213 protein-coding genes, 4 tRNA genes and 2 pseudogenes (2 of these 219 cut by a window edge) are annotated in these 228,689 nt (G+C 69.2%); 76 read left to right on the top strand and 143 right to left on the bottom strand.

Annotated elements, in window-relative coordinates:
- Positions 1–1,112: the 5' portion of a VWA domain-containing protein gene (locus ACIA5H_RS17980; protein WP_397076827.1), read on the bottom strand. The gene continues 511 nt to the left of window position 1, outside the view; the window shows 1,112 of its 1,623 coding nt (coding positions 1–1,112); its start codon is at positions 1,110–1,112; its stop codon lies beyond the left edge, outside the window.
- Between the two features lie 524 nt (positions 1,113–1,636).
- On the opposite strand from ACIA5H_RS17980, the pseudogene ACIA5H_RS17975 reads away from it, so the two are divergent.
- Positions 1,637–3,170 (top strand): annotated as a pseudogene (locus ACIA5H_RS17975) (acyl-CoA synthetase).
- A gap of 12 nt (positions 3,171–3,182) precedes the next feature.
- Here ACIA5H_RS17975 and ACIA5H_RS17970 read toward each other — a convergent pair.
- Together ACIA5H_RS17970 and ACIA5H_RS17965 are read right to left on the bottom strand one after the other, a co-directional pair.
- A complete protein-coding gene (locus ACIA5H_RS17970; RefSeq protein WP_397076826.1) occupies positions 3,183–4,124 on the bottom strand; it encodes an alpha/beta fold hydrolase in 942 nt (313 codons plus the stop codon).
- A 182-nt stretch (positions 4,125–4,306) separates the two neighbouring features.
- Positions 4,307–5,167, bottom strand: a complete 861-nt coding sequence (locus ACIA5H_RS17965) for a TetR family transcriptional regulator (protein WP_397076825.1) — start codon at positions 5,165–5,167, stop codon at positions 4,307–4,309.
- 157 nt (positions 5,168–5,324) lie between these two features.
- On the opposite strand from ACIA5H_RS17965, the gene ACIA5H_RS17960 reads away from it, so the two are divergent.
- The 3 genes from ACIA5H_RS17960 (at position 5,325) to ACIA5H_RS17950 (ending at position 9,437) form a co-directional block, all read left to right on the top strand.
- Positions 5,325–6,539 (top strand): acyl-CoA dehydrogenase family protein, encoded by a 1,215-nt coding sequence (locus ACIA5H_RS17960; RefSeq protein WP_397076884.1) that lies wholly within the window; start codon positions 5,325–5,327, stop codon positions 6,537–6,539.
- 246 nt (positions 6,540–6,785) lie between these two features.
- Positions 6,786–7,013, top strand: coding sequence for a hypothetical protein (locus tag ACIA5H_RS17955; protein ID WP_379250936.1), 228 nt, complete (start codon positions 6,786–6,788; stop codon positions 7,011–7,013).
- Positions 7,014–7,205: 192 nt separating this feature from the next.
- Complete coding sequence (locus ACIA5H_RS17950; protein ID WP_397076824.1) at positions 7,206–9,437, top strand: hypothetical protein; 2,232 nt, start codon at positions 7,206–7,208, stop codon at positions 9,435–9,437.
- Positions 9,438–9,521: 84 nt separating this feature from the next.
- Here ACIA5H_RS17950 and ACIA5H_RS17945 read toward each other — a convergent pair whose 3' ends face one another.
- Positions 9,522–9,767, bottom strand: coding sequence for a CsbD family protein (locus ACIA5H_RS17945; RefSeq protein WP_355070654.1), 246 nt, complete (start codon positions 9,765–9,767; stop codon positions 9,522–9,524).
- Between the two features lie 163 nt (positions 9,768–9,930).
- Here ACIA5H_RS17945 and ACIA5H_RS17940 point away from each other — a divergent pair, with 163 nt between their 5' ends.
- Positions 9,931–11,094 carry a hypothetical protein gene (locus ACIA5H_RS17940; RefSeq protein WP_397076823.1) on the top strand — a complete coding sequence of 388 codons (1,164 nt, stop codon included), beginning with the start codon at positions 9,931–9,933 and terminating at the stop codon, positions 11,092–11,094.
- Positions 11,095–11,259: 165 nt separating this feature from the next.
- Here ACIA5H_RS17940 and ACIA5H_RS17935 read toward each other — a convergent pair whose 3' ends face one another.
- From ACIA5H_RS17935 to ACIA5H_RS17915, 5 genes are all read right to left on the bottom strand, one after another.
- Entirely contained in the window at positions 11,260–12,483 is a 1,224-nt protein-coding gene (locus ACIA5H_RS17935; RefSeq protein WP_397076822.1) for an NADH:flavin oxidoreductase, read from the bottom strand.
- Positions 12,480–13,058, bottom strand: a complete 579-nt coding sequence (locus ACIA5H_RS17930) for a TetR/AcrR family transcriptional regulator (protein ID WP_397076821.1) — start codon at positions 13,056–13,058, stop codon at positions 12,480–12,482. Before ACIA5H_RS17930 ends, ACIA5H_RS17935 begins: the two co-directional genes overlap by 4 nt.
- A 678-nt stretch (positions 13,059–13,736) precedes the next feature.
- Positions 13,737–14,744 (bottom strand): esterase/lipase family protein, encoded by a 1,008-nt coding sequence (locus tag ACIA5H_RS17925; RefSeq protein ID WP_379250946.1) that lies wholly within the window; start codon positions 14,742–14,744, stop codon positions 13,737–13,739.
- Positions 14,745–14,804: 60 nt separating this feature from the next.
- The gene (locus ACIA5H_RS17920; protein ID WP_397076820.1) at positions 14,805–15,446 is read right to left on the bottom strand and encodes a PadR family transcriptional regulator; all 642 of its coding nucleotides are present in this window, start codon (positions 15,444–15,446) and stop codon (positions 14,805–14,807) included.
- A 102-nt stretch (positions 15,447–15,548) separates the two neighbouring features.
- A complete protein-coding gene (locus tag ACIA5H_RS17915) occupies positions 15,549–16,127 on the bottom strand; it encodes a TetR/AcrR family transcriptional regulator (protein ID WP_397076819.1) in 579 nt (192 codons plus the stop codon).
- Between the two features lie 73 nt (positions 16,128–16,200).
- Here ACIA5H_RS17915 and ACIA5H_RS17910 point away from each other — a divergent pair, with 73 nt between their 5' ends.
- Complete coding sequence (locus ACIA5H_RS17910; protein ID WP_397076818.1) at positions 16,201–17,043, top strand: SDR family oxidoreductase; 843 nt, start codon at positions 16,201–16,203, stop codon at positions 17,041–17,043.
- Between the two features lie 396 nt (positions 17,044–17,439).
- On the opposite strand, the gene ACIA5H_RS17905 is transcribed toward ACIA5H_RS17910, so the two are convergent.
- The 13 genes from ACIA5H_RS17905 to pyrR all read right to left on the bottom strand — a co-directional run bounded on the left by ACIA5H_RS17905 (position 17,440) and on the right by pyrR (position 33,305).
- A complete protein-coding gene (locus tag ACIA5H_RS17905) occupies positions 17,440–19,782 on the bottom strand; it encodes a primosomal protein N' (RefSeq protein ID WP_397076883.1) in 2,343 nt (780 codons plus the stop codon).
- 103 nt (positions 19,783–19,885) lie between these two features.
- Positions 19,886–21,097: a methionine adenosyltransferase gene (metK, locus tag ACIA5H_RS17900; RefSeq protein ID WP_379250955.1), complete on the bottom strand. Its 1,212-nt coding sequence runs from the start codon at positions 21,095–21,097 to the stop codon at positions 19,886–19,888.
- A gap of 229 nt (positions 21,098–21,326) precedes the next feature.
- The gene (gene coaBC / locus ACIA5H_RS17895) at positions 21,327–22,550 is read right to left on the bottom strand and encodes a bifunctional phosphopantothenoylcysteine decarboxylase/phosphopantothenate--cysteine ligase CoaBC (protein ID WP_397076817.1); all 1,224 of its coding nucleotides are present in this window, start codon (positions 22,548–22,550) and stop codon (positions 21,327–21,329) included.
- A 44-nt stretch (positions 22,551–22,594) separates the two neighbouring features.
- A complete protein-coding gene (rpoZ, locus tag ACIA5H_RS17890; RefSeq protein ID WP_397076816.1) occupies positions 22,595–22,870 on the bottom strand; it encodes a DNA-directed RNA polymerase subunit omega in 276 nt (91 codons plus the stop codon).
- A gap of 173 nt (positions 22,871–23,043) precedes the next feature.
- Entirely contained in the window at positions 23,044–23,628 is a 585-nt protein-coding gene (gmk, locus tag ACIA5H_RS17885) for a guanylate kinase (RefSeq protein WP_379250957.1), read from the bottom strand.
- A gap of 8 nt (positions 23,629–23,636) precedes the next feature.
- Positions 23,637–23,957 (bottom strand): integration host factor, actinobacterial type, encoded by a 321-nt coding sequence (gene mihF / locus ACIA5H_RS17880; RefSeq protein WP_028476708.1) that lies wholly within the window; start codon positions 23,955–23,957, stop codon positions 23,637–23,639.
- Positions 23,958–24,526: 569 nt separating this feature from the next.
- Entirely contained in the window at positions 24,527–25,351 is an 825-nt protein-coding gene (gene pyrF / locus ACIA5H_RS17875; RefSeq protein WP_379250959.1) for an orotidine-5'-phosphate decarboxylase, read from the bottom strand.
- A 25-nt stretch (positions 25,352–25,376) separates the two neighbouring features.
- Positions 25,377–28,685, bottom strand: coding sequence for a carbamoyl-phosphate synthase large subunit (carB, locus tag ACIA5H_RS17870; RefSeq protein ID WP_397076815.1), 3,309 nt, complete (start codon positions 28,683–28,685; stop codon positions 25,377–25,379).
- Entirely contained in the window at positions 28,685–29,797 is a 1,113-nt protein-coding gene (gene carA / locus ACIA5H_RS17865) for a glutamine-hydrolyzing carbamoyl-phosphate synthase small subunit (protein ID WP_397076814.1), read from the bottom strand. The genes carB and carA overlap by 1 nt, the downstream gene beginning before the upstream one ends.
- Positions 29,794–30,315, bottom strand: coding sequence for a transporter (locus ACIA5H_RS17860; RefSeq protein ID WP_397076813.1), 522 nt, complete (start codon positions 30,313–30,315; stop codon positions 29,794–29,796). The genes carA and ACIA5H_RS17860 overlap by 4 nt, the downstream gene beginning before the upstream one ends.
- 38 nt (positions 30,316–30,353) lie before the next feature.
- Positions 30,354–31,676, bottom strand: a complete 1,323-nt coding sequence (locus tag ACIA5H_RS17855) for a dihydroorotase (protein ID WP_397076812.1) — start codon at positions 31,674–31,676, stop codon at positions 30,354–30,356.
- Positions 31,673–32,632, bottom strand: coding sequence for an aspartate carbamoyltransferase catalytic subunit (locus tag ACIA5H_RS17850; protein ID WP_397076811.1), 960 nt, complete (start codon positions 32,630–32,632; stop codon positions 31,673–31,675). Before ACIA5H_RS17850 ends, ACIA5H_RS17855 begins: the two co-directional genes overlap by 4 nt.
- 40 nt (positions 32,633–32,672) lie before the next feature.
- Positions 32,673–33,305, bottom strand: coding sequence for a bifunctional pyr operon transcriptional regulator/uracil phosphoribosyltransferase PyrR (gene pyrR / locus ACIA5H_RS17845; RefSeq protein ID WP_379250969.1), 633 nt, complete (start codon positions 33,303–33,305; stop codon positions 32,673–32,675).
- Between the two features lie 406 nt (positions 33,306–33,711).
- Between pyrR and ACIA5H_RS17840 the strand changes: the two genes are divergently transcribed.
- Positions 33,712–34,338 carry an alpha-ketoglutarate-dependent dioxygenase AlkB gene (locus ACIA5H_RS17840; protein ID WP_379250971.1) on the top strand — a complete coding sequence of 209 codons (627 nt, stop codon included), beginning with the start codon at positions 33,712–33,714 and terminating at the stop codon, positions 34,336–34,338.
- A gap of 95 nt (positions 34,339–34,433) precedes the next feature.
- The gene (locus ACIA5H_RS17835) at positions 34,434–35,147 is read left to right on the top strand and encodes an HD domain-containing protein (protein ID WP_355070613.1); all 714 of its coding nucleotides are present in this window, start codon (positions 34,434–34,436) and stop codon (positions 35,145–35,147) included.
- 194 nt (positions 35,148–35,341) lie between these two features.
- Here the strand turns inward: ACIA5H_RS17835 and ACIA5H_RS17830 are convergent, their stop codons facing one another.
- Positions 35,342–35,917 carry a TetR/AcrR family transcriptional regulator gene (locus tag ACIA5H_RS17830; RefSeq protein ID WP_397076810.1) on the bottom strand — a complete coding sequence of 192 codons (576 nt, stop codon included), beginning with the start codon at positions 35,915–35,917 and terminating at the stop codon, positions 35,342–35,344.
- 83 nt (positions 35,918–36,000) lie between these two features.
- Here ACIA5H_RS17830 and ACIA5H_RS17825 point away from each other — a divergent pair, with 83 nt between their 5' ends.
- Positions 36,001–36,987 carry a zinc-binding alcohol dehydrogenase family protein gene (locus ACIA5H_RS17825; RefSeq protein WP_397076809.1) on the top strand — a complete coding sequence of 329 codons (987 nt, stop codon included), beginning with the start codon at positions 36,001–36,003 and terminating at the stop codon, positions 36,985–36,987.
- 35 nt (positions 36,988–37,022) lie between these two features.
- The gene (locus tag ACIA5H_RS17820; RefSeq protein WP_397076808.1) at positions 37,023–38,189 is read left to right on the top strand and encodes a serpin family protein; all 1,167 of its coding nucleotides are present in this window, start codon (positions 37,023–37,025) and stop codon (positions 38,187–38,189) included.
- 3 nt (positions 38,190–38,192) lie between these two features.
- Here ACIA5H_RS17820 and ACIA5H_RS17815 read toward each other — a convergent pair whose 3' ends face one another.
- The 4 genes from ACIA5H_RS17815 to ACIA5H_RS17800 all read right to left on the bottom strand — a co-directional run bounded on the left by ACIA5H_RS17815 (position 38,193) and on the right by ACIA5H_RS17800 (position 41,360).
- Complete coding sequence (locus ACIA5H_RS17815; protein ID WP_397076807.1) at positions 38,193–39,419, bottom strand: FAD-dependent oxidoreductase; 1,227 nt, start codon at positions 39,417–39,419, stop codon at positions 38,193–38,195.
- Between the two features lie 108 nt (positions 39,420–39,527).
- On the bottom strand, positions 39,528–40,061 hold the full coding sequence (locus ACIA5H_RS17810; RefSeq protein WP_355070604.1) for a DUF4334 domain-containing protein: 534 nt from the start codon (positions 40,059–40,061) through the stop codon (positions 39,528–39,530).
- Positions 40,062–40,150: 89 nt separating this feature from the next.
- Complete coding sequence (locus ACIA5H_RS17805) at positions 40,151–40,657, bottom strand: DMT family transporter (RefSeq protein ID WP_355070602.1); 507 nt, start codon at positions 40,655–40,657, stop codon at positions 40,151–40,153.
- A 64-nt stretch (positions 40,658–40,721) separates the two neighbouring features.
- Positions 40,722–41,360, bottom strand: a complete 639-nt coding sequence (locus tag ACIA5H_RS17800) for a DMT family transporter (protein WP_379250980.1) — start codon at positions 41,358–41,360, stop codon at positions 40,722–40,724.
- 62 nt (positions 41,361–41,422) lie between these two features.
- On the opposite strand from ACIA5H_RS17800, the gene ACIA5H_RS17795 reads away from it, so the two are divergent.
- Positions 41,423–42,676, top strand: a complete 1,254-nt coding sequence (locus tag ACIA5H_RS17795; protein WP_397076806.1) for an SLC13 family permease — start codon at positions 41,423–41,425, stop codon at positions 42,674–42,676.
- A 278-nt stretch (positions 42,677–42,954) separates the two neighbouring features.
- Here the strand turns inward: ACIA5H_RS17795 and ACIA5H_RS17790 are convergent, their stop codons facing one another.
- From ACIA5H_RS17790 to ACIA5H_RS17775, 4 genes are read right to left on the bottom strand one after another with little or no spacing between them, the layout of a single operon-like run.
- Entirely contained in the window at positions 42,955–43,218 is a 264-nt protein-coding gene (locus ACIA5H_RS17790) for a YciI family protein (RefSeq protein ID WP_397076805.1), read from the bottom strand.
- Positions 43,215–43,724: a transcription antitermination factor NusB gene (gene nusB, locus ACIA5H_RS17785; protein ID WP_364425835.1), complete on the bottom strand. Its 510-nt coding sequence runs from the start codon at positions 43,722–43,724 to the stop codon at positions 43,215–43,217. The genes ACIA5H_RS17790 and nusB overlap by 4 nt, the downstream gene beginning before the upstream one ends.
- A 34-nt stretch (positions 43,725–43,758) precedes the next feature.
- Positions 43,759–44,322 carry an elongation factor P gene (gene efp, locus ACIA5H_RS17780; protein WP_355070592.1) on the bottom strand — a complete coding sequence of 188 codons (564 nt, stop codon included), beginning with the start codon at positions 44,320–44,322 and terminating at the stop codon, positions 43,759–43,761.
- A 48-nt stretch (positions 44,323–44,370) separates the two neighbouring features.
- Positions 44,371–45,498 carry a Xaa-Pro peptidase family protein gene (locus tag ACIA5H_RS17775; RefSeq protein WP_364425838.1) on the bottom strand — a complete coding sequence of 376 codons (1,128 nt, stop codon included), beginning with the start codon at positions 45,496–45,498 and terminating at the stop codon, positions 44,371–44,373.
- Positions 45,499–45,721: 223 nt separating this feature from the next.
- Between ACIA5H_RS17775 and ACIA5H_RS17770 the strand changes: the two genes are divergently transcribed.
- The 5 genes and pseudogenes from ACIA5H_RS17770 (at position 45,722) to aroB (ending at position 50,596) form a co-directional block, all read left to right on the top strand.
- Positions 45,722–46,195, top strand: a complete 474-nt coding sequence (locus ACIA5H_RS17770) for a prepilin peptidase (protein ID WP_397076804.1) — start codon at positions 45,722–45,724, stop codon at positions 46,193–46,195.
- A 212-nt stretch (positions 46,196–46,407) separates the two neighbouring features.
- Positions 46,408–47,289 carry a universal stress protein gene (locus ACIA5H_RS17765; RefSeq protein WP_379250989.1) on the top strand — a complete coding sequence of 294 codons (882 nt, stop codon included), beginning with the start codon at positions 46,408–46,410 and terminating at the stop codon, positions 47,287–47,289.
- Positions 47,290–47,385: 96 nt separating this feature from the next.
- Entirely contained in the window at positions 47,386–48,594 is a 1,209-nt protein-coding gene (gene aroC, locus ACIA5H_RS17760; RefSeq protein ID WP_397076882.1) for a chorismate synthase, read from the top strand.
- Positions 48,591–49,109: pseudogene (locus ACIA5H_RS17755) on the top strand (shikimate kinase); the annotation flags it as partial. The gene aroC and the pseudogene ACIA5H_RS17755, both read left to right, overlap by 4 nt.
- A 365-nt stretch (positions 49,110–49,474) precedes the next feature.
- A complete protein-coding gene (gene aroB, locus ACIA5H_RS17750) occupies positions 49,475–50,596 on the top strand; it encodes a 3-dehydroquinate synthase (RefSeq protein WP_355070584.1) in 1,122 nt (373 codons plus the stop codon).
- Between the two features lie 64 nt (positions 50,597–50,660).
- Here aroB and ACIA5H_RS17745 read toward each other — a convergent pair whose 3' ends face one another.
- From ACIA5H_RS17745 to ACIA5H_RS17720, 6 genes are all read right to left on the bottom strand, one after another.
- Complete coding sequence (locus ACIA5H_RS17745; protein WP_355070582.1) at positions 50,661–51,140, bottom strand: B-4DMT family transporter; 480 nt, start codon at positions 51,138–51,140, stop codon at positions 50,661–50,663.
- 397 nt (positions 51,141–51,537) lie between these two features.
- Positions 51,538–52,356 (bottom strand): shikimate dehydrogenase, encoded by an 819-nt coding sequence (locus ACIA5H_RS17740; protein ID WP_379250993.1) that lies wholly within the window; start codon positions 52,354–52,356, stop codon positions 51,538–51,540.
- Positions 52,346–53,848 (bottom strand): endolytic transglycosylase MltG, encoded by a 1,503-nt coding sequence (gene mltG / locus ACIA5H_RS17735; protein WP_397076803.1) that lies wholly within the window; start codon positions 53,846–53,848, stop codon positions 52,346–52,348. Before mltG ends, ACIA5H_RS17740 begins: the two co-directional genes overlap by 11 nt.
- Entirely contained in the window at positions 53,845–54,408 is a 564-nt protein-coding gene (ruvX, locus tag ACIA5H_RS17730; RefSeq protein WP_379250997.1) for a Holliday junction resolvase RuvX, read from the bottom strand. The genes mltG and ruvX overlap by 4 nt, the downstream gene beginning before the upstream one ends.
- Positions 54,408–57,077, bottom strand: a complete 2,670-nt coding sequence (alaS, locus tag ACIA5H_RS17725) for an alanine--tRNA ligase (RefSeq protein ID WP_379250999.1) — start codon at positions 57,075–57,077, stop codon at positions 54,408–54,410. The genes ruvX and alaS overlap by 1 nt, the downstream gene beginning before the upstream one ends.
- Before the next feature lie 72 nt (positions 57,078–57,149).
- Positions 57,150–58,493 (bottom strand): replication-associated recombination protein A, encoded by a 1,344-nt coding sequence (locus ACIA5H_RS17720; protein ID WP_355070568.1) that lies wholly within the window; start codon positions 58,491–58,493, stop codon positions 57,150–57,152.
- Between the two features lie 123 nt (positions 58,494–58,616).
- On the opposite strand from ACIA5H_RS17720, the gene ACIA5H_RS17715 reads away from it, so the two are divergent.
- A complete protein-coding gene (locus ACIA5H_RS17715; protein WP_397076802.1) occupies positions 58,617–60,287 on the top strand; it encodes an alkaline phosphatase D family protein in 1,671 nt (556 codons plus the stop codon).
- A 51-nt stretch (positions 60,288–60,338) separates the two neighbouring features.
- Here the strand turns inward: ACIA5H_RS17715 and ACIA5H_RS17710 are convergent, their stop codons facing one another.
- Positions 60,339–61,508 (bottom strand): kinase, encoded by a 1,170-nt coding sequence (locus ACIA5H_RS17710; RefSeq protein ID WP_355070564.1) that lies wholly within the window; start codon positions 61,506–61,508, stop codon positions 60,339–60,341.
- Positions 61,509–61,698: 190 nt separating this feature from the next.
- On the opposite strand from ACIA5H_RS17710, the gene ACIA5H_RS17705 reads away from it, so the two are divergent.
- Complete coding sequence (locus ACIA5H_RS17705; RefSeq protein ID WP_397076801.1) at positions 61,699–62,670, top strand: hypothetical protein; 972 nt, start codon at positions 61,699–61,701, stop codon at positions 62,668–62,670.
- A 7-nt stretch (positions 62,671–62,677) separates the two neighbouring features.
- On the opposite strand, the gene ACIA5H_RS17700 is transcribed toward ACIA5H_RS17705, so the two are convergent.
- Both ACIA5H_RS17700 and aspS read right to left on the bottom strand, forming a co-directional pair.
- Positions 62,678–63,646, bottom strand: a complete 969-nt coding sequence (locus ACIA5H_RS17700; protein WP_397076800.1) for a DUF389 domain-containing protein — start codon at positions 63,644–63,646, stop codon at positions 62,678–62,680.
- Between the two features lie 62 nt (positions 63,647–63,708).
- Positions 63,709–65,502, bottom strand: coding sequence for an aspartate--tRNA ligase (aspS, locus tag ACIA5H_RS17695; RefSeq protein WP_379251009.1), 1,794 nt, complete (start codon positions 65,500–65,502; stop codon positions 63,709–63,711).
- Positions 65,503–65,692: 190 nt separating this feature from the next.
- Between aspS and ACIA5H_RS17690 the strand changes: the two genes are divergently transcribed.
- A complete protein-coding gene (locus ACIA5H_RS17690; protein WP_355070556.1) occupies positions 65,693–66,616 on the top strand; it encodes a neutral zinc metallopeptidase in 924 nt (307 codons plus the stop codon).
- A 117-nt stretch (positions 66,617–66,733) separates the two neighbouring features.
- Positions 66,734–67,270 carry a hypothetical protein gene (locus tag ACIA5H_RS17685; RefSeq protein WP_355070554.1) on the top strand — a complete coding sequence of 179 codons (537 nt, stop codon included), beginning with the start codon at positions 66,734–66,736 and terminating at the stop codon, positions 67,268–67,270.
- A 69-nt stretch (positions 67,271–67,339) separates the two neighbouring features.
- Here ACIA5H_RS17685 and ACIA5H_RS17680 read toward each other — a convergent pair whose 3' ends face one another.
- Positions 67,340–68,959, bottom strand: a complete 1,620-nt coding sequence (locus ACIA5H_RS17680) for a hypothetical protein (protein ID WP_397076799.1) — start codon at positions 68,957–68,959, stop codon at positions 67,340–67,342.
- Entirely contained in the window at positions 68,956–69,285 is a 330-nt protein-coding gene (locus ACIA5H_RS17675; RefSeq protein ID WP_040867626.1) for a type VII secretion target, read from the bottom strand. Before ACIA5H_RS17675 ends, ACIA5H_RS17680 begins: the two co-directional genes overlap by 4 nt.
- A gap of 210 nt (positions 69,286–69,495) precedes the next feature.
- On the opposite strand from ACIA5H_RS17675, the gene ACIA5H_RS17670 reads away from it, so the two are divergent.
- From ACIA5H_RS17670 to ACIA5H_RS17655, 4 genes are all read left to right on the top strand, one after another.
- Positions 69,496–70,500 (top strand): NAD-dependent epimerase/dehydratase family protein, encoded by a 1,005-nt coding sequence (locus ACIA5H_RS17670; protein WP_355070549.1) that lies wholly within the window; start codon positions 69,496–69,498, stop codon positions 70,498–70,500.
- A gap of 31 nt (positions 70,501–70,531) precedes the next feature.
- Positions 70,532–71,548, top strand: coding sequence for an Rv2578c family radical SAM protein (locus tag ACIA5H_RS17665; RefSeq protein ID WP_379251016.1), 1,017 nt, complete (start codon positions 70,532–70,534; stop codon positions 71,546–71,548).
- Positions 71,549–71,658: 110 nt separating this feature from the next.
- On the top strand, positions 71,659–73,647 hold the full coding sequence (locus ACIA5H_RS17660; RefSeq protein ID WP_397076798.1) for a 2-oxoacid:acceptor oxidoreductase subunit alpha: 1,989 nt from the start codon (positions 71,659–71,661) through the stop codon (positions 73,645–73,647).
- Positions 73,644–74,723, top strand: coding sequence for a 2-oxoacid:ferredoxin oxidoreductase subunit beta (locus tag ACIA5H_RS17655; RefSeq protein WP_397076797.1), 1,080 nt, complete (start codon positions 73,644–73,646; stop codon positions 74,721–74,723). Before ACIA5H_RS17660 ends, ACIA5H_RS17655 begins: the two co-directional genes overlap by 4 nt.
- A gap of 47 nt (positions 74,724–74,770) precedes the next feature.
- Here the strand turns inward: ACIA5H_RS17655 and ACIA5H_RS17650 are convergent, their stop codons facing one another.
- The 3 genes from ACIA5H_RS17650 to hisS form a co-directional block, all read right to left on the bottom strand.
- Positions 74,771–75,775, bottom strand: coding sequence for a malate dehydrogenase (locus tag ACIA5H_RS17650; protein ID WP_397076796.1), 1,005 nt, complete (start codon positions 75,773–75,775; stop codon positions 74,771–74,773).
- Between the two features lie 134 nt (positions 75,776–75,909).
- A complete protein-coding gene (locus ACIA5H_RS17645) occupies positions 75,910–76,557 on the bottom strand; it encodes a hypothetical protein (protein ID WP_356961671.1) in 648 nt (215 codons plus the stop codon).
- Between the two features lie 151 nt (positions 76,558–76,708).
- Positions 76,709–77,980, bottom strand: coding sequence for a histidine--tRNA ligase (gene hisS, locus ACIA5H_RS17640; protein WP_397076795.1), 1,272 nt, complete (start codon positions 77,978–77,980; stop codon positions 76,709–76,711).
- A gap of 139 nt (positions 77,981–78,119) precedes the next feature.
- Between hisS and ACIA5H_RS17635 the strand changes: the two genes are divergently transcribed.
- Together ACIA5H_RS17635 and ACIA5H_RS17630 are read left to right on the top strand one after the other, a co-directional pair.
- Entirely contained in the window at positions 78,120–78,998 is an 879-nt protein-coding gene (locus tag ACIA5H_RS17635; protein WP_356961670.1) for a peptidylprolyl isomerase, read from the top strand.
- A gap of 407 nt (positions 78,999–79,405) precedes the next feature.
- Positions 79,406–79,954 carry a hypothetical protein gene (locus ACIA5H_RS17630; RefSeq protein WP_355070533.1) on the top strand — a complete coding sequence of 183 codons (549 nt, stop codon included), beginning with the start codon at positions 79,406–79,408 and terminating at the stop codon, positions 79,952–79,954.
- A gap of 89 nt (positions 79,955–80,043) precedes the next feature.
- Here the strand turns inward: ACIA5H_RS17630 and ACIA5H_RS17625 are convergent, their stop codons facing one another.
- The 19 genes from ACIA5H_RS17625 to ACIA5H_RS17535 all read right to left on the bottom strand — a co-directional run bounded on the left by ACIA5H_RS17625 (position 80,044) and on the right by ACIA5H_RS17535 (position 101,210).
- Positions 80,044–80,427 carry a DUF4913 domain-containing protein gene (locus ACIA5H_RS17625; RefSeq protein WP_355070531.1) on the bottom strand — a complete coding sequence of 128 codons (384 nt, stop codon included), beginning with the start codon at positions 80,425–80,427 and terminating at the stop codon, positions 80,044–80,046.
- The gene (locus ACIA5H_RS17620) at positions 80,424–82,259 is read right to left on the bottom strand and encodes a TraM recognition domain-containing protein (protein WP_355070529.1); all 1,836 of its coding nucleotides are present in this window, start codon (positions 82,257–82,259) and stop codon (positions 80,424–80,426) included. The genes ACIA5H_RS17625 and ACIA5H_RS17620 overlap by 4 nt, the downstream gene beginning before the upstream one ends.
- Positions 82,260–82,301: 42 nt before the next feature.
- The gene (locus tag ACIA5H_RS17615; RefSeq protein WP_355070527.1) at positions 82,302–82,865 is read right to left on the bottom strand and encodes a hypothetical protein; all 564 of its coding nucleotides are present in this window, start codon (positions 82,863–82,865) and stop codon (positions 82,302–82,304) included.
- A gap of 65 nt (positions 82,866–82,930) precedes the next feature.
- Positions 82,931–84,595 carry a peptidoglycan DD-metalloendopeptidase family protein gene (locus ACIA5H_RS17610; RefSeq protein ID WP_397076794.1) on the bottom strand — a complete coding sequence of 555 codons (1,665 nt, stop codon included), beginning with the start codon at positions 84,593–84,595 and terminating at the stop codon, positions 82,931–82,933.
- A 37-nt stretch (positions 84,596–84,632) separates the two neighbouring features.
- Positions 84,633–84,941: a transposase gene (locus tag ACIA5H_RS17605; protein WP_039798972.1), complete on the bottom strand. Its 309-nt coding sequence runs from the start codon at positions 84,939–84,941 to the stop codon at positions 84,633–84,635.
- Positions 84,938–87,082, bottom strand: a complete 2,145-nt coding sequence (locus tag ACIA5H_RS17600; RefSeq protein ID WP_379251031.1) for a hypothetical protein — start codon at positions 87,080–87,082, stop codon at positions 84,938–84,940. Before ACIA5H_RS17600 ends, ACIA5H_RS17605 begins: the two co-directional genes overlap by 4 nt.
- 7 nt (positions 87,083–87,089) lie before the next feature.
- Positions 87,090–88,580 carry an SCO6880 family protein gene (locus ACIA5H_RS17595; protein WP_355070521.1) on the bottom strand — a complete coding sequence of 497 codons (1,491 nt, stop codon included), beginning with the start codon at positions 88,578–88,580 and terminating at the stop codon, positions 87,090–87,092.
- Positions 88,577–90,052, bottom strand: coding sequence for a hypothetical protein (locus tag ACIA5H_RS17590; protein WP_379251033.1), 1,476 nt, complete (start codon positions 90,050–90,052; stop codon positions 88,577–88,579). The genes ACIA5H_RS17595 and ACIA5H_RS17590 overlap by 4 nt, the downstream gene beginning before the upstream one ends.
- Complete coding sequence (locus tag ACIA5H_RS17585; protein ID WP_397076793.1) at positions 90,046–90,852, bottom strand: hypothetical protein; 807 nt, start codon at positions 90,850–90,852, stop codon at positions 90,046–90,048. Before ACIA5H_RS17585 ends, ACIA5H_RS17590 begins: the two co-directional genes overlap by 7 nt.
- A gap of 23 nt (positions 90,853–90,875) precedes the next feature.
- Positions 90,876–91,688, bottom strand: a complete 813-nt coding sequence (locus tag ACIA5H_RS17580) for a hypothetical protein (RefSeq protein WP_379251037.1) — start codon at positions 91,686–91,688, stop codon at positions 90,876–90,878.
- Positions 91,685–92,341, bottom strand: coding sequence for a hypothetical protein (locus tag ACIA5H_RS17575; RefSeq protein ID WP_379251039.1), 657 nt, complete (start codon positions 92,339–92,341; stop codon positions 91,685–91,687). Before ACIA5H_RS17575 ends, ACIA5H_RS17580 begins: the two co-directional genes overlap by 4 nt.
- Before the next feature lie 31 nt (positions 92,342–92,372).
- On the bottom strand, positions 92,373–92,648 hold the full coding sequence (locus tag ACIA5H_RS17570; RefSeq protein WP_379251041.1) for a hypothetical protein: 276 nt from the start codon (positions 92,646–92,648) through the stop codon (positions 92,373–92,375).
- A gap of 8 nt (positions 92,649–92,656) precedes the next feature.
- A complete protein-coding gene (locus tag ACIA5H_RS17565; protein WP_039799032.1) occupies positions 92,657–92,953 on the bottom strand; it encodes a hypothetical protein in 297 nt (98 codons plus the stop codon).
- A 51-nt stretch (positions 92,954–93,004) separates the two neighbouring features.
- Positions 93,005–93,667 (bottom strand): DUF6668 family protein, encoded by a 663-nt coding sequence (locus ACIA5H_RS17560; protein WP_397076792.1) that lies wholly within the window; start codon positions 93,665–93,667, stop codon positions 93,005–93,007.
- Positions 93,664–94,542: a hypothetical protein gene (locus ACIA5H_RS17555; protein ID WP_355070507.1), complete on the bottom strand. Its 879-nt coding sequence runs from the start codon at positions 94,540–94,542 to the stop codon at positions 93,664–93,666. The genes ACIA5H_RS17560 and ACIA5H_RS17555 overlap by 4 nt, the downstream gene beginning before the upstream one ends.
- Positions 94,543–94,557: 15 nt before the next feature.
- A complete protein-coding gene (locus tag ACIA5H_RS17550; RefSeq protein ID WP_397076791.1) occupies positions 94,558–95,526 on the bottom strand; it encodes a hypothetical protein in 969 nt (322 codons plus the stop codon).
- Between the two features lie 57 nt (positions 95,527–95,583).
- On the bottom strand, positions 95,584–97,182 hold the full coding sequence (locus ACIA5H_RS17545; RefSeq protein ID WP_397076790.1) for a cutinase family protein: 1,599 nt from the start codon (positions 97,180–97,182) through the stop codon (positions 95,584–95,586).
- Between the two features lie 299 nt (positions 97,183–97,481).
- Positions 97,482–99,890 carry a RelA/SpoT family protein gene (locus tag ACIA5H_RS17540; RefSeq protein WP_397076789.1) on the bottom strand — a complete coding sequence of 803 codons (2,409 nt, stop codon included), beginning with the start codon at positions 99,888–99,890 and terminating at the stop codon, positions 97,482–97,484.
- Between the two features lie 342 nt (positions 99,891–100,232).
- Positions 100,233–101,210 carry an alkaline phosphatase family protein gene (locus tag ACIA5H_RS17535; protein WP_397076788.1) on the bottom strand — a complete coding sequence of 326 codons (978 nt, stop codon included), beginning with the start codon at positions 101,208–101,210 and terminating at the stop codon, positions 100,233–100,235.
- A gap of 259 nt (positions 101,211–101,469) precedes the next feature.
- Between ACIA5H_RS17535 and ACIA5H_RS17530 the strand changes: the two genes are divergently transcribed.
- Positions 101,470–102,255 (top strand): metallophosphoesterase, encoded by a 786-nt coding sequence (locus ACIA5H_RS17530; protein ID WP_397076787.1) that lies wholly within the window; start codon positions 101,470–101,472, stop codon positions 102,253–102,255.
- A complete protein-coding gene (locus tag ACIA5H_RS17525; protein ID WP_397076786.1) occupies positions 102,252–102,584 on the top strand; it encodes a YnfA family protein in 333 nt (110 codons plus the stop codon). Before ACIA5H_RS17530 ends, ACIA5H_RS17525 begins: the two co-directional genes overlap by 4 nt.
- Positions 102,585–102,680: 96 nt before the next feature.
- On the opposite strand, the gene ACIA5H_RS17520 is transcribed toward ACIA5H_RS17525, so the two are convergent.
- From ACIA5H_RS17520 to ACIA5H_RS17505, 4 genes are all read right to left on the bottom strand, one after another.
- On the bottom strand, positions 102,681–103,307 hold the full coding sequence (locus ACIA5H_RS17520) for an NUDIX hydrolase (protein WP_397076785.1): 627 nt from the start codon (positions 103,305–103,307) through the stop codon (positions 102,681–102,683).
- Between the two features lie 78 nt (positions 103,308–103,385).
- Positions 103,386–104,639, bottom strand: a complete 1,254-nt coding sequence (locus ACIA5H_RS17515; protein ID WP_397076784.1) for an adenylosuccinate synthetase — start codon at positions 104,637–104,639, stop codon at positions 103,386–103,388.
- A 19-nt stretch (positions 104,640–104,658) separates the two neighbouring features.
- Entirely contained in the window at positions 104,659–105,606 is a 948-nt protein-coding gene (locus ACIA5H_RS17510) for a hypothetical protein (protein WP_397076783.1), read from the bottom strand.
- A gap of 165 nt (positions 105,607–105,771) precedes the next feature.
- Positions 105,772–106,281, bottom strand: coding sequence for a helix-turn-helix domain-containing protein (locus tag ACIA5H_RS17505; RefSeq protein WP_356961649.1), 510 nt, complete (start codon positions 106,279–106,281; stop codon positions 105,772–105,774).
- Between the two features lie 80 nt (positions 106,282–106,361).
- Here ACIA5H_RS17505 and ACIA5H_RS17500 point away from each other — a divergent pair, with 80 nt between their 5' ends.
- Positions 106,362–107,132 (top strand): MmcQ/YjbR family DNA-binding protein, encoded by a 771-nt coding sequence (locus tag ACIA5H_RS17500; RefSeq protein ID WP_397076782.1) that lies wholly within the window; start codon positions 106,362–106,364, stop codon positions 107,130–107,132.
- A gap of 7 nt (positions 107,133–107,139) precedes the next feature.
- Here ACIA5H_RS17500 and ACIA5H_RS17495 read toward each other — a convergent pair whose 3' ends face one another.
- The 8 genes from ACIA5H_RS17495 to ACIA5H_RS17460 all read right to left on the bottom strand — a co-directional run bounded on the left by ACIA5H_RS17495 (position 107,140) and on the right by ACIA5H_RS17460 (position 117,006).
- On the bottom strand, positions 107,140–108,729 hold the full coding sequence (locus tag ACIA5H_RS17495; RefSeq protein WP_397076781.1) for an ABC-F family ATP-binding cassette domain-containing protein: 1,590 nt from the start codon (positions 108,727–108,729) through the stop codon (positions 107,140–107,142).
- A gap of 163 nt (positions 108,730–108,892) precedes the next feature.
- Positions 108,893–109,498 carry a DUF4291 domain-containing protein gene (locus ACIA5H_RS17490; protein ID WP_355070488.1) on the bottom strand — a complete coding sequence of 202 codons (606 nt, stop codon included), beginning with the start codon at positions 109,496–109,498 and terminating at the stop codon, positions 108,893–108,895.
- Positions 109,499–109,591: 93 nt separating this feature from the next.
- Positions 109,592–110,164 (bottom strand): adenine phosphoribosyltransferase, encoded by a 573-nt coding sequence (locus ACIA5H_RS17485; RefSeq protein ID WP_355070486.1) that lies wholly within the window; start codon positions 110,162–110,164, stop codon positions 109,592–109,594.
- Between the two features lie 37 nt (positions 110,165–110,201).
- Positions 110,202–111,923, bottom strand: coding sequence for an ABC transporter substrate-binding protein (locus tag ACIA5H_RS17480; RefSeq protein ID WP_397076780.1), 1,722 nt, complete (start codon positions 111,921–111,923; stop codon positions 110,202–110,204).
- Between the two features lie 18 nt (positions 111,924–111,941).
- Positions 111,942–113,177 (bottom strand): protein translocase subunit SecF, encoded by a 1,236-nt coding sequence (secF, locus tag ACIA5H_RS17475; RefSeq protein ID WP_355070482.1) that lies wholly within the window; start codon positions 113,175–113,177, stop codon positions 111,942–111,944.
- A 5-nt stretch (positions 113,178–113,182) separates the two neighbouring features.
- Positions 113,183–114,862: a protein translocase subunit SecD gene (gene secD, locus ACIA5H_RS17470; RefSeq protein WP_355070480.1), complete on the bottom strand. Its 1,680-nt coding sequence runs from the start codon at positions 114,860–114,862 to the stop codon at positions 113,183–113,185.
- 121 nt (positions 114,863–114,983) lie between these two features.
- The gene (gene yajC, locus ACIA5H_RS17465; RefSeq protein ID WP_355070478.1) at positions 114,984–115,343 is read right to left on the bottom strand and encodes a preprotein translocase subunit YajC; all 360 of its coding nucleotides are present in this window, start codon (positions 115,341–115,343) and stop codon (positions 114,984–114,986) included.
- 172 nt (positions 115,344–115,515) lie between these two features.
- Entirely contained in the window at positions 115,516–117,006 is a 1,491-nt protein-coding gene (locus ACIA5H_RS17460) for a flavin-containing monooxygenase (protein WP_397076779.1), read from the bottom strand.
- 36 nt (positions 117,007–117,042) lie between these two features.
- Between ACIA5H_RS17460 and ACIA5H_RS17455 the strand changes: the two genes are divergently transcribed.
- Both ACIA5H_RS17455 and ACIA5H_RS17450 read left to right on the top strand, forming a co-directional pair.
- Complete coding sequence (locus ACIA5H_RS17455; protein WP_355070474.1) at positions 117,043–117,708, top strand: TetR/AcrR family transcriptional regulator; 666 nt, start codon at positions 117,043–117,045, stop codon at positions 117,706–117,708.
- 151 nt (positions 117,709–117,859) lie between these two features.
- Positions 117,860–118,423: a DivIVA domain-containing protein gene (locus ACIA5H_RS17450; protein ID WP_355070472.1), complete on the top strand. Its 564-nt coding sequence runs from the start codon at positions 117,860–117,862 to the stop codon at positions 118,421–118,423.
- Between the two features lie 36 nt (positions 118,424–118,459).
- Here ACIA5H_RS17450 and ruvB read toward each other — a convergent pair whose 3' ends face one another.
- The 5 genes from ruvB to ACIA5H_RS17425 all read right to left on the bottom strand — a co-directional run bounded on the left by ruvB (position 118,460) and on the right by ACIA5H_RS17425 (position 121,863).
- Positions 118,460–119,542, bottom strand: coding sequence for a Holliday junction branch migration DNA helicase RuvB (ruvB, locus tag ACIA5H_RS17445; RefSeq protein ID WP_355070470.1), 1,083 nt, complete (start codon positions 119,540–119,542; stop codon positions 118,460–118,462).
- Between the two features lie 6 nt (positions 119,543–119,548).
- Entirely contained in the window at positions 119,549–120,154 is a 606-nt protein-coding gene (gene ruvA / locus ACIA5H_RS17440) for a Holliday junction branch migration protein RuvA (RefSeq protein ID WP_397076778.1), read from the bottom strand.
- Positions 120,151–120,720 carry a crossover junction endodeoxyribonuclease RuvC gene (gene ruvC, locus ACIA5H_RS17435; RefSeq protein ID WP_379251073.1) on the bottom strand — a complete coding sequence of 190 codons (570 nt, stop codon included), beginning with the start codon at positions 120,718–120,720 and terminating at the stop codon, positions 120,151–120,153. The genes ruvA and ruvC overlap by 4 nt, the downstream gene beginning before the upstream one ends.
- Positions 120,721–120,770: 50 nt before the next feature.
- The gene (locus ACIA5H_RS17430) at positions 120,771–121,250 is read right to left on the bottom strand and encodes an acyl-CoA thioesterase (protein ID WP_397076777.1); all 480 of its coding nucleotides are present in this window, start codon (positions 121,248–121,250) and stop codon (positions 120,771–120,773) included.
- Positions 121,251–121,347: 97 nt separating this feature from the next.
- Positions 121,348–121,863: an O-acetyl-ADP-ribose deacetylase gene (locus ACIA5H_RS17425; RefSeq protein ID WP_355070464.1), complete on the bottom strand. Its 516-nt coding sequence runs from the start codon at positions 121,861–121,863 to the stop codon at positions 121,348–121,350.
- A 115-nt stretch (positions 121,864–121,978) separates the two neighbouring features.
- Here ACIA5H_RS17425 and ACIA5H_RS17420 point away from each other — a divergent pair, with 115 nt between their 5' ends.
- Positions 121,979–123,415, top strand: coding sequence for an alpha/beta hydrolase (locus ACIA5H_RS17420; RefSeq protein ID WP_397076776.1), 1,437 nt, complete (start codon positions 121,979–121,981; stop codon positions 123,413–123,415).
- 20 nt (positions 123,416–123,435) lie between these two features.
- On the opposite strand, the gene ACIA5H_RS17415 is transcribed toward ACIA5H_RS17420, so the two are convergent.
- Positions 123,436–124,407, bottom strand: a complete 972-nt coding sequence (locus ACIA5H_RS17415) for a GlxA family transcriptional regulator (protein WP_379251079.1) — start codon at positions 124,405–124,407, stop codon at positions 123,436–123,438.
- Positions 124,408–124,504: 97 nt separating this feature from the next.
- Here ACIA5H_RS17415 and ACIA5H_RS17410 point away from each other — a divergent pair, with 97 nt between their 5' ends.
- Both ACIA5H_RS17410 and ACIA5H_RS17405 read left to right on the top strand, forming a co-directional pair.
- Entirely contained in the window at positions 124,505–125,440 is a 936-nt protein-coding gene (locus tag ACIA5H_RS17410; protein ID WP_397076881.1) for an NADP-dependent oxidoreductase, read from the top strand.
- Positions 125,441–125,482: 42 nt separating this feature from the next.
- Positions 125,483–125,689, top strand: coding sequence for a DUF5988 family protein (locus tag ACIA5H_RS17405; RefSeq protein WP_355070461.1), 207 nt, complete (start codon positions 125,483–125,485; stop codon positions 125,687–125,689).
- A gap of 176 nt (positions 125,690–125,865) precedes the next feature.
- Here ACIA5H_RS17405 and ACIA5H_RS17400 read toward each other — a convergent pair whose 3' ends face one another.
- The 3 genes from ACIA5H_RS17400 to ACIA5H_RS17390 form a co-directional block, all read right to left on the bottom strand.
- Positions 125,866–126,618: a YebC/PmpR family DNA-binding transcriptional regulator gene (locus ACIA5H_RS17400; protein WP_355070459.1), complete on the bottom strand. Its 753-nt coding sequence runs from the start codon at positions 126,616–126,618 to the stop codon at positions 125,866–125,868.
- A 118-nt stretch (positions 126,619–126,736) separates the two neighbouring features.
- Positions 126,737–127,393: a pyridoxal 5'-phosphate synthase glutaminase subunit PdxT gene (gene pdxT / locus ACIA5H_RS17395; RefSeq protein WP_379251082.1), complete on the bottom strand. Its 657-nt coding sequence runs from the start codon at positions 127,391–127,393 to the stop codon at positions 126,737–126,739.
- Between the two features lie 75 nt (positions 127,394–127,468).
- Positions 127,469–128,290, bottom strand: coding sequence for an acyl-CoA thioesterase II (locus ACIA5H_RS17390; protein ID WP_355070457.1), 822 nt, complete (start codon positions 128,288–128,290; stop codon positions 127,469–127,471).
- Positions 128,291–128,395: 105 nt separating this feature from the next.
- Here ACIA5H_RS17390 and ACIA5H_RS17385 point away from each other — a divergent pair, with 105 nt between their 5' ends.
- The gene (locus ACIA5H_RS17385; RefSeq protein ID WP_397076775.1) at positions 128,396–129,022 is read left to right on the top strand and encodes a hypothetical protein; all 627 of its coding nucleotides are present in this window, start codon (positions 128,396–128,398) and stop codon (positions 129,020–129,022) included.
- Positions 129,023–129,133: 111 nt separating this feature from the next.
- On the opposite strand, the gene ACIA5H_RS17380 is transcribed toward ACIA5H_RS17385, so the two are convergent.
- From ACIA5H_RS17380 to ACIA5H_RS17290, 19 genes are all read right to left on the bottom strand, one after another.
- On the bottom strand, positions 129,134–129,868 hold the full coding sequence (locus ACIA5H_RS17380; RefSeq protein ID WP_356961623.1) for an SDR family oxidoreductase: 735 nt from the start codon (positions 129,866–129,868) through the stop codon (positions 129,134–129,136).
- Positions 129,869–130,045: 177 nt separating this feature from the next.
- Positions 130,046–130,540: a hypothetical protein gene (locus ACIA5H_RS17375; RefSeq protein WP_397076774.1), complete on the bottom strand. Its 495-nt coding sequence runs from the start codon at positions 130,538–130,540 to the stop codon at positions 130,046–130,048.
- A 163-nt stretch (positions 130,541–130,703) separates the two neighbouring features.
- Entirely contained in the window at positions 130,704–131,594 is an 891-nt protein-coding gene (locus ACIA5H_RS17370; protein WP_397076773.1) for a LysR family transcriptional regulator, read from the bottom strand.
- 24 nt (positions 131,595–131,618) lie between these two features.
- Positions 131,619–132,521, bottom strand: a complete 903-nt coding sequence (pdxS, locus tag ACIA5H_RS17365; RefSeq protein WP_195042546.1) for a pyridoxal 5'-phosphate synthase lyase subunit PdxS — start codon at positions 132,519–132,521, stop codon at positions 131,619–131,621.
- Positions 132,522–132,977: 456 nt separating this feature from the next.
- Complete coding sequence (locus ACIA5H_RS17360; protein ID WP_379251560.1) at positions 132,978–134,021, bottom strand: NUDIX domain-containing protein; 1,044 nt, start codon at positions 134,019–134,021, stop codon at positions 132,978–132,980.
- Complete coding sequence (locus ACIA5H_RS17355) at positions 134,021–135,145, bottom strand: glycosyltransferase family 4 protein (RefSeq protein ID WP_379251093.1); 1,125 nt, start codon at positions 135,143–135,145, stop codon at positions 134,021–134,023. Before ACIA5H_RS17355 ends, ACIA5H_RS17360 begins: the two co-directional genes overlap by 1 nt.
- Positions 135,142–136,110: a phosphatidylinositol mannoside acyltransferase gene (locus tag ACIA5H_RS17350; RefSeq protein WP_397076772.1), complete on the bottom strand. Its 969-nt coding sequence runs from the start codon at positions 136,108–136,110 to the stop codon at positions 135,142–135,144. The genes ACIA5H_RS17355 and ACIA5H_RS17350 overlap by 4 nt, the downstream gene beginning before the upstream one ends.
- Before the next feature lie 88 nt (positions 136,111–136,198).
- Entirely contained in the window at positions 136,199–136,894 is a 696-nt protein-coding gene (gene pgsA, locus ACIA5H_RS17345; RefSeq protein ID WP_379251097.1) for a phosphatidylinositol phosphate synthase, read from the bottom strand.
- Positions 136,895–136,917: 23 nt separating this feature from the next.
- Positions 136,918–137,517, bottom strand: a complete 600-nt coding sequence (locus ACIA5H_RS17340; RefSeq protein ID WP_379251099.1) for an HIT family protein — start codon at positions 137,515–137,517, stop codon at positions 136,918–136,920.
- Positions 137,514–139,577: a threonine--tRNA ligase gene (gene thrS / locus ACIA5H_RS17335; RefSeq protein WP_397076771.1), complete on the bottom strand. Its 2,064-nt coding sequence runs from the start codon at positions 139,575–139,577 to the stop codon at positions 137,514–137,516. Before thrS ends, ACIA5H_RS17340 begins: the two co-directional genes overlap by 4 nt.
- A 223-nt stretch (positions 139,578–139,800) precedes the next feature.
- The gene (locus tag ACIA5H_RS17330) at positions 139,801–140,415 is read right to left on the bottom strand and encodes a (2Fe-2S)-binding protein (protein WP_379251101.1); all 615 of its coding nucleotides are present in this window, start codon (positions 140,413–140,415) and stop codon (positions 139,801–139,803) included.
- Positions 140,416–140,417: 2 nt separating this feature from the next.
- On the bottom strand, positions 140,418–140,843 hold the full coding sequence (locus ACIA5H_RS17325; protein WP_355070436.1) for a TIGR02611 family protein: 426 nt from the start codon (positions 140,841–140,843) through the stop codon (positions 140,418–140,420).
- A 108-nt stretch (positions 140,844–140,951) separates the two neighbouring features.
- On the bottom strand, positions 140,952–143,201 hold the full coding sequence (locus ACIA5H_RS17320) for a solute carrier family 23 protein (protein ID WP_397076770.1): 2,250 nt from the start codon (positions 143,199–143,201) through the stop codon (positions 140,952–140,954).
- Between the two features lie 244 nt (positions 143,202–143,445).
- Positions 143,446–145,674 carry a SulP family inorganic anion transporter gene (locus ACIA5H_RS17315; RefSeq protein WP_397076769.1) on the bottom strand — a complete coding sequence of 743 codons (2,229 nt, stop codon included), beginning with the start codon at positions 145,672–145,674 and terminating at the stop codon, positions 143,446–143,448.
- Positions 145,675–146,111: 437 nt separating this feature from the next.
- A complete protein-coding gene (gene xerC, locus ACIA5H_RS17310) occupies positions 146,112–147,233 on the bottom strand; it encodes a tyrosine recombinase XerC (RefSeq protein WP_397076768.1) in 1,122 nt (373 codons plus the stop codon).
- Positions 147,233–147,451 (bottom strand): helix-turn-helix domain-containing protein, encoded by a 219-nt coding sequence (locus ACIA5H_RS17305; RefSeq protein ID WP_397076767.1) that lies wholly within the window; start codon positions 147,449–147,451, stop codon positions 147,233–147,235. Before ACIA5H_RS17305 ends, xerC begins: the two co-directional genes overlap by 1 nt.
- Before the next feature lie 15 nt (positions 147,452–147,466).
- Complete coding sequence (locus tag ACIA5H_RS17300) at positions 147,467–149,203, bottom strand: replication initiator (RefSeq protein WP_397076766.1); 1,737 nt, start codon at positions 149,201–149,203, stop codon at positions 147,467–147,469.
- On the bottom strand, positions 149,200–149,484 hold the full coding sequence (locus ACIA5H_RS17295) for a hypothetical protein (RefSeq protein WP_397076765.1): 285 nt from the start codon (positions 149,482–149,484) through the stop codon (positions 149,200–149,202). The genes ACIA5H_RS17300 and ACIA5H_RS17295 overlap by 4 nt, the downstream gene beginning before the upstream one ends.
- Positions 149,484–149,882, bottom strand: coding sequence for a hypothetical protein (locus tag ACIA5H_RS17290; RefSeq protein ID WP_397076764.1), 399 nt, complete (start codon positions 149,880–149,882; stop codon positions 149,484–149,486). The genes ACIA5H_RS17295 and ACIA5H_RS17290 overlap by 1 nt, the downstream gene beginning before the upstream one ends.
- Positions 149,883–150,113: 231 nt before the next feature.
- On the opposite strand from ACIA5H_RS17290, the gene ACIA5H_RS17285 reads away from it, so the two are divergent.
- Together ACIA5H_RS17285 and ACIA5H_RS17280 are read left to right on the top strand one after the other, a co-directional pair.
- A complete protein-coding gene (locus tag ACIA5H_RS17285) occupies positions 150,114–150,851 on the top strand; it encodes a GntR family transcriptional regulator (RefSeq protein ID WP_397076763.1) in 738 nt (245 codons plus the stop codon).
- 611 nt (positions 150,852–151,462) lie between these two features.
- Positions 151,463–151,627 (top strand): hypothetical protein, encoded by a 165-nt coding sequence (locus tag ACIA5H_RS17280; protein WP_397076762.1) that lies wholly within the window; start codon positions 151,463–151,465, stop codon positions 151,625–151,627.
- A 285-nt stretch (positions 151,628–151,912) separates the two neighbouring features.
- On the opposite strand, the gene ACIA5H_RS17275 is transcribed toward ACIA5H_RS17280, so the two are convergent.
- Both ACIA5H_RS17275 and ACIA5H_RS17270 read right to left on the bottom strand, forming a co-directional pair.
- The gene (locus ACIA5H_RS17275) at positions 151,913–152,422 is read right to left on the bottom strand and encodes a DUF4145 domain-containing protein (protein WP_397076761.1); all 510 of its coding nucleotides are present in this window, start codon (positions 152,420–152,422) and stop codon (positions 151,913–151,915) included.
- A gap of 306 nt (positions 152,423–152,728) precedes the next feature.
- A tRNA-Val gene (locus tag ACIA5H_RS17270) sits at positions 152,729–152,800 on the bottom strand.
- 373 nt (positions 152,801–153,173) lie between these two features.
- Between ACIA5H_RS17270 and ACIA5H_RS17265 the strand changes: the two genes are divergently transcribed.
- The 4 genes from ACIA5H_RS17265 to ACIA5H_RS17250 all read left to right on the top strand — a co-directional run bounded on the left by ACIA5H_RS17265 (position 153,174) and on the right by ACIA5H_RS17250 (position 155,096).
- Positions 153,174–153,246, top strand: a tRNA-Gly gene (locus ACIA5H_RS17265).
- Between the two features lie 43 nt (positions 153,247–153,289).
- Positions 153,290–153,360 (top strand) — tRNA-Cys (locus ACIA5H_RS17260).
- A 1-nt stretch (position 153,361) separates the two neighbouring features.
- Positions 153,362–153,436, top strand: a tRNA-Val gene (locus ACIA5H_RS17255).
- Between the two features lie 430 nt (positions 153,437–153,866).
- Positions 153,867–155,096 (top strand): sigma factor-like helix-turn-helix DNA-binding protein, encoded by a 1,230-nt coding sequence (locus tag ACIA5H_RS17250; RefSeq protein WP_379251107.1) that lies wholly within the window; start codon positions 153,867–153,869, stop codon positions 155,094–155,096.
- On the opposite strand, the gene ACIA5H_RS17245 is transcribed toward ACIA5H_RS17250, so the two are convergent.
- On the bottom strand, positions 155,062–156,006 hold the full coding sequence (locus ACIA5H_RS17245) for a hypothetical protein (protein ID WP_397076760.1): 945 nt from the start codon (positions 156,004–156,006) through the stop codon (positions 155,062–155,064). The two genes, ACIA5H_RS17250 and ACIA5H_RS17245, sit on opposite strands and share 35 nt — an antisense overlap.
- A 549-nt stretch (positions 156,007–156,555) precedes the next feature.
- Between ACIA5H_RS17245 and ACIA5H_RS17240 the strand changes: the two genes are divergently transcribed.
- Complete coding sequence (locus tag ACIA5H_RS17240; RefSeq protein WP_397076759.1) at positions 156,556–157,602, top strand: hypothetical protein; 1,047 nt, start codon at positions 156,556–156,558, stop codon at positions 157,600–157,602.
- Here the strand turns inward: ACIA5H_RS17240 and ACIA5H_RS17235 are convergent.
- The 3 genes from ACIA5H_RS17235 to ACIA5H_RS17225 form a co-directional block, all read right to left on the bottom strand.
- Positions 157,569–158,531, bottom strand: coding sequence for a LysR family transcriptional regulator (locus tag ACIA5H_RS17235; protein ID WP_379251561.1), 963 nt, complete (start codon positions 158,529–158,531; stop codon positions 157,569–157,571). The two genes, ACIA5H_RS17240 and ACIA5H_RS17235, sit on opposite strands and share 34 nt — an antisense overlap.
- Before the next feature lie 427 nt (positions 158,532–158,958).
- Complete coding sequence (locus tag ACIA5H_RS17230) at positions 158,959–160,518, bottom strand: flavin-containing monooxygenase (RefSeq protein WP_397076758.1); 1,560 nt, start codon at positions 160,516–160,518, stop codon at positions 158,959–158,961.
- Positions 160,519–160,576: 58 nt separating this feature from the next.
- The gene (locus tag ACIA5H_RS17225; RefSeq protein WP_397076757.1) at positions 160,577–161,809 is read right to left on the bottom strand and encodes a cytochrome P450; all 1,233 of its coding nucleotides are present in this window, start codon (positions 161,807–161,809) and stop codon (positions 160,577–160,579) included.
- Between the two features lie 167 nt (positions 161,810–161,976).
- Between ACIA5H_RS17225 and ACIA5H_RS17220 the strand changes: the two genes are divergently transcribed.
- The gene (locus tag ACIA5H_RS17220; RefSeq protein ID WP_379251117.1) at positions 161,977–163,203 is read left to right on the top strand and encodes an MFS transporter; all 1,227 of its coding nucleotides are present in this window, start codon (positions 161,977–161,979) and stop codon (positions 163,201–163,203) included.
- On the opposite strand, the gene ACIA5H_RS17215 is transcribed toward ACIA5H_RS17220, so the two are convergent.
- Positions 163,154–163,615, bottom strand: coding sequence for a hypothetical protein (locus tag ACIA5H_RS17215; RefSeq protein ID WP_397076756.1), 462 nt, complete (start codon positions 163,613–163,615; stop codon positions 163,154–163,156). The two genes, ACIA5H_RS17220 and ACIA5H_RS17215, sit on opposite strands and share 50 nt — an antisense overlap.
- Here ACIA5H_RS17215 and ACIA5H_RS17210 point away from each other — a divergent pair.
- Positions 163,614–164,153 (top strand): GNAT family N-acetyltransferase, encoded by a 540-nt coding sequence (locus tag ACIA5H_RS17210; RefSeq protein ID WP_355070416.1) that lies wholly within the window; start codon positions 163,614–163,616, stop codon positions 164,151–164,153. The two genes, ACIA5H_RS17215 and ACIA5H_RS17210, sit on opposite strands and share 2 nt — an antisense overlap.
- Before the next feature lie 7 nt (positions 164,154–164,160).
- On the opposite strand, the gene ACIA5H_RS17205 is transcribed toward ACIA5H_RS17210, so the two are convergent.
- The 3 genes from ACIA5H_RS17205 to zapE all read right to left on the bottom strand — a co-directional run bounded on the left by ACIA5H_RS17205 (position 164,161) and on the right by zapE (position 166,855).
- Positions 164,161–164,913 carry an alpha/beta fold hydrolase gene (locus tag ACIA5H_RS17205; protein WP_397076755.1) on the bottom strand — a complete coding sequence of 251 codons (753 nt, stop codon included), beginning with the start codon at positions 164,911–164,913 and terminating at the stop codon, positions 164,161–164,163.
- 68 nt (positions 164,914–164,981) lie between these two features.
- Positions 164,982–165,764, bottom strand: a complete 783-nt coding sequence (locus tag ACIA5H_RS17200) for a tyrosine-protein phosphatase (protein ID WP_355070412.1) — start codon at positions 165,762–165,764, stop codon at positions 164,982–164,984.
- A 74-nt stretch (positions 165,765–165,838) separates the two neighbouring features.
- Complete coding sequence (gene zapE, locus ACIA5H_RS17195; protein ID WP_397076754.1) at positions 165,839–166,855, bottom strand: cell division protein ZapE; 1,017 nt, start codon at positions 166,853–166,855, stop codon at positions 165,839–165,841.
- A gap of 17 nt (positions 166,856–166,872) precedes the next feature.
- On the opposite strand from zapE, the gene ACIA5H_RS17190 reads away from it, so the two are divergent.
- From ACIA5H_RS17190 to msrB, 4 genes are all read left to right on the top strand, one after another.
- On the top strand, positions 166,873–167,652 hold the full coding sequence (locus ACIA5H_RS17190) for a pyrimidine reductase family protein (RefSeq protein ID WP_355070408.1): 780 nt from the start codon (positions 166,873–166,875) through the stop codon (positions 167,650–167,652).
- Between the two features lie 31 nt (positions 167,653–167,683).
- Complete coding sequence (locus ACIA5H_RS17185; RefSeq protein WP_397076753.1) at positions 167,684–169,240, top strand: alpha/beta hydrolase; 1,557 nt, start codon at positions 167,684–167,686, stop codon at positions 169,238–169,240.
- 82 nt (positions 169,241–169,322) lie between these two features.
- Positions 169,323–170,657 (top strand): glycosyltransferase family 87 protein, encoded by a 1,335-nt coding sequence (locus tag ACIA5H_RS17180; RefSeq protein WP_397076752.1) that lies wholly within the window; start codon positions 169,323–169,325, stop codon positions 170,655–170,657.
- Positions 170,654–171,097, top strand: a complete 444-nt coding sequence (gene msrB / locus ACIA5H_RS17175; RefSeq protein WP_356961594.1) for a peptide-methionine (R)-S-oxide reductase MsrB — start codon at positions 170,654–170,656, stop codon at positions 171,095–171,097. Before ACIA5H_RS17180 ends, msrB begins: the two co-directional genes overlap by 4 nt.
- Before the next feature lie 97 nt (positions 171,098–171,194).
- Here the strand turns inward: msrB and hemQ are convergent, their stop codons facing one another.
- The 5 genes from hemQ to hemE all read right to left on the bottom strand — a co-directional run bounded on the left by hemQ (position 171,195) and on the right by hemE (position 176,540).
- On the bottom strand, positions 171,195–171,890 hold the full coding sequence (hemQ, locus tag ACIA5H_RS17170; RefSeq protein ID WP_355070401.1) for a hydrogen peroxide-dependent heme synthase: 696 nt from the start codon (positions 171,888–171,890) through the stop codon (positions 171,195–171,197).
- Between the two features lie 4 nt (positions 171,891–171,894).
- The gene (locus ACIA5H_RS17165) at positions 171,895–173,139 is read right to left on the bottom strand and encodes a globin domain-containing protein (RefSeq protein ID WP_397076751.1); all 1,245 of its coding nucleotides are present in this window, start codon (positions 173,137–173,139) and stop codon (positions 171,895–171,897) included.
- Entirely contained in the window at positions 173,136–173,609 is a 474-nt protein-coding gene (locus ACIA5H_RS17160) for an RrF2 family transcriptional regulator (protein ID WP_379251135.1), read from the bottom strand. Before ACIA5H_RS17160 ends, ACIA5H_RS17165 begins: the two co-directional genes overlap by 4 nt.
- Before the next feature lie 195 nt (positions 173,610–173,804).
- Positions 173,805–175,166 carry a protoporphyrinogen oxidase gene (locus ACIA5H_RS17155; RefSeq protein WP_397076750.1) on the bottom strand — a complete coding sequence of 454 codons (1,362 nt, stop codon included), beginning with the start codon at positions 175,164–175,166 and terminating at the stop codon, positions 173,805–173,807.
- Positions 175,167–175,484: 318 nt separating this feature from the next.
- The gene (gene hemE / locus ACIA5H_RS17150; protein ID WP_397076749.1) at positions 175,485–176,540 is read right to left on the bottom strand and encodes a uroporphyrinogen decarboxylase; all 1,056 of its coding nucleotides are present in this window, start codon (positions 176,538–176,540) and stop codon (positions 175,485–175,487) included.
- A 132-nt stretch (positions 176,541–176,672) separates the two neighbouring features.
- On the opposite strand from hemE, the gene ACIA5H_RS17145 reads away from it, so the two are divergent.
- Together ACIA5H_RS17145 and ACIA5H_RS17140 are read left to right on the top strand one after the other, a co-directional pair.
- Entirely contained in the window at positions 176,673–177,311 is a 639-nt protein-coding gene (locus ACIA5H_RS17145) for a DUF3000 domain-containing protein (protein ID WP_084823786.1), read from the top strand.
- Positions 177,312–177,448: 137 nt separating this feature from the next.
- Complete coding sequence (locus ACIA5H_RS17140; protein WP_397076748.1) at positions 177,449–178,687, top strand: HRDC domain-containing protein; 1,239 nt, start codon at positions 177,449–177,451, stop codon at positions 178,685–178,687.
- A gap of 34 nt (positions 178,688–178,721) precedes the next feature.
- Here ACIA5H_RS17140 and dxs read toward each other — a convergent pair whose 3' ends face one another.
- Entirely contained in the window at positions 178,722–180,617 is a 1,896-nt protein-coding gene (gene dxs / locus ACIA5H_RS17135; RefSeq protein ID WP_355070394.1) for a 1-deoxy-D-xylulose-5-phosphate synthase, read from the bottom strand.
- A gap of 193 nt (positions 180,618–180,810) precedes the next feature.
- On the opposite strand from dxs, the gene glsA reads away from it, so the two are divergent.
- Positions 180,811–182,628, top strand: coding sequence for a glutaminase A (gene glsA, locus ACIA5H_RS17130; protein ID WP_397076880.1), 1,818 nt, complete (start codon positions 180,811–180,813; stop codon positions 182,626–182,628).
- Positions 182,629–182,679: 51 nt separating this feature from the next.
- Positions 182,680–183,354, top strand: a complete 675-nt coding sequence (locus ACIA5H_RS17125) for an SIMPL domain-containing protein (RefSeq protein WP_397076747.1) — start codon at positions 182,680–182,682, stop codon at positions 183,352–183,354.
- Between the two features lie 15 nt (positions 183,355–183,369).
- On the opposite strand, the gene ACIA5H_RS17120 is transcribed toward ACIA5H_RS17125, so the two are convergent.
- Positions 183,370–183,669: a DUF1330 domain-containing protein gene (locus ACIA5H_RS17120; RefSeq protein WP_379251145.1), complete on the bottom strand. Its 300-nt coding sequence runs from the start codon at positions 183,667–183,669 to the stop codon at positions 183,370–183,372.
- A gap of 121 nt (positions 183,670–183,790) precedes the next feature.
- Between ACIA5H_RS17120 and ACIA5H_RS17115 the strand changes: the two genes are divergently transcribed.
- Entirely contained in the window at positions 183,791–184,594 is an 804-nt protein-coding gene (locus tag ACIA5H_RS17115) for an enoyl-CoA hydratase (RefSeq protein WP_397076746.1), read from the top strand.
- Between the two features lie 4 nt (positions 184,595–184,598).
- On the opposite strand, the gene ACIA5H_RS17110 is transcribed toward ACIA5H_RS17115, so the two are convergent.
- Positions 184,599–186,020, bottom strand: coding sequence for a class I SAM-dependent RNA methyltransferase (locus ACIA5H_RS17110; protein ID WP_397076745.1), 1,422 nt, complete (start codon positions 186,018–186,020; stop codon positions 184,599–184,601).
- Positions 186,021–186,039: 19 nt separating this feature from the next.
- A complete protein-coding gene (locus tag ACIA5H_RS17105; protein ID WP_364425980.1) occupies positions 186,040–188,028 on the bottom strand; it encodes an APC family permease in 1,989 nt (662 codons plus the stop codon).
- Positions 188,029–188,189: 161 nt separating this feature from the next.
- Between ACIA5H_RS17105 and ACIA5H_RS17100 the strand changes: the two genes are divergently transcribed.
- A complete protein-coding gene (locus ACIA5H_RS17100) occupies positions 188,190–188,855 on the top strand; it encodes a TrkA family potassium uptake protein (RefSeq protein ID WP_355070384.1) in 666 nt (221 codons plus the stop codon).
- A 2-nt stretch (positions 188,856–188,857) separates the two neighbouring features.
- A complete protein-coding gene (locus tag ACIA5H_RS17095) occupies positions 188,858–189,529 on the top strand; it encodes a potassium channel family protein (protein WP_379251151.1) in 672 nt (223 codons plus the stop codon).
- A 52-nt stretch (positions 189,530–189,581) separates the two neighbouring features.
- On the opposite strand, the gene ACIA5H_RS17090 is transcribed toward ACIA5H_RS17095, so the two are convergent.
- The 3 genes from ACIA5H_RS17090 to ACIA5H_RS17080 form a co-directional block, all read right to left on the bottom strand.
- A complete protein-coding gene (locus tag ACIA5H_RS17090; RefSeq protein ID WP_355070380.1) occupies positions 189,582–190,208 on the bottom strand; it encodes a sigma-70 family RNA polymerase sigma factor in 627 nt (208 codons plus the stop codon).
- Between the two features lie 159 nt (positions 190,209–190,367).
- Positions 190,368–191,069: a DUF3159 domain-containing protein gene (locus ACIA5H_RS17085; protein ID WP_379251153.1), complete on the bottom strand. Its 702-nt coding sequence runs from the start codon at positions 191,067–191,069 to the stop codon at positions 190,368–190,370.
- 3 nt (positions 191,070–191,072) lie between these two features.
- Entirely contained in the window at positions 191,073–191,450 is a 378-nt protein-coding gene (locus ACIA5H_RS17080) for an OB-fold nucleic acid binding domain-containing protein (protein ID WP_067808861.1), read from the bottom strand.
- A 132-nt stretch (positions 191,451–191,582) separates the two neighbouring features.
- Between ACIA5H_RS17080 and ACIA5H_RS17075 the strand changes: the two genes are divergently transcribed.
- Complete coding sequence (locus tag ACIA5H_RS17075; protein ID WP_397076744.1) at positions 191,583–192,278, top strand: alpha/beta hydrolase family protein; 696 nt, start codon at positions 191,583–191,585, stop codon at positions 192,276–192,278.
- Between the two features lie 10 nt (positions 192,279–192,288).
- Here the strand turns inward: ACIA5H_RS17075 and ACIA5H_RS17070 are convergent, their stop codons facing one another.
- Positions 192,289–193,158: a DUF3710 domain-containing protein gene (locus tag ACIA5H_RS17070; RefSeq protein WP_364425988.1), complete on the bottom strand. Its 870-nt coding sequence runs from the start codon at positions 193,156–193,158 to the stop codon at positions 192,289–192,291.
- Between the two features lie 5 nt (positions 193,159–193,163).
- Complete coding sequence (gene dut, locus ACIA5H_RS17065) at positions 193,164–193,664, bottom strand: dUTP diphosphatase (RefSeq protein WP_397076743.1); 501 nt, start codon at positions 193,662–193,664, stop codon at positions 193,164–193,166.
- 73 nt (positions 193,665–193,737) lie between these two features.
- Here dut and ACIA5H_RS17060 point away from each other — a divergent pair, with 73 nt between their 5' ends.
- The gene (locus ACIA5H_RS17060; RefSeq protein WP_355071029.1) at positions 193,738–194,229 is read left to right on the top strand and encodes a DUF3093 domain-containing protein; all 492 of its coding nucleotides are present in this window, start codon (positions 193,738–193,740) and stop codon (positions 194,227–194,229) included.
- Between the two features lie 24 nt (positions 194,230–194,253).
- On the opposite strand, the gene ACIA5H_RS17055 is transcribed toward ACIA5H_RS17060, so the two are convergent.
- Positions 194,254–194,556 (bottom strand): DUF4193 domain-containing protein, encoded by a 303-nt coding sequence (locus ACIA5H_RS17055; RefSeq protein WP_014351871.1) that lies wholly within the window; start codon positions 194,554–194,556, stop codon positions 194,254–194,256.
- Positions 194,557–194,932: 376 nt separating this feature from the next.
- On the opposite strand from ACIA5H_RS17055, the gene cei reads away from it, so the two are divergent.
- Complete coding sequence (gene cei / locus ACIA5H_RS17050) at positions 194,933–195,610, top strand: envelope integrity protein Cei (RefSeq protein WP_356961577.1); 678 nt, start codon at positions 194,933–194,935, stop codon at positions 195,608–195,610.
- Here the strand turns inward: cei and ACIA5H_RS17045 are convergent, their stop codons facing one another.
- Positions 195,611–196,555 carry an inositol monophosphatase family protein gene (locus ACIA5H_RS17045; RefSeq protein WP_397076742.1) on the bottom strand — a complete coding sequence of 315 codons (945 nt, stop codon included), beginning with the start codon at positions 196,553–196,555 and terminating at the stop codon, positions 195,611–195,613. It lies immediately after the preceding gene.
- 156 nt (positions 196,556–196,711) lie between these two features.
- Between ACIA5H_RS17045 and ppgK the strand changes: the two genes are divergently transcribed.
- The 3 genes from ppgK (at position 196,712) to ACIA5H_RS17030 (ending at position 199,973) form a co-directional block, all read left to right on the top strand.
- Positions 196,712–197,470: a polyphosphate--glucose phosphotransferase gene (ppgK, locus tag ACIA5H_RS17040; protein WP_397076741.1), complete on the top strand. Its 759-nt coding sequence runs from the start codon at positions 196,712–196,714 to the stop codon at positions 197,468–197,470.
- A 193-nt stretch (positions 197,471–197,663) separates the two neighbouring features.
- Positions 197,664–199,043, top strand: coding sequence for an RNA polymerase sigma factor (locus ACIA5H_RS17035; RefSeq protein WP_379251162.1), 1,380 nt, complete (start codon positions 197,664–197,666; stop codon positions 199,041–199,043).
- 165 nt (positions 199,044–199,208) lie between these two features.
- Positions 199,209–199,973: a rhomboid-like protein gene (locus ACIA5H_RS17030; protein WP_397076740.1), complete on the top strand. Its 765-nt coding sequence runs from the start codon at positions 199,209–199,211 to the stop codon at positions 199,971–199,973.
- On the opposite strand, the gene ACIA5H_RS17025 is transcribed toward ACIA5H_RS17030, so the two are convergent.
- Together ACIA5H_RS17025 and ACIA5H_RS17020 are read right to left on the bottom strand one after the other, a co-directional pair.
- Entirely contained in the window at positions 199,974–201,158 is a 1,185-nt protein-coding gene (locus tag ACIA5H_RS17025; RefSeq protein ID WP_397076739.1) for a cation:proton antiporter, read from the bottom strand.
- A 3-nt stretch (positions 201,159–201,161) separates the two neighbouring features.
- Positions 201,162–201,644 carry a cation:proton antiporter regulatory subunit gene (locus ACIA5H_RS17020; RefSeq protein WP_355070361.1) on the bottom strand — a complete coding sequence of 161 codons (483 nt, stop codon included), beginning with the start codon at positions 201,642–201,644 and terminating at the stop codon, positions 201,162–201,164.
- 111 nt (positions 201,645–201,755) lie between these two features.
- Here ACIA5H_RS17020 and ACIA5H_RS17015 point away from each other — a divergent pair, with 111 nt between their 5' ends.
- Complete coding sequence (locus ACIA5H_RS17015; RefSeq protein ID WP_397076738.1) at positions 201,756–202,931, top strand: sensor histidine kinase; 1,176 nt, start codon at positions 201,756–201,758, stop codon at positions 202,929–202,931.
- Positions 202,928–203,575 (top strand): response regulator, encoded by a 648-nt coding sequence (locus tag ACIA5H_RS17010; RefSeq protein WP_397076737.1) that lies wholly within the window; start codon positions 202,928–202,930, stop codon positions 203,573–203,575. Before ACIA5H_RS17015 ends, ACIA5H_RS17010 begins: the two co-directional genes overlap by 4 nt.
- Here ACIA5H_RS17010 and ACIA5H_RS17005 read toward each other — a convergent pair whose 3' ends face one another.
- Complete coding sequence (locus ACIA5H_RS17005) at positions 203,576–203,935, bottom strand: DUF952 domain-containing protein (RefSeq protein WP_397076736.1); 360 nt, start codon at positions 203,933–203,935, stop codon at positions 203,576–203,578.
- A 276-nt stretch (positions 203,936–204,211) separates the two neighbouring features.
- On the opposite strand from ACIA5H_RS17005, the gene ACIA5H_RS17000 reads away from it, so the two are divergent.
- Positions 204,212–204,406, top strand: a complete 195-nt coding sequence (locus tag ACIA5H_RS17000; RefSeq protein WP_036538000.1) for a hypothetical protein — start codon at positions 204,212–204,214, stop codon at positions 204,404–204,406.
- Positions 204,407–204,510: 104 nt separating this feature from the next.
- Here the strand turns inward: ACIA5H_RS17000 and ACIA5H_RS16995 are convergent, their stop codons facing one another.
- The gene (locus ACIA5H_RS16995; protein WP_397076879.1) at positions 204,511–205,218 is read right to left on the bottom strand and encodes a TetR/AcrR family transcriptional regulator; all 708 of its coding nucleotides are present in this window, start codon (positions 205,216–205,218) and stop codon (positions 204,511–204,513) included.
- A gap of 157 nt (positions 205,219–205,375) precedes the next feature.
- On the opposite strand from ACIA5H_RS16995, the gene ACIA5H_RS16990 reads away from it, so the two are divergent.
- Both ACIA5H_RS16990 and ACIA5H_RS16985 read left to right on the top strand, forming a co-directional pair.
- Positions 205,376–207,142: a DEAD/DEAH box helicase gene (locus ACIA5H_RS16990; protein ID WP_397076735.1), complete on the top strand. Its 1,767-nt coding sequence runs from the start codon at positions 205,376–205,378 to the stop codon at positions 207,140–207,142.
- Positions 207,142–207,696, top strand: a complete 555-nt coding sequence (locus ACIA5H_RS16985) for a hypothetical protein (RefSeq protein ID WP_379251174.1) — start codon at positions 207,142–207,144, stop codon at positions 207,694–207,696. Before ACIA5H_RS16990 ends, ACIA5H_RS16985 begins: the two co-directional genes overlap by 1 nt.
- A 273-nt stretch (positions 207,697–207,969) precedes the next feature.
- Here ACIA5H_RS16985 and ACIA5H_RS16980 read toward each other — a convergent pair whose 3' ends face one another.
- Entirely contained in the window at positions 207,970–208,710 is a 741-nt protein-coding gene (locus tag ACIA5H_RS16980) for an SDR family NAD(P)-dependent oxidoreductase (protein ID WP_397076734.1), read from the bottom strand.
- Between the two features lie 105 nt (positions 208,711–208,815).
- Here ACIA5H_RS16980 and ACIA5H_RS16975 point away from each other — a divergent pair, with 105 nt between their 5' ends.
- Positions 208,816–209,418, top strand: a complete 603-nt coding sequence (locus ACIA5H_RS16975; RefSeq protein WP_379251176.1) for a TetR/AcrR family transcriptional regulator — start codon at positions 208,816–208,818, stop codon at positions 209,416–209,418.
- Positions 209,419–209,424: 6 nt separating this feature from the next.
- Here ACIA5H_RS16975 and ACIA5H_RS16970 read toward each other — a convergent pair whose 3' ends face one another.
- Positions 209,425–211,179, bottom strand: a complete 1,755-nt coding sequence (locus tag ACIA5H_RS16970; protein WP_379251563.1) for a DEAD/DEAH box helicase — start codon at positions 211,177–211,179, stop codon at positions 209,425–209,427.
- A 261-nt stretch (positions 211,180–211,440) separates the two neighbouring features.
- Between ACIA5H_RS16970 and ACIA5H_RS16965 the strand changes: the two genes are divergently transcribed.
- Positions 211,441–212,514 (top strand): YihY/virulence factor BrkB family protein, encoded by a 1,074-nt coding sequence (locus tag ACIA5H_RS16965; RefSeq protein ID WP_397076878.1) that lies wholly within the window; start codon positions 211,441–211,443, stop codon positions 212,512–212,514.
- Positions 212,515–212,523: 9 nt separating this feature from the next.
- Here the strand turns inward: ACIA5H_RS16965 and ACIA5H_RS16960 are convergent, their stop codons facing one another.
- Positions 212,524–212,760, bottom strand: coding sequence for a DUF3039 domain-containing protein (locus ACIA5H_RS16960; RefSeq protein WP_039799212.1), 237 nt, complete (start codon positions 212,758–212,760; stop codon positions 212,524–212,526).
- Positions 212,761–213,009: 249 nt separating this feature from the next.
- Here ACIA5H_RS16960 and ACIA5H_RS16955 point away from each other — a divergent pair, with 249 nt between their 5' ends.
- Positions 213,010–213,363, top strand: a complete 354-nt coding sequence (locus ACIA5H_RS16955; RefSeq protein ID WP_355071024.1) for a DUF3099 domain-containing protein — start codon at positions 213,010–213,012, stop codon at positions 213,361–213,363.
- A gap of 19 nt (positions 213,364–213,382) precedes the next feature.
- On the opposite strand, the gene ACIA5H_RS16950 is transcribed toward ACIA5H_RS16955, so the two are convergent.
- A complete protein-coding gene (locus ACIA5H_RS16950) occupies positions 213,383–214,678 on the bottom strand; it encodes an MFS transporter (RefSeq protein WP_355070346.1) in 1,296 nt (431 codons plus the stop codon).
- Between the two features lie 190 nt (positions 214,679–214,868).
- Here ACIA5H_RS16950 and ACIA5H_RS16945 point away from each other — a divergent pair, with 190 nt between their 5' ends.
- The 3 genes from ACIA5H_RS16945 to ACIA5H_RS16935 all read left to right on the top strand — a co-directional run bounded on the left by ACIA5H_RS16945 (position 214,869) and on the right by ACIA5H_RS16935 (position 218,387).
- Entirely contained in the window at positions 214,869–215,612 is a 744-nt protein-coding gene (locus ACIA5H_RS16945; protein WP_355070344.1) for a VOC family protein, read from the top strand.
- A gap of 94 nt (positions 215,613–215,706) precedes the next feature.
- On the top strand, positions 215,707–217,224 hold the full coding sequence (locus ACIA5H_RS16940) for a methyltransferase (RefSeq protein ID WP_397076733.1): 1,518 nt from the start codon (positions 215,707–215,709) through the stop codon (positions 217,222–217,224).
- A gap of 194 nt (positions 217,225–217,418) precedes the next feature.
- A complete protein-coding gene (locus tag ACIA5H_RS16935; protein WP_355070340.1) occupies positions 217,419–218,387 on the top strand; it encodes a sigma-70 family RNA polymerase sigma factor in 969 nt (322 codons plus the stop codon).
- Positions 218,388–218,551: 164 nt separating this feature from the next.
- Here ACIA5H_RS16935 and ACIA5H_RS16930 read toward each other — a convergent pair whose 3' ends face one another.
- The 3 genes from ACIA5H_RS16930 to ACIA5H_RS16920 form a co-directional block, all read right to left on the bottom strand.
- Positions 218,552–218,854 carry a DUF4333 domain-containing protein gene (locus tag ACIA5H_RS16930; protein WP_379251179.1) on the bottom strand — a complete coding sequence of 101 codons (303 nt, stop codon included), beginning with the start codon at positions 218,852–218,854 and terminating at the stop codon, positions 218,552–218,554.
- 170 nt (positions 218,855–219,024) lie between these two features.
- A complete protein-coding gene (locus tag ACIA5H_RS16925; protein WP_397076732.1) occupies positions 219,025–221,697 on the bottom strand; it encodes a GNAT family N-acetyltransferase in 2,673 nt (890 codons plus the stop codon).
- A complete protein-coding gene (locus ACIA5H_RS16920) occupies positions 221,690–222,961 on the bottom strand; it encodes an acetoin utilization protein AcuC (protein ID WP_397076731.1) in 1,272 nt (423 codons plus the stop codon). Before ACIA5H_RS16920 ends, ACIA5H_RS16925 begins: the two co-directional genes overlap by 8 nt.
- Positions 222,962–223,170: 209 nt before the next feature.
- Here ACIA5H_RS16920 and ACIA5H_RS16915 point away from each other — a divergent pair, with 209 nt between their 5' ends.
- Together ACIA5H_RS16915 and galE are read left to right on the top strand one after the other, a co-directional pair.
- The gene (locus tag ACIA5H_RS16915) at positions 223,171–223,857 is read left to right on the top strand and encodes an iron dependent repressor, metal binding and dimerization domain protein (RefSeq protein WP_379251182.1); all 687 of its coding nucleotides are present in this window, start codon (positions 223,171–223,173) and stop codon (positions 223,855–223,857) included.
- A 3-nt stretch (positions 223,858–223,860) separates the two neighbouring features.
- Positions 223,861–224,841: a UDP-glucose 4-epimerase GalE gene (gene galE / locus ACIA5H_RS16910; RefSeq protein WP_379251183.1), complete on the top strand. Its 981-nt coding sequence runs from the start codon at positions 223,861–223,863 to the stop codon at positions 224,839–224,841.
- 185 nt (positions 224,842–225,026) lie between these two features.
- Here galE and ACIA5H_RS16905 read toward each other — a convergent pair whose 3' ends face one another.
- Positions 225,027–226,100, bottom strand: a complete 1,074-nt coding sequence (locus ACIA5H_RS16905) for a DUF4192 domain-containing protein (protein ID WP_397076730.1) — start codon at positions 226,098–226,100, stop codon at positions 225,027–225,029.
- A 442-nt stretch (positions 226,101–226,542) separates the two neighbouring features.
- Positions 226,543–227,241: a sensor domain-containing protein gene (locus ACIA5H_RS16900; RefSeq protein ID WP_397076729.1), complete on the bottom strand. Its 699-nt coding sequence runs from the start codon at positions 227,239–227,241 to the stop codon at positions 226,543–226,545.
- Positions 227,242–227,522: 281 nt separating this feature from the next.
- Between ACIA5H_RS16900 and ACIA5H_RS16895 the strand changes: the two genes are divergently transcribed.
- On the top strand, positions 227,523–228,467 hold the full coding sequence (locus ACIA5H_RS16895) for a PAC2 family protein (protein ID WP_355070327.1): 945 nt from the start codon (positions 227,523–227,525) through the stop codon (positions 228,465–228,467).
- Between the two features lie 69 nt (positions 228,468–228,536).
- Positions 228,537–228,689, top strand: partial view of a DUF3516 domain-containing protein gene (locus tag ACIA5H_RS16890; RefSeq protein ID WP_355070326.1) — the 5' end (the start) only. It continues 2,346 nt past the right edge of the window; 153 of the gene's 2,499 nt are visible here — the first part of the coding sequence; it begins with the start codon at positions 228,537–228,539; its stop codon lies off the right edge, out of view.

Genomic DNA, 228,689 nt, shown 5'->3' with positions numbered 1-228,689 from the left:
GAGGCATCGATGCAGTAGACCAGGTCGGTGGGAGTGCGGTAGACGGTCTGGTAGTTCTCCAGCGCGGCGTCGATGACCGGAGCGGCCGGATACGTGATCGGCTGGTCGGTGATCGTCGCGCGGATGCCCCAGGCCGGATCGAAGACCGCACGCGGTGCGCCCGGCAGCGACAGCCCGATGCTGGTGATCGGCCGCCGCCCCAACTGCACCAGCCGTTGCTGGGTATCCGCCGAAAGCAAGAAGTCTTGTAGTTCGCGGAAATTCGCGAGCTTCTCCGGATTGTCGCCGTGCGGCAGGAATCCCAGCGGAGCGTCCGAGATCGCGAGTGCGCCCTTGGGGTAGATGGCGTACAGCGGTTCCTTACCCGCCCGCACCAGTTGCTGGTTGCGCTCGATCACCAGATCCTCGTAGGTGAACATGGTCTTGCACTGCTGCGGTGTGGCCAGGCATTCGTCCATGAGCAGCCCGGTGGACGGCGGCGTCTTCCCGAAAGCCCGTGTCAGACGCGTTATCCCGGCACGAACCTGCTCCGAATCGAGTTGCGGCCGGGTCAGCGGCACACCGGGATCGTTGCCTGCGAAGTAGTTGAGGAAGCCCAGCAGCACGGTCGCGCCGGAATTGGACTGGGTCGGATTCGTCATCCACGTCGTGGTCTTCTTCGCCTCGACCGCCGCCAATATCTCCTCGACGCCCACCTCCCGCCCGGTGAATCCCAGCGCGTCCAACTCGCTACGCGGACCGGCGAATACCAGTGGCGTGCTGAACATGGGTTGCACTTGCCGCAGGCGGTGTGCGGTGTCACCCAATTGCTGGAAAAGGCTGCTGGCGAACCAGAATCCGTCGTAGGGCGCGTCGCCGGACTCCAGCAGCCGAGCTTGATCCACCGATCCCAAGCGGGTCATGGTGCAGGTCAGCTTCTGGTCCCGGCACCACGGCTGCACGACCTGCTCGAATACCGCGTCGTGCTCGGAGCCCGCCACGATGTTCAGCACCCTCGCATCGGCGTTGTACGCACGGACAGGTCCGGACTTGCGATCCTCCCCGCAACCCGAGAGCAGACCACAGAGCGTGAAAATTATTACGGCAAGCACTGATGTGCGGCGATACGGCAATTCGCCACCTTCCCCTCGATGACGCGATCGTAAACGCAGCCGACGGCGGAAACGGTGAACTACCAGTAACGTCCAGGGGAATCCTCGTCCATGCCGCGATCGCGGATCCCGAGAACCGCACCCTTCAGGGTGCATCGGCACGTCGCCTGCTCGATCCCGGCGCGGGTTCCTCGGGTGGAGCCGTGTTCGCCCGCGCAGCCGCAGCGGCGTGCGGCTCGAGCGAGGCGCGCAGGCGAGCGTGGCACATGTCCTGATCGACGGGCAGGCGGCTGCCCAGGTGTCCCTCCCGCGAGCGAGCGTGTCCGGCCGTGCGGGCAGCCCATCGCACCCGCGGCGACCGGCGCTCAGCGCGTCCGGGCGAATTCTGATGAATAGACCAGAACCGCCGTTTACTTTCAGCTATCGTCGGTGGCAGAGCAACCGCTCTGCGGGACGCCAGTGATGCCGGCACAGCCGTGGATCCGGACGTCCCGCGCAGGCCCGGGCAGTCGGACACCGACCGCTCTGTTCCACCGAGGAGCCGCATGTACCCCGGCGCACACGTCGACCGCTTCCCAGACAAACCGGCTGTTGTCGTCGCCGAGAGCGGTGAAGCGCTGACCTACCGGGAGCTCGAGGAGAACTCGGTTCGACTGGCCCGGCACCTGTACGACGCGGGGCTGCGCAAGGGCGATCACGTCGCGCTGCTGTCCGGCAACGACCCGAAGATCTACGAGGTGTACTGGGCGGCATTGCGAACCGGGCTTTACATCACCGCGGTCAACCGGCATCTGTCGCCCAGCGAGATCAGCTATATCGTCAACGACTGCGGAGCCAGGGCGCTGATCGTATCGGCCGGTCTCGCCGACGCCGCCGAGCAGATCGTCCCGGAGACTCCCGCGGTCGAGATCCGCCTGGCCTTCGGTGGCCAGGTGCCGGGATACAAGTCCTACGAGGACGCCCGGGTGGCAGCGTCTCCCGATCCCTTGCCGGACCAGCCGCGCGGTGCGGACATGCTCTATTCCTCGGGCACCACCGGACGGCCCAAGGGCATCAAACAACCCTTGCCCGACCGGCAGGTCGGTGACGCGCCCGGTGACACCTACACCGCGATCTTCGGCCCGCTCTACGGATTCGACACCGAGACCGTCTATCTCTCCCCTGCCCCGCTCTATCACGCGGCGCCGCTGCGCTTCGGCGGCGTGGTCCACGCGCTCGGCGGAACGCTGGTGATCATGGAGAAGTTCGACGCCGAACAGGCATTGGCGGCCATCGAGCGCTACCGCATGACCCACAGCCAGTGGGTGCCGACCATGTTCGTGCGGATGCTGAAGCTCGACGAGGCGGTCCGCGCCCGCTACGACGTGTCCAGCCTGCGGGTCGCCGTGCACGCGGCCGCCCCCTGCCCCGTCGACGTGAAGCGGGCGATGATCGACTGGTGGGGCCCGATCCTGTACGAGTACTACGCCTCTACCGAGGCCAACGGCGCCACCTTCATCGACAGCGAGCAGTGGTTGCGCAAGCCCGGCTCGGTCGGCACGGCCGGTCTCGGCAGCATCCGGGTGTGCGGCGACGACGGCGCTGAGCTGCCCACCGGCGCGATCGGCACCGTCTACTTCGAACGCGATGAGGCCCCCTTCGCCTATCACAACGACCCCGCTAAGACCGCCGAAGCGGTCCACCCGGACCACCCGACCTGGACCACCACCGGCGACATCGGCTACGTCGACGAGGAGGGCTACCTGTTCCTCACCGACCGCAAGGCTTTCATGATCATCTCCGGCGGCGTGAACATCTACCCGCAGGAGGTCGAGGACGCCCTCGCCCTGCACCCGAAGGTGCTCGACGTGGCGGTGATCGGCGTGCCCGACCAGGAGATGGGCGAATCGGTCAAGGCCGTAGTCCAACCGGCCCCCGGCGCCCGAGCCCGGCCCCGCCTTGGCCACGGAGCTGCGCGATTATCTGCGCGACCGCATCGCCCACTACAAGGTGCCGCGCAGTTTCGACTTCGCCGACGATCTGCCCAGGACCCCCACCGGGAAGCTGGTCAAGGGCGAACTCCGCCAGCGATACCTGTGAGGTTTCCGGCCGCTACGCGACGTCGGCGAGGTCGGCGGCCTCGCCAGCGCGCGTCATCAGGCGCGCGACGGCCTCCGCTACCAGCCCGGGCTGCTCCAGGATCACCGAGTGTCCGGCGCTCTCGACGATCACGAAGTCCGAGTACTCGACGGCGGCGGCCATCGCGACGGAATGCGACGGGGGCGTCATCAAGTCGGCGCCACCGCACAGCACCAGCGTCGGAATCCGGGACAGAAGCCCGAGAGCCTCGGTCCGGTCGTAGACCATGAGGTCGCTCAAGAAGCTCGCCATCGTGACGATCGGCGTCTCGTTGCGCATCGCGTTGGCGAGGGCGAGCACCCGCGGGCTCACCTTGCGATCACCGAATTCCGCGGTACGGACGAGCGGGGCGAACAGCTGACAGGCCAGCAGCTTCGCATGGTGCATCGCCCCCGGCGCGAGTCGAACGGCCGCCTGGAACGCGGAGACGACCGGGCTGCGCAGCAGACGGCCGAACCCGGCGTTGGCGAGACCGCCTGAGGCGGTCGCGAGAAGGGCGACTCCGACGACGCGGGTGCCGATCTCGTGCGGATTCTGACCGGCGTAGGTCAGCGCGGTCATACCACCCATCGAGTGGCCGACGAGGACGACCGGCCCGGTCGGTGCGACGACATCGAGAACTTCGCGCAGGTCCCGGCCGAGCTGGTCGATGTTGTAGGTCCGCCGGGGCGCGGCGGCCGACTCGCCGTGGCCGCGGTGGTCATAGCAGACGATCCGAGCGCCTGCGTAGCGACGCAGCAGCTCGTCGCGGACATAGGTCCAGGACTCGCTGCGCAGGCAATGTCCGTGCAGCAGGACGACGGTGAGGTCCGCGTCTCTCGGGCCGTATTCGCGAACCGCGAGCGCCGCGCCGTCCTCGGTCCACACCGTGGCACGCCGTTCCTCCGTGGCGGCGATTGTGCTGAGAGTCGACATGGGCTGCTCCGGTTCACTGGCGGTACTCGTCCTACTTTCCGCCGTATGCGCCGCCGCCATCAGGCCCCCGAGTGCTGGGCTCCGATCCCCAAGGGGTATGCCGATCACCACCAAGGTGGGACTGTTCGCCGGGGTGTTGTTCGGCCACCGGCGAAGGACGGGGCGAAGCCGCGAATATGCGGCTAACGCACCGGATCGACCCCGAGCACACCCAGGGCGAAATCCCCGTATTGCGCGGCCACTTCCTCCGGCGTCGCCGGGCCCGACTCGCGAAACCACTGGGGGATGGCGGTACACATGGTGGCTATGGCACGACCTGCCGCCCGAACCTGGGAATTGGCGATGCGGCCCTCGGCATGAGCCGCGGCGATCGCGTCGTCCAGGATGGCTTGGATATCGCGACGGGAGCGGGCGATGCGCGCACGTTCCCCCGGAGCAAGGCTGCGCATCTCGCTGGCGCCGATGAAACCGAGGTCGCGGCGGTGGGTGTGGAACAGGGCCAGTGCTTCGACGATCAGGCGCACCCGGTGGATGCTGTCGCGGCCTTCGGCGCGGGCGGCGCGCACTCGCCAGTGCAGTTCGTCCATGGTCAGATCGAGGATGCGGACCAGCAGGTCGTGCTTGTCGCGATAATGGTGGTAGAGGCCGGGAACGCTGGTACCCGCCCGCCGGGCGATGGCGCGCACGGTCGTGCCGTGGTAGCCGATCTCTACGAACGACGCGAGGGCGGCGGCCAGCACCGGGTCGACGTCCAGCGGGGCGAACTCGCGCCAGTCACCCTGCGCATCCAGCTCGGAATCGGCACGATCGGAGCTCGGGCGCGCCGCGGGAGAGGCGCCGCCGAGCAAATGAGCGACCGGCACACCCAGCACATCGGACAAGCGAGCGAGCCGGGCGATCGAGATTCCGGTCTTTCCCGTCTCCACGGCGCTGAGCGTCGCCGGACTCACCTCGAGACGGCGGGCAACTTCGCGCAGCGACAGGCCCGCGGCGCGGCGCGCGTGCCGGATCGCCTCGTGCGGCGCCACAGTCTCGTTTCGCATGTTGTTCAGTATAACTGAACAACATACATCCACTACCCGCGCCCGACACCCCCTGAATCGCATTCTTTGACACCGCCGGTGCCCAGTGGAACAGTGTTCAGACAGAGCGATCATTCGGTCCGTGGACGAGGCGCTGGATGTCGAGGAGGAATGCGCGATGCCGATCGAACTGACCTATTCCGACGAAGTTCGGGCGCTGATCGACCGCACCCGGGCGTTCGTGCGGGAGACGGTGCTGCCGATCGAAGACGAGCACCTCGGCGACATCACCGCCGCGGGCGGCGACGGACTGCGCGTCACGCTGAACAAGCTCGCGCGCGAGGCCGGGGTCTTCGCGCCGCACGCACCCGTCGAGTACGGCGGCCACGGCCTGTCGATGTCGGATCGCGCGCCGGTGTTCGAGGAGGCGGGCTACTCGCTGTTCGGCCCGACGGCGCTCAACATCGCGGCGCCGGACGAGGGCAACGTCCACATGCTCGCCCACATCGCCGACGCGGAGCAGAAGTCGCGTTACCTGGAACCGCTCGCCCGCGGCGAGGTGCGCTCGGCCTTCGCGATGACCGAGCCGGCGCCCGGAGCCGGTTCCGACCCGGCGGCGCTGGCCACCAGGGCCGTCCCCGTCGACGGCGGCTGGCGGATCAACGGCCACAAGCACTTCATCACCGGCGCCGACGGGGCCGGCTTCTTCATCGTGATGGCCCGCACGTCCGGCGAACCGGGACAGCGGGGCGGGGCGACGATGTTCCTGGCGCCCGCCGACACCCCGGGCCTGCGCGTGGGCAGGCATATCACCACGCTGGACCGCGCCATGATCGGCGGACACTGCGAAGTCTTCTTCGAGGACATGTTCGTCCCCGACGAAGCGGTGCTCGGCGCTGTCGACCGCGGCTTCGAATACGCCCAGGTGCGACTGGGTCCGGCTCGCATGACGCACGTGATGCGCTGGCTGGGAGCGGCGCGCAGAGGCCACGACATCGCCGTCGAGCGTGTCGCCCAGCGTGAAGGCTTCGGTTCCCGGATCGGCGATCTGGGCATGGCGCAGAAGATGATCGCCGACAACGAGATCGACATCGCCGCCACCCGCGCGCTGCTGGTGCGCGCCTGCTGGGAACTCGACAACGGAGAGCACGCGGGCAACGCCACCTCGATCGCGAAGACCTTCGCCGCCGAGGCGATCTTCCGCATCGTCGACCGCAGCATTCAGTTGTGCGGCGGGCTCGGTGTTTCCGACGACCTCCCGCTGGCGCGCCTCTCCCGCGAAGTACGGCCCTTCCGCATCTACGACGGGCCTTCGGAAGTGCACCGCTGGGCCATCGCCAAGCGTGCGGTCAGCGCGGCCCGCCGGGCGGTGGCCGACGGGTCTTCGCGTTGATCTACTGCGCGGATCTACGCCGGACAGGCCGTTCGTCCCCGACGAGCGGCATTTCCGGCTCGCCGGACGGAATCGGTTCCGAGCGCTGCCGGGTCGATCGGCCGCGCGTGCGATCCAGCGAGCGAGTATCCGCGTAACATGCGGACTTCGTGACTCCGCCGAGGCATCCGAGGGCGGCAGTTCGCCGGTGAAAGGGTCCGCCGCCCTGATCCGATCGAGTCCCCGGGATGATCGAAGGAGAGCCGTATGCCAGCGCAAGACCGCCGATACCTCGTCCTCCTGATTCCGGGTGACCTCGGCGACGACACCGTCCTCACGGCAATCCGTTCGGAGTTCTTCGACTGGCTGCGGAGATCCGGTGCGGAAGTCGTCGAGGACGGCGGCGCCAACCGATTGGTCATCACATCGTCGCCGGAGACAGCCGAGCGACTCACGAGGCTCGAGTACGTGCTCACCGTCGAGCCGTACGCCTAGGCGCCGGCTCGCCGGGCTGCCGCGCATCCCGATTATCGGTAGTACGAGCCCGCCCGCGATGCCCACAGGTTTGCCGCCGACCCCGCACCGGCCGCGACCGCGCTACCGACGGTCTCATCGGCTGCCGCATTCGGGCGCGGCACCGTATCCTCGGATGAATCGATCTGCACGACAACCGTATTCGAGGCAGACATGTCGCGGTCCGAGGCATCGGCGGTGGCGGCCGGAGCCTACGCGTGGTTCCGGACGGCGGTCCGGCGAATCGATCCCGAATTGTGGGAGTCGTGGTGGCAGTGGCTGGATCGGAAATTCGGCGACGACACGACGATTCTGTGGACCGAGCCGTGGCCTCACGACTACTGGGTCGCCCACGGGGTGCAACACGCCATCGAGGGGGTACCGCTCCCGCTCGCCTACCAGACCTGGTCCCACCGCGGCGCGCTCGACGACTGGCCGCTTTTCGGGGCGACGGAATGGGACCTGTTTCCACCCGGTGTGAGCCGGTCGACCAGCTCGGCCGCGCTCGATGACGTCCTCGCGCAGGCGGGTCCGCTCGAATACGATCGCGAATACAGTCTTGCCCAGCTGATTTCGTTGTCGGATGAGCTACAGCGAACGAGTACGGAGGAAGCGTCACAAGCCCGCCTGCAATCGCAGTTCATCCGCGCGTGGCTCAGCTCTATCGTCGGAAACACCTTTTCGAGCATGTTCCGGGCGCCCTCCACGGATGCGGATCTGCTGTATCACGTGACGATCCGCCGGGTCGACCAAGCGATGGGTGCTTTCGAGCAGACACACCACCTGCGAATGGATCTCGCCGAAGCGATCGAGACCTTCTACTGCGCGACGTGGCCCGACGGGCTGCCGATCAAGGTACCCACGCAACAAGGACAATCACTCGAGTGGCGAGACCACTGGTTCTGGTTGACGCGGGAGCTGGAACCGGAGCGGCTGCGGGAAGCCGTCGGCATCGTCGCGAGGTTGCTGGTCTGTCCGCCGATCATGGACGCCATCGGCTATCTGATCAGCAGGGATCGCCCGGTCAGCGCGCTGGGATTGTGCGTCCTGCGCCGCTGTGCCCTGGGACTGCGGACTCTGGCCTGGCTAGAAGCCGCCGCTACTCATCGGTGGCGGGATGTCCGGCTCGCCGACGTGGCGACCTTCGCGTTCGCCGCCATCGCCCCGTGGTGGCCACGGCCTTCCCTGGCGCTCAGCCATCGGTCCGGCGACACGAAGCCGCAACTGATGAAACTCGGTCTGTGGCGCGCCCCCGACGTGGCCATCGACGCGACGACCGTCCCCACCGGCGAGTCCAACACGGGCATGGTGTGGCGTCTGTTCGCCGCCACACCGGCGATCGCCAGGGTGCGGTCCGAGACCTACACCGCCAGCCTGTGGTGTCGACGCGAGGTCGAGTTGACCCAGTACCTGCTGGACCACTCCGATTTCCTTCGCGGACGTATCGTGGCGGACGTCTCTGTGCAGCAGACAATCTCGGTCGACCGAGCGATGTCGTCGCGCAATCTGCTACCGGATCGTTCCGAACAGAACCAGCCGTTGTTTCCCCCGTCCACTCTCGTCTTGGACGTACCGAGCTACCCGCCGTTGATCATCGGTGTACTCGCCGCGGTGTGCACATTGCGGCTGCTGCGCACCCACTACGGCGACACCGGAGTGGCCAATCGGATCGCCGACGAACTGGTCGCGGGCCGCCCCGTCGACCTACCGCCGCCGACCAACCATCCGCAGGGCTGGGATATCCACTACGCCGCCTTCGCAGTGCTCGGCCGATACAGCCGACGACACAAATCGCCGGTGCGGCTGTCACGGCGCTACCCGAGGGCCGAGGCCGCGTTGGATATGACGGAAATCGCCGAACAGGTTCCCGATCTGACGCAGGCACAGGCGGGAGGCGTCGACATACTGGCCGCTCTCGAATGGAATCGCGAGATCCGCCGGTGGTTCTCCGAGCACTGGGGCTCCCGCCGCACCGTGATCGATTGCAGGCGGTTCGATGTCAGCGGATGGAGCGATGACCCCCGCCATGCCGTCAAACGCGGCATGCTGCAATTACGTTCCGAGGCATTGACTTTCGTCATGCAAGTGGCCGGTCAGTCGGTGGACTCCTGGCCCGGGCTCGGGTACAACGATCCGCCGATTCTTACCGTCCACCTGCCCGACCAGCACAGTTGGATCGATGCTTCGTTCGCGCTGCCGACCTGGGTGGACGTCTACGCCTCGCTGCGCACGCTTCGTTTGGACCGCGCTCTGGTCGACGCGATGCGCACCGCACTCGATGACCAGTTCACTCCCTTGGCGAAGCTACCGCGGTCCAGGAAGCCCGCTGACGTGTTCGCCGCGCGGGGCGGCCCGGGCACCCCGCATCCCGATCGGCCCGTGACGGTCATCGTTCACCGCGACTGAGCGAAGCGGGCCCATGACGCCGGTCCGCCGCCGCCAGCTCTGCTGACGGCGGCGGATACCTCCGATGGACGAACCCGAGCGTGATTACCGCCCGTGCTGATGCGCGGACTGGCGGGCCTCGTCGACGTCGGCTTCGGCTCGCGCCTTCTCGGCCGCGGCTTCCTTCCCGGCCGCCTCGCGCTGCGATTCCGCCTTGTCCTGCTGCGCGCGACCTTCGTCCTTCAGGTCCTGATGACCGGTGACGGTACCGGCCGCTTCCTTCACCTTGCCCTTGGCGTCTTCGACGACGCCCTCGACGCCCTCGCGAGCACCGCTTCCATGTTCAGCCACAACAACCTCCTGGAATATCGGAACAAGCTGACATCTGGCGCATACCCGGGAGACGGGCCTCGAATCCGGAGCGACGAAGTTCGGTTCGCGCGTCACGCTCTCCCGCAGGCAGGACGGGTCAGCGCAGCGGGGTGCTCGCGCTCGGTCTTGTCGATACCGCTCGTTGTACTCCGGAATCGGCAACGGGATCGCCATCAGCGGGCCCGTGCTGGGCTCCGACGCGGGCGTGGTGGCCTGGCTCAACGCGATGATGCCCGACCTCGCGCGCGACACCTCGACCACGCTGCGCGATCGTTTCACCGACTTCGACGGGCGGGATGCGCGCCTGCGCGGCAGCTCACGCGCCCGCGTCGACCTCGGCAACTACAACGTGGTCGACGGTGACGGGATGACGAAAATCTTTGTCGCCACCGCCGCCGCCGAGATGGGCGAATCCGACCTCGCCCACGCCCTCGTCCGCTCTATGCACGACCGGTACCGGGTCGACGAACGCAACGGCGCCCGGCGCTTCGCGGGAGTCTCGACGGTGACCAACGCCCACCACACGCTCACCCGATTCAACCGGCCCGACGGCCTGCGCGATCTCATTCGCGGAACGGTGCCGCCCGAGTGGCGGACCGGACCGATTCTCGGCATCGCGCCTCATACGGATGGCCTGGTCGCCAAGGCGGTGACCGACGGCAGCGCCCTCGAACTGGCGCTACGGCCCGGCCACGGGTCCAGACGGGTGCGGCTGGGGCTGCGACGGCTGATCTCCCGCCGCACCTACCGCGTCACCGGCGCGATCGCGCCGGCCGTGTCGCCGACGAGTCCGGCGAGGGCACCATCGAAGTCGACCTCGAGATCGCGCTCAACGCGGATCGCCGATAGAAAGATCCGATCGCACGCTCGATCCAGCAGTTCCCGGCTGGCACGGGCGCCCCAGCGCGTGCCAACGTGGGCGCGCGGCCCGACCGGATGCCCACGCGATCGCCTCCGCTGCAAGCGCTTTCGACAACAGCCGCACTGTCACGAGCCCCGACGGTCACGACACCAGAGGACGATGAACCAGCACACGAAGAGCCCGTCCGCCGCGGCCCGCGACTACGTGTCCGCCTGCGCGACGCTGACCAGCCTGATCGACCTCGCCGCGCACCCCGCGACGTCGCCGCGCTTGCGGGTGGCGCTCGCCGAGTATTGCCGCCGTCACGGCACAGCCGATCCCGGATTGGCGGCGAGTTTGTCCTTCTGGAAACAGCGCCGTGCCTCCTTGACGCCCGCCGATTACGAGGCGATCCGCGCCGTCCTCTCCCGCGACGGCGCGATCCTCTACGCGTTCCACGACTGATCATCGCCGCAAGGAAGTGGGGTTCCTCCCCACTGCCCAGGTTCAATTCGCGTTTCGGTCACGTACACGCTTCTTCGGCCCCTTCTGGCACGGCGATGCCATCCGGTCAAACGGCCCGCGTTCGACTGCCCCTCGCCGACACGGTGCCGGTCGATCAGCGACCGCTTATCGCCGCGTGTCGACGCCGCCGATGCCCGACAGCGTCAGCTCGACGGGTTCGCGCGGCTGACCAGGACGGAATACGCAGCGAGTACAGGTGTAGATCGTGGGCATGCACTCGTTGCAGTGCACGCACGCCGACCGCGTCGACGCATCCGACTGGATGCGTCGCAACAGATTCGGTTCCCGCAGCAGCGCACGGCCCATGGCGACGAACTCGAAGCCCTCTGCCCGCGCGAGCCGCATGGTGTCGAGATTCGTGATGCCACCCAGCAGGATCAGCGGCATCGACAATTCCCTGCGGAAGTGCCGTGCGCGCTCGAGCAGATACGCCTCCCGGTACGGATACTCCTTCAGGAATGCCTTGCCGACCATACGGAATCCCCATCGCGCGGGCACCGGGAGAACGTCGCCGAACGATTTCCGCGGGGCGTCACCGTGGAACAGCAGCATCGGGTTGAGCAGCGAGCTGCCCGCCGTCAGTTCCAGCGCGTCCAGGCTGCCGTCGGCTTCCAGCCACGCGGCGACCTGGATCGCCTCGGGCACGGTGAGCCCGCCCCGCACTCCGTCTTCCATGTTCAGCTTCGCGGTCACCGCGAGCCTGCCGCCCACGGCTTCCCTTACCGCGGCGGCGATCTCACGCGCCAGCCGCGCCCGGTTCGCCAAGCTGCCGCCGTACCGGTCCGCACGGCGGTTCAGTTTGGGGCTCAGGAACGAGCTGACCAGATAGTTGTGTCCGAAATGGATCTCCACCGCATCGAAACCCGCCTCCTCGGCCAGCTTCGCCGCGCCGGCATGAGCGGCCACGAGCTCGCGGATCCTGTTCTCGTCCGGGCTTCGCATCATCCGCATCGACAGCGGGCTGAACATCCGGCTCGGCGCCAGCGCCGGAACTCCGTTGGAGGCCGCGTTCGCCACCGGTCCGGCATGGCCGATCTGCGCGCTCACCGCGGCGCCCGCACCGTGCACGGCTTCGGTGAGCCTCCGCAGCCCCGGCACCGCTTCCGGGCGCAGCCAAATCTGATGCCGGTCGGTCCGGCCGCCGGGAGCGACCGCGCAATAGGCCACGGTCGTCATCCCGACGCCACCGGCGGCGACCTCGCGATGGAACTCGATCAAGTCGTCGGTCACCAGCGCGTCCGGCGTGCGGCCCTCGAAGGTCGCGGCTTTTATCACCCGATTGCGCAGGGTGATCGGCCCGAGCTGGGCGGGTGCGAATACGTCGTTCATTGTTTCTCTCCTGTCGGAGCGGTCAATCCGGCCACCACGAATTCCCGGAGGGTGGCCACCGCCTCCTGCGACATCTCTCGGTGCTCCGCACTGCCGAATCGCATGATGAGGAGGTCGAACGCCAACATCCACCGGCGCCTGCTCTCGCGCTCGCTCACGCCCGGCAACAGGCTCACCCACGCATCGATCCGGAACCACGGCTGCCGCCACTCGGTCACCTGCCTGCCGAGGACGAATTGCGCCAGCAGTCTCAGATGCAACCGCCCCACCGGATCGGCGGCCAACTCGACGAACGGCTCGATCACCGCATCGACCACCTCGGCGATCGACCCGTGCCCACCGGTGACAGCGGCCAACCGGTCCGCCCACACCGGACCCAACCGCTCCTCGAGCAACGCGGCGACCAGGGCGTCCTTCGACCCGAAGTGGTAGTGCACCGCCGCCGGGTTCGCTCCTGCCTGCGCGCAGATACCGCGCACGGACACCTCGTCGTATCGGCCTTCCAGCAGCAGTCGCTCGGCGGCCGTCAGCAGACGATCGCGGGTGGTCGCGGCTTCGGAGACCGGTTTCGGCATGCGCCAAGTCAAGCACGTTTCCATCGTTGATTCAATCATTGATTGAAACTTGTCCACGCAGAAGCCGACACCGCGCCGAGCCGCGCCCTGGATGCCAGAAGTGTGGACGAAAGCCGATAGAACGCAGGGTTTCACTGCACGTCACCAGGTCGTCACACCCGGCCGCGAGCACGGCGCGAAGGTGTTACGCACGGCGGCCGAGTCGATGAGCTTCGCGTCGACCTCGCACGCGGGCAGACGTGCGTCGGCACGGCGTCGATCGAGCCAGGTCGCGGCAAGCGGTCCGGCGCTTTTGTCCGCACTTCATTCAAGCCGCTGAGCGGGCCTCGGATCAGCCGTGGCACATGATCGCCTCCGAATACGCCGATACCCGGGAGCAGTGCGAGCTGCACCGCCGCTCGTGTAGCGCAGCGTCTGGTATTCACACCGGCCGCGTCGCGGTCAGCGGACCGGATTCAGCCGCTTCGGCGTCAGCCGGTACGCGTGCCGAATGCACACGGGCGAACACAGGGCGAACTCGGCGACACGCACCGGCCACTCGGCGGTGGGCACGGCGTACGCCTCCGGCAGGCGGTCCGCTGCCTCGGCGTGCCTGTATCCGAGGTACCGGATCCGAGTCCGATCACCGTCTCCGGACCCCACAGCAGTCCGCGAACCAGGCGCCGCGGGCGGTTGCGGTCAGGAATGACCCGCGATGATGACCTCCGGGATACCGGTGCCGAGTGGGACCGGCCTGCACACCGGCGCCGGGCTGCCCGGATCCAGCAGGGTGAGCAGCAACTCCTGCACGAACGGGTCGTACACCATGTGGAAGTGCCCCGTGAGGTCGGCGGGACACAGGTCTTGCAGGGCGATGTTCCGCGCGCCGGGCCCGCGCAGCGCGATGTTCTCGAACGGCTGGATCATCTCGTCGACGTGGCTGCCGACGGTCACGTACCGCACCCCGGGCACCGTGTCGCCACCCGCGTTGAGATCGAGCATGAGCGGCGACCCCTCGGCCTGCTGCACGGCGGCGAGCGAAGTCACCTGAGCGAACGCCTGCAGAGCGCCCGGGATCGCCTCGGCGACCGGCACCAGCCCGTACATCACACCGCCGTAACTGGGCGATGCGAGGCCGACCCATTGCTCGACCTTCGGCGCACCGCCCAGTTTGTTGACGTAGTAACGAGTCACGTTCGCGCCCTGCGAGAACCCGACCAGATCGATCTTGTCCGCGTGGGTCGCCGCGAGCACTCGATCGACGAACGCACCGACCTGGTAGGCGCTGAGCACCAGATCCTCGGTGCCGTAGCTGTGCGCGCCGGGCTTGCCGCCGTAGTTCAGCGCGAACACGCAGAATCCGGCCGCGGTCAGCTGCGGCGCGATCCCCGACCAGTCGGAATAGGCTGTGGAGTCGGTCCCGTGCGCGAGCACCACCGGACGGGGATGCCGGGCGCTGGGCACGCAGCCGAAATCGTTGGTACCGCTGGGGACCGCGTTCGGATGACTCTTCTGATACCACGCGGCGGCCAGGTGGTCCGATTGCGGTGGAGCGGCGTACGTCGGCACGTCGGGCGGGCGGAAGCCGAGCGGCTCGGCCGACGCCACGCCCGGGCCGAGCGCGGCCACACCGGCCACCACGAAGGCCAGCACGGCATCACGCAAGTGTGAAACGCCCCAAGTTCCCGCTCGGATCGACTGTCGCATCTCACAATGATCCCTCTGATCGGCTCGAAATGCGCGCGGTATAGGGGTGTTTCGCGTCCCCTACTTCTCGGGGGTCTCGTCCTCGGCGAGGATGCGGTAAAGGGACTTGCGGGTCTCGGTGAGCAGCTCCGCCGCCCGCGCCGCCTGCTGCGGGGTGCCTGCCGCCGCGACCTGGGCCACCGCCCCCATCAGCTGTCCGACGAGTGCGCGCAGGTCCATCGCCTGTGCGCCGACGTCCTGTTGCACGTCCGCCCACGGATCGCCCAGCTCGTCCTGGTGCGCGGCGACGTACTCGGCGCCGGACTCGGTGAGCTTCGCGGTCTTGCGCCCGGCGACCTTCTCGATGAGGACCAGGCCCTCGTCCTCCAGTTGCGCCAGCGCGGGGTAGATCGATCCGGGGCTCGGCCGCCAGATGTCGTTGCTGCGCCCACGGATCTGCTGGATCAGTTCGTAACCGTGCATGGGCTGCTCGGCGAGCAGCAACAACACGGCGGCGCGTACGTCACCACGCCTACCCCGGCCGCCGCGTCCGCGTCCGCGTCCGAAATGCGGGCCGAAGCCGGGACCGAAGCCCGGCCCGAACTCCGGGCCGAAGCCGTGACGTCCGCCCCGGCGAAAGCGCCGCCCGTGCTCGAAGCCCTCGTGACCGGGCACCGGCCCGCGGCCACGCCGGCCGAATTCTCGGTGTTCTCGGTGTTCCATGTCAGCCTCCCAAGGCTCTCGTGTTCGAATCATGCTATCGACGATATATCGACAATGCATCGAATGCAAGGCTCGGTTTCGGCATCCGCGCCCAGCCGGAGGTCAGCTCACCAGCGAATCGATCCAGCGCGACAGCCGCGCCCCTTCGGCGACCATCAGTCCGGGATCACGAAAAGTGTTGGTGAGCAGGGAAATCCCTTGATAAGCCGCGACATAGGCGATCGCGAGCTCCTTCGCGTCCGCGCGTCCCATCGCGGCGAACTGCCGTTCAGCCCAATCCACCAGCACGCGCATCACCTCGGCGGCCGCGGCATCGAGCCCGTCCCCCCGCTTGTCCAATTCCGAGGACAAAGTGCCGAACGGGCAGCCGTAACGCACGGTCTGCTCACGATCGGCGACCCATCCCGCGATCAGGGCCTTCAGCCGCCCCGAAGGCGTCTCGTGCCGGTCGCTCGCGGCGATCACGGCATCGAGAATGCGCGCGTGCGAGCCGATCGCCGCCTCGATGAGCTGGTCTTTCGACTTGAAGTAGTAGTAGACGTTGCCGACCGGAACGTCCGCGGCACGCGCGATGTCGGCGATCGTCGTCTTCTCCACGCCCTGCTGATAGAACACCCGCACCGCGGCTTCGACCAGCCGCTCCCGCTTGCCCGATCCGGCCTTCGCCTGTGAGTCAGTCACACAACTAACTGTAGACAGCGCGGCGATGACCGGCTACCGTCTTTTTAGTCAGACAACTAACTAAGGAGTCACAATGATCGTGGTCACCGGAGCTACCGGGAATATCGGCGCGCCCCTCGTGCGGGCGCTGGCGGACGCCGGCGAGGAGGTGACAGCCGTCGCGCGGCATGCGGACCTTTCGCTGCCCGACGGAGTCCGCTCGGTTCGGGCCGATCTGGCTGAGCCGGAAAGCCTCTCCCCCGCTCTCGCGGGAGCCGACACCCTGTTTCTTCTGATTACCGGCGAGCAGTTGGTGGCGGGTCCAGAACCAGAGCAGGTGCTGAAAATCGCCGCTTCGGGAGGCGTGCGGCGCGTGGTCTTCGTGTCTTCGCAGGGCGTTGCCACTCGACCGGACGCGGCGGGATACGCCCGGCTCATCGCCTACGAACAGGCGATCAGGGACTCCGGGTTGGCCTGGACCTTCCTTCGGCCCGCCGGATTCTTCTCCAACACCTACGCGTGGGCGGACGCGGTGCGCACGCAGCGCCTGGTCGCAGCACCGTTCGGCGACGTCGGTCTTCCCTCGATCGATCCGGCCGACATCGCCGCGGTCGCAGCGGCGGCATTGCGCGACGACCGGCACGACGGACAGATCTACACCCTGACCGGGCCCGAGCTCGCTACCCCGCGCGCCCAGGCCGAAGCACTCGGCGCGGCAGTCGGCGAGCCGCTCCGATTCGTGGAATTGACTCGGGCACAGGCCCGTGCGGCGATGCTCGACTTCATGCCCGAGCAGGTGGCCGACCACACGCTGACCATCCTCGGCGAGCCGACGCCCGCCGAGCAGCGGATCAGCCCCGACGTGCCGCGTGTGCTCGGGCGCCCGGCCACGAAATACGCCGACTGGGCGGCTCGCAATCGAGCGGCCTTCGCCTGAAGCTCGGCCGAGCGCTGCGCTGTCGCGAGATGATCGCCGGTTTCGACGTTTCACCGGCCGGAAACGCCGAGGCGATCACGCTCACCCGGGTTGGGCAAGAACGAGGGCAGTCCACCCGGGTAGCGAAGCCTCCGGCAACGGGCGGCATAGACAGCCCCGGCGCGCGACGGGCTTGCCCAGTCGGCCATGAAGCGACGCGATCCGATCGCGGGTCCGTTGCGGCCGGTTCGCCGCGATATGCCGAGTGACGAGCGGACGACATCAGGTGCACCGAGCGGTCCCCCCTCCTTCCCTCGGTCCGAGTACGCCGACCTCCTCGCGACACAGCCCGGGTGCCCGGCGGCACTATCGCGGCCCCATGCCGACGAGGCAGCGGTGGACGCACTCCGGTAGCCGTCAGCCGATGTCGACCGGGTCAATTTGCACGCGCAGGGGGGCGTCCGAACGGTGCGTGCTGCGAACCGCCTGAGCCGCGCGCAGGGCACGCGCGAGCGCCGCTCCGGAGCGGCGCTCGACCCGCAGCAGCAGGCGTTCGACTTCGGCGGGCGCATCGCCGGAGGAGAACGGTTTGCGGGCGCCGTCCGGCAGCGGCACTGGTCCGAGGCGGTCGACCGTATCCGGCAGGTCCGCCGCAGAGAGCAGTTCGGCGATCGTGTCGGCGGTGCCGTCGATCGCGGCGAGACGGACGGCAGGCGGGAAGCCGACCTCGGCCCGCGCCGCGACCTCGGCCCGCGCGGCGCCCACCGGATCCCATCGGACCAACGCCTGCACGGTGGGGATGGACGGCTCGGCCACGACGATGACCTGGCCGTGCGCGCGGACCAGCGCCGCGGCGGCCATCCAGCGGCGCAGCGCGTCCTCGGCGGCACGCAGGTCGGCTCGGCCGAGCAGCGCCCAGCCGTCGAGCAACAACGCGACACCGTAACCGCCAGGAACCACCGACTCGGCGCCGACCGTAGCGACGACCACTTGCGGGCCCGGCTCCACGGTGTCGAGCACGGTGCCGCCGCCGGAAGCACGGATCGGTACGCCGGGAAACGCACGGCCGAGCTCCTCCGCCGTGCGCGCCGCTCCGATCACTACGGCGCGCAGTGCGCGCGACCCGCAGGTGGTGCAACGAAACGCGGTCTCGGTGATCCCGCACCAACGGCAAGCGGGACTCTGCGCGGCCGCGCCGGGGTCGGCGGCCGATCCGCGCGGTCCCCGAGCTTCCGGCAGCGCGAGCGGCCCGCCGCAGTGTCGGCATCGAGCAGGAGTACGGCATTTCCCGCAGGCCAGCGCGGGAATGTACCCACGACGCGGCACCTGTACCAGCACCGGCGCGCCTTCCTTCAGCGCGGCGCGGGCAGCCGCGAAGGCGACACCGGGAATTCGGACAGCACGGGCGACCGGATCGCGTTCCAGCGCGATATCGCTGTCGCCGGGGGCGCTGATGCGCGGCGTGGCCTTGCGCAGCACGGCACGATCGGCGACCAGATCGTGCGCCCAACCCAAATCGACCACCGCTTGGATCTCCGCGGTGCGCGCGAAACCCGCCGCGACGAAGGCCGCACCGGTTTCGTGCGCCCGCAACATCGCCACCTCACGCGCGTGCGGATACGGCGCACGCGGTTCGGCGTAGGTGTCGTCACCGTCGTCCCACAACGCGATCAGCCCGAGGTCCAACGCCGGTGCGAACACGGCGCTGCGCGTGCCCACCACCACTCGCGCCGAACCGCGCAGCACCGCGAGCCACCGCCGGTACCGAGCCGCTGGACCGAGACCGGCGGACAACCCGACTGCCGAGTCCCCCACCAGCCCAACGCATTCCGCGAGGACCCGGTCGAGGTCGCGTTGGTCGGGGACCATGAGGATCGCGCTGCGCCCCTGCCGCGCCACCACGGCGGCGAGCTCAGCCAGCCGTCGTGGCCAGTCCTCACCGGGCAGTGCCTGCCAGGCCGCGCGCGCCCCTTTCCGCTGGCCGAGGGCGGCGACGAACGCCGCCCCGTGGACGTACCGTTCCCAAGGCGCGAGATCTATGGCCGGAAACTCCGAATCGACGAAGGCGGTTCGGTCTTCGGCGTCGCCGCTCGCCTCCCCCGGGCCGCCCGAGTCCCCCGCGCCGGTTTGCCCGAGCTTCGGATGCGCACGTGCGGACGGCTCGGCATCGAGCTTCTCGTCGATCTCCGGCGCGGGCACATATCGGCCGGCGCCAGGGCTATCGCGCTTCGAATCCGGTTCCGCCGCAGCACCACTTTTCGGAGCCGCGCTGCTCACATCGGCCGAGTCAGCTTGCAGGTCAGAGGATTCCGGCGATGCAACGGGCAACTCTCCGGCGGACACGGAACTCGCCACGTCCGACCGCACGGGACCAATTGCGGCGGCGGGGTTTTCGTTCGCGGAATCGGCTCGGGCCGCAGCGGACTTCTTCCCGCCACCGGTTTCGGTGCGGGCGTGGCGCGGTGGTATCGCCAGACGCAGGACATCGGCACGCGTCCCCGCATATCGGGCCGCGACCTTGCCGGCCAGCTCCAGGATTTCGGGAGTCAACACGCGTTCGCCGGAGACGACGCGTTCCAGCTTGACCAGCTTTCCGCCGTGGTCACTGTGCCGCGATCGAGCCAGGAGATAGCCGTCGACCAGCCGACCGGCGAAACGGACCCGCACCCGGACCCCCGGCTGGGCGAGTTCGTCCAGCTCGGGAGGCACCAGGTAGTCGAAGTCGCGGTCGAGATGCGCGGGCGAGAGCAGCGGAAGCACCCTGGCGATCGGCAACTCCACGCCCGCGGGACCCGCGGCCGGACGGTCCGCCTCGGTGGCGGAGGTGTCCGCCGCGGGTTCGTTCACTCGGACCTGATCGAGGTCAGAGTCCGACGGCGGCGCGCAACTTGTCGGCGCGGTCGGTGTGCTCCCACGGCAGGTCCACGTCGGTGCGGCCGAAGTGGCCGTACGCGGCGGTCGGCGCGTAGATCGGACGCAGCAGGTCCAGGTCGCGGATGATGGCGCCGGGACGCAGGTCGAAGACCTCGGTGATCGCGGTGCTGATGCGCGCCGGGTCGATCTTCTCGGTGCCGAAGGTCTCGACGAACAAACCGACCGGAGCCGCCTTGCCGATCGCGTAGGCCACCTGGACCTCGACGCGGTCGGCCAGATCGGCCGCGACGACGTTCTTCGCGACCCAGCGCATGGCGTAGGCGGCGGAGCGGTCCACCTTCGACGGGTCCTTGCCCGAGAAAGCGCCGCCGCCGTGGCGGGCCATGCCGCCGTAGGTGTCGACGATGATCTTGCGGCCGGTCAGGCCCGCGTCGCCCATCGGGCCGCCCAGCACGAACTTGCCGGTGGGGTTGACCAGCAGGCGAATATCCGAGATGTCCAGGCTGGGCAGCTCGAGGTCGGCGAGCACCGCGTCGAGGACCTTCTCGCGGATGTCGGGCGCGAGCAGGTTGTCCAGGTCGATGTCGGCGGCGTGCTGGGTGGAGACGACCACCGTGTCCAAGCGGACCGGGCGATCGCCGTCGTACTCGATGGTGACCTGGGTCTTGCCGTCCGGACGCAGGTAGGGCAGCACGCCGGTCTTGCGCACCTCGGTCAAGCGGCGCGACAACCGGTGCGCGAGCGCGATCGGCAGCGGCATCAGCTCGGGGGTGTCCTTGGTGGCGTAACCGAACATCAGGCCCTGATCGCCCGCACCCTGCCGCTCGATCTCGTCGTCGGAGCCGCCGATGCGCGCCTCGTGCGAGGTGTCCACACCCTGCGCGATATCCGGCGACTGCGCGCCGATCGCGATATTCACACCGCAGGAATTTCCGTCGAATCCCTTTGCCGACGAGTCATATCCGATTTCCAGGACCTTTTCCCGGACAATTCGGGGAATATCGGCGTACGCCGACGTGGTGACCTCACCCGCGACGTGGACCTGGCCGGTCGTCACGAGGGTTTCCACCGCGACCCGGCTGCGCGGATCCTCCGCGAGCAACGCGTCGAGAATGGAATCGCTGATGGCATCACAGATTTTGTCCGGATGACCTTCGGTCACGGACTCACTGGTGAAAAGCCGGCTCCCGGACGTGCGCACAGTTCTTCCCTCTCCCTCAACGGGTTACTCGTATCGGCTTGCGACAGTAACGCGATGTCGCGACTGCGCAACCCTTATATCTCAGCCTATTCCAAATCACCGACAGGGCGGACCTCAACGCCGCGGCCATCCCGGACAGCTGAACTCCCGGTGTCGTGCCGGTGCCGAATTGACGACGGCGCCGCGAACGACGGACCGGCTGGCAATCCTGGCAGGGACGCGGCCCGGCTCAGCGCAGCAACACGCTCAGCGCGTCGAGCACACGGCTGGCCAGCAACGCCTTGGAGCCGTGATCGAGCGCCTGCTCGGTGCCGTCCGCGCCCAGCAACCAGCCGTCGTTGGTGTCCACCTCGAACGCCTTGCCCTCGCCGACCGCGTTGACCACGAGCAGGTCGCACCCCTTGCGTGCGAGCTTGGCCCGCGCGTGGGTGAGAACATCGCCGTGCTCGTCACCGGTCTCGGCGGCGAAACCGACGATCGCGGTGCCGGGCAACTGCCCGTCGCGGCGCGCCTGCACCAAGCCGGCGAGGATGTCGTCGGTCTTGGTCAGCGGAATGACGTCGGGCTCGCCTGCGCCCTTCTTGATCTTGGCGGCGGCGACGTTGGTCGGCCGGAAATCGGCGACCGCCGCGGCCATGATCACCGCGTCGGCGCCGACGGCGTGCTTGTCGACGGCGGTCTTCAGCTGTTCGGCGGTGGTGATGTGCACCAGGTCGACGGCGGCGGGCGCCGCCATCTCGATCGTGTTGCCCGCGATCAACGTCACGTGGGCGCCGCGCTGGGCCGCGACCCGCGCGAGCGCGTAGCCCTGCTTGCCGGAGCTGCGGTTGCCCAGGAAACGCACCGGATCCAGCGGCTCCCTGGTGCCGCCCGCCGTGATGACGACCCGGCGGCCCGCCAGATCCCGCGGGATCGCGTCGGCACGCTCCATGAGCAGCGACGCGAGGCCGAAGATCTCCTCGGGCTCGGGCAGTCGTCCGGGGCCGGTGTCGGCGCCGGTGAGCCGGCCCGCCGCGGGCTCCATGACGATCGCACCGCGGGCGCGCAAGGTCGCGACGTTGGCGACGGTCGCCGGATGCTCCCACATCTCGGTGTGCATCGCGGGCGCGAACAAGATCGGACATCGGGCCGTCAGCAGCGTGGCGGTGAGCAAGTCGTCGGCGCGGCCGGACGCGGCACGGGCCATCAGGTCGGCGGTCGCCGGGGCGATGACCACGAGGTCCGCCTCCTGGCCCAGCCGAACATGCGGCACCTCGGGCACGTCGGAGAACACGCCGGTGTGCACCGGGTTCCCGGACAGTGCCTCGAAGGTCGCCTTGCCGATGAACTCCAGCGCCGAGGTGGTGGGGATCACCCGGACGTCATGTCCGGTCTCGGTGAATCGCCGGACCAGAGAACACGCCTTGTAGGCGGCGATGCCTCCGGCTACACCGACGACGATCCTTGTGGTCACTACGCCTCCGGCCTAGTAGTGGTCACGGCGAACCGGGGTTCGCCTCACTCGCCTTCGGAGTGCTCGAGCAGGTCGGAGTGGATCTCGCGCAGGGCGACCGACAGCGGCTTCTCCTGCAGACCCGGCTCGACCAGCGGGCCGACGTACTCGAGGATGCCGTCGCCGAGCTGGTTGTAGTAGTCGTTGATCTGCCTGGCCCGCTTGGCCGCGTAGATGACCAGGGCGTACTTGGACGACGTGCGCTCCAGCAACTCGTCGATCGGCGGGTTGGTGAGGCCGACCGGCGTGTCGTAAGCGGGCGCGGTCTTGATGTCCGTCACTAGGAAGACTCCTGCTGTGGTCGGTCGGATGAACGAGGGGCCCTGCGAGTGCGGCGGCGTGCCGCCTCCGGGCCTGGTCACTCATGCCGGAGTGGATTGCGCATGCGCGAAGGGCCCTACGTGAATACGCAGGCTACCTCCTCCGGGCCTGATCGCTCATGCGCAGGTGGGGGTCACGAACTCGAGTTTGTGCTAACGAACAACGATACCAACTGCTCACAGGCGCTGGTCACCTCGTCGTTGACGATAACCATGTCGAACTCGTCACAGGCCGCCAGCTCGATCCTGGCCGTCTCCAAGCGACGCTCGATCACCTCGGGCGACTCGGTGCCGCGCGAGGTCAGTCGCGCCACCAACTCGTCCCAGCTCGGCGGGGCAAGGAAAACCAGAATCGCGTCGGGGATCGCCCGGCGCACCGATCGCGCGCCCTCGAGATCCACTTCGACCAGTACCGGAAGGCCCTCCGCCAGCGCGGCGCGCACCGGCCCGGCGGGGGTGCCCGAACGCTGCAACCCGCCGTGGATGTCCGCCCACTCGAGCAGTTCATCCGCCTCGATCATCGCGTCGAACTCCGCACGGGAGACGAAGTGGTAGTCGAGGCCGTCGACCTCCCCGGGCCGCGGGGCCCGGGTCGTTGCCGACACGCTGAAGACCAGGTAGGGCAGTCGTTCGCGGACACAGCGGACCACGGTGGACTTGCCCACGGCCGAGGGGCCGACCAGTACGACCAGTCGACCCTTCCGCGTGTGTTCGATCACCCTCGTCGTCAGGCGTCGAAGTCGAACCGGGCCAGCAGCGCCTTACGCTGCCGGTCGCCGAGTCCGCGCAGCCGCCGGGTGGGGGCGATCTCCAGCTCGCTCATGATCTCCGCCGCCTTGACCTTGCCCACCTTCGGCAGGGCCTCCAGCAGCGCCGACACCTTCATCTTGCCGAGGATCTCGTCGGTCTCGGCGTCGGTGAGCACCTGCTTCAGGTTGGTGCCGCCACGCTTCAAGCGCTCCTTGAGCTCCGCCCGAGCGCGGCGAGCGGCAGCCGCCTTCTCCAAAGCAGCGGCGCGCTGCTCGTCAGTCAGCTGGGGAAGGGCCACGGTTCCTCCGTCTCATCGTTCATTGCATTCAACTCCTGCCGGTAACCCGGCAGTCTCAGCGACCGTACCCACGACGTCCGCCGATTGCGAACCCACCCCCCAGGTCAGCGCATGATTCCGGATACGGACCGCACCACGGCGGCCCGGCGCCGGTGCCGCCCGCGCCATCGAGCGCATCGCGATACCGAATCAGCGAAATGTGCCGCCAGCAGGGCGTTTTCGACAAACCGAATGGTTTGCGGAAGGGTTGCGAGACGGCAGCGCATCTCTCCAGCAACCCCTCACGCGCCCTACCAGGAACTTTCTGGAAATTCTCCGCGTGTCGCGAGTTTTTTGCGCGTGTCGGGCGTCACATCCGAGCCGTTTCGGCCGCCATGACCGGCATCCGGTGCCGGATACCGGCCCTGTACGTCGGTCCAGGAGCGTTGTGCCCATCCGTGCACCGATCGGCCCCGAAATCAGCGCAGGAGCGCGCACAGGCCCCGCTAAGGGGCACGTGTGTGCGAACACCTGCACGCTCGAGGGACGGAAACGACGAAGGCCGGCGCGGATGCGCCGGCCTTTCGCGGTCATTTCTGGAGGAACGCGAACGCGTCCTGGAAACCGTGCACTCTGGCACGCAGTGCCGGAACGGTGGGCCCGTCCCTCAGCACCTCCCGCGAGACGTTCGGCACGACGGCCGGGAGCATCGCCTTCGGGACCAGCTCCCTGATGGTTTCCGGGCCGCCGCCTTGGGCGCCAACCCCTGGCATGAGGATCGGGCCGTTGAGCGCGGAGAGATCTGGTGCCTCGCTGAGCGTGGCGCCGACCACAACGCCGACCGAACCGAACTCCCCGCCCGCGTTGCGCGCCGCTGCCTCGTCGACCATGGTCTGCGCGACCGTGCGGCCGTCCGCCGCGACCGACCGCTGCACCTGCGCTCCCTCGGGGTTCGAGGTCGCCGCGAGCACGAAGACGCCGCGGTGGCCTGCCTCGGCGAGCGTCAGCGCCGGTGCCAGCGAACCGAAGCCAAGATACGGCGAGACCGTGACCGCGTCGGACCCGAGCGGGCCGTCGGCCAGCCAGGTCCGCGCGTAGGCGTCCATGGTGGACCCGATATCGCCGCGTTTGGCGTCGGCGAGCACCAAGGTTCCCGAGGCCCGCAGCACCTCGATGGTGCGCTCCAGGACCGCGATGCCGCCGGAGCCGTGGGCTTCGAAGAACGCGACCTGCGGCTTGACCAGTGCGACGAGGCCGTCGAACGCCTCCACGCAGATCTCGGCGAACCGCTCGAGTCCCTCGACGTCTTCGGTCAGTCCCCAGGACCGCAGCAGTTCCGGGTGCGGGTCGATGCCGACGCACACCGGCCCCAGTTGCCGCATCGCGTGCCGCAGGCGGTCGCCGAAGGTCTTCATCGCACCCGTTCCGTCCGGTCGCGGCTCACCCACGCAGCACCGAGTGCAGTTCCTGCAGCGACCGCACGCCGATGCCACCGTTGATGCTGGCCTCGATGCCCTGCACCGCGGCCGCCGCACCCTGCACGGTGGTGATGCACGGGATGTTCACCCCGACCGCCGCGCTGCGGATCTCGTAGCCGTCCACGCGAGGGCCGGAGTTGCCATAAGGCGTGTTGAACACCATGTCGACCTCGCCGTCGCGAATCTGCTCCACGATCGTCGGCTCGTCGTCCGGCCCCACTTCGGAGTGCTTGCGCACCTGCTCGCACGGAATCCCGTTGCGGCGCAGCATCTCCGCCGTGCCCTCGGTGGCGAGGATGCGGAAGCCGAGGTCGTGCAGGCGCTTCACCGGGAAGACCATCGCGCGCTTGTCCCGGTTGGCGATCGAGACGAACACGGTGCCCTCGGTGGGCAGCGAGCCGTAGGCGGCGGTCTGACTCTTGGCGAAGGCGGTGCCGAAATCGGCGTCGATGCCCATCACCTCGCCGGTCGACTTCATCTCCGGCGAGAGCAGCGAATCCACGCCGCTGCCGTCGGCGCGCCGGAAGCGGTGGAACGGCAGCACGGCCTCCTTGACCGCGACCGGAGCGTCCAGCGCGACGTGCCCGCCGTCGCCCTCGCTCGGCAGCATGCCCTCCTTACGGAGTTCGGCGATGGTGGCGCCCAGCATGATCCGCGCGGCGGCCTTGGCCAGCGGCACCGCGGTGGCCTTCGACACGAACGGAACCGTCCGGCTCGCGCGCGGATTGGCCTCCAGAACGTAGAGCACGTCGTCCTTGAGCGCGTACTGCACGTTGAGCAGGCCGCGGACGCCGATGCCCTTGGCGAGCGCGACGGTCGAGCGGCGCACCGACTCGATATCGCTGCGGCCCAAGGTGATCGGGGGCAGCGCGCAGGCGGAGTCACCGGAGTGGATGCCCGCCTCCTCGATGTGCTCCATCACGCCGCCGAGGTAGACCTCCTCGCCGTCGCACAGCGCGTCGACGTCGATCTCGATCGCGTCCTCCAGGAACCGGTCGACCAGCACCGGGTGCTCCGGGCTCAGCTCGGTGGCCCGGGAGATGTAGCCCTCCAAGGAGTTCTCGTCGTAGACGATCTCCATACCGCGGCCGCCGAGCACGTAGGAGGGGCGCACCAGCACCGGGTAGCCGATGTCGTTGGCGATCTTGCGCGCCTGCGCGAAGGTGGTCGCGGTGCCGTACTTCGGCGCGGGCAGACCGGCCGCGACCAGCACGTCACCGAATTCGCCTCGGTCCTCGGCCAGGTCGATCGCGGACGCGCTGGTACCGACCACCGGCACGCCCGCCGCGGTGAGCCGCTGCGCGAGGCCGAGCGGGGTCTGCCCGCCCAGCTGCACGATGACACCGGCGACGGTGCCGGACTCGCACTCGGAGTGGTAGACCTCGAGCACGTCTTCGAAAGTCAGCGGCTCGAAGTAGAGGCGATCGGCGGTGTCATAGTCGGTGGAGACGGTCTCGGGGTTGCAGTTGACCATCACCGTCTCGTATCCGGCCTTCGACAGCGTCTGCGCCGCGTGCACACACGAGTAGTCGAACTCGATGCCCTGGCCGATGCGGTTCGGCCCGGACCCGAGAATGATCACCTTCTCGCGTTCGGGCTGCGGCGCCACCTCGGACTCGGCCGCGGGATCGAGCTCGTAGGCCGAGTAGTGGTACGGGGTCTTGGCCTCGAACTCGGCGGCGCAGGTGTCGACCGTCTTGAAGACCGGGCGGACCCCGAGCCGGTGACGCAGGGCGCGCACACCGCTCTCCCCTGCCAGTTCGGGTCGCAGCGCGGCCAGCTGACGATCGGACAGGCCGTAGTGCTTGGCTCGCCGCAACAGCGGTTCGTCCAGCACGGGCGCGTCGAGGATCTCCCGGCGCAACTCGACCAGACCGGCCACCTCCGCGACGAACCACGGGTCGATGCCGGAGGCGGCGGCGACGTCCTCGATGCTCGCGCCCAGCCGCAGCGCCCGCTCCACCTGGTAGATGCGCCCTTCGGTGGGCGTGCGCAGGTCTTCGAGGATCGCTTCGACGTCGGTCCACGCGCCGTCGTCCTGGGTCCAGAAGCCCGCGGCTTTGGTCTCCAGCGAACGCAGCACCTTGCCGAGCGCCTCGGAGAAGTTGCGGCCGAGGGACATGGCCTCGCCCACGGACTTCATGGTGGTGGTCAGCGTGCCGTCGGCGCCGGGGAACTTCTCGAACGCGAACCGCGGGGCCTTGACGACCACGTAGTCGAGGGTCGGCTCGAAGCAGGCCGGGGTTTCCTTGGTGATGTCGTTGACGATCTCGTCGAGCGTGTATCCGATGGCCAGTTTGGCGGCGATCTTCGCGATCGGGAAGCCGGTCGCCTTCGACGCCAGCGCGGACGAACGCGACACGCGCGGATTCATCTCGATGACGATCAGGCGGCCGTCGCGCGGGTCCACCGCGAACTGGATGTTGCAGCCGCCGGTGTCGACGCCGACCTCGCGCAGGATGGCGATGCCGAGATCACGCAACTTCTGGTACTCGCGGTCGGTGAGCGTCATCGCCGGGGCGACGGTCATCGAGTCGCCGGTGTGCACGCCCATCGGGTCGACGTTCTCGATCGAGCAGACCACCACGACGTTGTCGCGACCGTCCCGCATCAGCTCGAGCTCGTATTCCTTCCAGCCGAGGATGGACTCCTCGATCAGGACGTTCGCGGTGGGCGAGGCGGCCAGGCCGCCGCCGGCGATGCGATCGAGGTCTTCCTCGTTGTAGGCCATGCCGGAACCGAGGCCGCCCATGGTGAAGGACGGGCGCACCACCACGGGGTAGCCGAGTTCGGCGACCGTATCGCGGACCTCGTCCATGGTGAAGCAGACCCGAGAGCGGGCGCTCTCGCCGCCCACCTTGGCCACGATGTCCTTGAACTTCTGCCGATCCTCACCGCGCTGGATGGCGTCGAAGTCGGCGCCGATGAGTTCCACGCCGTACTTCGCCAGCACTCCGCGCTCGTGCAGCGCGACCGCGGTGTTCAGCGCGGTCTGGCCACCGAGGGTGGCCAGGATGGCGTCCGGACGCTCCTTCTCGATCACCTTCTCCACGAACTCCGGCGTGATCGGCTCCACGTAGGTGGAGTCGGCGAACTCCGGATCGGTCATGATCGTCGCCGGGTTCGAGTTGACCAGCGACACCCGCAGGCCCTCGGCCCGCAGCACCCGGCACGCCTGCGTGCCGGAGTAGTCGAATTCGCACGCCTGGCCGATGACGATCGGGCCAGAACCGATCACCAGGATGTGCTCGAGATCCTTGCGGCGAGGCATCAGGCTCCTTCCATGAGACCGGCGAAACGGTCGAACAGGTACGCGGCGTCGTGGGGTCCGGCGGCGGCTTCCGGGTGGTACTGCACGGAGAAGGCGCGGCCGTCGACCAGCCGGACGCCCTCGACCGTGCCGTCGTTGGCGCAGACGTGACTCACCTCGGCCGTGCCGAAGGGGGTGTCGAACCGCTCGCCCTGCTCGCCTTCCAGCGCGAACCCGTGGTTCTGCGCGGTGATCGAGATCCGGCCGGTCTCGTGCTCCACCACCGGGATGTTGATGCCGCGGTGGCCGAACTTCATCTTGTAGGTGCCCCGGCCGAGCGCGCGGCCGAGGATCTGGTTGCCGAAGCAGATACCGAACAGCGGCAGGCCCTCGCCCAGCACGCCACGGGTCAACTCGACCGCCGCGTCGGCGGTGGCCGGGTCGCCTGGACCGTTGGACAGGAAGACCCCGTCGGGCTTCAATTCGAGGATCTGGTCCAGCGTGGTGTTCGAGGACACCACGTGCACCCGCATGCCGCGCTGCGCGAACATGCGCGGGGTGTTGGTCTTGATCCCGAGATCGACCGCGACGACCGTGCGGCGATGGTCGCCCTCCGGCTCGATCGTGTAGAGCGCGTCGGTGGTCACCTCGCCGGCGAGGTCGGCGCCCAGCATGGACGGCTGACCGTTCACTCGGTCCACCAGTTCGTCCGCGGCGGCGAGCGCGTCGCCGGAGAAGATGCCCGCCTTCATCGAACCGCGCGTGCGCAGATGACGTACCAGCGCGCGGGTGTCGATGCCCGCGATGCCGACGATCCGCTGACGTTCCAGCTCGTCCGGCAGCGTCCTGGTGGCGCGCCAGTTGGAGGCGCGCCGCGCCGGGTCGCGCACCGCGTACCCGGCGACCCAGATCTTCGTGGACTCGTCGTCCTCGTCGTTCCAGCCGGTGTTGCCGATCTGCGGCGCGGCGGCCACCACGATCTGGCGGTGGTAGGACGGGTCGGTGAGGGTCTCCTGGTACCCGGTCATCGCGGTGCAGAACACCGCCTCACCGAGCGTCTGGCCCACGGCGCCGTAGGCCTGGCCGCGGAACACCCGGCCGTCCTCCAGCACGAGTGCTGCTTCTCCTGTCATCCCTCGTCATCTCCCGTCATCGTCCCGCTCTGATCCGCCGCGGGAAGCCTGCGCCAAGCCGGGTAGACCGACTTGTCGTCGCCGCGGAAACCCGTATCGATCTCGGTTCCCGTCGGCAGCTTCCAGCGAATGACCAGCACACCATCTTCCGTCATCACTTTGCCCGCGTGCCCGCGTTCGGTGCGCACCGCGGTGATGGATTCGTCCGGAATCCAGATCAGCGTCGCGCCGTCGCGTTCGAGCAGAATCCCCTTTTCGAACCGCGTGAGTTCCGCGGTGGCCCGGAAACCCAGATCGCCGACGGTGATCCGGTCCTGCCAGCTCGGCGCGATGGTGCTGCCCAAGTACAGGCCGGTGGTCGGCTCCAATACCTGCGCACCCAGTTCCGCCGGCACGGTGGGCAGCGTGCCGATGCGCTCGGCTTGGCGCGCCGCGCGGTTGCGCCAGCCCCGGTACATCAGCCACAGGCAGGCCGCGAACAGGATCAGCAGCCCGACCACCCAGAGTGTTCTCTCCACTACGAACCTCCTCGAACGGCTGCGCCTCGGTTGCTCATCTACGCCTCCGCCCGGTCGACCAGCGCCTTGCCGTCCCTGGCGGTGACCCGGCCGCGCAGCAACGTCGCCGTCACCCGGGCCGGGAAGGTCATCGCCTCGAACGGCGTGTTGTTCGAGATGCTGGCCAGGTCCTTTCCACGCACCGTCCAGCTCGCCTCCGGGTCGACCAGCGTCAAGTTGGCCGGCTCGCCGACCTCGAGCGGTCTGCCGTGCTCGTCCAAGCCGACGATCGCGGCCGGTCGCTCGCTCATCACGCGGGCGACGCCGCGCCAGTCCAGCAGCCCGGGCTCGACCATGGTCCGCACGATGATCGACAGCGCCGTCTCCAAGCCGAGCATGCCGGGCCGCGCCGCGGCGAACTCGCAGCACTTGTCCTGCTCGGCGTGCGGCGCGTGGTCGGTGGCGACGCAATCGATGATGCCCTCGGCCAGCGCCTGCCGCAGCGCGGCGGCGTCGGACGCCTCGCGCAGCGGCGGGTTGACCTTGTTGACGGCGTCGTAGGTCTCCAACCGGGAGTCGTCCAGCAGCAGGTGGTGCGGGGTCACTTCGGCGGTGATCGAAATACCCTGGGACTTGGCCCATCTCACCAGTTCCACGGTGCCCTCGGTGGAGGCGTGGCAGATGTGCACGCGGGCGCCCGCGTCGCGCGCCAGCAAGGCGTCGCGCGCCACGATCGACTCCTCGGCCGCGCGCGGCCAGCCGGCCAGCCCCAGCCGGGCCGCGGTCGGCCCCTCGTGCGCGACGGCGCCCTTGGTCAGCCTGGGCTCCTCCGCGTGCTGCGCGATCAGCACCCCGAGCGAGTTCGCGTACTCCAGGGCCCTGCGCATGATCAACGGGTCGTAGACGCAGTGACCGTCGTCGGAGAACATGCGCACCGCCCCGACGCCCGCGGCCATGGTCCCCATCTCGGCGAGCTGCTTGCCCTCCAGGCCCACGGTGACCGCGCCGACCGGATACACGTCGACCAGTCCGACCTCACGGCCCCGCCGCCACACATGGTCGGTGACGACCACCGAGTCGGCGACCGGATTGGTGTTGGCCATCGCGAACACCGCGGTGTAGCCGCCGAGCGCGGCGGCGGCGGAACCCGTCTCGATGGTCTCGGTGTCCTCGCGGCCCGGCTCACGCAGGTGGGTGTGCAGGTCGACGAAGCCGGGCAGCAGGATCTGGCCCTGCGCGTCGATGATTTCGGCGTCGACCACGCCCAGATCGGTGCCGATCTGACGGATCTCCCCGTCGGCGACGAGCACGTCGACCGGCTCGCCTTCGCCGTACAGCAGCACGCCTTTGATCAGAACGATGACGTCGTTCCTTCTACTCATGCCACTGCCTCCTGGGTTCCGACGAGCAGGCGGAACAGCACCGCCATCCGCACGTGCACCCCGTTGGTGACCTGTTGCAGCACAGCGGCTTTCGGCGAGTCCGCGACGGAGGACGCGATTTCCATGCCGCGCAGCATCGGGCCGGGGTGCAGCACGACCGCGTGGTCTTCCAGCAGGGCCAGCCTGCGTTCGGAGAGTCCGTAGGTGATCGAGTACTCGCGGGCCGACGGGAAGAACCCGCCGTTCATCCGCTCGGCCTGCACCCGCAACATCAGCACGGCGTCGGCGCCGATCAGCTCGGCGTCCAAGTGGTGTGAGACGCGGGCGGGCCAGCTCTCCACGCCGACCGGAAGCAGCGTGCGCGGAGCGACCAGCACGACCTCCGCGCCGAGTGTGGCCAGCAGGAAGACGTTCGATCGCGCGACCCGGCTGTGCAGGATGTCACCGACTATGACCACCCGCTTGCCCTCGATGTCGCCGAGCCGCTGCCGGAGGGTCAGCGCGTCCAGCAACGCCTGGGTCGGGTGCTCGTGCGTTCCGTCGCCCGCGTTGACGACCGCCGGGCCGGAGCCGCGCCCCGACGAGACCGCCCACTCGTCCATCCAGCGCGCGATCTGGTGCGCGGCGCCGGAGGCCGGATGCCGCACGATCAGCGCGTCGGCTCCCGCGGCGTGCAGGGTGAGCGCGGTGTCGCGCAGCGACTCGCCCTTGGCGACCGAGGAGCTGCTCGCGCTCACGTTGATCACGTCCGCGCTCATCCACTTGCCCGCGACCTCGAACGAGACCCGGGTCCGGGTCGAGTTCTCGTAGAAGACCGTCATCACGGTGCGCCCGCGGAGCGTGGGCAGCTTGTGCACCTCGCGGCCGAGCAGCGCCTGTTCGAACCGCTCGGCCTCGTCGAGCAGCTCGTTCGCGGCGGCGCGATCGAGCGCGGCGACCGACAGCAGATGCCTCACGCGCCTGCCTCCTGCCGCGAGCCGGCGTGTGGCAGCTTCATCACGCCTCCTCCTGGTGCAGGTAGACGCCGTCCCGGCCGTCGTGTTCGGTCAGCAGTACCGAGATGTCCTCGGAGCGGTTGGTCGGCACGTTCTTGCCGACGTAATCGGCACGGATCGGCAGTTCCCGGTGACCGCGGTCGATGAGCACCGCCAGCTGCACCGCGCGCGGGCGGCCGAGGTCGCGCAGACCGTCGAGCGCGGAGCGGACGGTGCGGCCGGAGAACAGGACGTCGTCGACCAGTACCACGAGCGCGTCCTCGATACCGCCTTCCGGAACGGAGGTGCGCTCCAGCGGCCGGTGCGGGCGGCTGCGCAGATCGTCCCGGTAGAGGGTGATGTCGAGCGAGCCCAGAGCCGGGCGGACGCCGGAGAATTCCTCGATCTTGCCGGTGAGCCGCGCGGCCAGGGTTGTGCCCCGGGTGGGGATGCCGATCAGCACCACGCGTGGCGCGCCCGGCTCACCCGCGTCCAGCGCGGTCTTCTCGATGATCTGGTGCGCGATGCGCGCGACGGTCCGCCCGACATCCGAAGCCGACAACAGCTCTCGTCCCGCCGCCACCCATTCCGGGGTATGTCGCTGCGAAGTCTCGGCAGCGCCGGACTTGGCGGCCCGTTCTTCGGGCACGGCCATGCCGACCTCCTTCCCCGCCTCACCGGACGGTCCGTTAAAGGATGTCTTACGGCAAGCAGCGTAGCAGCGCCCCAACCCTTGATTTCACCAGGCATATCGCGCTGTGAGCGGGGCCACTGAGCGCGTAGCCGCGGCCGCTGTCGGCGGACGGCGAGAAACACACCGAGATCGCGGCTGCCAAGGAGCGCGGGACGCTCCAGCGCCGCCACCATCGCGGTCATCCCCACACCGGCCGTGGGGGCTTGCGGCGGTCTTCCGCTCATGACGACTCCCGTCGTCCGATCAGCTTGCCGACCGGCAGCTCCTCTCCTCACGCTGGTGGTGTCCCGTCGATCGCGGGGGAAGTTCGACGAATATGACCGAAAACCGCTAGCACATATGTTCGATCAGCGGTACGCTCGGCCGCATGTCCACACCGCTACAGAGATCGCTGCTCGACGGGTTCGGTGAGACCGAACTCGGGCCGCTGCGCGACGCGCGCCGTACGGTGCTCGACCACGGCGCCTGGGTGGATCTGCTGCCCGGTTGGCTTTCGGGCGCGGACGCGCTGTTCGACCGACTGGTCGACGGCGTGCCATGGAAAGCCGAACGCAGGCCGATGTACGACCGCGTGGTAGACGTGCCCCGGCTGCTGCGGTTCTACGCGGAGCACGAACCGCTGCCGGATCCGGCACTCGCCGACGCGCGCACAGCACTGAGCGAGCACTATCGGCGCGAACTCGGCGAACCGTTCCGCACCGCGGGCCTGTGCTACTACCGGGACGGGCACGACAGCGTCGCCTGGCACGGCGACACCATCGGCCGCGGCGCCACGCACGACACCATGGTCGCGATCGTGTCGATCGGGGCGCCAAGGGCGCTGCTACTCCGGCCGCGCGGCGGTGGGCCGAGCATCAAATACGTTGTCGGACATGGCGACCTGCTGGTCATGGGCGGTTCTTGCCAGCGCACCTGGGAGCACGCCGTGCCCAAGACGCGCAGGCCCACCGGTCCGCGGATCAGCATCCAGTACCGTCCACGCGGCGTCCGCTGACCCAGCTCCCACGCACCGTTTCGAGCTGAACCATCGTCGAGGTCGGAAGTGATCGTCGTCCGCCACGTGTCCCTCGCTCCGGTTAGCCTGGCATTATGAGCAATCCAGGGGCGGGGGTCTTGGCCGTGATGCCGCTGCACACGATCAGCGAGGTCTACGGCGAGGCCGGGCTGCGCGAACGATTACTGCTGGAAATCGCCGAGTTGCCGGACACGCAACGCTTGGCCGCGGCGCTCGATCTCGCGGCCGATCTGCATCGCGACGATCGGTACGGCCGCGAGCCCTATCTCAGTCATCTTCTGCGCGTGTCGATTCGGATCATCAGCCATTACGAGGTTCGTGATCCGGACGTGGTCGCGGCGGGGCTGTTGCACGACGCGGTCGAGGACCACGCCGCCGAGCTGGCCGCCGATCGTCCCGGACCCACCGTCGACGCCGCACTGGGCGCGCTCACCGATCGGTTCGGTGCGCGAGTGGCCGATCTCGTGGCCGCGGTGACCAATCCCGAGCCGGATCCGGCTCGGGACCGGCAGGCGCAGTACCGCGAGCATGTCGCGACGAATCTGGACCGGGACCCGTGGGCCCGCGTCATCAAGCTCTCCGACTTCACCGACAACGGTGTGGGCATCCTCTACGCCACCGGCCCCGCGATGGCGAGACTCGCCGCCAAGTACCGCCCGCTCACCGACGTGTACCGCGATCTGGTCACCCGGCCGGACACGCCGCTGGCCGAGCACGTCCGGCAGCACATCCTCGATCAGCTCGACCGAGCCGACGAACGGTTCGAGGCCATTCTGTCGCGGGACTGATCGCCATCCTGGCGGATCCAAAGCTCATGCGACACACCGCATCGACCGCCACGGCGCGCCTTTCGTAGCGGCGCCGTGCGGACAATGACCGCCGCCACAGACCGCACTGCACCACTGCGCGGGGCGCGGCCACACGCCGCCCCCGAATCACGGTTCGCCCCACGAGCCGGCCGATCGACGCGCCACACGAGCCGTCACGGCGCGCGTAGCACCGATTCGACCAGCTCGCGCACCGCGGCCAGCAACCGTTCCGTCTCGCCCGCGCGGACCATGCCAGGCACCAATTCGGCGCTCAGCGCGCCGAGCAGTAGCCGCCCGACCACTTCGGCGTCCAGGTCCGGACGCGCCTCGCGCAGCAACGTGGTGATGTGGTGGTCCCAGAACGCGTGGAATTCGGCGGTTCGCGGATGTGGCGGCTCGGTGCGATAGGCGACCATCAGCTCGGAATTGTTGATCACCAACCGTGCCATGGCGTCGAAGTAGGCGACCAGCCGGGCATCGGCGGGCGCACCGGGGCCGAGGGGTGGCGGGCCGCTGGTGACCGCGTCCATGAGCGCGACCGCGCTTTGCGCGACCATCTCGTGCAACAGCCCCGCCCGGCTGCCGAAGCGATGGAAGATCGTGCCCTTGCCCACTCCGGCGGCGGCCGCGACGCGGTCCATGGTGATCGCTTCGGCGCCGTGCTCGGCCAACAGGGCGAAGGTGGCGTCCACTATCGCCCGCCGGTTGCGCGCCGCGTCGGCTCGTTCCTTCGGCCGTCCGTCGCCCATCGCATCCACTTTCTAGACAAGTTGACCGACGGTCCATATCATCGGTGAGTTAATTGGACCGTCAGTCAACTTATGGAGTTCATATGCAGGCAATCGTAATGACGGCGCCGGGCAGCCCGGACGTGCTGGTCACCGCGGACGTCCCGGCGCCACGGGCAGAAGCGGACGAGGTGGTGATCCGCGCCGAGGCGATCCCGGTGCTGTTCCCCGAGACCAAGCTGCGCTCCGGCGAGTTCCCGCTCGGCGCGCCGCTGCCGCTGGTTTTCGGTTTCCAAGCCGCAGGGGTCGTCACCGAGGTCGGCGCGCAAGTCGATCCGGCGCTGATCGGACGCCGGGTCGTCGTGTCGACCCAGGGTTCCGGCGCTTACGCCGAATTCGTCGCCGCCAACGCGGATTCCGTGGTTTCCATTCCGGACGGCCTGTCCTTCGTGGACGCCGCGGCGGTGCTGATGAACGGATCGGTGGCGATTCCACTGCTGGAGACCGCCGCGCTCACCGGCATCGAAACCGTCCTGATCGAAGCCGCCGCCACGGGCATCGGCAGCGCGCTGACCCAATTGGCGAGAGAATTCGGGGCGGCTCGCGTCATCGGGACCGCAGGTGGTCCCGACAAGGTCGCCCACGCGCGCAAACTGGGAGCCGACGAGGTGATCGACCACAACGATCCGGACTGGACCACCCGGCTGCGCGGGACACTCGACGGCGCGACGGTGGACGTGGTGTTCGATTCGATCGGCGGCGCGAGTGCCGTCGGCCTGCTCGATCTCCTGACACCCCTGCGCGGCCGGATGCTGGGCTACGGATGGTTGTCCGGAGCACCCGCGCAGGTGTCGGCGAGCGACCTGCTCATGCGCGGGCTCACCTTCGTCGGTTGCGCAGGACCGGACTGGCTGAACCGAGTAGCCCAAGCGCGCACCGCCGTTCTGGCCCGCGCGGCGGCGGGCGGCCTCGACCCGCTGGTCGAGGCCGTGCTGCCGCTGGACCAGGCGAGCCGCGCGCATCGCCTGTTGGAGGAAAGGACGGTACTGGGCAAGATCGTGCTGCGCCCGGGCTCCGCCGTGTCCGGATAACGCCGCGCGGCCCCCGGCGTAGCTAGGGTGGGCTGGTGCGGACTTCTGTGGAATCCCATGTCGGCGCCGCCAACGCGCTCACCGCACGGTGGTGCGCGGCGGCGGGCGAACGAGACTTCGTGGTGTCCGGCGCCGGGGTATGGCCGCTGCTCGCCCTGCTCGCTTCCGCGGCGGACGGTCCGGCTCGGGACGAACTGACGACCGCGACCGGCTTGCCCGCGGCGGACGGGCAAGCCGCGGCGCTCCGGCTGCTGGACGACCTCGAGCGCGCGGAGGCGGTGTCGGCCGCACTCGGAGTGTGGGTGCGCCGCGACCTTCCGTTGCACGAGCCGTGGTCGCAGTCGCTTCCCGAGAGCGTGCTCGCGCGGCTGGCCGGGCAGTCCGAGCTCGACAGCTGGGCGGCCCGGCACACCGATGGGCTCATCGAACGCTTTCCCCTCACGGTCGATCCCGAGACGCTGCTGGTACTCGCCACCGCGCTGGTCGCGAAGACGAAGTGGCAGGCGCCCTTCGATGTCGGGACGCTGGCACCCGAGGACGGCCCGTGGCGGGGACATCGCGGACCCGGGTTGTCCCGCACGAGCCGCGACCTGACGAACGCCGCGATCCTGGACGCATCGGAACCGGTCACCCGCGTGGTCGTCGAAGGCGTCGCCGACCTCGACGTCCACCTTCTGCTCGGCACCGGGGCACCCGGCGCCGTGCTCGAAACGGGCCTGGCCGCGCTGTCCGGCAGTGTGCCGACCCGCTCCGACCTGCCGGTCGGCACGAAGGGACCGGGCCTGAACGTGCGTACCGAGCCGGTGGTACCCAACACTGGCCGACTGCGCGTCCAGCTACCGCCTTTCGAGGTCCGCTCCACCCACGATCTGCTCACCGCGCCGGGCTTGTTCGGCCTGACCGCCGCGACCGACTGCACCCACGGCCACTTCCCGGCGATCTCCCCGGACCCACTGTGCGTCGGCCAGGGAGCGCAGGAAGTGCTCGCCCGGTTCGGCCACGAAGGTTTCGAGGCGGCCGCCGTGACGGCCTTCGCGTTGCGCGCGGCAGCGGCCGTCCTGCGGCACGACTACGCGCCTGTCGTCTCGGTGGTCTTCGACCGGCCCTTCGGTTTCCTCGCCGTGCACCGCCCGACGGGTCTGGCGGTCGTCGCGGGTTGGATCGCCACCGCGCCTACGTCCTCCCCCGACGTGCCGGCCTGAGCGCTACCGCCGCGCGAAGTGCGGGGCGTGCTCGGGCAAGACACCGCGAGCGATCAAGAAGGTCGGCACGCTGCGAATCACGGGGACGCGCCGCAGAATACGGACCGGCAGCGGTGCACGCGGGGAACTCGCGATGTCGACTCGTCCGTCGAGGGCGGGCGCGACCGCGACGGTGTGCAGGAGTCGCTGCATTCCCTGTGTCACCACGGTCGGGAATCGGCGCCGTCGCTGCACCTTCGCCAACTCCCTGGTGCCGAGCGTCCCCGAGAGCAGCGGCGGAGCAAGGATCCTGGCCGCGGCTACGGCGTCCTGCACGGCCAGGTTGATGCCGACGCCGCCGGCCGGGGACATGGCATGGGCGGCGTCGCCCAGACACAACAGACCGTTGGTGTACCACTTGGTCAGCCGATCGAGTTTCACCTCCAGCAACTTGACCTCGTCCCAGCTGGTCAAGGCGTCGATCCGGTCGTAGAGCCAGGGAGCGGCCTCGGCCAGACTCCGCATGACGTCCCGCACCGGCCCGCGGCGGGCGGATTCGTCGGCGCCCTTGGCGATCAACGTCGCGCACTGCCAGTAGTCGCCGCGATCGAGCAGCACCGCCACCCGCCGGGCGCTGACGATCGGCAGCGCGCCCGCGGGATCGATCTCGGTGCGCGGCAAGCGGAACCACCAGACGTCCATAGGTGTCGACCACGTGCGGATCGGCAGTCCCGCGGCCGACCGCAGCAGTGAGCCGCGACCGTCGCAGGCCACCGTGAGGTCGGCTTCGATTGCGCCGGTGGCGCCGTCGACGGTCCGGTAGGCGACGCCACCTACCCGGCCGTCGATCCAGACCAGGTCGGTGGCCTCGGTGTTCAGCCGCAGCCGGAAGGTGGGTTCGTCGGCCGCGGCACGCGCGAGCAGATCCAGCAGATCCCACTGCGGCACCATGGCGATGTACTTGTGCCTGCCCGGCAGATGCGTCAGCGTGGCGAGCGTCTGCAGGCCGCCCGCGATCGGCAGTTGCACTCGATCCACCTTGCGCGCGGGCAGTTTCGCGAACTCCGCGCCGAGACCCAGTTCGTCGAGCAGATCGAGGGTGGTGGGATGCACTGTGTCGCCGCGGAAGTCACGGAGGAAGTCCTTGTGCTTCTCCAGCACCGTGACCTCTACCCCGGCCCTGGCGAGCAGGAGCCCGAGGATCATTCCAGCCGGTCCCCCACCAACCACCAGGCATGTCGTGCGCTCCATCGACTGTGTCTCCCTCGGTCACCACATCGCCGCAAGGTGTCGCCTGTTCGCGCAAATCCTAGTGTGGCGGGCGCGGCGCCGGACCCGGATCGGCGACGGCCGACCGGCTCAGCCGATATCCCGATGCAGCACGAAGAAATACGGTTCGGCCATACCACGCAAATCCATCACGCCGAGCAAGGTGTGCTCGTCGGCGCGCCGGAAATGATCGATGATCGGCAGGTGGTCGTAGACCATCGCGGCACTTGTCACACCGCGGTATTCGACCTCACGCAGACGCGCGGTGTGCTTGCGCGTGCGCAGCGCGGGACGAAGGACCGGCAGCAACTTGCGCAGGGCCCGCACACCGGGCAGCGGTACCCGCCCGGCCAACGCGACCGGGACGCGGCGCGGATCGACGGCGAACACCGCGCCGCCCGAGGTGAACAACAGCGGATGCACGCTGTCGGGGCCGTCGAACTGCTTGCCGTACCAGCCCGAAGCCACCAGCACACCGTCCATCGGATGACCGGTGTCCAGCTCCTCGCCTCGCCACCGCCCGGTCGTGACGTCCTCGACCCGCGCCGCGGGGAGTCGGTCGAACAGCGCCCACGCCTCCTGCGCGGTACGGATGTCCGTCACGGTCAGCTCGTTCGCGGCCATGTCTCCTACTCCCCTCAGCGAGGCAACGTTGCGATATATACCCTATCTGTCTCTCAGAACGCCGCTGTCGACCAGGTCCGCGCGGATGTTCAGTAGGTCGCCATGAGATAGATCCCGGCGATGATCATGACGCAGGCGACGACGCGTTTTGAGCTCACCGTGCGCCGCGGGAATCCCATCAGCCCGAAGTGGTCGATCGTGAGCGCACCGAACATCTGTCCCGCGATGATGAGGGCGTTGAACGTACCCGCGCCCACATCGGAGGCCACGGAGATCATCGCCAGGATCGCGGCCCCGCCGAGCAGGCCACCGAAGGGCGCCCAGCGGGGCATACTCCGGATGTCGGCCTTCGTCGGCCACGGCCGGTTCCTGGAAACCAGCAGCGCCACCGTGAGGAAGATCGCGAAGCCGGTGAATGCGACGGCGTAGGAGATCACGCCACACAGCCAGACGTTCTTCAATGCGAGCTTCAGCGAGTTCTGGCAACCGGCTTCTACGGAGCGCAGCGCGCCGCCGACCAGGATGAACGCGAAGATGAGTGCCATCGTGACGCGGGACAGCGCGGCACGGGGCTTTTCGGCGGTCTGAACCGTCATCGAGAATCCTCGGGAGAGTGCGAAGAGTGGATGGCTGGGACCGGCAGCGGTGGGCGTACTGCTGTCAGGTGACGCTGACCCTGGGCTCGTCGCCCGCGGGCTCATCGGCCATCAGGTATATCGCGAGCGTGATCAGCCCGCAGGCCACCAGACGCGGAACGCTGGCGGATCGTTCTTCGAATCCCATGAGTCCGAAGTGATCCATGATCACGGCGACCACCATCTCGCCGACGATCACCAGCGCGCTGAAGGTCGCCACGCCGACATGCCGGGCGACCGCGATCATCCCCATCACCGCCGCGCCGCCCAGCAGACCGCCGAACGGCGCCCACCACGGCATGTTCCGAACGTCGTCGAGCGTCGGCCACGGCGTCTTCGACGACAGCGCCAGGAAGATCGAAAAGCCGGTCAGCGCAACGGCATACGAGATCACCGCGCAGAGCCACATGTTCTTCATGTGGTTCATCAACGTGTTCTGACAGCCGGCTTCGGCCGACCGTAGGCTGCCTCCGACCAGGATGAACAGAAATACCAGTCCGATGACGAGGCTCATGGGCAATACATCCTTGGCTCGACGGCGGACGAACACCGAGATTGCCTCGGACACAACGTTTTCCACCCGAAAAATGGGATCGGTTGTGCCGGAACCGACGTCCGACCTATGTGACCCGCATAACGTACCATCGAATAACGGTACGTTCAATGGGTAAGTGAGGACTGCCGTGGCCCGTCTCGGCCGGGAAGGGACGCGAACGAAGGGCTGCCATGATGGCACTCGTGCCCGAACTGGTCGATTCCTCCACACGGAACCCACCCGCGACCACCTCCGAGCGGCGGCTCAGCGTCCTGGACCGGGTCCGGCTCGCCTTGCTGGCGGCCGGTCTGCTGTGCGTGCTCACCGGGCTCCTGCCCCGCGACGAGGCCGCCGCGAACATGCGCCGCATCGGCCCGTTACTGCTGTTTCTCGCAAGCGTGATCGTGCTGGCCGAGCTCACCCGGCAGGCGAAGGTCTTCGACGCCATCGCCCATCGCCTCGCGATCCTCGGTCGCGGCCATTACCCGGCGCTGTTCGGCCTCTGCGTGCTGTTCGCCTCCGCCACCACGGTGCTGCTGAACCTCGACACCACAGCCGTGCTCATCGCCCCGGTCATGCTGGCACTAGCCGCGCCCGCTCGGATCCCACCACTGCCGCTGGCCATGGCCACCCTGTGGCTGGCGAACACCGCGAGCCTGCTGCTACCGGTCTCCAATCTCACGAATCTGCTCGCCGCCGACCGGGTGGCACTGACCGCGACCGGATTCGCGAGCAGAATGCTGGCGCCGCAGATGGTCTCGATCACCGCGACGACGGTGTGCCTGTGGGTGTGGTACTGGCGGCGCGGTCGCCGGGAAACCGACCGCTACGTGCCGCCCGAGCCGATCCGGCTCGTGAACTTCCGGGAGCGCTCGCTGTTCTACACGACAGCCGGGGCCTGTCTGTTGTTCATCGTCGCGATCCCCCTCGTCGGCGACCGGATCGGCGTCGCGGCGACGGTCGCGGCGCTCATCGCGTTGGCGGCGTTCGCCGTGTTCGATCGCGGTGCGTTGCGGCTGTCGCTCATCCCGGGGCAACTGCTCGTGTTCGTGGTCGGATTGTTCCTGGTGATACCCACCCTGAGCCGATTCGGCCTCGGCGACGCGATGCATGCTCTGATCGGCACCGACTCGGGTGCGTCCGGCGCGTTCCGAGCCGCCGCGGCGGGTGCGGGTCTGTCCAATGTCGCGAACAATTTGCCCGCCTACACCGCGGGCGAGGCGGTGATCCCCGCGCAGAACAGCGATCAACTCCTCGCGTTGCTGATCGGCACCAATGTCGGCCCGATCGTCACGCCCTGGGGCTCGCTCGCCACACTGCTGTGCCTGGAGTTCTGCCGCATGCACGGCGTACGGGTACCCATGCGACGTTTCGTCCTGACCGGTGCCGCGCTCGCGACAGTCGCCACCGCAGGCGCGGTCACAGCGCTGCTGATGACGAGTTAGCCGCCGAGACACCCGCGAGTCAGCGCCTCGCTTGACCTCGAGTGCGGTCGAGGTACGAGGATACTGTCGAGGCCGGATCGAGACGCACGTCCGGGTTCGGTCTCCGCGCGGAACCCAAGTTCCGGTGCTCCCGCTGGGCATCCGTACACCCACCAGCGGGAGCCATGCGCGGTCCCCGGTAGGAGTTGCACGGACGTCGCGTTGCCCGGCCTCACGCCGCCGCGCAGGAACGCGAACCGAGCCGGAAAGCCCGCGCAGGCTCCGACGCGCAGTCGAAGTCAGCTCGGCGCCGTGACTTCCCACTCGTAGATCGTGAGTTCCGAGGACCCGGTGGTGTGCACCGGATCGGTGAACACGATTTCCCTTGCGGCGTCGAGGCTTTCGGCGTAGATGATGTACGCGCCTCCGGTGCCGTCGGTGAAGCGGCCACTCTCCTGCAATTGCCCCACTTCCTGCAGCGACTGCAGGAACTGCCGGTGCGGCTCGATCACGGCGGTATCGAAGCGCGGTGTGCGCATCGCCAGGACGAGGTACTTGTTCACGCCTCGGACTCCGGGCGGGGGGCCCTCGTCGCGGCAGCGGCGGCGCGCACCTGCGGGGCCACCAGGACGACCTGCCCCAGCACACCGTTGAGGAAGGACGGGGAGTCGTCGGTGGACAGCTCCTTGGCCAGCTCCACCGCCTCGTCTACGGCGACGACCGGAGGCACGTCGCTCGCGTGGAACAGCTCCCAGACCGCGATGCGCAGGATCGCGCGATCCACGGCCGGGAGCCGCGACAAGGTCCAGTCCTGCAAGTACGACTCGATCGTTCCGTCCACCCGGTCGAGATCGTCGGCCACACCCTCGACCAATGTCCGGGTGTAGGCGTGCACCGGCGCGACCGACTGGTCGCGGGCGGCGAGCTCGGCGCGCTCGTCGAGCAGGTCGGCGGCGTCGACGTCCCTGGCCTCCGCCTCGAACAGCAGGTCGACCGCACGGCGGCGGGCCTTGTGCCGCGCGCCGAGCTTCTTGTACGTGGACTTCTTGTCCACGGGCTGGTCAGCCACGGTCACATCATTCCGGGATCGGCCGGCCCGCGGCTCAGGCGTTGACCCGGCCGAGGTAGCTGCCGTCGCGCGAGTCGATGCGCAGCTTGTCGCCGGTGTTGATGAACAGCGGGACCTGCACCTCGGCGCCGGTCTCCAGGGTGGCGGGCTTCGTTCCGCCGGTGGAGCGGTCACCCTGCAGGCCGATGTCGGTGTGCTGGACCACGAGCTCGATCGAGACCGGGAGCTCGACGTACAGCGGCGCGCCTTCGTGCGTGGCGACCTGCACGGTCATGTTCTCCAGCAGGAAGCGGGCGCCGTCGCCGATGGTCTCCTCGGCGATGGAGATCTGGTCGAAGGTCTCGCCGTCCATGAAGACGTAGTCGGTGCCGTCGTGGTACAGGTAGGTCATGTCGCGGCGGTCGACGTTCGCGGTCTCCACCTTCACACCGGCGTTGAAGGTCTTGTCGACCACCTTGCCGGACACGACGTTCTTCAGCTTGGTCCGCACGAACGCGGGGCCCTTGCCCGGCTTGACGTGCTGGAATTCGGTGATCTGCTGGAGCTGACCGTCGATCTTCAGCACAAGGCCGTTCTTGAAGTCGCTGGTGTCCGCCACTGTCTTCGGATCTCCTCGTTCTACCGCTTGGTCTCGGGCAGACCGGCGTCAGTCGACGACGGTCAGGTCTTTGCTGGTGTGGGTGAGCAGCTCCGGGCCCCCTTCGCGCACCACGAGCGTGTCCTCGATCCGGACCCCGCCGCGGCCGGGAAAGTACACACCTGGTTCGACGGTCACCGCCACGCCAGTCAGAAGTGTACCGGTTCCGGTTTTCGCGATTCCGGGCGCTTCGTGGATCTGCAGACCGACCCCGTGGCCGAGGCCGTGCACGAACAACTTGCCGTGCCCTGCCGCCTCGATCACCGCCCGCGACGCGGCGTCCACGTCGGATACCGGGACCCCCGGGCGCAGCGCCTCCCGCCCGGCCCGCTGCGCCTCGGCGACCAGCGCGTACACCTCGCGCTGCCAGTCGGTGGGCGCGCCGAGCACGAAGGTGCGGGTCATGTCGGAGTGGTAGCCGCCCACCACCGCGCCGAAGTCCAGTTTGACGAAATCACCCGCGGCCAGCACGGCGTCGGTCGGGCGGTGATGCGGGACAGCCGAGTTCACGCCGGTCGCCACGATGGTCTCGAACGAAACCGCTTCGGCGCCGTGTTCGAACATGGCCCATTCCAGTTCCCTGGCCACCTGACGCTCGGTGCGGCCCGGACGCAGTCCGCCCCGCTCCAGCAGCGCGGCCAGACCGGCATCGCCCGCCGCGCAGGCCGCCCGCAACTGATCCACTTCGTAGGCGTCCTTGACCATGCGCAACTGCTCCACCAGCCCGGGCGAGGCGACGAACTCCAGGCCGGTGCGCTGTTCGAGGAAACCGCGATGCTGGTCGACGGTGACCACATGGCTTTCGAAACCCACCCGGCCGACCTGCCACTCACCGGCCAGCTGCACGATCCGCCGGGCGGCGGCGCGCGCGATCTCGGCCCGCAGATCGGGAACCTGCTCGGCGACCTGGGTCCGATACCGGCCGTCGGTGCCGATCACGGTCCGGTCCTCGGCGGTGCGCGTGTCCCAGGAATGCACCAGCAACGCCGCGTTGGAGCCGGTGAACCCGGTCAGATATCTGATATTCACCAGATCGGTGACCAGCAGGGCGTCCACCCCGTTCTCCACCAGCAGGCTGCGCAGCGCGCCACGCCGCGCCGCGTAATCCGGCACATGACCCTGGTGATCAGCACACATGAGTCAAAACTACCGCCGACACACCGCACACCGACAGCCAACACGTGATCGGCATGGCCTTCCGTGCTGTCGAATCATCGATTTTCGCCCGAAAATTACTGCGGCCCAGCATTTCTCGACAGCGGGAGGCCCACTGACCCATAGCCTGTTCACACCCGAACCAGTTGTGCACATTCCGGTCCGGAGCGGATGACCCGCGCCGGAACCGGGCGAAGGTGGAGCCATGACTCCACTCGCGTGCGCCGCGCTCACCGTCTGGTGCGCGGCACTGACGACGTTCGACCTGCGTGAAGGACGCCTCCCGAACCGGCTGACCGGCTCCGGAGCGCTGGTCATCCTCGGATATGCCCTGCACACAGAGCATTTCACCGCCGCTCTGCTGGGCGCGCTGTTGCTTTCGGCGCCGTACCTGCTGGTGCACCTCGCCGCGCCCGCCGCGCTGGGCGCGGGCGACGTCAAGCTCGCGGTGATGCTGGGCGGGGCGACCGCCCTGGGCGGCGCCCGTCCGTGGGTTTGGGCGGCACTCGGAGCACCGACGCTCACCGCATGCGTCGCGCTCGGAGCACTGGTCTGCCGACGCGCATTCGGCTCCCGCCCCGCCGACCCGGGCGACAGCGCGCTCACCGTGCCGCACGGCCCTGCGATGTGCCTGGCGACATTGCTGGCCCTACTGTCGTCGGTCTTCGACTCGACCTGAGTCCGCTCCGCCCGACACCACCGGAATGCCGCCGGACCGCGCTGGACGCCGCACAAAGCCAGCAAATCAATAGCAATTCATCGGTAGCATCAATCGCGGGCAACGACTTTCCGACCCGCCGCCACGTCAGCGCTCGAGCTACGGCACCTCGGAGAAGTCGCCCCCTCGAGTGCGCCAGTACAGCGGAAGCAGCGTCGAGAAGGAGCCGCCCAGTGAATCCGAGGCATCCGTCGCGGGGGCCGATCGTCGTGGGAACCGACGGTTCGGAGCAATCGATCGTCGCGGTCCGCTGGGCGGCGCAGACCGCCGCACTGCACGACGCTCCGCTGCACATCTCGCTCGTCGTGGAGTCCTCGCTCGGCTCCGACGACGACGATCCCCCGCGTCCGGCGGCGCTGCTGCGGGTGCGCGAGGCGGACGAGGCGATCGAGCGCGCGGCCGACGCCGCCGTGGCGGCCGCGCACACCGTGCGCGACATCACCATCGGCACCGAGATCCGCACGGCGCACATCGCCACCGCCCTCATCGAACGCTCCCGGAGCGCGGCGATGCTCGTGGTCGGCACCCGCGGGATCGGCCGCGTCCAGCGGGTCCTCCTCGGCTCGGTCAGCACCGCCGTCTCCAGGGACGCCGAATGCCCGGTGGCGGTGGTGCCCGCCGAGACGCCGCTGTGGGACCGGGCGACCACCGGCCCGGTGATCGTCGGCGTGGACGGCTCCACCGCCGAGCAGGCCGCCATCGGGGTCGCCGCGACCGAGGCGTCGCTCCGCGGGGTCGAACTGGTGGCCGTGCACACCTGGGGTGAGGTCGAGCCGCTGGCCGCGATCGGCACCGACTGGGCCGCCCTGCGCCGGACCGAGGAGGCGTTGCTCGCGACCAGCTTGGCCGGCTGGCAGGAGCAGTACCCGGAACTGACGATCCGGCGCGAGGTCGTCCGCGACCGTCCGGAGCGAGGGTTGCTCGAACGCTCCCGCGACGGACAGCTGCTGGTGGTGGGCAACCGCGGCCGAGGAACTTTGCGGCGACTGCTGTTCGGCTCGGTCGGTGACGCGCTGCTCCGCTCGGTGGACCGCCCCATCGTCATAGCCCGCTGAGCGCCTCGGCCCGCGGTACCCGGGCTCCCCGGCGTGCGGTTCGTCACGGCGGGCCACGTTCCGGAGCACGGGCGTCGACATGGGAAGATGAACAATGTGCTGCGTTGGATAACTGCCGGAGAATCCCATGGTCCCGCTCTCGTCGCCCTCCTGGAGGGGATGGTGGCAGGCGTCGAGGTCACGTCGGACGAGATCTCCGCGCAGCTGGCCCGTCGCAGGCTCGGCTACGGTCGCGGCGCGCGGATGAAGTTCGAGGCCGACAAGGTCACCGTCATCGGCGGTGTGCGGCACGGGCGCACCATGGGCGGCCCGGTGGCCATCGAGGTCGCCAACTCCGAGTGGCCGAAATGGACCACGGTGATGTCCGCCGATCCGGTCGATCCGGCCGGACTCGCCGACCTGGCCCGCAACGCACCCTTGACCAGGCCCCGGCCCGGGCACGCCGACTACTCCGGCATGCTCAAGTACGACTTCGACGACGCCCGCAACGTGCTCGAGCGCGCCAGCGCCAGGGAGACCGCCGCGCGCGTCGCGGCGGGCACCGTCGCGCGCAATTTCCTGCGCCAGGCGTTCGGCGCGGAGGTCGTCTCGCACGTCGTGTCGATCGGCGCGGCGCAGAACACTTCCGGCCTCGTGCCGAGCGCCGCCGATCTCGCCGCGGTGGACGAGAGCCCGGTGCGTGCCTTCGACAAGGACGCCGAAGCCGCGATGATCGCGGAGATCGAGGCCGCCAAGAAGGACGGCGACACCCTCGGTGGCGTTGTCGAGGTGGTCGTGGCGGGACTTCCGGTCGGCCTCGGCTCGTTCACCAGCGGCGAGAACCGGCTGGACGCGCGGCTCGCCGCCGCACTGATGGGCATCCAGGCCATCAAGGGCGTCGAGGTCGGCGACGGTTTCGAGACCGCGCGCCGCCGCGGCAGCCAGGCGCACGACGAGATGCGCCCCGGCCCCGACGGCGTGCTGCGTTCCACCAACCGCGCCGGCGGACTGGAAGGCGGCATGACCAACGGCGAGGCGCTGCGCGTGCGCGCGGCCATGAAGCCGATCTCCACGGTGCCGCGCGCGCTGTCCACCGTCGACATGACCACCGGCGACGAGGCCGTCGCCATCCATCAGCGCTCGGACGTGTGCGCCGTGCCCGCCGCGGGCGTGGTCGCCGAATCCATGGTGGCGCTGGTCGTCGCGCAGGCCGCGCTGGAGAAGTTCGGCGGCGACTCGCTCACCGAGACCGTCGAGAACATCACCAGCTACGTCAAGCGCATCAGCACTCGCCCGCACGTGCCCGCGGACAGTCGGTCGCAATGATCGTGCAGACCGATCCGCGCGCCCCGCGCGTGGTGCTGGTCGGACCGCCGGGGGCGGGGAAATCCACGATCGGCCGCAAGCTCGCCAGGGAACTCGGCGTCGAGCTGTACGACACCGATGCCGGCATCGAGCGGGAGACCGGTCGCACGATCCCGGAGATATTCGCCGAAGACGGTGAGCCCGAATTCCGCAAGATCGAGGAACGGGTGGTGCGCCGCGCCGTCCTCGCCGAACGCGGCGTGGTCTCGCTCGGCGGCGGTGCCGTGCTGTCCGAGCACACCAGGGCACTCCTGCGCGGCCGCACCGTCGTCTACCTGGAGATCAGTATCGCGGAGGGTCTTCGGCGCACCGGCGCGAGCACGCAGCGGCCGCTGCTCAACGGTGCCGACCCCGGCGCGAAGTACCGGGAACTGATGCGTACCCGTCGGCCGCTGTACCGGGAAGTGGCGACCGTCCGGGTTCGTACCGACGGCCGCAGTCCCGGCCGCGTGGTGCGGATGATCATGACCAAGCTCGGTATGGAGCCGGTCGAACCGGCCGAAACGGATCTCCGGCCACCGCCGAGCGGAATCCCGCAGGGCAGCAGCCGATCCCGGGCCCGCCGACGTGCGAGGGCAAGAGCGGCGGCGCGGCGCAAGACCGCCGATCAGTCCGAGACCACCGACACCGCGACCGGCGCCGCGGCGGAAGCGGCGGTGACCGCCACGGTGCGCTCCCGGCGCAGCCGCAGGAGCGTCACGAGCGAACCCGACGCCGAGGGCGGGGCGGGCAACGGGGAGACGGCGGCGGGCAGCCGATCCCGGCGCGCCCGCGCACGCCGCGCCCGCTCCCGGGCGCGGCAGCAGTCGACAACAGCAACAACAGAATCGGAGCAAGCCACGTGACAGAGCCGAGTCGTCTCGAAGTCCGGACCGCCGACCCGTACCAGGTGATCATCGGCCGCGGGTTGCTCGGCGAACTCGTCGAGTCCGTCCACAGCGCGACCAAAGGTGTGCGCACCGTGGCCGTCTTCCATCAGCCGCCGCTCACCGAGACCGCCGAAGTGGTGCGAAAGGCGCTGGCCGACACCGGTATCGACGCGCACCGGATCGAGATCCCGGACGCCGAGGCGGGCAAGGAACTCGCGGTCGCCGGCTTCTGCTGGGAGGTGCTGGGGCGTATCGGCCTGACCCGCAACGACGTCGTGGTCAGCCTCGGCGGCGGCGCGGCGACCGATCTGGCCGGTTTCGTCGCCGCCACCTGGATGCGCGGGGTGCGGATCGTGCACGTGCCGACCACGCTGCTGGCGATGGTCGATGCGGCGGTCGGCGGCAAGACCGGCATCAACACCGAGGCGGGCAAGAATCTCGTCGGCTGCTTCCACGAGCCGGCCGCCGTGCTGGTCGACCTGGCCACCCTGGAGACGGTGCCGCGCAACGAGATCGTCGCGGGCATGGCGGAGATCATCAAAGCCGGTTTCATCGCCGACCCGGTGATCCTGGAGCTGGTGGAGCGCGACCCGGAGGCCGCCCTCGACCCGTCCGGCGAGGTGCTGCCGGAGCTGATCCGTCGCGCGATCCAGGTGAAAGCCGACGTCGTCGCCGCCGATCTGAAGGAATCCAGCCTCCGCGAGATCCTGAACTACGGTCACACCCTGGGGCACGCGATCGAACGGCGGGAGCGTTACCGGTGGCGGCACGGCGCCGCGGTCTCCGTCGGACTGGTGTTCGCCGCCGAGCTCGGTCGTCTCGCGGGTCGTCTCGATGACGCCACCGCCGACCGTCATCGCGCGATCCTGTCCGCCGTCGGCCTGCCGACCAGCTACGACGCCGACGCGCTGCCTCAGCTGCTGGACGCCATGCAGACGGACAAGAAGACCCGCTCCGGCGTGCTGCGCTTCGTCGTGCTCGACGGCTTGGCCAAACCCGGACGCTTGGAAGGACCCGATCCCGCCCTGCTGGCCGCCGCTTACTCGGCGATCGCCCGGGAGGACAGTCCGAGCGGCGGCGCGGTGCTGCTCTAGCCCGCGGCGGCCGCGAGAGACGAAAACGGCGCGCCCGCTGCGGGCGCGCCGTTTTCTCGTGGAATCAGATCGCGCTGCCCGCGGCGGAGTACAGCGACGGCGGGGTGGAGCGCCCCTTGCCGTTCTGCCGCTCGGCCAGCATCCGGCCGACGCCGACACCGATCAGCGCGGGCACGAAGATCAGCAGGATGATGAACGCCGCGCCCGCCGTGAGTTCGAACAGCAGGCCGTTGTCACCGAGATCGAACCGGGGAGCCCAGTCCAGGATCCAGGACGCCAGGCCGCTGCCGACACCACCCACAACGGCGGCCTTCAGCCACATCATGGTCAGATCGGCGCCGCGTTCGGCGTCCCCACTCTCGACGCGGTCCCTGCGACCGTCCAGCACACCCCAGGCCGCGATGGCCGCGACCAGCACGACCAGGCACAGGATGCGCATCAGTGCCCCGTGCGTCGGCCAGTACACCATCGCGAACCCGAGCCCGGCACGCAACGCCACCACCAGCGCGCCGAGCACGACGGCCCGCAACAACCAAGCATTCATGCGAAACACCATAGCCGTGTTTCTCGGCAGCGACTACGGCCCTGCGTGTCTCAGTTGGATGGAATCCAGAGGTCGTACCTACCGCTACCGTCGTTCCGCTGAATGCACTTCCCGTCTTTGTGCCACAGCGGCGCCTCTTTCATGCAGTTCGCCAGCGCGACGTTCGACGCCGCGGCTACGCACTGGAACCCCCAAGTCGGCTGCGCCGATGCGCAGCCATCGGCTTTCGCCGCCGACTGTCCGGCGAAGACGAACGCGGATGCCGCGATCCCCATCGCGACGGTGACTCCGAGTCGAATCAACACAACGCTACCCCTCCCGTTGAAACGCGTTGGAGGACAGCATAACCGGCGATCACGGCAGCGGAAAGAGCAGAGACGCACCGCTGGTGAGAAGGCTATCGACGCCCCTCGTCCAGCGCCGCCGCCATCTCCGCGCGCGGCGCTGCCTGCCCGGTGAACAGCTCGACCTGCCCATACGCCTGGTTCAGCAGCATCTGCAGACCACTGACCACCGTGTGCCCGGACCGGGCCACCGCCTCGGCCAGCGGGGTGGGCCAGGGGTTGTAGATCGCGTCGAGCACCACCGGCGCCTCGGCTACCGCGGGGGCGACCACCGCCGCCGCCGTGGCGGGAATGGTGCTCACCACGGCTCCCGCTGCCGCGCAGATCGTACGCAGCGCCCCGGCATCGAAACCGGCCAGCGACGCGATCATCCCCAGCCGCTCGGCGAGTTCCAGCGCGCCGCGCGCCCGCCCGGCGTCCCGGGCGACCACGGTCACCGACTTCGCGCCCAGCTCCGACAACGCCAGCAGGGCGGGCCGCGCGGTGCCGCCCGCCCCCAGCACCACGCCCTCGGTCAGGTCGGTGACACCACCGCCGCGGAGCGCTCCGAGCACACCGTCCACGTCGGTGCAGTCGGCCAGCCAGCCCGCGTCGCGGCGAACCAAGGTGTTGGCCGATCCGACCAACACGGCCCGGTCGGTGCGCTCATCGGCGTAGGCCAGTGCCGCTTCCTTACCGGGCATGGTTACCGAAAGCCCGACCCATTCCGGCCCGAGCCCGTCGACCAGCCCGGGCAACTGCTCCGCCGAGCATTCGATGCGCTCGTAGCTCCAATCCAATCCGAGCGCGCGGTACGCGGCCAAGTGCAGCTGGGGCGATCGCGAGTGCGCGATCGGCTTCCCGAGCACCGCCGCCTTGCGATTACCGGCCACCGCTGTCCTTGGAACTGTCGAGGATGCCACTGCGCTGCGCCCGTGCGATCAGGCGCAGATGCTCCTGATAGTCGTCGGTGAACAGGGTGGTGCCCTGCTTGTCGACGGTGACGAAGTACAGCCACGGCCCCTGCTCCGGATTCTCCATGGCACGCAGAGCGTTCAACGACGGCGCGGCGATCGGAGTCTTGGGCAGGCCACGCATCGCATAGGTGTTCCAGGCGGTTTCCTGGGCGCGGTCGGCATCGGTGGTCGCCACCTCGGTGCGATCCAGGGTGTAGTTCACCGTCGAGTCGAACTGCAGCATCTGATCGACCCGCAGCCGGTTCACGATCACCCGTGCCACCTTGCCCATGTCCTGGGGCTTCGCCTCGCGTTCCACCAGCGAGGCGGCGACCAGCGTCTGGTACGGCGTCAGTTTCGTGTCGGCGCCGGACTGCAGCAGTCCGGTGGACTCATAGCTCTTCGCACTCGCGGTCACCAATTGCCGCAGGATCTCCGCAGGCGTCCCGCTCGGATCGAAATCCCATGTGCCCGCGGCGATCAGGCCTTCCAGCTGCCGTGTCCGGTCCGGGCAGTCCTTGACACCCTGGATCGCCCATGCCGGCACTCCGAGCGCGGCCAGGTCCAGGCTCGCGCCCGCGGCATCGAGCTGTTCGTAGCTCACGCACTTCTGATTGCTGCCCGTGCCGATGCAGCTGGCCTCCGCGATCTTGCGGTAGATGCCGTCGTACCGCCCGCCGGTGCTCATGTCGTGTTGGTCGTGCAGCAGCCGTCCCTCGGAGACGACCAGATTGCCGACCCGCGAGGACTTGCTCACCAGCGCCGACACCGCCTCGGCGGCGGGGCTCTGGCTGGGGATCGCGTAGAAGCCGGGCTGCACCGTGTTCATGTTCGAATTGCGCACGGCCGCTTGGAAGAACGCGCCCGAGCTCGCCACGACGCCGCGCTCGACCATCGTCGACGCGATCTGCTGGGAGGTGTCGCCCGGATGCACCTGCACCACCACCAGCGGTCCCCCTGGTCCCGCGAAGTCTTTCGGCGGAGCCATACTGGCGACCAGCTTCATCCCGGCGAAGATCACGGCGCCGGCGAAGAGAAGGATGAAGACACCCGCGACGAACCATAGGTTGCGGCGGCGCTTCTTGCGCTCGACGGCTTTGCGAGAGGCGACCCTGGATCGCTTGCCGCGCTGCGAGCGGCCGGAGCGCTCGGGCCGGGCACGTTTCGACTCCGCGCGCTTCGAGCGGCGCGGCTCCTCGACACGCGTCGTCCTGGGGCGCTGTCCGCCACGCCGTGGGGCCGGTGGCGGCGGCGCGGGCTCCGGCTCTTCCTCGTCGTCGACGTAGCGGGGGATGACGGTCGTGTCGTCGTCGTAGTCGTCGTACTGGTCGCCGTCGTACTCGCCCCAGGCCCGGTCGTCTCTCCGGTAACGCCGATCAGCTTCGCGCTGTCGGAACAGTTCCTCGGCCCGCGCCCACCGATCCGTCATGCATCGTCCCCGGACGACGCAGGACGTCCCGCTTCCACCGACCTCAACACCGCACTCCGTTCGTCCAACCATCCTTGCAGGATCGACACGGCCGCCGCCTGATCGATCACCTGCCGCTGGCCACGCGCGCGAACTCCACTGTCCCGCAATGCACGTGCAGCTGACACCGTAGTCAAACGTTCGTCGGAAAGCCGGACCGGCACCGGCCCGACAGCAGCCCGCAATCGCTCAGCGAATGCGCTGGCCAGCGTAGCCGCAGTGCCTTTCTCCCCGCGTAATGTTCGCGGCAATCCGACGATTACCTCGACTGCCTCGTACTCCCGCACAATTTCGGCAATTCTTTCGATATCGGGTGCGGGAGCCGATCGCCGGGACGGTTTCGCGCGCGGCACGGTCTCCACCGGGGTGGCGAGGATGCCGTCGGGATCGCTCGCGGCGACCCCGATCCGGACACTGCCGACGTCGACCCCGATCCGCCTGCCCCGACCGGGGTCGGTGGCCGGATGCGGCCGGTCGGCGCCGCGGGGCGCCGACCGCTCCGGTTCCGCTGGGCCGCCCATCACCCGGCGAGTTCGGCCACCCGCGCGCGGACCGCGGTCAGGCCGGCCGGAATGCCGGACGGGTCCGAGCCCGCGCCCTGCGCCATCTCCGGCTTGCCGCCGCCTCGTCCCGCGATACTCGGGCCGAAGCTACCGACCAGATCGCCCGCCTTGATGCCGAGCTCCTGAGCGGGCTTGTTCACCGCGACCACGAACGGCACCTTGCCGTCGGCGTTGCCGAGCAGTACCACCACGGCGGGCTCGCTGCCGAACCGGCCGCGGATGTCGGTGGCCAGCGTGCGCAGATCGCCCGCGGACACGCCCTCCGGCGCGGCCACGGCGACCAGCAGCAGCCGGCCGATCCGCTCGGCCTTCTCGACGAATTCGCCCGCCGAGGACAGCACGGCGGCCATCTTCGTGCGCTCGAGCTCCTTCTCGGCCACCTTGAGCCGCTCCACCAGCTGCTCGACGCGAGCGGGCACCTCCTCGGAGGGCACCTTTAGCGCGGAGGCGACACCTGCCAGCAGCGCGCGCTCCTTGGCCAGGTACGCGTAGGAATCCAAGCCGACGAACGCCTCCACGCGACGCACGCCGGAGCCGACCGACGACTCGCCGAGCACCGTGATCGGGCCGATCTGCGAGGAATGCTGCACGTGCGTGCCACCGCACAGCTCCATCGAGAACGGGCCGCCGATCTCCACCACGCGCACCTCGTTGCCGTAGTTCTCGCCGAACAAGGCCAACGCGCCCATCTGCTTGGCCTTCGGCAGATCGGTGACGAAGGTGTTCACCGGGAAGTCGGCGCCGACCGCGTCGTTGGAGACGGCCTCGATGTCGGCTTTCTGCTGCTCGGACAGCTGGCCCTGCCAGTTGAAGTCGAAACGCAGGTAGCCCGGCTTGTTCAGCGAACCGGCCTGCACGGCGTTCGGACCGAGCACCTGCCGGAGGGCGGCGTGCACCATGTGCGTACCGGAATGGCCCTGCGTGGCACCCCGCCGCCAGGACGGGTCGGCCTGCGCCAGCACGACGTCGCCCTCGGTGATCTGGCCGTGCTCCACCGTGGTCTTGTGCACCCACAGCTTCTTGGCGATCTTCTGCACGTCGTTCACGCGCAGTTTCAATCCCGACGAGGCGGTGATGGAGCCGCGGTCGGCGATCTGGCCGCCCGCCTCGGCGTAGAGCGGGCTGCGGTCCAGGATGACCTCGACGTCCTGCCCCACGGTCGCCGTCGGCACCCGCACGCCGTCGGCGATCAGGGCGAGCACGGTGGCCTCGGAAGTGAGCTCGTCGAAGCCGGTGAACTCGGTGGCGCCGCGGTCGACCAGTTCCTTGTAGATCGTGAGGTCGGCGTGGGCGTGCTTGCGCGCCTGCGCGTCCTCCTTGGCCCGCTGACGCTGCTCGGCCATGAGCGAGCGGAAGCCCTCTTCGTCGACCGACAGCCCGGCCTCCGCGGCCATCTCCAGCGTCAGATCGATCGGGAAGCCGTAGGTGTCGTGCAGGGTGAACGCGTCCGACCCGGCGATCGTGCTGCCGCCGTGGGCCTTCACCGCGGCGGCGGTGTTGTCGAACAGGGTGGAGCCCGTGTTCAGCGTCTTCAGGAACGCCGTCTCCTCGCCGACCGCGACGGTCTCGATGCGACGGAAGTCGGTGGCCAGCTCCGGGTAGGACGGGGCCATCAGGTCGCTGACGACCTTCATGAACTCGCTCATCACCGGCTTCTCGGCGCCGAGCAGCCGGGCCGAGCGCACGATGCGGCGCAGCAGGCGGCGCAGCACGTACCCGCGGCCGTCGTTGCCCGGGTTCACGCCGTCGGCGATCAGCATGGCGGCGGTGCGAGCATGGTCGGCGATCACGCGGAAGCGGACGTCGTCCTCGTGCTGGACGCCGTAGGAGCGTCCGGTCAGTTCCTCGGCCTTGTCGATGATCGGGCGCAGCAGGTCGGTCTCGTAGACGTTGTCCACGCCCTGCAGCAGCAGCGCGATGCGCTCGACGCCCATGCCGGTGTCGATGTTCTTCTTCGGCAGCGACCCGACCGGCGAGTGCCCGAGTTTGGGGCTCAACTCACCACGGATGTCCTGCATGAACACGAGGTTCCAGATCTCGAGGTAGCGGTCCTCGTCGGCGACCGGCCCGCCGTCGCGGCCGTACTCGGGGCCGCGGTCGTAGTAGATCTCCGAGCAGGGTCCGCCGGGGCCGGGCACGCCCATGTCCCAGTAGTTGTCCTTGCCGTCGCGGAACTGGATGCGCTCCTCGGGGATGCCCGCGACCCGCTTCCAGATCTCGGCGGCCTCCGGGTCGTCCTGGTACACGGTCACCCAGATCCGCTCGGGATCGAACCCGTAACCGCCGTCGTCCTGCGGCTTGGAGATCAGCTCCCAGGCGAGGGTGATCGCCCCCTCCTTGAAGTAATCACCGAAGGAGAAGTTGCCCGCCATCTGGAAGAAGGTGTTGTGCCGCGTGGTGACGCCGACCTCTTCGATATCGCCGGTTCGCACGCATTTCTGCACGCTGGTCGCCCGCGGGTAGGGCGGCGCCTCCTGACCCAGGAAGTACGGCTTGAACTGGACCATGCCCGCGTTGACGAACAGCAGGTTCGGGTCGGCCAGGATCAGCGAGGCACTCGGCACCTCGGTATGGCCGGCACGGAGGAAATGGTCCAGGAAACGCCGTCGAATCTCGTGGGTCTGCACGAATACCCAGCCTACCGGTGCCGCGCACGCGAATATTCATCGACTCGGGAGCCTGGTGCGTCCCGGCGGCGGTCAGCCTCGGACGATGCGGCGCAGCTTGTCGACCCTGGGGCCGATCTCGCGTTCGTGGCCGTGGTCGGTGGGGTGGTAGTAGTCGACGCCGACCAGCTCGTCGGGCGGATACTGCTGGCCGAGCACGCCGTCCTTGTCGTCGTGCGGGTACTTGTAGCCCTGCGCGTTGCCGAGCGCCGCCGCGCCGGGGTAGTGGCCGTCGCGCAGGTGGGGCGGAACCGGGCCCGCCTTGCCCGCCGCGACGTCGGCCATGGCGGCGCCGATCGCGGCCACGACGGCGCCGGACTTAGGGGCCGTGGCCAGGTGGATGGTGGCTTGGGCGAGCGCGAGGCGGCCTTCTGGCAGACCGACCAGCTGCACGACCTGCGCGGCGGCGGTCGCCGTCTGCAACGCCATCGGGTCGGCCATGCCGATGTCCTCGCTCGCGTGGATCATCAGCCGCCGGGCGATGAAGCGCGGGTCCTCCCCCGCGCTCAGCATGCGCGCCAGGTAGTGCAGCGCGGCGTCGACGTCCGAACCGCGGATGGACTTGATGAACGCGCTGATCACGTCGTAGTGCTGGTCGCCGGCGCGGTCGTACCGGACGGCGGCCTTGTCCACGCTGGCTTCGACCAGGTCCACGTCGACGGTGCCGTCGAGCGAGGACTCCGCCGACGCTTCCAGAGCGGTCAACGCGCGGCGGGCGTCACCGCCCGCGATCCGGACGATGTGGTCGAGCGCGGCCTCGGTCACCGTGTACGCGCCGTCGAGGCCGCGTGGATCGGTGATCGCGCGGGCGAGCACCTCGCGGATGTCGGTTTCCGTGAGCGACCGCAGTTGCAGCACCAGTGAGCGGGACAGCAGCGGCGACACCACCGAGAACGACGGGTTCTCGGTCGTCGCGCCGACCAGCAGGACGATGCGGTTCTCCACCGCGGCGAGCAGGGCGTCCTGCTGGGTCTTGGAGAAGCGGTGGACCTCATCGATGAACAGCACGGTCTGCTCGCCCGTAGCCAACCTGCGCCGCGCCACGTCGATGACCGCGCGCACCTCTTTGACCCCGGCCGAGAGCGCCGACAACGCTTCGAACCGGCGGCCGGTGGCCTGGGACAGGAGCGAGGCGAGCGTGGTCTTGCCGGTGCCGGGCGGGCCGTACAGCAATACCGACGCGGCGCCCGAACCCTCGATCAGCCTGCGCAGCGGCGAACCGGGACCGAGCAGATGTTGCTGTCCGACCACTTCCTCCAGCGTGGCCGGGCGCATGCGCACGGCCAGCGGCGCACCCGCGTCCCGGCGCACCACGGTGTCGATCGAATGCTCCGGAGGCACCGCGGCTCCGGGCACGTCGAACAAACCATCGCTCACGACAGGAACGTTACCGAGGCGCACCGACAGCACGACATGCCGTTCCCGGATGCGTCTCCGGTGCGGCGACGCGGTCTGGACCGGCGCGGCGACAGACGGAGTTGCGCGTCGCCGGTACTTCGGATGGGATCGGTACCCGTGCCTGAAAACGTATCCGTTTCAGATCCCTCGTCCACCGCGCGCTTCGCTCGGCGCACTCTTTTCAAGGGCAGCGCGGCCGCCGCCACCGCCACCGCGGTGCTGGGCGCCGGTGACGCGGAAGCCGCGACACCGGTGTTCCGGCACGGCGTGGCCTCGGGGGACCCGCTTGCCGACGGCGTGATCGTCTGGACCCGCGTGACCGTCTCCGACGACGCGACGCCCGGCTCGGGCGTGGGCGACCCGGCGACCGTGCGGTGGGAGATCGCGGCGGACGAGCGGTTCGCCTCGGTCGCCGCGTCCGGCGCCGTGACGACCTCGGCTGACTCCGACCATACGGTCAAGGTCGACGTTTCCGGCCTGGCTCCCGGTGTCGAGTACTTCTATCGATTCACCGCCCTGGGCCAGACCTCTCCGGTGGGCCGCACCAAGACCGCGCCCGCCACGGCGGACACACCGGATCGCCTTCGGTTCGGCGTGGTGTCGTGCTCGAACTGGGAGGCGGGCTACTTCGGCGCCTACCGTCACCTGACCGCCCGCACCGACCTGGACGCGATCGTGCACTTGGGCGACTACATCTACGAGTACGGCCGCGGGAAGTACGGGGGCCGCAACGGCGCCGTACGCCCGCACGATCCGGCCAACGAGACCGTCAGCCTGGCGGACTACCGCATCCGCCACGCCCAGTACAAGACCGACCCGGATCTGCTCGGCCTGCACGCCACCTTGCCGTTCATCTGCACCTGGGACGACCACGAATCCGCAGACAACTCCTGGTCCGGCGGCGCGAACAATCACGATCCCGCCACCGAGGGCAGCTGGGCCGACCGGCGCGCCGCCTCCGCGCAGGCCTATCTGGAGTGGATGCCGGTCCGGGCGTCCGGCTCCGGCGCCGACGTGCGGATCTACCGCAGGCTGCGCTTCGGCACCCTGGCCGAGCTCACCATGCTTGATCTGCGCAGCTACCGCGACCAGGAGGCGAAGCCGGGCGCGAACTGGCGCGAGGCCGACGACCCGGCGCGCACCATCACCGGCAAGGCGCAGATGGAATGGCTGACCGCGGGCTTGGCCTCCGCGCCGGTGCGGTGGAAGCTGGTCGGCAACTCGGTCATGATCGCCCCGCTGGTCTTCCCGCCGCTCGAGCCCGCCACCACGGCTGCGATCACCAGCACCATGGGCGTCCCGCAGTCCGGTCCGTCGCTGAACGGCGACCAGTGGGACGGCTACACCGCCGACCGCACCAGGCTGTTCCGCGCCATCATCGATCAGCAGATTTCCGACGTGCTTTTCCTGACCGGAGACATCCACTCCTCGTGGGCCGCCGATCTCCCCGTGGACGCGGCGAGCTACCCGGGCGGCGTGACGGCGGGCGCCGAGTTCGTGGTGCCGTCGGTGACCTCGACCAGCATCGGTGACATGGTCCACACGAATTCCGCTCCGATCGCCGAAGCGATCAAGACGGTCAACCGCCATCTGCGTTATGTGGAGTTGGACTCGCACGGCTACGGCGTGCTGGAGATCACCCCCGACCACGCGCAGATGGACTGGTACTACCTGCTGGATGTGGCGGACCCGAATTCCGATGTACGCTACGGCGCTTCGTTCGCGGTGCGCAGCGGGGGACGGATCGAGCCGCGGCAGGTCCCGCTCGGCTAGCGCGGGGCGGCCGCGCGCCGTCTCCGGAGGCAGCAGCCCCCGGTGCGCGGCCTACTCGCCCCAGCGTTCTTCCAGCATCGCCGATACGTCCTCGGCGAAATCTCCCACGATGTCGTCACCCGTGCATCGCGCGTCTTCGGCGAGCGCGGCCCAGCGGTTGATCAGCGCCGCCGAGCGCGGCACCGACAGCCCGTGCTCCCTGGCAGCCGCGATACGGGTGTGATCGGCGGGCAGGAACCAGTAAGTGGACAGCCAGACCCAGATCAGCCGGGCTTCCAGGATGCGTTCGGCCAGCTGGTCGTCATCGGCCAGCGCGGGCCACACGCCCACGACCTCCGCGCGCCAGGCCTCGACCATCTGCCGCGCGCGCTCACGCGAGAGCTCGACATCGCACAGACAGCCGGGGAAGGACACCAGCGCGTAGGCGATGTCCAAGGTGGCGTCGCGGAACCCGCCCCACTCGTAGTCGAGGAAGCGAGCACCCTCCTCGTTCAAGATCACATTGTCCGGGCAGAGGTCCGACGGGCTGAACGCGCGGAAACGGCCCGCGGAGTACAGCCGGTTGCCGCGCACGATGCGCTCGGCGATCTCGCCCGGCACCTCGATGCCCAGTTCGCGCTGGAGCAGACCGGGCACCTCGGCGATCGCCGACTCGGCCTGCTGGGCGATGCCGTCCACCCGGTGCACCACGTCCACTCGGCGCAGCAGCGCGACGAAGTCCGCCTCGCGCCCGACGGTGGCGGCATGCATCCGGCCCAGCGCCTGAGCGAACGCCATGAGGGCGTTGCGGCCCGCGGGCTCGGCCCCGGAGCGGAGCACGGCGGTGAGCAGGGAGTTCTCACCCAGGTCACTGAGGATCAGCAGACGGTCGGGAAGGCTGTGCGCGACCAGGTACGCGCCCGGCCGGTGCTCCCGGCTCAACGCGGTGGTGAACTGATAGGACACCGTCTCGCGGAGGAACGCGGAATCGACGCTGGCCACCCCGGGCGCCAAGCCGCCGGTCCGGCGATCCTGCGCCGCGCCGCGGACCTGCTTGATGATCAGGGTTCGCGGCAATGAAAAGGCGTTCTCCGCTACACGCACGCGTAGGACCGTCGTCCTACCACTACCGCTGAGTTCGATCGGATCGCTCAGCTTTACCGGAGCACCCATTCGCTTTGTGAGCAACTGTTGCGCTGCGGACACGACTTCGGCGGCGCGTTCGGCCAATAGTGCGGTCATCGCCTCTCAAAGTACTCGCATGGGGTCACTTCTAGCGAGCGGTTACACAACCTTTCCGCGTCGCTCGGCGTGTCTCCGGCATGGCCGGACGGCGGCCGCAGGTCGCTTGACACCTCCGCACCCGTCGGGTTTTCTCATCGTCAACTGCCCTGCGCCACACCGCAAACCAGTTGAGTGGAAAGGTCTACGCATGACCGAGATCCCGCCCTCCGCACCCAAACAATCAGGTGGCGGCGCTCCCTTGCCGAACGACGACGAACGCTTCGCGGCCAGGCCCGGGCAGCACGAGAGCCCGAATCCGCAGGCTCCCGGCCCCGGGACCGGCCACGCCCGCCACGAGATGGCGGGTCCGGCCGGATATCCGCAGTTCGAAGGCCCCGGCGCGGCGCACTACGGCAACGAACCGCTGGAGCCGCCGCCGCCTGTGGGCGCGGGGCACCCCAGCTACGGACCGCAAGGCACCGGGCCGGGCTGGGCGCCGTCCGGCCCCGCGCCCGGGCAGGAGCCGATCTACGGCTACCAGCAGGTCTCCACCGGTCCCGGCAGACTGGACGTGGGCCGGGCGCTCAGTTACGGCTGGGCGCGACTCTGGGCCAATCCGGGGCCGTGGTTCGGGGTGACCGCGGTGGGCCTCGTCATCTACTTGGCGTTCGTGGTCGTCGTTCAGCTCACCGACCCGACGTCGATGCTGCCGCTGCTGCTGATCTTCTTGGCGGTCATGGCAGGCGTGTGGCTGCTGCAGGCGGCGATGGTGCGCGGTGCACTGTACGAAACCGACGGCACCCCACCGCCTTTCGGCGCATACTTTCGATTCGTGAACGCGGGCAACGTGTTGCTCACCGCGTTGCTGGCATTCACGCTGACCTTCCTCGGCTCGGCGCTCTGCTTGCTTCCCGGACTGATCGCCGGATGGCTGTGCATGTTCTCGTTGCACTTCGTCGTCGATCAGGACCAGGGTCCGTTCGAGGCGCTGAAGTCCAGTTTCACGCTGGTGGTCGCCAACGCCGTGCAAGTGCTGCTGCTCGCGCTGGCTGTGCTGGTGATCACGTTCCTGGGCACGCTGCTGTGCGGTCTCGGCCTGCTGATCGCGGGCCCGGTCTCCGTGATCGCGGTGACCTATGCCTACCGAGTGCTCACCGGAGGCACCGTCGCCGCGGCGTGAGGCCCGCTCACTTCTCGGCCGGTGCGCGCATGCCGATCCAGCGCTTCAACCGTTCCACCGGACCGGCCTCGCTGCCCGCGCGCGGCCGGAGCTGGAGCACGATGATCCCGGCCACGATGATGCCCGCCATGTTCACCGCCAGCTGGCCCGCGGACAGGAACGCCACCCGCCACTCCCCCAAGGTCGCCGCGACCACGGCGAATCCGGCCGCGGGCACGGTGGTCACCGAGATGAACACGCCGACCAGCGCGGCCGACTTCGCTGTCACGAGCGAGAGCATGCCTGCCGCGCCCGCCAATAGCGCGACGACCAGGGAGAACGGGCCCACCTGATAGATGAAGTCGACCTGCTCGACGCCGCTCACCCCGTCCATGGTGATCCAGCCGACCTGTTCCCACACCACCGTGGCCACCAACGTGACCACCATCGCCACCGGAAACCCCACCGCGAGCGCGAGGGCCGAGCGGCGGGCGAGGCCGAAGTCCCTGCGCACCACCGCGACCGCGAAAGCGGCGAGCGGACCGAACTCCGGGCCGACGACCATCGCGCCGACGATCGTCACCGGCGAATCGGTCGCGACGCCCACGGCCGCGAGCAGACAGGCGATCGTCAGGAACGCGAGAAAAGTCGCGTTGAGGCTCGACTCCTCATGCGTCTGCGCGAGCAGTTCCTCCCACACCACCGCGTCGCTCGGATCACCGGGCGCCTCGTGTACCGCGCGCTCGCCCGCCTCCGACAGGACCGTCTCGACCGGCGTGAGCGTCATCCCGCCGGACCGGCAGACGCCCAGCGCGGTCAAGTCGTCGAGCACGTCGTTGGCGGCCTCACGAGCCACGTCCGCCTGGACGAGATCGCCCTTCGGCTCCAGCGCGGCACCGCGGGCCAGGGTCACGTGCGTGACCCCGGGATCGGCGGCGAGTACCGCGAGCACCTCGTCGGTGAGATCCGGCGGGCTGATCAGGCGCAAGTGCAGCAACGGGTTTCCTCGCGGTCGGGCAGGCGTAACTGCCCAGAAGGTACCGTTCGCGCGAGCGCCCGCTACGAGGAGGTCTCGGCGCGCTCGCCCTTCTTCTGCTCCGGCTTGACGTCCAGACCCGCCTCTTTGCGCTGCAGCTCGCTGATCGGCGCGGGCGCGTCGGTCAGCGGGTCGACGCCGCCGCCGGTCTTCGGGAAGGCGATGACCTCGCGGATCGAGTCCTCCCCCGCCAGCAGTGCGGTGACCCGGTCCCAGCCGAAGGCGATGCCGCCGTGCGGCGGCGCGCCGAAGGCGAAGGCGTCCAGCAGGAAGCCGAACTGCTCCTGCGCCTCCTCCGGGCTGATGCCCATCACGTCGAAGACCCGTTCCTGCACGTCACGACGGTGGATACGAATCGAGCCGCCGCCGATCTCGTTGCCGTTGCAGACGATGTCGTAGGCGTAGGCCAGCGCCGAGCCCGGGTCGGTGTCGAAGGTGTCCAGCGACTCCGGCTTCGGCGAGGTGAAGGCGTGGTGCACCGCGGTCCAGGCGGAGTGGCCCACCGCCACGTCTCCGCTGGCGGTCGCCTCGACGGTCGGCTCGAACAGCGGCGCGTCCACGATCCACACGAACGACCAGGCGTCCGCGTCGATGAGACCGACCTTGCGGGCGATCTCCACCCGCGCCGCGCCGAGCAGCGCGCGCTGCGCCTTCGCTGCGCCCGCGGCGAAGAACACGCAGTCACCCGGAACCGCGCCGACGTGCTTGGCCAAGCCGTCGCGCTCGGCCTCGGTGAGGTTCTTCGCGACCGGGCCGCCCAGTGTGCCGTCCTCGTTCACCAGCACGTACGCCAGACCCTTGGCGCCGCGCTGCTTGGCCCATTCCTGCCAGGCGTCGAGCTGGCGTCGCGGCTGGCTCGCACCGCCCGGCATGACCACCGCGCCGACATAAGGCGCCTGGAACACCCGGAACGGGGTGTCCTTGAAGTAGTCGGTGCACTCGGTGATCTCCACGCCGAAACGCAGGTCGGGCTTGTCGCTACCGAACCGGCGCATGGCCTCGGCGTAGGTCATGTGCGGGATCGGGGTCTGGATCTCGTATCCGACCAGCTTCCACAGCGCGACCAGGATCTCCTCGGCCAGCAGGATCACGTCCTCCTGGCGCACGAAGCTCATCTCGATGTCGAGCTGGGTGAACTCCGGCTGACGATCGGCGCGGAAGTCCTCGTCCCGGTAGCACCGCGCGATCTGGAAGTAGCGTTCGATGCCGCCGACCATGAGCAGCTGCTTGAACAGCTGCGGGCTCTGCGGAAGGGCGTAGAAGTTGCCCGGCTGCAGGCGGGCGGGCACCACGAAGTCGCGCGCGCCCTCCGGCGTCGACCGGGTCAGCGTCGGGGTCTCCACCTCGACGAACTCGTGGCGGCCGAGCACCTCGCGGGCGGCCGCGTTGACTTTGGACCGCAGCCGGATAGCGTGTGCCGGGCCCTCGCGGCGCAGATCAAGGTAGCGGTGCTTCAGGCGCGCTTCCTCGCCCGGCTGCTCGTCCAGCTGGAAGGGCAGCGGGGCGCTCTCGTTCAGCACCTCGAGCTCGGTGACGTTCACCTCGATGGCGCCGGTCGGCAGTTCCGGGTTCTCGTTGCCGCTCGGCCGCGGTTCCACGGTGCCGGTGACGCGCACGCAGTACTCCGCACGCAGCCGATGTGCCTGCTCGGCGGGTTCGCCCTCGCGGAAAACGGCCTGGGCCACACCGGACGCGTCGCGCAGATCGATGAAGATCACCCCACCGTGGTCACGCCGCCGCGCCACCCAGCCGGTGAGAGTGACGGTCTGACCGGCATGCTCGCTTCGCAGCGAACCAGCCAAGTGGGTGCGCAGCACGGGGTTCCTTTCGACGACTCTGGCACCGGCGCGGTGTGACCAAGTGCGAGTCCATCGTAGTGAGACACATTCGGTGAGTGGAAACCGATATCGACGCGCCCGTGCCAAGCTGTATTCGAGGGAGTGTGAACCGGGGTCGCCGACGACCGAGGGTTGGGTGACCCCGGGGACGAGCGAGAAAGCGACGACGATGACCTTCAACGAGGGCATGCAGATCGACCCCGACCGGGTTTCGTCCGGCGGTCCCGGCATGGGCGGCAAGCTCGCGCTCGGCGGCGGCGCGGGCGGGCTCATCGTGCTGGTGCTGGCGCTGCTGCTGGGCGGCGACCCCGGATCCATCCTCGGCAACTTCACCGGCTCGCAGGACCAGAGCCAGACGCAGCCGGGCACGGCCGGCACGCCGAGCCATTGCAAGACCGGGGCGGATGCCAACAAATACGTCGACTGCCGGGTGGCGCTCACCGCGCAGAGCCTGGACGCGGTGTGGTCGGCCGAACTGCCGAAGCAGGCCGGAAAGCGCTACCAGCAGCCGAAGGTCGTGCTCTTCTCCGGAGCCACCTCCACCGGATGCGGCAACGCCACCAGCGCGGTGGGACCGTTTTACTGCCCGGCCGACCGGACCGCGTACTTCGACACCAGTTTCTTCCAGGAACTGGTGGATCGATTCGGTTCCAGCGGAGGCCCGCTGGCGCAGGAATACGTCGTGGCGCACGAGATCGGCCATCACATCCAGAACCTGCTCGGTGACATCGGCCGCGCCCAGCGCGATCCACGCGGCGCGGACTCCGACGCGGTGCGCACCGAATTGCAGGCCGACTGCTACGCGGGCATCTGGGCGCATTTCGCGGACAAGCAACCCGCGCCCGGCAGCAACCAGCCGTTTCTGAAACCGTTGTCGGACAAGGATGTCAACGACGCGCTGTCGGCGGCCGCCGCGGTAGGCGACGACCGCATCCAGCGTGCCGCCCAGGGCCGGGTGAATCCCGAAGCGTGGACGCACGGTTCGTCCGAGCAGCGGCAGAAGTGGTTCCTCACCGGCTACAAGACCGGTCAGGTGAGAGCTTGCGACACGTACTCGGCCCCGGACCTGAACAACCCGTCCGGCCTGCGGTAGCGCCGGATCCGATCGATACAGCGCGCCGACTCCCGCCAGGGGTCGGCGCGCTGCCATGATCTACGGCAGTTCGTCTGTGCCGCAGACGGACACGGACAGCACCGGAAGATGGGATCGATGCGAGTAACGAAAGCCGTTCTGCTGGTTGTGACGCTGATCGTCGCGGTGGGCTCGGGCGCCGCCACGGCCGACCCGGCACTGGATCGACCCAGTGCGCTACCGCCGATCGCCGCGCCGCTGGCACTGTTCACGCTGACCACCATTCCGGACGGTTGGCAGGCCCGGACGGATCTGCGCCCGCAGCTGGAGATCTTCGCCGACGGCCGTGCGGTGAGCAGCCCCGACGCGGTGGCCGCCGAGCGCCGTCCCGAGACCCCGCCGAAGCGGATCGACGGCCATATCCCGCCCGATGTGTTGAACGCGGCGCTGGCGGAGACCAAAGCGCTCGCCACGGTGGACCTCGGCGTGCCGAAAGCCACCGACCAGAGCAGCCGGATCATCGACTTCATGCCGCAGTCGCCGTCGGACGACGTGCATCTGGTGGTGTACTCGCCGGACACCACCGAGGGGCTCGGCGCCGAGCAGCAGGCCGCGCGTAAACGCTTCGCCGACCTCTACCGGAAACTGATCGACTCGTTCACGCAGGACAACTGAGGCTCTGCACGTCACCCGGCCCGCTGATCCGCTCGGGCCGGGTGCAGCGGCTCGCCTACCCGGCGTCCGTCAGAACTGGTCCTGCTCGTAGTCCGAGCTGATGATCTCGTCCGAATGCGTCGCACCGATGACGTCCGGCGTCGACTCGCCCAGCGGGCCGGTGAGGTCGTCGTTGCCGATGGGACTCAGGTAGGGCTGCACCGTCCGCGAGTGTTCCTCGTCGGTGCCGCGCTGCCCCGCCGCGGCGCCGGGGCCGCCCATGAAGCTGCTCGATCCGGCGGGTGTGGTACTCGCGGGCGTGCCGGTACCGAGCGAAGTGCCCGGGACGCCGGCGACCGGCCGGATCGGTGCGACCGTGGCGCCGGGCAGGCCGGTGACTTTGGGCACCGACGACACGCTCGGGCTGCCGGGACGGCCGGGGCTGCTGCCGAGCAGGCTGCTCGGCGTGCCGTGGCTGGTGGTCGGGCTGTGCGAGGTGCTGTGCACCGACGACGGCGTGGTCGAGGGCGTCGATGTCGACGGCGTGGCGGAATCAAGGCCTGCCGCCTTGGTCGCGGTGTCCGACGCGGTCGACTGCGCCTGCTCCAGGATCGGCTGACCGACGTTCTCCGCCAGCGCCTGCGCGACCTCCTGCGGCGCGGGCCCGCCGCCCGGGGCTACCAGCTGCTGCACCATGCCACTGAGCTCGGCGGTCTTACCGGCCAGGTCGCCGCGGGTGGCGTTGACCACGCCGACGGCTTGACCGAGGTGTTCGGTGGCCGAGGCCATCAGCGTCGCCTGGGCGGGCGGAGTGAGGATCACCGGCGCGAGCGCGGTCGCCTGGGTGGCGAACGACGACGCGATGCCGAGCAGTTGCGCGTTGCCCTGCTGCACCACCGTGGCAGCGCGCTGCGTGAGTTCGGAGATGTCGATGCCCCGCTGGCTGGTCTCCTGTCCCTGCACGTTCGCCTGCTGGCTCGTGGCCTGTGCGTTGCGCGCGGCCTGGCTCTGCCACAGCTGCTCGACCGTGCTCATGCTGCCCTTGCCGACCTGCATGGCCATCTCGATGACCTTGGAGGACTGGCTGAGGATCGCGGTCGGATCGAACGCGCCGATGACACCGGTGCCGAAGCTGCTCAGCAGGTCCAGGATCGGCTTCATCAGGACGTCGACGCCGGGCAGCGCGGGCACCGCGACACCCTGGAGCAAGGCGGCCACCGGATCGGCGGGCAAGGCAGGCAGCGATCCGGCCGCGGCCGCCGCCTGGTTCACCGCGCCGCTGATCGCGCTCGGCGCGGCGGCGAGCGCACCGTTCAGCACGCCGTTCGCCTGATCGAGCGCGGCTTCGACCGCGGGCGCTCCGATCTGGCCGACCGCGGTGTTCGTGTCCCCGAGCAGCGCGGACGTATCATGCGCGATCCCGTGCCCGTCCTCGGCGCTCGGTGTACCGCCCAGTCCGGGCAGACCGGCGGGCACGGTGGCGGCCGACTGCTGATCCTCGGAGATCTTGCGGGACAGCACGAATGCGGGCGGCTCGATGGGCGGCAGATCTTCGGGCAACTGCGGCAGCGGCAGGTCGAGCACCGCCTGTGCCGGTGTCTGCTGCAATGCGTCCAGCACAGTCTGCTGGCCGATGGCGACGTTCTGTTCGGCCGCGTGCGCGACGGCGTGATCTTCCGGCGCGATGACGCCGCTGTCCAGCGGTCTCATACCGCGCCCCCGATCTGGCCCGCGATCGACCCGAGCGCGCCCGCGTTGGACCAATCGACCGCGTCGTAGGCCGCGGCCGCGCTGAACGCCGAGTCCGAGAGCTTGGCGTACTTGGCGGACAGATCGTTGATGTCCTTGGCCTGCAACACTTGCGCCGCGGCGAACATCGCCAGGTAATCGGCCCCGATCAAGCCGAACACCGGGACGAGCGCCGAAACGTTCTTCACCGCGTCGAAATTGCCCGCCCCCGCGAGATCACCGGCGATACCGGCGTTCGTGGCGGCGAACGCCCGGACCGCTTCGGTCTCTACCGAGAGATCACTCATCGAGTTGCCCCCCAAATCGTCGTACAGATCAGCGTCATGCAGTTGTGGTGATCCGCCTGCTCCCTGCCGAATCGGCAAGGGCCGCTACGGTTGCGCTCAATATAGCGGACCGGACCGGCATGTTTCGAGCCCGAACGCGCCGCACACCGGGCAAACCCGGCAGAACTGGAACGTGTTGCAAATTAGAACAAGTTCTATATTCTCTGTCCCATGAAGGTCGCAGTGACCGGCGCAGCCGGCTACCTTGGCACGAATCTGCTCCGCCTCCTCACCGAGCGCGGCCACCAGGTCACGGCCATCGATCGGGCCGTTCCCGCCGAGCCGGCGGCACCCGGCGTCACCTGGCTGCGTGGCGACGTGCTCGACCCGGCGTCGATGCGCGCCGCGCTGGACGGCGCCGAGGTGGTCTACCACCTGGTCGCGGTGATCACCCTGGCCGAGAAGAACGATCTCGCCTGGCGGGTGAACACCGAGGGCGTGCGCGTGGTCGCCGAGGCGGCGCTGGCGGTCGGCGCGCGCCGGATGGTGCACGCCAGCTCGATCCACGCGTTCGACCAGTACAGCTGCGGCGGCCGGATCGATGAGAACGCGCCGCGGTCGACCGACCCGGCACTGCCGGTCTACGACCGCTCGAAATGGGCGGGCGAGGTGGCGCTGCGCAAGGTGATCGACCAGGGACTCGACGCGGTGCTGTGCAATCCCACCGGCGTCTTCGGCCCACTGGACCACAGCAAGCCGCTCTCGCGCATCAACCGGACGCTCAAGGACGCGGCCCTCGGGCGCGTGCCCGCCATGATCGGCGGCGGATTCGACCTGGTGGACGTGCGCGACGTCGCCGCGGGCCTGGTGCTGGCGGGCGAGAAAGGCCGCACGGGCGAGAACTACCTGCTCGGCGGATCGATGATCTCGATGCTCGAACTGTGCCGCGTCGCCGCGACCCATGGCGGCAAACGCGGCCCGAGGTTCGCCATCTCCCCCAAGCTCGTGTCCGGCGTCATCCCGGTGCTCGCGCCGATCGGCAAGCTGTTCAACTCCGACATCGTCTCCAAGGCGGCGCTCGGCGCGCTGATCTCCGCGCCGGTGGTCGACCACGGCAAGGCCGAACGCGAGCTCGGCTACCGGCCGCGCCCGCTCGACGACACGGTGCGCGACCTGGTCACCTTCTTCGCCGACCCCGCCGCGCTGACACCGCCCGGCACCAAGCAGATCGCTTGACAGCTGCTAGAACACATGTTCGACTGAAGGGGTGCGGTGGCAAAGCCAGACCCTGGACGCCGAGGACGGCGCCTTGCCCGGGCTGTCCCGGGCCGGTCTGGTGCGCACCGTGCGGACGCCGGAGTTCGAGGGCATCACATTCCACGAGGTGTTGTGCAAGAGCGCCCTGAACCGGGTGCCCGAGGGCGCGAACGTGCCGTTCCGATGGACCGTCAATCCCATGCGGGGTTGTTCGCACGCCTGCCGCTACTGTTTCGCGCGCGGCACGCACGAATATCTGGATCTGGACGCGGGCCGGGACTTCGATTCGCAGATCGTGGTGAAGACGAATGTCGCCGCGGTGCTGCGCAAGGAACTCGGCAGGCGGTCCTGGCGCCGCGAGCCGGTCGCGCTGGGCACCAACACCGATCCCTATCAGCGCGCCGAGGGACGCTATCGCCTGATGCCCGGCATCATTCGCGCGCTGACCGAATCCGGCACCCCGTTCTCCATCCTCACCAAAGGCACCCTGCTGCGGCGGGACCTGCCGTTGCTCACCTCGGCCGCCCGCGAGGTGCCCGTGAGTCTCGCGATGTCCATCGCGATACTGGACGAGGATCTGCACCACAGCCTGGAGCCGGGCACACCGTCACCACGAGCCCGCCTGGATCTGGTTCGCGCGCTCGCCGACGCGGGCTTCGCCGTCAACGTGCTGGTCGCGCCGGTCATCCCCTGCCTCACCGACGGACGCGCCCACCTCGACGCGGTCTTCGGCGCGATCGCCGAGGCCGGGGCTCGATCGGCGGTCGCGTTCCCCATGCACCTGCGCGGCAGTACCAGGGGCTGGTTCCTGTCCTGGCTGGCCGAGCACCATCCGGCGCTGCTGCGCCGGTACCGCCAGCTGTATCGGCGCGGCGCCTACGTCACGCCGGAGTATTCCGCGTGGCTGCGCGCGCGGGTCGCTCCGCTGCTGGCGGAGCACGGTTTGACGGCGCGCGGACGGCCCGAACCCGAGACACGAGCCGAAACCGCGCACGCGAGCGACGCGCAGCTGGCATTGTTCGCCTGACGCCCGCACCGCCGAATCTCGCCGGTCCGCGCGCTTCACGGGCGCGCACCGCGTTCGACGGAGTAGTTTGGCGATGGCACCTCTCAGCGACGAGGAAGTGAAGCAGGCATATGGTTTCACACCAAAACGATGTCGGCACAGCTAAATTGGAAAAGGTCGTCATTCGGTTCGCCGGGGACTCCGGCGACGGAATGCTGCTGACCGGCGATCGCTTCACCCACGAGGCCGCCGCCTTCGGTAACGACCTGGCCACCCAGCCCAACTTCCCCGCCGAGATCCGAGCGCCCCAAGGCACGCTGCCCGGCGTCTCGTCCTTCCAGATCCAGATCGCCGACTACGACATTCTCACCGCGGGTGACCAGCCCGACGTGCTGGTCGCGATGAACCCGGCCGCGCTCAAGGCGAATCTGGAGGATCTCCCGCGCGGCGCCACCGTCATCGTCAACACCGACGAGTTCACCAAGCGGACCCTCGCCAAGGTGGGTTACGCCGCCGATCCGCTGGCCGACGAGACACTGTCGGACTTCGTGGTCCACCGCGTCCCGATGACCTCGCTCACCCTCGGCGCCACCGAATCGACCGAAGTCGGCAAGAAGGACGCCCAGCGCGCGAAGAACATGTTCGCCCTCGGCCTGCTGTCCTGGATGTACGGGCGCCCGATCGGCGGCACCGAGCAGTTCATGCGGGAGAAGTTCGCGACCAAGCCCGATATCGCCGAGGCCAACATCCTGGCGTTCCGGGCGGGCTGGAACTACGGCGAGACCACCGAGAGCTTCGCCACCACCTACGAGATCGCGCCCGCCGCACTCCCGCCGGGCACCTACCGCCAGATCACCGGCAACACCGCGCTCGCCTATGGCCTGATCACCGCCGGTCAGCTCGCCGGGCTGCCCGTCTTCCTCGGGACCTATCCCATCACTCCGGCCTCGGACATCCTGCACGAGCTGAGCAAGCACAAGAATTTCGGCGTCACCACCTTCCAGGCCGAGGACGAGATCGCCGGGATCGGCGCGGCGCTCGGCGCCGGGATCGGCGGTGCGCTCGGCGTCACCAGCACATCGGGCCCCGGGCTCGCGCTCAAGAGCGAGACCATCGGCCTGGCGGTGATGACGGAGCTGCCGCTGGTGGTGATCGATGTGCAGCGCGGCGGACCGTCGACCGGACTGCCGACCAAGACCGAGCAGGCCGATCTGTTGCAGGCGCTCTACGGCCGCAACGGCGAATCACCGGTGGCGGTGCTCGCGCCGCGCTCCCCCGCCGACTGCTTCGCCACCGCGGTGGAAGCCGCGCGAATCGCCCTCACCTACCGCACTCCGGTGCTGCTGCTGTCCGACGGTGCGATCGCGAACGGCTCCGAACCGTGGTCCATCCCGCAGGTGTCGGAGCTGGAGCCGATCGACCCGGCGTTCGAACCGGAAGGCGACGACACCGACCCGTTCCAACCGTACGCACGCGATCCCGACACGCTCGCCCGGCCGCTCGCCGTCCCTGGCACGAAGGGCCGCGCCCACCGCATCGGCGGCCTCGAGAAGGCGGACGGCAGCGGCAACATCTCCTACGACCCGGCCAATCACGAACTCATGGTTCGCCTGCGTCAAGCCAAGATCGACGGCATCGAGGTGCCCGATCTCGTGGTGGACGATCCGGACGGCACCGCCGAGCTGTTGCTGATCGGCTGGGGCAGTTCCTACGGCCCGATCGGCGAGGCGTGCCGTCGCGCGCGGCGGCGCGGTGCGCCGGTCGCCCAGGCGCATCTACGGCATCTGAATCCGTTGCCCGCCAACCTCGGGGAGGTACTGCGCCGTTATCGCGTCGTGGTCGCGCCCGAGATGAACGGCGGCCAGCTCGCCACGCTGCTACGGGCGAAGTACCTGGTCGACGTGCGACCGTGGACGAAGATCGCGGGCACCGCGTTCTCCGCCCAGGAGCTGGTCGGGGTCATCGACGCGGCGCTGGACGGGTCGATCGAGGAGCTGGAACAGAACAAGGTCTTCGCCGCACGGGCGCGGGCCACCTATAGAACACTGCCGGACGAAGGCCGTCCACAGCCCAGCGCAGGCGAGGCAGCCACATATCGGATGTCTGGGGGTATCGCATGACCATCGTGGAAGCCTCACTGGTCGGCACCGATCTGGGACTCACCGGTGTATCCGGGGTGCCGTCCGCGGACGGACCGCAGAAGGTGAAGGACTTCACCTCCGATCAGGAAGTGCGCTGGTGCCCCGGCTGCGGCGACTACGTGATCCTGGCGACGGTGCGCGGCTTCCTGGCGGAACTCGGATTGCGCCGGGAGAACCTGATGTTCGTGTCCGGGATCGGCTGCTCCAGCCGCTTCCCGTATTACTTGGAGGCCTACGGCATCCATTCCATCCACGGTCGCGCTCCCGCGATCGCGACCGGATTGGCGGTCAGCAGGTCCGATCTGTCGGTCTGGGTGGTGACCGGTGACGGCGACGCGCTGTCCATCGGAGGCAACCATCTCATCCACGCGCTGCGCCGCAACGTGAACATGACGATCCTACTGTTCAACAACCGGATCTACGGCTTGACGAAGGGCCAGTACTCGCCCACCTCGGAACAGGGCAAGATCACCAAGTCGACCCCGATGGGCTCGGTGGACCACCCGTTCAACACCCTGTCGGTCGCGCTGGGCGCGGAAGCGACCTTCGCCGCCCGCGCGCTCGACTCCGATCGTGCGGGACTCACCGAGGTGCTGCGCGCCGCCGCCGAACACCGGGGCACGTCGTTCGTGGAGATCCTGCAGGACTGCCCGATCTTCAACGACGGCTCGTTCGACGCGCTGCGCCGGGACAACGCCGCCGACCATCTCGTCCCGCTGCGGCACGGCGAGCCGATCCGATTCGGCACCGAGGGCGAATTCGCGGTGATACGACGGGGTTTCGGGCTCGCGGTGGCCCGGGCCGACAGCGTCGCGGAGTCCGATATCGTGGTGCACGACGCCTTCGCCGACGACCCGGAGTACGCCTACGCGTTGTCGCGGCTGTCCGATCAAGGGCTCGAACACGTGGTCACAGGTATCTTCCGCAGCGTCTCTCGACCGACCTACGACGACGCGGTGCGCTACCAGATCGAGACGGCGCGGGAACGGAAGCCCGTCGGTCCCGAATCGCTGCAGTCCCTGCTCACCGGATCCGAAACCTGGACGGTCGGATAGCTGGCCGCGCCTGACCGGCTCTGCGGGGCGGACGCTCGCGGCGCCGGTCAGGCGCGCTTGGCGAAACCGAGGTCGACGACGGCGTCGCGCTCTTGCACCAACTCCGCGACCGAAGCATCGATCCGGGGACGGGCCAGAGCATCGATCGCCAGGTCGGGCACGATGGTGTACTCGCCGTTCGCGCAGGTGACCGGGAACGAGCTGACCAGCCCGTCCGGCACGCCGTAGGAGCCGTCCGAGGCAACGGCCATGGAAACCCAGTCACCGTGCCGCGTGCCGCGCACCCAGTCGTGGATGTGGTCGATCGCGGCGCTGGCCGCACTCGCCGCCGAGGACGCGCCGCGCGCCTGGATGATGGCGGTGCCGCGCTGCTGCACGGTGGGCACGAACTGCTCGGTCAGCCACGCCGGATCGCCGATCAGGTCGAGGGCGGGACGTCCCGCGATGGTGGCGTGCGCGATGTCGGGGTACTGCGTCGCCGAGTGATTGCCCCAGATCGCGACCCGCGCGATGTCGGCGGCGGGCGCACCGGTCTTCTTGGCCAGTTGCGCGATGGCGCGATTGTGGTCCAGCCGCGTCATGGCGGTGAAACGCTCGGCGGGCACGTCCGGTGCGTTGCTCATGGCGATGAAGGCGTTGGTGTTGGCCGGGTTGCCGATCACGAGCACCTTCACGTCGTCCGCGGCGCTGGCGTTGATCGCGGCGCCCTGCTCGGTGAAGATCGCGCCGTTGGCGGCGAGCAGATCCGAACGTTCCATCCCGGCGGTGCGCGGCCGCGCGCCGACCAGCAGGGCGATATCGGCGCCAGCGAAGCCGATCCACGGGTCGTCGCTGATGTCGACGGACTCCAGCAACCCGAACGCGCCGTCTTCCAGTTCCATCGCGACGCCCTCCAGCGACGCCACCGCGGCGGGGACTTCCAGCAGCCGCAGACGCACGCGTGTGTCCGGGCCGAGCATCGCGCCGGAAGCGATCCGGAACAGCATGCCGTAGGCGATCTGGCCCGCGGCTCCGGTCACGGTGACGGTCACGGTCCCAGCGGCGGTGCTCACGACGAACTCCTTGCGGTAGGCGGACTTCTGTTGCCCACCCTAACCACTCTCACCGCCGCCGAAGGCCGACGGTGAGCTACGCGACAGTGACTCGTGCGCCCGCCCGGCACCGGCCCCGGAGGAGAACCGCGGGGTCAGCTGAGTGTGGCGACCTCGCTGTCGGTCAGCACGATCGGCGAAACCGCGTCCTTGGCGCGCGCCAGCCGCACGGCGCGATACAGCGGCCGTTCCTCCAGCCCGGCGTCGCGCGCCTCGGCCCGCAACTGCCGCACCAGCATCTCGGAAACCGCTACGGCCGCGGCCAATCGACTGGCGGCGAGCGCGTCCGCGAGCCTGCGCAAACCGACCAGGTGCAATTCGCGGCCGCTGCCCACGTCGGTGTACATGGCCAGCGGAACGACCTGGGAGACCTCACCGGCGGTGACCCGCAGAGCGATCCGGCTCAACCGGGCCGGGAACACCAGGACCTCGACCCCGGTGGCCGCCGACATCTCCACCCGCCGTTCACCGAACAGTCTGCGGGCGTGGATCATCGTGCCGGTCAACCACATTCGCCGCCGACGCAGCGCGACGGCGTACAGGACGGTCGGCGCGCCGACGACGACGCCGACCGCCGCGGCGATCGGCCAGCTCACCACGGTCGCGGCCAGCAACGCCGCGCCGACCCCGATACCCGACGCGGCCAGCGCGAGGCGGCGCAACATCGGCGCGTACAACTCGGGCGCGACCAGATCGAGGCCCACCGGCGCGAGCGCCCGCTGGTCATCAGAATTCGTGGACACTACTCCGCCCTCTCGCGACTCCGGCGGCGGTGGTACGCGCGCCGGTCACGCTACTGCTCCCGTCACCCGGCCGACGACGGGTTCGACGCACAGTACCGTGCGCGCGGCGGGCGCGCCGCGAAACTCGACGGGCAGCGCACCCGCCGCCCCGCTACCCGGCCAGCGACTCCCTGATCACGCCGACCACCTCGGGCAGCGGAATCTGCCGTTGCTCACCGGTCGCCATGTCCTTGAGCCCGATGGTGTTCTCCGCGAGGTCACGATCGCCGAGCACGAGGGTGAACTTCGCCCCGGAACGGTCGGCCGCCTTCATCGCGCCCTTCACACCGCGCCCGCCGTAGGCCAGATCGACCCGGACACCCGCCGCGCGCAACTGCGCGGCGACCACCACGAGCCGCTGCTTGGCGGCGTCGCCCAGCGGCACGCCGAACACCTCGCAGCGCGCCGGGTTGCCCGCCGACTTGCCCTCGGCCGCCAGCGCCAGCATGGTCCGGTCGACGCCGAGGCCGAATCCGATACCCGACAGCGGCTGCCCCCCGAGCTCGGCCATGAGACCGTCGTAACGGCCACCGCCGCCGATGCCGGACTGCGCGCCCAGACCGTCGTGCACGAACTCGAACGTGGTCTTGGTGTAGTAGTCGAGGCCGCGCACCATGCGCGGGTTCACCACGTACGGCACGCCCAGCGCTTCGAGGTGGCCGAGTACCTGCTCGAAGTGCGCCTTGGCCGACTCCGACAGGTGATCGATCATCAGCGGCGCGTTCGCGGTCATCTCCCGTACCTCGGGCCGCTTGTCGTCCAGCACGCGCAGCGGGTTGAGCTGGGCGCGCCGCTTCGTCTCCTCGTCCAGCGGCAGTCCGAACAGGAAATCCTGCAGCAGTTCGCGGTACTGCGGGCGGCACGTCTCGTCACCCAGCGAGGTGACCTCGAGGCGGAATCCGTCCAGGCCCAGGCCGCGGAACCCGGCATCGGCGATCGCGATGACCTCCGCGTCGAGCGCCGGATCGTCGACGCCGATCGCCTCGATGCCCACCTGCTGCAACTGGCGGTACCGGCCCGCTTGCGGCCGCTCGTAGCGGAAGAAGGGACCCGCGTAGCACAGCTTCACCGGGAGCTGACCGCGATCGAGGCCGTGTTCGATGACCGCGCGCATCACGCCCGCCGTGCCCTCGGGACGCAGCGTGACGCTGCGGTCGCCGCGGTCGGGGAAGGTGTACATCTCCTTGGTGACCACGTCGGTGGACTCGCCGACGCCACGGGCGAACAGGCCCGTGTCCTCGAAGACCGGCAGCTCGATATGCCCGTACCCGGCCAGTCGGGCGGCGCGGAGCAGGCCGTCGCGCACCGCGACGAACTCTGCCGAGCCGGGCGGCACGTAGTCCGGTACCCCCTTCGGGGCGGAGAAGCTGCTGGTCTTGGTCACGATGCTCCAGTTTTCACCACTACGGCACCGCAAGTCCAACCGGTTCCCCGAACCGACTCTCAGGAAGGTTGCGGAACAGTCTCAGGTAGAAATGGCACACTCTTATCCCGATGTAACCGGATACGGGAGGAACGTGGTAGTGCCGAGCAACGAACAGCGACGAGCAGCGGCGAAACGCAAGCTGGAACGTCAGCTCGCCAACCGGGCCGAGCGGGCGCGCAAGCGCAAGCAACTCACCATCGCCGGATCGGTACTCGGTGTCGTCGTCGTGGTCGCCGCGGTGACCGGGGTGTACTTCTTGACCCGCGGTGACGACAGCAACAGCTCCGATGCCGCCGACGCCTCGCTTTCCAGCACTCCCGCCGCGGCAGCCCCGCCCTCCGCGAAGGCCAAGCCCGCGACGGTCGACTGCACCTACCGCGACAGCGCCAAGCCCGCGGACAAGCCGGTGAACAAGCCGAAGGCCGGCCCCGTCCCCACCACCGGCGTCGACGCCAAGGTCAGCGTCAGCATGGACACCAGCCAGGGGCCGATCGGGCTGACCCTGAACAACGCCGATTCGCCGTGCACGGTGAACAGCTTCGTCAGTCTGGCGGCGCAGAACTACTTCGACGGCACCAGCTGTCACCGCATGACCGCGGGCGAGGGCCTGAAGGTCCTGCAGTGCGGCGACCCCACGGGTACCGGAATGGGTGGGCCCGGTTACGAGTTCGACAACGAATACCCGACCGACCAGTACGCTGCGAACGATCCGGCGGCGACATCGGAGCCGATCTCGTACAAGCGTGGCGTGCTGGCCATGGCCAACGCGGGGCCGGGAACCAACGGCAGCCAGTTCTTCATCGTGTACTCCGATTCCCTGCTCCCGCCGCAGTACACGATCTTCGGCACCGTGGACGACAACAGCCTCGGCACGTTGGACAAGATCGCCGCGCTGGGCCAGGACGACTCCAACGGCCCCGGGGACGGGAAGCCCAAACAGCCGGTCACGATCCAGTCGGTGCGCATCGACCGCTGAGTGCGGATCCGGGCCCGCGGCCGTCTCCGGCCGCGGGCCCGAGCCGTATCCACGTCCCTGCAGCCGAAGTGCGGATAGTGGAACCTTTCTTCGGTTAGGGTGCCCTCAGCCCGAAGATCATCCGGCGCGCCCGAAGACACGCCGGAAATGTGCGATATATGCTGATAAAGCAGCACGCTCGTGCGATTGTGCCGACCTTTGTCAGGTAACCTCGAAACAAGGAGTTCTTGCAGCGTAGTGCGGCCTCGGCCGGGCTATCCCCGGGCAGGAAGTGCCACGCCGCAAGTTCTTCGGGTGTCCACGTTGGCAGGCGGGACCCGCTGCACGGGACTACAGTTCGCGTGGCGGCGTCCGTAACGAAGCACCACCATCATCCATAGTGATCACCGCAGCATCGGGGAGCAGCCATGTCCGAGGAACTGGACGACATCGGCCGGGAAACCGCGGCCATGATGAGGACAATGTTGCAGCTTGCGACGCTCGTCGCCTTGCGTACCCGCGAGCGTGGTCAGAAGGAAGCCGAAGCGCGCGTCAAGCTCACCGAGGCCCGGATCAAAGAGGCCAAAGAACTGCAGTTGCGGGAGGCCAGGGACGCGAAGGCCAAGGACCCGCGCAACACCGAGCTGGCCCGGCTGATCGAGAAGCCGATCCCGGAAAAGGGTGTGTCCCTGGAGAAGGACCGCTTCTCCGCGCAGGCCGAGGCATCACGGATGGCGGCCAATGCCGCCGCCGCCAAGCCGGCCTTGCAGTACGACTCCCAGGAACGCCGGATGGCGATCGCGGCACATCTCGCGAAAATGGGTGTGGCGCCGGAACTCGCCGCGGTGCGGATGCTGATCGAAGTAGGGCAGGCACAGCCGCCGGGTGAGGCCGTACGCACCCGCCCCGGCGAGGCGCCCGCGGTTACCAGGGCAGGACGGGAACAGGATCCCCGTGGCTTGGAGCGCACGCGATAGCACGAGACGGACGAGTGCCCGCTGGATGATCCAGCGGGCACTCGTCCGTTCCGAACCCTTTCGGCGAGAATCGCCGTGACGCATCGCTACTACGGCGGGAAGTTACCGATCGTAGGGTCACTGAACATGCCGTTCTGCGGCGCCTTCGTCGGCAGCGGGTTGAGCATGTCCTTATGACCGTTGCGCACACTGCAATACTTGAACGGTCCCTTGGGATCGAACAATTTCGCCATATGCGGATCGGCATGATCCAGGAACCAGACGCTCAGTCCGGTCGCCCCGTCCTGGCGGTAGTGCTCCCAAGCGCGCCATAACGCGTCCAGCCGGGCAATTGCCTCCGCGTGCTGCCACCACTCCGGGCACCACACGGTGTCACTGAGATCGGTGACCTGCCGACGGTAGATCACACTGAGATAGTTCTCGACGAACTCGACCACGTTCGCGTAGTGCATGTTCTGCTGCGGTTCGTTCACAGCGGCCGGACCTCCTCGACTTGGCCGTACTCCGGCGGTGGCGTCGACTTGCTCAGCGACGGCGAACCGATGACGTCCGCGATCTGCGTCTTGCGCTGCGGATCATGGTGCGAGATGGACTGTTTCACGTCGGAAGCGTACTCACCCTCCCACCACGGCACGGTACGGATGAGCACCGGTGGCGCACCGGACGGGAACAGGATGGCCCGCCCACGCGGCAGCGTCGCCAGACCGTTGACCGAGAACGTCTTGGACGAGCCCAGCGAGCGTGAGTAGCTCTTGCCGCCCTTGGATTCGGAGACCGACTGCGAGATCGCGTCGTACTCGCCGAGCACGTCCGAACGCTCCTGCAGGAACTTCGTGTCGTCCACGCCGCTGCCGAGCACTTTGATGTTCGCCGCCGACCACAACGCGTTCATGCCGCTCTCGCCCCAGCAGCGGGCGCCCTGCGCCCAGGACTGCAGCACGGTCATCACGACGATGCCCCGGGAGCCGAAGTGGCTGTACTGCTTGGGCAGATCCTTCCAGCGCACCACGTTTGCCGCCTCGTCCAGCACCGCGAGCAGCGGGATCGCCAGGCGCCCACCGGCCGACTGCGACGCCTTGCGCATCGCCACGTCCACCACCGCCTCGGTGAGCGCGCTCACCAGCGGCGCGGCCGAACCGCGGCCCTCCAGCGACAAGCTGTAGAGCGTTCCGTTGTTCTCCAGGAACTCCAGCTCGTCGAATTCCCTGCGGTCGCCGCCCCGGGAAATCCACGGATGCACGTTCGACAGTTTCAGGCAGCGGATCATCTTCTTGGCCGTGCCGAAGATGCCGCTGCGCGTGCGCGGATCGGTGTTGTACTGCGAGGACAGGCCCGAGGCCGTGTAGTGATGGCGGGCGGCGCGCAGCAGCTCGATGGGCTCGGTGTCCTGCGGATTGGTCACCCACTCCCAGACCTGCACGATCGGCCTGCTGCCGTTGCGGTCGCCGACGGCGGCGGCGAGGAACAACCCGGCCAGCAGGTCCTCGGCCTCGGGATCGAAGAACGCGTCGGTCTTCGTGTCGCGGCCGTCGTCACCGTCGGCGAAGTGCCCCGCAAGCCGCGCCGCGCGCATCTCACAACCTTCGCGCTTGGCGTCCACCCAGGACAGCGGATCCCAGAACCAGGTCGGCTCTTCACCCGCGACACCCTGCGGGTCGAAGACGAAGGTGGGGCTTCCCTTGGACTCCCGCACGTCGCGGGTGGCGTCCACCACGTCGCGCTTGTTCGAGGTGGCCAGCACCGGGCCGATCGCGCTGAGGATCGCCGGGATGACCCTGGAGGTCGACTTGCCCTGACGTGGACCCCAGATGTCCAGGTGCAGATCCTCGTACGAACCGTAGAGCATCACCCCGTCGGCCACACCAACGCCGATCGGCACGCCCGGAGCGTCGTCGTAGCCGAGTCTCACCCCCAGCTGCTCGGCCTTCTCCCGGACGCCCGCTTCGGTGAGCATCGAGATCGCGCCGCCGTTGCCCATCACGTCGGCCTTGTCGTCGACCGGCAACCTGCCTTTGGACCGGCGCTTCTGCAACTCCTTGCGGATCACCAGATACGCTACGACGCTGAGGATCACCAGCAGCACGATCGCCGTCGCCGCGCCCGGCCAGCGCAGCCTTCCTCGCGCCAGATCGGCCGCGATGGCGATCGGGTTGAACGGAACCTTCTGCGGGCTGCCCTCGAGCATGTTGCCCAGATGCAGCGCGAGCCAGAGGGTTCCGAAGATCGCGAAGCCGGCGTAGGTCAGTAGCAGGCTGACATCGGGTCCGGGGATGGCCGGATCCGTCACCTTTTTCTTCTTCGCCATGTGTCCCTCCTGGGTCGGCCGTCCGGTACGGAAAGCGAGTGGTCAGCGGAATGCGTCGAGCCGCCAGCCGTCGGGTGTGCGCACAACGGTGGCGATCACCGTCGCGGGCGGCAGCGGCTCCTTGCGTCCGTTCGGATGGACGACGGTCTGCTCGATCCCGATCTTGAACTGCTGGACGTTCGGATCACTGAGGGCCGGAGCCTTCTCGCCGGACGCGAAGGTGAACGCCTCCACATGCGCCCCTTCCCTCGCCCAATCCGCCCATTGCAGTGTCGACTTCGGCGTCTGCACCGCGGTCGGCGTCGCATCCAGCATACGAATCAGGCTGGGGCCGAGAAACTTCCGCGCTCGGCCCAGAGACTCGCCCTGGGTCTCGGTGGCGGGCTGCCAACTGTAGATTTCCCGCAACGCCGCGACCGCGACGCCGTCCGGCGTCACCGGGTCGGGGGCGGGCACGCCCTCCAGCAACCGGGGTGTGGACGTAGCGGAATGCGCCGCATCGGATCCCGAGTCCGCGCGGTCCGTCCGGCCACAGGCCGCACCCAGCACCGCGACGCTCACCACCAGCATCACCACCAGTTTCGCGCGTGCATTTGCTCTGTCCATCCAGGCTAGCCGCACACCGGGACGTCGCGGCAGTCCCGCCGCCGTGTGTTCGCGCCCGTGAACGCTCACAGCACCCTCCTCGCCCGTCCGTCTCCTGGCACCGCGACTTCCGAAACGCCGCCGCCGGATCGGACGTCCGCGCCGGGCACCGACTGGATCATCCGGCCGTTGCCCGCATAGACGCCGACCTGCGCGGGTCCACGCGCGCCGAACGAGCTGAACACCAGATCCCCGGGCTGCGCCTTGCTCATCGGCACCTCCGCGCCCGCCTCCCACTGCTGTTCGGCCGTGCGCGGCAACGTCACCGCGCCGGAGGACGCCGCGAACACCGCCGCCGCGGTCAGACCCGGTCCGTCCAACCCCCCGCCGCTCGGTCCTTGGGGTCCCCCGCCGCCCCACACGTAGGGCGTGCCGAGCCACTCGTGCGCGGCTTGGACGATCTGGTCGCCGGCCGAACCCTGCCCAGGGGTGAACCGGCCGAGCGAACCCGGCGCTCGGTATTGCGCTTCCATGGTGAGAATGTTGCGCACGTATGGCTGGGTCTCGGCGTAGTGCGCAGCGAGCTGGTTCGGCATGCCGCCCGAGGCCAGCACCGCGCCTTCGCCGGCGTTGTACGCCGCCAGCGTCAAAGCGACGATGTCGCCCTGCACCCTGCCCTCGGCCTGCCACCGCTGGATCTGGTGCGCGATCGCGCACATGTAACGCCCCTGGCCGACGATCGCGTCCCCGTCGTCCCACACGCTGGCCACGCCGTTGCCGTCGGCATCGATCACGTACGGCTGGCCGTCGTCGGGATCGATGCTCACCGCGGTGGTCGGCAGGAACTGGGCCAGGCCCTGCGCACCGGCGGGCGAGGTCGCGCCGCGCCGGAAACCGGATTCCTGCCTGCCCTGCGCGGCCAGTAGCGACGGCGTGATCTGCGGGCAGATCGAACCCGCACGGCGGTACCAGATCTCCAGTTCTTGTGGCACCTTGCCCGCGGCCAGCGCGCCACCGGCGGTGCCGAAACCGAGGCTGCAGCGTGGATCGCTGGAATACGCTCGCGCACCGCCGACATCCGGGGTCGGCGCACCGTCCAGCCAGGGCAGCGGGTCGATCTGCCGTCCGCCGGCGAATCGGCCGCCCGGGACGATCTCGAAATGCAGGTGGGGACCGCTGGATTCGCCCGCCGACCCCACCGCGCCGATGTGCTGCCCCGCGGTCACCGTGTCGCCCGGCCGGACCAGGACGCCGGAGTCCCACATGTGGCCGTAGACCGCCGAGTACGAACGGCCGTTGATGTCCACCGAGTCGACGACGATCCAGTTGCCGAATCCGGAGGCCGGACCGGCGGCGACGACGCGGCCGTCGGAGACCGAGAAGATGGGCGTGCCGTCCGGCGCGGCCAGGTCGACGCCCTTGTGCGCGCCACCCCGCGCGCCGAACGTGTCCGACACCGTGAAGGTTCCGGTGGCCATCGGCAACGTGCGGCGCAGCGGGCCGACTCCCGCCGCGAGTGAGGGTGTGGCGGTCGCGGCCGGATTCGGTCGGCTCGCGCCGGAACCTGTTGTCGCGGCGGCGCGCCGATCGCCCGGCGGGTAACCGCCCAGCGGCGGAAGCACCGACTGCGATCCGAGCACGGAGCCGCCCTCACAGGCGTCGTCGACGGCGGGCATGACGATGACCAGCACGATGGTCATCAGGCCGAGCACCGCGCCCAGCGCCGTCCACAACACGGATTTGCCGCTCACCGCCGCACTCCGGCATCGCGCCGCGCGCAGCCCGGGTTCACGTGCGGCGCCGAGTCTCGTTGAGGGTGTCGGCCAGCGTGCGGTTCATCTCGGCGGCGGCAGCCAACTGCTGTTGCAGCAGTGCGACCTTGCGCCGCAGCGCGGTGGCGTCCATCCGCTCCAGACCGGGGCCTTCGGCCGCGCGCACCCAATTGCGCACCGAGTTCGTGTGCACACCGATCTGCTCGGCGACCACGCGGCAGGCCTCCGATTCACTGCGCAGCTTGCCGGTCAGCGCGATGACCTGTTCGACCGCCGCTTGACGCACCTCCGGCGAGACGCGTCGGTAGGACCGGTGCGGCATCATGCGGCGCTCCCCGGCGAATCCGTTCCCCGCGAGATCGATTCGGTGAACTCGCTGAACCGCTGGTTGGTGTCGTGGATCCCGCTTTCCTTCTCCGACAGCGTGAATTCCATGTGGAAGGGGATACCGGGGCGGCGATCCTCACCGATTTTCAGCAGGAACTTGCCGGTGCCGGGCGGGGAGGGCCGCTGCTGTCCCGGTTTGAGCGCCTCGCCGGTCAGCGCTTGCGGCGCGGACCATCCGGTCACCATCTCCTCCTCGGCCGAGGTGAACGGAACCGTGCTGTCGAGCCGTTTGATCTCCTCGGCCGGAAGCGCGCCGAAGATCTTGGCGCGCGCCCGCTCGAGGAAACCGAGCGCCTTCGCGATGGCGGCTTCCGATCCGAGCGCCTGCAGGTCCTTGATGGTGTGGCTGATCATGATCAGCGCGGTGGCGATGCCGCGCTGCAAGCGGGTGAGCTCGTCGACGCGGTCGACCATGAAGTCACCGAGGCCGAGCACCTGCCACAGCTCGTCCATCACCACTTGGAAATAGCGCTGCGGACCGAGTTTCGCGTCGGCGAGCACGTGCGCGGCCTCGACCGAGGCGAACCCGTCGGCCCAGCAGGCCAGCATGACCGCGGCTTTGAGCTTCTTGTCGCCGGTCGGGATGTGCGAGACGTCCATGCACACCGCGACCGCGCTGGTATCGATCGGCACGGTGGTCTGGCCGTTGAAGACCGCGCCGAACGGTCCCTGAGTGAGCGCGCGTAGGGAGCGGCGCAGCCCCTTGATCGCCTCCTGGTACTCCGCGGTGTCGTCGGCGCCCGCGTCCAGCATCAATTCCTCGCCGCCGCCGACGATCACCTCGAGCAGGTTCTCCATGATCGGCGGCTTGTCCGGCGTGTACCCGCTGCCCGGCCGATAGAGAATGCGCAGCGCGGTGGCGATCAGGGTCTCCTCGTAATCGCGGACACGATCGCCGCGTACCAGTTCCACCAGGCCCGCGATCAACGTCACCTGCCTGGCCCGCAGGTCCTGCAACACCTGCAGCTGCAGCGCCGGGAACTCTTCCAGTCGCGGGACGACCGCGCCGAGCACGCCCGCCGCGAGCGGGTTGAGCTTGCCGTGCCCGTAGCCCAGATCGATCACCTGGCCGCCGACGAGTTCGACCATCTTCCGGTAGTCCGGTTTGACGTCGGCGAGGATCAACGGCGTGATCCCTTGCGCGATGCCGCCGAGCACGATGCGGCGGACCAGCGAGGACTTGCCGAAACCGTTGAGGCCGAGCACGAACAGGCTGGGGGCGGTGATGAAGCTGCCGCGCATGAACCAGTTCATCGGGTCGAAGCAGACCGGCGCGCCGGTGTGCAGATGCGAACCGAGGGGCGTGCCGATCAGCGGCGCGCCCGCGCCGACCGACCAGGGCCACAGACCGGCGACCTGGGCCGTGGTGGCACGGTACTCGACCGGGCGGCCGACCACGTTCATCCGGCCGCCGCCCGCGCCCGCGTAGCCGCGGTCGGTGAGTTGCGCTGTGCTGCGGTCGAATCCGTCCTCGATCGTCTGCTCCGCGCGGGCCGCGTAGTTGCGGCGGCGGATGTCGTCGGTGCGGACCCGGAACTGCGCCCATGCCGCCCGCAGGCCGTTGCCCTCCCTGGCGAGCATCTCCAGCTTGGCACGAGTGGCGTCGTCGAGCAGCGGTGGCCCGGATTGCTTGCGTCGATCGGCTTTCGCCTTCGCGCGACGGGCCGCCTTGTCCGTGTACGGGCTGCCCATCGCGCGGTCGGCGGTGTAGTCGACCTTCGCGGGCCGTGCCACGCGACCGTTTTTGGCGCCGTTGCGCTCCGGTCGTGCGGCGATGCGCTCGGTGACCGCGTCGCGGGACATGCGCGGGTTCCGTTCGGCGCGGGAGCGTTCGGTGTGCCCCCGGTCGGCGCGCACGCCGTCGGACCGGCCCGCGCCCGGTCGAGCGCGACGCTCGCCCGCTCGCCGGTCGGTCGTGTCGACGCCCAGCCGGTCCTCGCCGTTCACCCGCGCCGAGTCCCGTGTGGGGCGCCGCCGTTCCGGCCGCTGTCCCCACTCGTCCCGGCCGGATTGTTCGAGCCGCCTGCGGCGTGCGTCCTCGTCCCGTTCCCGCACGGGTGGCTCGTAGTCGCGTGCCATGAATCGCTCACCCCGCCAGTGCCTTCGGAATTGTCGCGTGTTCCGGCAGGATCACCCCGCAACCGAGCGAGGCCGCGAAGGCCGCCGCCTGGTAGCGGTAGCACCGCCGAATCTTCAAGCGCGCCTGGGTCGACAGGTCGCGCGTGATGGCTTCGATGCGCGGCAGGTCACCGCGCAAGGGCTCGGTGATGGTCACCAGCGCCCCGAAGCGGGTCACACCGTGACCCCTGGCCTGCTCCTCGCGGGCCTGCTGAGTCGCGCCCACCCGCAGCGTCGCCGCCGCGGACACGACTCCGCGTTCGCTCTGTTGGGCCACCAACGCGTTCTTGAAATCGTCGTCGACGATCTCGGCGGCGTCGGCGGCCGAGTGCGGACGGTACACGATCGCGATACGTTTGCGCGGCACTTCGGGATTCGGCGCGAGCAGCCGCTGCAGCACCCGCTCGTCGACCGCGCCCTCGGGGGCGGCATCCATTTCCCAGGTGACCGACCGGCCACCGTCGTGCACCAAGTAATCCCACTTCTCGTCGTGGGACACCGGGCCCGCGTCCGCCCAGTCCAGGCCGTGGCCTTCGGGTTCGCCCGCGGCCACCTCCAGGTCGGCCTGCGAGGCCGGATCGTAACTGCGGCGGATGAACGAGATCACCTCGTCCGCCGACATCGGCTGAGCGCGCACACCGGCTTCCGCCAGCGCGGCGCAGATGCCGGGCAGGCGCCGTCCGATCTCCACGGCTTCTTCGGCCGGGTTCTTGCGGCGCTCGGCGGTGGTGGCCTTGAACGTGATAGCCACCCGCGGCAGCAACTGCACGCGCTCCTGCGGCAGTTCCGTGGCCAACTCGTACATCACCTGCTGGGCCAGTTCGGGCGCCTCGGGCCTGGTGATCGTGGAAACCTCGGTGAGCAAACGGTTTCCGGTCTCCGGCACGGTGTCGATCACCGGCACCACGGCGACGATGTCGCTGGTCTGTCCGACCGAGGCCAGGAAGGTCCCCCACGCCGACACCCACCGGTCGATCACGGGCTGGTCCACCGCCTCATGACCTTGCGGCCACGCGCGCAGCACCACGGTGTACTGGGCGAACTGCGGCAAGTGGATCATGCCGAAGCTGTAGCCACCCGCGTCGATGCCCTCATACAACTTGGAGGGCGCGAGCAGGCCCGGCAAACGGGTGACGCCGCCGGGGATCCGGGAGAAGCGGCCACCGCGGTACACGTGCTCGCCACGACTGCGCGAGCGCATCCAGTTGAACATCATCAATCCCGTCTCGTAGCCCGAACGACCTCCGGTCCGCCACACCAGTGGGACCATCACGACGACACCGACGCCGCCGACGATCACACCCCACTGGAAGCCGCCGACCATCGCGGTGATCAGCGCCGTGATCACGACCGCGAAGCCGAGCACGGTTTCCTCCCAGCGCAAGCCGAAAAGGCCTGCGCTGCGCGGCTTCTGCCAAAGCCCGTACGAGCGGCGCTCGTAGGTGTCGGTGATTGTCATCGCGGAATGGTGCTCCTCCCGAGGTCGGGTGAACGGTTCGTCCAGCGATCGCCCGCGACGTCACCCATGGCTTGGTCGGCCCGGCTCAGCCCACCGCTCGCGGCGCGCGCCGCGCCGATCCGGCCTGCCGTCCTGGCCGCTCCGGACGCTACCCCGGCCGCGCCCGCAGGTCCGGAGGCGCGCGGAGCCGCGCCGCCCTGGGGGCCGCCGCCACCGCGCGGCGGCGTCGGCCGAGGTGCGCCGCCGCCACCACGCGGTCCGCCCGCGCCGCCCGGGCGCGGTCCGGTGCCGCTGCCGCTCACATAGCCTGCCCGGCCCGGCGCCGCAGTGCCCTTCACGCCGACCGCCTTGGTGCCCATGGCGCCGAGAGCAGCCACACCGACCAAGGTGCCGCCCGCCGCGGTGAAACCCGAACCGCCGCTGCCGACGATCGCGACGGCCGGAGTGACCAGTCGCATCAGCGCGGGCAACACGAATGCCACGCTGCACAACAGCACGATCGCCACCAGCATGCGCTGGGCCTGCTCACCGTCGGGCAAGCCGCTGGTCGGAGTGAGCGAGTCGACGTGGCCCGCCGTGGTGAACGCGATCATGTAGACGATCGCCGCCACCGGTTTCCACAACATGAAGGCGATGATCCAGCCGATGAGCTTCTGATAGGACTGCTTGCCGATGTTCATGCCGGAGGCCGCCGCGGCCAGCGGGAGCACACCGGCCGCGATCACCAGCAGTCCCTGCCGGACGATGGCGAGCACGATCTGCGCGAGCGCGCCGAGCAGGCCCACGATCGCGATGATCAGCACCAAGCCAGGCGAAAAGGCCTGCAGCTTGCTGGTTTTCACCATCAGCTCGGCGAGGTCCTTGGCATTGCCGTTGGTCGAGTCGTCGATGATCCACTCCGCGAAGCGGTCCGACGCCTGCGTGCCCGCGACGATGACCGCGCCCAGCATCCAGGAGCTGAACACGACACGGGTGAACATCCGGAACGATTCGGCCGCCTCGTTCATCGCGGCCCCGCGTCTGGCTTCGGCCAATCGCGCCCCGGAGAGGATCACCGAGGCTATCAGCAGCAGGATCTGCGCTTGGTAGGTGTAGTCGTTGATCTTCGTGAACAACGAACCGGAATCGCTGACCGCCTCGTTGGGCACCTTCATCCAGAAGGTCAACGCCAGGATGATGGCCTCGCCGAGACCGTTCATCAGCGAATCGACCACCTTGCCGAAGGTGGAGTCCCAGGCCTTGTCCTTCACCGCCGTCGCAGCCTGGTTGGGATGCGAGGCGGCATTGCCCGCCTTGCACGCGGCGGACGCGGCGTCACCGAGGGTGAAGCCGGGCAGCCCGAGGCCGTCGAGGCTGTCGTGGATCTCGTTGCACGTATCGTCGAAGCCGTACGTCTGGCCGTAGGCCACGGTCGGAGTCGCGATCATCACCGTGAAGATGACCGCGAGGATTGTGACTAGCCGCCTCACCATTGTGTCCACCCATCGATCGAACCGATCGTTTCGAGCGGCTGCGTGTCGCCCGCGGACGACTTCAATCTCCAGCCACCGTCACGCCATACCACGTTGAGTCTCATGGCCACCCAACTTCGCCCGCCGTGCAGGAACTCACGGGTCTTGCGGGCGACACGAACAACAGCGAAATCGTCACCATAGCTTTCGATTCGAAATGCGTCGGACGCGTACAGCAGCGGTTTGACGCTCTCCGGCAAGACGTCGGGCACTTTGCCCTCGGCGATCTTGCGCTCCCGGTCGGCGAGTTCCTCGGGCGTGAGGATCACCAACCGCTGCCACAGCGTGTGGTCGGTGGGCCGGGCCACGGTCCGCCAGTAGATCTGCTCGGCGGCCAGGGCAGCGCCCTGCGGGGTCTTGGCGAACCCCGTCGGCACACCGTTGTCGACGCGCGCGGGGCCATCGGTCGTCGAGAACGGAACCACGGGGCCGCCGTACACCTGCTGCCAACCGCCCGGCTGGTTCGTCCCGCCCGGCGCGCCGGTCTGCCACTCCGGATCGGTCGGCGTCCGTGGCTCGCCCGACTGCGAGAGCGCCTGCCCGGCAGGGTCTTTCGGGATATCGAAACGATGGCCGAACGAGTCCGCACCCGTTCCAGCGAAGGACGGCCCCGGACCGGGTGCGCCGGAGAGATCGGCCGATGCCGTCGTCTGCGACACCTGGCCGGCTGCCGCGTCGTCGTCCCGGACCGCGAACACGGTGACGACCGCGGCCACCGCCACGGCCAGTACCGCTCCCGCGCCCAGCACGGCAGGCGGCATGCGATCGGAAGACCTCCTACGACTCACCATCGCGTCCACCCCTGCAACGACTCGACGTACTCGGTCTGGGCGTTGTTGGTGGTCGTGGGCTTCAGGCGCCAATCGCCCGCGTCCCACACCATGGCCAGACGCGTCGCCGCCCACAGCTGTTTGCCGTCGATCACCGGGCCCCTGGTGGCCAACCGGACGATGGCGAGATCGTCGGCGTAGTCATCCACTTTGAACGCGTCCGAGGCGACGAAGTAGCGGGTCACCTTTTCCGGCTGCTGCTTCGGCAGCCGGGAGTCGGCCAGCGCCTTGTCGTAGGCGGCGATCTGCTGGGCGGAAACCCGGACCTGGCGCACGTACAGGTCACGGTGGGCGGGGCGGGCGTTGAGCCGATAGGTGATCTGCGCCGCGGCCAGCACCGCGCCCTGCGGGGTGTGCGAGTACCCGACGGCCAAGTCGTCCTCGATCCGGGTCGGCCCGTCGGAGGTGGAGAACGGGACGGACGCGCCGTACACCCGCTGCCAGCCGTGTGGTTCGGCGGTACCCTCCGGCGCGGCGGTCAGCCAGTCCGCGTCGCTGGGCTTGCGCTGCCGGGAGGGGTCCTGCGCGAGTGGTTGCCCGGCAGCGTTGTTCGGGATGTCGACCCGCCTGCCGAGGATGTCCAGCTCGGGGCTCGCGAAGCCGGTGCCGCCGGAGCCCTCGGCGACGGCGGGCGCGCCTGCGACCGGCTCGTCGTCACGGCTGACGAAAACGAAGATGCCGACCACCACGATGAGCGCCAGCACGGCGGCGGAGGCGACGATCCCGAAGGAGACACGGTCGCGCGCGTACGACTCCCTGTCGCTCACGTCGGTGCCTCCACTTTCACGATGTCGGTAGGTAATGCGTCGATCGAATCGATAGGTCGCGCGGTCGAATCCGGATCCGGCAGCCGTAATCTCCAGTCGTCGCCGAACCACTCCACGGCCGTGTGGTGCACCGCCTTCGACCTGTCGGAGTACTCCGTGTACACGTCCACGGTGGACCGCGACTCCGAGTAGCCGGTGATCTTGTAGCCGAGCAAACGGGGCGCGAACTCCGGGCCCGCCGGGCCGGTGATCGACAGCTGCACCCGGTTGACCGCCCATTCGTCCTTGCCCGGGCCCGGAACCAGCTCCGCGGCGGCGACTTTCGCCCATTGAGTATCGGCGGCCACGGCCAGCCGCACCGAGTGGGTCAGCGCGGCGATGGCCGCGCCGCGCGGCGAGTGCTCGAAACCGGTCGCCGCGCCGTCGGCCGTCGACCGCGGTCCCTGGCCGGTGTGCGGCAGCGGCACCCCTTGGAACGGCTGCCACCGCACATCGGTGGGAGCGGCCGAGAGGTCCGGCCCCACCGAGTCCGCGCCACCGCCGCAGCCGACCGCCGCGAACAGCAGCGCGGCGCCGACGACTCCGGCCGCGGGGCGGCGGATATCACGCCGCCACGCCGCGGTGTCCGCCGGCCGCAGTACTGTCGAATTCATTCCCGCGTCGTCCCCGTCCCGCCCCGGCGGCTCACGCGGGCAGGAACGCCAGGGCGATCCCCGACGCCGTGCTCGCCACCACAGCACCCAGCAGGCTCATCAGAACGCCGTGCGAGGCATCGTTCATGGCCAGGTCACTGCGAAAGACCAGCCACAGCTTCCCCGCGGAGACGATCATCCAGGCCAGGCACACCAGAAGGACGAACCACAGCAGCCAGTTCAGCAGCTGCATCAGCGGTGCGAGAACGTCGGCGGGCATCTGCTTGTAGGCCAGCGACCCGGCCGCGAGCATCTGTACGGTACCCATCGCCGACATCAGGTCCCGATGACCGCGTTCATGATGGTGCCCGCGCTGGTGGCGACCACGCCGCCGATCATCGCGCCCGCCACCATCTTCGGCGACTCCAGACCACCACCGGTCCACTTCTCCCAGGCGAACTTGCCGCCCGCGTAGACGATGCCGCAGATCCCGGACAACAGGACGAACCACGTGAGATACCGCACCAACTGCAGGATCTTCTCCGAACCGGGCGGCGCCTCGGGCGTCGGATTACCGACTTGCGCGAGTACGGTGCCGTACGTGTCCTGCACGGCGAGGAGGAGCGTGCTCATCGGGTGCCTTTCTCGAATAGTGGGTGGTGGTCGCCGATGCGATGCGGACGTTCACTCATCGGACGGCTTGCGAAGATCCGGAGACCCGCGGTCGTAGCCGGCCTCCTCCAGTGCCGTCCGAACTGCCGCCACGATGTCGGCGCCGAGCTCCCGGACATCGAGCGGGACTTCCTCCAGCAGATCTAGCTTGCGTTTCCTCGGTGGCACCAGGTCACCGGGCGACCACACCGGCAGCTGCTCCGGTTCGACCAGCGTCCACTCCTCGTACCACGGCACCTGCCACACCTGTCCGGCCAGGGAGCCGACCACGTCTCGGTAGCGCCGGATCTCGGGAGCCATCCGTCCTGGCCTGGCGGCGACGGTGATCAGGCCGAGCACGTCGGAAGGACCGGCGAAACCCGAAAGATGTTGGCGCAGAAGATCGTGCGCGCGAGACAGACCGGCGATGGTCTCCCTGGCGACCAGGACGACGAACGGGCTTTCGCGGTCGAAGACGCCGGGCCAGCGGCGGCCCGAATCCGCCGCGGGCGCAAGCACATGCGCGAGGGTACTGGCTCCCGCTCCGCCGTGCACACCCAGCAGCCAGACCAGCGGCGCACGGCCGACACCCGGTACGGGACGGTCCCAGACGGCGGCACGGCGGGACTCCGGCGGGGCGATCACACCGGCGGGCGCGGGATCGGGCTGACGCGGAAAAATCATGGCGGCGGTCATGATGCCACCCCGGCGAGCAGGCGCCCATACGCCCGGCGCGTCTCGTCCGCCAACGAGGAGTGCCGCACGAGTTCACCACGGGCCAGATGCGGATCGTAGGGAATCTCCCTGATATCGCGAACCCAGCCGGACAGGTGCTGGCGCAAATGATCCGCTACCCGGGAGTCGTCGCCGGGATACTGGTGCGAGATGACGATGGTGGTGTCGCCGACGATGCCGCCGCCGTGTCCTTCCTCGGCGTCACCGAACTGGTCGTCGAGCCATTCCAGGGCGACCCGCAGCCGGTTGGCCGCGTCGTTGCGCGCCGGAATGGCAAGTACCAGAGCGACTTCCGCGTCGTCGAGCAAGGGAAGCAGTTGCCGGGCGGCAATCGGATGCCCCCCGTCGTAGACGCCGGTGTATCCGGCGTCGCGCACCGCGCGGGCGACCGTGAGATAGGTCGCACGCCTGCGCAGCGGCGCGGCATCGCGCCACAGCAGGCCGACGCCCGAGGTCGCCCGCGACAGGCACTCCTTCAACGGCGCGGGCTCGTCGTCACCGCGTCCGTACAACCAGGACTGCAAACTGATCGGGTGCAGATGCTCGTCCGCGCCACGCAGCGCGAGATCACTGCCCGCCGAAGTGGCGTCCACCGCGACTGTCGGCGTTCCACCCGTGCCCATCTCACCCGCCAAACCCAATGCCGTCGTCGTGGTACCCGCACCACCGCATCCACCGACCACCAGGATCGGCCGCTGCGCCGGACGATCCGCATCGGAACCGTCACCCTTGCCGCGCCGCAACCGCACTACCGGAGCCTTCGAACGCACCGGCCGGCTCGACGCCGCGCCCTCCCCGGGCGCATCGTCGAGCCAGCGGCTCCAGTCCTCTCCCATCGCCTCTGCTCTCCTTTATCCGGCCGTGATACCCGTGATCAGGGTGCGGCCGTCGATCACCGCGGTGGTGACCGTCTGCCTGTTGTACGTGGCGGGCGCGCCGCCGGGCCGGTACTCGGTGACTTCCACCGAATACCGGTTGTCCGCGACCGTCACGATCCGCACGCAGTGCGTCGTGCCGATCGGGACGGAGTCGATGCCCCGCTGGATGACCCAGGCGGGCTGGACGTCGGCGTCCGGAGCGACGGCCGCGCGGGCGCGGTCCCCCGAACGTTCGACGTAGTACGCGTACTGGAACGACAGCACCGCGTCGGGCCCGGAGCCCGTGCCGCCCGGCTCCGCGCTGCGCACGATCGCGTCACTGCGCTCGGTCGGGCAGGCGCCCGCGCTCACCGCGCGCGGGTCACCGCCCGCGTGCACACCGCCGACGGTGAGCTGCACCGACGCGGACCCATGTGAGTCCTTGGGCAGCGCGGCGCGACCGGCGGCGGAGCGCAGCAGCAGCAGCACGCACACCGCGGCGACGGCGATGATCAGCACCGCCGCGATCCCGATGAGCAGCAGCCGGGCTCGGCGCACCGCCGGATGGTCGCGGGCGGCTTGGCGCAGCGCACGCGACACCGCAGGGCGCGGCCGCTCGACCGGCTCGGGTGAGTCGTCGTCGGCCCACGGCAACTTGACCGGATTGGCCTGCCGCGGCGCGACGTAGTCGTCGTCAGGGCCGGGCGCCCGGCCGGTCACCACCCAATCCGACCAACCGCCGGTGAATTCGCTGCGCTGCGCGGGCAGATCCGACGGGACCTCCTCGGGCTTGCGCTGCCACGGCTCGGTGTCGTCGCGGATGTAGTCCGGATAGCGCGAAGGCGCGTCGTCGTCTGCCGGGGCGATGGTGTCCGCCTCATCCGGCTTGCCCGCCTCTGGCGTTCCGACCGCAGGCTCGAGAGCGCCGTACCAGCGGGAAAGCTGTTTGTACGACTTCAACATTCCCCCATTCCCGCAGAGCAGGGCACGCAGTATCGCATCGTCGGACCCTCTCGGCGATCAGTTCGTGGAGAACGGGTAGGTGTTGGGTGTGCCGGTTCGGTCGGTGGGCGGAATCGACGTCACGCCGCTGGATGAGGCGCCGTCGGCTCCTGTCCCGAACGGAAATTGTCCCGTACCGGACGAACTCGGCGTGGGAGACGCGCCGGAGCCGTCCCCGAAGAATCCGGTCGGCTGCTTCTCCAGCACGGTCCTCGGCTCGGCCTTGCTGCCGAAGGCGTCGGCGATGTCGCGAGCGATCGCCGCGAACCAGTCGGCCACGAACTGGGTGGGAGCGTCACCGTTCGCCGAGACGGTCGCGCTGGTGTAAGCGGTGTGACGCTGCACGGTGTCCCAGTAGCGCACCCACGTGGTCGTGTTCAGCAGCTCGCTGTTGTCGGTGATGTTCTGCACCACCGCGTCGAACGCCTGGGTGACCAGACGGACGCCGGTGGTCGGCGGGATCAGCTGCGGAATAGCGCCGAGCAGCTTGACGCCGAGCGACAGCAGGGCGGCGGGCGGATTCGCCAGGCCCGCGGTGGCGAGCTCGGCGATGTTCGCCGGGGCGATCACCGTCCGGACCACCGCGATCACCGAGTTCAAACCGATCATGCCGACTTTCAGCAGCGCCTGCAGCGCGGCGGGCAGATTCAGCGGAGTTCGTGGATCCGAGGCGTCGGCGAGGCGCTGCGAGATCGACTTCTGCGGCGAGATCGACAGGGTGGCCAGCGAATTGCCCTGGATGTCGCCGTTGACCACTTCGGTCGCGGTCTTGATGGAGGTGAACGCCAGCGCCTGCGCGATCGATACCAGTGAGGCGATCGGGTCGCCGCCGCTGAGCTTGGACTGGCCCGCCACGTTGGCGACCGCCTTCAGGATGGGCGCGCCGTCCGGGGCGTCGCAGGCGAGATCCCCCGCCGCGCAGAAACTCGCCACCCGGCCGGTGAGCGCCCCGAAATTCGCGGCCTTGTCTCGTTCCGGGCCGATGCCGCCGCCGGTGGCGGGCGCCTGCGGCAGTGCGGCGATGGACACCAGCCGGTCCCCCGAGGTTCCGGGCGCGGGGTCCGGCGTCGCCTTGCCGGGCGCGCCGGGAAAAAGCGGCGCACCGGGATTGCGGGTCGGGTCGCCGAACAACGCGACCGCGGCGACCTTTTCGGCGGGCAGCGCACCGTGCCCCTGGCCTACCTCCTGGGCGAACATCGAGGCGACGTGCGCGCCCTGCGAATAACCGACGACCGCGAACCGGCTGTTCGGGCAAGCCTCGGCAACGGTCCCGGCCATGCTCCGCAGACGGGCCAGGCCGCCGGCCACGGATTCCGAATACGGCGCCGCACCACCGGCTGTCGCACCGCCGAAACCGGATTCGTATGGCACGTAAGCCCGATCGACGAGTCCGGTGTCCGGAGCTTTCGCCATCATCGGGCGGAACACGGTGGAAAGCATTCCGGTGTCGGTGGTGGGCGCGGCATCCGGCGACGATTCACCGGTGCCTTGAATGCCCAAGGCGTACAACGCGGGACAGGTCGTGAGACGGATCTTCGTGGACGGGCCAACAGGATTCGACGGCTCCGCCGCGGCGACACCGGCGGTCGCCACAGCCACGGCGAGTGCTACCAGCATCCCCGAGAGTCTTGCCGAGTATCCAGTCATAGCGATCCGCAATCAAGTCGTCAGCCGCAGCTACCTCAACGCCATGAAACGCAATAGACCGTAACAGATTACGGCTATTACTGCCGCATCGACGGAAAACTTCCACGACACACCGAGTTGAACGCGACACGCAGTGGCGCGTTCCGGGGAAGGGTCCGACAAGTTTCCGGCATCGCGCCCCGAATGGCAACCCCTGGAGCCGAGTTGGCGGCAAGCGGAAACCCTTGCGATAAGAGCTAATTGACAGCTACTCGAAGGGTTCGCGCGCGTCAGGCCGCGGAGGTGACGCGGTAGACGTCGTAGACGCCCTCCACGTTGCGCACCACGTTCAGCAAGTGCCCCAAGTGTTTCGGATCGCCCATCTCGAAGGTGAACTTGCTGATCGCCACCCGGTCGCCGTGCGTGGCCACCGAGGCGGACAGGATGTTGACCTTCTCATCGGCCAGCACCTTGGTCACGTCGGACAGCAGCCGCGTGCGGTCGAGCGCCTCGATCTGGATGGCGACCAGGAACACCGAGGACGGCGACGGGGCCCAGGACACATCGATGATCCGTTCGGCCTGCTCACGCAGGGAGCCGGCATTGGTGCAGTCGGTACGGTGCACGCTCACCGCGCCACCGCGGGTCACGAAGCCCATGATCTCGTCGCCGGGCACCGGAGTGCAGCACTTCGCCAGCTTGGCGACCGTGCCGGGAGCGCCGGGGATCAGCACGCCCGCGTCGCCGGTGACCCGCTGCCTGCTCGGTGTCGTCGACGGGGTGGAGCGTTCGGCCAGCTCGTTCTCCACGTCGCCGATGCCGCCGAGCTGCGCCATCAGCCGCTGCACCACGTGGTGCGCGGAGACCTGGTGCTCGCCGACGGCGGTATAGAGCGTGGAGATGTCGGTGTAGTGCAGTTCGTGGGCGACGGCGGTCATCGCGTCGACGCTCATCAACCGCTGCAGCGGCAGCCCGACGCGACGGACTTCCTTGGAGATCTGCTCCTTGCCGCTCTCCAGCGCCTCCTCGCGACGCTCCTTGGCGAACCATTGGCGAATCTTGGCCTTGGCGCGCGGCGACACCACGAAGTTCTGCCAGTCGCGGCTGGGTCCCGCGTTCTGCGCCTTCGAGGTGAACACCTCGACGACCTCGCCGTTCTCCAGCTGACGCTCCAGCGCGACCAGGCGCCCGTTCACCCTGGCGCCGATGCAACGGTGCCCCACCTCGGTGTGCACGGCGTAGGCGAAGTCCACCGGCGTCGACTTCTGCGGCAGCGTGATCACGTCACCCTTCGGCGTGAACACGAAGATTTCCGGCGATTTCAGGTCGAAGCGCAGCGACTCCAGGAACTCGGCGGGGTCGGCGGCCTCGCGCTGCCAGTCCAACAGCTGGCGCATCCACGCCATGTCGTCGACCTCGGCGGTGTCGTTGGAGTGTTTACCCCTGGTCTCCTTGTAGCGCCAGTGCGCGGCGATGCCGAACTCCGCGGTGCGGTGCATGTCCTGTGTGCGGATCTGCACCTCCAGCGGCTTGCCGTCCGGCCCGACCACGGTGGTGTGCAGCGACTGGTAGACGCCGTAGCGCGGCTGGGCGATGTAGTCCTTGAACCGTCCCGCCATGGGTTGCCACAGCGAGTGCACCACGCCGACGGCCGCGTAGCAGTCGCGCACCTCGTCGCACAGGATGCGGATGCCGACCAGGTCGTGGATGTCGTCGAAGTCCTTACCCTTGACGATCATCTTCTGGTAGATCGACCAGTAGTGCTTCGGGCGGCCCTCGACGATCGCGTTGATCCGGGACGCGGCCAGCGTGTTGACGATCTCGGCTCGCACCTTCGCCAGGTAGGTGTCGCGCGAGGGCGCGCGGTCGGCGACCAGCCGGACGATCTCGTCGTATTTCTTCGGGTGCAGGATCGCGAAGGCGAGGTCCTCCAGCTCCCACTTCACCGTGGCCATGCCGAGGCGATGGGCGAGCGGTGCGATGACTTCCAGCGTTTCCTTGGCCTTCTTGGCCTGCTTCTCCGGCGGCAGGAAACGCATGGTGCGCATGTTGTGCAGCCGGTCGGCCACCTTGATCACCAGCACACGCGGGTCGCGGGCCATCGCGATGATCATCTTGCGGATCGTCTCGGCCTCGGCGGCCGCGCCCAGGTTGACCTTGTCCAGCTTGGTGACGCCGTCGACGAGGTGCGCGACCTCGGAGCCGAAGTCCTGGGTGAGCTGTTCGAGGCTGTAGCCGGTGTCTTCGACCGTGTCGTGCAGCAGCGCGGCCACCAGCGTGGTGGTGTCCATGCCGAGTTCGGCGAGAATGTTCGCCACGGCGAGCGGATGGGTGATGTAGGGGTCACCCGATTTGCGGAACTGATGCTTGTGCCGCTCGTCGGCCACGTCGAACGCGCGTTGCAGCAGCGTCAGGTTCGCCTTCGGGTACAGCTCGCGGTGCACGGTGGCCAGCGGCTCCAGCACCGGCTTGACCGCCGCGATACCGCGCTGCCCGGTCATGCGGCGGGCCAGGCGGGCTCGCACCCGGCGCGAAGCCGAGGTCGGAACGGCGGAAGAGGCGCCGGGCTGACGCGGCGGGGTCGCGTTCGCCGACGCCGGCGATTTCGGGGTCTGCGCGGCGTCGGTGGCGCCCGCACCGTTCGACCGCGGGCCCGACGTCGATTGCTCGACCTTCGCCTCGCCCAGATGCTGAGTCATGCCACCACCTCTCCGCGCCTCGATCGGACCACCCTATCCGACCGGTGCAACCTCCCGGACCACCAACTTTAGTCCGGGCGGAGCACCCACGTCCGCTCTGCTGAGGAAGGATGCGCGCCGGAGTGCCGGGACGACGAACCGGCGCGGGCGCGCAGCGGTCCCGGCCACCCTCTTACACCGTCGTATTTCGGACACAGGCGGAGCGCGGCGCTCGGTAGCCTCGCTGCGCACGCGACGCTCTCCGCAGCGAGATTCATCAGCTTGACCAGCGCTTTTACCCGATGAGGCGTGATCCCCGAACCGGTGGGGCGAGAACTACGAGCCGAGGCGGGACAGGCGCGGTCAGCGAATGGCGGCGGGCTGGGATCCGGCGAACGGCGTCCGGTCGGAGCCGGGCTCGAACCGAAGCGAGCGACCGTCGAGATCGACGGCGGGAGCGACGTCGAGCAGGTCGAGCACGGTCGGGGTGATGTCGACCAGGGTGGCTCGGGTACTGGTGGCGCCGGGCCGGAAGTCCGGGCCGCGGGCGATGACGAAGTTGGTCGTCTCGTCCGGCGACTGGCCGCCGTGCCCGCCTTCGGGGGTGTGGCCGTGGTCGGCGGTGACCAGGATGGTCCACCGCTCGGCGGGGTGGGCGGCGGCGCGGGCGTCCACCGCGGCGACGATGCGTCCGACCAGGACATCGATGCGCTGCACCGCGTCGAGGTAGGCGCGCGAGGCGCCACCCGCGCCGTGACCGGCGTGGTCCACCTGGTCCAGGTGGGTGAACAGCAGGTCGGGCGCGAACCTGCCGATCGCGGACGCCACGGCGTCGGCGGTGGCGGCGTCGGTGCGCGACTCGTCCGGATCGTCCGGCACGGGCGCGGTGGAGACGACGACGTCGGCGCGCGGGCTGCCGCTGCCGGTCATCGTGGCGATCTGGTCCCAGGTGGCGATGGACTGGGTCTTCGACGCGGGCCGAGCGCGTTCGAGTTGGGTGAACACCGTGGGGTACCGCGCGAACGGCGCGGCGGTGAACTGGTTGTCCGTGATGCCGTGCTTGCGATCCCACACGCCGGTCAGCACGGTGGCCCAGGACGGACCGGAGATGGTGATGTGCGGGGCGATGGACGAACGGCTGAGCAAGCCCTCGCCGCTCAGCCGCAGCAGATTAGGCGCCTGCGCTTGCTCGACCTTGCCGTACATCAAGCCGTCCAACCCGATCACGACCACTTTGGCCGCGGGCGCCTCGCCCTGCGCGACTCCGGCCGCGGCGGGCAGTGAGAGGAACCCAGCCGCCGCGGTGGCAACGACTTTCGACAGCAGTTGCGCTCCGCTCATATCGCGACCATGCGGGAGCGACCGGCGCGCGCGATAGTCCGACGCGGCAGTGTTCATGGACGTTTCATCGGACGCCACACTGCCCGTAGTCTCACTGAACAGCCCTTGAACAAGGAATAGCCAACAGCTATATACCGATCTCACGGTGAGTCGCTGCCGGGTGAACGCCGAGTTTCCCGCTTCGCCCCGGTCGGCCGTCGCGGACGTGCTTCGCGCCGTCGCTTGACACGCCCTTCGCCGGTATGGCTGGCTGGCCGTTGTGACCCCAGCGCGCACCGCCGAGCGCATTCGCGTCGCGGCCGTCGGCGACCTGCATATGCACGCGGCCGTGGCCGGGCGTTTTCGTCCGGACTTCCTGCGCCTGCCCGATGCCGCGGATGTCCTTTTGCTCGCAGGCGATCTCACCGATGGCGGCACCCGCTCGCAAGTCGATCTGCTGTGCGCGGAACTCGAAAGTCTTCCCGTGCCGGTGGTCGCCGTACTCGGCAATCACGACCATGACGACGAATCGGGCGACCTGATCGCGGCACGGCTCACCGCGGTGGGCGTCCATGTACTCGACGGCACTTCGATCTGTCTCGAGATCAACGGCATTCGGCTCGGCGTCGCCGGAGTCATGGGCGGCAGCGGTGGCTTCCCCGGCCATCCCGGCACACCGGACGAGGGGTCCGCCGAACATCGCGCTCGCATGCGGCGCGGACCGGTCGACGCCCTTCGCCTACGCCGGGCACTCGGCCGGATCGACTGCGAAACTCGCATCGCGCTCACGCATTTCGCGCCCGTCGTCGACACCCTGGCCGGGGAACCGCCGAAGATCTACCCCGGCCTGGGTTGCCATGATCTGGCCGAGGCGGTCGACGCGGACGGGGCGGTGCTCGCCGTCCACGGACATGCCCATGGCGGTACCGAATTCGGCCGCACCCAGGGCGGCGTGCCGGTACGCAACGTCTCCTACCCGGTACTGCGGCGCGCCTACGCCGTCTACGAGGTCGGGCCGGGCTCGCGACGTCCGGCGGACCGCGAGCAAGTACCGTCCCCGCCATGATCGTCGCCCGTTCACTGCTGCTGTTCGCCCTCGCCGCGCTCGCCGAAATCGGCGGTGCCTGGCTGGTGTGGCAGGGCTGGCGAGAACAGCGCGGCGTCGTCTGGATCGCCGCGGGCGTGCTCGCGCTCGGCGTCTACGGATTTGTCGCCACCTTCCAGCCGGACCCGAACTTCGGCCGCATCCTGGCCGCCTACGGCGGTGTCTTCGTCGCGGGCTCGCTGGCCTGGGGCATGCTGGTGGACAAGTTCCGCCCCGATCGCTGGGACTACCTCGGCGCGGCGATCTGCCTGGTCGGCGTCACGGTCATCGTGTACGCGCCGCGCCGCTGACCGGAGTATCGCGGCGCCCTCGATCGTTGTCTCGCGAATCCGGTTCACGCCCTCGAGGAACGACCGCGCGAGCGTCCCGCGGGCGGGTGCTCCGATTCACTCGGGTGCGCCGAACGCCCACACCGCCGCAGGCCGGCCGGTCGCTTTGACCCGACGCCGTTCGGCGGTGCGCGCCAGTCCCGGGATGGCCGCCAGCGTCCGGTTCAGGTTCGCCGCATCGGGACGGGCTCCGGACAGCGCCGTGGCGGCCTCCACTGCCCTGGTCGCGGGGAACTCGGCGCCGAGCAGAGCTCGGGTGAACGTCACGTCCTTCCACAACAACCCGGTCAGGACACCGCGGGCCACGCCGACGATGCGGTCGTGGTCGAACGCCAGCTCGGGCACCTCGTCGAACCCGGTCCACCGCGCCGGGCCCTCGTGCGGCCCTACCACCGCCCACATCGCGATCGAGAGGGTCGGGCCGCGCGGGTCGCGGTTCGGCTCGTCGAAAGTCACCAACTGCCCCACCGCGCCGATGGCGACCTCCGGGACCCCCAATTTGGTGTGCACCGCTCGCCGCGCCGCGACGGCCAACCGCTCGCCTCGTCCGAGCAGCACACCCGGAAGGGCCAACTGCCCCGCGAACGGCTCCGTCGCACGTGGCGCGATCCCGAAGCGGACGCCGCCGTCCTCGTCCCAGAACCGCAACGCCACGACATCCACCGACACAACGGACTGCTCCACGACCGTCCATCCTGCCCGACCGGCCGCGCGGTACGCGGACCCTCCTCGCGGTACGCCGCGGACGTGTTCGCGGACCATTCACGCCGCGACCGGATACGCCATGCGTGTGCGGTGGTGGCGGCCGGGGCCGTCGGCGGTGAGGACGACCGGCACACCGAGCGCCCGGGCCAGCCACGGCACCGGGTCATCGGGCATTTCGGCGAGGACCGGGTGGGCGCGCGTCAACAAACGGGTCAGTTCCCGCTGATGGTCCAGATCCTGCCAACGGCCGATGGGCACCGCGTCCAAGGCGACGCCGTCTACGGTGTAACGAGTTGCGGCATAACGTCTTCCGGGGACATCGAGGTGATTGACCACGAGGCCGTCGATACCGCCCGAGACGTCGATGGCGTAACGCAGCAACATCGTGTCCAAGTGTCCGAGACGGAATTCGCCTTGGTAGCGCCCGGCCGTGTTGTGCGGCTCGGTCAGGGCGAGACCGGAAGCCTCGGTGGGGAACGGTCCCGCGCCGTGACGGGTCTGATAGGTGCGGGTGACGCCGAGCACGTAACCGGAGGCGCCGATCCCGGCGAGCATCGCCCGCGCGTTGCGCGGCTCGACGGTCGACCAGGTGGTGTGCGGATGAAACCCGCGCCATTCGTCGAGCAGGACGCCTTGGGCACCCTCGAACACCACTGTGCCGCGGCGCGCGAACCGAGCCAACTGCTCGTCCCCGACGATCCGCACCGCTGCGACGAACTCCCGGTACATGTCGACCAAGTCGTCGATCGGTTCGTAGCGATGTTCGCTCGATCCGATGAGCGGCCCGTAGTGCGCCGCCATCGCCCGCAACTTACGCCGCAGCACCAGGGGGCGCAGGCAATCCGACACGGTCGGAGCCGCGTGCGCGAGGGCGTATCCCGCGGTCTCGCCGATGCCCCGCCCGCACGAACCGTGCCGCGCGGAACCCCGCGCATCCTCGCGAGCACGGTTGGCGGCGATGTGGATGGGGGTAGTGAGCAAGGCCCGTCCGTCGATCCGCAGCAACGACAGCGGGTCGCGGACGCCCAGCGCGGCCAGCCCGCGCGCCTCCGCGGCCAGCGCGATCGGCTCGACCAGCAGATGCCGCGACAGCAGCGTCGGCACGCCCGCGAACGTCCCCGATCCGAATTGCGCGAACGTGTGATGCCGCCCTTCGGCGACCACGTTGTGCGCCGCTTGCGCCCCGCCGTTGAACCGTACGACAGCGGAGACATCGAATCCCGACTCGGGTGCGCACAGCCAGTCGACCGTCGCCCCCTTGCCCGCGTCCCCGAATCCGAGATCCACGACGATGATGTGCGAGCCGAACATCACGTGGTCTCCGCCGGTTTCAGCCGCGGCCACGCGGCAGGGCCCGTGGTCGCCCGCTGTCGGCTCCGAGCGCCTTGCCGACCGACGCGGCTTCGGCCACCGACCCGACCTCGCGCAGATCCGCCAGTCCGCCGGCCAGGTCGACGCGCCCTTCCGCCAATCCGAGGGTCAGCGCGATGAGTTCGCACACCGCGGCGGGGTCGTCCAGGCGAAGGAAGTTCTGGCCGAGCAGTCCGCGCCAGTGCTCGGCGATCTCCGGGTCATGGAAGTAGCTCGACTGGTCGGGCAGGATGTAGTGCACGTGCCAGCGTTCGGCGAGCTCACGGTAGACGGATTCGACGGAGATGTCCTGTCGCACACTGTCGCCGATGATCGCGCGGATGTGGCGGGAGGCCAGCCGCGGCTTGTTCAGTTCGTCGCCGATCAGGAACAGGTAGCCCTTCTTGCGCCGTTTCTCCCAAGCGTCGGTCACGATGTGCGTCGCCAGGAAATAGGCGGCCAGTTCATAGCTTTCGGACTTCTGCCCTCCGCCGCCGCCTTCCAGGAAGACGGCGCGCAGCTGCTCGTCCATCCGGTTGTCGGATTCGAACTGCCCGACCTGTAGTGGCACACGGTCGGTGTCCGCGTCACCGATCGCGCCGAACAGAATCTGCGGATCGTCCGCGTAGCCCTTGCGTCGCAACAGGCCGTGCAGCGTGCCCAGCTTGTCCTGCATGATCCGCGGTACCCGGCCCATCGATCCGGTGACGTCGAACAGCACCGCGATCGGCAGCGAGTGGGCATGGTCGGCGGAATCCCGGCATTCGCGCACCGTGACACCGAGCGGATCCAGCATCGGATGCACCCGCCAGTTCGAATGCGGCTCGGCCCGCATGTCGGCGGTGTAGCCGAAGTCGTCGATGCCGCGAGCGGCTCGGAAAGTCTTGGCCGCGCGGTAGGCGGAGTCGTCCCAGTGTCCGTATCCCATGTGATCACGTCCCTTCTCCGTTTTAGTCTATTCGACCAAAACAAAACCGGCCAAGGGTCGGGTCGGCCCCTGGCGTCCGACTGAGCCTTCCGGCCCAGCGCGCACCCCTCCGGTTCCCGCCGCCGGTCGCCTGAACAGCAGCGGCTTTCGGGCCCAGGACTTCGGTCAGTCCGCGGCGTCTGCGGCTTCGAGCACTCCCCCGATCAGCATCGTTCCCGGCGCTTGCCTGCCACCGGGTCCGGAAAGCCACCGGACATTGTCCGCGGTGAGCGACCCACCGCACTCCCGGCACACCACCACGCCGGACGTTGGCCGCCCGCACTCGCGATGGACCACTACGGCGGGCGGGCCTTCCGCGCCCGCGAGCCATTTGTCACCCCAGGTGAGCAGCATCGCGAGGACCGGATACAGGTCACGGCCACGTTCGGTGAGCAGATACTCGTAGCGGGCCGGATTCGATTGGTACGCCCGCTTTTCCACGATGCCGTGCTCACGCAGCACCTCCAGGCGAGCGGCGAGCACATTGGAAGCGATGCCGAGGTCGCGACGCAGATCCTCGAAGCGGGTCAGGCCGACGAACAGATCGCGCAGGATCAACGGCGTCCAGCGCTCGCCGATCGCGTCGACCGTGCGCGCGATCGAGCAAACGATGTCGGAGAAAGCGGCCTTGGGCATTTGCCCAGTCTAGTCCATTGCTTTTTGCAAGTGACTTGAACTAGGTTCGGAATCAGCGACAAGCGAAGGGGTTGACCAGCATGTCCGACGCCATCACCGAGTTCCGATCCGCGACCGAAAGCGGCGACATGGATGCGCTGGCACGGGTACTCGCGCCCGATGCCGAATTGATTTCACCGCTGTCCGGCCGACTGGTCTTCCGCGGTCGGCACGACCTGCGCGTGCTGCTCTCCGCCGCGTACGGCAGGCTCACCGGCTTGCGGTGGACCGAGGAGATCGGCGACGGCGCGCGGCGCGTCCTGCTGGCCGAAGCCGGGATCGGACCGTTCCGGCTGACCGAAGCGCTGGTGCTGCGGCTCGACGACCAGGGTCGCATCCGCACGTTGCAGCCACACCTACGTCCGTGGCTGACGCTCACCTACCTCGCGGTGCGCTTGGCCTGTCCAAGCATCCCGGCCTCATGCGGCGTGCGGCCAAGGCCACATAGACTCCCACTCGTGGACCCGCTCGCCCGAATCCGCGCGATCTGCCTGGATCTGCCGGAAGGCACCGAACGGCCCAGCCACGGCTCCCCAGCCTTCTTCGTCGCGGCGAAGAAGGCGTTCATGTACTACCTCGAGGACCGGCACCGGGAGCCGGGTACGACGATCTGGTGCCCGGCTCCCATAGGCGTGCAGGCCGAAATGGTCGCCGCCGAGCCCACCCGGTTCTTCGTGCCGCCCTACGTCGGGCACCGCGGCTGGATCGGCGTCCGGCTGGACGTGGGACCCGACTGGGACGAAGTCGCCGAGATCGTCCGGGACGGTTACCGACTCGTCACCCCGAAGCGGCTCTCGGCGCTGCCGACCTGACGGCGGGTCAGGTCACCAGCGTCTCCGTCAATCCCGCCGCGGTGAGTTCCAGACGCCGGGTCACCCCGATGTCGTCCAGGAAGCGCGGATCGTGGCTGACCACGATCAGCGCGCCCTCGAAGCCTGCCAGCGCCTGGGTGAGGTGCTCCAGGCTGGGCAGGTCGAGGTTGTTGGTCGGCTCGTCCAGTAGCAGCAGGCGCGGCGCGGGGTCGGCCAGCAGCAGCATCGCCAGCGCCGCGCGCAACCGTTCACCGCCGGACAGCGCCGCCGCCGCGACGTCGGCGTCCGCGCCGCGGAACAGGAAGCGAGCCAGCTGCGCCCGGATCCGCTCCGCGGAGGCGTGCGGCGCGGTGGAGGCGACATTCTCGAATACCGTCTTCCGCTCGTCGAAGACGTCCAAGCGCTGCGGCAGCATCCGCCACGGCACCTTCGGCCCCTCCTCGACGATGCGCCGCAGCAGCGTCGTCTTGCCGACGCCGTTGCGGCCGGTCAACGCGATCCGCTCCGGACCGGACACCCGCAACGCCACCGTCGGCCCGCACGCCAGCTCGACTCCGTCCAGCTCGATGACGTCCTGACCGGGATACAGCCGCGTGTCGGGCAACTCCACCCGGATCTCCCGATCGTCGCGCAACAACTCCTTGGCCTGCTCGAGCTGTTCCTTGGCGGAGTCCAACTTTTCGATGTGGTTGTTGCGCAACTTGCCCGCGGACACCTGCGCCTGCCGTTTGCGTTCGCCCATCACGATTTTCGGCTCCCGCTTCTGGTCCCACATCTTCTGCCCGTACCGCTGCCTGCGGTCCAGTTTGATGCGCGCCTCGACGAGTTCGCGTGCCTGCTTGCGGACATCGCTGCGCGCGTCCCGGATCGCGGCGCGGGCTGCCTCCTGCTCGGCGGCGACGATCCGCTCGTATTCGCTGAAATTGCCGCCGAACAACCGGAGTTCGCCGTGGCGCAGCTCCGCGATGGTCGCCATCCGATCCAGGAGCGCACGGTCGTGGCTGACCGTGAGCACCGTGCCGGAGAATTGGCCGATCACCTCGTAGAGCCGCGCGCGAGCCACCCGATCCAGGTTGTTCGTCGGTTCGTCCAGCAACAGCACGTCGGGCTCGCCGAGCAGCTCGGCGACCAGTCCGAGCAGCACCGTCTCGCCGCCGGACAGGGTGTCGAGCGTGCGATCGAGATGCTCCACCGAGTCGGCGACATAGTGCAGGCCGAGCCGGGCCAGCAACGCCAACGCCCGCTCCTCGACATCCCACTGGTTGCCGACCGAGTCGAAGTCGGCCTCGCTGCCGACTCCGGATTCGATGCGGTGCAAGGCTTTTCGCACATCCGCGATGCCCAGCACCGCGTCGACGCGCTGCCCCACGCCCAGACCGAGGTCCTGGCGCAGATACCCGAGATGCCCGGCGATCGTGACGGACCCGCGAACGGGCTTCAGCTCCCCCGCGATCAACCGCAGCAAAGTGGATTTACCCGCACCGTTCCCGCCGACCAGGCCGATGTGACCGGGGCCGAGCACGGCGTCGAGGCTCTCGAAAACGGGGGTGCCGTCCGGCCAGCCGAAAGTGAGATCGGAAAAAGACAGATTGGTCATGCCAGCTCCCAGAGGTTGCGACGAGACACGGCGCGCGAATGCGGGCCGCACGGTGGCTACCTCAAATGAGCAACGGCAGAACTCCGATCAACGGAAATAAGACCTCTACAGGTTAATCACAACTTCGGCAGATGCGCCAGTGCGATTCGGATCACACGGTTCGTCAGGACGACGCGCCGATGGCGGCGGCGACGGCCGCGGGCAACGGATAGGGGCGCTCCTCGGGAAGGGCCCGAGTCGCCGCCTCCAGCTTCCCGTCCGCTACCAACTGCCGCAGCTGCCGCGCTTCCCCGGTGACATCGCGGATCCCGGTGATCCAGCGGTCGAGGAAATGCCCCACGGCGATACCGCCCAAGCCCACTTGCAGGGAGCGGTACGCCAGCGGACGATGCGCGAGGTCACGTTCCGGATCCCACTGGACGCGCACCGGACTCGCCCGCAACCGCTCGGCCCACACCTCACGATCCGGGTGGAGCTTCCGGTCGTAATGGCTGAGGCAGGCATGCGCCAGTGCCCATTCGAACCCGGCACGGGTGATCGTCACCGCCAAGACCCGCTCCTGGCCGGGCTTGCTCGCCCACCCGCAGCGATACATCATCCACAGGAACGAGGGCTTGATCCACGTCATCCGCTCCCGGCGAAACGGCTCGACGAAAGTCCCAGCGGCAACGGCGGGTTCGGCGATCTCCGGGGAGTAGGCCTGATAGACGACGATCGTCCGCTCGTCGTAGACCGCCCGGATCCGGCGCGGCGGCTCCTCAGGTCGCATGCCGCGATCCTGACAGTCGCCGCGGTGGCGAGCAACAGAATTAGGCTGCGAGCGGCTCCCCGCGGGCGGCCCCCGTGCGCGGCCGGTGCCGGCTCAGAGCTGAACGATCGAGGTCAGCGGGTAGTCGCCCTGCCGGGCGCGCCCGCCAAGGAAGCCGAGTTCCAGCACCACCGCGGCGGCGGCCACTTCGGCGCCCGCCTGCTTGAAGAGCTCGGCCGCGGCGGCGAGCGTGCCGCCGGTGGCGAGGACGTCGTCCAGCAACAGAACGCGACGGCCGGTCAGGTCGAGGCCGTCCGCGGGAATCTCCAGCGCGGCGGTGCCGTATTCGAGGCTGTACTCGCGGCTGATCACCGGCGGCGGCAGTTTGCCCGCTTTGCGGACGGCGAGCACGCCGGTGCCGAGGGACGCGGCGACACCCGCACCGAGCAGGAAGCCACGGGCGTCGACGCCGGCAACCAGATCGGCGTCGGGCGCGCACGCGGCCAGGCAATCGACCACGGCGCGGAAGCCCTCGGCGTCGGCGAACACCGGGGTGAGATCCGCGAAACGTACACCGGGCGTGGGGAAGTCGTCGTGCCAACGGGTCAAACGGTCGACCACCTCGGCGGCTCTGGTGGTCCGTTCGGCGGCTACATTCTCGGACTCGATCGCCGCGTGCTTGCTCATCGACACCTCTCCATGATCACATCACCCACACCGTCTATCACCGCTCCAGCACCCACCGGTCCATGTTCCAGCCGGTTCCGGCCTGGTTGGGGGCGGCGATCCCGTTGCGCAACCCCTTGCCGAAGGCGATCGTGCGCGGGGTGGCGAACAACGGAATGCTCGGCAGCTCCGCCCACAGCAGGTTCTCGGCCTCGGTGAGCAGATTCAGCTGTGCGGCCGAACTGTCGTCGGCCCCGAGCTGATCGGTGATCGCATCGTAACGGCCGTTGCCGTACCGTCCGAAATTGAGACCGTTACCGGTGCGCAACGCGCTGGTCGCGGCCACTCCCCCGATCGAGCCCGCCGGACCGGGGGCCGACGCGGTGCTGCCGAGGACGGCGTCGACCTTGCCCTCGGTGAGCCGGGCGGGAGTGAAATCGGGCGCTGCGGCGTCCACCACGGTGATGCCCGCCGGTTTGCAGGCCTCGGCGATCATGGTGACCGTCTGCGCGCGCCGGTCGTCCGGACCCGCGTAGCCGATGCGGACGGTGGGATTCGGGGCGCCGGAGGCGGCGACGGCCCTGGTCGCGTTCGCCACGTCACCGCCGGAATATTTGTTCGACGCGCCGATGACCGCCGGGTAGAGCAGTGAATCCTGTTGCAGGATATGCGCGTTCAGCGGTCCGGAGCCGAGCCCGGTCTTGGGTGCGTCCGGCACTTTCCCGAGCTTGTCGAACAGCGTCTGGCGCGGCAGGCACAGCGCGAACGCCCGGCGCGCCTCGACCGAGGCGAACACCCCGCCGGTGGACAGCGTCAACTGCTCGGCGCCGCGGCCGGGCAGGGTCTGCACCGAGAAACCGTTCAGATTCAGGTCCTTCACCGAGTGCGCGCCGACGTCGAGCACGCCGACGGCGTTGTCGCCGACCTTCTTCTTCAAGTCGAAGGTCTTCGGCCACACCACGATCCGCCCGGTCGCGGGTTTGTTTCCCCACCAGCGCTCGTTGGCCACCAGCACCAAACCGTCTTCGCTGCCGAAGGATTCGATGCGGTAGGGCCCCGACGAGGGGAACCGGGACAGGTCGAGCCGTCCGTCGGCCGGAATGGTCCATCCGGTGTTCCAGAACTCCGCGATCCTGCCGAGGGCATTCGGATCGCCGGTCTGCAACGCCGACACCACGTTGGGCACGTTCGCCACTTGGGCCGCGACGTGCGCGGGCATCAGCTCACCAGCCGCGAACAGGTTGCGCCACGGCAGGTACCGCCTGCCGGGCCGGAACACCACCGTGGCATCCCGCGAGCCGGGCTGGCAGTCGACCCGCTCGATGGCGTCGTAGCCGCTGGTGCTCGCGGCGTCGAACAGCGGAACGGGGCCCCGATCACCGGGTTTGGTGTACCGCCCGCTGCGGGCGGCCCAAGCCAGGACCAAGTCGTCGCAGGAGGTCGGCACACCGTCGGAATACACGCCGTCGGGATTGAGGCGGTACTGGATGGTCTGCGACTCGCCCGGCACCTCCTTGGCGGTCCCGAAGTCGGTGTCGGCGACCTGCTGGCCATCCGGACCGGTGTAGAAGAAGCCGGTCAGTACCCGGGAGAACACCGCGGAGGACCCGGAACTCGCCCCGAGCGAGCTGGCGCCGTTATAGGTGGCGATGGTGGCATCGGTCGCGTAGCCGATGGAGGGCACCTGATTCTTGCTGGAGCAGCCGACCATCAGCCCGGCGGCCAGCGTCCCCGCAGCGAGCGCTCCGATCAGTCGTACCGCACTGCGTGGCTGTCGCATGAAACCCCTTGCCTGGTGTCAGTTCCGCCTCTTGTGCCGTTTGCCGCTCGGGCGCGCGCCGGGTCGCGGCGCCTGCCCGGCCGCGCGCTGCTTGCGCGGCGCCTCTTCGTAGTCCCGCCCGGCTGCCACGCTCGCGCGGCGCTCCGCCGCGACGCCCGCACGGGCGCTCGCCGCGCCGGCCCGCTTGGCCAGAACCTTCTTCGTGTGCGCCGCCACAGGCCCCCAGCGTTCCTTGATCGAGACCAGCAGCGGAGTAGCGAAGAAGATCGAGGAGTACGTGCCGACCAGCAGACCCACCAGCTGTACCAGCGCCAAATCCTTCAGGGTGCCGACGCCCAGCATCCACACCGCGATCACCATCAGCCCGACGATCGGCAGGATGCCGATCAAGGCGGTGTTGATCGAGCGCATGAGCGTCTGGTTCACCGCGAGGTTGGCCTGTTCGCCGTAGGTGCGCCGAGTCAGGTGCAGGATACCGTGGGTGTTCTCCTCCACCTTGTCGAACACGACGACGGAGTCGTAGAGCGAGAAGCCGAGAATGGTCAGGATGCCGATCACGGTCGCCGGGGTGACCTCGAACCCGACCAGTGAGTACACGCCCGCGGTGACCGTGACGTCGAAGGCCAGCGCCGCCAGCGCCGCGATGGCCATGTGCGCCTCGTAGCGGATCGCGATATAGCCCGCGACGAGCACGAGGAACACCGCGAGCGCGATGATCGCCTTGCGCGTGATCTGGCTGCCCCAGGTCTCGCTGACGTCGGAGGTGCTGATCGCGGCCCGGCTCGGGTTGCCGGACTTGTCCTTCGGCTGGAACTCGGCGAACAGCGCGCTGTTGAGCGCCTCGACCTGCTTCTGGTTCAGCGCCTCGGACCGGATCAGCATGGTGGCCGATCCGCCCGCGCCGACGGTCTGCACCGAGACCGGGTCGGTGCCGATCGCGCCGCGGTAGACATCCTCCACCGCGCTGGTGGTCGCGTTCCCCGCCGGGAACTGGATGCGCGAACCGCCCTCGAAGTCGATGCCGAAGTTGAAGCCGCGGAAGATGATGCTGCCCAGCGAGACGAGCACGATCGCGGCGGTGATGATGTACCACATCCGGCGTTTGCCGATCACGTCGATCGCGCCGGTGCCGGTGTAGAGGCGGTTGAAGAAGCCGTGCTTGGGGGTCTGCGCGTCGCCGACCGCCGCGAACACGTCGGTGATCTCGGTGGCGCTCGTCTTGTCGAGCGACGGGGTGGTGTGGCTGTTGGTCATCGTCCTCACGCCTTCCCGAGTGCGGCCTCGGCCGCCTTCCGCTCGCGGGCGACCTGCTGGATCGCGCCGAGGCCGTTCACCGACGGCTTGGACCAGAACGCCGTCCGCGAAGCGAGCAGCACCAGCGGCGAGGTGACCAGGAACACCACGACCACGTCGAGGATCGTGGTGAGACCGAGGGTGAACGCGAAGCCCTTGACCTGTCCGACGGCCAGGATGTAGAGCACCGCCGCGGCGATGAAGCTGACCGCGTTGCCGGACAGGATGGTCCGGCGGGCGCGCTGCCAGCCGCGCGGAGCGGCGGAACGGAAGCTGCGGCCCTCGCGCATCTCGTCCTTGATGCGCTCGAAGAACACCACGAACGAGTCGGCGGTCATACCGATACCGATGATCAGACCGGCGATGCCCGCGAGGTCGAGCGTGAACCCGATCCAGCGCCCGAGCAGCACCATGATGCCGTACACCGCGAATCCCGATGCCACCAGCGACAGACCGGTGACGAATCCGAGCATCCGGTAGTACAGGAGGCAGTACAGCAGCACCACCAGCAGGCCGACCGCGCCGGCGAGCAGGCCCGCTTTCAGCGAGGACAGGCCGAGCGTGGCGGACACCGTCTCGGCTTCCGAGGTCTGGAACGACAGCGGCAGCGAGCCGTACTTCAGCGTGTTCGCCAGTTCCTTCGCCGACGTCGCGGTGAAGTTGCCGGAGATCTGGGTTCGGCCACCCTGCTGCGGGCCCTGCTGCACGACGGGCGCGCTGACCACCTTCGAGTCGAGCACGAACGCGACCCGCTTGTAGACGTACTCACCGGTGAGCGACGCCCACGCGTCACTGCCGCCGGACTTGAAGTCCAGGTAGACCTCGTGCCTGGCCTGCTGCTGGTTCAGGCCCGAGGTGGCGTCCTTGATCTCTTGGCCGTCGATGCGGCTCTTGTCCAGCAGGAAGACCTCGGTGCCGTCGGTCGAGCAGGTCACCAGCGGAAGGGCCGGGTCGTCGTTGCCCGCGAGCGGATCGGCCTTCCCGCAGTCCATGGTGGCCAGCGCGGCCTGCTGCACCGACTGGTCGGTGCTCTGGCGCAGGGCCTTGGCCGCCTGGATCTCCTTGGTCGACTCTTCGGTGGGCTCCAGACCGGGATTCGTGGGTGGCTGCGTCGGCTGCTGAGCGGGGAACACGCGCTGCTGCGGGGCGGGCGCGGGCTCGGTGGTCTCCGGCGCGGCGGGCTGCGTGGTCTCCGGCGTCGTCGGCTGCGCGGCGGGCGCGGGCTGGGTGCCCGGCGCGGTCTGCGGGGTCGCGCCGCGTCCCGCCGCGGGCACGGCCTGCAGCACGGGACGGATGTACAGCTTGGCCGTGGTCGCCAACGCGCGCGCCTGCTGCCCGTCGTCGCCGGGCACGGTGATCACGATGTTGTCGCCGTCGATGACGACCTCGGATCCGCCGACACCGAGGCCGTTGACCCGGTTCTCGATGATGTCCTGCGCCTTCTTCAGGCTGTCCTGGCTCGGCTTGCTGCCGTCCGGCGTGCGCGCGGACAGCGTGACGCGGGTGCCGCCCTGCAGGTCGATACCGAGCTTGGGTGTCGGGGACTTGTCACCGGTGAAGAACACCAGCGCATAGATCACGGCCAGCAGCGCGGCATAGACACCGAGCAGCCGCAGCGGGTGCGCCGATCCCTGGGAAGGTGGCACAGTACGTCATCTCCTAGGCGGGAAGTCGAGGATGGAACATGCGGACGTGCACCAGCGCCGCCGGGTGCGCGGACGGACGGCCGCGGCGACATCCGGCGAGGCCGGGGCACAACCGGAACGATCAGTCCTTGGTCAGGCGGGTCTCGGTCTGCTCGGCGGATTCCTCGACGGCCTCGGTGGTGTCCGAGCCGGTGGTCTCCGAGCCGGTCTCCTCGGTGCTCACCTGGTCGTCGGTGCGCACCTCACGGATGGCCTGGCGCAGCCACGTGGTGACCACGTCCTCGGCGATCTCGAGGTCGACCGTGGTGTCGTCGAGTTCGACCACGGTGCCGTACAGACCCGACGTGGTGACGACCTGATCGCCGATCTTCAGGCTGTCCTGCATCTGGGTGACCTTCTCGGCTTCCCGCTTCTGACGGCGGACACCGAGGAACATCGGCACGAGCAGGGCTACCAGTAGCAGCGGAAACAGCAGTTCCATCGTCGAAGTCAGTCCCTAGTGTCGTGGGTGGGATGGGCAAGTACCCACACAGTCTGCCAGTTCGCTGCGCGGGTGCCACACCCGCACGCCCGCTGGGCAGCTACAACGGCCCGGATCGCACACCGGCTCGCCCGCCGGGACACGCTCCGGCGGGCGAGCCGAGGTAACGGTGTCAGGCGGTCTTGCCGTAGACGTAGTCCTCCAGCGGGAAGGCGACCGCTTCGCGATGGGCGTTCAGTGTGCTGGTGGGCCGCAGCAGGGCGGCCTCGCCGTGCTGGTTGAAGTAGTAGCTGCGCGCGGTGGCGCAGTCGCCGCCGTAGAAGACCGAGGAGCCCAGCTTGTCGGTCACCCGGTTCAGGAACGCGGCGTTGGCCTGCTCGCTGACCTCGAAGGTGGTCTCGCCCCTGCGGCGCAACTCGCCGAACAATCTGCCCATGTGCTTCATCTGGGCTTCGATGGTGGTGAAGTAGGACAGGCCGCTGTAGGAGTACGGGCTGTTGAGGCTGAGGAAGTTGGGGAACTTCGGCACCGTGATGCCCTCGTAGGCTTGGAAACGGTTGTCCCGCCAGAACTTTCCGAGGTTCACCCCGTCGCGGCCGATGATCTCGATGGCCGGGAAGTTCACGTCCCACAGATTGAAGCCGGTGGCCAGGATCAGGGTGTCGATCTCGGTCTTGTGCCCGTCGGCGGTCACGATGCCGTCCGGCTCGATGTGGTCGATCGAATTCGTCTCCAGGCGCACGTGTGGCTGGTTGAACGTGGTGAAGTAGTGGTTGGAGAAGGTCGGCCGCTTGCACCCGAAATCGTAGTGCGGTGTCAGCTGCCTGCGCGTCGCCTTGTCGCGCACGGACGCCCGCAGGTGCGCCTTGGCCAGCGCTCCCGCCCCCTTGTTCAGCAGCTTGGCCTGCTTGAAATGCAGCACCCCGACCACCATCAGCGCCTCCAGCAGGCTGGTGTTGACCAGTCGCGCGGCCTTCTGCGTGGCGGGAACCCGTTCGAACAGCTTGCGCACCGGGGCGGGAATCGCGGTGTCGACCTTCGGCACCACCCAGATCGGGGTGCGCTGGAACACCGTGAGCGCCCGCGCCTTCTTGGCCACCTCGGGCACCAGCTGCACGGCGGTGGCGCCGGTGCCGATGATCGCGGCCGTGCGGCCGGTGAGGTCGAAGTCGTCCTCCCACGCGGTGGTGTGGATGATCTTGCCCGCGAACGAGTCGATGCCGGGGAACGGCGGGGTATAGGGCTGGGACAGGAATCCCGTCGCCGTCAGCAGGTATCGGCCCGTGACGGTTTCCCCGCCCGCGATCGAGACCACCCAGTGTTGCCGCTCTTCGTCCCAGCGCGCGCCGTCGACGACGGTGCCGAAGCGCATGCGCCGGCGCAGGCCGTACTTGTCGGCGACGTGCGCGGCGTACTTCTTCAGCTCCTCGCCCGGCGCGAACAGCCGCGACCAGTGCGGATTCGGCTCGAACGAGTAGGAGTAGGTGACCGAGGCGATGTCGACCGCGAGACCCGGATAGTGGTTGACGTGCCAGGTGCCGCCCAGGTCGTCCTCGCGTTCGAAGATGACGTAATTGCTCAGGCCGAGCCGATCGAGCTGAATACCGGCCCCCATACCGCCGAACCCCGCACCGACCACGACCGCGTCGTATTGAGGCGCCACACCGAACCTCCTGCTAGCTGAACCACATATCACGGAATGACACATCATTCCGTTTGTGATGACTGTATCATCGGAAAGGTGACGAAGCCATCCACGCGTGCCGAGCGACGGAAAGCCGAACTGCGCCAAGAGATCATCGACACCGCCTTCGTCTGTTTCGCGGAGAAGGGCTATCACGCCACCGGCATCGCCGACATCGCGGGACAGCTCGGCATCGGTCACGGCACCTTCTACCGCTACTTCAGCAACAAGCGCGAGATCATCGACCACGTCATCGATGACCTCGCCGCGCGCATCATCGCCGCCCTCGGCACCGAGAACGCCCCGGACGCCGCCGCCACCCTCGACGAATACCGCGCCCAGATCGACCGTATCGGGGTGGCCCTCACCGAAATCCTGCTGACCGATCGCCGGGTCGCCCAGCTGTTGCTGTTCCACGCCACCGGCATCGATGACGAACTCACCCAGCGGCTGTACGGATTGCTCGACACCGCCGATGCGCTGACCGCGGGCTATCTCGACCACGGTGTCGAGCAGGGCTACCTGCGCGCCGACCTGGACACGTCGAACACCGCGCGCGCGGTGACCGGCATGCTGATCGGGGGCATCGTCTACTCACTGCGCGAACCCGACGAGGCCGCGATCGCGGGGCTGAACCAGGCGATCCGCCGCCTGCTCGTGGACGGCGTGCGCAAGGACTGAGCACCTCGGCAATCCCCCTGACACCGCCACCGGCGCTAGGGTGAGGCGCACTGATCCGACGCTTTCGCCAGGGGGACGGCCCTTGTTCGCAAAAGGCCAGGGAATCGCGAAGTTTCCCTTCCGATCGGCCGGACGCGCCGAGCCTGACAGAATGTCGCCCGTGACTCCGGAGGACGTGCGCCGCACCCGTTTCGCGACCCCGACGCTCGGGCATCGCGGCTATCACGCGGACGAGGTGGATGCCTTCCTCGAACTCGTCGCCGCGACGCTGGCCGGGCACGGCGTTCTCGCCGCCGACGATCTGCGGCATGTCGGTTTCGGCGCGCCCCGGCTCGGCCAGCGCGGCTACCGCGCCGACCAGGTCGACGAGTACCTCGACCAACTGCGCGCGGAACTGGAGTTCCGGCAGCGCGGCGTCCGTCCGGTGCCCGCCGCGAACGGCAACGGCCACGCCATGCTCACCTTCGACGATGTGCAGCGCATGCGATTCAGCCAGGCCCCGGTGGGCAGGCGCGGATACAACGAGGAAGAGGTCGGCGCGTTCCTCGATCTGGTCGCCGCGACCCTCGCGCACGGCGGACCGGGCAGCCTCACCCTCACCGACGTCGAGGCCGTCCGCTTCACCGAGGCCCGCCTCGGCACTCGCGGCTACCAGCGCGACGAGGTCGACGCTTTCCGCGACTTGGTCGCCGCCGCCCTGCGCCATCGCCGCTGACCCGCCAGCGCGGCGGCGATCACCCGAGCGCGCGGCTCATTCGAACAGGTCGAGCGTGGGGTGCGGCTCGCGACCGCGCACTTCGATGGAACCGAACACCAGGTCGGGCGGCGGAACGAGACCGAGGTGCTCCCACGCGGCGGCGGTGGCGACCCGGCCGCGGGGTGTGCGCGCGACCATGCCCGCGCGAACCAGGAACGGTTCGCAGACCTCTTCCACGGTCGCGGCCTCCTCCCCGACCGCCACAGCCAAGGTGGACACCCCCACCGGGCCACCGCCGAAACTGCGCACGAGCGCGCCGAGCACCGCGCGGTCGAGCCGGTCGAGACCGAGCACGTCCACGTCGTAGACCTCCAGCGCGGCCTGGGCGATGGGGCGGGTGATCCGGCCGTCGGCACGCACCTCCGCGTAGTCGCGCACACGGCGCAGCAAGCGATTGGCGATACGGGGCGTGCCGCGTGAGCGGCCCGCGATCTCGGCCGCCGCCTCCTCCTCGATGACGACACCGAGGATGTGTGCCGACCGTTGCAAGATGCGCAGCAATTCGCCGGGTTCGTAGAAGTCCATGTGCCCGGTGAAACCGAAACGGTCGCGCAGCGGACCGGTCAGCGCTCCGGATCTGGTGGTGGCCCCGACCAGGGTGAACGGTGCGATATCCAGGGGAATGGAGGTCGCCCCCGGCCCCTTGCCGACGACGACGTCCACCCGGAAGTCCTCCATCGCCAGGTAGAGCATCTCCTCGGCGGGGCGCGCCATCCGGTGGATCTCGTCGATGAACAGCACGTCGCCCTCGACCAGGTTGCTGAGCATGGCGGCGAGGTCTCCGGCCCGCTCCAGCGCGGGACCCGACGTGATCCGCAGCGCGGTGCCGAGTTCGGCCGCGATGATCATCGCCATGCTGGTCTTGCCCAGACCAGGCGGTCCGGACAGCAGGACGTGATCCGGTGTGCCGCCGCGCTGTTTGGCGCCGCGCAACACCAGCGCGAGCTGTTCGCGGACACGGGGTTGACCGATGAAGTCGTCCAGCGACTTCGGGCGCAGACTCGCCTCGATCTCGCCGTCGGACTTCAGATAGTTTGCGCTGACCTGCGATTCGGCGGGTTCCTCAGGATGATCCATGACGCCTTACCGGTTCTTGCCGAGCAGGCCGAGCGCCGCCCGGAGGGCGGCGGAGGTGTCGGCGGCGGGCTGTTCCGCCAGCACCGCGTCGATCGCCTGTTCGGCCTGTCTGGCGGCGAAACCGAGGCCGACGAGCGCTTCGGTGACCTGGTCACGCACGGGGGTGACCACCGCGGCGGGCGCGGATCCGGGCGGGCCGGCAGGCACGGGAACGAGATTCACCTTGTCGCGCAGTTCCACCACCATGCGCTCGGCGCCGCGCTTGCCGATGCCGGGGACCCGGGTCAGTGCCGCCACGTTGCTCTCGGCCAGCGCTTTGCGCAGCGCTTCGGGTTCGAGTACGGCCAGCACCGCCATGGCCAGGCGAGGCCCGACGCCCGAAACGGTCTGCAACAGGCCGAACAGGTCGCGGGCCTCGGTGTCGGCGAAACCGTAGAGGGTCATCGAGTCCTCGCGGACGCTCATCGCGGTGTAGAGCCGGGTTTCCTCGCCTCGGGTGAGCCCGGCCAGGGTGGACGGAGTGGCATTGAGCCGGTAGCCGACGCCTGCCGCCTCGATCACCGTGTGGTCGAGGGCGATTTCCAGCACTTCACCGCGTACCGACGCGATCACCCGTGCACCGCCTTCCTTTGTTCGGCCAGCCGCTCCCGGTATCGGCGCTGCGCCGCGGCCGCCTTGGCCTCCGCCGCCGCCATCCGCTCCAGCAGCGGCGCTCGCCAACAATGGCAGATCGCCAGCGCCAGCGCATCCGCCGCGTCCGCCGGTTTCGGCGCGGACGGCAGCCCGAGGATACGGGTGACCATGGCGGTCACCTGCTTCTTGTCCGCGGTGCCGTTGCCGGTCACCGCGGCCTTCACCTCGCTGGGTGTGTGGAACGCGACCGGGATTCCCCGGCGCGCGGCGGCCAGCGCGATCACGCCGCCCGCCTGCGCGGTGCCCATGGCGGTACGGACATTGTGCTGAGCGAAGACGCGTTCGATGGCGACGGCCCCCGGCTCGTGGATGTCCATCCAGCGTTCGGCTGCGTCCGCGACCGCGAGCAGGCGCTGCGCCAGATCCATATCGCCGGGAGTGCGGACCACGTCGACGTCCACGGCGGTGACCTTCCGCCCCGATCCGCCCTCCACGATGCTGAGGCCGCAGCGAGTGAGTCCGGGGTCGACGCCCATCACCCGCACGACAACCCCTCTCGCAGACACGAACAACTGTTCGAGAGTCTAGCGGAGGCTTAGCCTTTCGCCGTCCAGCGACACAGCCCGGCTATTCGCCGACAACCGCCGCTTCCCGCGCGGCGCCCGGCAACCCCAGCAACTCCGGACGGCTCGCGCGTGCCGCCCACCGCCGCGCGGGGTCGGCCACGAGGCGCCGCCAGATCGAGCAAGCCACTGACATTGGTCACCGTCGCGGCCACCACGCCGTCGGCGCGGGTCAGGACGTGCTCGACACGATAGGTCTTGCCGTCTCCCCACTGCCAGGCGCACGAGACGTCCACGGTGTCGCCACCGCGGAGTTCGCGCTGGAAGCGGAGCACGGTCTCCAAGTTGACCGGCCCGAGCCCAGAGGCGATCAGCTCGTCCACCGACACGCCCGCCGCCTGAACACAGGCGAAACGGGCGTGATCGGCGAATTGGTGGTAGGCCGCGCCGGTGACGTGCAACTGGGGATCCAGGTCGGAGACCCGGATTTCGATGCGAGTACTGAACGACACGCGCCGACTATGTCAGCGAGGACCGACAAGTTCGGCCCACCGGTGCTGCGGACCTGCCGTACCCGTGACGACACGGCGGCTGCCGGCGCAGGAGGTCTCAAGTCCCGCAGACCTGCCGCGCGAACGCACCGTGAGCCCGTTCGTCGAAGAGAACGAATCGCGCCTCCGATACCGCCGTCTCGGTCGTACGAACCGTGTCGACAGCGATTCGCGCCCCGTCGTCCATCGGCCAGCCGAAGATCCCGGTCGAGATCGCCGGGAAGGCGACCGTGCGCGCCCCCAATTCGTCCGCCACACGCAAGGATTCGCGATAACAGGAGGCCAGCAGAGCGGAGCGGTCCTCGACGTCCGACCACACCGGCCCGACGGTGTGGATGACCCACCGCGCGGGAAGCCGACCCGCCGTGGTGGCCACCGCCGCTCCGGTGGCAAGTCCCGCTCCGTAGTGGGACGCCCGCAATCGGCGGCATTCCGCCAGGATTTCCGGGCCGCCGCGCCGGTGGATCGCTCCGTCCACTCCCCCGCCGCCGAGCAGCGACGAATTCGCCGCGTTGACCACCGCGTCGACCTCCTGTTCGGTGATGTCGCCGCGCACCAGCACCAGTTCGACCATGCTCGCATTCTCCTCGCGTACCCCGGACGGCACGACAACATTTCGGGCCGGTCGCACAGGAGGACCTGAGCCGATTCACAGCGTCTCTCGAGGAACCGCCTGCACAATGCCGGACGTGCCGATACTCGCCGCGCCCACGTCCCCGGCGCCACCGCAGGTTCCCCCGGCGAGTCCGGCCTCGAACCAGCAGCACACCTTCCACCACGGGATCTCACTGCTGCACGGCTGGCTGCCGGTGACCGTCGCGCTCCTCGCCGCGGTGGTCGTGCTGCTCGCCGTCGCTCGGCGCGGCAGACGGTGGTGGCTGATCCAGCTGCCGGTCTGCGTGGCACTCGGCGTCGCGGGAGCGCTGGGCGCCGCGTGGTACGTGGCCGACGAGGGACTGGCCTCCGATCCGGCGCCCACCCGATTGTGGGCGTGGGTCGGCGCGACCGCCGTCGCCATCGCCGTCGCGGTCGTCGGCTGGCCTGGCGCACGCTGGTGGCGGCGCGGGATCGCGGTCCTCGCCATCCCGCTGACCCTGGTGAGCACCGGAATCGTGCTGAACCAGTGGGTCGGCTACTACCCCACCGTGCAGGCCGCCTGGGGCGCGGTCACCGCGGGTCCGCTCCCGCACGAAACCGACCTCTCGGCGTTGCCCGGCCTGCGGAACACCGCCGTTACCGACGGCAAACTGGTGCCGGTGCGCATTCCCGACGCGGGCAGCGGATTCCCGCACCGCACCGAATACGTCTACCTGCCACCCTCGTGGTTCGCCGGGCCGACCCCGCCCGCTCTGCCGGTGGTGATGATGATCGGCGGCGAGTTCAACACGCCGGCGGACTGGATCCGCAGTGGCCAGATCATGCCCGCCCTGGACAGCTTCACCAAGGCCAACGGCGGACGCGCGCCGATCCTCGTCTTCGTCGACTCCAGCGGCAGCTTCAACAACGACACCGAATGCGTCGACGGCCCGCGCGGCGACGCCGCCGACCATCTGACCGAGGACGTGCCCGCCTATGTCGAATCGCGGTTCGGCGCCTCGGCCGATCCCGCGAATTGGGCGGTGGTCGGCTGGTCCATGGGCGGCACCTGCGCGGTGGACCTCGCGGTCATGCACCCCGATCTGGTCCACACCTTCCTCGACATCGCCGGTGACCTCGGGCCGTCGTCCGGCACCAAGGAGCAGACCATCGCCCGGCTCTTCGGCGGTGACTCCGCCGCATGGGCCGCGTTCGACCCGCTGACCGTCATGGCCGCGCACGGTCCCTACAGCGGCGTCGCCGGCCTGTTCGACGACCTCGTCCCCGCACAACGCTCCGGCGGGGGGACGAGGCGCGCGCCCGTTCCAGACGACGACCGCGCGGGCCTCGGCGGCCGTGACGGGATACCCGATTCCGGTGAGGTCGGAGCCGCCGACAAACTCTGCGCCGCGGGACGCGCGGTAGGCATCGATTGCACCGTCTACACCACCCAGGGCGGCCACACCTGGCAGTTCGCTTCGGCAGCGTTCACCTCGTCGCTGCCGTGGATCGCAGGCCGCGTGGGTCTGCCCGTCACGGCCGCCGACTGAACCGGTCGGCGCACCGGCGTTCAGCTCGCCGCGGCGCCTGCTCGTGCACGGAACGTACGCCGATAAGCCTGCGGTGACACGCCGATCGCGTCGGCCAGATGTTGACGCAACGAAGTCCCGGTGGCGAAGCCGACCTCGCCCGCGATGCGATCGACGGTCAGGTCGGTGGTTTCCAGCAAATGCCTGGCGCGGAAGACCCGCTGCTGGATCAGCCACCGTCCCGGGCTCATGCCGACCTCGTCGCGGAAGCGCCGGGCGAAGGTTCGTTTACTCATCCGGGCGCGGGCTGCCAGTTCATCGACGGTCAGCGGATGGCGCAGGTTCTCCAGAGCCCATTGCCGGACCGCGGCGGTCCCGGCCGACGTCTCGGGCGGCACGGGTTGCTCGATGTATTGCGCTTGGCCGCCGTCGCGCCACGGGGGAACGACGCAGCGGCGCGCGACCGCGTTCGCGACGGCGCTGCCGTGATCGCGCCGCACCAGATGCAGGCAGACGTCCAGTCCTGCCGCGGCGCCCGCCGACGTGAGGACGTCCCCGTCATCGACATAGAGCACGTCCGGGTCGAGGCGGACCCGCGGGAAGGTGCGCCGGAACAGACCGGCCTGATTCCAGTGCGTTGTGGCCGGTCGATCATCGAGCAGCCCCGCGGCCGCGGCGATGAAGGCGCCGGTACAGATCGCGACGATCCTGGCCCCCGCCGGAATCAGCGCGAACGCGTCGAGCACCGGCTGCGGCAGGGTGCCGGTAAGAGCCGTCGTGGTATCGCAGGCGGGCAGCACCACGGTGTCGGCGTTCCGCAAGGCGCGGCTGTCGTGGGCCACCGCGATGTCGAAATCGGCTGCGCTGCGCACCGGACGACCGTCGACCGAGCAGGTGATCACCTCGTATCTACCTGCCGCACTGCCGAAAACCCGATTCGGGATACCGAGTTCGAAGGGGTAGACCCCCGCCAGCGCCAACACCACCACTCGATGAGGCACCGTCGAATCCATGGCATGATCATATCGAAGAATGGCAATCGTGCCATTTTCTTTGCCGTCGGATACCGGCAGGCTGACAGCCGTGACCGAAATCGACAGCACCGCGACCATGCGCGCGATCAGCCAGCAGACCCTCGGCGGACCCGAGGTGCTCACCGAAGTGAAGCTGCCGCAGCCGGTGGCCGGCCCCGGCCAGATCCTGGTCCGGGTCCGCGCGGCCGGGCTCAACCCGACCGACTGGCGCCATCGCGCCACCGCGGGACTGTTCCTTCCCGAGCCGCCGTTCGTCCTCGGCTGGGACGTCTCCGGCGAGGTCGCGGCCACCGGCATCGGCGTCACCCTGTTCCGCCCCGGCGACGAGGTGTTCGGCATGCTCCCTTACCCGTACGGCCACGGTTCCTGCGCCGAATACGTCGTCGGCCCCGCCCGCGCCTTCGCCCCCAAACCGGCCGCACTCGACCACACACAAGCGGCGGCGATCCCGCTCGCCGCGCTCACCGCCTGGCAGGCGCTGGTCGACACCGCCGGGCTCAGCCCCGGGCAACGCGTACTGATCCATGCGGCAGCGGGCGGCGTCGGCCACTTCGCGGTTCAGATCGCCAAAGCGCGCGGGGCGTACGTCATCGGCACCGCCAGCGCGCCGAACCACGCGTTCCTGCGCGATATCGGCGCCGACGAGGTGATCGACTATCGCGACACCGACGTCGCCGAGGCGGTCCGCGACGTCGACGTGGTGCTGGACTCGATCGACGACGACAACAGCATCCGGTCCCTGCGCACCCTGAGTCCCGGCGGACTGCTGGTGACGTTGCGGGCCTTCGGCGCGGTCGACTTGGCAGGCGAGGCGGAGGCGCTGGGCGTGCGCGCGATCAGGATGCTGGTGGAGCACGATCACGCGGGCATGCTCGCTCTCGCCGGACTCGTCGAATCCGGCGCGTTGCGCCCGGCGGTCGCCCGGTCGTTCCCGCTGTCCGCGGCAGCCGACGCGCACGCGCTCGGCGATACCGGGCGAACCGTCGGCAAATTGGTACTCACCGTGCCATGAAATATGCCACGATCAGGCCCTTCGCGCTTCTACCATCCCAGGATGAGCAAAGGCGCAAAAGCAGTCCTCGAAGGCGGGCCGCACGATCTGCCCTCGCGCATCGTCCCGATCACCCCACCCGGCGTGGAATTGAAGGTGCCGTTCCGGGGCGGATACGAGCACTTCAAGGTCAGTCAGCGGGAGCAGGACACGCCTGAAGGGCGGCTGCGCGTGTACGAGTGGTGCGACCGCACCGAGATCGCGGAGTGAGTCCGGTCCCACCTCTCCGGCGGCCGCAGCGCCGACCGGAAGGTGGGGGTGCGGCCGCCGAGCGGTGCGCTGGGAACCAGGAATGAACCCACTCGGGGCGGCCCGTACACAGACCGGCCGCCCCGATTTCGCGCTCAGCATCCCGCCGTGCGGGAGTACGGCGCGCGGTCGATCGACTAGTCCTCGAGTTCAGCGAGCACGTCGTCCGGGATGTCGACGTTGGTGTAGACGTTCTGCACGTCGTCGCTGTCCTCGAGGGCATCCACGAGCTTGATCACCTTGCGGGCGCCGTCGACGTCCACCGCGACCGACACCGACGGCTGGAAGCCGGATTCGGCGGAGTCGTAGTCGATACCGGCGCCCTGCAGCGCGGAGCGGACCGCGATCAGATCGCCCGGCTCGCTGACGATCTCGAACGACTCGCCGAGATCGTTGACCTCCTCGGCGCCCGCGTCGAGCACGGCCAGCAACACGTCGTCCTCGGACAGCCCGTTCTTCTCCAGGGTGACGATGCCCTTGCGATGGAACAGGTAGGCCACCGAGCCAGGGTCGGCCATGTTGCCGCCGTTGCGCGTCATCGCGACCCGCACCTCGCCCGCGGCCCGGTTGCGATTGTCGGTGAGGCACTCGATCAGCACGGCGACGCCGTTGGGACCGTAGCCCTCGTACATGATCGTCTGCCAGTCGGCGCCGCCGGCTTCCTCGCCGCCGCCGCGCTTGCGGGCGCGCTCGATGTTGTCGTTGGGGACCGACGACTTCTTCGCCTTCTGGATGGCGTCGTACAGCGTCGGGTTGCCTTCCGGGTCACCGCCACCGGTCCGGGCCGCCACCTCGATGTTCTTGATCAACTTCGCGAACAGCTTGCCGCGCTTCGCGTCGATCGCAGCCTTCTTGTGCTTGGTGGTGGCCCATTTGGAGTGGCCGCTCATTCCCTACTTCCTTCAGGTCGGTGGCACGTCTGGTCGTGTGTACGGTACCGGCACCGCCGGGCGGACAACTTCTCCAGCCTACTCGGGCCTCCACCACGGCCGTACAGAGCGGCCCCGACTACGCGGCGGCCGAACGGACGATCTCCACGAACATGCGGTGCACCCGCAGATCGCCGGTGACCTCGGGATGGAACGACGTCGCCAGGACGTTGCCCTGCCGCACCGCGACGATCCGGCCCGCGGCGGGGCCATCCGGCACCGTGGCCAGCACCTCGACGCCCGCACCCGCCCGCTCGACCCACGGTGCGCGGATGAACACCGCTCGCACCGGGCCGTCGGTCAGGCCGGAGAACGGCAGGTCGGTTTCGAACGAGTCGACCTGACGGCCGAACGCGTTGCGCCGCACCGTCATATCGATGCCGGACAGATGCTGGGCGTCCGGGCGGGTGTCGAGCACCTCCGAGGCGAGCAGGATCATGCCCGCACAGGAACCGAACGCGGGCATACCGTCGCGCAGCCGCGCGCGCAGCGGCTCCAGCAGGTCGAAGGCCTGCAGCAGCTTGCTGATCGCGGTCGACTCGCCACCGGGCAGCACGAGCGCGTCCACGGCCGCGAGCTCCGACTCGCGCCGGACCAGCACCGGCTCGGCGCCGCAGTGCGCGAGCGCGGCGACGTGCTCCCGGACGTCGCCTTGCAGCGCGAGCACGCCGATCGTGGGACGGGACGGCGCCTGTCCGGTGTCGGCGGCGGGTGCGGTGACCGAGGAAGCGTTCACGCCGGAAAGCTTACGAGCCGTACCGATGTGGGCCCGCTCACGGTCGGCCGCATCCGCGTCGCGATGGCCGCCGGGTCAGTCCTCCCGCAGCCTGCGGATGAGGCCTTCCTGCACCACGGCCGCGACCAGCGTGCCTTCTCGGGTGAAGATCTTGCCGCCGGTCAGCCCCCGGCCGAAAGCCGCTGAGGGCGAGGACTGGTCGTAGAGCAGCCATTCGTCGGCGCGGAACGGGCGCAAGAACCACATCGCGTGGTCGAGCGAGGCATTCTGGGTCGGCTCGTCGGGATGGATCACCTTCGAGGAACCCAGCAGCGTCATATCGCTCATGTAGGCGAGGGTGCACACGTGCACCAGCGGATCGTCGGGCAGCAGGTGCCGGTAGCGGAACCACACCTGCTGCTGGGAGACCACACCATCGCGGCGGGACACGTTCTCGTGCGGGACCATGCGTATGTCCCAGTGTTCCCACTCCCGCATCGCCCATAGCCGTTCTGGCGTCATCGTGGTGCTGGCGTCGGGCAGATCCTCCGGCATCGGGACATCGGGCATGACATCTTGATGCTCGGGCCCTTCGTCGCCGACGTGGAACGAGGCCGACATGGTGAATATCGCGGCGCCGTCCTGGATGCCGGTCACCCGGCGGGTGCAGAACGACCGCCCGTCCCGGATGCGCTCGACCTGATAGACCGTCGGCTCCTGCGGATTGCCCGGACGGAGGAAATAGCCGTGCAGGGAGTGCACCTGGAATCGCGGTTCCACCGTCCGGACCGCGGACACGAGCGCCTGGCCGGCAACCTGGCCGCCGAACGTGCGCGCGAGCTGGGTCTTGGTGGACGCGCCACGGAAGATGTCCCGCTCCAGCCGCTCTATCTCCAGCGCCTCTTCGATTGTCGCCATGCGCAGAGATTATCCCGGCCGCTCACGGCGTCGCCGTTCGGCCGCCGGTGAACGCCTGGCTACGCCCACGCCGCACCGGCCGTCGCACTTTGCTGAGATGGATGGGTGCCGCGCTTCCTGCCCATCACGCCCGACGCCCTCGTCACGCAGGTGATCCAGCCCGTGCTGACCGCGAACGCACACACGGTGATCGCCGTCGACGGCGCGGATGCCGCACAGCCGGTGACGTTCGCCGACCGGATCGTGGAGGCGCTGCGCGATGCGGGCCGGTCGGCCCACGTGGTCTCCCTGCACGACTTCGTGCGTCCCGCCTCGCTGCGCATGGAGTTCGGCCGCACCGACGAGATGTCCTATCGCACCGCGTGGTTCGACTACGCCGCGCTGCGCCGCGAAGTCGTGGAGTCTCTGCGCGAGCACGGCCGGTGGCTGCCCGCGTTGTGGGATGAAGCCGCCGACCGCTCCGCGCGCGCCGCGATCCGCACGGCGCCGGCCGCGACCACCGTTGTCGTCGCTGGCCCGATGCTCGCGGGCCGCCACCTCGACGCCGACCTGATCCTCCGGCTGGACCTGTCCGAGGCCGCGCTCCGCCGCCGTACCCCGCCCGACGCGCAGTGGACCATCCCGGCCTTGCTGCGGCACGATGCCGATCACCCCTACACGCCGACCTTCTTCGTGCGCTGGGACCACCCTGATCGTCCGGCGCTTCGAGTCGACCAGGACCGGGCCGACTAGGTTCCCGGGTCCTTGCCGATTACCGCTCGAGCTCGGCTTCTGCGGTGAGGCACAATCTCATCATTGGATGCGCATAACCACGTAGCCATATGCGTTTCCGGCGCCCAGCGGTCAGACCAGCCGATGCCCGCCGTCCACGTGCAGGACCGTGCCGGTGATGAAGGGATTGCGCATCACGCCCAGCATCGCCTGCGCGATATCGGAAGGGCGGCCGATGCGCCCGACGGGCAGGCGTGCGGCGAGCTGCTGGTGACGTTCGGTTTTCGCGGGCCCGGCGATGGTGTCCCAGATCGGTGTGTCGACCCACCCCGGCGAGACCACGTTGACGCGGACCGGGCCGAGCTCCAGGGCCAGCGCGTAGGCCAGCGAGGCGAGCGCGCCGTTGACCGCCGCCACCATGGCGCCGCCCGGCGCGGGCCGATACGCCGCGACGCCGGAAGTGAACGTCACCGAGCCGCCCGGTACGACCCGGGCGTGCTTGGCGAGCAGCATGGGGCCGATCAATTTGGCGGAAACGAGGTTCCGAGCCAGGTCGGCGTCGAACCGATCCAGCTGCTGGTAGGCGCCGGTGACATCGGCGGCGGTGGTGACGACATGATCGACCGGCTCCGATTCGGCGAACAAACGCTCGAGGTCGGCTTCGCGGGTGATGTCCGCGACGACCGAGCGCACCGTGCCCGGCCCCGCGGACAAGGTGCGCTCCGCCGCGGCGAGCCGTTCGGCGGAACGGCCCGCGATGGTGACCTGCGCGCCCGTATCGATCAGCGATGCCGCCAGCGCGAGTCCCATGCCGGAGCTGCCGCCAACGATGACGACGCGTTCGGGTGTTGTGCTGCTTGCTGTCATGACTCCACCCGACCATCGCGGCGGTCGAGAGTCCATGTCGCACTGCCGAATACGCCTTAGGCACGGGCTAACACCGCAGGCCGTGGACCGATTCGGCGCACGGACCGCGGTGGATGGAGCCGACGCCGGTCCGACGAAACGAACGTCACCGCCCGCGCGCCGGGCCGGCTCCCGTCATCACGCGGTGCAGGCCGGGGACTGCTGGTTCAGGTTGGCCAGCGCCTGGCAGGCCCAGGCCTTCTGGACCTTCCACTTGCCGTCTTCGAGGACGAACGGAACGTCGACCTGGTTCGCCTGCCCGTTGACGGTGAACGTGGCCTGGGCGGTGACCGTGTCACCGAAGGCGGTCACGCCTGTGACCACTGCCGTGGCGTTGGCCTGCTGAAACGCCTGGGCCAAGCGGTTCGGCAGGCTCGGATCGGCCTCGATGCCCTGCACGAGGTCGAGCTTCTCCTCGTTCGGCACCGCGGGGTCGAGCGCACGCTGCAGGTTGGCGTTGAGTTCTTCTTTGGTGGGCGGGGCAGGTACCTTCGCGGTCGCCGAAGCGGCGGCGGTGGTGTGAGTGGAGCTGTGCGAATCGCTCTTGTCGTCGCTGCCGCAGGCGGCCAGGCCGAGGGCGGCCACGAGAGCCAGGCCCGCTGCTGCGATGCGTCCGGTCTTGAGAAGCTTCAACTGTTCGTCCTTTGCGCTCGGATCGATCCGACGGTGATAGGGCGCGATATGGCCGGGACGGCCATCGAATGGCGAAGCTACTGAGCGTGATTGTGAGAACCATGAGACGACCTTCTGGCCGCCGTAAGAAGTGAACCTAGCATCGGAAGCGGTCCCGGCGGGCTCATTCCGGCGACAGTTCGGATGCCAGTGCCGCGAGCAGCGCCGCGACGGCCGGATCGCGCACCGCCGCGCGCCAGGCGATCGCATAGGTCACCCGCAGGGGCGCGCCACGTAACGGCCGCCAAACCAGACCGGCCAGTCCGTTTACGCGCGACGAGCTGAGCCCGATCACGTCGGGACGTGACGGCAGCACGGCCAGCATCTGCGCATGGCCCATCGCGCTGTCGCTCAGCCGTACCGCCGCGCCGTGGTCGGCGAGTGTACGCAACAGCGAATTATGCAGGCCCGCGGCGGATTCGCGAGAGAACAAGATCAACTCGTGCCCATCGAGCTCGGCCGGGTCCAGCGGCGCCGCCGCCGCCCCGGCGAGCGGATGCCGCTCGGACATCACGACGCCCAGCTCCTCGCGGGCCACCGGACGTTGCGCGAAGCGTTCGGGCAGCTCCACCGGGGCGCGGACCAACGCGAGATCGACTTCGTCGTCATCGAGAAAACGCACCTGATCGGCGGTGGTCCCACCGGTGAGCACCATCCGGGCATCGGGCAGCGCGGCGGTGAGCAGGCCGCCGATGTGGGCGGGCAGCCAGGGCGGGACGCCGTTCAACAGCCCGAGACGCAGCACCGGGGCACCGGCGGCGGCAGCGCGCCTGGTCTCGCGCATCGCCTCATCCATCGCGCGCAGCACGTTCCTACCGGAGCGCAGCAGCACCGCGCCCGCGGCCGTCAGCTCCACCCGCGGCTCCCGGACCAGCAAGGGGCCGCCCAGCTCCCGCTCCAGCACCTTGATCTGCTGGCTGAGCGTCGGCGTCGAGATGAACAATCGCTCCGCGGCCCGGCGGAAGTGCAATTCCTCCGCCAGGACCACGAAGTACCGCAGCTGCCGCAACTCCACGCGGCCGACGCTACCGGCCGGAAATCACCAGCCGCGCTCGGCCAGGCGGTGCGGCTGGGCGATCTCTTCGACGTTGATGCCGACCATGGCCTCGCCGAGCCCGCGCGACACCTTCGCCAGCACGTCCGGGTCGTCGTAGAACGTGGTGGCCTTGACGATGGCGGCGGCGCGCTGCGCCGGGTTGCCGGACTTGAAGATGCCCGACCCCACGAACACGCCCTCGGCCCCGAGCTGCATCATCATCGCGGCGTCGGCGGGAGTGGCGATGCCGCCCGCGGTGAACAGCACGACAGGCAGCTTGCCCGTCTCGGCGATCTCACGGACCAGCTCGTAGGGCGCCTGCAACTCCTTGGCCGCGACGAACAACTCGTCCTCGGGCAGCGACGACAGGCGACGGATCTCCTGGCGGATCTTGCGCATGTGCGTGGTCGCGTTGGAGACGTCACCGGTACCGGCCTCGCCCTTGGAGCGAATCATGGCCGCGCCCTCGGTGATTCGACGCAAGGCCTCGCCGAGGTTGGTGGCGCCGCAGACGAACGGCACGGTGAAGTTCCACTTGTCGATGTGGTTGGCGTAGTCCGCGGGGGTGAGCACCTCGGACTCATCGATGTAGTCGACACCGAGGCTCTGCAGGATCTGCGCCTCGACGAAGTGGCCGATGCGTGCCTTCGCCATGACCGGGATGGAGACCGCGTTGATGATGCCGTCGATCATGTCCGGGTCGCTCATCCGGGAGACCCCGCCCTGGGCACGGATGTCGGCGGGGACGCGTTCCAGCGCCATCACCGCGACCGCACCGGCGTCCTCGGCGATCTTGGCCTGCTCCGGCGTGACGACATCCATGATCACCCCACCCTTGAGCATCTCGGCCATGCCGCGCTTCACGCGGGCGGTACCGACGGTCTGGGTGGTCTCGGGGGTGGTCACGGCAAACTCCTCCAGGCATGTGCGCCAAATCGATCACTCGCATACGAACGCCACGATTCTAGGTGGGCGCAAAAGGCCACTTGATAGCCAGTTGGAGTGCACTGGCCTGGTGTGATCTCGGTAATGGCGCCTTACGCCGGGAAGGATCGGCGGCGGTGCCGTCCCGGCGCCGCACTGGCCTGCCCGGTCCGCGCCGGGCGCACGATCACAGCGGGCCGACCACCAGCAACTGCGCCCAGTACTCCGCGGCCGCGGGACCGATCAGCGGCAACAGGAAATCGAACAGCAGGTACGACATGAACCAACTACCTCCACAACCGAACAGGAACAGCCCCGCCGTCAGCGGGACCACGACACCGAAAGCACATGCGTCCCCGACAGCAGTACCCTTCGGCGCCCTGGATCATCGCGACGCTATCACGATCGTGAAACACATCACACGTCTTCCGTGGCCGGTCAGCGGATGGAGCGGACCTCCGGATCGCCGGTGCCCGACGCGGCCTGAGCTGCTTCGGCCAGCAGTTCGTCCAGGTGATACGGGTAGACGGTTTCGCCGGAGCGGTCCAGCGTGACGATGTCGGCGGCGGTGCACCATCGGTGCCCGGTGATGGAGCGGCGTTCGATCGCGGTCAGGTTCGCCGGTTGCGGGTCGAAACCACGCACCCGCAGGGCGAAGAACAACTCCTCGCTCCGGATCAGCTCCCCGTTGAAGGGGAATACCGCTACCCGCCGCCAGATCGGACCGCGCAGGGCGGCCGGATCCCCGCGATATCCGGTCTCCTCGTACAGTTCCCGTACCGCCGCCGCGCGCAGGCTCTCCCCCGGCTCCACGCCGCCGCCGACGGTGAACCAGAACGACACCTGCGGCGTCTTCGGATCGTTGCCGCGCATCAGCAGAGTCCGGTCGTTCTCGTCGAACAGCACCACCCGCGCGGTGGTGCGGATGGTGTCCACCGCGAGGCCGGTGGACGCGGCCGGGGTAGCGCGCTCGGTGATCTCGAAGTAGGACGGCAGCGGCGCGGTACCCCCCAGGTGCAGGACGCGGACCGGTCGGCGCGTGCGCAGCGCCAGCGTGTCGCGTACGGCGTCGTTGTGGAAGCGGCGTGCGATCAGCACCCTGGCCTCGGCGTCGGCCAGTTCGGCGACGAGTTGCGGGCGCAGCGTGCCGATGTCGACCGCCGACAGCGCGGTGGACAATTGGTTCTCCACGGTCTCGCGCTCGGCGCGCCCGGCGCGCTCGGCCCGGTCCGCCAGCGCTGCCAGTTGTCCGGCCTGCTCCGACAGAGCCGGATCGGACACCGGACCCGCGATCGCCATGGCGACCGACCTGGCCACCACCGCCCGGCGGGCCAGCGCCGCGTCGAGCGCCTGCCAGGACTGATCCGAGCGGACGTGCAGCCGGTCGAGCCGGTTGGCGGTGGAGTACGCCCACAGACCGATGGCGACGACGACCGCCGCGATCAGCGCGAGGACGAGAACGGTCGTCGCGGAGAAGGTGATCATCCTGCGGCCCGCACTCTCGTGTCGCCCACGGTCACCGTCTCGTAGACGCGCAGGATCTGTTCGGCCACCACCGGCCAGTCGTACTCGCCGACGACCTGGGTCGCGGTGTGCACGAGCCCCTCCCTGCGCACCTCATCGGTGAGTACGGCATGCAGCGCGGTGGCCAGCGCCGCCGAGTCGCCGACCGGGACCAGCATGCCCGCCGAACCGTCCCGCAGTACCCGGCGGAAAGCGTCCAATTCACTGGCCACGACCGCGGTGCCCGCCGCCATCGCCTCGATCAGGATGATGCCGAAGCTCTCGCCGCCCAGGTTGGGCGCCACGTACACGTCCGCGCTCCGCATCGCGGAAGCCTTCTCCTCGTCGGACACCTGGCCGAGGAAACGCAAGTGGCCGGACAGGTCGCCCGCTTCCCGGCGCAACCGGTCCTCGTCGCCGCGGCCGACGATCAGGATCTCGACGTCGGGATGTTTGCGCACCAGCTCGGGCAGCGCGCCGAGCAGGACCTCCATCCCCTTGCGCGGCTCGTCGTAGCGCCCCAGGAACAGCACCGTCCCGCCGGGGCGCGGATAACCAGGCAACATCGGCGCGCGCGCGAACGCAGGGACGTCGACGCCGTTGGGGATCTCCACCGCGTCCGAGCCGAGCGCCTCGACCTGCCAGCGGCGCGCGAGCTCGGACACCGCGATACGACCGGAGATCTTCTCGTGATACGGCCGCAGCACACCCTGAAAAGTGCTCAGCACCAGCGATTTCGTCGTAGAGGTGTGGAAGGTCGCCACGATCGGACCCTCGGCGATCTTCAGCGCGAGCATGGACAGGCTCGGCGCGTTCGGCTCGTGGATGTGCAGCACGTCGAAGTCGTTGCCCTCGATCCACCGGCGGATCCTGGTGTAGGCCATGGGCCCGAACGACAGCCGCGCCACCGACCCGTTGTACGGGATGGCCACGGCGCGCCCCGCCGACACCACGAACTCCGGCAGCGGGGTGCCCTCGGACGCGGGCGCCAGGACGCTCACCTTGTGCCCGCGTTCGATGAACACTCGCGCCAGTTCGACCACATGCGCCTGCACCCCACCGGGGACGTCGAACGAATAGGGGCAGACCATGCCGATCTTCATGGCGATACGTCCCCCTGTTCGGCTTTGATGCTCGCCTGCGCGGTGGCGATCCTGGCACGCCGCTGCGGCGAGAGATCGCTCTCCCACAATGGTTGCAGCATGTGCCAATCCGCGGGGTGCTCGGCGATATTCGCCGCGAAAGTTTCCGCCAACGCCTGGGTGGCCGCCGCCACGCCATCGGAAACATTCAGCGGCGCTTCGACTTTCAGTCCCCAGTCCTCTCGGCCATCGGCGTCTACCTCGAACCAGGCGTGCACCGGCAGCAATGCCGCGCCGGTCTCGATCGCCAGTTTCGCCGCACCCGCCGGCATCCAGGTGCGCTCACCGAAGAACTGCACGGGCACGCCCTTGCCGGTGAGGTCGCGTTCGCCCAGCAGGCACACGATCTTGTTCTGTCGCAGTCGGGCCGCCAGCAGACCGAACGGCGGCTGCTCACCGCCGGTCAGCGGGATCACCTCGAAGCCGAGGCTCTCCCGATAAGCGACGAACCGCTCGAACAGCGACTCCGGCTTCAGCCGCTCGGCCACGGTGGTGGGGCCGCCGTAGTGCTGGACCAGCCAGACGCCCGCAATGTCCCAGTTGCCGGAATGCGGCAGCACCAAGAGCACGCCTCGGCCCTTCGCGATTGCGGCATCCAGATGCTCCAACCCGCCGACGTCATAGTCGATCGCGGCATGGTCCATCGTGGGCAGCCGGAACGCCTCCCGCCAGTACCGCGCGTAGGACCGCATGCTGGCGACGATCAGTTCGTCCGGCACGTCGGCGGGAAGCACACCGAGCACGCGCGCCAGATTGCGCCGCAACTGGTTCGGCTCGCCGCCCGCGTGGAATTCCCGATTGGCGCGACGGGCAACCCGGTCGGCGCCCCACTCGAACAATCGTCGTGCAGTCGGCTCCGGCAGCGCACGCACCAATCGCCACCCCGCCGCGTATCCGGCGGCGCCGAGCTGTTCCCCGATCGTCATCCGAGCTCCCGAGCCGCAGGTCCGCAATTCATCGTGACGGATACCCGGACGCCACCGTCGATCGGTTCGCGCCCGGCATCGGGTGAGGTCACGTCGGAAGCCCCGACGTGCCGGCGGTGCCCGCGCCAGGGCGCTGCGACTGCCCGGTCGGGATCACGGTGCGCGCTCCCGGCGAGTTGCGTACGGCCAGCACCCGCTGAACAACGGTGACGATGCTGAGCACGGCGAGGATCCACATGGCCACGTGCACCGCGTAGGTCAGCCATTCGATCCCCCAGTAGCCCCCGATGCCGGTGAATCCGGCTCCCACCAGCACGATGATCAGCCGGTCCGGCCGCTCGATGAGGCCGCCGTCCGCGGACAGCCCACTGGCCTCGGCGCGTGCCTTCGCATAAGAGATCACCTGAGAGGTCACCAAGACGACCAGCGTCGCGGCGAACAACGGCTTGTGCTGCTCGTGGAAGACCGCCCACCAGGCCAGCCCGCCGAAGATGGCCCCGTCGGCCAGCCGGTCACAGGTGGCGTCCAGCACCGCGCCGTACTTCGTGCCGCCGCCGCGTGCCCGCGCCATCGCCCCGTCGAGCATGTCGAACATGACGAACAACCAGATCACCATGGTTCCCCAGAACAGGTGTCCGGTCGGGAAGAGCGTGACCGCGGCGACGATGGAGGCGGTGGTGCCGATCAGCGTCATCGCGTCCGGCGTCAGTCCGGTGCCGACCAGCGCGCGGCCCAGTGGAGCAGTCGCCTTGGCGAACGTCTCGCGGCCGAAGAAACTCAGCACGGCCGACCCGCCCGGTCGCTCATCTAGGCCTCCTTCCAGGCCGCCGACAGCAGCGCCCTGGTCTCCCGCAGCAGTTGCGGCATCACCTTCGCCCCGCCGATGACCGTGATGAAGTTCGCGTCGCCACCCCAGCGCGGGACGATGTGCTGGTGCAGGTGGTCGGCCAGCGACCCACCGGCCACCCCGCCGAGATTCAGCCCCACGTTGAAGCCGTGCGGCCGGGACACCTTCTTCATCACCCGGATCGCCTGCTGGGTGAAGGCCATCAACTCGGCGCTCTCCGCCTCGGTGAGATCCTCCAGGTTCGCCACCTTGCGGTACGGCACCACCATCATGTGTCCCGGGTTGTACGGGTACAGGTTCAGCACGGCGTACACCAACTCGCCCCTGGCGACGACCAATCCGTCCTCGTCGGACATCTTCGGGATGTCGGTGAAGGGGTGGCCGGTCGAATCCTTGGGAGGGGTGGCCGCCTCCGCGATGTAGGACATGCGATACGGCGTCCACAGGCGCTGCAGCCGATCCGGTTCGCCGGCGCCGGTGTCCACGATGCTGCCCGGCTCGGCCGAGGTCGCGGTCCCGTCCAGATCCGCGAGCCCCTCCGGCACCGTCCGCTCGGTCATGCCCCACCCTTGTTCGCTGATCGGATTTCGAAACCCTCGGCCGTCGGCGACGCGTTCTCCCGGTGGGCGATCCACGCGACGATGGTGGCCACCGCGTCGTCGACCGGCACGCCGTTGACCTGGGTACCGTCGCGGAAGCGGAAGCTCACGGCGTTCGCGTTCACGTCGCGCTCACCGGCGAGCAGCATGAACGGCACCTTCTGGGCGGTGTTGTTGAAGATCTTCTTCTGCATCCGGTCGTCGCTGCGGTCCACCTGTGCCCGGATGCCCTCGTCCTGCAACCGTTCGATCACCCGATCCAGGTGCGGGGCAAAGGTATCCGCGACCGGGATGCCGACGACCTGCACCGGAGACAGCCAGGCCGGGAACGCGCCCGCGTAGTGCTCGGTGAGCACACCGAAGAAGCGCTCGATCGACCCGAACAGCGCGCGGTGGATCATGACCGGCCGCTGCTTGGTGCCGTCCGACGCGGTGTACTCCAGGTCGAAGCGCTCGGGCAGGTTGAAGTCGAGCTGGATGGTCGACATCTGCCAGGTGCGCCCCAGCGCGTCCTTGGCCTGCACGGAGATCTTCGGGCCGTAGAAGGCGGCGCCGCCGGGATCGGGCACCAGCTCGAGACCGGAGGCCGAGGCGACCTTGGACAAGGTCTCGGTGGCCTCCTCCCAGATCTCGTCGGAACCGACGAACTTCTTCGGGTCCTTGGTGGACAGCTCGAGGTAGAAGTCGTCGAGGCCGTAGTCCTTCAGCAGATCCAGCACGAACCGCAGCGTGTCGGTCAGTTCGCTGTGCATCTGCTCTTTGGTGCAGTAGATGTGCGCGTCGTCCTGAGTCATGCCGCGCACCCGGGTCAGGCCGTGCACCACGCCGGACTTCTCGTAGCGGTAGACCGAGCCGAACTCGAACAGCCGCAGCGGCAGCTCCCGATACGACCGGCCGCGGGCACGGAAGATCAGGTTGTGCATCGGGCAGTTCATCGGCTTGACGTAGTAGTCCTGGCCGGGCTTGCGGACCGTGCCGTCCTCGTTGAGCTCGGCGTCCAGGTGCATCGCAGGGAACATGCCGTCGCGGTACCAGTCCAGGTGGCCGGAGACCTCGAACAGGTGGCCCTTGGTGATGTGCGGGGTGTTGACGAACTCGTAGCCCGCCGCGACGTGCCTGCGGCGCGAGTACTCCTCCAGCTCCTTGCGGATGATGCCGCCCTTGGGGTGGAACACCGGGAGACCGGAACCGAGCTCGTCGGGGAAGCTGAACAGATCCAGCTCCAGGCCGAGCTTGCGGTGATCGCGGCGCTCCGCCTCGGCGAGCAGGTGCAGGTGCTCGTCGAGCGCCTCCTGGGACTCCCACGCGGTGCCGTAGACGCGCTGCAGGTCCTCCCGGCTCTGGTCACCGCGCCAGTAGGCGGCCGAGCTGCGGGTCAGTTTGAAGGCCGGGATGAACTTGGTGGTCGGGATGTGCGGGCCGCGGCACAGATCGCCCCAGATCTTCTCGCCGGTGCGCGGATCCAGATTGTCGTAGATGGTCAGCTCTTTGCCGCCGACCTCCATGACCTCCGGATCATCGATCCCGGACTTGTCGCTGATCAGCTCCAGTTTGAACGGCTCATCGGCCAGTTCGACCCTGGCCTCGTCGACCTCGACCACCCGGCGGGAGAAACGCTGCGCGCCCTTGACGATCTTCTTCATCCGGGATTCCAGCTTGGCCAGATCCTCCGGGGTGAACGGCCGCTCGACCCGGAAGTCGTAGTAGAACCCGTCCTTGATGTAGGGACCGATGCCCAGCTTGGCCTCGGGGAATTCCTGCTGCACCGCTTGGGCGAGCACATGCGCGGCGGAGTGCCGGATGACGTTGCGGCCGTCGGGGGTGTTCGCCGCGACCGGCTCCACGTCGACGTCCTCGTCCGGGGTCCAGGACAGATCCTTGAGTTCGCCGTCCAGCCGGACGACGACGACGGTCTCCGGCCCCTTGGTGGACCGTCCGGCCTCGCGCACCGCGGCGCCCGCCGTCGTCCCGGCCGGCACCCGGACGAGGGCGACTGGGCTGATGGCGGCTGAGGTGGTCACGGCTGCGCTCTCCTTGGCGTTTCTCGTGCGCGGGCGGGGTCCCGCTGGATGGTGGCCGATCGCAAGTTCGCCCGGCGCGACCATGCTACTGTCCCGCCGCTTCGGCCCGCCCCTCCGGGTTTTGGGCCGTAGCGGTCGGGTGGCGCGAGATTTGCGTTCGGGTCTCTCTCCGGGTGACGCCGGAGTTCCCGGCGTTCCCGTCGAGTTGTCGCGCGCCGGATGGTCAGCCCTCGGCGGCCAGGTCCGCGAGCAGTGCGATGCGTTCGGCGGCAGAACGTTTCGGGCAGCTGGTGCACATCTCGCAGCCGGGGACCTCGAACACCAGGCAGCAGGAGATGCGCCGCACGAAGGTGCGTCCGCCGATCTCGACGAAACGCGGAACCGGAAGTTTGCCGCCGACCTCGGCGGCCAGCCGTGCGCCCGCGTCCGGCGACCCGGCATCCAGTGCGCGGTTGCCGATCGCGTCGGCCACGATCGCCCACAACGCGGGGACGCCTGCGCTCGACACCCGGGCGACCGGCGGGATGACGGTCGCCAGCGTCTCGCGCAGCGCCGATGCGCTACCGGAAGCCCGGGCGCCGTCCACCGGGATGCGCACCCGTTCGACGCCGCCGTCGGGGCGCACTTCGCACTCCAGGCGGTCCAGCGCGGCCTCGGGGGCGTCCGCGTCGTGCGCGTACGCCCGCGCGATCTGCTCCACCAGCGCGGACGCGGCCATGCACCACCACAGCGTGCCCGCGATACGCAGCGACGTGGTCCCCCAGGAATGGCCCATCTCCGCGATACGCGCGGCCAGCCATTCCGGTTGGGTGAGCATGCGCCCCGGAACGGTGGACACCGTTACAGGGGGCTGCGCAGCCATTCCCATTCGACTCCGATCCAACTACCCACAAGCCCGAAGGTTCCCAATACCCACAGCGTCGCCACGACCAGCGCGGCGGTGCCGACCGCCCCGGCCACCTGCACGGCCAGACCTTGCCGGGAGTACCAGTCCATCAACTGCCGATACCGGTCCCGCAGCCAGGTCAAGACCCGGTGCGCCCAAGCGAATTCGGTGGCGAGGATGCCCAGCCCGGCGAACACGATCGCCCAGCCGGGACCGGGATAGGGAATCGCGAGCACACCGGCCGCGAGCACGGCTACACCGACCACCGCGACCACGATCCGGTAGCCGAGGTACAGCGTAGGTCGTCGTTCGAGCCCGGCGCGGAAGGCGCGCCAGCGGGTCGGCCGATCGTCCGAGCTCGTTTCGAGGTCTGCCGTCACATTTCCCAGGGTACGAGGGTCCGGCACAGCGAATCGCGATCCCACTCGCCCGGACATGGTGACCCCGCCCGGCAGGCCGCCCGGGCGGGATCACCCATCCCCGTCCGATCAGACGAGTTCGGGAGCGGGCTGATGGCCCGCGTCATCGATGTGCGCGAGCCCGTTCTCGGTCACCTCGACCACCCGGGCACTGGCGATGTCGAAGAACAGGCCCGACACCTTGACGCCGCGCTCGGCGACCGCCTTGCGCACCGCTGGGTGCCGGTGCAGCAACTCGAGCTGCACCGCGACGTTCACCATCGCCAGCTGATCGACCTCGCCGAAACCGGCCTCCCGCGCCGCACTCGCCACCGGGTGGCCCGCGTGGAACCGCTCCAGGCTCGGTCGCGCATGGGCGAGCCAGGCGTCCACGCCGGGGACCTGGGCCCCGGCGTGCAACGCCTTCATCGCACCGCACGAGGAATGCCCGCAGACCACGATCGAGCGGACGTTCAGCTGCTCGAGCGCGAACACCAGCGCGGCCTCCACCGACGCGTCACCCTCGGCGGGCGCCAGGTTGCCCACGTTGCGCACCGTGAACAGATCGCCCGGCCCGCTGTTGGTGATGATGTTCGGCACGATCCGCGAGTCCGAGCAGGTCAGGAAGAACGAATCCGGGTCCTGCGTGTCGCGCAACTCGTCCAGATGCGGCCGGACGACGTGCGCGTGGCTGCGGTGGAAGGCCGCCACACCCGCCGCGACCGGATTCTCGTGCCGCTCGTCGCGCCGCCAAGGGCCGAGGATGTCGTCCCAGACCGAGCGGGCGAAGCTGCGTGCGGGCGGCTGCGCCGCGGCGTGGGCCATCCTGGCGCCGCCGATCTCCACGAAATCGACGTTGCCGCCGTGGTTAACCTGCTGGCGGGCGAATTCCTCGATGGCCTCGAACGCCGCGTGATCGAGGAAGTCGACGGTCATCTCCACCGTGACGTCGGCTCCCGGAGGGATCTTCGCGAATTGCGCCGACAGTTTCGGCAGCGCGAGGAAGGTGGCCGATCCGTCGATGGTCACCAGCCAGCGCTGCGTGCCGGGTACCTGTCGGGCCTCGATCGCCACGCGCACCACCCGCCACAGCAGCAGGCCGAAGGCCAGGCCCAGACCGATCAGCACGCCTTCGAGCAGGTTCGCGAACACCACGCCCAGCACCGTCACGGCGTATACCAGCAGGTCGCCGGTGCGCCGCGCCAGTTTGATGTGGGCCAGCTTCACCAGTTGGATGCCGATCACGATGAGCAGACCGGCCAGCGCGGCCTTCGGGATCTGCTCCACCACGGAGACCAGGGCCACCGAGAACACCAGCACCCAGACCCCGTGCAGGATCGCGGAGGCGCGGCTGTGCGCCCCCGCCTGCACGTTGGTGGCGCTACGCACGATCACGCCGGTGACCGGCAGGCCGCCGAGCAGACCGGACAGCACGTTCGCCGAGCCCTGGCCGATCAGTTCCCGGTCGAAGTCGGTGCGCTTGCGCGAGTGCATCTTGTCCACGGCCACCGCGGACAGCAGGCTCTCCACGCTGGCGATCAACGCGATGGTGACGACTGCCAGCGCCAGGCCCGACCAGTCGCCGCGGGGCAGCGCGGGCAGGCCGATGGCGTCGAACAGCGAGCCGTTCAGCACGATGCGCACCGCGTCGAGCGGAAGCACCAGCGACAACGCCGTACCCACGAGCACCGCGACCAGCGGACCCGGCACGACGCGCACCCTGGCGGGCAGGTACTTCCAGCCGAGCATGATCGCGATCACGACCACGCCGATCAGCGCGCCACCCCCGTGCGCGGACAGCAACTGCCCGGGCAGCTCGACGATGTTCCGCCAGGCCGAGCTGTGCGAGGAACCGCCCAGCAGCACATGGATCTGCTGCAGCGCGATGGTGATGCCGATACCGGCGAGCATCGCGTGCACCACCACGGGCGCCACGGCGAGCGCCGCCCTGGCCACGCGGCTCAGGCCGAGCAGGATTTGCAGCACACCGGCGGCGAAGACGATGAAACACGTCGTGCGCCAACCGAATTGATTGATCGTCTCGGCGACCACGACGGTGAGGCCCGCGGCGGGGCCGCTCACCTGGAGGACCGAACCACCGAGGCTTGCGGCGACGATACCGCCGATCACGGCGGCGATGAGCCCGGCGGCGACGGGGGCTCCGGAGGCGATCGCGATGCCGAGCGAAAGCGGCAGCGCGACAAGGAAAACCACGATCGATGCGGGCACGTCGTGGCGCAGGATCTCGGTGAAGCGATCGGACAGCGGTCCGGAACTGCGGCTCGAACCCGCCGGTGCGGGCTTCGACGGTGGCGGGGCCAAATCGTGATCGATAGCCATGACTCTCCTTCGCCGACTCGGCTGTTTCGCCGAGGTCGGTTGACGATCAACATGTCCAGCAGGGCACAAGACCGCGAACCGGCATCTCGCGGTGAAGCAGTCCCGACACAGCGATGAGTCGAGATGTAAACGAGTGCAAGTCTATTGGTAAAGACTTAGCAAAGCCTGAGAAGTTCGCCGATTGTGTGCGATTCCCCACTGTCCGGTCGTCGTCCATCAGCATGATCCATCGCACAACGCCTGGTCAGACGGGTTCCGCCGCGATATCGCGCCGCTCGTCGCCGAACTCCGCGATGCCGTCGGCCATGACCTCGATCACCCGGGCCGTGGCGAGGTCGAAGAACAATCCCGACACCGCCACGCCCCGCTCCTCGATCCCCCGGCGCACGACCGGGTGCGCGTGCAGCGTCTCCAGCTGCACGGCGACGTTCACCATGCCCAGCTGATCCACCGGGCCGAAGCCCGCGACGGCCGCCGCGGCGGCGACCGGATGCCCCAGCCGGTAGCGCTCCAGGCTCGGCCGCGCGTGCGCCAGCCAGTCGCCGAGCCCCGCCCCGGCGCGGACCTCGCGATGCAGCGCCTCCATGGCACCGCAGCCGGAGTGACCGCAGACCACGACCGCGCGCACTTCCAGCCGCTCCAACGCGTAGATCAGCGCCGCCTCCACGGAGACGTCCCCACCGCGCGTAGGCACCAGGTTGCCCACGTTGCGCACGGTGAACAGGTCGCCAGGGCCGCTGTTGGTGATGACGTTCGGCACGATCCTGGCGTCCGCACAGGTGAGGAAGAACGAGTCGGCGTCATGCCTATGGCGCAACTTGTCCAGGTGTGGACGCAGCAGGTGGGCGTGGCCGCGGTGATAGGCGGCGATGCCCGCCGCGATGCGGTCCTCCCGGTCGCCCGTGCGCCGCCACGGTCCGATGACCTGGTCGACGACCTGCCTGAAGTGCCCGCGCTCGGGCGGTCCGGCCAAGGCGGTTGCCATCCTTTCGCCGCCGAGTTCGACGAATTCCACTGCACTACCGTGTGTTTCGCGCTCGCGAGCCCATTCGGTGAGGAACTCGTGCGTAGCGTGGTCCAGGAAGTCGACGGCCATCTCGACGGTCACCTCGGCGTCGGCCGGGACCTTCGCCAGTTCCGCGGTGAGCTTCGGCAAGGCCAGGAAGGTGCAAGTGCCGTCGATCGCGACCACCCATCGGCGCGAGCCGGGTACGGGAGCCGCGACGATCAGCACGCGCACCACCCGCCACAGCAGCAGCGCGAACGCGAGCACCAGACCGATCAGCATGCCCTGCAAGAGATTCAGGAACACCACACCCAGCACCGTCGCCAGGTAGACGTACATTTCACCGGCCCGCCTGGCCAGCCGGATGTGCGCCAGCTTGATCAGCTGCGCGCCGACGAAGATGAGCAGTCCGGCCAGCGCGGCGGTCGGGATCTGCCGCACGAGGCCGACCAGGGCCACCGCGAACAGCAGGATCCAGACTCCGTGCAGCACGGTCGCCGCCCTGCTGCGGGCGCCTGCGTTCGCGTTGGTGATGCTGCGCACGATGACGGCCGCGATCGGCAGGCCGCCGAGGAGGCCGGAGACGACGTTGGCCGATCCCTGCCCGATCAGCTCCCGGTCGAAATCGGTGCGGTGACCAGGCCGCATCTTGTCCACCGCGACGGCCGACAGCAGGCTTTCGACGCTGGCGATGAGCGCGATCGTGATCATGGTCGAGGCGACGGCCGCCGGGCCGCCGGAGGGGACGGCGGGCAGACCAAGGGACTCCAGTAACGACTCGTTCAGCACGAGGTGCTCGACCCGCGTGGGCAGGACGAGCGCCAGCAACGTGGCGGTGACCACGGCGACGAGCGGTGCTGGGAGCACGCGCACCCGCCGTGGCGCGAAGCGCCAAGCGACCAGGATGCCGATGACGACCAGGCCCACGCACAGGTCGCCGGTGCGCACCGACAACAGCTGCCGCGGTAACCCCACCAGCGCGGCGAACGACGAACTCAGCGAGCTGCCCCCGAGCAGCACGTGCACCTGTTGCAGCGCGATCACCACGCCGATGCCGGCCAGCATGCCGTGCACGACCACCGGGGCGATGGCCAGCGCGGCGCGCGCGACCCGGCTCAGCCCGAACAGGATCTGCAGCACACCCGCTCCGACGGTGATGAAGCACGTTGCCGCCCAGCCGAATTGGTGCACACTCTCGGCGACGACCACGGTGAGGCTCGCGGTGGGCCCGCTCACCTGGATCGCGGAACCACCCAGCAATCCGGCCACCACACCGCCGACGACGGCTGCGATGAGGCCTGCCGCCACCGGAGCGCCGGAGGCTACCGCCACGCCGAGTGAAAGGGGAAGCGCGACCAGGAAGACCACGATCGAGGCAGGTAGATCGGCACGGCCGACGCTGGTCAGGTAACCAGCGAGGTGTGCGCGCGGCGACGTCCGTGGTGCGGAATCGGTGTCGGTGGACATATTTTCTCCTTCGCCGGGGTGGCCCCGGTTCATCGGTCAAACATGTTCTTGGCATCGAAAGCGAGCGGCGGGCGAAGCTCGGGCCGTTCCACCGGTCGAGGGAAGCGCGACCCGCGACGCAGCGATCGAGATGATAGTAAAGAGTTCGCAAAGCGCGTGAAAAGGTTTCCGCTCCCGCTGACGGCAACCGCTACCATAATGTGACTCAGGTCACAATGCAACAAATGAGTACGAACAGCGACGGCCCGAACCACCCCGCACCGGGTATGCAACCCCGACCACATATGAAAAATCCCCCCGACCAGCATGGACATCGGGGGGAATGAAGTGGTCCCAGCTGGGATCGAACCAGCGACCTTCCGCGTGTGAGTCAGGCACATCGTTGCAGGTCAGAACGGTGGCACGTGCGGTCGTGTCCCACACGTGCCCCGAATCTGTCAGTGCCTCACGATGATGGTGCGCGGCAGCTCGACCGCGTTGCCTCTGGCTGCCAGCTTGCTCAGCTCGGCGGCGACCTCCTTGTCCCGGCCGTCGACAGCGTGCAGGTACCGCAGCGCGGCAGCCGTCGAGGCATGGCCGAGTCGCTTCTTCAGGTCGGCCAGCGTGGCCCCGGTCGCCGCAGCCAAGGTCTGGCCGGTGTGTCGGAGGTCATGGAAGCTGACCTCCACTCCGACCCGATTCCGGGCCCGGACGAACGCCTGATAGATCGCGTTGCCCCTCATCCGCTGACCGTCCTGGCCGACGAACAGCCAGGTAGGCCCCGACCACTTCTCCAGGTGCTCCACGAGGAACGGCCGAAGGTGCGGCGGAATGGATACCGGCCGCTTGCCCGCGTCGGTCTTCGGGTCCTTGTCGAACGCCTCGCCGGACTCCAGGAGCTCCACCCGATTGCGCCGGACCCAGACCTCATCGGCCACCAGGTCCAGGTCCACGACCGCCAACCCGATGATCTCGCCGCGCCGCAGACCGCACCACGCCGCGAGCAAGACCGCCGCCCGATATCGCGGAGTGATCTTCTCGACCAGTTCGGCGACCTGGGCCGGAGTCGCGACCGTACGTTCCTTCGCCCGGTCAGAACCGGCGCCCTTGATCGTGCACGGGTTTGCCGAAATCGCGCCGTCCCGCTTCGCCTGATTCATCACCGTCCGCAGGAACCGGTAGGACTGGGCGATGGAGGTCTTGCCGCCGGTGCCAGCCAGCGCCTTGGCGTGCCAGCTACGCACCACCGGAGGCGTGATCGCGATCAGCGGCTTGTCCAGCAGCTCCGTCATGTGCAGTCGCATGTTCCGTCTGCACGTCTCCTCCCACCGCGGACCCACGTCCGGGTTGTCGCGCAGGTAGGCCGAGGCGTAGTCGCCGAACCGCTGACGCCCGATCCGCTCATCGAGCCAGGCGCCCCGGCTGATGTCGGCTTCGACGTTGACCAGCCATCGGTCCGCGTCGGTCTTCGTCCGGAAGGTGTTCGGCGCGTTCTGCCGCTTGCCGTTGGGGCCGATGAACGACGCCTGATACTTGCCGGAAGGCAGCTTGCGGACTTTGCCGAACCGCCGTCTTGCCATCAGGCCACCGCCCTGCCGCCACTCCAGCGGACCTCGATCGGCTCGACCCTGCCCGCCTGGGCGTACGCCTCCAGGTCCGACACCTTGAACCGCACATGCCCGCCGATCTTGTAGAACACCACCCGACGTTCCGCGACCAGCCGACGAATGAACCGGACGCCGGTACCCAGGTACGCCGCCGCCCCCTCCACGTCCACGTATCTCGACTCGATAGTCACCGTTCGACCTCTCCCCTATGCCGCCGTGTCGTCGGCTGAATCATGTTGTGCCGCAGTGTGTTCGATGGGACGCAGGTCTATCGGTGGGTCCGCGAGCTGCGCACGGGTGTACTCGGCCTGCCAGGTGATCTTCTGTGCCACCATCTGCATGATCAGGTGCTCCCGAGGCGGCACGTTCGGATCGCCGGGTTCGGCCGGGGTGATCTGAAGCCGGGAGATGACCTCTCGCGAGATCCCGGCTTCAGCGAGACGTTGCCGAACGAACTCCGCACGATCGGCCTTGTGGTCGGCCAGGTCCTTACCGGTCCACTTCCGCGACACCAGCACCCGACGCCCCCGCAACCCCAACGTGTCGCGGCGGTGTGCCTTGCCCTTGCACAAGCCCGGAATCGTCTTCGCCGTGGCGCCCTTGGGGACGATGCCGTAGCGGAACCACACCCCGCAGCTCGGGGAGCACGGTGTCTTGCACAGCTCGGCGTGCAGACGGTCGTAGTGGTCGGCCGCGCGCTGGGTCTTGGCCTCGAGCACGTCGCCGACCGACTTGGTGAGGTACTTCGTCAGGTACCCGATATGCCGCCCGGCTTCCTCGGTGCCGCCGAGGATGCCCTTGGCGTCGACCTGGGTGCCGAACCGCACCACATGCGCGGGCTCCAGCTCGTCCACGGTGTCCATCAGGTCCAACGCCTCGGTGAACGTCGGCACCGGCTCACCGGTGTCGGGGTCGACGAATCGACCGGCGGTGTAGTCCCAATAGGGCATACGGTCGGTGTAGACCTCATGGTCGAAGTGCGGCCACCACACCTGGTGATAGGTCGCCGCCGCCAGCTGGCGGATCAGTTCCTTCGGGTCGGTACCGCGGACTCCGATGTGGATGTGCGGGGCCCCACGGCGCTGCGGCTCCACCGTCGCGAAGTACTGCACATCACGGCCGGAGGCGCGGCGGTAGTTCTGGACGAACCGGTCGAACAACGCCGAGAAGTGGATCGCGTCCCGCGCCGCACGCCGGTAGTCGTAGCTGTCCGGGTCCACCGGCGAACCGTCGGAGATGGGCTTGCCCTTATCGTCGACCCCGGCGCCGTCGCGGTTGATCCGCCCGTAGGACGGCAGGGTGAGGGTCAGGAACAGCGAGGGCCGGTACTTGCCCGCGTACACCCGCCCCACCGTGGTCTTGGCGACCTTCTTACGCGGCAGGTCCGGCTGCTCCTGGCGCCGCCGGGTCGAGCGCTTCCGCACCGGTTTCTCCTCCGGGTCCAGGCTGGGCAGCTTGCCCTTGATCCCGGTCGCGCGCAGCTCCTCATCCAGATCGGCCACGACTTCGCGGATGCCGTCCATCGCGTCTTCGTCGCCGTCGTCGCGAGCCTTGTCGTATTCCTGCATCAGCGTCGCGCGCGCGGTGAGCAGGTCGGTTTGCTGCTGGGTGGGTGGGTTCTTCTCGATCACGGGTTCCTCCTCGATGTGCCAGCCCTCCCGGGCCTGCTGAATCCGAAGCGCCCGAGCCTTCGTCGCGCACGCGGGGCAGACGCATTCGAGGGTCGACTTGCACGGGGCGCCAACGTATTTCGACCCGTGGGTGTCCAGGTCGGTGGCGAGCATGGCCAGCGGTCGGCGGCACACGCCGTGCTGTTCGGCCATGTCGTAGGCCAGCTCCACGACGTTGAGCCGGGCCCGTCGCTCGGCTGCCGTTTCACGGGCCGCAGCCCCATCACCGTCGGTGACAGGGCTGGGCAGTTGCGTGACGTTCTCCGCCGTCATGCCACCTCCACTGCGTCGAGGTCGACCACCGTCCACGGCGTCTGCGTGACCCGCAGCAGAGCCAACACCGCGTCCACCACGTGGTCCGGCGGCTGAATTTCGGTTTCCCACGCCCGGATTGCGTGCCAGGTCAGCGGCACACGAGGCCACTGCACTGGGCCGATCACCTCGTTCAGCCGCTCGGCGAACGCCTTCGGGCCCAGCCCCATTGACTGACGGGCCCGGATCAGGACCTCTCGCTTCGGCGACATCCACGTCTCCGGCATCACCACGTCAGCCATCACGCCACCGCCCCGAACTCGATCACGTTGTCCAGCTCCACCGGCACCTGCGCAGCGGTCGCCAACACCCACTCCACCGGGCTCAGCCGCAGCACCAACTCGGCGAAATCGGTCGCCTGCCACAGCGTCGCGTCGTACTCCTCGCTGTAGGCCAGACGCAGCAGCCCGCACTCACGCCACCGCGCGCACATCGCACCGAACTCCGGCGAGCCCACCGGCCCCAGCCCCGCGATCTCCTCGAACGCGATCGACATCCGATCCGGCCGCGCCAACAGCCAGGCCAGCGACCAGCGCTCCTGGATCGACAACGCCTCCGCGCCCAGCAACAGCAATCGCGCCTGGTCTTCGGTCAACTCCTGGGCGGGATCGCGGGGAAAGCTTTCAAGTACCATGGACATGACTTCGGAGCTCCAATCTCTGAGGTCGATCGATGCAGCTGAAGCGGTTGCACCCGCTTTGGTTTTCGGCTCCCCGGTGGTTGCACCCGCCGGGGAGCTTTACTGTTTGTCGATACCTCGCATGCTAGCACGCGATTGCACGCGTGAACTAGCACACAGACGCGAATGGCCGAAATCCGCCAGATGATAGACTTGTATGCCTACTAGTACGCGATTGCCAGGAGGTAATACATGTCGCCGACGTTGGACCGGCCCGCTCCGGCATACATGCAAATCGCTGAACACTTCAGGAAGTTGATCAAGAATGGGGAGCTTCGCGAAGGCGCAAAACTTCCATCTGTAGTCGAGATCGCGCAGGGTTGGCAGGTTGCTAGCGCTACTGCCGCCAAGGCGCTTGGCCAACTGCGCTCAGAGGGATACGTCCAGAGCAACAATCAGGGCACTTTCGTGTCGATTGCCCACAAGCAGACGACCGGCCCGGACCGGTTGCAGATGCTTCGCGCCACCGGCAACGGCTATCGCCCTGGCGAGACCGCCGAGGTTGTCAGCGCCGAACTGACAGAAGCGGAGGCCGCAGTGGCGCAAGCGTTGTCGCTCGCGGAAGGCTCGGCTGTCATCCGTCGACGTCGTATCTACCGTGATGATCTTGGAGTTGTGACGGTTTCTACATCGTGGCTTCCGGGATCGTTCGCAGACGCGGCACCGGAACTGTTGTCCACCGAGCCCTTGCCGAAAATGACATTCGGCTTGGTAGAGGAACGGACAGGCCGACGAGCTGTGAGGCGACGCGATGTCGTCGCTCTCAACCCGGTACCCGCCGAGATTGCGGCCGTGCTGGGTACACAGCCCGATACGCCGTCCCTGACCATGACGAACCTTTACTGGGATCAGAACGGCGATCCCACCGAGTACGCCGTTGACTTCCTCGGCACCGGCCGTGAACTCAGCGCCGAGTACTCACTCGGGTAACTCCAGCCTTCACCAACGGCTGAGATGCCACCGGTTCGATCCATGAGCTGTCGGCATCTCAGCCGTTCCCGTCTTCACCGTCGCGCCCTACGTTGTGCGAGTTGTTGCCGAATTTGGCTATATAGGATCAAGAGCGCCCCGGCGGCGCTTCGCGCCGCCGCCGCGCTGCGACGCGCAGCGCGGCTGATGGGGCGTCGCTCGCGGCGCGTCGAGCGCGTCGGCGACACTCGGCCGCCGGGGCGCGGTAATCCTCTCTGGCCACTTTTCGAACATCCTCGCAGTGCTGGGCACGACGAGAGCCGTACCCGACTTACCTCCCGCAGTCCGCGACGAATCGGCCGGCACTCTGCCCGGTCCACCGGCTGTGGTCCCGTGGAGCTCCCGACGAGTTCACGAGCAGGTCACCGCAGTCAGCCGAACGGACCCCGCCGGTCACCAGTTCCTCTCCGGCCGTGGCGGTCTGACTGATCCGAGGGCTATCACGCCACCAGCGGGCATCAAGAGCGCCTACGGCGTCACTCCGTGATGGCTGGCGCCACTCTTGACACCCACCGGAGCCGTGATCGAGACGCCCTCAGCCAGACCACCCCAACCGGAGAGGAACCCGCGAGATGACCACCAAGCCCACCACCTGCCAGCTCCGCGGATGCGACAACCCCGCCACCGTCCCCTTCACCTCCAAGTACGGACCGCAGGACCAGGTCACCTGGCACTGCACCCCATGCAACACCCAGCACCGCCGCAACCTCGAGATCCTCGACCGCTACCCGTACTGACCCCGAGGGGGCTTCGGCCCCCTTTTCGGGGTTGCCGAACTACTGAGCGTCCTTCGGCCGCTTGGCCCTGCTGTGTGGTGGCCTGCATTGTGTTCACGCGCCCCTCCAGCGTCAAGAGCGCCTACGGCGTCACTACGTGATCGGCATTCGCCGACTCTTGACCCCGGAGCCTCTACGCGCGAAAGGCAGGCCGATAAGGGGCAGGCGCAGCCAGCCCGCCTCTGGGTGCAACCCACCACACACCAGGGCCACCGCCTTCGCAGCGTTCATCGGGCCGTCGATTTGTCACGGACCAGTCTGGTTCTGTCCAGCTTGCGCTTTTCTCGCGAGACGGGCCGCCCTCTGCCGATCCACGCGGGCTGGCCCCTGGTATACCTCCGCGAGCAACTCCGACATGAAGTTCAACACGTCCTCGGCCTCGGCCTGCGGGATTTGTTGCTTCGTGAAGTCGCCATGGGCCATCTCGTTCGCCAGGAACCGAATCTCGTGAGCCGCATCCTTCGTATGCGCTCGAATCAGGCCCTGCTTGTGCATCTCGTCAATCTTCGCCTGAATGGATCCGGTGGTGATGTTCTTGTCCTTGGCTACAGCTTCGACCACTGCTCGCGCCAGAATCACCGCGGCTCGGTTGTACTGCATACCGAGGCATTGGGTTGCCTCGCATGCTGCGGACTCGATCTGAGCTGGCACATCCGGGAAATCTTTGCCCAGCGCCGTGGTCGGGTACCAGCGGATCTGCTCTTCGTAACTCGAATCATCGAAGAACTCGTCGCCGTACGTGCCAAATCCTGGCAAGTGCCCAATGCACCCCCAGCCACACGACGTGCACTTGAACGCCGAGAACAAGTGATACAACTCGTCCCGGCGAACGAACCACCCACCGTTTGGGACGCGCTGCATCTGCGCGTACGCCCCACATCTCCAACACTGCCTGTTAGTCACAGATCCCCGCCTTCGTCTTGAGCCGACAATGCAGGCGTGCCCCCCGCGTGCCTCAGCCCCCGGCAAACAGCGGTCCCTCGCGGTCAAAAGCAGCTGCATACTGCACATCCAACGAGCCAGAAAATGCCCCCAGCCAGGTAAAACGCTGAGGGCATTCCGTGGTCCCAGCTGGGATCGAACCAGCGACCTTCCGCGTGTGAGGCGGACGCTCTCCCGCTGAGCTATGAGACCTGACGGGTTTCCGGCGGCTCGAGATGCCCTCCGGACGAGACGAAACATTAGCACGCGCCACCGGCGGTTCACCAAATCGCCATCCGGACAGGGATGGTTCGGCGGGGAGTCGCCGCCCGCGCGCGGCCCGCGCCGGCGGGCATGCCCGGTGGCGACCGAACCAGGTTCGATGGCCGATTCGATGTGCCTCGACCATCGAGAGGACTACCGCGCGCCCCGGCTCCCCCATCCACCACATGCGCCACCCACGTCACAGCTCGCCACTTTCCCGATTTCCGCCGTTCTACCAGCGGATTTGTACCTTTCACCGAGCGTCCGCTAATGTTCTGTCTCGCACCACGGAGGCCGGAAACGAGCCCCGGGGAGGCAGAATGCGGATGTAGCGCAGCTGGTAGCGCATCACCTTGCCAAGGTGAGGGTCGCGGGTTCGAATCCCGTCATCCGCTCGAGAGGTAGGGCCAGGCAACATTACGCCGTCCCCCTTTGCGCGGTGGAGTGGCCGAGTGGTGAGGCAACGGCCTGCAAAGCCGTGCACACGGGTTCGATTCCCGTCTCCACCTCGCGCGATTAGCTCAGCGGGAGAGCGCTTCCCTGACACGGAAGAGGTCACTGGTTCAATCCCAGTATCGCGCACCACCGTCTCACGAGGTCAGACCCGGTTTTCACCGGGTCTGATTTTGTTTGTGCCCCCGTACGCGGATCGAGCCTCCATTGGCCATTCGTCGTGGTCCGGCTCAGGAACAGGTAGGCGGCTACCCATAATGTCCCGGCACCGCCGCCCGCGCCGACCTCACCTGCGGTGACGTCCACATCGGCTGCGTCACGGCCCGAGCCGGCGGATTCCGTCTCAGCGTCTCCGTCATTGCCACGGTCGGCTCAGGTGCCGAGACCTGACGGCGATTCTTTCCCGACAGCGGAACCGACACTCCGCACGAATAGCGCTGCGCAAGCGCCACTGCTCGAACGAGACTCGGCCATCATCCCGGTGCTCGAGATGGGGCCGCGTGTCGGTGGGTGGGGATACGCTGTGGCGCACAGTGCCGGAGCCGAGTCAGGGGGTTGTCGCGTGACGATCAGCGCGGAGGTCGCGCAAGGCGCGGCGCCGGATGACGACGATCCCGGGTCACTCGACCTGCGCGACGACATCTCGTTCGAACTCGAAGAGGTCAACGAGGTGCTCGGGGAGCTGATCGCGCTGCGCGCCGACCAGAAGGCCAAGGACGGCGACCTGCTGACGGCTCGGCTGGGAGTCGGTGGCGAGAAGCCCGAGACACTGGCCCGGATCGGCGCTCGTTACGACCTTTCCCGCGACCGGGTGCGGCAACTGCACACCAAAGCGGTCGGGCAGATGATCCGGATGGCACAGCTTTCCGGACATCGCGCCGCCGCGGTCCTGTCCGCGCGCTACCCCCTCGACGCCATGGACCGGCAACTCACACGCGCGCTGCTGGTGGAGACGTACGCGACCGACACCGATATCGCCGCGACCGAGCTGTCGTATCTCAAACTCCGGCTGGCCGGGCACGCCGCCGAGGACGCCAAGCGAATCGCCGGATTCGTCACCCAGCGCATCGCGGCGTGGCAGAAGAAGACCAACCGGCGCCTGGCGAAGCTACACGACGCCGAGCCGCGCGCCACGAGTCAGCTGAATACCTGGTTGGGGCAGGTCGACTGGCCCCACGCAGGCACCGCGGCCGCGATCCCGACCTCGTCCGCGCGCACCGTGGACAGCGACGACGACGGCCGAGGGCGCTTCTATCTGGACAAGGTCGGTCGCGACGTGCCGTTCGACTCCGGTCTCGAGGCCAGGCTGCTGCGGATCCTCAACGCCGGCGATCTCGTCGAGACCTTCCTGGAGCAGCCCGCGGCGGTCGTCTACGAACTCGACGGCGCGGAGCGGGTGCACTATCCGAGTATCGTCGCGCGGCTCACCGACGGCCGCACCGTACTGATCGACGTCACGCCGCTGGGCCATGTCGGCTTCCACGTGAACGTCGTGAAATCCGCCGCCGCTCGGGCATACGCGCACGCCAACGGCTGGGGCTGGCTGGTCTGGACCGGCAGCCGCATCGGCGTCCCGGACCTGCGCGCCCGCCCTGTCGACGCCGCGGGTGAGCGGATGCTGCGCGACCTCGTCGAGCGCGGCCCCGTGCACTGGGCCGCGCTCCGCGAGGTCCGCGCGAAGACCGGCCTGGAACTGCTGGACTTCCTCGCGCTGGTGCTGCGCCACGAATGGCGGTGGGACCGGGCGCCCTTCCGGCTCAGCGCACCACCATCGCCCCCGCCAGGAAAGTGACGATCAGCAGCATCGCGCAGATGGTGATCAGCTGCCAGCGGCCGATGGTCACCTCGAGCTTGGCGATCGTGTTGCGCAGGGCCTTGTCGAGCCGGTCGTGATCGGCGATCGTGCGCTGAGCGGCGGCGAGCGCGTCGGCCCGTTCCTGCGCGGCCTGCTCCGCGCGCTCCAGTCGCGTGGTCATCTTCAGCAGATGTTTCTGCTTGTCGCGCAAGGCTTTCCGGGCCACCGCCAGCGACGTGCGCTGGTTGACCAGCTCCTGGCGCTGCCGGGCGATGACCGTGGCCTGCGTCTTCGTGTGGTACTCCCAGTCGGTCACGGTCGCCCAGCCTCCTGTCCTCTCGTCCCGATGGCCCCAGACATACTCGCCGCTCACCCAGCCCTCGATGAACTCGCGCAGCTCGACCGGCTCACGCCGCGGCGCCGCCATCGCGTGCTCGGTGTCGAGCACGCCGGTGACCGCGCGATAATCACAGGCGGCGGGCGCGAAGTCCGCGATGCCCAGGGCGTGCAGGTACGGCACCCAGTAGCCGGGTGGGCACAGCCACAACACGTCCGTACAACCCTCGGCGCGCAGCCGTTCGGTGTGCTCCTGAGCGAGTCCACGCTCCAGCGGACCGCTGCGCACCTCGATCGCGTATATCCGGTCGCCCTTGCGCCAGTACACGTCCACCGGCAAGGTCCCGATGTGCTGATCCACTTCGGCCTCGTCGGCTCCGTAGGCGAGCAGCCTGCCGCACAACCAGTATTTGAGCCGCCGCATATCCCACTGGGCGGCGGCACATTCCGGGCACCCGCAGGCGTAACCGGTCTTCGATCCACGGATACGGCCGGAGGCCTCTCCGATACCCAACTCGGCGAGCATCGCTCGGCGCCCGCAGGCGATCTCCGCCCGCTGCTTCGTTCTCACGCGACCACTCCCCTGCACAAACCACCGCAGGCCCGGCGACCTACGCCATAGATCAAGAGTGCGTCAGACTCGGCTACCTCGCCAGCCCCGTTCACCCCGCGCTCGGGTGTGCCACACACGTGGCCTGCCGACGAGATCTGCGTTGTACTCTGCGGCACAAGGGCTTTCATCATGCCACGGGACGGCATCGGCCACTGCGGGAACGCTGAATTGACAGTTGCCGCCATCCCACGACGCGCCCGGCCGCTCGCAACCCTGGCCCCCCGGCAACCGGCACGGCCTTCGCGCAGCCACCCCTGGGCGTGAACTCGCGCAGGACACGCTTCGGGCGGATAATGACCGATCAGATGCGTCGGCCCGTTTCCGGACAAACCGGGTCGCCGCGTAATCCGCCTGCAGAGGGCTGATTCCGGGGGCCTAGGCTGCTTCGATCAGGTCTTGAATCGGCGGTGCACCGCCGAATCTTTCGCGAGCCGCGGATGTCCAACTGGGCGGATAGAATCGTCCGGCCGAGTGCGAGCTGGGCCGATACGGGGAAGTGGGTACTGGATGGAGCACGGTCAGCAGACCGGCGAGTCGGTCGGCGCGATGTTGGCGAGTATCGCGTCGGCTCTCCGAGAGGTCAGCGAGAAGCTCGACGCGGTGGCGGCCCGGATCGACGGTGCGCAGACCGTGGTGAGCGAACCGACCGTCGAGGGGCGGTTGGCCGAGCTCGAGGCGTGGGCTTTCCGCGCCGGACAGGACATCTCGAGTCTCGATGCCAGGGTGGAGCGCCTGGAATCCGGTGACGACCCAGCGCAGGAGGACCAGCGAACTGCGCAACGCCCGCTTCCCCGGGCAGCCGCGGGACGATCGAACGCGCGCGGACCGCAGCACGGCGGCGCCGAAGCCACTGCGCAGAAGAGCGATTCCCGCGAGCCGGCCGGTGCCACGAACGGTGCGCGCCCGCAGCGCACGCCGCGAGAGCCGGTGCACGCGGCGGTCGAACCGAGTTCCGCTGCGCAGACGAGTTTCACACCGCCGCGCGAGCCCACGCCGACCGCGCTCGATACGAACGCCACGTCCGGGCAGAACTTCACCACGCCCCGCGACCCGGCGGCGAGCTTCACCGCCCCGCCGTCCCGTGAGCCGGCTTTCACCACTCCGGTCCAACGGGAGCCCGTAGCGCCTTTCACCGCGCCGACACCGCGCGACCCGAGCACGGGACAGCAGGAGGCGTTCATCGCCTCGCGCGAACCCGCCACCTCGTACTCCCCCGGTGCGAACGCCGCGTACGAGAGCATCGTCGCGTCCGCCCCGAGCACGACGCACAACGGCTCGGAGAACGGCACAGCCCCCGGCACCCCGGGCGTGGGACTCACCGGAGCGCACCGCGCCGGCGACGACGACCGCACCCCGGTCGAGAACACGCACGTGGACAAGCTGCAAGCCATGCTGGACGAACTCAAGCGCACGGCGGCGGCTCCGCTGGGTCGCTCCGACCTCTTCGGGCCGGCGCCGGGCGAGTCGACGACGAATGGCTATCAGTCCGACCGCACCGACGCGCAGCGCCGACCGGCCGACTACCGGCTATCCAGCCCGCCCCCGATGTCCTGAAGGGCCTTGACGCGGCGCCGCTTCGGCGGACGCGCCGCCGCGAACGAACGCAACAGGATCTGCTGGACGAGATCGCGCAGCCAGCGATGCCCCCCGTCGGCGGTGTTGCGCGGATGCCAGGCCATCCCGATGGCGACTTCGGGCAACGGCAGGGGTATCTCGAACGCGCTCAATCCGATCGCGGGTAAGGTAGCGGCGCTCAGCAGGGCGGGCGCGGGGCAGACCAGGTCGCTGCCGCGCACCGCGAACAGCGCGCTGGTCAGCGTGGGCACGGTGGCCACCACCCGCCGGGTGCGGCCGTGCAGGGCGAGGCGGTCGTCGATCGGGCCGTGCGAACGGCCGGTGCGCGAAATGCTCAGGTGCGGCGCGGCGGCGTACGCGGCGACGGTGACGCGATCGGTGACCAGCGGATGGTCGGTGGCGGCGACTCCGATCACCCGGTCGGTGAGCACTCTGCGCACAGTGGTCTCCGGGTCGGTGTGGTCGATCACGCCGACCTCCAGGTCGACGCGTCCATCCCGCAACGCCCCGGTGCCCTCGGCGATCTCCGGCAGGAAGCGCAGCGTCACGCCCGGCGCTTGGGCGCGCACCGCGGACAGCAGGGGCCCGGCCAGTTCGGTGAGCACCATGTCGCCCGCCTGTATCGCGAACGTCCGGCGCAGCGCGGCCGGGTCGAGGTCGTCGCGCGGCGTCAGCAGTGCGCGGCCCTGCTCGACCAGCGTGCTGACCTCATAACGCAATTCCAGTGCGCGCGGCGTCGGCACCAGGTTGCGACCGGCACGCACGAGCAGCGGGTCGCCCAGTACGTCGCGCAATCTGGCCAGCGTCCGGCTCATCGCGGGCGGCGAGGTGTGTAGGCGCTCCGCGGCCAAGGTGACGCTGTTGGTGTCCAGCAGTGCGTCGAGGGCCACGAGGAGATTCATGTCCAGCGCTTCCACCCTTGGATTATCGCCAACGCAAACAACGCCCCCCGGTATTGCGCGCGCGATAACTCGCGGCGAGTCCGAACCGAGCGGTTCCACTGGACAGTCGGAGGCGGAACCGTCCGTGATCGAGCGGGCCGCCGCCGCGGGCGCGGCACCGTTGCGAGCATCCGGCTGGCCGGTGAGCTGGGGATACGCCCCGCACAGGCCAGCTGGGCGGCGGCGCGACAGTCTTGGTCGAGCACGCCGGCCCCAGAAAGCAGCACCGCAGACCGATCGGCCATCGGATGGCCCGGCACGATTTGCCGCATGACAGCCGCCGGTTCGGCAGTCGATGCAAGTGTGCGCACGCGGTCGCCCACCCCGCGGCCCGGACCGATCGGAGAACTCGCTGACCGGGTGGACCGGCGCTACCCGGGTCCGCCCCGATGTTCTAGTGGCTGACCCGGCCGCTGTCGCCCTCGTACGGAAGCAGCTCCGCCTCGATCGGCGCCGCCGGGCGTGCCACCGGCCCTGGCCCCGGCTTGCGACGGTTGGCCAGTCCGCGGTAGGACTCGGGCTTGATCCGGCGGAACACCTGCGCCACGCGCGTGTGCAGCGGCAGGCGGAACTTCAGGTCGGCGAGCATCTCGTCGATGTTCTGGATGGAGAACGGGACGACCGCGGTGCCGTGCGCGTGGTGGCCGTGCGTGCGTTCCTCCATCCAGCGCAGCCGGGCGTCGATCTCCTCGTCGAGTTTCTCGGCGGGCGGCAGGACGAGCCCGCCGTTGAGCAGCGCGGCGGTCCAGTGCGCGGCGACCTCGGCGTTCAGCGTGCTGATCACCGAGGAGTTGTAGCCGGCGAAGGTCAGATTCGGGACCTCCAACGGCAGGATCTGACGGTGCAGGCGGAAATTGCCGTGCTCATCGGTCAGCCTGCGCTGGATGTACGGCGTGAGGAACGGCACGCGCTGCTGGAAGCCGGTCGCGCAGATCACGACGTCCGCCTGCAGCACCTGCCCGGTGGACAGCCGGATCCCGGGCGCCGCCTTCGGGCCACCGCCCATCTCGGTGATCGTGGTGTCCCGGTGCACCGTGATACGTCCGTTGGCGACCTGCTCGTAGAAGCCTTCGCTCACCAGGCTGACGGTGCTCTCGGCGATCTGCTCGAACCGCCCCTCGGGCACCAGACCGAGTTCACGCAGCTGCGAGTGCTTGGTGACCAGTTCCTGGATCAGATCGAAATTGCTGATCCGTACCGATTCGCCGGGGCCGTCGAGGAACCGGTCCATCCAGCGGGGCCGCAGGTAGTGGAAGTGCGCCTCGCCGAAGCGGGTCAGCATCAACCGCTCATAGTCGATCACCCGCGCCAGCTTGCGCGGCATCTTCCAGAACAGCCGCCGGGCCACCACCGAGGTGGACGCCGCCACCTCGCTCACGGCGGTGGCGATGTCACAGGCGGACTTGCCGTAGCCGACCACGACGACCGACTTGCCGCGCACCGACTCCAGATCGGTGAACTCCGAGGAGTGGCACAAGCGCCCGCCCGCCGCGCGGAACCAGTCGGCGCCGCGGTACTCCGGCATCGCGGGTTCGCTGAAAACACCGTTGGCGATGACCAGGTGATCGCACGAGGCGCGATGGATGCCGCTCGAATCGCGAATCTCCAGCAACCAGCCGCTGTCCACCGGATCGGCGGCGACCACCTCGGTGCCCAACCGCAGGTGCTCGGTCAGCCCGAAGTGCTCGGCGTAGGCGGCCAGATAGGCCTGCATGTGCTGCCCGTCGAGGACGCGCGGGTAGTCGGCAGGCATGGGGAAGTCGGAGAAGTGATATGTGTCCTTGGAGTTCTGCGTCTGCAGTCCCGGGTATCGCCGGGTCGCGCTCCACACACCACCGACATCGGGTGCACGGTCGAAAACCTCGACCGGAAAACCCGCCTGTTTCAGCACTTTCGCGCAGGCAAGACCTGCGATACCCGCACCGACGATCCCGATGCGGCTTCCGCTTGTCATGCGCGAGAGATTACGTCGCCAGCGGCGCACAGCAAAGTCGGTCGACCGAATCCGCTCTTCAGCGCACTACGGGCGTACCCACCGGGACCACCGGAAGCTCGAGCAGCCCACGGATCAGAATGCTCTCCCGCCACCGCAGGTCCGCATCGTCGACGGCGGGCCGCAGCTGCGGATAGCGCCGCACCAGCCGGGTCAGCGCGATGCGGGCCTCCAGCCTGGCCAGCGCCGCTCCGAGGCAATAGTGGATACCGTGGCCGAAGGCCAGGTGCCCGTTCGTGCCGCGGTCCGGGTCGAACGCCGCGGGCGAGGCGAAGTGTCGTTCGTCACGGTTGGCCGACGCCACAGAGACCAGCACCAGCTCCCCTTCCGGGATGACGCCGCCGGCCAGGCGGACCGGCGCGGTGGTGTAACGCAGGGTCGCCACGTTGACCGGGCCGTTGTGGCGCAGCGTTTCCTCCACCAGCGGTGTGACGCCCGCCGGGTCGTCGCGCAGGGCCAGGTAGCGGGCGGGATCGGCGAGCAGTTCCAGCACGGAGTTACCGATCAGGTTCACCGTGGTCTCGTGGCCCGCGACCAGGATCAGGAAGGCCATGGAGATCAGCTCGTCGTGACTGAGCCGGTCCCCTTCCTCGGTGGCGAGCAGCAGCTGGGAGATCAGATCCTCACCCAAGCCCTCCGCGCGCCGCCGGGCGACCAGGTCGTCGAAGTAGTCGACGATGGCGTCGGTCGCGGCACGGATGCCCTCCGGCGTGGACATGGGTGTGTCGACCACGGCCGCCGACCACTCCCGGAAGCGCGCGCGGTCCTCGACCGGCACGCCGAGCAGTTCGCAGATCACCGTGATCGGCAGCGGAAACGCGTACTCCGCGAGCAGGTCGACCGGACCGGCGCCCGTCGCACGATCGATCGCGTCGAGCAGATCGTCCGCGATCGCCACGATCCGCGGTGCGAGGGCCTCCATCCGCGCGGGCGCGAACGCCGGTGTGACGAGTTTGCGCAGCCGCGAGTGCCGCGGCGGGTCGGAATTGAGCAGATGCAGGCTCAGGCGCGGGTTGACCGCCGTGACGCCGCTGCCACCTGCGGCTGATCGCCGCGCCTGGGCGCCCCTCGGAGCGTGCGGGTCCTTGTGGACGTCGGGATGGCGCAGCACCTCCTTGGCGGCGTCGTAGTCGACCACAAGCCAGGCGCGCACACCGGTGCGCAACCGGACCTGATGCACCGGCCCCTCGGCGCGCAACTGCTGGTAGAAGGCATGCGGCGTGCGAAAGAAATCCGCGGGCAGCTCTCTCATCCGATCGGTTCCCCCTGATTCGTGAGTATCGTTGCGGCCCTTCGATGGTGACACCGATCACGGATCTCGGCCAGGCCGCGCGACCGGACCATCCTGTGATCAGCGTTGCCCCTCGTCGCGGCCCGGCCTGGCGCGCGTCGTCGTCAGGGTCCGGCTACCCTGCGCCAATGAGTTCGATCGCGCCCGTCCTGCGGCGTGCCCGGATCGCGAACTCGTTCGCGTTCGGCGCACAGGGCTTCTTCCTCGCCGTCGTGCTGACCGAGTTGCCGCAGCAGAAGGAGCGTTTCGGGCTGTCGGACGGCGTGATCGCCGTCTCGGTGGTGCTGATCTCGTTGCTGGCGGGCGGCGGCAGCGTCCTCGCGGAGCGGCTGGCGCTGCGCTGGTCCAGCCGCGCGGCGGTGCGGATCGGGCTGCTGCTCGTGGCCGTCACCGGATCGGCGGCGGCGTTCGCGCCGAACACGCCGCTGCTGGTGGCCGCACTCGGCTGCTACGGGATCGCGGTCGGCATCGTCGACGCGAGCACCAACATGCAGGCCGTGTTCATCCAGCACGGCTACGGGACGTTCATCCTGTCGTCGTTCTACGCCGCGTGGAGCGCCGGAACGATAGCCGGGGCATTGTTCGTATCCGGGTGCGAGGCGCTGGAGGTGACGCTGCGCGAATCGCTGCTCGCGGCCGCCGCGATCGTGCTGCTGCTCGGCTGGGCGCTCGGACGAGGACTGCTCGGCGTGCGGGACGCGGAGACGAGTCCCGTCGAGACCGCCGCGTCCGGTCCCACCGTCGCGCTGCGCGCGTATGTCGGGTTCGGGATCGCGATGGCGTTCGTCTTCGCGGTCGACCTCGCGGTGGGCAACTGGTCGGCTTTGTACCTGACCGATGACCTGCTCGCCGGTTCGGCGACGGCGGCGCTCGCCTTCGCCGCGTATCAAGGCACGTCGTTGGTCTCCCGGATCGCCGGGGATTCGCTGGTGCGCCGTTTCGGTCCGCGCCCTGTGGTGCGGGCCGCCGCGGGCACCGGAGTCCTCGGTCTGGCTCTCGTGGTGGCCGCGCCGAGTCCGGCGGTCGCGATCGCCGGGTTCCTCGTCGCGGGCGCGGGCCTGCCCGTGATCGCGCCGCTGTGCTTCAGCGCGGCTGGGCAACTCGCGACCGGACGGGAGCTCGACGCACTGATCGCGCGTCTCAACCTGTTCAACTACGCGGGGACACTGCTCGGCGGCGGTGTGGTCGGCGCGATCGCGGCGAGCGTCGGTCACCGCGTGGGATTCGTGATCCCGCTGCTGTTCGCCGTGGCCCTGATCGGGCTCTCCCGCGTCTTCCGCTCCCATCGGGTCGCGAGCGCGCCTCCTACGCGGAAACTGGACCAGCCCACCGAACTCGGACCTGCCACCGGGTAGTGCGGTCAGCGGTGCGCAACCGGATCTCGGCCGGCGCCGAGATCTCCGAGCGCAATCGCCGCAATCGGCCGATCAGCCGATTCGCCAGCCGCGGCGACAACAGGAAGGCCGGCGCGGTGGCGCCCGACACCGCGGCGCCGGTCAGCAGCGAGTCGCGTGACTGCTCCGGCCGCGGTGTCTGTGGCCTGCGTGTTCTGGTCGCCCAGAGCGCCACCACTTCGCTGTTCACCTGATCCGCGGCCGATCGCCAGTCCGCGACGCTCACCGGCAGCGCGGGCGTGGGCCCCGACTTCGCGGGCACCGGGCGGATGACGGCCTCCTCCATGGCGCTCACCTGCTGCCGGGCGCGCGACGAGGTGAGTTCCCTGCGCCCCGCCGCTGACGCGTTGTCGATATGCTCTGATGTAGCCATGAGCAACCTCTCCGTCGTCGTCGACCGGGCCGGGCTGTGGGACGCGGAAGCGCTCAGTGATGTTGCCGCCGCGACTTTTCCACTGGCGTGCCCGCCCGAGGCGACGCCCGACGACATCGCGGTGTTCGTCGGCGAGGTCCTGTCGGGCGAACGGTTCGGCGAATATTTGAGCGATCCGGCCCGGATCGTGCTCAAGGCTGTCGCGGACGACGACATCGTCGGTTACGCGATGCTGGTCACGGGCGGCCCAGCGGACCCTGCGGTGGCCGAGCCGGTCGGGCCGCACCCGATGGTGGAGCTCAGCAAGTTGTACGTGCTGCCCGGCCGGCACGGCACCGGGGTGTCCACCGCGCTGATGAACGCCGCGCTGGACTGGGCGCGCGCCGAGGGATATCCGGGCGTCTGGCTGGGCGTCAACCAGGAGAACGTCCGCGCTCGGCGCTTCTACGCCAAACACGGTTTCACCGAGGCCGGCACCAGGACGTTCACCGTCGGCGCCCAGGTGCATCACGACTACGTGCTGCGGCTGGTCTTCTGATCCCGCCTCAGCGCAGGAAATCGACGAGTGCGGTGTGGAACGCGGGGTTCAGCACCGCCATCAGGTGATCGCCGGGCACCACGGCCAGTTCACCGTTCGGCAGCGCGTCGGCGAGTCGCTCCGGTTCGGCGGCGAAGGGGTCGTCCTCGCCCGCCAGCACCAGCGCGGGCACGGTGATGTCCGCCAGCGTCTCGATGGGACGATCGTCCAGACCCGTCGCCACGGCGTGGATGGCTTGCACGTCGGCCTGTACCGCGTCGGCGAGCACCCGGAACATCTTCGCCGTCGGCGACGCGTCCGCGCCGTCTCCGGTCATCGCGGCCTGCAGATCCGGCAGGTCGATCACGCGGCGATCGACGCCACCGCAGTCCAGCACACCCGACCCGATGCCGCCGACGGCCAGCCGCCGCACCCGCCGGTCGGCCGCGGCCACCATCAGCGAGATCACCCCGCCCATCGAGTACCCGACCTGCGCGACCTCCTCGAATTCGAGCTCGTCGTAGAGGGCGCGTACGTCACGCGCCATCGCCTGCCACGAGTACCGCGCCGCGTCGTGCGGCTTGCCGGAACGGCCGTGACCGCGCGCGTCCAGGGACACCACGGTGTGCCCGGCGGAATGCAGTGCGGCGACCACACCGGTGCTCATCCAGTTCGCGTTGGTGTCCGCGACCACTCCGTGCTGCAGCACGACCGGGATGCCCTCGCCCTCCCACACCCGGTAATTGAGTTCCAGGCCGTCCCATGTATCAAACTTCGCCATGCCGGGATCGTAGTGCACGGCACGCCACCGAAACTGCCGAAGCGGACGTATCGGGCCGGGTGCCGCGCTCAGGCCAGCAGTCGGTCCCGCAAGGCCGCGATATCGGCGTCGGTGAGTCCCATGCCGTCGCGGACATACGCGTCGAAACTTCCGTAGGTCCGATCCACCTGGTCGAAGGCGGCGTCGAGCCAGGATCCCTGAACGCCGTTGAGCGGGTCGTTCTCGCTGGCGTTGCGGAATCGGTTGGACAGCAGATAGTCCTCGGTGACCGTGGCACGATCGACGCCGAGCAGCGTGAGCAGCACGGCCGCCGTCCAGCCGGTGCGGTCCTTGCCCGCGGTGCAGTGGAACAACACCGCGCCGTCGGCGCCGATGAGGTCGCGCAGCACCGAAGCGAACGCCTCGTTCGCGCCGGGCGCGGTGATGAACGCGCGATACAGGCCGTCGCCTCCGGTGAGCGTGGTGGCGATGACCTCCGGGGGAGCCTGGCCGATCACGTCGGCCCAGTGCGCCGTCGCGCCCGCGGGCAGCCGGTCCGGACCGAGCGCGCGCTCGTAGACCGTGCGCAGGTCGTGCACGGAGCGCACGCGGCGGCCGGTCAGCGCGGCCAGATCCTCCGGCGTCGCGTTGTTCAGCTGCCCGGTCCGATACACCAGACCGGTGCGCACGATCCGGCCGTCGGTGGTGCGATACCCGCCGATGTCCCGCGCGTTCTGCACCCCTTGCAGGTGCAGGGAGGGATCGGCGACGACGGCCGCAGGCGGGTCGGCCTGCGCGATGACGACTACCGGCCCGAAGGCGACCGCCAGGCCGGCCGCCATCGCGACCGGGACGCGGAAACGAGTGGCCATTCGGCTGCTCCAATCATCGGGTCTGTGGGTCTGCCCACGTTCTCTCGCCGGCCGCCGAGGCCGGGCAGGCAGCGCTAGGCCGCGACCTCGAACCGCGAAAGCGCGAGCAAGCGGGAGATGGCGCGCAGGTACTTCTTGCGGTAGCCGCCCTCCAGCATCTCGGCGGAGAAGATCTCGTCCAGTTTCGCGCCGGACACCGTCACCGGCACGCTCGCGTCGTAGAGCCGGTCGGCCAGCACCACGATGCGCAGCGCCACGGCCTGATCGGTGACCGGATGCACGCCGGAGACGAACACCGACGACACCCCGGAGATCAGCGCGCCGTACTTCGACGGATGCAGGGTGCTGAGGTGCTTCAGCAGCGCGTCGAACTCGTCGAGCGTGGAATTCGGTGTGCTCGCCGCCCGTTCGGCCAGGACCGCGGCGGCGGTGGGCTCCGGCGCGGGGGGCAGATCGCGGTGGCGGTAGTCCGGCCCGTCCACGCGCACCGCCTCGAAGATGGCGCCCAGCTTCTTGATCTCGCGCATGAAATCCTGTGCGGCGAAACGGCCTTCGCCGAGCTGCCCCGGCAAGGTGTTCGACGTGGCCGCGATCGAGACACCGGCCGCGGACAGTTCGGTCAGCAGGCGCGAGACCAGCATCGTGTCGCCGGGATCGTCGAGCTCGAATTCGTCGATGCACAGCACACTGTTGCCCGAGAGCCGCTCGAGGGCATTGGCGAAGCCGAGCGCGCCGACCAGGTTGGTCAGCTCGCCGAACGTACCGAACGACTTGGGCGCGGGCGAGCTGTGGAAGATCGAGGCCAGCAGGTGGGTCTTGCCGACGCCGAATCCGCCGTCCAGATACAAGCCGGCGCCGCTGACCTGCTTCTTCTTACCGAAGAAGTTCTTCTTGCCCGCGGCCTTGCTGATCTTGGCGACCTGCCCGGCGAACTCCTCGGCCTTGCCGACCGCGGCCGCCTGGCTCGGTTCCTTCGGATCGGGAATGTAGGAGGCGAAGCTCACCTCGTCGAACATGGGCGGCGGCACCATTTGGGCGACGAGCTGATCGGCCGGGACCTCCGGGTGACGATCGACGAGGCGTTCTTGCATGGACGAAGCCTAAAGACGTGGTGAGATCTGATTTCATGCAGCGTAGCCAGAATGCGATCCAGCTCACAGCACTCGGCCCGGACGACCTCGCGCAGATGTACGCCTTCCCCGCCGCGCTCGACGCGCCTTGGGTCCGTGCCAATTTCGTCTCCAGCATCGACGGCGCCGCCACCAGCGGCAACCTGACCGAAGGGCTGGGCACCCCGGCCGACCGAACGGTGTTCATGTTGCTGCGCGAACTGGCGGAGGTGATCGTCGTCGGCGCGGGCACGGCGCGCGCGGAGAACTACGGCGGGGCGCGCACCGACCCGGCGCGCCGCCGCGCGTTCCACGAGCGCGGCATCGGCGGGCATCCCGACGGCGCGCCGCCGCCGATCGCGGTCGTCACGGCGAGCGCGGCGATCGATCCCGGCGCGCGCCTGCTCACCGATACCCAGGTGCCGCCGCTGATCATCACGACGACCACCGCGCCCGCCGACCGCAAGCAGCGGCTGGCGGACGCGGGCGCCGAGGTGATCGAAGCGGGTGGCATCGCGGTGACGCCCAGCGGCTTGCTGCGGGTGCTCGCCGAGCGCGGCCTGCTGCGGGTACTCACCGAAGGCGGCCCGCATCTGTTCGGCGAACTGCTGGAGGCGGATGTGGTCGACGAGCTGTGCCTGACCACCGCGCCGCTGCTGGTCGGCGGTGCGGCGCGGCGAATCTCGCTGTCGGCGCACGAATTCCGCGTCCGCATGACGCGCGCGCACGTGTTGCTGGACGACGACGGCACCATGCTCACCCGGTGGGCCCGTCGATGAAAGAACCGTCCGAACCTGGCAGGCTGTAGCAATGCGCTGGACTCGGGCCGCCGTGCTTGCCGCCACCCTCTCGATCGTGACCGCCGGTTGCGGCGCGGGACCGTCGGATCGTCCCGGTGTCGCGGTGCAGCGCCCGCCGGTCGCGGGCACCGCGACCACCTCCGCCGCGCCCGCTCCTCTGCCCAAGGCCGAGCTGCCCAGAACCGACCTCAGCTGGCGCGAGTGCACCCAGCCGACCTTGGATCAGTTCGGACTCGGCCCCGCGCCCGCCGGGTTGGTGCTCGACTGCGCCGAGTACGCCACCCCGATCGACTCGACGGGCACGGTGCTGGGCAGTTTCCGCGCGGCCGCGTTGCGGGCCAGGCTGGCGCAGACCCCGGCCGACGCGCCGCCGCTGGTGCTCACCTCGGGCTCGGATCGCTCCTCCTCCGCCACCCTGGCCGGGTTGGCCGCGGGCCCCGCCTCCGTGCTGCTGGCCGCCCGCCCGATCGTCGCGGTGGACCGGCGCGGCATCGGCGGCTCGCAGCCGATCGATTGCCTGCCCACGGAGATCCGCCGTGGCCTGGCCGACAACGCCCAGTCCGGTCCCGGCGCGGGCGACCCGGTGGCCCGCATGACGAAGTTGAGCCAGGACGGCACCATCGCCTGCCGCGACTTCCTGCAGCCCTACGAAGGCACCTTCGACGCGCCGCACGCCGCCGACGACATCGAGCAGTTGCGCAGGCAATGGCAGGTGGACCACATCGCGCTGCTGGGCACGGGCAACGGCGCGAAGGTCGCGCTCAGCTACGCCCGCAAGTACGGCGATCACGTCGCCAGGCTGGTGCTCGACTCCCCGGAACCGGTCGGCACCGACGCCGTGACCCGCGCCGAACAAGCCGTGCAGGGCGCCGAGGCGGCGCTGACGGCCTTCGCGCAGCGTTGCGTCGGCGTCGGCTGCTCACTCGGGGCCGATCCGCGCGCTGCGGTCACCGATCTGGTGAACCGTGCCGCGGGCGGCGAACTCGGCGACATCTCGGCGAACGCGTTGCTGACCGCGGTGTCGGGCTTCCTCGGCAGCCCGCGCGCCGACCAGGCCTCTCGGGTCACCGAGCTGTCCGACACGCTGGCCGCGGCCGGACGCAGCGACCGCGGGCCGCTGAGCAACCTGATCAGGCAGGAGGCCGCGGCAACCGCGAGCGACGGCCAGTTCGTCAACCGCTGCACCGACACACAGCTGCCACCGACGCCGGCCAAAGCGAACGAACTCGCGAGCACATGGGCGGGCAAGTATCCGGTTTTCGGCAAGGCGGCGGCCATCGGCCTGATGGAGTGCGCTGCCTGGCCGGTGTCGACCGCGCCTCCGCTGCCCGAAAAGCTGGGTATTCCAGTGTTCGTGCTGGGCGGGGTGGCCGATCCGGTGGTCGGTAACGGCGGTCAGTCCTCGGTGACCGGCGCGATAGGTTCGGCGGGCGCCCGGCACGCGGCGCTGTCCTGGCAGGGCTTCGGGCATCCGGTATCCACGCATTCCGGCTGCGCGCAGCGGGCGGTGCTCGACTATCTGAAGGACGGCAAACTTCCCGCAGATGGCACCGCATGCCCGGCGTAGCCCGGGCGTGCGGAGCCGTTCGAGCGGCGCGTCCGACAGGTCCGGCCAACCGCCGGTAACCCATCCGGTGTACCGTGCCCCAGTGTTCCTTCGACAGCTCGAGCCCAGGACCGCTCGCACCACCGCCGAGGTGATCAAGTTCGCACTCTGGCCCCTGGCGGTCATGACCGTGCTGAACCGGGTTTTCATCAAGGCTGTCAACGGCTTCATCACCGACGACTACCGGCCTGTCTACCAGGCGTCGTTCGACTTCCTGAACGGGCAGCCGGTCTACACCGCGAACTTCGACTCGGTGGACCCGCACTACCTGTACCCGCCCAGCGGCACCCTGCTGATCGCCCCGGTCGCCGCCATCGACTACGAGAAGTCGCGCTGGCTGTTCATCGCCCTGAACGCGATCGCGATCCTCATCGCCTGGTACCTGCTGCTGCGACTGTTCCGGTACACGCTGAACTCGGTCGCCGCGCCCGCGCTGCTGCTTGCGATATTCTCGTCCGAGACCGTCATCAACACGCTGGTGTTCACCAACGTCAACGGCTGCGTGCTGCTGGCGGAGCTGATCTTCATCCACCTGTTGCTCAAACGGCGCGATCTGTGGGCGGGCGCCGCGCTCGGATTGAGTATCGCGGTCAAACCGACACTGGCTCCGTTGCTTTTGATCGCGCTCGTCCGCGGGCAGTGGAAAGTCTTCGTGACGGCCCTCGGCGTGCCGCTGGCGCTCACTGCGATCGCCTGGCCGCTGGTGAAGGACCCGGAGGAGTTCATCACCCGCACCGCGCCCTACCTCTTCGAATCCCGCGATTACTTCAACAGCGCGATCGTCGGCAACGGCGAGTACTACGGGCTGCCGCCATGGCTGACCTGGGGCATGCGCGTTGGGCTCGGCGTGCTGGTGCTGATCTCGCTGTGGCTGCTGTACCGCTACTACCGCGAGGACGAACTGTTCTTCGTCTGTACCACCTCCGGCGTGCTGCTGACAGCCTTTTTCCTGCTCAGCTCGCTGGGGCAGATGTACTACTCGATGATGCTGTTCCCATTCCTGATGACCGTCGTGCTGCGGAACTCGGTGCTGCGCAACTGGCCGGCCTGGCTGGCGATCTTCGGGTTCATGAGCTACGACAAGTGGCTGTCGGACCGCTGGCAGCACATCGGCCGCAACCTGGAGTACCTGCGCATCACCTTCGGCTGGGGCCTGCTGCTCATCGTCGTGTTCTGCGTGCTCGGCGACCGCTATCTGGCCGCGCGGCGGGAAGGCAGGCTGCCGTTCGGCATCGATCCCGCGTGGATGAGTTCTGCCCCGGACCCGCGCGGCGAACAGCCGCAGCCGCCGGTCGCCGCGGCTCTCCCGGCGGAAACCCACAGGCCACAAAACGGTTCGGCGCCCGCGGAGCAGAATCGTATTAGCGTGGAGCCATGAGTTCCGAAGCCGACACGTCCCTGCCCGCGCCGCGCATCCAGCTCTCGCCGCAGGAATGGCGGTCGAAGCTGAACCCCGAGGAGTACTCGGTGCTGCGCGAGGCGGCTACCGAGCGGCCGTTCACCGGCGAGTACACCGACACCAAAACCGAAGGCGTCTACGTGTGCCGGGCCTGCGGCACCGAACTGTTCCGCAGCACTGAGAAGTTCGACTCGCACTGCGGCTGGCCGTCCTTCTTCGATCCGGCCGCGTCCGACGCGGTGATTCTCCGGTCGGACGACTCGCTCGGCATGCATCGGGTCGAAGTGCTGTGCGCGAACTGCCACAGCCACCTCGGCCACGTGTTCGAGGGCGAGGGGTACAACACGCCCACCGACAAGCGCTACTGCATCAACTCCATCGCCCTGCGACTGCACCCCTCGGACAGCGCAGCGGAGTAACCAGCCCGACGCTCACGGGCAGCGTACGAAGGCCCGGCGCTCGGCGCATGCCCCGAAAACTTCGGGCAAGCGTTTGCCTGCACCGGGGCAGGGCGCGTCAGGGCAGAGCGGCGATCAGCTGCTCGATCTCCACGCGGGGGCCGGTGAAGAACGGGATCTCTTCGCGCACGTGCCGACGGGCGTCGGTGGCCCGCAGGTCACGCATCAGATCGACGATCCGGTGCAATTCGGGCGCCTCGAAGGCCAGGATCCACTCGTAGTCGCCGAGCGCGAACGAACTGACGGTGTTCGCTCGCACGTCCGGGTAGCCACGCGCGGCCTTGCCGTGTTCGGCCAGCATCCGGCGGCGCTCCTCGTCGGGCAGCAGGTACCACTCGTAGGACCGGACGAACGGGTACACGCAGATGTAGGCGCCCGCCTCCTCGCCGGCCAGGAAGGCCGGGATGTGGCTCTTGTTGAACTCGGCGGGGCGGTGCAGCGCCGCGTTGCTCCAGACCGGCGCGCTGGCCCGGCCCAGCTCGGTGGTGCGGCGGAAATCGGCGTACGCGGCTTGCAGGTCCTCGACGCGTTCGGCGTGGGTCCAGATCATGAAATCGGCGTCGGCGCGCATCCCGGCCACGTCGTAGATGCCGCGGACCACGACGTCGCGGTCGGCCAGACCGTCGAAGAACGCCTTGGCCTCCTTGGTCGCCGCGTCCCGGTCCTCGCCCAGCACTCCGGGCTGCACCTGGAAGACCGAGAACATCAGGTAGCGGATGGTGGAGTTGAGAGCCTGATAGTCGAGTCGCGCCATAGCACTATCGTGCCACTCGCTCGGGAGCGCCCGCGTCGCCGGGCGTGAACTGCTCGATGTGCACGCGGGCGTCGGGGATACCGAGGGCGCGCAACTGGCGTTGCATCTCGCCCAGGAACCCGGATGGACCGCAGACGTATACGTCGGCGTCCTCGGGCACGTTCAACACCGAGAGATCGGCCCGGCCGTGCCGGACGCCGGGAGTCGGTTCCTCGTACCAGATTTCGACCTCGGCCCGTTCGAGCCGGGCAGTGAGTCCCAGGAGCCGATCGCGCAGCGGATGGGTGCGCGGCGCACGGTCGGCGTGCACGACCAGCGTGCGACGGCCCGGGTCGTGGGCGGCGAGATAGTCCAGAACGCCGATCGTCGGGGTCACACCGATGCCGGCGGAAATCAGCACCAGCGGTGTCTCCGCCGCGGTATCGAGGACGACGTCACCGAACGGAAGGGTGATCTGCAGTGGGTCACCCGGGCGCAACTGCTCGTGCAGCCAGGAGGACACCTCGCCGGCCGGGCAGCCTGCGGCCGCCTCGACCCGCTTGACGGCGAACGACAGCGCGCCGTCGCGCGGCCTGCCCACCAGGCTGTACTGCCGCAACTGGCGAGCACCGTCGGGAAGCCGGACGCCGACCGAAACATACTGTCCCGGAATGAATCCCGGTAGCTGCGCAGCCGAGTCGGCGGACTCGACGGTGAAGACCGCGACGCCCGAGGGGTCGTCGTCGCGAGCCACGACACGGGCGTCCCGGAACACGTCGCCGGAATCCACGCCCGCCTCGGCGTAGAGCCCCTTCTCCTGATCCATCAGGGTGTCGGCCATCATCCAGTAGACCCGATCCCATGCCGCCGCGACGGCGTCGTCGACCACATCGGCGCCGAGCACTTCCACGATGGCCGCGAACAGGTTTTCGTGCACGATCCGGTACTGCTCCGGAGTCACCCCGAGTGAGGCGTGCTTGTGCGCGATCCGCGACAACATGGTGGCCGGGTGCGGCAATTCGGGGTCGACCAGGTACGTGGCGAAGGTGGCGATAGAGGCGGCCAGCGCCCGCTGCTGACTGCCCTGTGCCTGGTTGCCCCGGTTGAATGTGTCGCGCAGCAGCCGCGGGTGGGCGTCGAACATCGTGCGGTAGAACACGGCCGTGATGCGGTCGAGGTTCGCCGCCACCAGCGGTAGGGTCGCGCGGACGACCTCGGCGTGCCGCGGTTCGAGTTCCGGTTCGGCACGGACGACGCTGTCGAGGTTCATGAAACTTCCTTCATCTGAGGGGTGACACTCGCCGTGGAGCGGACGAGTAAATGCAGCAACCCGGTTGTCGACGAGGTGACCAAATCCTCTATCGAATAACGGTCGAGTTCGGTATAGAAAGCCTTCTTCGCGTCGGCGAGAATTCGGCGCAATCGGCACCCGCCGAGTAACGGACACGGATTCGGTTCCCCGCACTCCACCACGTCGCGGTCGTCTTCCAATTCCCGGACGAGCTCACCCACCGACGCGGCGCGACCTGCCGCGGTGATGAACAATCCGCCGGATCGTCCGCGGTGCGCCTCGACGAGACCCAGTTCGGCCAGCCGCGAAACCGCCTTGGCCACATGCTTTTCGGACGCGCCGACCTGTCGCGCGATGAGTTTGGTGGTGACCCGGGAATTCTTCTCGTCCTCCACCGCGAGCCGCATGATGGTGCGCAAACCGATATCGGTGAAGTGCGAGAGCTGCATGGTGCTCACGGTACCGGCGAATTCCACCGATTCCGCATTCCGGCGGGGTGTCCTTAATTACGCCGATCGGTGCGTATTTTCGTGCGACGCGAATTATCCGACCGGCCGGAACAGTGCCGCATAATTGTGGTCACAGGAAAGCGCGTGCGCGGTGCCGCGACGAATCTCGTCGGTACGGGCACCCCCGGCGAACGGTCAGCGTACGGTGCCCGCACCGACCTCCGCCGCGATGCGCTGTGCGGCGGCCGCGCCGGAGGCGACGCACGCGGGCACACCGACGCCGTGCAGGTACGCGCCCGCCACCGCCAGCCCGTCCAGCGCCGCGACCTCGGCTTCGACGGCCGCGATGCGGGCCGGATGGCCGGGCGCGTACTGGGCGAGGCCACCCGGCCACCGCTGTACGACGGCCTCGACCGGCTCGATCGCGACCCCGGTGACGGTAGCCAGGTCCGCGGTGGCGGCGGCGACGAGTTCGGCGTCGGGCCAGGACAGCGGGGAGTCGTCGCCGAACTTGCCGAAAGAGACGCGGACCAGCGCCGTTTCACGTTGTGCGAGATGTGTCCATTTGCGGCTGGACAGGGTGAAGGCTTTGGCCCGCAGCGGCTCTCCGGTGGCCACCAGGATGCCGGAGTTCTGTGGCAGGGCGGTCTCGCGGGGCAGCGCCAGCGCGACCACCGCCGACGAGGAGAGTTCGACACCGGCCAGTTCCGCTGCGGCGACCGGGGCGACGGCGGCCAGCAGTCGCGCGGTCACCGGCGCCGGAGTGGCGAGCACCACCGCGTCGACGGCGCCGATCGGGTCGACCACCCAACCGCGCAGCCCTCTGGCCAGACGCGTGCCCGGCGTCGTGGTGACGAACCGCGCCCCGGAACGTTCGGCGAGCGCCTCGAGCAGCACCCGGTAGCCGTCCCGGATGCCACCGAAGACCGGCGCGTTCGAGGGCGGCGGCAGCGCGGCGCCGACGGCGGCGGTGAGACTGGGCGCGCCGTCGTCCAGCGCGGCGGCGAGCGTGGGCAGCGCGGCGCGGACACCGATGGAGCGGGAGCTGCCCGCGTACACGCCGCCGAGCAGCGGATCCACGCTGCGCTCGGCGACCTGCGCGCCGAAGCGGTCGGCGACCAGTCGGTAGACGTCGGTGTCGGAGCCGGGCTCCCAGTCCAGCGGCCGGTCGGGTTCGGCGGCGATGCGTGCCAGCGTCTCGGCGTCGACCAGCCCGCGCATCGACTCCGCGTTCGCTGGGACACCCATCAAGGTGCCCTCCGGCAGCGGGTGCGCGGTGCCTGCGGACCACACCAACGGCCGCAGACCCGCCGGGGTCACCAACTGCGACTCGAGCCCGAGTTCCCGCAGCAGCGCGGGTACCTCCGGCCGTCGCCCGACGAACGCCTCCGCGCCGAGATCCAGTGGCTCCCCGCCCAGTTCGCCGGTGTAGAGGATGCCGCCGATCCGTTCGGCGCGATCGAGCACGAGTACGTCGGCATCCGGCCCGAGCGACATCCGCAACCGATACGCGGCCACCAGCCCGCTGATCCCACCGCCGACCACCGCGATACGCATGCCTCGACCGTATCGCGTACCGCGACGGCGGCCGTCCAACGGTAGGCGCCCGGATGACTCGGAACACACTGTGTCCATGATGTCCGCGGCGATGACGGATACGTCGGCCGGACTCGACTCGGCCGATGGGAGCATGAACCGCCTCGGCCGCTCGCGGATGGATGCCGGGCGTCGGCGCGTCGGTACGTGGATCGGCCTGGCGGCCGGTACGTCGACACGGGCGCCGCGACCGTAGTGGGAGGATCCTGACTCAGCGCTCGACGCAGCCGCCGCACCGCTGCGCTCGCTGCCGTGGCGGCCTACCCGCGTTCGCCCGCGCTACAACTCGTGGACGAGTTCCACCAAGGCGGTCAGCACGCCCGGATCGGTGTCCGGAAGCACCCCGTGGCCCAAGTTGAAGATGTGCCCGGCGGCGCCGAGCGTGATCGCCTCGTCCGCTTCGCGCGCGATCCGCCGGACCTGCTTCTCGATCGCTTCCGGTCCGGCGAACAGCACGGCGGGATCGAGGTTGCCCTGCAACGCTTTTCCGGGCCCGACGCGGCGGACGGCCTCGGTGAGCGGCACCCGCCAATCGACGCCGACCACGTCGGCGCCCGCCTCGCTCATGGCGCCGAGCAGCTCGCCGGTCCCCACACCGAAGTGGATGCGCGGCACGCCCGCCTCGGCGATCTCGGCGAACACCCGCTCCGAATGCAGGAGCACGAAATTGCGGTAGTCGGCCAGCGAGAGGGCGCCCGCCCAGGAGTCGAACAATTGCACCGCGTCGATGCCCGCCGCCAACTGCGCCTGCAGGAACGCGATGGTGATGTCGGTGAGCACCCCCAGCAGCTCGTGCCAGGTCTGCGGATCGGCGTACATCATCGCCTTGGTGCGCTCGTGGTTCTTGCTCGGACCGCCCTCGACCAGGTAGGAGGCGAGGGTGAACGGCGCGCCCGCGAACCCGATCAGCGGCGTCTCCCCCAGCGCGTCGACCAGCAGGCGCACGCCGTCGGTCACCGCCCCGACCTCCTCGGGGCGCAGCCGGGGCAGCGCGCGCACGTCATCGACGGTCCGCACCGGCGCGGCGACCACCGGCCCCACGCCCGGCACGATGTCCAGGTCGATCCCCGCCGCTTTCAGCGGAACGACGATGTCGGAGAACAGGATCGCGGCGTCGACGCGGTGCCTGCGAATCGGCTGCAAGGTGATCTCGCACACCAGCTCGGGATCGAAGCAGGATTCGAGCATCCCGATGCCCGCCCGCACCTCGCGGTACTCGGGCAGCGAGCGTCCGGCCTGGCGCATGAACCACACCGGACGCCTGCTGGGCGTCGCGCCGGTAGCGGCGGCCAGGAACGGGGCATCGGTCAACCGGCGGCGGGTATGAGTGCTCATCACGGCTATCGTATGCGGGCCCGGCGGGAGGGGCGGACGCGGAGGCGGCAGCGATGACCGCACTGACGCCGCATGGCCCGTAGCGGCGCGCCTCCGACTGCGCCGGGTGCACAAGGTCTACCGTCAGCATTCGTGACACCGCTCGACTTCCGCGACGGCGCCGCACCGACCGAAGGACCTCATGGCGAGCCAGCTCAGTTTCGCGCCGCGGTCGAGGCGATGGGCACCGCTACCGTGCACCCTCGGATCGAGCTCGCGCCCATCCGGCCCCCGCAACGACTCGCACCGTTCTCCTACGCCATCGGCGCGGAGGTCGCTCATCCGGAAACCCCTGTCGTACCGGCCGATTCCGAAGGCGACGCGTTCGGCAGGCTGATCCTGCTGCACGATCCGGACGGCGACGACACCTGGCACGGCACCTTGCGTCTGGTCGCCTACATCCAGGCCGACATCGACGCCGCGCTCGCCACCGATCCTCTGCTGCCCGAGGTGGCGTGGAGCTGGCTGGTGGACGCGCTGGAGTCGCGCACCGAGCCGTTCACCGCGCTCGGCGGCACGGTGACCTCGACCAGCTCGGTGCGCTATGGGGACATCGCCGGTCCGCCGCGCGCCCATCAGCTGGAGATACGCGCGTCGTGGACGCCGGTCACCACCGACATGCGCCCGCATCTGGAGGCGTTCTGCGAGGTACTGGCCTACGCGGCGGGGTTGCCGCCGGCCGGAGTGACCCAGCTGCAGATCCGGCCCGGCCTGTCCGGCGATCATCCCTGAGCACGCCTGTCGGCGTGCCGTGACCTGCGCCGGAGCCCCTCGTCCTGTGCGCGGGGCGCATCGCGCCCGATTCGCCGACACACTTATGCGCCGATAGGACGGCGGCGCCGTGGCGTCGGCACGTAAAGTTCAACACCATGTCCGTACCAGACGAATCCGAACCCTCGGCCGCGACGCCGCTGCTCGCGCCGGTGGAGGGCGTGCCACCGGTACTGGACACCGCCGCCGAGATCAGCGCAGCCGCCGCCCGGCTGGTCGCGGGCACCGGCCCGCTGGCCGTGGACGCCGAGCGCGCCTCCGGGTTCCGCTATTCGGCGCGCGCGTATCTGATCCAGCTGCGCCGTGCGGGCGCGGGCACGTTCCTCATCGACCCGATCCCGGTCTCCGAAGCCCTCGGCCCGCTGGCCGACGCGATCAACGGGCTGGAGTGGGTCCTGCACTCCGCGGACCAGGATCTTCCCGGCCTGGCCGAACTGGGTTTGCGCCCGGCCCGGCTGTTCGACACCGAACTCGGCGGACGCCTGGCTGGTTTCGAGCGCGTCGGGCTCGCCGCGATGGTGGAGCGGCTGTTGGGCCACGCGCTGCGCAAGGGGCACGGGGCGGCCGACTGGTCCACCCGGCCGCTGCCCGCCGACTGGCTGAACTACGCCGCCCTGGACGTGGAACTGCTGCTCGAACTGCGCGACGCCGTGGCCGACGCACTCGATGCGCAGGGCAAAACGGATTGGGCGATACAGGAATTCGAGCACATTCGCACCTTGGACCCGCCCGCGCCGAAGGCCGAGCGGTGGCGGCGTACCTCGGGCATCCACACCCTGCGCCGCACCAGGCAGCTGGCGGTGGTGCGCGAGCTGTGGACCGCGCGGGACGCGCTGGCCCGTGCCCGCGACGTGGCGCCAGCCCGCATCCTCCCGGACGCCGCGATCATCGCCGCGGCGGCCGCGGAACCCAGGTCCATCGCGCAGTTGCGCACCTTGCCGGTGTTCGGCGGTCCGCGCCAGCGCCGGTACTCCCGCGAATGGCTCGCCGCGATCGAGCGCGGCCGTACGTTGCCCGACAGCGACCTCCCGCCGCTCACCCAGCCGTTCGACGGCCCGCCGCCGGTCAACCGCTGGGAGCGCCGCGACCCGGCCGCGGCGGCGCGCCTGACTCGGGCACGAGCCGCCATGGCCGACCTGTCGGCGCAGCACGCGATCCCGGTGGAGAACCTGCTCGCGCCGGATCTGGTTCGCCGCCTGTGCTGGGACGGACTGCCCGACTACGACGCGGTGGACCCCTCCGCCGTCGACGGATTCCTGAAGTCCGGCGGCGCCCGGCCGTGGCAGCGGGAACTCGACGTCCCGCGACTGGCCGCGGCGTTGCCGCCGTCGGACTAGCGCCCGCTCCGTCGGCTCGCCCGTGGCCGCGGCGTCAGCGAGCGGCCAGCCACCCGCTGATCCGGCGGGCGATGTCCGGGCCGGTGAGGCCGAGTTCGGCGTGGACCTCACCGCGCGAGGCATGGTCCAGGAACTGTTGCGGCACACCGAGATCGCGGGTCGGGATGTCCAGCCCGGAGTTGCGCAGCCGGGCCGACACCGTGGAACCGATGCCGCCGTGCAGGCCACCGTCTTCCAGCGTGACCACGAGCCGGTAGTTCTCCGCGAGTTTCAGCAGCGCGTCGGAGACCGGCAGCACCCAGCGCGGGTCGATGACGGTGACCGAGACGCCTTCGGAATCCAGCAGATTCGCCGCCTCCAGCGCCGTGCCCGCGAACGAGCCCACCGCGACGAGCAGCACGTCGCCGTGCACCGCTTGCACCGATCCGCCGTCCGGCTCGGCCATCCGCAGCACGTCGATGCCGTCCAGCCGTTCCACCGCGGAGATGTCCTCGGCGACACTGCCTTTCGGGAAACGCAGCGCGGTCGGTCCGTCGTTGACGGCCAGCGCCTCGGCCAGTTCCTCCCGCAGCGTCGCGGCGTCGCGCGGCGCGGCGACCCGGATGCCGGGGATGATCCCGAGGACCGACAGATCCCACATGCCGTTGTGGCTGGCGCCGTCGGAGCCGGTGATGCCCGCGCGGTCCAGTACCACGGTGACCGGCTGCTTCAGCAGCGCCACGTCCATCAGCAGCTGGTCGAAGGCGCGATTGAGGAAGGTCGAGTAGATCGCCACCACCGGGTGCATGCCGCCGAGCGCGAGGCCCGCGGCGGAGGCCATGGCGTGCTGTTCGGCGATGCCGACGTCGAACATCCGGTCCGGGAAGCGCTCCCCGAACGCCGCCAGTCCGGTCGGGCCCGGCATCGCCGCGGTGATGGCGACGATGTCGGCGCGGCGCTCGGCGTGCGCGATCAACTCCTCGGAGAACACCGAGGTCCATCCGCGCGCCTTCGGACCCCCGACCGGGACGCCGGTGAGCGGGTCGATGGGATCGCAGGCATGCATCTGGTCGGCGACATGGTTCTCGGCGGGCGCGTAGCCGCGGCCCTTCTGCGTCACCGCGTGCACCACGACGGGGCCGCCGAAGTCTTTGGCCCGGCGCAGCGCGGCCTCGAGCGCGACGACGTCGTGGCCGTCCACCGGCCCGACGTACTTCAGGCCGAGGTCGCTGAACAGTTCCTGGGGGCTGACCGCGTCCTTGATGCCCGCCTTCACCGCGTGCACCATCGAGTACGCCGATTCGCCCACCCTGGGGATGCTCTTGAGGATGCGCTTGCCCGCGTCCAGGGCGTGCTCGTAGGCGGGCTGGGTGCGCAGCGCGGTCAGCCGCTCGGCCAGACCGCCGATGGTGGGCGCGTAGGAGCGGCCGTTGTCGTTCACCACGACGACCACCGGACGGTCGGATGCGGCGATGTTGTTCAGCGCCTCCCAGCACATGCCGCCGGTGAGCGCGCCGTCGCCGACGATCGCGACCACGTGCCGGTCCTGCCCGCTCAGCGCGAACGCCTTCGCCAGGCCGTCCGCGTAGGACAGCGCCGCCGAGGCGTGTGAGGACTCCACCCAGTCGTGCGCGCTCTCGGCCCGGCTCGGGTAGCCGGACAGGCCGCCCTGTTTGCGCAGCGAGTCGAACTGGTCTTTGCGCCCGGTCAGGATCTTGTGCACATAGGCTTGGTGGCCGGTGTCGAAGATCAACGGGTCGGCAGGCGAGTCGAAGATCCGGTGCAGGGCGATGGTGAGTTCGACCACACCGAGGTTCGGGCCGAGGTGCCCGCCGGTCGCGGCGACTTTGCGCACCAGGAACTCGCGGACCTCCTCCGCCAGCTCGCGCACCTGCGGCACGGTCAGCCGGCGCAGATCATCGGGCGTGTCGACCCGGGAAAGCACTCCCACCTGAACTAGCTCCCTCCGGATAGCGCATCTGATCCGATCAGTCTACGGAGCGGCGGCCGGTGCTCCCGCACGAGAACGGTCACACCAACCGACATGGCGTCGAAATGTGAGCCTCGACATACGGTACCCGGCCTAGAGTGACAGGGTGGCCCGGCCCGAGCAAGTGGTCTCCCGGACGATCGAACCCGGCGTGGTGGCACGGATCGTCGACGACGTCCACCGGCGTTGCCGGGACGACCGCTCCGGAACGCTGGCGGACTACATCCCGGAACTCGCCGCAGTGCAACCGGATTCGTTCGCCATCTGCCTGGCCACCGCCGACGGCCGGATCTACAGCGCGGGCGATGTCCGGACCGAATTCACCATCCAGTCCATCTCCAAGCCGTTCACCTACGCCCTCGCGCTGGCCGACCGGGGGCAGGCCGCGGTCGCCGAGCGCATCGACGTCGAGCCCTCCGGTGAGCCGTTCAACGAGATCAGCCTGGATCCGGTGACCGCGCGGCCGCGCAACCCGATGATCAACGCGGGCGCGATCACCGCCGCCTCGCTGATCGACGGCCGCGACCCCGCCGACCGCTTCGAGCGGATCCGGCGCTGCTACTCGAGCTTCGCCGGGCGCGAGCTCACCGTGAACGAGGCGGTCTACGCCTCCGAGGCGCGCACCGGATACCGCAATCGCGCCATCGGCTACATGCTGCGCTCGTTCGGCATCCTCGACGCCGACCCGGACGAGGCGGTCGATCGCTATTTCCGCCAGTGCGCGGTTACCGTGACCTGCGAGGATATGGCCCTGATGGCCGCATCGCTGGCGAACAACGGGCGCAATCCGGTCACCGGAGAGCAGGCGGCCACGGCGGCGCTGACGGAGCAGGTGCTCAGTGTCATGACCACCTGCGGCATGTACAACGCGGCGGGCGACTGGGTGACCACTGTCGGTCTGCCCGCCAAGAGTGGCGTCGGGGGCGGGATCGTGGCGGTGCTGCCCGGCCAGGTCGGGATCGCGGTGTACTCGCCGCGACTGGACGGGCACGGCAACAGCGTGCGCGGCGTGGCCGCCTGCCGTGAGCTGTCGCGGCGACTCGAGCTGCACTTCCTGCACGTGACCCGAGCGGCGCGGGCCGCGATCCGCGCGGCGTACTCGGTGGCCGAGGTGCCGTCGCGGCTACGCCGCCCGACCGAGGAGATCGCGGTGCTCGCCACGCACGGGCATCGCGCGTGTGTCTACGAGCTGCACGGCGACCTGCTGTTCGCGGGCGCGGAGCGCACGGTGCGCACCATCGAGGAGCAGGCGGGCGAGCTGGAAGCGCTGGCCATCGACGTGCGCAGGGTCGGCGAGGTGAGCGCCATCGCGGTGCGGATGATCGACGACCTGCGACTCGAGCAGTTGTCGGCGGGTGTCCGAGTGGCGCTGGTCGATCCCGACGCGCGACTGCGGTCCCCGGATTCCGGCATCGATCCGGACGATCCGAGGGGGCCGGTGTTCATCGATCGCGACACCGCGACCGAGTGGTGCGAGAACATCGTGCTCGCGAACCATCACCCCGCCGGCGAGGCCGCCCGCGCGTCGTTCGGCATCGAGAGTCACCCGGCGTTGGCCGGCCTCGCCGCGAACGAGCGATCCCGCCTGGCGGAGCAGTTCCGGGTGCGCACCTTCGCGCGCGGGGCGGTGATCGCCGAACGCGGCAGCGCGCGCTCGGGTCTCTATCTGATCCTCGACGGCCGCGTGCGCCTGACGGTCGAAGGCACCGACGGACGCACGCACCGGCTGCTCAGCCTGTCGGCCGGGATGTCGTTCGGGGAGATTCCGATGCTGGTCGGAACGCCGTTCGGGAACGAGGTACTGGCGGAGACCGAGACGTGCGTCGCGGTGCTGACCCCCGAACGGTTCGATCGGCTCACCCCGCAAGCGCCCGGGCTGAAGCTCGCGCTGCTCGAACAGCTGGCCGCCGAAGCCTTCGCGCAGATCGACGCGGCGGTGCGGGCGATCGCGGCCCGCGGCGGCGACTACTGAAGCGGGCACGATGGTGCGGTACGGATCGACAGCGATCGACGAGGAGGCTCAGTGGGCACGAACACCGATTCGAAGGCAGGCACCGTCACCACCTACGGACACGGCACCGCCCGCGCCGTCCCCGATCTGATGCGGGTGACGATTTCCGTCGAATCGCGCGCGAGCAAGGTCGCGCTCGCCTACAGCCGGGCCGGTGAGCGCGTGGCCGCGGTCGCGCGATCGCTGCGCTCCGACGGGGTCGACGGCGCGGACATCGCCACCAGCGGACTGTCGGTACAGACCGAGACGGTGTGGACCGAGGGACAGGGCAACCGCATCACGGGATACCTCGCGAGCACATCGCTGACGGTCGCGTTGCGCGATATCGGCGAGCAGGCCGATCCCGGCCCGGGCACGATCATCGCCAACTGCGTCGAGGCGGGCGGTGACGACGTCCGCCTCGGCGGTCTGGCCCTCACCTTCGCCGACCAGGATGCCCTGCTCATCCGTGCCCGCGACGCCGCGTGGGACAACGCCCTCGCCAAGGGCGAGCAGTACGCCCGGCGGGCGCGGCGCTCGCTCGGCGACGTCGTGCAGATCACCGAGGACACCGCCGCCGCGCCTCCGGTTCCGCGCGCACAGGCGATGTCCGCTCCGATGGAGGCCTACCGTGCCGTCGCCATCCCGGTCGAGCTGGGCGAGAGCGAGATCTCCGCGGACGTCCGCGTCACTTGGCAGCTGGACTGACGGCGGCTTGCCGGTTCACGACCCGTGACCGAGACCCCGCACCAGCAGGGTGACCGTGTCCGCTCCGGCGTGCCGATCCTTCGAGATCTCCTCGTACTCCGGCGATTCGGCCCAGGCGCGGAAGGACGGCTCGTCCGGGAAGGAGATCAGCACCACCTTCTCGCGATCGGTGACGCCCTCGATGGTCTGCGGGGACTCGTCCGCGGCCAGCAGCGTCCCGGAGTAGCGGACGAAGACGTCTAGGAAGCGCGCCTGGTAGCGATCGTAGGCGGCGCGGTCGGTGAACTTCAGTTGCGCGATTGCGTACACGGTCATGGCGGTGACTCTAATTGGCGGTCCGGCGACCCGACCCGGATCCGGCGGGTGCCGAGCGCGATTCACCGCTGCGCCGCGTCCGGCGTGCCTATATTGAGGTTGTCACCGCTCGGGAGGTCGCATGTCGTTCGTGCTCATCGACAAACCACGGCCCCATATCGCCCTGGTGACGCTCAATCGGCCCGAACGGATGAACGCGATGGCGTTCGACGTGATGATCCCGCTGCGCGAGACGCTGGAGGGTGTGCGCGCCGACAACGACGTGCGGGTCGTCGTGCTGACCGGGGCGGGACACGGTTTCTGCTCGGGAGCCGACCTGACCGGCGCGGGAAAGGTGCCGAACGTCGACGGGCTGACCGTCACCAGTGTCGCGCGCCGGTCGATGGATCTGCTCAACGACGTGCTGATCACGCTGCGGCGGATGCACCAGCCGGTGATCGCGGCGGTCAACGGCGCGGCCATCGGCGGCGGGCTGTGCCTGGCCGTCGGCGCCGACATCCGGATCGCCGCCGAGGACGCGTACTTCCGCGCCGCGGGCATCAACAACGGCCTCACCTCCGCCGAACTGGGCCTCAGCTATCTGCTGCCCCGCGCGGTCGGCGCGTCGAGGGCGTTCGAGATCATGTTGTCCGGCCGCGACGTCGACGCGACCGAAGCCGAGCGAATCGGCCTGGTATCCCGCACGGTTCCGGCGGCGAAACTGCTGGACACCTGCTATGACCTCGCCGAGCGCATCATCGGCTTCAGCCGGGTAGGCACCGAGCTCACCAAGCGCATGTTGTGGAGCGGCATGGAGGCGGGCGGATTCGAATCGCACATGCAGCACGAGGGCACGGCCCAGTTGTACGTCCGCCTCACCACCGGCAATTTCGACGAAGCGATCCGCGCCCGTAAGGACCGCAGGCCCCCGGTCTACGAGGACTGACCGCTCAACGCTCCAGCAGCGCGAGGCTTTCCACGTGGTGCGTCGCGGGGAAGGCGTCGAAGGCGCGCAGATCGGCGAGCCGGTAGCCCGCCGCCTGATACAGGCCGAGATCGCGGGCGAACGCGGCGGGATCGCAGCCTACGTGGATGATCCGTGTCGGCCCGCTGGCGGTGACCGCGCCGACCACCTCTTTGCCCGCCCCCGCGCGCGGCGGATCGAGCACGACGACGTCCGGGGCGGCCGCACCGACGTGCTCGAGCACCCAGCGCTCCACCCGCTGGGCCCGCAGTTCCACCCAGGGCAGGTCGCGCAACGCGGCGGCGCCGTCCGCGACGGCGGGCCGCGCGGATTCCACCGCGAGCACCACGCCGGTCCGCCCGGCCCGCTCGGCGAGCCGCGCGGCGAACACCCCGGCGCCGCTGTAGAGATCCCACGCCCTGCCGCCGGGACCGAGTTCCGACCATTCCGCGATCAGGTCCGAATACCGTTGCGCCGCACCGTGATGCGCTTGCCAGAAGCCCGTCGCCGCGACCTCCCACCGGCGCCCGGCCACGTACTCGACCGCGCGCCCGCTGCCCTCGAACACCCACTCGTCGCGTGCCGCGTGCGCCGCGGCGCGTCGTGCGGATGCCGCGCGCCGGTCGTCGCTGCGAGCGGACTCCGCGGCGGGCCACTGTGCGCCGCGCCGATCCCGGCCGTGCGGCCGATCGCGGCGACCACCTCCGCCGCCCGCACGCCGATCCCGGCTCCCCGGCTCCGATCGCCGCCCACTCCCGCCGGGACCGCGCCGACCGGGCTCGTGGCCGACCGGTTCGGACTCGGCAGCGGGCGCCAGCTCGACGACGTGCCGTATCCCATCGCCGTCCACCGCGATCACCAGATCGGCGCCGGGCGTCCACCGCCGGTCCGCGATCCCGTCCAAAGCCCCCGCGACCGGTTGCGGGCACCGCAGATCCGTGATCACGTCGGTGCTGCGATAGCGGTGCACGCCCGCACGTCCGTGGGCGTCGACCGCGAGGCGCACGCGGGTGCGCCACCCGCCGATCGCGTCCCCGGGCCCGATCGGCTCCACCACCACTTCCCGCTCGATCCCGGCCAGCCGCCGCAACTGTTCGGTCACCACCGTGGCCTTCAGCGCGCGCTGGGCCACCGGCGTGGCGAAGGAGAAATCGCAGCAGCCCGCGCCACCGGGGCCGGACACCGGACAGCTGGCCCGCACCCGATCCGGGGACGCCTCGAGCACCTCGACCGCGTCGGCACGGCAGAACGAGCCACCGCGATCCTCGGTGACCCGGACCCGCACCAGCTCGCCGGGCAGGCCGTGCCGGACGAACACCACACGTCCCTCGTGCCGTGCGACACAGAAGCCGCCGTGACCCGGCGGCCCGAGCCGCACCTCGAACGTGGCGGTCGGCCGATCGCTCATCCCGAATGCTCCATGGACGTCACATCCGATCCTCGTACCCGCGCCGCACCGCGCCCGGCGCGTTCACCACCCCGGGGGTCCGCGCCCGCGCGGACGAACTCAACTGCCACGGCACGCTGGTCACCATCACGCCCGGCACGAACAGCAGCCTGCCCTTCAACCGCAGCGCGCTCTGGTTGTGCAGCACCTGTTCCCACCAATGGCCCACCACGTACTCCGGGATGAACACGGTCACCACGTCACGCGGGGCGTCCTTGCGCACGCGCTTCACATAGTCCAGCACCGGCTTGGTGATCTCGCGATAGGGCGATTCGATCACCTTGAGCGGCACCGTGATGTCGCTGTTCTCCCACTCCCGCACCAGCGCCCTGGTGTCGGCCTCGTCGACGTTCACCGTCACCGCCTCCAGCGTGTCCGGGCGGCTGGCGCGGGCGTAGGCGAGGGCGCGGCGGGTCGGCAGATGCAGCCGGGAAACCAGCACGATGGAGTGCGAGCGGCTGGGCAGCACACCGTCCCACTCGTGCTCGTCCAGCTCGCGCGCGACCGAATCGTAATGCCTGCGAATCATCTTCATCACGACGAAGATCGCCACCATGGTGAAGATGGCGATGTAGGCGCCCGCGAAGAACTTGGTGATCAGCACGATGACCAGCACCGCTCCGGTCGCGCTGAGACCGACCGCGTTGATCACCCGCGAGCGCTTCATCCGCGCGCGCTGCGCCGGGTCGGTCTCGGTGCGCAGCAAGCGGGTCCAGTGCCGCAGCATGCCGGTCTGGCTGAGCACGAACGAGACGAACACGCCGACGATGTACAGCTGGATCAGCTTGGTCACCTCGGCGCCGAACAGCACCACGAACGCGATGGCCGCGCCGGAGAGGAACAGGATGCCGTTGCTGAACGCCAGCCGATCGCCCCTGGTGTGCAGCTGGCGCGGCAGGTAGCGGTCCTGCGCCAGGATCGAGCCGAGCACGGGGAACCCGTTGAACGCGGTGTTGGCGGCCAGCACCAGGATCAGCGCGGTCACCGTCGTGATGAAGAAGAAGCCGAGCGGGAAACCCTCGAACACGGTCTCGGCGAGCTGCGCGATCAGCGTCTTCTGGTGGTAGTCCGACGGTGCGCCGGTCAGGTCTTCGACGTTGTGCGCGTACACCACCCCGATCTTCTGGGCGAGGATGATGATGCCCATCAGCAACACGATCGCGATCGTGCCCAGCATCAGCAAAGTGGTGGCGGCATTGCGCGACTTGGGTTTGCGGAACGCGGGCACACCGTTGCTGATCGCCTCCACACCGGTCAGCGCGGCACACCCGGAAGAGAACGAGCGCGCGATGAGGAAGGCGAACGCCAGCCCGTAGAGGTGCTCGTGCTCGGCGATCAATCCGAAACCGGCCGATTCGGCCCGCAACTCCTCGCCGAGCACGAAGATCCGGAACAGGCCCCAGCTCAGCATGAGGAACATGCCGATGATGAACGCGTAGGTCGGAATCGCGAACGCCGTGCCGGACTCCCGCACACCGCGCAGATTCATCGCGGTCAACACAGCGATGGCGACGACGGCGAACAGCACTTTGTGTGTCGCGACGAACGGGATGGCCGAGCCGATGTTGGACGCGGCCGAGGAGATCGACACCGCGACGGTGAGCACGTAGTCGACCAGCAGCGCGCTGCCGACGGTCAGGCCCGCGTTCGGCCCCAGATTGGTGGTGGCCACCTCGTAGTCGCCGCCGCCGGACGGGTAGGCGTGCACGTTCTGCCGGTAGCTGGCCACCACGACAGCCATGACGAAGGCGACGGCCAATCCGACCCATGGGGCGTACAGGTAGGCCGTGACCCCGGCGGCCGAAAGAACGAGGAAGATCTCCTCGGGGGCGTAGGCGACCGATGACATGGCATCGGAAGCGAACACCGGGAGCGCGATTCGCTTCGGCAGCAGCGTGTGGCCGAGCGAGTCACTACGGAAAGGCCTGCCCAGCAGCACTCGCTTCGCTGCCGTCGTCAACTTGGACACTGGAGCGAGCATAGGCCCCCGCACGGTGGATCGCGCGCGTGGCTCGCAGGTTTGCTCGCCGGCTGGAGGGGGAACGTGGCCGGTGGAATCATTCGGCGGGTAGCGTTCGACCGAACAGCGAAGCAGACCGAACACCACGGTTCCAGGAACGAGGTTGCACGGTGTACGTAGTGATCATGGGGTGCGGGCGCGTGGGCTCGTCGCTGGCCCATGCCCTGGTCCGCGTAGGTCACGAAGTCACCGTGATCGACCGGGACTCCAGTGCCTTTCTACGCCTGGGATCCGACTTTCCCGGCGAGCAGGTGACCGGTGTCGGTTTCGATCGAGATGTGCTGATAAAGGCGGGGATCGAACGGGCGGACGCGTTCGCGGCGGTCTCCTCCGGCGACAACTCCAACATCATCTCCGCCCGGGTGGCGCGGGAGATGTTCGGGGTGGAGCGGGTTGTCGCCCGCATCTACGACGCCAAGCGCGCCGCGGTCTACGAGCGGCTCGGCATCCCGACCATCGCCACGGTCCCGTGGACCACCGACCGCTTCCTGCGCGCGCTCGTCGGCGACACCGGCACCACCACCTGGCGCGACCCCACCGGAACTGTCGCTGTGACCCAGCTGACGCTGCACGAAGAGTGGTACGGCCGCACCGTGCGCGATCTGGAGCAGACCGTCGCGGCACGGGTCGCGTTCATCATCCGGTTCGGCCAGGCAGTGCTCCCCGACAGCAAGACCATCATCCAGGCCGACGACATCGTCTATGTGGCCGCCGCATCCGGCGCCGTGGGCGAAACCGTCGCCCTGGCCGGGAAGCCCCCCGCGAGCGAGGACTGAACATGAAAGTGGCCATCGCCGGAGCAGGCGCCGTGGGCCGATCGATCGCCAGGGAACTCCTGCGCGGCGGGCATCGGGTCATGCTGCTCGAGCGTGAGCTCGAGCACATCGATGCGGCCGCGATCCCCGACGCGGTCTGGGTGCACGCCGACGCGTGCGAACTGGCCCTGCTGGAGCAGGCCGGTCTGGAGACCTACGAGGTGGTGATCGCGGCCACCGGCGACGACAAGGCGAACCTGGTGCACAGCCTGCTGGCCAAGACCGAGTTCGGGGTGCGCCGGGTGGTGGCGCGGGTCAACGATCCGCGCAACGAATGGCTCTTCGACGGTTCCTGGGGTGTCGACGTCGCGGTGTCCACACCCCGGCTGCTGGCCTCCCTGGTCGAGGAGGCGGTCTCCGTCGGAGATCTGGTGCGACTGATGACGCTGCGCCAGGGCCAGGCGAATCTGGTGGAGATGACGCTGCCCGCGGACACCGCGCTGGCCGGTAAACCGGTGCGCACGCTCACCCTGCCGCGCGACGCCGCACTGGTGACCATCCTGCGCGGCGGGCGCGTGATCGTGCCGCAGCCGGACGACGCGCTGGAAGGCGACGACGAGCTGCTGTTCGTGACTTCGGTGGAGGCCGAGGAGGACCTCCGGCTGGAACTCGCCAACCACGGCATCAGACCGTAACTCCCCGTGACACGGCCGGACGCGCGTTCTCGGCGAAGCGCTGCCGAAAACCCTACGCGGCCAGCTTCAGCTCCGCGCGCAGCTTGTTCAGTGCGCGGTGCTGCATCACCCGCACCACACCCGGGCTGGTGCCGATGGCCTCGGCGGTCTCCGCGGCCGACCAGCCGAGCACGATGCGCATCACCAGCACCTCACGGTGCGCCGGGGCCAGCACTTTCATGAGTTCCCTTGTGGCGGCGCGGCGTTCGGAGGCCAGCGCCCACTCCTCGGGACCGGCGGCCGAGGACGCGGAGTCCGGGACGTCGGCCACCGGGTAGGCGGGGTGCTGCTGCGAGCGGCGGAACGCGTCGGCGACCTTGTTGGCCGCGATGCCGTAGACGAAGGCCAGGAACGACTTGCCCTGGTCGCGGTAGCGCGGGATGGCGTTGACGGTGGCCAGCAGGATCTCCTGGACCACGTCGTCGGCTGTGACCTGCAGATGGGCCGTGTTGCCCAGGCGCGCGCCGCAGTAACGCCGCACCAGCGGATGAACGATCCGGATGATCTCCGAGACCGCCCGGCGATCGCCTCCGGCCGCCGGACCGATCAGCTTGTCCAGCTCGGCCGAGATCCGCCGGCTCTCCGAGAGCGCGGGGTTGTGGTTGACGGGCAGCGCCGCGGTGTTGTGCTCGGTAGCCACGTCCGAGTCCTTTCTTGCCGATCAGTGCGTGTTTTTCGGTACGCATAGATCGTCTGATGAACTCGGAGGACCAACCAGGCACCCCAGGGTGGGGAAGCACCCACCTCGGCGGTGGCGATCTCCCCACCCCTGTGGTTTTCGCCGGATGGCGGCGGAAGGTTAACGGCTCAGGCCCGGTTCGGTCGCGCGCACCGACTTGGCGGGCAGGTGACCGGCCCGGCGCACAGCCCAGATCGTGACGGCCAGCGCCACCGCGGTCAGCGGCCAGCCCATCGCGATGCGGGCGAAGGCGAGCCAGCCGGTGCGGTCGGTGTCGTAGAGCTGCGACTGCACCAGGTAGCGCGCCCCGAACACGAGGATCCAGGTGGTGGTGGCCAGGTCGTAGAGGCGCACCGAGCGCGGGTCGGACCGCCAGTCGGAGCCGTGGCCGTTCAGCACGCCCCAGATCACGCCGACCAGCGGCCTGCGGATCAGGATGGACGCGAGGAACACCGCGGCGTAGACGAGGCTGGTGTAGATGCCGAAGAGGAAGAACCCTTTGGCCTCGCCCATCCGGTAGGCGATGAAGGCGCAGATGCCGACGCCGAAGAAACCCGAGATGGCGGGCTGGATGGGATCGCGCCGTACCAGGCGCCACAGGAGGATGGCGGCCGCCACCCCCAGGGCCGACCAGATCGCGGCGGCCAGCCCGGCGACACTGTTCACGGGAACGAACACGACAACGGGAAGCGTCGAGTAGATCAGGCCGCTGAAGCCGCCCAGTTGTTCGAGGAGGGTCTGCTCGGCACGTTCCTCGTCACGGTCGGGCGAGGGGAGCCCGGTGCGGTCGTCCGATCCTGCGTTGTCGTTGCTCGAAGGCATACGTCAGCTGTTCCCGCGCAATTCGTAGTAGGGGTTGAAGATCACTTTGCGGCCGTCGCGGTCGCCGACCCGGCCACGGACGAGGATGCGCCTGCCCGGCTCGATGCCGGGAATGCGCCTGCGTCCGATCCAGACCAGCGTAATCGCGTCGGTGCCGTCGAAGAACTCGGCCTGGACGCTGGCGCCCGCCGACTTGGGACACGCTTCGACGCTACGGAGCCTACCGAGCATGGTCGCCTCGTCACCGCGCCGACACTCCGACGCGCGGCATGCGCCCGATGCTTCGGACGTCTCGGCCAGCTCTTCGGCATCCAGCTGATCGATGTCTTCGGTCAGCCTGCGGCCCAGACGTCGAAAATACCCTGAGGCTGCGGATGACATTGTGCACGCTCTCCTGCATAGAGCAGATGGCATGGGTCGCACACCATCGTGAGGGATCCGATCCGCACGGCCTGCGGCGACCGTACAACGCCACTGTAGATGGACCGGGGCACCCCCGCTACGCTCGGACCGATGTTCGACTCCCCACACCCCGCTCGTGTCGTGGCACTGCCCGGCACCGGGTCCGACGCCGATTTCGCCAGGCGCGCCTTCGGTCCCGCGAGCGCCGCACGCGGCCTGGATTTCGTCGCGGTGGAACCCGACCCGCGCCGGGTGGTTGCGAGCTGCCGCGCAGCGCTGGATGCGGCGGCGGATTCGGGCCCGGTGCTGGTGGCGGGCATTTCCCTGGGCGCGGCGATCGCACTGGAGTGGGCCGCCGAGCACCCCCGACGCGTCGTGGGGGTCGTGGCGGCACTGCCCGCCTGGACCGGGCCCGACACCGCGGCCTGCCCCGCCACGCTGAGCGCGGCGGCCACCGCGGCGCAGCTGCGCGTGGACGGTCTGGACACGGTGATCGACCGGATGCGGGCGAGCAGCCCGCGGTGGCTGGCTGACGCGCTGACCCAGTCCTGGCGGGCCCAGTGGCCGGAACTGCCGCGGGCGCTCGAGGAGGCCGCGGACTACAAGTGGCCCGATGCCGAGCTGCTGTCGGCATTCGAGCTGCCGCTCGCGGTGGTCACCGCGGTCGACGACCCGGTGCACCCGCGCGCGGCCGCCGAGGAATGGGCGGCGCTGGCCCCCCGCGCGCACCTGTACCGGATCACGCTGGACGAACTCGGCGCCGACCCCGCGATCCTGGGACACACGGGTATCGGCGCCTTCGCGTGAGATCTTCCGCTCAGTTCAGGCCGAGTTGCTGCATGGCCGACCCGTCCGCGCCCCGGCGCGGGCCCTGCGGCATGCGCGGCACCACCGGTTGCGCACCGGTCTGCGCCGCCACCTGCGCGGCCATCGCCTGCTGCTGAGCCTCCACCTGCTGCTGATGGGCTGCGGCGAGTTGCTCGGCCAACTCCTGCGGCAGCACCACCGGAAGCGGGTCCCGCACCGGCAGCGGGTCCTCGCCGCGCCGCACCACGGTCTCGCTCAGGATCGCCCGCGCCGCCTTGACCAGAGGGCTGCCGTCGTTCGCCGCGCCCGAGGGGCCCGCCGCGACCAGCCGCACCATCCAGCGATAGCCGTCCACGCCGATGAAACGCAGGTCCGCGCCTTCGGTCAGGGCCAGCAGTTCTCGGCCCCACGGCCCGTTCTCGACCGACACCCTGGCGCCGTCCTTGCGCAGCGAGTCGGCGAGATCCGCGGCGACCAGCCGCCACTGGCCGGAGGTCTTGGGCGCGGCGTAGGCCGCGACGGTGATCCGGCCGTGCTCCGTGGCCAGGTGCACCGCCTGCGGCTGGCCTTCCGGGGTCATCTCGACCTGCAGCTGACCGCCCGGCGGGACCGGCAACAACACCGACCCGAGATCCAGCCGCTGCTCGGACACCGAATCCAGCAGCTCGGCGACCTCGTCGTAGTCGTAGGGGCCGGGCCGTCCGTTGGGCCGGTCGACGTCCAGATCCACGCCCTCGTACGAGCGCTCGTCGGTGGGGGCGTCGTCGTAGAAATCGTCGTCGTACTCGCCCTCGTAGGCGGACTCGTAGTCGGCGTAGTCGCCCGCCTCGTCGTACCGGTCGTCCGCGGCCCGGCTCGAGTTCTTTCTCTTTCCGAACATTCCCGTCATGCCTCCTCGCCGGTAGCCCGGCCCACCCCGTTCGTCTGTGCGGTCAAACTCGAGTGACCGCCGCTGGAGCCATAGCCACCCGCTCCCCTGGTGGTCTCGTCGAGCAAGTCGACCTCCACGAAATCCACCAGCTCCACCCGCTGTACCAGCAGTTGCGCGATCCGATCACCGCGCCGCAACTCGATCGGCGTGCGCGGATCGTGGTTGATCAGGCACACCTTGATCTCGCCCCGGTACCCCGCGTCGACCGTGCCGGGGGTGTTCACCACCGACAGCCCGGCCTTGGCCGCCAGACCCGAGCGCGGATGGATCAGGCCGACGGTGCCGACCGGTAGCGCGACGGCGACGCCGGTGCCGACCAGCACCCGCTCCCCCGGCTCCAGGATGACGTCTTGCGTGGTGCACAGATCCACGCCCGCGTCACCCGCATGGGCGCGCGTGGGCAGAGGGATGCCGGGGTCGAGCCGCAGCAAGGGTATGGGTGAAAGTGCGCTCACGTTGGACGAGCCTACGCGTAGGCTGTTTGCCCTCGTGACTTAGTGTTGACTCGTGTCGGACCAGCCCAACCCCATGACCGCGGACGAGAAAGCGCAGCCTGCGCACCGATACCGGGAGCGCCTGTGGGTGCCGCTGTGGTGGTGGCCGGTGGCGTTCGCCGTCACCGGACTGCTCGCGGCGGAGATCCATATGGGCGCGCCGGGACTGCGTGCCTGGCTGCCCTATGTGCTGCTGTTCCCCGTGCCGGTCTGGGTGCTGCTGTGGCTGAGCCGCCACCGCGTCGAAGTGGCGCCGGACGCGAACGGCACACCGGAGTTGCGCGCCGATCGCGCGCATCTGCCGGTGAATTTCGTTGCTCGCGCGGCCGCCGTCGCCCCCACCGCGAAAAGCGCGGCGCTGGGTCGCCAGCTCGACCCCGCCGCCTATGTCCAGCATCGCCCCTGGATCGGGCCGATGGTCTTGCTCGTGCTCGACGACCCGGACGATCCGACGCCGTACTGGCTGGTCAGTACGCGGCGGCCCGAACGGGTCCTCGCCGCGCTCGGTCTACCGAGCGCGGGCTGACACTGTTGTTCGATCTCGTCGAGATCAGGCGGCGCAATCCATGCAGATCATCTGACCGCCCTTGTCACTGGCCAGCCTGCTCCGGTGATGGACCAGGAAACAGCTGGAACAGGTGAACTCGTCGGCCTGCTTCGGGATCACCCGAACCGTCAGCACTTCCTCGGACAGGTCGGCGCCGGGAAGCTCGAACGACTCCGCGGTATCGGATTCGTCGATATCCACGACGGCGGACTGTGCCTCGTTACGACGAGCCTTCAGCTCCTCCAGCGAATCCTCCGACACATCGTCGGATTCGGTGCGCCTCGGTGCGTCATAGTCGGTTGCCATGTCGTCTTCCCCTCGTCCTAACTCCGTATATCCCGGACCGGTCCGCTCACACCCGATTCCTGCCGGAATCGCCGCGACCGGTACCGCCCCGCCGGTGGTGCACGTCACACGTACACCGGTCGCCTATCAGGGCGGATCATGCCGATCCACTCCTGATAGCGCTGGGTAAACGCAGGACATGCCCTTCTTGTTCCCGCGACCGACCACTGATTTCCGCACCGGTGATTCGATCTGGGCCGCCAGACAATAGCGGACCCCGGAGCAAAAGTCGCAATCAAAACACAGCCGAGTCGAAAATGAGGGGCAATCGACACCGTCCGTGGAACGCACCGAGACCTTGCGACGCGACCGCTCCACATTTTCGTAGAGTGTGCTGGTGGTTTCACTGATCACCGAAGGCACCGCGACGGATTCGCAAGGGCAACCGTACGTGCGCCGCCGCCCCCAGCCCTGGCTCATCATGCTCGGCGTTCTCGCCCTGATCTGCGGGATCGTCTGGGTCAAAGCCCTTACGACGCACGACACCGACCACACCGCGATGGCGTGCAACTCACCGAGTCCGGCCTCGGATCCCGGTGCGCCGCAACCGACTCCGCTCGGCCAGCGGGTCGGCGCAGGCCGGCTGCAGGACGTGGAACCAGCACCGCTGGCGGCGAGCAAGGTGCGCGTGCTGAACGCGAACAACCAGCGCGGCCAGGCCGCGCACGTCGCCGCCCAGCTCGGCGACCTCGGATTCGCGAGCGCTCCCGGAACGCAATACGGCAACGATTCGGTATACGTCAACGGCGACCTGGAATGCACCGGGCAGGTCCGCTTCGGCGTCAACGGCCGTCCGGCCGCGGCCGCCGTACAGCTGGTCGCGCCGTGCGCCGAGCTGATCGAGGATCAGCGCGGCGACGACACCGTCGATCTCGTGCTCGGCTCGCTTTTCCGGGACATCCGCCCCAGCAACGACGCCGAGGAAGTGCTGCGTTCGCTCAAGAACCCGGCGCCGGGCAACTCCACCTCCATCGACATCAAGCTGCTCGACGCCGCACGGCAGGCCCGCTGCTGATCAGCGGTCCGGAATCGGCTCGGTAGCGCCGACCCGGGCCAGCAGCTCCCCCAGCTCGTCGGCGATGCCGGGCGCGGCGGCCACCACCAGGTCGCCGTCTGTGCCCGGCGCCGTCGCGGGCGGCAGCGTCAGGCGCGCACCCGCCTCGGCGGCGATCAGCGCGCCCGCGCCCCAGTCCCAGGCGTTCAAGCCGTGCTCGAAGTAGGCGTCCACGCGGCCTGCGGCGACATGACACAGATCCAGTGCCGCCGCACCGAAACGGCGGATGTCGCGCACGTGCGGCAGCACCTGCGCGATCAATTCCGCCTGCCTGCTCCTGCGGTGCCTGCCGTAGGCGAATCCGGTGGAGACCAGCGACATCGCCACCGACTCGACGGGCGTGCAACTCAAGTGCTCCACCGCGCCGTCGGCATCGACACGCAGCGCGCCGAGTCCGAGCCCGGCGCTGTAGGTGGCTGCCCGCGCGACGTCCACCACGGCGCCCGCGACCGGACGGCCGCCGCGCAGCGCGGCCACCGACACGGCGTAGCCGGGAATGCCGTAGAGGAAGTTGACGGTGCCGTCGATCGGATCAACCACCCAGTGGACGGTGTCCGCGCTCGCGTCATCGATGCTGCCGCCGCCCTCCTCGCCGAGGATCGGGTCGCCGGGGCGTTGTTCGGCGAGCAGTCTTCGGATCAGCTCTTCGGTCTCGGTGTCCACGATGGTGACCGGATCGGTCTCGTGGCTCTTGGACCGCACGGCGCCTTCGGCGTGCACGCCCGCGGGCCCGAACACCTCGGGACGACGGGCACGGACATGGGCGGCGGCCGTCTCGGCGAGGTCGACCGCGACACGGCGCAGGTCGGCTTCGTCGCCACGCGCGACGATCGAGACGAACGAGTCGGGGGTGTAGTCGGACACTGACGATGAGGTTTCCGGCACGCCCACCATCGCATCACACATCCTCGCCGAACGCCCAGCCTCGTGGTCCCATTACTCTTGTCGTGCACGACACAGCGCCGTCGTCGGGCATCCCATTCGCACGCCCGCCATGGGCGTCCCGGGCCCCGTGCAGCGCTGTCATCACACCGGCCAGCACAGGGAAACGAGGGGTTAGTCATGTCCGCTCGGGGGCACGCATTCGGCATCGACATCGGCGGCAGCGGCGTCAAAGGCGCCACGGTCGATCTGGCCACCGGCGAGTTGGTCCACGAGCGGATCAAGATCGCGACGCCGCACCCGGCGACACCGTTCGCCGTGGCGGAGGCGGTCGCCGAACTGGTCGACAAGGCCAAGTGGACCGGGCCGGTCGGCCTCACCCTGCCCTCGGTGGTGATCGGCGGCGTGGCGCGCACCGCGGCGAACATCGACAAGTCCTGGATCGGCACCGACGCGCGGGCGCTGTTCTCCGCCGCGCTCGGCGGCCGTCCGGTCACCGTGCTCAACGACGCGGACGCCGCGGGCATGGCCGAGGACCACTTCGGCGCGGCGCGCAATTTCGCGGGCTTGGTCGTGCTGCTGACCTTCGGCACCGGCATCGGCTCGGCGTTGCTCTACCACGGCACGCTGGTGCCCAACACCGAACTGGGACACCTGGAGATCCAGGGCATGGAGAGCGAGCACCGGGCGGCGGCCTCGATCAAGGAACGCGACGGCCTGAGCTACGAGCAGTGGGCAGCGCAGGTCAGCCTGGTGCTGACGGGGCTGGAGAACCTGTTCTTCCCGGTCGTCTTCGTCGCGGGCGGGGGCATCAGCAGGGAGGCCGAGCAGTGGATTCCCCTGCTCACCAACCGGACTCCGGTCATCCCGGCCCGCCTGCGGAACACCGCGGGCATCGTCGGCGCCGCCATGGCGATCGCGGGGGGCGTCGCACCGTGAGGCGCGCGGGAACCGCGAGGATGCCGTTCCCGGCATCGTGCCGTAGGTACCCTGGTTAGATCGTTACAATGGAACGTGCCCGGCTGAGCCGGAGAAACCCCGACCGGCCCTCCGCCGGTGCAACCCGACAGATCGCTCCGCCGGAAACCCACTCTGGCGTGACGCCGCACGAGACCGTCACGAAAGGGCGTACGTGGTAGCCACGAATACCCGTCAGACCGCCGAATCGGCCGATGCCGACTCCGCAGATGTAACCGCAGCACGGCCGGTCCGTAAGGCTGCCGCGAAGAAGGCTCCGGCGAAGAAGGCCGCCGCCAAGAAGGCGCCTGCCAAGAAGGCCGCGAAGGCGGCCAAGGCTCCCGCGAAGAAGGCCACCACCAAGAAGGCGGGCCCCGACGGCGAGCCGGGCGCCGACGAGGCCATCGAGGACGAGTCGCTCGATCTCGACGATCTCGGCGATCTGGAAGTCTCCGAGGAGGACCTCGCCGACGGCGACGAACTGGTCGACGTCGCCGAGGACACCGAAACCGAGGAAGCCGAGAGCGAGGAGGCCGACGAGCCGACGGCGGCCGACAAGGCCTCCGGCGATTTCGTCTGGGACGAAGAGGAGTCCGAGGCGCTGCGCCAGGCCCGCAAGGACGCCGAGCTCACCGCCTCGGCCGACTCGGTCCGCGCCTACCTCAAGCAGATCGGTAAGGTCGCGCTGCTCAACGCCGAGGAGGAGGTCGAACTCGCCAAGCGGATCGAGGCGGGCCTCTACGCCGCGGAGAAGGTGCGCGAGTTCGCCGAGCAGGGCGAGAAGCTGCCGGTCGCCATGCGCCGCGACTTCAACTGGATCGTCCGCGACGGCAACCGGGCCAAGAACCACCTGCTCGAGGCCAACCTGCGCCTGGTCGTCTCGCTGGCCAAGCGCTACACCGGCCGCGGCATGGCGTTCCTGGATCTGATCCAGGAGGGCAACCTGGGTCTGATCCGCGCGGTGGAGAAGTTCGACTACACCAAGGGCTACAAGTTCTCCACGTACGCCACCTGGTGGATCCGGCAGGCCATCACCCGCGCCATGGCCGACCAGGCCCGCACCATCCGCATCCCGGTGCACATGGTGGAGGTCATCAACAAGCTCGGCCGCATCCAGCGCGAGCTGCTCCAGGATCTCGGCCGCGAGCCGACGCCGGAGGAGCTGGCCAAGGAAATGGACATCACGCCGGAGAAGGTGCTGGAGATCCAGCAGTACGCGCGTGAGCCCATCTCGCTGGACCAGACCATCGGCGACGAGGGCGACAGCCAGCTCGGCGATTTCATCGAGGACTCCGAGGCCGTGGTCGCGGTGGACGCGGTGAGCTTCACGCTGCTGCAGGATCAACTGCAGTCGGTGCTGGAGACGCTGTCGGAGCGGGAGGCGGGCGTGGTCCGGCTGCGCTTCGGCCTCACCGACGGCCAGCCGCGCACCCTCGACGAGATCGGCCAGGTCTACGGGGTCACCCGCGAACGCATCCGCCAGATCGAGTCCAAGACCATGAGCAAGCTGCGCCACCCCAGTCGCTCACAGGTCCTGCGCGACTACCTCGACTAGGTCGCATCGCCTCGACGCCCGCATTCGTCGTCCGCTCGATTCCTCCAGCGGCCGGTGAATGCGGGCGTCGCGCTTTTCCGCGCCAGGCCGCAGACGCGACGGATGAAACGGCGCCACGACGGGGGCACTTCGCCGCGCTCGGCTTCCGCCCGGCAGACTTGCGGGGTGGTTGCCTCGACCTCGACTTCGAGCTGGCTGCGGTCCCCGTGGACGCAGACCGTCGACCTGCGCGCCGAGTGGCGCGACGTGCAAGCCTGGCTGCGCCGTCCCGGGCTGCCGCGACGGCTCCTGCCCGCGATGCGCGCACACCTGGGAGCCGCCCCCGCCAGCACCGCCTATGCGTTCACGCTGTTCGTCACCTGGTGGACGCTGCGCGGGGTCGGTGACTCGGTGGAGCGCAGATTGATCTTCTCGGCGTCGACCAACCTCTACAACATGCGGCACAACCCGGTTCAGGTGCTGGTCGCCTCGGCGTTCTGGACCGACGGCGGCTTCCCCTGGACAACCATCGCCGGTTTCCTGATCGTCATGGCATATGCCGAGCGCTGGCTGGGCACCGCGCGCTGGATCCTGCTGTTCGCGACCGGGCACATCGGGGCGACGCTGCTGACCGTCACCGGCATCTCACACGCCATCGACCGTGGCCTCATCCCGCTGCGGGTGGCCGTCGCCGCGGATGTCGGTACCAGCTACGGCTTTTCGGCCGTGCTGGCGGCGCTGGCATTCCGGTTCCGCGGCAGGGTGCGGCTGGTGTGGGCCGGTGCGCTGCTTCTGACGCTCGGCGTGGCGCTGTGGATCGAACCGACATTCACCGACTACGGCCATCTCTGCGCCGCCGTGATCGGGCTGGCGGTCGGGGCGATCGCGAGCCTGTTCTGGCATCGGTTGGAGCGGACCGCGGGTCGCAGAGCCCGCACGGCGCAGGACTGATCAGTAGACCTGGGGCTCGCGGCGGCCGCGGTTGGGCAGCAAACCGACCATCGGCTCGACCACTCGCGCCGCGATCGGGCCCAGCACCGCCATCAGCAGGACGTAGGTCGAGGCGAGCGCCGTGAGCTGACCGTCCATCGCGCCCGCGCTCACGGCCAATCCCGCGATGACGATGGAGAATTCGCCCCGCGCGACGAGCGCCGCGCCCGCTCTGGCCCGGCCCATCCGCCGGATGCCCTCGCGTGCGGCGGCCCACCACCCGGTCGCCACCTTGGTAACGACCGTGACCGCCGCCAGCGCGATCGCCCAGCCCAGCACCGGCGGGATCGCTCGCAGGTCGGTGTTCAACCCGAAGGCCACGAAGAAGATGGCCGCGAACAGGTCGCGCAGCGGTTCGAGCATCTTCGCCGCCGCGTGCGCGGTCGAGCCGGAGATCGCGATGCCGAGCAGGAACGCTCCGACCGCCGCCGACACGCTCAGCGCCGAGGAGACGCCCGCGACCAGCAACGCCGCGCCGAGCAGCGTGAGCAGGAAGACCTCACGGTCGGCGCTGTCCACGACCGCCGAGACGTACCGCCCGTAACGCAGCGCCACCACGAGCACCAGCGTGATGGTGATCAGTGCCACCGCCAGGGCGCGCAGCCCGCTGAGCCAGCTGAGCCCCGCCAGCACCGTGGTGAGGATCGGCAGGTAGACCGCCATCGCCAGGTCCTCGAATACCAGGATGGACAGGATCACCGGCGTCTCCCGGTTACCCAGGCGTCCGAGGTCGTCGAGGACCTTCGCCACGATGCCCGAGGAGGAGATGTAGGTGACGCCTGCCATCGTGATCGCGCCGTCGACACCCCAGCCCAGCATCAGTGCGACCACCGCCCCCGGTGACGCGTTGACCACGATGTCCACCACACCGGCCGCCCAGGAACGACGCAGGCCGGTCACCAGCTCCGCCGCCGTGTACTCCAAGCCGAGCAGCAAGAGCAGCAGCACCACCCCGATCTCGCCCGCGATATGGCCGAAGTCGTGAGCGGCCCGGAGTTCGATGAGACCACCTTGGCCGAAGGCGACACCGCCGAGCAGGTACAGCGGAATGGGCGACATACCGACACGGCCTGCGACACGCCCCAGCATGCCGAGAACGAAGAGAACCGCTCCGAGCTCGATCAGGGCGAGCGCGGTGTCCGTCACGGCTCAGCCGTGCGTCAATATCTTCGCGGCGGCGTCCAAGCCCTCCGGAGTGCCGACGACCACGAGCAGGTCGCTCGCGGTGAAGGTGAAATCGGGTCCGGGCGACGGATGCAACTGCCCGGCCCGCATGACCGCCACGATGGAGGCCTTCGTGCGGGTACGCATCTCGGTCTCACCGAGGGTGCGTCCGTCGTAGGGGGAATCGTCCCCGATCGGGAGCTGGCGCGTGGTGATCCCGGGCAGGTCGCGGTGGTCGTCGTTGAGCTTGGCGACCAGCTGCGGCGCACCGAGCAAGTTGGCCAGGACCGCGGCCTCATCGGTGGTCAGCGGGATCTGCGCGGCACAGGCGTCGGGATCGTCGAGTTTGGAGACGATCAGGTCGATATCACCATCGCGGTGGGCGACCACGCCGATTCGGCGACCGGATCGCACTTCGAAGTCCTTCCGGACACCGATCCCGGGTAGTGCGGTGACGTCGACGTTCACGCCCTCCAGATTAGCCGGATCGCCGCGTCCGCGAACGGATCGGTCATCACTTCGGCCGATGGCGCGTCGCGGTCGCTGTGCTGTGATGGAGGCGTGTGGCGGTGGGCGGATGTGCCGGAGCGGGCACGGGATGCGCTGGGCGCCGTGATCGCGTTCGCCGGCGGCGCGGCGCTGTACCTCGCAGGCTTGTCCACCATGACCGAGCGGGGCGAGCAGGCGTCGTTGTGGGTGCGGTGCGGTGTGCTGGCCCTACAGTGCCTGGCGACCTTCTGCCGGCGCCGGATGCCGGTCGCGGCCATGCTTGCCGGGCTCTTGCCGCTGGCCGTGGACATCTGGTTGGGCGCCACGGTGCCGGTGTGGATCGTCTACGCCGACTTGATCTACGCGGCCGTGCTGTACGCCGGGCGCCGGGCGTCGCGGATCACGGCGCTGTCCTGGTCGACGCTCTCCGTCGTCGTGGTGGTGCTGACCCTCGCCTTGACCGGCGACCTGCGCGCGGTCGCGCTGGCGCTGGTGGCGGTGTTCAGCTTCGTCGCGACGCCGATCTGGTGGGCGAACTCGGTGCGCACGCACAAGGAGGTCGCGCACGCCGAGCGCACCCGCGCCGAGGCGCTGACCTTGGTCGCCGAACTCGACCGGCGCGCGGCCATCGCCGACGAGCGCACCACGATGGCGCGCGACCTGCACGACGTGATCGCCGGGCACCTGTCGGCCATCGCACTGCACTCGGAGGCGGCGCTCGGCGTGCTGGCCCGCCGCGACGCCGACCCGGCGGTGGCCGGCATCATGCGCTCCATCCGCGCCAACAGCGTCAGCGCACTGGAGGAGATGCGCACCATGATCGGATTGCTGCACAGCGACGACGGCGCGGCGGAAGTAGCCGCGCCGCGCACCCTCGCGCAGTTGCCGATCCTGGTGGACGCCGCACGCGCGGCGGGGATCTCGGTACGGGTGCGCGAATCACTGGACGGCGCCGCGCTGCCCAGCGCTGTCGACCAGGCCGCTTATCGCATCGTCCAGGAGGCTTTGACCAACGCCATGAAACACGCCCCGGGACAGGAGGTCTCCATCGACGTGCGCACAGAGCAGGAGAGACTGACCATATCCGTCCGCAACAGGACAACGCCCGCGCGGCCCCACCGGGCCGTGGACCGAGGGGGGCGTCGCGGTCTGGTGAACATGCGCGAACGGGCCGCGGCACTGGGCGGAAGCTTGCGCGCCGGAACGGATTCCGGCCACTGGGAAGTTCTGGCCACCCTGCCGCTCGGCTGTGTGGGCGCCGCATGACGATTCGGGTGGTGATCGCCGACGACCACGCCGCGATCCGCGCCGGCCTGCGGATGATCCTGGACGTCGAGGACGATATCGAGGTGGTCGGCGAGGCCGCCGACGGCGATGTCGCGGTGGCACAGGCCAAAGCGCTGCGGCCGCAGGTGGTGCTGATGGACGTGCGCATGCCGGGGGTGGACGGGATCACCGCGACCGAGCGGATCACCGCGGACGGCGTGGCGAAGGTGCTGATCCTCACCACGTTCGACCTGGACGAGTACGTCTTTCGCACGCTGCGCGCGGGCGCCTCCGGGTTCGTGCTGAAATCCACGTCGGGCCGGGCGCTGGTCGAGGCGGTGCGCGCGGTCGCGGCCGGGGACGGCGTGCTGGCTCCGGAGGTGACGCGAGCGGTGATCTCGGCGTTCGCCGCGTCGAATCAGATTGCCGCGCAAGCGGCTCCCGCCGGATTCGGCGAGCTCACCGAGCGGGAACGCGAAGTGCTCGATTGCCTCGGCGACGGCCTGTCCAACGCGCAGATCGCGGGTCGGCTGTTCATCGGCGAGACGACCGTCAAAACACACGTGTCCCGGGTGCTGACGAAACTCGGTGTGCGGTCGCGGGTTCAGGCCGCCATCGTGGCGCGTGAGATCCGCGACCGATAGTCACGCCTGGAGCGGGGCGAATGTCCCGTCCGCCGCGGGCAGGTACTCTACGACCCCCGTGACCGCCCCCACCGGCAGGGGGCCGTACAGGTGCGGGAAGAGCATCGACTCCGGATCGGTCGGGACGCCCGGCTCCCACTTGATCGGCGACCCGACGCGGCGGGAGTCGATCCGCAGCAACACCAGATCACGCCGCCCCCCGAACAAGCGATTCGCGGGCAGGTGCACCTGTTGCGGCGACGAGAGATGGATGAACCCTGCCTCGGCGAGGGAGGGCGCTCGGTACTCCCCCGTTTGCCGCGCGGATAACCATTCATCCAAAGTGCATAGGTGAACAAGCGTGTGAGTGTCATAGGTCACGGGTAATCTCCCGGTAGACAACTGGATCGGCCGATCGAGAGTGTGACGCAGTGCACATCTACGACAGGACCAGCGGCGTTCGCCCGTAGCGAAATCCCTGGTCGTGTTATCGAAAACACACTGCTTCATCCGCGGGAACAAAGTCCCCCGTCCCGAACGTCTGACAGAGTAGTCATACCCCTGCTGGGAAGTAGCGGTAGCGAGCTCGTGGTGAGTGACCACGGGCCCCACACCAGGTGAACGGTCGTCGGGACCGGGAGCCAGGACGGAGGAGTCATGCCAGGAACCCTGACAAGCACCCCACTGACCGCGGTCGATCGTTGCGACCGCTGCGGGGCGGCGGCCCGTGTGCGCGCCGTACTGCCCGCAGGTGGAGAGTTGCTCTTCTGCCAGCACCACGCGAACGAACACATGGATCGGCTGCGTGAGCTGGACGCCGTGATCGACACGGAGTCCGCTCCCGCGCTCTGACCTGCTCCTCGCGTCCTGACACAACAGCATCGAACAACAGAACACCGTTTCCACCGGCAGCGGGCGACCCACAGGTCGCCCGCTGTCGCTGTGTCCGGCGGCGCTCAGTCCGCGCCGAGGATGCCGTCCAGCAGCCTGGCCAGGCCGTATTCGAACGCGCCGTCCGGGTCGGCCGGCGCCTGGTACAGCTCACCCACCGCCGCCCCGACACGTGCGGCGAGCGGGAACCGGCTCGGCGGCATGACCTCGCTCAGCAGCGGACCGTGCACTTCCCACCACTGCGCGTCGCTCATTCGCGCGGTCTCGCGGGCCGCGGCCACCGCCATACGCGCGTTTCCGGTGGCGAACTCCGACAGCACGGCGATCGCCCGGTCCATCGCCAGGTCCGGCAAGCCGAGCCCGTCGATCGCGGCGAGCTGCCGCTCGTAGCGACGCATCCGTCCCGGCCCGAGCACGAGCCGCCACGGCGACACCTCGAGCAGCCAGGGGTGCGCGAGGAGTTCCGCGCGCACCTGGCGGGCCACCGCGGCGAGGCGCTCACGCGGCGGCAGATCGGCGGGAACCGGCGCGTCCTCCTCGGCCACCGCGTCGACCATGAGCACCGTCAGTGCGTCTTTGCTCGGTACGTACGTGTAGAGGCTCATCGGCCGCAGCCCCAGTTCGGCGGCGACCGTGCGGATGGAGACCTTGTCATAGCCCTCCCGGTCGGCGAGCGCGACCGCCGCGGCGACCACCGCGTCCACGCTGACCGCCTGCTTCGGACCGCGCCCCGCCGGGCGCGACGGTAGTTCGTGCCGCCACAGCAAGCTCATCAGCCGCCTGGCCTCGTCGGATGTGACGTCTTCGCTCACTGGCTCCTCGGAACCGATCCGGTACGGTGTCCGTTGTCAGATTACTCCGTACACCATACGTTGATTCAAGGGGTGCGCTCTGCCCAGCACACACGCCACTTATCTACCGGATCGGCACATGTTCGCGCTCTGGACCTGGCTCGGACACGCCACCGGTCCGGCTCCGACCGGTCCAGGTGACCGCGAGACCCTCGCGCTGGCCGTCCCCATCGGCGTGGACGGAGCCCTCGAGGTCATCGACGTCGATGCCGCCTTGGTGGATCCCGAGACGTTCGCGGACTCGAGCCTGGAGCACCCGGGTGAGTCGGTCCTGGCCTGGCAACAGGTGGTGCGTTCCGCGCTCGCCGACCCCGCCGGTGAGCCGTCCGGCCCGGACGCCGATGCCCTGCCCATCGCCGCGCACGCCGTGCCGGACGCGTCCCGCACGGCAATCGTCTCCCCGCGACGAGCATTGGCCGTCCTGCGCGACACCGAGGCGGTCACGGCGGATCTGCGAGCCACCCTGAAAGCCCGGCTGCGCCCCTACCAGGCCCGCGGGGTCGGCTGGCTGCGCGAAACGGTGGCCGCGCACGGCGGCGCGGTGCTCGCCGACGAGATGGGGCTGGGCAAGACCGTGCAGACCATCGGCTTCCTGCTCGACCGGGCCGAGGCCGGTCCGCAGTTGGTGGTGTGCCCGACTTCGCTGGTCGGCAACTGGGCGCACGAGATCGGCCGGTTCGCGCCCGGGCTGCGCGTGGTCGTGTGGCGAGGCGGCGCCGTCGATCCCGACGCCGCGACGATCGTGGTCGCCGGTTACCCGACGTTGCGGTTACATGGGCAGCTGCTGGCGCAGCGGAGGTGGGCGACGGCCGTCTTCGACGAGGCGCAGGCGCTGAAGAATCCCCGCACCCAGGTCGCGAAGGCGGCGCGCGCGATCGACGCGGCCGCCACGGTCGCACTCACCGGCACGCCGGTGGAGAACCATCTCGATGAGTTGTGGGCCCTGCTGCACCTGGTGGCACCCCGATTGTTCGGGCACCGGACGCAGTTCCGGCGGCGCTTCGTGCGGCCCATCCACGAGGGTTCGGCCGCCGCCGCGGCACGGTTGCGCGGCACCATCGAACCGGTGGTGCTGGCCCGCACGAAACGTCAGGTCGCCGCCGCCCTGCCCGCGAAGATCCACAGCGACCTGCTCTGCGACCTCACCGCCGAACAGGAACAGCTGTACGACCAACTGCTCGACAAGGCCGTGGACGACGGATTCGGCGCGGGCATCGAGCGCCACGGCCGCGTGCTCGCGGCGCTGACCGCCCTGAAGCAGGTGTGCAACCATCCCGGCCTGATCACCGGCGAACTCGACGAGCTCGCCGGCCGGTCCGGGAAGCTCGACCTGTGCACCGATATCGTCGCCGCCAATCTCGAAACCGGCAGTCCGACGCTGATTTTCACGCAGTACCGGCAGACCGGTGACCTGCTGGTACGGCATCTCGCCGAGCAGTTCGGCGCGGATGCGCCGTTCTTCCACGGCGGCCTTTCACAGGCCGAGCGCGCCGAGATCGTCACCCGGTTCCAGGCCGAGGACGGGCCACCGGTGCTGGTGCTCAGCCTGCGCGCGGCGGGCACCGGGCTCACGCTGACCCGCGCCGCCGACGTCGTCCACTTCGATCGCTGGTGGAACCCGGCGGTGGAGGCGCAGGCCTCCGACCGGGTGCACCGGATCGGCCAGACCCGTACGGTCACCGTCACCACGCTGACCTCCACCACCACCGTGGAGGAGCACATCGCGGGCATGCACGACCGCAAGGCGGCGCTGCGCGACCTCGGCGACGCTGCGGGTATCGCGGCGCTGGCCGCACTGGACGACGCCCAGCTGATCGAGGTACTGCGCCGCAAGAGGGAGAACTGATGGCGGACAACGAGTTCGGCTACACCGCATGGGGCATGGACTGGGTCCGGCTGGCCGAGCCGCTGCGCCAGACCCGGCCGGACCCATTGCTGCCCCGCGCGCGCAGCATCGCGCGCAACAACGGTGTGCGGGCCACCGTCGAAGGACAGGTCGTGCGGGCCACCATCCACCGGGGCGGTCAGGCGTCGGTGACGCAGGTGGAGGTGGCCCCCATGTCCCGGACCGCCGTTACCGCGATCGCCGGATTCGTGCCGGACCCGCCCGTACCGACCGACGAGGTGCACCGCGCGATCAGCGCGGCCGGGGTTTCCCTCGCACCCGTCCTCGCGGGTACCGACTGCTCGTGCACCGCGCGCAAGACACGATGCGTGCACCTTCTGGCCGTCTTCTACGAGATGGCACGGCGAGTCGACGAGGATCCGCGACTGGGCTTGGCGATCCTCGGTTATTTCGCCGCCGCGCCGCACGACTCGGACGAGTCCGCACCGGCGACGCGGTGGACGCCGATCAGTGCGCTGGATCCTCGGCGATTCTTCACCACGACGCCGCGCTGAACTGCCGAACCACCTCGGAGTATCCGGGCCACCGATCGCACCCCCGCCGTCTGGCCCCGGAAGCGGAGAATTACTGCGCCGGAGGCGATCTCGATGGTTCGCGTCGTGGACGGGTGGCGTACGTGGACCCCGCCGCATCGTTGCCGCTGCTCTGCCACGGGCATGCCGCTCGCGCGGGTCGCGAGCCGATCGGTCCCGCGACGCCGAGCACGTACGTCGCGGCGTTCCAGCGAGCGGTCGTGGTCCCGCAGCGGCGGCATTTCGCCGGGATGATCAGGCGTTGGTCCCGCTGTCCACGGTGAGGAACGCACCGGTCACGCTGCGACCGGACGGCCCGGCCAGGAAGGCCACCGTCGCCGCCACATCGTCGGCGGCGCCGAAGCGCCCGAGCGCGGTCAGGTCGCGCTGCCTGCCCGCATGCGCTCCGTCGCCCGGATTCATGTCGGTGTCGGTGGAGCCGGGCTGGACGAGGTTCACCGTGATCGCGCGCGGGCCCAGTTCGCGCGCCAGCGCCTTGGTGAATCCGTTGAGGGCGGACTTGCTGAGGTTGTAGAGCGTCACCCCGTCGAACGGCGCGTGATCGGTCAGGTTGGTCCCGATGCTGATGATCCGCCCGCCGTCGGTCATGTGCGCGACCGCGGCCTGCGCGCCGACGAACGCGGCGCGCGCGTGCACACCGAGCGCCTTGTCGATCTCCGCGACGGTGAACTCCTCGAACGGCTTCGCCGGGAAGATCCCCGCGTTGTTGACCAGGATGTCCAGCCCGCCGAGTTCGGACGCCGCGCGGTCCACCGCCGTGCGCACGGCGGTGGCGTCGGCGCTGTCGGCCTGGATGGCGACGGCTCGCCGCCCGAGCGCCTCGACCTCGCCGACCACCGTCTTCGCCTGCCCCTCGGCGTGCTGGTAGGTCAGCGCCATGTCCGCGCCCGCCTCGGCGAGGCGGCGCACGATCGCCGCCCCTATCCCGCGGCTACCCCCGGTGACCAGTGCGACCTTGCCCGTCAGCTCCGGCATCGGTACTCCTTCTATTTTTGTGTCGATCAATACATAAATAGCCAAGCGCATCCGCCGCCGCGGTGTCAAGGGGTATATTTAACGATCGACACAGAAAGGTTCGGCATGGCTGAACGGGGACGACCACGCGCCTTCGATCGCGCCGAGGCCTTGCGCCGCGCCATGGAGGTGTTCTGGGAACACGGCTACGAGGGCGCGTCGATGAACGACCTCACCGCCGCGATGGGGATCAACTCACCCAGTCTGTACGCCGCGTTCGGCGGCAAGGAGGCGTTGTTCCGCGCGGCCGTCGACCTCTACGGGCACACCGACGGCGGCTACACCGCCCGTGCGCTGCGCGAGGAACCCACCGCGCGGGCGGCCATCGAGGCGATGCTGCGGGACAACGCGATGGCCTACACCGAGGAGAACAAGCCGCACGGGTGCATGGTCGTGCTCGCGGGCTCCACCTACACCACGAGAAACACCGGCATCCGCGATTTCCTGATCGACAAGCGCCGCGCGACGACCGAAGACATCCGGCGACGACTCGAGCGCGGCGTCGCCGAGGGCGATCTGCCGCCCGGTACCGACAGCGCGGCGCTCGCCGCTTTCTACACGACGGTCCTCTACGGGTTGTCCATCCAGGCACGGGACGGCGCGGCGCTGCCGGAACTCACCGCGTCCATCGACTGCGCCATGGCCGCCTGGCCCGCCCCGGCCGACTGACGCGGGCTACTTCCGGCGCAGCGCCGCGATGCGCTCACCGAGTTGTTCGGCGGTGGCCAGCGCGGTCGGCGGCCCGCCGCACTCGCGGCGCAGCTCGCCGTGGATCACGCCGTGCGGCTTCCCGGTGCGATGGTGATGCATCGCCACCAGGCTGTTGAGTTCGCGCCGCAGCTCGCCGAGCCGATCGGCGGTGGCGACCCGCTCCGCGGCGCCCGCCACCTGTGGACCGGGATCGGGGACGGGCGCGGACAGGCTCCGATCCGCGACCTGTCTGGCCTGCCGCTCACGCAACAGCGCGCGCATCTGCTCGGCGTCCAGCAGGCCCGGAATCCCGAGGTAGTCGGCTTCCTCGTCGCTTCCGGCGAAAGTCGCGGTACCGAAGGAGGATCCGTCGTAGATCACCTGGTCGAGCTCGGCGTCGGCGGCCAGCGCGACGAAGGACTTCTCCTGCTCGCCCGGTTCGTCCTGCTGCTTGTTCGCCTCGATCAGCAAGTCGTCGTCCAAGCCGTTCTTCTCCCGGTGCGGCTTGCCGATGACGTGGTCGCGCTGCAACTCCAGTTGCGCGGCCAGATCCAGCAGTACCGGTACCGACGGCAGGAACACCGTCGCGGTCTCGCCGGACTTACGGGCACGCACGAAACGCCCGATCGCCTGCGCGAAATACAACGGGGTGGAGGCGCTGGTCGCGTACACCCCGACGGCGAGGCGCGGCACGTCGACGCCCTCGGACACCATGCGGACCGCGACCATCCAGGGCTGGGTGCTGTTGCTGAATTCGGCGATGCGGTTGGAGGAGGCCGGGTCGTCGGACAGCACCAGCGCCGGCTTCTCACCCGAGATGTGTTCCAGCAGTTCGGCGTAGTCGCGGGCACGGTCCTGGTCGGTGGCGATCACCAGACCGCCCGCGTCGGGCATGCCGGAGGCGCGCTTCTGGCGCAGCCGGATGTCGGCGGCGCGCAGCACGGCGGAGATCCAGTCGCCGGCCGGGTCGAGCGCGGTCCGCCAGGCACGGGCGGTCTGCTCGGCGTTCAGCGGCTCGCCGAGGCGGGCGGAATACTCCTCGCCCGCGCTGTCGCGCCAGTGCGCTTCGCCGGAGTAGGCCAGGAAGACCACCGGCCGCACCACGCCGTCGGCGAGCGCCTCGGCGTAGCCGTAGGTGTGGTCGGCGCGGGACTTCGGGAAACCGGACTCGTCGGGTTCGTAGACGACGAAAGGGATCTGGCTGTCGTCGCTGCGGAACGGGGTACCGGTCAGGGCGAGGCGGCGAGTCGCGTCGCCGAACGCCTCAGCGGTCGCGTCACCCCAGCTCTTGGCGTCTCCCGCGTGATGGATCTCGTCGAGAACGACCAGCGTCCTGCGATTCTCGGTGCGCACGCGGTGGCGCGAGGGATGCGCGGCGACCTGCGCGTACGTGACCACGACACCGTGATAGTCACCCGAGGTGCCACCGGTGGAGTTGGAGAACCGCGAGTCCAGCGCGATCCCGGAGCGCGCCGCCGACTGTGCCCACTGGTGCTTCAGATGTTCGGTGGGCGCCACCACGGTGATCTGGTCCACGGTGCGGTCGGCCAGCAGTTCGGCGGCCACGCGCAGCGCGAAGGTGGTCTTGCCCGCGCCAGGGGTGGCCACGGCGAGGAAGTCCCGTGGTTTGGTGGCCAGGTACTTCGTCAGCGCACGTCGCTGCCAGGCGCGGAGGGAACCGCCGCTGACGGCGGGGCCGATCGCTTTCGAATCGCCCGGCGTCTCTGCCTCTCCCGCCACAGCGGCGCCACCCGACCCAGTCACGCAGACGACCCTAGCGGCCCGGCACGGCGTGTCGCCAAACCGACGCGGCGGGCGCGACGGGCATCACACGGCCACCAGCCAGGACGCTGGGAGTTCACCCGATGCCCACCGACACGTCGCGCGCACACTCCGATGCGGATCGCCGAAGTGCGCGATGCTGTAAGCACGATGACCGAGCACCACGCCATTCCGGGGGATCCGCCGCGGACCGACACACCGTCGACCCGCGCCGCCGCTATGCGCCCTCCCACTTGGGCCGACCGCGCGAGCGCGTGCACAGCGGTGTTGAGCAGACGGGCCGCCGCGCTGATCCTGCGGGTGGCGGCGAAGGCGTGGACGGATTCCATCTTCGCCAAATCGGCCGCGGCCGCGTTCTGGCAGACGCTCTCGCTGGCGCCGCTGTTGCTCGGCCTGCTCGGCAGCCTCGGTTACGTCGGCGGATGGTTCGGCCCGGACACGGTGCAGATCGTCGAGTCCAAGATCATCGCGTTCAGCCGGGAGCTGTTCAGCGCCAGCGTGGTGTCCGATCTCATCGAGCCCACGGTGCAGGACGTCCTCGGGCGCGGGCGCGGAGCGGTGGTGTCGGTGGGCTTCGTGCTGTCGCTGTGGGCCGGATCGTCGGCGATGGCGACCTTCGTCGACTCGATCGTGGAGGCCCACGACCAGCAGGACGCGCGGCACCCGGTGTGGCAGCGCATCTTCGCGCTGTTGCTGTATCTGCTGTTCCTGGCGGCGTCGGTGTTCATCCTGCCGCTGGTGGCGCTGGGGCCGACGCTGATCGGGCGGGTGCTGCCCACCGCGTGGCGGGCCACCGGACTGCAACTGCTGGACTTCTTCTACTACCCGGGCGTCGGCCTGCTGCTGATCGTCGGGCTCACCACCCTGTACAAGCTGGCACTGCACACCTCGTTGCCCTGGCACCGGCTCTTCGGCGGGGCGCTGGTGGCGGGGGTGTTCTTCATGGCGGCCAGCGAAGTGCTGCGCCGCTACCTGTCGTGGGTCAGCCGCACCGGCGTCACCTACGGTGCGCTGGCGACGCCGATCGCGTTCCTGCTGTTCACGTTCTTCCTGGGCTTCGCGGTGATCCTGGGCGCGGAGTTCAACGCGGCGGTGCAGGAGTTCTGGCCCGCCCGCGCGACGCGCATGGAGCAGGTCAAGGAGTGGATCGCCAATCAGGTGCGCGGCGAGAGCGGAACCGACGCGGACACGACGGATCCCGACGAGGCCGCGGCGGGGCCGGACGACGCGGGCTCCGACGACCTGCGCGCCGTGCTCGATCTGCGCGCGGCGCGGTCCTCGTCCGGCGAGTAGATCGTCGCCTCAGTCGCCCTTGCGTAGGCCGTCGTAGACCTTCTTGCACTCCGGGCACACCGGAGAGCCCGGCTTGGGCGAGCGGGTCACCGGAAAGACCTCTCCGCACAGCGCGACCACGTGGGTGCCCAGCACGGCGCTCTCGGCGATCTTGTCCTTCTTCACGTAGTGGAAGAACTTCGGGGTGTCGTCGCCCGTCGTCTCGTCGGTCGTCGTATCCGGGCGAACCATGGTGTCGGTGCTCACGCACTCCATGATGCCGCATCGCGCGACAACCCCGCTGATCACGGTCTCACCTCGGTGTCGCATCACCGGCCACCGCCGACCAAACCCGACCCCACCTCGGTATCGCATCACCGGCCACCACCGAGCAAGCCCGACCCCACCTCGGTGTGTGCGCGGAAGGACCACGAGTGGAAGACTCGGGGTATGCAGCAGAACGGCGATTCCCCATCCGCCGACGGCCGCGACCGCGAAGAGCACCCCGACGTGACGATGCCGACGCAGCCCCGCCGTTCCTCCGGATACTTCCCAGGCACCGACGACAAGCACCCCGCGTTGATCACCGAGGCGGCGCCCTCGCTGGACGATCAGCACCGGGCCCGGGTGCGCAGGTACACGATCATCATGGCGTTCCGCATCCCGTGCCTGGTCCTCGCCGCGATCGCCTACAGCGCGTTCGGCAACCCGCTGCTGTCCATCCTGATCATCGTCGCGTCGATTCCGCTGCCCTGGATCGCGGTGCTGATCGCCAACGATCGCCCGCCACGCCGCAAAGACGAGCCCAGCAGGTGGGACCGTCCGCGCACGGCCATCGAGTCGCGTCCGCACAACGCCATCGACGGTTGAGTCCGCCGGAAAGACCGGCTCACCGCGCCGCTGCCGGAGGCCTGCGGACGACGGCCGACATCACGGCGGCGGCGCCGCACAGAGCGCCCGCCAGGTACCAGGCGAGGTCGTAGCTGCCTTGCAGGTCACGGATCACGCCCGCGCCGGTGGCCGCCACCGCCGAGCCGATCTGGTGCGAGGCGAACACCCAGCCGAACGCGACGGGGCCGTCGGCGCCGAACAGTTCGCGGCACAGCACGACCGTCGGCGGCACCGTGGCCACCCAGTCCAGACCGTAGAAGACGATGAACACCCACAGGCTCGGTTGCGTGTCCGGACCCAGCAGCGCGGGCAGGATCAGCAACGACAGACCGCGCAGCGTGTAGTAGCCGATCAGCAGGTAGCGCGGATCGATCCGGTCGGTCAGCCAGCCCGAGGCGATGGTGCCCGCCACGTCGAAGACGCCGACGACGGCCAGCAGGCTCGCCGCGGCGGTCGGCGGCATGCCGTGATCGTGCGCGGCACTGACGAAATGAGTGCCGACCAGCCCGTTGGTGGACGCGCCGCACACCGCGAAACCGCCTGCGAGCAGCCAGAACCCGGGACGCCTCGCGATCGTCCCGAGCACCGTGAGCGCGCGCGACGCGCCGCCCGCGGCGGGCACGCGCAGGCCCGCCGTGCTGTCCGGCTCGGCGCCGTAGGCTCGCACGCCGAGGTCGCTCGGGTAGTCCCGGATGAACAGCACAACCAACGGCGCCACGGCCAGCGCCGCGCCCGCGACGATCAGCGACGGCAACCGCCAGCCGTGGGCGTGCGCCAGCGCCGACACCAACGGCAGGAAGACCAACTGTCCGGTCGCGCCCGCGGCGGTGAGCACGCCGGTGACCAGACCGCGCTGTCGCACGAACCACCGGCCGGTGATCGTGGCGACGAACGGCATGGACATCGACCCGACGCCGACACCGACCAGCAGGCCCCAGGTCAGCACGAGGTGCCACGGCCGGGACATGAAGACCGTCAGCCCGCTGCCCGCGGCGACCAGCAGCAGCGCGCAGGCGACCACCCTGCGGATGCCGAAGCGATCCATCAGCGCGGCGGCGAACGGCGAGATCAAGCCGTATAGCAACAGATTCAGTGAAACGGCCGTCCCGATGGTGCCGTGCGACCAGCCGAACTCCTCGTGTAACGGGTCCATCAGCACGCTGGGCACGGAGCGGAACGCGGCCGCGCCCAGCAGGGCGATGAAGCCCACGCCTGCGACCGGCCACGCCGGATGTAAGCGCCGGCGCGGCGCGGTAGCCAGGGAAACGGGAGTCGGCGTCTGCAGTTCGGTCACCCGATGAGCCTGCCCGAACCATGCTCACGCAACGAGTGGCTGAAATGCCACATAACATTGAATTCCTGCCAAATGTGGCGGCGCCGGTATTTTCTCGACAAGGCGGGCACGCGTCCCTAGGGTCGCATGAGGCCTCGCGCACCACGATCACCGGCCACGGTTTGTTGCGGGCGACAAGACAGGAGTGCACATGATTCGGTGGATCTGGGTCTTCCTGGACCGCCCGGCGCAGCGTTTCGACGACTGCGCGAAGTTCTGGTCCACGGTCACCGGCACCGAGCTCTCCCCTCGGCGCGGCGCGAACGACGAGTTCCTCACCCTGTTGCCGGACCCGGCGCTGTTCGCTGCGGCGAGCGTCAAGATGCAAGCGGTGACCGGCCTCGGCGGCGTCCACCTCGACCTGGACGTCGACGACATCCCCTCCGCCGTGCGCACCGCGCTCGGCCTCGGGGCCGAGCTGGTCGCCAACCATCCCGGCTACGCCGTCCTGCGATCCCCCGGCGGCCAGACGTTCTGCCTGACTCCCAGCGGCCGCGCCACCAGCACGCCCGCTCCCGCCGTGCGGGCTCCGGACGGCGCGCTGTCGCGCCTGGACCAGGTGTGCCTCGATATCGGCCCCGACGATCACGAGGTCGAGACCCGCTTCTGGACGCTGCTGACCGGCTGGACCCATCAACCGGGCAGACGGCCGGAGTTCGCCCGGTTGCGCTCCGAGGAACGGCAGCTGCCCGCGCAGCTACTGTTGCAGCGCCTCGGCGAGAACCGCCCGACCAGCGCGCACGTCGATCTGGCGGCCACCGACATCGACGCCACCGCCGCGTGGCACGAGTCACTCGGTGCGACCGTGGTGGAACGTCACGAACACTGGATAGTCCTGAGCGATCCCGGCGACGCGTTGTACTGCGTCACCGGACGCGACCCCAGCGGGGTCTGACCGGCTCCGGCGGCGGCCCGAGTGGCAGCGCGGTGCCGCGGAACACAGCGGGCACCTGATCCGCGCCCGGTGGTCGCGGTGGCAGAGTACGGGTGTGCCTACGAACCGATCGACGACCACCGGATCGCTGCTCGCCGCGCTGTGCCCGGATCTGCGGACCGCGCTCACGCGGGTGGGCTACGACGCCGACACCCTGCTCGAGGTGCTCGGCGAGGCGCACGCGGCGCTGGGCCGGTCGGAGCCGGTACCGGTGCGCCGCGCGGCCCGCGCGGCAGGCGAGCTGGGCACCCTCATCCGTCTGTTGCTGCTGGGCGACGCGCTGCCCGAGCGGGAGGTGGCCGCGGCGCTGGCGCCGGTCGAGATGGATCGCGCGGTCGCGGCGGGCCTGCTGGAGCGTGAGGGCGACGAGGTGCGTGCGGCGCTCGACCTGCGGCCGCTCGACACGGGCGCGGGCACTCGGTGGGTGCTGTCCGACCTCGACGACTCGATGCGCAGGCGCACACTGACCGAGGATCACGTACTCGGCGTCGGCCACGCCTCCCTCTCGCTGCTGCGCGCCACACCCACCCGGCCGGTCGGCACGGTGCTCGACCTCGGCACCGGGTGCGGCGTGCAGGCGGTGCACGCCGCCTCCTACGCGCGGCGCGTGACCGCCACCGATGTCAATCCCCGCGCATTGTGGCTGGCCGAGGCCACCGCCGCGCTCAACGAGCTGGACATCGAACTGGTGGAAGGCTCCTGGTTCGACCCGGTGCGGGGCAGGCGGTTCGACCAGGTCGTGGCCAATCCTCCGTTCGTGGTGGGCCCGGGGCGTGTCGAGCACACCTATCGCGATTCCGGCCTCGCACTGGACGGCGCGAGCGAGTTGGTCATCTCGCAGGCCGCCGACTTGCTGGCGCCCGGCGGTACCGCCGCGATGCTCGCCGCGTGGGTCCATGTCGACGACGAGGACTGGCGCGGGCGCGTCTCCTCCTGGTTGCCCGCGCACGGGGTGGACGCCTGGGTGGTGCAACGTGACGTCGCCGACCCAGCCCTGTACGTGGGCACCTGGTTGCGCGACGCGGGCGCGGACCCGCGCGATCCCGCCACGCAGGCCCGCGCGGAGCGCTGGCTGGACGCCTTCGAGGCAGCCGACGTGGCGGGCATCGGGTTCGGGTTCGTCTACCTGCGCGCCATCGATGGGCCGACCGAATTGCTCGCCGAGGACCTCACCCACGGCTTCGATGATCCGCTCGGCGAGGAGGCCTTCCGGTATTTCGAGCGCTCGGCCTGGTTGCGGGCCGTCGCCGGCGACGAAAATCTCGCCTGGTCTTCACGTTTCGCCGTGGACCGGGCGACGGCGCTGGAGCGGGTGTATCTGCACGACGCCGAGGGATGGGCGCCGAAGGTGGCGCGACTGCATCGCGGCGACGGCCCCCGCTGGCAGCACGAAGTGGATGAGGCGACGATCTCACTGCTGGCGGGAATGCACGCCGACGGCCTGCCGTTGTACGACCTGATCGAACTGCTGGCGCTCGCCCATGGATCCGATGCGGTGGGCACCGAGTTCGCCGCCGACGCGTTGTCCGTGGTCACCGGCCTGGTTCGGCACGGATTGATCAAGCCCGTGTGAGAAACGGCAGCCGCGCGCCGGCCGGTGCAGGTCCTGGCCGGGGATCGTCCCCGCGCTGCGGCGCTTCTCAGGAACTTCTCAGACGAGAGGGGCGAAAACCGCTGCTCAGAGCGGTTTATGCCAGCCGTAACGGGGAACTTTCTCCCTGTCGGGTCCGTTTATCGGAGTGAGACACCACCGACAGGAGGCAAGTCATGACAAGCCCCGCCACCACTCGTGTGCGCACCAGCGATTCGGACCTCGACGCTCAGAGCCCTGCCGCCGACTTGGTACGTGTGTACCTGAACGGAATCGGCCGCACCGCGCTGCTCACCGCTGCCGACGAGGTCGAGCTGGCCAAGCGCATCGAGGCGGGCCTCTACGCGCAGTACCTGCTGGAAACCGGCAAGCGACTGTCGGCGTCCCGCAAGCGTGATCTGGCGATGATCGTGCGCGACGGTCAGGCCGCCCGGTCGCACCTGCTCGAAGCCAACCTGCGCCTTGTTGTCTCGCTCGCCAAGCGGTACACCGGCCGCGGCATGCCGCTGCTCGACCTGATCCAAGAGGGCAACCTCGGGTTGATCCGCGCCATGGAGAAGTTCGACTACGCCAAGGGCTTCAAGTTCTCCACCTACGCCACCTGGTGGATCCGGCAGGCCATCACTCGCGGCATGGCCGACCAGAGCCGCACCATCCGCCTGCCCGTCCACCTCGTCGAGCAGGTGAACAAGCTGGCCAGGATCAAGCGCGAACTGCATCAGCAGCTGGGCCGCGAGGCCACCGACGAGGAACTGGCCAACGAATCCGGCATCCCGGTCGACAAGATCTCCGATCTGCTCGACCACAGCCGCGACCCGGTGAGCCTGGACATGCCGGTCGGCAACGACGAAGAGGCCCCGCTGGGCGACTTCATCGAGGACTCCGAGGCCACCTCGGCCGAGTCCGCGGTCATCGCCGGTCTGCTGCACCACGATGTGCGCAGCGTGCTCGCCACCCTGGACGAGCGCGAACAGCAGGTCATCCGGCTGCGGTTCGGCTTGGACGACGGCCAGCCGCGCACGCTGGACCAGATCGGCAAGCTCTTCGGTCTCTCCCGCGAGCGGGTGCGTCAGATCGAGCGTGAAGTCATGGCGAAGCTGCGCAAGGGTGAGCGGGCCGACCGGCTCCGCGCCTACGCCAGCTGATCGTCCGGCGCCGGCCGCCCCGAGACAGCGCCGGCGTTCGGCTCGGTGGCCCTTCCGCCAGGGTCACCTTCCCGCGCCGACCGGTATGCGCGCGTGCCCGTCCCCTCCGGGCGTCGCGCGGGCCGGTCGGCGGTGTCGTATCCCCCTCTCCGCGCCGCGTCGGCTCAGCTCTGGTCCACCGCGATGTCGTATTTCACGGTGTCGCCTTCCACCGAGGTCACCGTCAGCGTCACACCGAGCGTGTTCCCGGCCGCGGTGAGCGTGCAACGCATGGTGGTCCCTTCTTTGCCAGTGAGATCACCGGGGCAATCGATCGCGTCGGGTTCCTGCCCGACCTTCTCGGTGAGCGAGTCCTTGACCGACTTCTCCAAGTCGGCCTCCTTCACCTTCGGGGTGCCGATTGTGACGGAACACGCGGTGAGCGCCGCCGCGAGCAGCGACAAGACGGCAACACTGCGAATCTTCATGGCGAACAGGCCTTTCTGACGGACGAACGTGACATCCCCAGATCGCGACAGAAGCGATCGTCCGTTATCGGACATTTCGCGTGTGACGTGTGCGAGCCGATGTCTCAGCCGTGCCACGCGATGGGCGGGGCGTGCTGCGCAGCGAATTCGCCCGGCGGATCCGCCGAGGCTCAACCCAATCGGCGCGGACCTGTGTCGAAACGGCTGGGCTGCGGGCCGATCCGGGCGCGGGCGTACAGGATCTCGGCCGATGTCGGCGAGGCCAGCACCGGATCGAAGGACAGTTCCCGCATCTCCGGCAGGTCGTCGAACAGCGCCGAAATGCGCTGGGCCAGTTCGGCGAGGGCCGCTTTGTCCACGCGTGGACTCGCCGGCGTACCCGACAGCAACGGTGCGGCTCGCGGCGCGTCGATCAGGGCCGTCGCCTCGTCGGCGGTCAACGGCAGTGCCCGATAGGCGCGGTCGCCGAGCAACTCGATGATCAGGCCGGACAGGCCGAATTCGATCACCGAGCCGAACGACGGATCGTCCTGGACGCGCAGGATGCAACCGACACCCTTGGTGGCCATCTTCTGGATGTGCAGTACCGGATCACCGCACAACTCCGCCAAGTCCGCGTATCCCTGTCGCACCGCTTCGGGACGCCACAGATCGAGCCGAACGCCGGTGAGATCCGGTCTACGCCGCCACAACTCGCCGGTCGCCTTGGCCGCTACCGGATAGCCGAGTTCTTCCGCGGCGGCGACCGCTTCCTCGGCATTGCGTACCTCGCGGAACTCGACGACCGAGATGCCATAGCAAGCAAGCAGTTCCACCGTTTCCAGATCGGTGAGCCGCCGACCGCCCGAACCGGCCAGCCAATCGGCCACCAATTGACGCGCACGGTCGGTGTCGATGCCCTCCGGCCGCACCACCGGCGAGACCGGCCTGGTTCGCCATGCGGCGTATCGCCGCACCCGGGCCAGCGCTCGAGCCGCGCGTTCCGGATCCGGATACGACGGGATCGAGCCGTGCGCCGCCGTGGCGCCGGGACCACGCACCGCGAGCAGGTTCGGAATCCCTTGCTCGGCGACGAACGTGGTGAGAATCGGCTTGTTCGCCTCGGGCACCGCGGCCGCCGCCGCTCGGATCGCGTCGGCGAAACCGGCGGTCGGCAGCGGCACCGGAGGTGCGAAAACGACGATCAAGGCGTCCGTCTCGTCCGAGCGCAACGCTGCGACCAGAGCGTCCAGATACGCGCCCGGCGTCGCCTGCGGACCGAGGTTGACCGGCTCGCCGACCTCGAGGCCCTCCCCCTGCGCCGCGTCGACGGCCAGCCAGTTGAGCGCCGCGCTGTTGCCGACGACCGCCAGCCGCGAGCCGCGCGGCAACGGCTGATAGCCCAGCAGAGCGGCGCAGTCGAACAGTTCGGAGATCGAGTCGACCTGGACGATTCCGGCCTGGGCGAACAGATCCCGCACGATCGACCGGTCCATGTCCCCCGCGGGCTGAGCGACCGAGCGGCCGCTGCTCACCGCGACGATCGGCTTGGTCCGGGCCACCCGGCGCGCGATCCGGGAGAACTTGCGCGGATTACCGAAGCTTTCCAGGTACAGCAGCACCACATCGGTGTCCGAGTCGCTGTCCCAGTACTGCAGCAGGTCGTTGCCGGAGACGTCGGCACGGTTACCGGCCGACACGAACGTCGACAAACCGAGATTGCGGGCGGCCGCCTCCCCGAGGATGGCCGCGCCCAAGGGCCCGGACTGGCAGAAGAAACCGATACGTCCGCGACCGGGCAACACCGGGGCGAGGGTCGCGTTCATGGCGACCGCCGGATCGGTGTTCGCGATGCCGAGCGCGCTCGGCCCGACCACGCGCATGCCGTGCCCACGAGCGGCCGCCACGAGTTCGCGTTCGGCCGCCGACCCCCCGGCGCCGGTCTCACCGAAACCCGCGGTCAGCACGACGAGGCCTTTGACCCCTTTGGCCATGCAGTCGTCGAGCACCGAGCCGATCGCCGCGGGCGGCACCGCGACCACGGCGAGATCGACCTCGTCGGGAATCTCCCGGACCGTCGCGTACGCCCGCACCCCGCGCACCGACTTGCGGTTCGGGTTCACCGGGAACACCGGCCCCTGGAACAGACCCGACAGCAGATTCGACAGCACCGCCCCGCCCACCCGCCCGGTCGCGGGGGTGGCGCCGATCACCGCCACCGATCGCGGGGTGAGCAGATTGCCCACGCTGCGCGCCTCGGATGCGCGTTCGCGCGAATCACGCACCGACAGCAATGCTTCGGTGGGGTCGATGGCGAACTCGAGATGCAGGACCGACCCGTCCCGGCTGCGCTCGACCTGGTAGCCCGCGTCGCGGAAGACCGTCACCATGACGGTGTTCTCCGCGAGCACCTCGGCGACGAAGGTCTCGATCTTGTTCTCGGCGGCGGCGCCGGCCAGATGCTCCAGCAGGATCGAGCCGAGCCCGCGCCCTTGATGGCCGTCGGCGACCACGAACGCGACCTCCGCCGCCCGCGGCCCATCCCGCTCCAGCAACTCGTAGCGGCCCACCGCGACGATCGCCTCGCCGAGTTCCAGCACCAGGCCGACCCGGTCGTGGTAGTCGACATGCGTGGTGCGATACAAATCCTTCGGCGAGATCCTGGGGTACGGGCCGAAATATCGCAGATACCTGGTGCGGTCCGACAGCGCGCCGTGGAACTCCTGCAGCCGCTCGGCGTCGTCGGGAGTGATCGGGCGCAGTCGTACGACGCCACCGTCGGAGGCGAGCACGTCGGCGAACCAGTGCTGCGGCGGCGGGGGCGGGGTGGCGGGAGTGTCCGCGGTGTCGGGAAAGTCAGTCACGAGGATCCTCCGGGTCCAGACCCAGCAACCCGAAAGTCGCTCGGCGGGTGGCCAGCACGGCCATGTCGACGGCACGTTGGGCGCGATCGACCCGTACGTCACCGGTCTCACCGGTACCGCCGGGGCCGTCCCATGGACGGTAGGCGACGTCACCGCCGTCGCCCATGGTGCGCGGCGGGTCCGCCCGCGGCACCGCCACGCCGATCAGGTCGATCCAGTCCTGCGGGATCGCTGTCGCGGGATCGATGGTGCGATCCAACGCGGTGGCCAGCAAGTGGGTCCAGGCCCGCGGCACCACCCGGACCAACCCGTATCCGCCACCACCGACGGCCAGCCAGCGTCCTTCGGCACAGCGGTCGGCGAGTTCGCGCATGGCGCGGAAGGCCGCGCGCTGTCCGTCGACGGTGAGTTCCAGGTCGGCCAGCGGATCTTCCCGATGGCTGTCCACCCCGCACTGGCTGACCACGATCTGCGGACGGAATGCCTCCACCGCGCCCGGGACCACGGCATGAAACCCTCGCAGCCACTGAGCGTCCCGGGTGCCCGGCAGCAACGGCAGGTTGATCGACGTGCCCTCCGCCGCGCCAACGCCGATCTCCTCCGGCCAACCGGTGTTGGGCCACAGGGTGGCCGGATGCTGGTGCAGCGAGATGGTCAGCACCCGTGGGTCGGCGTAGAAGGCCCGTTGCACGCCGTCGCCGTGGTGCACATCCACGTCGATGTAGGCGATCCGGTCGAAACCGTGGTCCAGCAGCCAGGAAATGGCCACCGCCGCGTCGTTGTACACGCAGAACCCCGCCGCCGAATCGGCCATCGCGTGGTGCATGCCGCCGCCGATGCTCACCGCCCGGTTGGTGCGGCCCTCCGCGATCTCCCTGGCCGCGGCCAGCGTGCCGCCGACGATCGTGGACGCCGCCTGGTGCATTCGCGGAAAAACCGGATTGTCCGGGGAACCGAGACCGAAGGGTGGAGCGGCAGGCGAACCCGTCGGCGGCACGGCGCGTTCGACCGCGTCCAGGTAGTCGGGCGTGTGGACGCGCAGCAGATCGGGGCGTTCCGCGGCGGCGGGCTCGAGCACTTCGACGCCATCGAGCAAGCCGAGACTCTCCGCCAGCGCCATGGTGAACTTCAGGCGCGCGGGCTGCATCGGGTGCTCCGGAGTCCAGCGGTAATCCAGGAACCGCTCGGTCCAGACGACGGTTGCGGGGCGGCTCGTTCCGGGCGAAATCGGCGCCCGAGGTTCGCCGCGCGGTGCAGTGGCCATGCTCGCAACGCTAGCGGGAAGCAAGGAACCCCGCGAAACGTTCCTATGCAGTACAAATACAAGAAAGTATGCTCACGGCCGCCTGCCGTGCGCCGATCACGTTCCCGCAATGCCGCCGGAGATGTCGTGCGCAGCGTGGAGCGACACGATCCGGCACACGGGGGTGCCGTCGTGCGTGGGTAGAATTCGTGCCGACGAAGGGGTAACAGGTGAAGGATCTGGTCGACACCACGGAGATGTATCTCCGTACCATCTACGACCTCGAGGAGGAGGGCGTGGTGCCCCTGCGCGCCCGGATCGCCGAGCGCCTCGAACAGAGTGGTCCCACCGTGAGCCAGACCGTCGCGCGCATGGAACGGGACGGTTTGCTGCTGGTCGCCGGAGACCGTCATCTGGAACTGACCGAGAAGGGGCGCAGCATGGCCGTCGCGGTCATGCGCAAGCACCGGCTGGCCGAACGGCTGCTGGTCGACATCATCGGCCTGGACTGGCAGAACGTGCACGCGGAGGCCTGTCGCTGGGAGCACGTGATGAGCGAGGACGTCGAGCGCCGTTTGGTCGAGGTGCTCAACCACCCCACCACCTCCCCGTACGGCAACCCCATTCCCGGCCTGGACGAACTGGGCATCATTCCGCCCGTCGCCGCCGACGAGACGCTGCTGCGCCTGTCGGATCTGCCGAACGGCCAGCAGCACGCCGTCGTCGTGCGCAGGCTCGCCGAGCACATCCAGACCGACCCCGAAGTCATCGGCCGACTGCGGGAGGCGGGCGTGGTGCCCGACGCCCGCGTCACGGTGGAGACGAGGCAGGGTTCGGTGATCATCACCGTGCCGGGTCACGACGGCTTCGAACTGCCCGACGAGATGGCGCACGCCGTCCAGGTGAAGCTGGCCTGACACGTGAGACTTCTCGTCACGGGTGGCGCGGGTTACGTCGGCGGCGTCTGCGCCCAAGTTCTGCTGGAAGCCGGCCACGAGGTGATCGTGGTCGATGATCTGTCCACCGGCAATGCCGAGGGCGTGCCCTCCGCCGCCCGGTTCGTCCAGGGTGACGTGGCGGTCGCCGCGCCGGAGCTGCTGGCCGCCGAACCCTTCGACGCTGTTCTGCATTTCGCGGCCCAGTCGCTGGTCGGCGAGTCGGTGCAGCAGCCGGAGAAGTACTGGCACGGCAACGTCGTGAAGACGTTCGAGCTGCTGGAGGCGATGCGGCGCACGGGAACGCCGCGTCTGGTCTTCTCCTCCACCGCCGCGGTCTACGGGGAACCGGAGCGGGTGCCGATCACCGAGGATGCCCCGACCCGCCCGACCAATCCGTACGGCGCGTCGAAGCTGGCCATCGACCATGCCATCACCTCCTACGCGATCGCGCACGGGCTGGCGGCGACCAGCCTGCGGTACTTCAACGTCGCAGGCGCCTATGGCGGACTGGGCGAGAACCGAGTGGTGGAAACGCATCTCATCCCGCTGGTCCTGCAAGTCGCAGCCGGGCACCGCAAGGCGATCTCGGTCTTCGGCACCGATTGGCCCACCCCCGACGGGACCGCGGTCCGCGACTACATCCACATCCGCGACCTCGCTCAGGCCCATCTGCTGGCCTTGACGACCGCCGAGCCGGGCACCCACCGGATCTACAACCTCGGCAGTGGCACCGGATTCTCCGTTCGCGAGGTGATCTCGGCCTGCGAGCGCGTCACCGGCCTCCCGATCGCCGCGCAGGACGCGCCCCGTCGTCCCGGCGACCCGGCGACGCTCATCGCGTCCAGCGAACGCGCCATCACCGAGCTGGGCTGGCGTCCCGAGCACAACGATCTCGACGAAATCGTCACCGACGCTTGGGCTTTCCTGCGATCGCTCGGCTCCCGCGCGCACAGCGCGCGATAATCCGCCACCTGCGGTCCGAGTCGACCCCGCACCGACTCGGGCCGCGGCGCCGACGCAACTGGCCCGGAGCCGACTTCGCCGCGACGACACCTGCCCGGACGAAGCACGGTGTTCCGCCGAATCGTCACGGTGATCCGGCGCGGGCAGCATCGCGAACTCGTTGTCACCGATCCGCATATCCGGCTTCACGGCGCCGGTTCCCCCAGGTCGACACCGAGACCAGCGGCGGTCCGGTAGCCGCTGCGCGCGAGGCGACGCAACTGTTCCGGGCGCATGCCCAGGCGCAGCGAGGTGTCGAGCAGCATCGCCATCGGATGCCCCGGATCCGCCTCCAGCGCGGCTTCCAGCGCGATGCCCGCCAGTGGTCCGTCACCACGGACGTAGGCGCTGTAGCCGAGCAGTGCGGCGGCCTCGGCACGATCCGCGCCGGTCAGCGCGCGGGTCAGCGCGATCCACACCGCCTCCGCCGCGGCGGCGTGGTCGCCAACGGCCAGTGCGAACATCGTGTCCCGCACCGCCCGATCGCGCAGGGCCGCGGTGATCTTCGCGAGTTCGGGCGCCATCAGCGCCGCGCCCGAGGCGGTGTTGGCGATCTGCCACAGCACATGGTCCAGCGCTTGCCTGCTGTATCCGATCGGATCGCCGCGACGCGCGGCCCGGGCGTAGCGTTCGCCCGCACGCGCGAGCGCGTCCGGCAGGTGCGCCGCCATCTCGGCACATGCGAGCGGATCGGGCGCGACCAGACCGGTGAGTTCGGAACGGGAACCGCGGATCGGCCTGCCTTCCAGCACGTGGGTCAGCGTCACCAGAGAGGCCGCAGGATCACGGAGCACTCCGCGCCGCCGTGGTCCCGTCAAGGTCCACCACCGCTGCCCGGCGGCGATCGCAGGCACGGCCCACACTCCGGCCAGCGAGATGTCACACGCTGCCAGCCGCCTGCCGAGCGAGCCGACCAGCGCGTCGAATCGTCCGGCCGCGCATCTCGACCGGTCGGCGCTCGGCTCCACGGCGCGTTCGTCGACGACGACGGCCATGACCTCGGCCGCCTGGTCGTGCGCGCAGATCCGCGCGACCGCGGCAGCCAGCGTCGCACCCCGCACGCGGCGGCCACCGGGCGAATCCAGGTCGAAGCGCACCACCGCGTCGACCGTCGCACCGCCGGGCGTCCCGTGCCGCAGGACGAGCACGACCACCGACCGTTCCGGGGTGAATCCGAGCATCGCGGGCACCGCGGCAATCAACTCCGCCGGATCATCCACGCACACAACATGTTCCGGAGCACCATGGAACTGCGGAGGATCTTCGCCGCATCGAGCGTGCCGAGATCGACCACCGGGAGTCCACGCGTCTGTTCTGTCCTCCGCCGCGCGCGAATGCGAGTGCGGCGCGGCGATCGCTGCGGGAACGGCGCGTGGCGCGGTGTCGGAGCGAGCGCCGCACCTCGATGGATGGTTGCGGCCGGAATCCGGCCGTGATTCGTCGTCCATGCCTGCATGTCCGGCATCGACCGGTTCGGGGGCTCGAAACGGGTTCGCGGAAGTGGTCATGCTTCGACCATGCGGCTCGGTGGACTCCGGTCATCGACGCCGACCTGGCGATTCCGCCGCCCTGGGGAATCCGCTTCGCGCTGTGCACGACTCGGCCGACACGACGGCGGTATCGCGATTCGTGTCGGAGGCGCCTGCTACCGTGCCGCCCGCGCTACCTCTCGCGCACTTTGCGCACCGCCGTGGCGAACAGCGCATCCAGCGCGGGGGTATCCGGTTCGCCCTCGGCGAACGACATGTAGGTCACCGAGATTCGCACGTCCCCCACTTGCGCGACGTGCGTGCGCATGGTTTGGGTCAGCCGGGCGCCTCCCGACTCCGGCCGAACTGTCCTCCGCAGCGAGAGGGTGTCGTCGGCGTCGATCGGCGGCGGCGAGTCCAACTCGGACGTCACGGTAGTAGCGGCGCCCGCTCGGTTGACCCGCACCGATCGGCACTGCTCCAGCCGGGCGCGCAGGGCGGCCAGCGGCTCGCCGCTGCGGGTCAATTCGACGGTCAGCGTCGCGCGGGTCGCGTCGTCCGTGCCGACCGCCATCGCGGTGCGATCGGGCCCGAAGTCCTGATTCGGCGGCACGCACCGGCTGGGCTGGACGTTCGCACCGCGGCCCATGCCGTCCAGGTCGCCCGCCGCCTGAGCCACGGCGTCCTGGGGCAGCACCACCGCCGCGTACGGCGGCGGAAACTGGCTCGGATCCGGTAGCAATGTCGGCAGTTCCGCGCTGACGTGCCGGGTCACCGCGGTCGGCGCCGACGAGACCGGGCGCCCCGGTACCGTCGACCCGCATCCTGCGAGCAGCACCGCGCAGACGACGGGCGCCACCCGGCCCAGCCGCATGCGCCTCGAATCCGCCACGGTCACATCCCCACTGTGCCAAACTCCTCGTGTCCGGTCGGCGATGCCACGCCGCCGGGCCGGGAATGCGCGGCCCACCGATGCTGTTGGCTCGGAGTACGGGTCGGTGTCCGGCCGTGCGCGGCGACCGCCACGGCATGGGGGACAATGGACAGTGGTCCCCGGTTCGGACGACTGCTCGTCTCCGCACCACCAGGAGTGGCGAACGATTGGGCAGGCAACCACACTGGCGCGTGAGGCACGCGTCCGGGCCGCAGGAGCCGCGCAGGAAGGAGTACGCGATGGACTACGAGTCGCGAATGTACGAACTGGAGTTCCCCGCTCCGCAGCTGTCGTCCGCCGACGGCGCGGGCCCGGTCCTGGTGCACGGACTGGAAGGCTTCACCGACGCCGGGCACGCGGTGCGGTTGGCGACCACGCACCTGCGCGAAAGCCTCGAAAGCGAACTGGTCGCCTCGTTCGACGTGGACGAGCTGCTGGACTACCGGTCGCGGCGCCCGCTCATGACGTTCAAGACCGATCATTTCTCCGATTACGCCGAGCCGGAACTCAACCTCTGGGCATTGCGCGACACCGCGGGGACCCCGTTCCTGTTGCTCGCGGGTCTGGAGCCGGACCTACGCTGGGAGAAGTTCACCACCGCGGTGCGGCTGCTCGCCGACCAGCTGGGCGTGCGGCGCAGCATCGGCCTGAGCGCCATCCCGATGGCGATTCCGCACACTCGCCCGCTGGGCGTGACCGCGCACTCCTCCAACCGCGACCTGATCTCCGAGCACCAGCGGTGGCCGGGCGAGCTGCAGGTTCCTGGCAGCGCGTCGTCGCTGCTGGAATTCCGCATGGCGCAGCACGGTCACGAGTCGGTCGGCTTCTCGGTCCACGTGCCGCACTACCTGGCACAGACCGCCTACCCGGAGGCCGCGCAGACGCTGCTGGAGAACGTCGCCGACAACGCGGGCCTGGAGTTCCCGCTGGCCGCGCTCGGCGAGGCCGCCGCCCGGGTACGCGAACAGGTCAACGAGCACATCGCGGGCAATGCCGAGGTGGAGACCGTCGTGCACGCGCTGGAGCGGCAGTACGACAGCTTCGTCACCGCGCAGGAACGCCAGTCGAGCCTGCTGGTCGGTGACGGCGAGTTGCCCAGCGGCGACGAGTTGGGCGCCGAATTCGAGCGATTTCTCGCCGAGCAAGGCCGTTACACCGGCGACGACGAGGGCGAACAGGACTGATCCGCCCGGCCGCCTGGTCCCGATCGCCCCTGCAAACGTGCTCACGGGCGAGGCCGTAGGGTTGTCGGAGTGGATCTGACCGAACTGCTCGACATCCCGGGGACCGACGCCGACGCGCTCTACGAGTCGTTCGGCATCTGGGCCGCCGAGCAGGGCACCCCGCTCTACCCCGCGCAGGACGAGGCGCTGCTCGAGCTGGCATCCGGATCCAACGTCATCCTC

The sequence above is a fragment of the Nocardia sp. NPDC051900 genome (assembly GCF_044452545.1).
Lineage (GTDB): Bacteria > Actinomycetota > Actinomycetes > Mycobacteriales > Mycobacteriaceae > Nocardia > Nocardia sichangensis.
This window is presented reverse-complemented; position numbering and strand designations above follow the sequence as displayed.

Bases quoted from the DNA above. Each gene is read 5' to 3' on its own strand.
- ACIA5H_RS17400 (WP_355070459.1), bottom strand. From the start codon at position 126,618: ATGAGCGGCCACTCCAAATGGGCCACCACCAAGCACAAGAAGGCTGCG.
- ACIA5H_RS17320 (WP_397076770.1), bottom strand. From the start codon at position 143,201: ATGGCTATCGATCACGATTTGGCCCCGCCACCGTCGAAGCCCGCACCG.
- ACIA5H_RS17680 (WP_397076799.1), bottom strand. From the start codon at position 68,959: ATGAGACCGCTGGACAGCGGCGTCATCGCGCCGGAAGATCACGCCGTC.
- ACIA5H_RS17055 (WP_014351871.1), bottom strand. From the start codon at position 194,556: ATGGCAACCGACTATGACGCACCGAGGCGCACCGAATCCGACGATGTG.
- ACIA5H_RS17620 (WP_355070529.1), bottom strand. From the start codon at position 82,259: ATGGCGAAGAAGAAAAAGGTGACGGATCCGGCCATCCCCGGACCCGAT.
- ACIA5H_RS17595 (WP_355070521.1), bottom strand. From the start codon at position 88,580: ATGACAATCACCGACACCTACGAGCGCCGCTCGTACGGGCTTTGGCAG.
- ACIA5H_RS17115 (WP_397076746.1), top strand. From the start codon at position 183,791: ATGTCGTTCGTGCTCATCGACAAACCACGGCCCCATATCGCCCTGGTG.
- secF (WP_355070482.1), bottom strand. From the start codon at position 113,177: ATGACCAACAGCCACACCACCCCGTCGCTCGACAAGACGAGCGCCACC.
- ACIA5H_RS17575 (WP_379251039.1), bottom strand. From the start codon at position 92,341: ATGAATTCGACAGTACTGCGGCCGGCGGACACCGCGGCGTGGCGGCGT.
- ACIA5H_RS17000 (WP_036538000.1), top strand. From the start codon at position 204,212: ATGCCAGGAACCCTGACAAGCACCCCACTGACCGCGGTCGATCGTTGC.
- ACIA5H_RS17615 (WP_355070527.1), bottom strand. From the start codon at position 82,865: ATGGACAGAGCAAATGCACGCGCGAAACTGGTGGTGATGCTGGTGGTG.
- ACIA5H_RS17675 (WP_040867626.1), bottom strand. From the start codon at position 69,285: ATGAGTGATCTCTCGGTAGAGACCGAAGCGGTCCGGGCGTTCGCCGCC.
- ACIA5H_RS17815 (WP_397076807.1), bottom strand. From the start codon at position 39,419: ATGGAGCGCACGACATGCCTGGTGGTTGGTGGGGGACCGGCTGGAATG.
- ACIA5H_RS17710 (WP_355070564.1), bottom strand. From the start codon at position 61,508: ATGACCGCACTATTGGCCGAACGCGCCGCCGAAGTCGTGTCCGCAGCG.
- ACIA5H_RS17045 (WP_397076742.1), bottom strand. From the start codon at position 196,555: ATGTGTGATGCGATGGTGGGCGTGCCGGAAACCTCATCGTCAGTGTCC.
- ACIA5H_RS17110 (WP_397076745.1), bottom strand. From the start codon at position 186,020: ATGAGCGATCGGCCGACCGCCACGTTCGAGGTGCGGCTCGGGCCGCCG.
- ACIA5H_RS17525 (WP_397076786.1), top strand. From the start codon at position 102,252: ATGATCGTCGCCCGTTCACTGCTGCTGTTCGCCCTCGCCGCGCTCGCC.
- ACIA5H_RS17510 (WP_397076783.1), bottom strand. From the start codon at position 105,606: ATGGGATACGGACACTGGGACGACTCCGCCTACCGCGCGGCCAAGACT.
- ACIA5H_RS17960 (WP_397076884.1), top strand. From the start codon at position 5,325: ATGCCGATCGAACTGACCTATTCCGACGAAGTTCGGGCGCTGATCGAC.
- ACIA5H_RS17450 (WP_355070472.1), top strand. From the start codon at position 117,860: ATGTCGCCCGTGACTCCGGAGGACGTGCGCCGCACCCGTTTCGCGACC.
- ACIA5H_RS17910 (WP_397076818.1), top strand. From the start codon at position 16,201: ATGATCGTGGTCACCGGAGCTACCGGGAATATCGGCGCGCCCCTCGTG.
- ACIA5H_RS17210 (WP_355070416.1), top strand. From the start codon at position 163,614: ATGAGCAACCTCTCCGTCGTCGTCGACCGGGCCGGGCTGTGGGACGCG.
- ACIA5H_RS17660 (WP_397076798.1), top strand. From the start codon at position 71,659: ATGGTTTCACACCAAAACGATGTCGGCACAGCTAAATTGGAAAAGGTC.
- ACIA5H_RS17300 (WP_397076766.1), bottom strand. From the start codon at position 149,203: ATGACGGCGGAGAACGTCACGCAACTGCCCAGCCCTGTCACCGACGGT.
- ACIA5H_RS17410 (WP_397076881.1), top strand. From the start codon at position 124,505: ATGCGCGCGATCAGCCAGCAGACCCTCGGCGGACCCGAGGTGCTCACC.
- ACIA5H_RS17550 (WP_397076791.1), bottom strand. From the start codon at position 95,526: ATGTTGAAGTCGTACAAACAGCTTTCCCGCTGGTACGGCGCTCTCGAG.
- ACIA5H_RS17655 (WP_397076797.1), top strand. From the start codon at position 73,644: ATGACCATCGTGGAAGCCTCACTGGTCGGCACCGATCTGGGACTCACC.
- ACIA5H_RS17715 (WP_397076802.1), top strand. From the start codon at position 58,617: ATGGGATCGGTACCCGTGCCTGAAAACGTATCCGTTTCAGATCCCTCG.
- ACIA5H_RS17355 (WP_379251093.1), bottom strand. From the start codon at position 135,145: ATGAAGATCGGCATGGTCTGCCCCTATTCGTTCGACGTCCCCGGTGGG.
- ACIA5H_RS17600 (WP_379251031.1), bottom strand. From the start codon at position 87,082: ATGGCACGCGACTACGAGCCACCCGTGCGGGAACGGGACGAGGACGCA.
- ACIA5H_RS17585 (WP_397076793.1), bottom strand. From the start codon at position 90,852: ATGCCGCCTGCCGTGCTGGGCGCGGGAGCGGTACTGGCCGTGGCGGTG.
- ACIA5H_RS17185 (WP_397076753.1), top strand. From the start codon at position 167,684: ATGCGCTGGACTCGGGCCGCCGTGCTTGCCGCCACCCTCTCGATCGTG.
- carA (WP_397076814.1), bottom strand. From the start codon at position 29,797: ATGACAGGAGAAGCAGCACTCGTGCTGGAGGACGGCCGGGTGTTCCGC.
- ACIA5H_RS17200 (WP_355070412.1), bottom strand. From the start codon at position 165,764: ATGGCCACTCGTTTCCGCGTCCCGGTCGCGATGGCGGCCGGCCTGGCG.
- ACIA5H_RS16985 (WP_379251174.1), top strand. From the start codon at position 207,142: ATGGCGGACAACGAGTTCGGCTACACCGCATGGGGCATGGACTGGGTC.
- hemQ (WP_355070401.1), bottom strand. From the start codon at position 171,890: ATGGCGCGACTCGACTATCAGGCTCTCAACTCCACCATCCGCTACCTG.
- ACIA5H_RS17480 (WP_397076780.1), bottom strand. From the start codon at position 111,923: ATGCGACAGCCACGCAGTGCGGTACGACTGATCGGAGCGCTCGCTGCG.
- ACIA5H_RS16975 (WP_379251176.1), top strand. From the start codon at position 208,816: ATGGCTGAACGGGGACGACCACGCGCCTTCGATCGCGCCGAGGCCTTG.
- msrB (WP_356961594.1), top strand. From the start codon at position 170,654: ATGAGTTCCGAAGCCGACACGTCCCTGCCCGCGCCGCGCATCCAGCTC.
- ACIA5H_RS17590 (WP_379251033.1), bottom strand. From the start codon at position 90,052: ATGGTGAGGCGGCTAGTCACAATCCTCGCGGTCATCTTCACGGTGATG.
- ACIA5H_RS17095 (WP_379251151.1), top strand. From the start codon at position 188,858: ATGAAAGTGGCCATCGCCGGAGCAGGCGCCGTGGGCCGATCGATCGCC.
- pyrR (WP_379250969.1), bottom strand. From the start codon at position 33,305: ATGGCCGTGCCCGAAGAACGGGCCGCCAAGTCCGGCGCTGCCGAGACT.
- ACIA5H_RS17810 (WP_355070604.1), bottom strand. From the start codon at position 40,061: ATGGCCGCGAACGAGCTGACCGTGACGGACATCCGTACCGCGCAGGAG.
- ACIA5H_RS17930 (WP_397076821.1), bottom strand. From the start codon at position 13,058: ATGCCGAAACCGGTCTCCGAAGCCGCGACCACCCGCGATCGTCTGCTG.
- ACIA5H_RS17925 (WP_379250946.1), bottom strand. From the start codon at position 14,744: ATGCGACAGTCGATCCGAGCGGGAACTTGGGGCGTTTCACACTTGCGT.
- ACIA5H_RS17340 (WP_379251099.1), bottom strand. From the start codon at position 137,517: ATGACCGAGCGGACGGTGCCGGAGGGGCTCGCGGATCTGGACGGGACC.
- ACIA5H_RS17920 (WP_397076820.1), bottom strand. From the start codon at position 15,446: ATGGAACACCGAGAACACCGAGAATTCGGCCGGCGTGGCCGCGGGCCG.
- ACIA5H_RS17690 (WP_355070556.1), top strand. From the start codon at position 65,693: ATGACCTTCAACGAGGGCATGCAGATCGACCCCGACCGGGTTTCGTCC.
- ACIA5H_RS17205 (WP_397076755.1), bottom strand. From the start codon at position 164,913: ATGGCGAAGTTTGATACATGGGACGGCCTGGAACTCAATTACCGGGTG.
- ACIA5H_RS17630 (WP_355070533.1), top strand. From the start codon at position 79,406: ATGTCCGAGGAACTGGACGACATCGGCCGGGAAACCGCGGCCATGATG.
- ACIA5H_RS17215 (WP_397076756.1), bottom strand. From the start codon at position 163,615: ATGGCTACATCAGAGCATATCGACAACGCGTCAGCGGCGGGGCGCAGG.
- ACIA5H_RS17425 (WP_355070464.1), bottom strand. From the start codon at position 121,863: ATGGTCGAACTGGTGCTGGTGCGCGGCGACATCACCGAACAGGAGGTC.
- ACIA5H_RS16895 (WP_355070327.1), top strand. From the start codon at position 227,523: ATGGACTACGAGTCGCGAATGTACGAACTGGAGTTCCCCGCTCCGCAG.
- ACIA5H_RS17970 (WP_397076826.1), bottom strand. From the start codon at position 4,124: ATGTCGACTCTCAGCACAATCGCCGCCACGGAGGAACGGCGTGCCACG.
- ACIA5H_RS17540 (WP_397076789.1), bottom strand. From the start codon at position 99,890: ATGACTCAGCATCTGGGCGAGGCGAAGGTCGAGCAATCGACGTCGGGC.
- ACIA5H_RS17485 (WP_355070486.1), bottom strand. From the start codon at position 110,164: ATGAGCAAGCACGCGGCGATCGAGTCCGAGAATGTAGCCGCCGAACGG.
- hemE (WP_397076749.1), bottom strand. From the start codon at position 176,540: ATGAGCACTCATACCCGCCGCCGGTTGACCGATGCCCCGTTCCTGGCC.
- ACIA5H_RS17280 (WP_397076762.1), top strand. From the start codon at position 151,463: ATGACCACCAAGCCCACCACCTGCCAGCTCCGCGGATGCGACAACCCC.
- ACIA5H_RS17390 (WP_355070457.1), bottom strand. From the start codon at position 128,290: ATGGCGACAATCGAAGAGGCGCTGGAGATAGAGCGGCTGGAGCGGGAC.
- ACIA5H_RS17545 (WP_397076790.1), bottom strand. From the start codon at position 97,182: ATGCTGGTAGCACTCGCCGTGGCTGTGGCGACCGCCGGTGTCGCCGCG.
- ACIA5H_RS16980 (WP_397076734.1), bottom strand. From the start codon at position 208,710: ATGCCGGAGCTGACGGGCAAGGTCGCACTGGTCACCGGGGGTAGCCGC.
- ACIA5H_RS16965 (WP_397076878.1), top strand. From the start codon at position 211,441: ATGCGCCCTCCCACTTGGGCCGACCGCGCGAGCGCGTGCACAGCGGTG.
- ACIA5H_RS17140 (WP_397076748.1), top strand. From the start codon at position 177,449: ATGTCCGTACCAGACGAATCCGAACCCTCGGCCGCGACGCCGCTGCTC.
- ACIA5H_RS17705 (WP_397076801.1), top strand. From the start codon at position 61,699: ATGACCGAGATCCCGCCCTCCGCACCCAAACAATCAGGTGGCGGCGCT.
- ACIA5H_RS17795 (WP_397076806.1), top strand. From the start codon at position 41,423: ATGATGGCACTCGTGCCCGAACTGGTCGATTCCTCCACACGGAACCCA.
- ACIA5H_RS17085 (WP_379251153.1), bottom strand. From the start codon at position 191,069: ATGCCTTCGAGCAACGACAACGCAGGATCGGACGACCGCACCGGGCTC.
- ACIA5H_RS17555 (WP_355070507.1), bottom strand. From the start codon at position 94,542: ATGGGAGAGGACTGGAGCCGCTGGCTCGACGATGCGCCCGGGGAGGGC.
- ACIA5H_RS17965 (WP_397076825.1), bottom strand. From the start codon at position 5,167: ATGCGAAACGAGACTGTGGCGCCGCACGAGGCGATCCGGCACGCGCGC.
- ACIA5H_RS17120 (WP_379251145.1), bottom strand. From the start codon at position 183,669: ATGACCGTGTACGCAATCGCGCAACTGAAGTTCACCGACCGCGCCGCC.
- ACIA5H_RS17405 (WP_355070461.1), top strand. From the start codon at position 125,483: ATGAGCAAAGGCGCAAAAGCAGTCCTCGAAGGCGGGCCGCACGATCTG.
- ACIA5H_RS16920 (WP_397076731.1), bottom strand. From the start codon at position 222,961: ATGGCCACTGCACCGCGCGGCGAACCTCGGGCGCCGATTTCGCCCGGA.
- ACIA5H_RS17565 (WP_039799032.1), bottom strand. From the start codon at position 92,953: ATGAGCACGCTCCTCCTCGCCGTGCAGGACACGTACGGCACCGTACTC.
- ACIA5H_RS17560 (WP_397076792.1), bottom strand. From the start codon at position 93,667: ATGACCGCCGCCATGATTTTTCCGCGTCAGCCCGATCCCGCGCCCGCC.
- ruvB (WP_355070470.1), bottom strand. From the start codon at position 119,542: ATGGATCATCCTGAGGAACCCGCCGAATCGCAGGTCAGCGCAAACTAT.
- ACIA5H_RS17010 (WP_397076737.1), top strand. From the start codon at position 202,928: ATGACGATTCGGGTGGTGATCGCCGACGACCACGCCGCGATCCGCGCC.
- ACIA5H_RS16995 (WP_397076879.1), bottom strand. From the start codon at position 205,218: ATGAGCTTGCTGTGGCGGCACGAACTACCGTCGCGCCCGGCGGGGCGC.
- ACIA5H_RS17350 (WP_397076772.1), bottom strand. From the start codon at position 136,110: ATGACGATCGGGGAACAGCTCGGCGCCGCCGGATACGCGGCGGGGTGG.
- ACIA5H_RS17315 (WP_397076769.1), bottom strand. From the start codon at position 145,674: ATGTCCACCGACACCGATTCCGCACCACGGACGTCGCCGCGCGCACAC.
- ACIA5H_RS17240 (WP_397076759.1), top strand. From the start codon at position 156,556: ATGGAGCACGGTCAGCAGACCGGCGAGTCGGTCGGCGCGATGTTGGCG.
- ACIA5H_RS16955 (WP_355071024.1), top strand. From the start codon at position 213,010: ATGCCGACGCAGCCCCGCCGTTCCTCCGGATACTTCCCAGGCACCGAC.
- ACIA5H_RS17950 (WP_397076824.1), top strand. From the start codon at position 7,206: ATGTCGCGGTCCGAGGCATCGGCGGTGGCGGCCGGAGCCTACGCGTGG.
- ACIA5H_RS17225 (WP_397076757.1), bottom strand. From the start codon at position 161,809: ATGAGAGAGCTGCCCGCGGATTTCTTTCGCACGCCGCATGCCTTCTAC.
- ACIA5H_RS17835 (WP_355070613.1), top strand. From the start codon at position 34,434: ATGAGCAATCCAGGGGCGGGGGTCTTGGCCGTGATGCCGCTGCACACG.
- ACIA5H_RS17490 (WP_355070488.1), bottom strand. From the start codon at position 109,498: ATGCGACCTGAGGAGCCGCCGCGCCGGATCCGGGCGGTCTACGACGAG.
- yajC (WP_355070478.1), bottom strand. From the start codon at position 115,343: ATGGAACTGCTGTTTCCGCTGCTACTGGTAGCCCTGCTCGTGCCGATG.
- ACIA5H_RS17745 (WP_355070582.1), bottom strand. From the start codon at position 51,140: ATGAATGCTTGGTTGTTGCGGGCCGTCGTGCTCGGCGCGCTGGTGGTG.
- ACIA5H_RS17605 (WP_039798972.1), bottom strand. From the start codon at position 84,941: ATGATGCCGCACCGGTCCTACCGACGCGTCTCGCCGGAGGTGCGTCAA.
- ACIA5H_RS16945 (WP_355070344.1), top strand. From the start codon at position 214,869: ATGATTCGGTGGATCTGGGTCTTCCTGGACCGCCCGGCGCAGCGTTTC.
- ACIA5H_RS17535 (WP_397076788.1), bottom strand. From the start codon at position 101,210: ATGAGCGGAGCGCAACTGCTGTCGAAAGTCGTTGCCACCGCGGCGGCT.
- ruvX (WP_379250997.1), bottom strand. From the start codon at position 54,408: ATGGGCGGCCCAGCGGAACCGGAGCGGTCGGCGCCCCGCGGCGCCGAC.
- ACIA5H_RS16990 (WP_397076735.1), top strand. From the start codon at position 205,376: ATGTTCGCGCTCTGGACCTGGCTCGGACACGCCACCGGTCCGGCTCCG.
- ACIA5H_RS17075 (WP_397076744.1), top strand. From the start codon at position 191,583: ATGTTCGACTCCCCACACCCCGCTCGTGTCGTGGCACTGCCCGGCACC.
- ACIA5H_RS16930 (WP_379251179.1), bottom strand. From the start codon at position 218,854: ATGAAGATTCGCAGTGTTGCCGTCTTGTCGCTGCTCGCGGCGGCGCTC.
- ACIA5H_RS17570 (WP_379251041.1), bottom strand. From the start codon at position 92,648: ATGGGTACCGTACAGATGCTCGCGGCCGGGTCGCTGGCCTACAAGCAG.
- ACIA5H_RS17160 (WP_379251135.1), bottom strand. From the start codon at position 173,609: ATGCAGCTCTCGCACTTCACCGATATCGGTTTGCGCACCATCATGCGG.
- ACIA5H_RS17415 (WP_379251079.1), bottom strand. From the start codon at position 124,407: ATGGATTCGACGGTGCCTCATCGAGTGGTGGTGTTGGCGCTGGCGGGG.
- ACIA5H_RS17670 (WP_355070549.1), top strand. From the start codon at position 69,496: ATGAAGGTCGCAGTGACCGGCGCAGCCGGCTACCTTGGCACGAATCTG.
- ACIA5H_RS17060 (WP_355071029.1), top strand. From the start codon at position 193,738: ATGACCGCGGACGAGAAAGCGCAGCCTGCGCACCGATACCGGGAGCGC.
- carB (WP_397076815.1), bottom strand. From the start codon at position 28,685: ATGCCTCGCCGCAAGGATCTCGAGCACATCCTGGTGATCGGTTCTGGC.
- ACIA5H_RS17380 (WP_356961623.1), bottom strand. From the start codon at position 129,868: ATGACAGCAAGCAGCACAACACCCGAACGCGTCGTCATCGTTGGCGGC.
- ACIA5H_RS17155 (WP_397076750.1), bottom strand. From the start codon at position 175,166: ATGCGTATCGCGGTGGTCGGCGGTGGGATCAGCGGGCTGGTGGCCGCG.
- ACIA5H_RS17505 (WP_356961649.1), bottom strand. From the start codon at position 106,281: ATGCCCAAGGCCGCTTTCTCCGACATCGTTTGCTCGATCGCGCGCACG.
- ACIA5H_RS17830 (WP_397076810.1), bottom strand. From the start codon at position 35,917: ATGGGCGACGGACGGCCGAAGGAACGAGCCGACGCGGCGCGCAACCGG.
- mltG (WP_397076803.1), bottom strand. From the start codon at position 53,848: ATGACGGATCGGTGGGCGCGGGCCGAGGAACTGTTCCGACAGCGCGAA.
- pyrF (WP_379250959.1), bottom strand. From the start codon at position 25,351: ATGAAGACCTTCGGCGACCGCCTGCGGCACGCGATGCGGCAACTGGGG.
- ACIA5H_RS17295 (WP_397076765.1), bottom strand. From the start codon at position 149,484: ATGGCTGACGTGGTGATGCCGGAGACGTGGATGTCGCCGAAGCGAGAG.
- ACIA5H_RS17080 (WP_067808861.1), bottom strand. From the start codon at position 191,450: ATGTCATCCGCAGCCTCAGGGTATTTTCGACGTCTGGGCCGCAGGCTG.
- ACIA5H_RS17825 (WP_397076809.1), top strand. From the start codon at position 36,001: ATGCAGGCAATCGTAATGACGGCGCCGGGCAGCCCGGACGTGCTGGTC.
- ACIA5H_RS17500 (WP_397076782.1), top strand. From the start codon at position 106,362: ATGTCCGACGCCATCACCGAGTTCCGATCCGCGACCGAAAGCGGCGAC.
- ppgK (WP_397076741.1), top strand. From the start codon at position 196,712: ATGTCCGCTCGGGGGCACGCATTCGGCATCGACATCGGCGGCAGCGGC.
- ACIA5H_RS17495 (WP_397076781.1), bottom strand. From the start codon at position 108,729: ATGACCAATCTGTCTTTTTCCGATCTCACTTTCGGCTGGCCGGACGGC.
- ACIA5H_RS17685 (WP_355070554.1), top strand. From the start codon at position 66,734: ATGCGAGTAACGAAAGCCGTTCTGCTGGTTGTGACGCTGATCGTCGCG.
- ACIA5H_RS17455 (WP_355070474.1), top strand. From the start codon at position 117,043: ATGACACATCATTCCGTTTGTGATGACTGTATCATCGGAAAGGTGACG.
- ACIA5H_RS17935 (WP_397076822.1), bottom strand. From the start codon at position 12,483: ATGAACGACGTATTCGCACCCGCCCAGCTCGGGCCGATCACCCTGCGC.
- ACIA5H_RS17285 (WP_397076763.1), top strand. From the start codon at position 150,114: ATGTCGCCGACGTTGGACCGGCCCGCTCCGGCATACATGCAAATCGCT.
- ACIA5H_RS17805 (WP_355070602.1), bottom strand. From the start codon at position 40,657: ATGACGGTTCAGACCGCCGAAAAGCCCCGTGCCGCGCTGTCCCGCGTC.
- ACIA5H_RS17515 (WP_397076784.1), bottom strand. From the start codon at position 104,639: ATGTTCGGCTCGCACATCATCGTCGTGGATCTCGGATTCGGGGACGCG.
- ACIA5H_RS17220 (WP_379251117.1), top strand. From the start codon at position 161,977: ATGAGTTCGATCGCGCCCGTCCTGCGGCGTGCCCGGATCGCGAACTCG.
- ACIA5H_RS17775 (WP_364425838.1), bottom strand. From the start codon at position 45,498: ATGTGTGCTGATCACCAGGGTCATGTGCCGGATTACGCGGCGCGGCGT.
- ACIA5H_RS17770 (WP_397076804.1), top strand. From the start codon at position 45,722: ATGACTCCACTCGCGTGCGCCGCGCTCACCGTCTGGTGCGCGGCACTG.
- ACIA5H_RS17855 (WP_397076812.1), bottom strand. From the start codon at position 31,676: ATGAGTAGAAGGAACGACGTCATCGTTCTGATCAAAGGCGTGCTGCTG.
- ACIA5H_RS17230 (WP_397076758.1), bottom strand. From the start codon at position 160,518: ATGACAAGCGGAAGCCGCATCGGGATCGTCGGTGCGGGTATCGCAGGT.
- ACIA5H_RS17070 (WP_364425988.1), bottom strand. From the start codon at position 193,158: ATGTTCGGAAAGAGAAAGAACTCGAGCCGGGCCGCGGACGACCGGTAC.
- xerC (WP_397076768.1), bottom strand. From the start codon at position 147,233: ATGGCAAGACGGCGGTTCGGCAAAGTCCGCAAGCTGCCTTCCGGCAAG.
- ACIA5H_RS17840 (WP_379250971.1), top strand. From the start codon at position 33,712: ATGTCCACACCGCTACAGAGATCGCTGCTCGACGGGTTCGGTGAGACC.
- ACIA5H_RS17165 (WP_397076751.1), bottom strand. From the start codon at position 173,139: ATGAACCTCGACAGCGTCGTCCGTGCCGAACCGGAACTCGAACCGCGG.
- ACIA5H_RS17290 (WP_397076764.1), bottom strand. From the start codon at position 149,882: ATGTCCATGGTACTTGAAAGCTTTCCCCGCGATCCCGCCCAGGAGTTG.
- zapE (WP_397076754.1), bottom strand. From the start codon at position 166,855: ATGCAAGAACGCCTCGTCGATCGTCACCCGGAGGTCCCGGCCGATCAG.
- ACIA5H_RS17955 (WP_379250936.1), top strand. From the start codon at position 6,786: ATGCCAGCGCAAGACCGCCGATACCTCGTCCTCCTGATTCCGGGTGAC.
- ACIA5H_RS16935 (WP_355070340.1), top strand. From the start codon at position 217,419: ATGACAAGCCCCGCCACCACTCGTGTGCGCACCAGCGATTCGGACCTC.